Here is a 227164-nt window from a genome sequence, read left to right on the forward strand (position 1 = left end):
TCGACCAGTGGGGCGTCGAGCTCGGCAAGGTGCTCGCCAAGCGCGTCGAGCCCGCCCTGACCGAGGGCGCCGACGTCCCCGGTCTCGACCCGTCCACGGCCGCCCTGGTGGCCGCCTACCGCAATCTTCGGGAAGTGAACTGACATGCAGATCGGTCTTGTGGGTCTCGGCAAGATGGGCGGCAACATGCGCGAGCGCCTGCGCAACGCCGGCCACACGGTCGTCGGCTACGACACCGACCCCGAGAAGTCCGACGTCGCCAGCCTGGCCGACCTGGTCAACGCTCTGGAGGCGCCGCGGACCGTCTGGGTCATGGTCCCGGCCGGCGGCGCCACCCAGCACGTCATCGACCAGCTGGCGGGCCTGCTCAAGCCCTACGACACGGTGGTCGACGGCGGCAACTCCCGCTGGACGGACGACGAGAAGCACGCCGAGGAGCTGGGCAAGCGCGGCATCGGCTTCGTCGACGCGGGTGTCTCGGGCGGCGTGTGGGGTCTGAAGAACGGCTACGCGCTGATGGTCGGCGGTGAGAAGGAGACCGTCGACCGGCTGCTGCCGATCTTCCAGGCGCTCAAGCCGGAGGGCCCCTACGGCTACGTCCACGCCGGCCGGGTGGGCGCCGGGCACTTCGCCAAGATGGTCCACAACGGCATCGAGTACGCCATGATGCAGGCCTACGCCGAGGGCTGGGAGCTGCTGGAGGCCGTGGACTCGGTGGACAACGTCCGCGAGGTGTTCCGCTCCTGGCAGGAGGGCACCGTCATCCGCTCGTGGCTGCTGGACCTCGCGGTGAACGCGCTCGACGAGGACGAGCACCTGGAGAACCTGCGCGGCTACGCCCAGGACTCCGGCGAGGGCCGCTGGACCGTGGAGGCGGCGATCGACAACTCCGTTCCGCTGCCCGCCATCACGGCCTCCCTGTTCTCCCGGTTCGCCTCGCGGCAGGACGACTCGCCGCAGATGAAGATGATCGCGGCGCTGCGCAACCAGTTCGGCGGCCACGCCGTCGAGTCCGCGAAGAAGGCGTAGGCGTGGGCGATCTGCTGCTGGTCCGCCACGGCGAGACCGAGTGGAGCCGGAGCGGACAGCACACCAGCTTCACCGACCTGCCCCTCACCCCGCGCGGGGAGAAGCAGGCGGAGTCGCTGGCGCCGCTCCTGGCGGACCGCTCCTTCGCCCTGGTCCTCACCAGCCCCCTCGGCCGTGCCGTGCACACCGCCGACCTGGCGGGCGTGACCGGGGCGGAGCGGGACGCGGACCTGCACGAGTGGTACTACGGCGCTTACGAGGGCGTCACCACCGAGGACATCCACCGCACCCGCCCCGGCTGGGACCTGTGGACGGACGGGAGCCCGCCCGGGCCCGACGGCGAGCCGGGCGAGTCCCCGCAGGACGTCGGCGCCCGCGCCGACCGGGTGCTGTCCCGGGTGACGGACGCCCTGCCGGGCGGCGATGTGCTGCTGGTGGCGCACGGCCACTTCCTGCGTGTGCTGACCGCCCGCAGGCTGGGCCTGTCCCCGGCGGAGGGACGGCTGTTCCGGCTGGAGACGGGCACGGTGTGCCGACTGTCGACCGAGCACGGCCGTCCGGTCGTCGCCGAGTGGAACACCCGGGCGTGACACCGGCTCGCCGGAGGCGGACCCACCGCCTCCGGCGAGAGGCCCCTCACGGGAGGTGGGAGCGCCCCGGGCGGACGCCGCTGCTCCTACAATCACCGGCACCGGCCCCTCCGCCCGCCCGAAGGATCGCGATGACCTCCGCAGAACCGGCACGTCCCGGCGAGCGCGTCCGTGACGCCGTGCGCACGCGGGCCGAGATCCTCGAGGTCGCCACGCGGGAGTTCGCCCGGGCCGGCTACGACGGCGCCCGGGTCGACGAGATAGCCGCCCGCACGCGCACCACGAAGCGGATGATCTACTACTACTTCGGCGGCAAGGAGCAGCTGTTCACGGCCGTGCTGGAGCGGGCGTACGGCACGATCCGGGAGGTCGAGCAGCAGCTCGACGTCGCTCACCTCGACCCGGTGGCGGCGGTGCGGCGGCTGGCCGAGCTGACCTTCGACCACCATGAGCGGCACCCGGAGTTCATCCGCCTGGTGAGCATCGCGAGCATCCACGAGACCCGGCACATCGCCGTGTCCGGGAAGCTCGGCCGGCTCGGCTCCCCCGCCCTGGACGTGATCCGCCGGATCCTGGCGTCAGGCCGGGAGTCGGGCCTGTTCAGGACGGACGTGGACGCCGTCGACGTCCACGCGATGATCTCGTCCTTCTGCTTCTTCCGGGTGGCCAACCGGCACACCTTCGGCACGCTGTTCGGCCGCGACCTGCTCGACGGGGCGCAGCGGGCGCACTACCGCACCCTGCTCGGCGACATGGTGATCGCGTACCTGACCGCACGGGAGCCGGCGCGCTGAGCGCCCGGCCCGCTGCGGCCTACTCCTTGGTGTGCACGATCTGGATGAGGTTGCCGCAGGTGTCGTCCAGCACGGCGGTGGTGATCGACCCCATCTCCAGCGGCTCCTGCGTGAAGCGCACCCCGAGAGCGCGCAGCCGCTCGAACTCCGCCCGCACGTCGTCGACCGCGAAGGAGGCGGCCGGGATGCCGTCCTCGACCAGCGCCGTCTTGTACGGCTGGACCGCGGGGTGCCCGGAGGGCTCCAGCAGCAGTTCCGTACCGTCGGGCGCCTCCGGGGAGACGACGGTGATCCAGCGGTCCGTGCCCAAGGGCACGTCGTGCTTCTTCACGAAGCCCAGGACGTCCGTGTAGAAGCGCAGGGCCTTGTCCTGGTCGTCGACGAAGACGCTGGTGATGTGGATCCTCATGAGGGGTTCTCCGGTTTCTCGGGTTCCTCGGGCGTGAGCCATCGGGTCACGATGCGCTCGAGGGGTGTGGTGTCGAGGTCGTGGAACTTGTAGCGGCCTTCGCGCCGCGTGGCGACGAGACCCGCCGACTCCAGTACGGCCAGGTGCTGGCTGACCGCCTGACGGGACAGGCTCAGACCGTGCTTGGTCACCAGCCGGGTACAGATCTCGAACAGGCTCTGCCCGTCGCGTTCCACCAGTTCGTCCAATATGCGCCGACGGGTGGGGTCGGCCAGTGCCTTGAAGACATCCTCCGCCATGACCCCCACGATAGGCAAGTGGTCACTTGCCTATCAAGTCGGGCCGTTCCGGAGCCATGATGGAGGGGAGGCGGCCCGGGCGGGGTATGCCGGTTCTCACCTCGACGAACGCGACGGAGGAAGAGCGATGGCACGACTGCGGCAAGAGGTCGAACCGGACGAGGCGGGGCTGGATCCGCAGGCGTTGGACCGGCTGGACGAGCACCTCGCCCGCTTCGTCGACGAGGGGCGCCTGCCGGGGTTCCTCGTGTCCGTCGCCCGCGGCGGGCGCGTCGCCCACCTGACCACCCACGGCCTGCGCGACATCGCGGCCGGTCTCCCCGTCGAGCCGGACACCCTGTGGCGCGTCTACTCGATGACCAAGCCCGTCACCGCGGTCGCCGTGCTGCTGCTCGCGGAGGAGGGCCGGCTCTCGCCGGACGACCCGGTCGCCGCCCATCTGCCGGCCTTCGCCGACCCCAGGGTCTACGTCGGCGGCTCCGGTCCCGACGTCACGACGCGCCCGGCCGACGGCCCGATACGCGTCCGGCACCTGCTGACCCACACCGCGGGCCTGACCTTCGGCTTCTACCACACCCACCCCGTCGACGCCCTGTACCGCGCGGCCGGTCTGGAGTCGTCGGTGCCGCCGGGTGCCGACCTGGCCGAGACCGTCGAGGTGTACGCGAGCCTGCCGCTGCAGTTCGAGCCCGGCACCCAGTGGAACTACTCCGTGGCCAGCAATGTCCTGGGCAGGCTCGTCGAGGTGGTGTCCGGGCAGCCGCTCGACGCGTTCTGCGCCGAGCGGATCTTCGGCCCCCTGGGCATGACCGACGCGGGCTTCCACGTCACGGACGAGCAGGCGCCCCGGCTGTCCGAGATGTACGGGGAGAAGGAGGGCGGCGGCATCGCACCGGCCCCCGGACTCCCGCTGCACGGCCGGCCCCGCTTCCTGTCGGGCAGCGGCGGCATGGTGTGCACGGCCCACGACTACCACCGCTTCATGGAACTGCTGCGCCGGCGCGGCGAGTTGGACGGGGTGCGCCTGCTGGCACCGCGGACGGTGGACCTGATGACCCGCAACCACCTGCCCGGCGGCGCCGATCTGCGCGCCTTCGGCAGCCGCCCCGCCCACGACGAACCCGGCAACGACGGCATGGGCTTCGGCTTCAACTGCTCCGTGGTGATCGACCCCGCCCGCACCCGGGAGCCCTCAGGACTCGGCGCCTACGGCTGGAGCGGCGTGGCGACGACGACCTTCTGGGTGGACCCGGGCCGCGACCTGACGGTGCAGTTCATGTCGCAGATGCGGCCCAGGACGTCGCACACGGTCTTCAGGGACCTCAGGAGGCTGGTCCACGCGGCCCTGCCGGACTGATGCCCGACGGCCACCGGCCCACCCGGCGGCACCGGGAGGAGGACGCGGTTCTCGTGTCACTCCCGCGGACCGAGGCCGTGTGCGCGCGTTTCCCGGCGGAAGCGGTCCAGACAGCGCCCCCAGGGCCCGCCGACGCCGAAGTCGAGCAGGTGGGGCAGGAGAGCCGCGGAGAAGTCGGTGCTGGACTCCAGCGGCAGCAGGGAGGGCAGGTTGTCGATCGCGATGAGGTCGAGCGGCGGGGTGTCGCGCAGCCGGCGCGCGGGCGCGTCCCAGTCGGTGGTCTCGTCGTAGACCGGCAGGACGTTGAGCGGGGAGCCGACGTCGCAGGTCACGTCGCACAGGGTGCGCAGGCGCCGGCCGGGGTCGTCGAGGTCCTGCGCGCGGACGAAGGGCGGGACGGGGCCGGTGGCGAGCACGCAGTTCACCATCACGTCGTGCCGCAGCAGGGCGGGGCGGTCCAGGTCGCGCGTCTCTGCGAGGTCCCAGCAGGTGGGGTCGGTGCCGGCAGCGGCGAAGGCCGAGCGGGCGCCGCGGCCGCTGCGGCCGAGGGCGCCGACGACCAGACCGGTGAACTCCCCGTCGCCCGGCGCGGCTTTCAGCGTCTCGTCGAGTTCCTCCTTCGTCGTGGGCGTCAACGGCGCCCGCAACCGCCCCCGGTGCTGCAGAACCGCCAGGGCGGCTCCCAGGTACCCGGCCCAGAACCCGAAGGCCGCCAGGCGCCGCCCGGTGTCGTCCACCAGGTACTCCAGGTCGTACAGCGCCCCGCCCCCGGCGGTGAAGCGGCGCAGCAGTGCGGCCGCTCCGGGCTGGCCCTTGAAGGCGTGGCCGAAGAAGATGTGACGGTGGGTCAATTCGGCCGGTTCGTCCGGGAGTTCCTTGAGGCCGAGCACGACGGCGTCCGGCGGCGCCGACACCCAGGAGCCCGCGGGCGCGACCCGGCAGCCGGCCGCCTCGTACTCCTCGACGGGGAAGACGCGCTGCGGGGACTCCTCGACGGTCAGTTCCACTCCGTTCCCGACGAGCCGCCGGGCGTCGTCGGGAACGATCGGTGTGCGTCGCTCGGTCGTGCGGGCCTCGTGGCGCAGCCACAGGTGGAGCTCGGTCATACCGGGTGGGCCTCCGGACGTGAGGTGCCGGCCGCGGCGGGGCCGGCGCTCAAGGGGCGGACGTCCACGAAGCGTACGCGGCGGGCCGGCCGGCCGCGTGCTGGAACCGGACGGGTCGCGCCGGGTGCCGGGCCCCGCCCGCCCGTACGGTCAGGAGGAGCTGACCACGGCGTCCAGGTGGGGCAGGTGGTGGTCCAGCCGCTCCCGCTTGGTGCGCAGGTAGGTGATGTTGCTCTCGCACGGCGGGATCAGCAGAGGCACCTGCTCGGCGACCGCGATGCCGTGGCCGACCAGCGCCTCGCGCTTGCGCGGGTTGTTGGACATCAGCCGTACGGAGCGCACGCCCAGGTCCTGGAGGATGCGGGCGGCCACTCCGTAGTCACGGGCGTCGACCGGCAGGCCGAGGGCGAGGTTGGCCTCGACCGTGTCCAGGCCCTCCGCCTGCAGGGCCATGGCCCGGAGCTTGGCGAGCAGGCCGATGCCGCGGCCCTCGTGCCCCCTGAGGTAGACCACGACACCGGCGCCCTCGGCGGCGACCGCGCGCAGGGCGGCGTCGAGCTGGTCACCGCACTCGCAGTGCTGCGAGCCGAACGCGTCACCGGTCAGGCATTCCGAATGCAGCCGGACCAGCACCCCTTCGGCGCCTATCTCACCGTGGACGAGGGCCACCTGTTCGTCCCCGCGGTCGTGGTCCAGATAGCCGACCGCCTGGAATTTCCCGTACACGGTGGGCAGAGGGGCATTCACGACGCGTTCCACGCCGGTCCGCTGCGGGGACTTCTTGCCGAGTACGCCAATTTTTTCTGTCATGATTCTCGAGTTCCTAAGCAGAGACGAAAGGCCGTGTCGTGATGAGTGATCTGGTGCCGGCGGACACCACGGAGGACGTACGGATGCGGGGGGCCGGTGTCTCACGGCAGGTCGCGGTGCTTCCCGTGGGGAGCTTCGAGCAGCACGGTCCGTACCTCCCGCTGGCGACCGACACGCTGGTCGCCTGTGCCGTCGCGCGGGAGATAGCCGGCGCGTACCCGGTGCACCTCCTTCCTCCGGTGACGATCTCGTGCTCGCACGAGCACGCGGCCTGGCCGGGGACGGTGAGCATCTCCGCGGTGACGCTGCACGCGGTGGTGCGGGACATCGCGGCCTCGCTGCGCCGGTCCGAAGTCGACGCCCTGGTGGTGGTCAACGGGCACGGCGGCAACTACGTGCTGGGCAACGTCGTCCAGGAGGCCTCGGCCCGCGGGGAGCGCATGGCGCTGTTCCCGGCACCGGAGGACTGGGAGGCGGCGCGGCTGCGGGCGGGTGTGGTCACCTCGCTGCTGACCGACATGCACGCGGGGGAAATCGAGACCTCCGTGCTGCTGCACGCTCATCCCGAAATGCTCCGACCCGGATACGAGACTTCCGATTTCGTCGCCGACGACCGTCGTCATCTGCTCACCCTCGGCATGTCCGGCTATACCGATTCCGGTGTCATCGGGCGTCCTTCACTGGGTTCGGCGGAAAAGGGGAAGGAACTCCTGGCGAGCCTGACGGAATCCTTCGGGACGTATTTCTCGATGATGACCTCAGGCGCGTAGCCGGCCGCCGCTGCGCGACCGGGAACCGGGTCCGCCGCGGCGGGCCGGGGACCGGTGCGCAGTCCCGCGTACCAGCGGGCCACGAGCACGACGGCGCCGGGCAGGCTCGCCACGAGGCTCAGCACCCCGTAGACGACCGCGACGGCCAGTCCCCGGCCGGCGCCCAGACCGGCGGCGCCGAACGCCCAGGCGGTGACGCCCTCGCGCGGCCCCCAGCCGCCGACGTTCAGCGGCAGGCCCATCGCCAGCAGGGCGAGGACGGCGAGGGGCAGCAGGACGGTCACGGAGGCGGCGGTCCCGGCCACGCGGGCGGCGAGGACGAACATCGCGACGTAACCTGCCAGGACCACTACGGAGGAGACGACCACCGCGGGGCCGTTGCGCCGGGACAGCAGCCCGTCCCGGACCCCGGCGAGCATCGCCCCCGGCCTTCCGGTCCGGCCCGTGGGCGCGGAGCGGCTCATCCGCAGGGCGATGACGACGGCGAGCGCCCCGAGGGCGGCCAGGCCCGCGAGCGGCGCGATGTGCCGGGCCCCGGCCAGCACCGGGGACGGCATGGTCAGCAGCACCACGGCCCCGACGGCGAACAGGGCCACCTGCCCGGCCGTCCGCTCCAGCACGACGGCCTTGACCCCGCGCCGTACGTTCCCCTCGTTCTGCCCGTGCCGCACGGCCCGGTGCACGTCGCCGAGGATGCCGCCGGGCAGGGCGGCGTTCAGGAACAGCGCCCGGTAGTAGTCGGCGACGGCGGCTGCGAACGGCAGCCGGATCCTGAGGCCCCGGGCCACGGCCATCCACCGCCAGGCGCTGCACACGGTGGTGACGAGCCCGATGCCGAGCGCGAGCACGACGGCCCCGCCGTCGATCCGCCGCAGGCCGTCCACGAAGACCCCGGTGCCCAGACGCCACAAGAGCACCCCGAGGATGACGACACCGGCGGCGGTCCCCAGGCGCGTACGGACTCCGGCGGAGCCGAGCCGGGCGACGGCGGTGCGAAGGGGGTGGGGCGAGCGGGAGTACGGGGTGCGGCGGCGGGTGGCCTCGGCGGTGTCCGTGACGGCGGTGTCCGTGGCGGTACGGGCGGCGGTGTCGGCCGGGGCCTCGCCGGCGGTGGCCGCTCGCGGGCCGGCGGGGTGCCGGCGGTCGCGGGACGCCGTCGTCGTGTCCCGCGACAGCGTCGCCGCCCCGCACGGCGGCGCCACGCGCGCTCCCGTCGCCCGTGCCGTCATGACGCTCCGCCCACCGGCGGGCACAGGGCCAGGAGGTCGGTGTGGTGCACGGTGACGCTCAACTCGCCCGCGCCGCAGGCCTCCAGCCGATCGGCCAGATACGCGCCGGCCTGCGCCGTCAGTCCGGGCCGTTCCTCGACGGCGGCGCCGACCCAGCCCCGCAGCCACTGCTCGGTCAGCGCGGCCTGCTCGGGCCCGAGCCGCCAGGGGCTCGGATGCAGCCGTACGGTCGCGCCGTGCCCGGAGAACGCCTCGGCCGCCGCCGTCACCGCGTCGGGGCCGAGCAGTCCGTCCCGGCGCTGGTGGTCGTTGAACGCCTGGGCGATCTCCTCGTCCAGCGGGTGCGACGGCGTCAGCTCCACGCGCCCGGCGACGGACAGGGTCAGCAGGGCCGGGCAGCCCGCTCCGGCACACGCGGCGGCGAGCGTCCCGACCTCCTCGCGCGTGAGGACGTCCAGCAGCGCGGACGCGGTGACCAGGGACGCGCCCTGGAGGGCGTCCGGGGTGAGGCGGGCGACGTCGCCGCGCCGGGTCTCCACCGAGACCCGGCTGCCGTCGGCGGCCGAGCGCGGCGAGGCGACGGCCGCGAAGTGCAGCAGGTAGGGGTCGCGGTCGTGCAGGATCCAGTGCTGCGCGCCGTCGAGGCGGGGCGCGAGCCAGCGGCCCATCGAGCCGGTGCCGCAGCCCAGGTCGTGGACGACGGCCACGCCCGGCCGGCCGGGCATGCCGGCGAGCCGGGTCCGCAGCGGGTCGAGCAGGTCGTGCGCCCGAGCGGCGGCGTCGGCCGGCTCGCGCAACTGCAGCCACTCGGGCGCATAACGCGGCGGGTCGTCCGAGCCGGCCTCGCGCAGCTTCAGGGTGGGCCGCGAGCCCGGCTTCCCACTGGGGCCCGCGCCGGGGATGACCTCACCGGGGGACGTCTGCGGTGCGCCGGTGAGGGGGCCCTCACCGGCCCGCTCCCCCGCGGGGGCTGCGGTGCCCGGAGTCTCGTCGCCCATCGGCTCGACCGCCTCCCCGGGGCCCGGCTGCGCCGGAACTCTCCCGCTCCGCTGGGTCGTCACCGGGTTCGTCATGCGGCCCTCCGGGGCTCGGTCGGCAGCCGGCGCAGCACCGCCGCCAGGCTCTGTGCGGTGGTCGCCCAGCCGCCGAGGGCGGCACGGCGGCCGCGGGCGGCGGCCTTGAGGCGGCGCCGTACGTCCGCCTCGCCGAACCAGCCGCGCAGTTCGGCGGCGATCGCGGCGGGGTTCTCCGGCGGCACCAGGATGCCGGGCACCCCGCCGTCGGGGGCGCGGCCGACCGCCTCGGGCAGGCCGCCCACGTCCGTCGCCAGCACGGGGATGCCCCGGGCCAGCGCCTCGGTCACGGCCATGCCGTACGTCTCCGCGTAGGACGTGAGGACCATCAGGTCGGCGGTGGCGTAGCTCGCCTCGAGCGCGGCGCCGGTCTTCGGCCCGGCCAGCTCCAGCCGGTCCTCGAGCCCGTGGCGGGCGATCAGGGCCCGCAGGTGCGCGACGTACTCCGGATCCTGGTTCAGTCCGCCGACGCACACGCAGCTCCACGGCAGGTCGGCCACCGCGGCCAGGGCCTCCACCAGCCGGTGCTGGCCCTTGCGCGGGGTCACGGCGGCCACGCACAGCAGCCGGGAGACCCCGTCGGTGCCGGGCGCGAGCGGCGCGATGTCGGCGCCGGGGGCGGCGACGTGCACGCGCTCCGGGGGCAGGCCGTGGTGGGAGACCAGGCGGCGGACGGCCCAGTCGCTGGTGGCGATCACCGCGGGCACCGCCCGCAGCACGGTCCGCTCGCGGGCGTCGAGTTCGGCGGCCACGGCCGGTTCGAGGCCGGTCTCGTCGCCGAGCGGCAGGTGCACGAGGACGGCCATGCGCAGCCGTCCGGTCTCCGGCACGACGATCTCCGGCACGCCGCAGGCCACGAGCCCGTCGAGCAGGACGACGGCCCCGTCGGGCAGGGCGGCCAGCGTGCGGGCCAGTTCCGTACGGGCGTCCGCCGCCGGCCGGGGCCAGTCACCGGCGACCGCGTGCTTGGCCACCTGCCAGCCGAACCCGGGCAGGTCCAGGCAGACGCGGCGGTCGTAGGCGTTGCCGCCGCTCGGCGCCGCGGGGTCGTCGACGCCGCCCGGCAGCACGAAGTGCACGGTGCGCAGGGACATGGGGATGATCTCGGCGTTCTTCAGGGGAGCGTGCTGCACGGGAACATAGTTCAGCCGCGCGGGCGCCGGCCCGCTCTGCCCGGGCCGTTCGACGCTCGTGTCGGTCACAGCGCACGCTCGTAACTCGCCCAGGCGATGTGCGACTCGTGCAGGGTGACCGTGAGGCCGGCGATGCCCTTGGCGCCCTCGCCGAGAGCACCCTTGTGGATCCGCTCGGCGAGCCGGTCGGCGATGACCTTCGCGAGGAACTCCGTGGAGGTGTTGATCCCCGCGAAGTCGGGTTCGTTGTCCAGGTTGCGGTAGTTCAGTTCGCTGACGACCGCACCCAGTTCCTGGGTGGCGAGCCCGATGTCGACGACGATGTTGTCCTCGTCCAGCTGTTCGCGCCGGAACGTGGCGTCGACGAGGAACGTGGCCCCGTGCAGGCGCTGCGCCGGTCCGAAGACCTCGCCGCGGAAGCTGTGGGCGATCATGATGTGATCGCGGACGGTGATGCTGAACAACGGACGACCCTCCAGGTGCGGCGCGTCTGCTCCCCTGCTGATGGCTGCCGGGGATGCCGTGTAGTACGGCTCCTTCCCTTCCCCCGTTCAGCCTCCGCTACGTCTTTTCTCAAGGTCAGGCGCCGGTGCCCCGGCGGTGCCGGGCCCGCGGGACGAACGGCCGGCCGGGAACCGCCGAGGCCTGCCGGTCGTTCCGGTGGCCCTTCAGCCGCCCGTGCCGTAACGGATGCGGTGGCACAGCGCCGGAATCTCGCCCGAGGCCAGCCTCGGCAGGACGTCCGGCAGGTCCTCGAAGGCCGACTCCCCGGTGACCAGGGCGTCCAGGGCCGGATCGGCGAGCAGGTCGAGGGCGAGGGCGAGCCGGTCGGCGTAGGTGCGGCCGGGGCGGGCCGGGGAGACGGTGCCGACCTGGCTGGAGCGGACGGTCAGGCGCCGCGAGTGGAACGCCTCGCCCAGCGGCAGGCTCACCGCCCGGTCGCCGTACCAGCTCAGCTCGATGACGGTGCCCTCTGCCGCGAGGAGTTCCAGACAGCGGGCCAGCCCCTGCTCGGTCGCGCTGGCGTGCACCACCAGGTCGCAGTCGCCGAGGGCGTCTCGCGGGGTCGCGAAGCCGACGCCCAGTTTCCCGGCGATGCCCGCGCGCGAGGGGTCCGCGTCGACCAGCTGGACGCGCACGCCGGGGAACCGCGCGAGGAGGGCGGCGACCGAGCAGCCGACCATGCCGCCGCCGACCACCGCGATCCGGTCGCCGAGCAGCGGCGCCGCGTCCCACAGCGCGTTGACCGCGGTCTCCACCGTCCCGGCGAGCACGGCCCGTTCGGCGGGCACCCCGTCGGGCACGGGCGTCACGGCGCTCGCGGGTACGACGTACCGCGTCTGGTGCGGGAAGAGGCAGAACACCGTCCGGCCGGCGAGCGGGGCGGGCCCCTCCTCCACCACGCCGACGCTCAGATAGCCGTACTTGACCGGCCCCGGGAAGTCGCCCTCCTGGAACGGCGCCCGCATGGCCGTGTGCTGGCTGGCCGGCACGCCGCCGCGGAAGACGAGCGTCTCGGTACCGCGGCTGACCCCCGAGTACAGCGCGCGGACCAGCACCTCGTCCGCTTCCGGCGCGGGCACCTCGACGTCCCGGATGACGCCTCGCCCCGGCGCGTCGACCCAGAACGCGCGTCCGGTGTGGTTCATCGAAGTCCTCCTGAACGATCGGGAAGCCGCTTGCGTACCGAGGGATGCACAGGCCGCGCACAAGGTAGCGGCCTTGATCGACTCTGTCACACGGCCGGAGGGTGTTCGGTGGCCCTGAACAATAGGTACGACGCGAGGCTCGTCCAGCAGGAGACCGCCGTGGGGGCGGGTGCGCAGGTGCTGCTGCTGGCCCTGATCGGCACGGCGATCGGGCTGGGCCCTGCGGGCTGGCTGAGCGGCCTCGCGTTCGCGGGCGCCACCTGGGCCGTGCTCTCCCGGGCCCTGCACCGGTCCGGGCTGCGCAGCTTCGGCGCGGCGAACCGGGTCACCCTCGGCCGGGCCACCCTCGTCGGCGGCGTCACCGCCCTCGTGGCCGACTCCTTCCGCAGCTCACCGCCCGTGTCGCTGTTCGTCGGCCTGACCGCGGTGGCGCTGATCCTCGACGGGGTCGACGGCAAGGTGGCCCGCCGCACCGGCACCTCGACGCCGCTGGGCGCGCGCTTCGACATGGAGGTCGACGCGTTCCTCATCCTGGTGCTCAGCGTGTACGTGTCGACGCGACTCGGCCCGTGGGTCCTGCTGATCGGCGGCATGCGGTACGTCTTCGTCGCCGCGGCCCGGGTCTGGCCCTGGCTGACGGCGGCGCTCCCGCCGAGCACCGCCCGCAAGACGGTCGCGGCCCTGCAGGGGGTGCTCCTGCTGCTGGCGGGCGCCGGACTGCTGCCGTACGCGGCGAACTTCGCGGTGGCGGTGCTGGCGCTGGCCCTGCTGGTCTGGTCGTTCGGCCGGGACGTGGTGTGGCTGTACCGCAGGCAGCGCGGCGCGACCGCCGGTCCCGAGCAGTCCCCGACCCCGCGCCCGGTACCGGAACTGGTCGCGGGCTGAACGCGACCACCTCCCGAACGGCTCAAGCGATTTGACAGGCACACAGATCACTCCCTAAACCTGACGACATGACATCCATTTTCAACAAGGTGGAGCGGTCGTGAGGGTCGCGTTCGTCGGCAAGGGCGGCAGCGGCAAGACCACCCTGTCGGCGCTCTTCTCCCGCCACCTGGCGCGCTCCGGCGCCCCGGTCCTCGCCATCGACGGCGACATCAACCAGCACCTGGCCGAGGCACTCGGCGGCGAGGAGGTGCCGGCCCCTCCCCTCGGCGCGCACCTGACCGAGATCAAGGACTACCTGCGCGGCACCAACCCGCGCGTCCCGTCCGCCGAGGCGATGATCAAGACGACCCCGCCCGGCCGCGGCTCCCGCCTCCTGCGCCCGCTCGGCGACGACGACCTGCACGCCCGCCACGTCGGCCGGGCCGGTGGCGTCCCCCTCATGGTCACGGGCGAGTTCGACGAATCCGACCTGGGTGTGGCCTGTTACCACTCCAAGCTCGGCGGGGTGGAGCTGTACCTGAACCACCTGGTGGACGGCCCCGGCGAGTACGTCGTGGTGGACATGACCGCCGGCGCCGACGCCTTCGCCTCCGGCCTGTTCACCCGCTTCGACCTCACGTTCCTGGTGGCGGAACCGACCCGGAAGGGCGTGTCGGTCTACCGTCAGTACCGCGACCACGCGGAGCAGTTCGGCATCCGGATCGCCGTCGTGGGCAACAAGGTGACCGGCGAGGACGACCTGCTCTTCCTCAAGCAGCAGGTCGGGGACGATCTGCTGACGCACCTCGTGCAGTCCCCCTGGGTGCGCGCGGCGGAACAGGGCCGCGCGGAACCGGGCCCGGACGCCCTGGCCTCCCTGGAGCCGCACAACCTCCACGCCCTGAGCGTCCTGCGCGAGACGGTCGACGCCGAGGTCCGCGACTGGGACCGGCTGCACCGCCACGCGGTGGAGTTCCACCTGCGCAACGTCCACGCGTGGGCGGACGCCCGCACAGGAGAGGACCTGGCAGCCCAGGTGGACCCGGAGTACGCCCCGGGTCCGCGCGCCCTGGCCTGAGGCTCGGACCGACCCTGGCGCCTGCCGCTTCTTCCCTCTCCTGCCCTCTCGACCGGCTCCGCGGGGCTACTCGATCCCGGTGGCATCGAGTAGCCGGACCACGTCCTTGCGCCGGTACCCGAGCAGCCGGGCGCGGCCGGCTGCCATCAGCACCAGGTGCGCGACGATCTGCGCGGCGTAGCCGTCCTTGTCGCCCGAGTCGCACCACTCCTGGGGCTTGTCGACGCCCAGGCTGTTCATCACGAGCCCGTGCTCGCGGCGAACGTCCGCGACGGTGCCGGCGACCGCGTCCAGGAGCGTCCTGCCCGGCCGCTCGCACTCCAGGGCGAACCACCCCCGGTCCACGGCCACACACCCCTCGGGCGGACTCGCCCGCAGCCCCGCGTACCGCTCGTCCCCGAACCCGGAGGCCCGGAACTCCTCGTGCAGCAGGGCGAACCGGTGGAACCCGGACGGCACCGGAGGCGGCGGCGGGCTGTACTCCCACCCGGCGTCCTCGTACACCTGCCGCTTCACCTCTTCGGCATCGGCGAGCGTCACGGTGAACCCGTTGGCTTCGTTGCGCCCGGTCGTGGTGCCGTCGGCGTTCCGGTGGAAGTGCAGGCCCATGATGTGCTCCCGTCGCTGTGCTGGTGACGGGACGGCACGTCCCGCCACCAGCACGAACGGACCGCGGAGCGTGCGGGTGCCCAGTCCTCGATGCACCATACGATCGCGTGAAATGCGACTCGGCGGGAACTGCCTGGCCCAGACGGGCCAGCGCCAGGCCGAGGCCGAGCGTCGCCCCAGATACCGAATCGTTACATACAGAGCGTCTTGCAGTACAGCGATCAAAGAGCCGACCTACATTTCGGCGGCGCCTCGGCGGCGACCGCTCCGGCCGTAGTCGCGATCACGATGGTGGGAGTCAGTTGGCACCTGGCGCAACCGGTTACCGATGGACGGCTGAAAGTGCTGCCTCGGCTCGGGGCGCAGTTTTGCGTTCTGGCCGCCACCGAACTGGTCCTCGTGCGTTCCGGCGGATGCTCCTCGGCTCCCCCGAGGAGCATCCGTGTACCGTCACCGGATACTCTGCAGCAACTGCCCAGTGGCTGTGACGGTCCAGAATGACCAGCCGTTGCGATTCGGATTGATGTGCGGGTTGATGGCGTGCACAACCGCCACTGCCGCCCCGCTTGGAGTCTCGTACTCGCCATGACCTGGCCCAGAGTGGATCTTCACGACACGGGACCAGGGGTCATAGTAGGCGTCGACCCGTCGGCCTTCGTAGATCGCATGGACTTCTACGCCGTCCTTGGTGCGCAATTCCTGAGCCTCTGCCCCGACCAACGTGGGCGCGGCTGAGTCCTCAACGATCAGCTCGTCGTCGACAGGAAGCCCACCGGTGGTCTCGCGGGTGATCCCGGCATCATAAGAAGGCAGTCCCAGCAGCTTGTTGAGGACGTTGGCCAGCAAACACCTGCGGGCGGCCAAGAAGTCCGGGAACCGGTCCAGGGACCACAGCTCCGGCTCTTCGGGGATCCACTGTTCGGCTAGGCGTTCTACAGCGATCTCCGTCATGTACTGGGCAGGTAGCCTCGAGGAGATCATTTTGTTGGTCTGGCCGGTGATGAAGGCAAGGTTCGCGAGGCTGTTCCACTCCTCCTTCGCGTACGTTCCCTGAACCCGGGCTCGTGGAAATACGTGGTGGAACTCGATCGTGGCACCGCTGTTCATCGGCTGATCACTGATGGCGATGTTGGTCGCCCAGTCACGCGCCGTGCCCCGCAGCGCGGCGATGTACAACAGCTTGAAGAAGGGATGCGTGGAGTACTTCTGTTCCAGGTCCCTCGGGTGCAGGGCGCTGTCCAGCGACCTGGTGCCGGAGGCCCTACGGAGGAGTTCGGCGAAAAGGCCCTCCCCTTCACGCGACTTGATCAGCCTGGCCTCGGCATCGAGCTTGCCCTCGACTTGGAGGGAGTAATGGCTGAACGCCATCGCCGTGTACACCCAGCGGCGCAACAGCTGGGCCTCGCCCGGCCGCAGTTTGCCGTCCCGATGATGCAGGAGCAGTGCGGGCACGATGGTGACGTTCGGTGACGAGAGAACCTCGGACCGAGGGATGGAGCACTCGCCTTTCAGGAAGTCGATGGCGTAGCGCAAAGCCCGCTCGGTGTGCTGCCACGCCTCCTTCAGCGCGGCTTCGCTCACCTCCGCCCCGATGAGCTTGATGTGGTGCGCTCCAGTGCCCGCGAGGAGACTCATGAGGCGCAGGACCGCTTCCCTGTTCAAGGCGAAGTTGCTGTCCCGCAGCTCTTGGTGGAAGGAGTCCATCGTGTCCAGGCCGTCGGCCCAGCGGGCCGCGATGGCGCTGTATACGAGATCGCCCTTGGACAACCGACGGCCGCCCTTGTTCAGTCGCGCGAAGAGTTCGGCGACCTCCTCGTAGTCATCCGACTCATAGGTGATGACGGCGATCTGATGGTGCCGGATGCTGTTCACCTTCTGCATCCGTCGAGTCCACGCTTCGAAGTTCGGATCGTCGAACGGCACCCCGGCCCTGAGCAAGACCTGGTAGAACTGCACGTTCTCCTGGAGCAGTGTCGACACCGGGATCAGCAGGGGGTCCTTGCGCTGGACGGCGCTGGGGTTGACGAACTCCTCGGTACGCACGTCGAAACGCAGATCGATCAGTCGGCCATCGGCCTTCGACTCGGGACGGTACACCCAGGCGAGGGAGGTCAATCGCTGTTGCCCATCGAGCAGATAGAGAGGCTGGTGGATCGACTTGTCCGTCTGGACGACGGCGGCGGTCTTGAAGGGAACCGTCAGATTCGTCTTCCACAGCAACAAAGCACCGACCGGGTAGCCCCGGTAGAGCGAATCGAAGAGGTCTCGCACATCCGGTCGCATCCACACGAAGTCCCGTTGAATGGACGGGATGACGACCTTGCCGTGCAGCAGGTCCTCCACCTGCGAGATGATTTTCTCGTTAGCCAACCCCATGCCGCCCCCAACGCGCCAGTGATCTACAGCACAAACCATAGCCACCGTTTGTGATCGGCGGGTCACTACGTACAACCAGGCCGTGGGCAACCGAAGCACGCGCACCCGCACGCGACGGAGCCGCCGGAAGCCCTTGGCTCCCAGCGGCCCACCGCCATACCCGACGCTCACCCCTTCTGTTCCACCCGGACCCAGTCCACCTCCGCCCGTACTCCCCCACCTGCGATCCGGTCCACGCTCGACTGGGGCAGGCCCCAGTACGGGGTCGTCACCTTGTTCCAGCCGGCCGGGTAGGCGCCGCCCAGGGCCAGGTTGAGGATGACGTACTGGTCGTGGTCGAAGACCCACTGGCCGCGGGTGGACTCCAGCTTGTTGCGGGTCGTCTCCTGGACCAGGCGGTCGTCGACGTAGAAGCGCATGGTCGTCGGGGTCCACTCGACCGCGTACGTGTGCCACTGGTCCGCCCGGCCGCCCCCGGGATACGTCTGGCGGGCGCCGATGTTGCCGTCGGCCGAGTAGCCGGGGCCGTGCAGGGCGGTGCTGGTCCAGTCCGCGTAGCCGATGTTCTCCATGATGTCGGTCTCGCCGGAGGACGGCCAGCCGACCGAGGGGTCGTCGACGTCGCTGCCCAGCAGCCAGAACGCCGGCCAGAAGCCGTCGCCGACCGGGAGCTTCATGCGGGCGCTGACCTTGCCGTAGGTGAAGTCGAAGCGGGTGTGGGTGTCGATGCGGCCGGAGGTGAAGTCGTAGGTGGCGCCGCCCGCCCGGGTGCAGCCCTTGCAGTACTTCGCCGACAGCACCAGCGCGCCGTTCTCGGTGCGGACGGTGTCCGGCGAGTCGACGTACGCCTGCGCCTCCCCGTTGACCGAGCCCATCTCCGTGCCGGTGCGCACCACCCGCCACTTGGAGCGGTCGAGCCCGGAGGTGGTGAAGTCGTCGAAGAACGTCGTGCGGTAGGTGCCCGGGCGCTCGGCGGGGAGCGGCGGGTACGCGGCCGTCGCGCTGCCGCCGGTGCCCCAGACCTCGAACTCGTAGAGCGAGTAGCCGAACTGGGCTGTGGACGGGGCGGGGTTGTGGAAGGAGCGGCGTTCCTTGCCGAGCATGCGGACGTAGCGGCCCGTGACCGGCTGCGGCAGGCGGATCGAGTCGTGCAGGCCGACCGCCTCCGCCGGTGACTTCACGTTCGCGCGGCGCGTGGCGACCTCGGCGGACGAAGGGCGGTACACGGTGCGCCAGGTGCGGTTGTCGTCGGACACCTGCAGTTCGTAGTCGACGGCGTAGGCCGCCTCCCAGTAGAGGTCGACCGTGTCGATCGTGGAGGTGGCGCCCAGGTCGACGGAGACCCAGCGGTCGGCGTTCCAGTCGCTCGACCAGCGGCTGATGTCGGCCTTCAGGTCGGCGGGCCGGCCGCCGTCCGTGACGTACGCCGGGGAGTTGCCGGCGTGCTGGTGGTAGTTGGCGTACGCCGGGTGGTGGAGGGCGAGGTTGGTGCGGGTGGTGGAGGCGGGGGCCGGTTCGCCGCCGTAGATCTTCATCGCCCACAGCGAGTAGCCGTAGGGCGTGGCCCGTTCGACGCCGCGGAGGCGGACGTAGCGGGCGGTGACCTCCTGGGGGTGGGTGTGCGCGGTGACCGAACCGCCGGTGCCGGCCGTCTCGGTGAAGAAGGGCGTCCAGTCCGTGCCGTTGCGGGAGGACTCCAGGACGTACCGCTTGCCGTAGGCCGCCTCCCAGTCCAGGACGACCCGGTCGACGCGGATCGTCGAGCCGAGGTCGACGCGGATCCACGCGTTGTCCGCGAAGTCGCTCGACCAGCGGGTGGAGCCGTTGCCGTCGAAGGCGCGGCCCGGGGCGGTGTCGGGGTTCTCGCTGCCGGAGGCCGTGACGGCGGCCGGGTTCACGGCGTACGCGGCGGCCGCGCGGTCCGTGTCCCAGGCGGCCGCCGCGGCGGGTGCCGGCGGGGCGGGTGCCGCGAAGGCCGGGCCCGCGGACAGCAGGGCCAGTGCGGCGAGGGCGGTCAGGAGGGTGCGGGGCGTTCGGGACGGCATGGCTCTCTCCTCCGGTGGGGGGACGTACCAACAGGACGTTCTGACGCGTACCTGACAGTCGCGGGAGGTGAAGCCGGGGTGGGCGTGGACTCCCGCGTTCCGCGCCCACCCCGGCGTTCGGGGTTCAGGCCGCCTTGCGCGCCTGATTCCGGTGGGACCGGACCACGTCGGCGTACCGGTGGCCCGTGCCCTTGATCGTGCGGCGCTGCGTGGCGTAGTCGACGTGGACCAGGCCGAACCGCTTCTCGTAGCCGTAGGCCCACTCGAAGTTGTCCAGCAGGGACCATGCGAAGTAGCCGGCCAGCGGGGCCCCCTTGCGGGCGGCGGAGGCGCAGGCGGCGAGGTGGCCCAGCAGGTAGTCCTGACGCTCGGGGTCGTCGACGGTGCCGTCGGGGCGGACGACGTCGGGGAAGGCCGAGCCGTTCTCCGTGACGTAGAGCCGGCGGGCCCCGTAGTCCTCGGTGAGGCGCAGCAGCAGCGTCTCGATGCCGCTCGCGTCGATCTCCCAGTCCATGCCGGTGCGCGGGACTCCCTCGCGGCGCACGGTGCGGGCGTACGGCGCCGGGCCCTCGGGGTCGTCGGCGACCGTCTGCGGGAAGTAGTAGTTCAGGCCCAGCCAGTCCAGCGGCGCCGCGATGGCCGCCGAGTCGCCGGGCTGCTCGGGGAGTTCGACGCCGTAGACCTCGCGCATGTCGTCCGGGAAGCCGCGGCCGTGGACCGGGTCGAGCCACCAGCGGTTGGTGTGGCCGTCCATGCGGCGGGCGGCGGCGAGGTCCTCGGGGCGGTCGGAGGCCGCGTGGATGGTGGAGAGGTTGTTGACGATGCCCACCTGGGCGCCCGGAACCGCCGCCCGGATGGCGCGGGAGGCCAGGCCGTGGCCGAGCAGCAGGTGGTAGGAGGCGCGCACGGCGGCGGTCAGGTCCGTCCAGCCGGGGGCCATCGTGCCCTCGAGGTGGCCGATCCAGGCCGAGCACAGCGGCTCGTTGAGGGTCGCCCAGTGGGTCACGCGGTCGCCGAGCCGCCCGGCGACGACGGAGGCGTACTCGGCGAACGCGTGGGCCGTGTCGCGCTCCGGCCAGCCGCCGCGGTCCTGCAGCACCTGCGGCAGGTCCCAGTGGTAGAGGGTCACCGACGGGGTGATGCCGGCCTCCAGCAGCCCGTCGATCAACTCGTCGTAGAAGGCGAGGCCCTTGGCGTTGACGGGACCGTCGCCGCCCGGGACGACGCGCGGCCAGGCGACCGAGAGGCGGTAGGCGTTCACGCCGAGCCGGCGCATCAGGCCGATGTCCTCGCGCCAGCGGTGGTAGTGGTCGCAGGCGACGTCGCCGTGGTCGCCCCCGGCGGTCTTGCCGGGGGTGTGCGAGAAGGTGTCCCAGATCGACGGCGAGCGGCCGTCCTCCGCCACGGCTCCCTCGATCTGGTACGCCGAGGTGGCCGTGCCCCACAGGAAGTCGTGCGGGAGTGCGGCGAGGTCGATGGTCACGGAAGTCCCTTCGAGAACGGGCGAGTCGGTCACTTGACGGCTCCTGCCGTCAGGCCGGCCACGAGGTAGCGCTGGAGGAGCAGGAAGCCCGCGACCACGGGCACGCTGACGACCAGCGAGGCGGCCATGATCTGGTTCCAGTACACGTCGTTGAGGGTGGAATAGCCCTGGAGGCCGACCGCCAGGGTGCGGGTGGTGTCGTTGGTCATCACCGAGGCGAACAGGACCTCGCCCCAGGCGGTCATGAAGGCGTAGACGGCGACGGCGACGATGCCGGGCACCGCGGCCGGGACGACCACCCGGAACAGGGCGCCGAGCGGTCCGCAGCCGTCGACCAGGGCGGCCTCGTCCAGGTCCCGCGGCACCGAGTCGAAGTAGCCGATCAGCATCCAGATCGAGAACGGCAGCGAGAAGGTCAGGTAGGTGAGGATGAGCCCGCCGCGGGAGCCGAACAGGGCGATGCCGGTGGCGTTGCCGATGTTGACGTAGATGAGGAAGAGGGGCAGCAGGAAGAGGATGCCCGGGAACATCTGCGTCGACAGGACGGTGACGGTGAAGACGCGCTTGCCGCGGAAGTCGTAGCGGCTGACGGCGTACGCCGAGAACACCGCGATGACCACCGAGCAGACCGTCGCCGCGCCCGCCACCACCAGGGAGTTGACGAAGTAGCGCGCGAGCGGGACCGTCGACCAGATGTCGATGTAGGGGCGGATCGTCAGCTCGCTGGGCAGCCAGCGGAACTTGCCCGTGACGTCGGCGAGGGGCTTGAGGGAGCTGGAGACCATGACGTAGACGGGCACGAGCACGAAGCCCGTCAGCAGGGTGAGGAAGATGCGCCGGGACCACTGGAAGGACCGCGGCGGGGCCAGCGGGGAACTCATGAGGCGGCCCTCCGTCCGCGCGAGGTCAGAGCCAGGTACACGCCCGTCACCACCAGCAGGAACAGCAACAGCAGGACGGACATCGCGGAACCGGTGCCGAAGTTCCAGGTGACGAACGAGGCCTGGTAGATGTGCACCGAGATGAGGTCGGCGGCCTCCGGCGCCGTCCGGCCGAACAGGACGTACGGCGTGTTGAAGTCGTTGAACGTCCACAGGAACAGCACCAGGACCAGGACCTGGTTGACGGGCCGCAGGGACGGCAGGGTGATGCGGCGGATCTGCTGCCAGACGCCGGCGCCGTCCAGGGCGGCCGCCTCGTACAGCTCGCGCGGGATGTTCTGCAGTCCGGCCATGACGATGAGGAAGGCGAACGGCCAGCCCTTCCACACCGACACCACCAGCAGCGCGATGAAGCTGTTGTCGCCGATGAGCCAGAACGACGGCTTGTCGGTGAGGCCCAGCTGGTCGTGCAGGACGTGGTTCACCAGGCCGTTGTCGTGCTGGAACATGAAGACCCAGGTGATGACGGCCGCGTAGACGGGCAGCGCGTACGGGATGAGGAACAGGGCCCTGAGCAGGCCGCGGCCCCGGAAGGTGTCCTGCATGCAGATGGCCGCCGCGGTGCCGATGAACCAGCACAGGCCCACCGACAGCACGGTGAAGGCGACCGTGACGAGGAAGGAGTGCAGCAGCGCCTCGCCGACGGGGGCGTCGAAGTCCACCGACACCCGGTAGTTGTCGAGGGCCGACCAGGGGGCCGCGCTCCAGTCGCGGATGTAGAACTGGGTGAGCTCCTTGAAGCTCATGACGATGCCGATCACCATCGGCACCAGGTGGACGAGCAGTTCGAGCAGCAGTGCCGGCAGGAGCAGCAGGTAGGGCAGCCCGGCGCGGTGGATCCGTCCGGGGCGGCGGCGGGGGCCGCCCGCCGCCCCGGACGGGCTCTTGCGGACCGGCGGGGCGCCGGCTTCAACCGTGGTGGTCATCTTCGTCAGGCCGCCGGCATCTGCTGCTGGGCCTTCTCCAGGGCCGCCTTGACCGAGGCCCGGGTCACCGCGCGTCCGGCGGCCGCGTCGGCGAACAGGTCCTTGATGGCGGTGCCGACGGCCGTCTCGAACTGCGACTCGTGGGCGACCTGCGGCAGTGCGACCGCGCTCTTGGCGAGGGTGTCCTTGAGGACGGCGTTGGCGGGCGTGCTGAAGGCGCTGTCGGACTGCGCGGACTTCACCGGCGGTATGGAGCTGTAGGCCTTGTTGAGGATCCTCTGCTCGTCGTCGCTGGTCATGAACTTCACGAACTCGGTGGCGCCGTCGAGGTTGTCGGTGTTCTTGAAGACGGCCAGGTTGATGCCGGCGACCATCGAGTTGACCTGCTTGCCGGTACCGGGGGTGCCGGACTGCACGGGCACGGGCGCGATGCCGTAGTCGTCCTCGCTCATGCCCTGGGACTTGAGGTTGGCGGAGGCGGACTGCCACAGCAGCATCGCGGTCTTGCCCTTGGCGAAGTCGCTCACCGACTGGTTCTGCGCGTACTCGGCGTTGCCGGGCGCGATGACCTTGTCCTTGGCCATCAGGTCGACGTACTGCTTCACGGCGGTGACCACGCCGTCGCCGGTGAAGTCGGCCTTGCCCTCGGGGGTGAAGAAGTCGGCGCCGTGCTGCTTGGCGAAGACGAACGCGTGGTGGATGTTCTCCGAGGGGTTCGAACCCTCCGCCCCGAGGCCCCACTTGCCGCCCTTGGAGAGCTTCCTGCCGTCGGCGACGAGCTCGTCCCAGGTGGCCGGCGGCTCGGAGATGCCCGCCTCGGCGAACATCTTCTTGTTGTAGTAGAGCGCGTACGACATCGAGTACAGCGGGACCGCGGCCGGGTCCTTGCCCTCGGCGCCGGTGGAGCCGAGCGCCGAGTCGACGAACCTGTCCCGGCCGCCGATCTTGTCGAAGTTCTTGTCGTCCCAGGGCAGCAGGGCTCCGGTGGCCTGGAGCGAGGCGCTCCAGGTGTTGCCGATGTTCAGCACGTCCGGGCCCTGGCCGGAGGTGGTGGCGGTGAGGATCCGGTTGAGCAGGTCGGACCAGGGGACGACCTCCAGCTTCACCTTGATCCCGGTCTGCTTCTCGAACTTCGCGAGCTCGGGCTGGAGGACCTTCTTGTCGATCTCGATGCTGGCGCCCTGGTTGGAGGCCCAGTAGGTCAGCGTCTTGGGTGAGTCGTTCGATCCGCCGCCCGTCGCGGAGCCGCCTCCGCAGGCCGTGGCCGCGAGGGCGAGTGACAAGGTGACGGCGCCTGCCGCCGCGGCTCGGATGCTGCGCATGGCTGCTCGTGTCCCTTCCGGGAATTTACGGGGGTACATCTCCCCGACCGCCTCCCCGACCCGCGGGTGAGACGTCATGGCTTAATTTAGGACGTGAGTTAATCCCCGGAAGCCGGTCACGTCAAGGGTTTGGGCACAGTCTTCGAACTCCGGTCGCAACCCTTGACGCATCTGTTCCGGGGATGAACCATTCAGCGGCGAGAGAGCGCTCCCCACACCCCACTCCGTTCACTTCATGAACCAGGAGAGCCGCCCCATGCCTGCAGACTCCCCGTCCTCCCGCCCGCCCCTGCCCGGCCGCCGCGCGGTGCTCGGCGCCGCGGCGGCCGCGTCCGCCCTCGCGGCCGTGCCCGGCACCGCGGCGGCCGCCCCGGCCGACCGCCGGCGTCCCGGCCTCGGGAAACCGCGCGCCCTGCCCGGCGGCGGCGACCTCGGCCCGAACGTGCTGGTCTTCGACCCGTCCACGCCGGACATCCAGGGCAGGCTGGACGAGGTCTTCCGCCGGCAGGAGTCGGCCCAGTTCGGCACCGGCCGCTACCAGTTGCTGTTCAAGCCCGGCACCTACCACGGCCTCAACGCGCAGATCGGCTTCTACACGTCGATCTCCGGCCTGGGCCTCTCCCCCGACGACACCACCATCAACGGCGACATCACCGTGGACGCCGGCTGGTTTGGCGGCAACGCCACGCAGAACTTCTGGCGCTCGGCGGAGAACCTGGCCGTCGTCCCGGTCAACGGCACCAACCGCTGGGCCGTCTCCCAGGCGGCCCCGTTCCGCCGGATGCACGTGCGCGGCAACCTCAACCTCGCCCCGAGCGGCTACGGCTGGTCCAGCGGCGGCTACATCGCCGACAGCCGGATCGACGGCCAGGTGCAGCCGTACTCGCAGCAGCAGTGGTACACCCGGGACAGCGTCGTCGGCGGCTGGCTCAACGGTGTGTGGAACATGGTGTTCTCCGGCGTCGAGGGCGCTCCCGCGCAGGGCTTCCCCAACCCGCCGTACACCACGCTGGCGACGACGCCGGTGTCCCGGGAGAAGCCGTTCCTCTACCTCAGCGGCAGCGAGTACCGTGTGTTCCTGCCGGAGAAGCGGACCAACGCCCGCGGCGTCACCTGGGGCAACGGCACCCCGCGGGGGACCTCGCTGCCCCTGTCGCGGTTCTACGTCGCCAAGCCGGGCGTGACCGCGGCGACCCTCAACCAGGCCTTGGCGCAGGGACTCCACCTGCTGCTGACGCCCGGCATCTACCACCTGAACGAGACGGTCCGGGTGGATCGCGCCGGCACCGTGGTGCTGGGCCTCGGGTACGCGACGCTCATCCCCGACAACGGCGTCACCGCGCTGCGGGTCGCCGACGTCGACGGCGTGCGGCTGGCCGGGTTCCTCGTCGACGCCGGGCCGGTCAACTCCGCGACGCTGCTGGAGATCGGGCCGCGCGGCGCCTCGCGGGACCACTCCGCCAACCCCATCACCGTGCAGGACGTGTTCATCCGCATCGGCGGCGCGGGCCCCGGCAAGGCCACCACCAGCATGGTGGTCAACAGCCGCCACACCATCGTCGACCACACCTGGGTCTGGCGCGCCGACCACGGCGACGGCGTCGGCTGGGAGACCAACCGGGCGGACTACGGCGTGGTCGTCAACGGCCACGACGTGCTGGCGACCGGCCTGTTCGTGGAGCACTTCAACAAGTACGACGTGCAGTGGTTCGGCGAGCGCGGCCGGACGATCTTCTACCAGAACGAGAAGGCGTACGACGCGCCGAACCAGGCCGCGATCCAGAACGGCTCCGTGAAGGGGTACGCGGCCTACCGGGTCGGGGACGGCGTGACCAGCCACGAGGGCTGGGGCATGGGCAGCTACTGCTACTACAACGTCGACCCCACGATCGTCCAGCACCACGGCTTCGCGGCGCCGAACCGGCCCGGGGTGCGCTTCCACGACCTCCTGGTGGTGTCCCTGGGCGGCAACGGGCAGTACGAGTGCGTCATCAACGACACGGGGGCGCCGACGTCGGGCACGTCCACCGTGCCGTCGACGGTGGTGTCCTACCCGTGAGGCGGCGGCCCCTCCCTCCCACCGGGTGGGCGGGAGGGGCCGTGGCGTCAGCCCGCAGGTGTCGCGGCGGTCGCCGGGGCGTAGCCGGTAGGCCGGGCGGTGAACGTGCCGCGGCCCTGGGTGCGGCTGCGCAACCGGGTCGCGTAGCCGAACAGTTCGGCCAGCGGCACGGTGGCGGTGACGACCGCCGCGCCCGCCCGGGTGACCGAACCGGTCACCCGGCCCCGCCGGGCGGCGAGGTCGCCCAGCACCCCGCCGACCGCTTCCCCGGGCACGGTGACCGTCACCTCGACGACCGGCTCCAGCAGGACCATCGCGCAGGCGCGCAGGGCCTCGCGCAGTGCGAGCCGGCCGGCCGTGCGGAACGCCGTGTCCGAGGAGTCCTTCACATGGGTCGCCCCGTCGGTCAGCGTCACGCGCAGCCCGGTCACCGGGTGCCCGCCGAGCGGGCCTTCGGCGAGCGCGTCGCGGCAGCCGGCCTCGACCGCCCGGACGTACTCCTGCGGCACGCGCCCGCCGGTCACGGTGGAGCGGAACGCGAACTGCCCCTCGTACGGTTCCACGTCGAGGACCACGTGGGCGAACTGGCCCGCCCCGCCGTCCTGTTTGACGTGCCGGAACACCAGGCCGGACACGCCGCGGCCGACGGTCTCGCGGTGGCTGACCCGCGGGCGGCCGACGTTGACCTCCAGCGCCAGTTCGCGCCGCAGCTTCTCCACCGCCACCTCCAGGTGCAGCTCCCCCATGCCGGACAGCACGGTCTGCCCGGTCTCCGGGTCGGTCCGCACGGCCAGCGAGGGGTCCTCCTCGGTCAGCCGTGCCAGTCCCGCCGCCAGCCGGCCCGTGTCACCCGCCCTGCGGGGTTCGACGGCGACCGAGACCACCGGCTCGGGTACACCGGGGGGTTCCAGCACGAGCGGGGCGTCCGGCGCGCACAGCGTCGAGCCCGCGCGGGCCGACTTCAGCCCGACGACGGCCACGATGTCACCGGCGACCGCGCGGTCCAGGGGTGCGTGCCGGTCGGCCCGGACGCGCAGGATCCGGCCGATCCGCTCCGCGCGGCCCGCGGTCGCGTCCCACAGGGTGTCTCCCTTCTCGACGGTTCCCGAGTAGATACGCAGGTAGGTCAGCCGTCCCGTCGGGGTGGCGTGCACCTTGAACGCGAGCGCGGCCACGGGCGCCGCCGGGTCGGCGGGCCGTCGCCGCCGCTCACCGGCGTGCGTGCCGGTGACGGGCGGCACGTCCAGCGGGGACGGCAGGAAGTCGACGACGGCGTCGAGCAGTGGTTCGACACCGCGGTTGCGGTAAGCCGATCCGCACAGCACGACCACGCCGTCGCCGTCCCGGGTCAGGTCCCGCAACGCGCGACGCAGGGTGCCCTCGGTGAGCGCGCCCGTCGCGCAGAACTCCTCCAGGGCGCCCGGGTGCAGCTCCGCCACGGCCTCCTCCAGCGCCCTGCGGCGTGCGGCGGCCTCCTGCCGCACGCCGCCCGGTACGGGCACCTCCTCCATGGTGCCGCCGTCGCCCCACAGCAGTGCGCGCATGCGGACGAGGTCGACGACGCCGGTGAAGGCCTCCTGCACGCCCACGGGCAGCTGCACGACCAGCGGGGCGGGGTGCAGTCGCTCCCGGACGGACGCGACGGCCGCATCGAGGTCGGCGCCCGCGCGGTCCATCTTGTTCACGAACGCGATCCGCGGGACGCCGTGCCGGTCCGCCTGCCGCCACACGGACTCGCTCTGGGGTTCCACGCCGGCCACCGCGTCGAACACCGCCACCGCGCCGTCGAGCACGCGCAGCGCACGCTCCACCTCGTCGGCGAAGTCGACGTGGCCGGGGGTGTCGATGAGGTTGACCCGGTGTCCGTCCCAGACGCAGCTGACGGCGGCGGCGAAGATGGTGATGCCCCGGTCCCGCTCCTGCGGGTCGAAGTCGGTGACGGTGGTGCCGTCGTGGACCTCGCCGCGCCTGTGCGTGGTGCCGGTGGCGAACAGGATCCGTTCGGTGACGGTGGTCTTGCCTGCGTCGACGTGGGCGAGGATGCCGAGGTTGCGGACGGCGGCGAGCGGGTTGCGGTGGGTGCGCACGGCCGGAGGCCCTTCGGTGCGAATCGGGAGGAGGACAGCGCGATTCGCCGGGTACACAGGCCGGCACGGAGATGACTGAACGTCAGCTACGTGATGCGACTTGCGGGTTCGTCCCGGTCAGCCGGTGCCGCCGCGCAGCGGGCACCGGGGCGGCCGGGACACCAGGATCACCTCGTGGCGCCGCAGGGAGGCGGCGGCGGTGTGGTCACGCACGGCCGTCTCCCTTCGTTCGTCGCGTCGGTGCACCGGGCCGGGTCGTGGGCGGCGCGGTTACGTGGGTGAGTGTAAGGAGGGGCGCGGGCCGGGAGCGAGGGATTATCCCGGCCCGCGGGGTTCACCGACGCGGTGGGCGCAGGGCCGTCAGGTCGTCGGGGAGCAGCTCCGGGTGGAAGGCGGCCAGGGCTGCGCCGCCGAGCCACCAGCCGCGGTGGACCAGGGCCCGGCACAGACCGGCGTCGAGGCGGTCGAAGACGGTGGGGACGAGCGCGAGGTGCCATCCGTCGAAAGCGGGTTGCTCGGTGAAGGCCGCGCGCCAGCGGCGCAGGGCCCCGGAGCCGTCCGCCGGGAAGTGGGTGGAGAGCTGGACGAGGACGCCCCGGCGGGCGCCGTGCGGCACCTCGTCGTCCGGGCCCACGGCCCTGGCACGCTCGAAGCGTTCGACGACGGCCCTGGTCCGCAGCGTGGTGCTCTGCCGGTACAGCAGCGAGTTGGCGCGGGCCAGGTCGCGGACCACGGGGACGCGGCCGTAGACGCCGGGGCGCAGCAGTCCGCCCGCGTTGAGGACGCACAGGAAGGTGTGGCGGTAGCGGTCCCCGTCGACGGCTTCCAGGCCGGTGTTGTCGTACGTGCCGCCGTCGAGCAGCGCGGGCGGGTGGGTGGCGCACGGGAAGGGGCGGTGGTCGAGGACGACGGGCGGGAAGGCGCCGGGCACGGCCGCGGAGGCCGACACGGCCCGGCTCAGCCGCAGTCCGGTGCCGGCGGTGGGGGCCAGGCCGATGGTGTAGTCGCCGTACACGTCGCGTTCGAAGGTGAAGCGGGCTCCGGTGGTCTGGTTGGCGGCGTTGACGATCCAGCGCACCTGCGCGTCCAGGCTCTCCAGTTCGGTGCCGCCCGGGAACCACTCGTCCAGGCGCCGGGCCAGCAGATCCGTGCGGGTGGTGGGGCCGAGGGTCCGCCACAGGCCGCCGATGAGGGCGTGTTTGAGGGAGTGGCCGGAGACGCGGTCCACGACCGGCGCGACGAGGAGGTCGTCGACGGCCCGTGCGGTGAACCCGGCCTCGCGCAGGGCGGGCCAGGCGGTGGCCAGGCAGCCGTTGGCGACCGAACCGCCGGACACGGACGAGGAGTACCGCAGCCGGGGCAGCAGCCCGGTGTCGGCCAGCAGCCGGACGAAGCCCAGTGCGGCGAGGGTGGCGCGGAACCCGCCGCCGGACAGGGCGAGTGCGACCGGCCGCGTCGTGGCGGGCGGCTCGGCGGGGCGCAGGGTGTCGCCGCAGGGGCGCGCCGTGAGGCCGGTGCCGACGGCGGGCGAGTCCACGGTCCACTGCGGATCACCGGTGGGCAGGGCGTCGGCCGGGTCCGCGACCGGGGCGTGCCGGGAGGTCGTCATGACCGGTCTCCGATCGTGATGGGCAGGGTCTGCTCCACCGGGTCCCGGACGTCGACGCCGAAGGACCGGCCGTCGGCCAGCCGCGCCAGCTCCTCCTCGGCGAAGGGGATGTGGTTGGTCAGGTGGACGACGTACTCCTCGTCCGGTTCCCGGGAGCCGACGAGCATGCGCAGGGCGTCCTCGTCGGGGTGGTGGTGGCGGACGCCGTCGGCGGAGATCACGTAGTGGTCGGCCCGCACCTGTGCGAAGAAGTCCGTGTCCACGTTGCGGCCGCTGCCGTGGTGCGGCAGCTTCAGCAGGTCGACGTGGAAGGGCTCGGGGCCGTCGAGCAGGCCCAGTTCGCGCAGCCCGGCCAGGACGCGGTCGCCGCGGGCGTCACCGGTGAGCAGGGCGGTGCGGCCCTCGTGGCGCAGCAGCAGGACGATGCTGGACAGGTTGGGCACCGAGCCGTCGGTGTACCCGGCCGTGATGACGCCGGGGTCCTGGCGCTGCTCCGCCTCGCGCCAGCGCTCCTCCAGCTCCCGCAGCGCCTGCTCGTCGGGGGCGACGACCGTGACGTCCAGGCCGGCGAGTTCGGCCTCGGCGCCCTCGGTGAGCGGGCCGCCGAAGGGGGCGTTGCCCTCCAGGCGCAGGGCGCCGGCCGCGTCGCGGATGTCCCGGCCCTGCCGGTAACCGGCCCCGACGGCGGCGTCGGTGGCGGCGCGGTCCAGCAACGGCCGTACGGAGGCGCTCAGTCCGGGGGCGCGCCGGTCGACGAGGTCCTCCACGGAGTTGAACCACAGCGCGTCCACCTCGTACGGCAGGGCGTCCCCGTCCTGCTGGGCCTGCCGCATGTCCTTGAAGAGCCGTACGAGCCCGCCGGCGTGGTCGTCGTCGACGTGGGAGAGGCAGACGACGTCGACGTGCGGCGGGTCGCCGAGCTGCCGCAGCCGTCCGCGGAGGGTGGCCCGGTAGACACCGCCCGGGCCGCCGTCGACGAGCATGACGTGTCCGCCGGAGGGGCCCCAGTGGACGAGGAAGCAGTCGCCGTGCCGGGCGTCGAGGAAATCGAAGGTGAGCATGTCGGCTCCTGGCGGGTGGAACGGTGCGTCACACGGACTGGATGGCGCGCAGCACGTCGACCAGCCCGTGGCCCTGGAAGTGGCGTTCACGGGCGAGGTCGGTCGCCGTGGCGCACAGGATGTCCTTGACGCGTTCGGGGCGGCCGAGCAGCTCCCGGTGGCGGGCCAGCAGCATGGCCGCGGCGCCGCTGACGTGGGCCGCGGCCTGGCTGGTGCCGTGCATGGCGGCGATGCCCTCGCCGGGTATGGGGCCGTCGATGTCCTCCCCGGGGGCGACCAGGTCGGGTTTGGGCCGACCGTCACCGGTGGGGCCCCGGCTGGAGAAGTAACTGACGCCGTGGCGGTGGGGATTGCTGCGGTGGGTGGAGCCGACGGTGATGACGGACTCCGCGTTGCCCGGGTCGGAGATGGAGATGTTGCGGTAGTCGGCGCCGAGGGTCCGCGCGGTGCCGGCGAAGCCGGCGTTGCCGGCGGCGGTGACGACCACGACGCCCGACCGCGTCAGGCGGTCGCACTCGACGCACACGGGTGTCCACCCGGTGGAGTGGCCGGCGACGTCGTGCGGGACGGACAGGCTGATGTTGACCCCGGCGACGATGAACCGCCCGGCCTGCTCGTTGATGTGCCGGATCGCCTGGAGCGCGGTGACGATGGAGAACTCGTCGCCTGCGCCCCGGTCGTCGAGGACCCGGAAGTCGTAGAGGCGGATGCGCGGGCAGATGCCCCGGAAGTCCAGCTCCGGCCACCAGCCGCCGATGATTCCGGCGATGTGGGTGCCGTGCTGGTCACCCGGCGGCGGCCGGGGCGGCTGCTCGGGGGACGGGGTGGTGTCGAGGGACGGCAGCGCGGCCGCCCAGTTGACCAGTCCGCCCACCAGGACGTCGGCGCCGAGTTTGCGCCGTATGCCGGTGAAGTCGAAGGAGCGGGCGATGCGGGACTCGAGCCGCTCGGGCACCGGGCCGGTGGTGTCCCAGTCGTGGAAGGCGGGGTGGCGCGGGTCGATGCCGCTGTCGACCACCGCCCAGCCGATGGAGGCGGTGTCGACGGAGAAGACCTGCTCCGCCGCGTCGGCCTTGATGGTGCGGCGCGACCGGACGACCGCGACCGTCGCCGGCCGGTTCGTCGTCACGGAGACGACCGGGTACTTCTGCCGGCGGTCGGAGCCCCGGCCGCCTGGCGTGTGCGGCCTGCGCACAGGGGTGCCGTCGACGACGGCGGCGTCCAGCATGCCGGCGAGCACGGCGGTGACGGCCTCGTGCCGGTCCAGGTCCGGCCGGGCGTCCTGGACGACGCGGTGCAGCAGCCGCAGCAGCCAGGTGACGTGCCGGCCGCGTTCCTGCCGGCGCTCCATGCTGTCGTGGATCTCGCTGGTGGCGGGGGTCCTGACGTGCCCGGCGAGGGCCGACTCGATGCCCTCGGTGCCGCTGTGCAGGGCGAGTTCGCGGGCGACGCGCACGGCACCGGCGAGGCTGGTCAGGGGCAGCACGTCGCTGACGAGTTCCTTCAGGGTGAGCTGCGCCGCGACGAAGCTGCCGGCGGCGATGGGGCGGCACGTCCGGGTCAGCGCACGGCTCTGGAGCCGGTCCAGCACCTGCTCCACGCCGAACTCCTCGCGGATCGCGAGGATCAGGTCGTGCCGCGGCCACTCCTCCCCGGGCGCGGCCTCCACCGCCCCGGGATCGGCGCCGGAGGGGCCGGCGCCGGACGGGACGGCGTCGGACGGGACGGCGTCGGAGGGGCCGGCGTCGGACGGGACGGCCTGCGGCTGGGAGAACGCCAGCCACACGTCGAAGTGGACCGGACAGTAGGTGGCCCACAGGACGGGTACGGGACCCTCCCCGTAGAACACCGTTGAGAGGTCGGCTCGGTCCATGCGGATTCCCGGTGCGCCAGGAGTGCGGCCCGCGTGGGGCGGTGGGGGACGGTGGGGACCGTCGGGGGCCTGATTCCATCGTCGGCCCTGGTCATGACCGCTGCAACCGCGTCGCGTCGCGACGCACGACAGCCCGGGCGGGCCGGGATGATCCCCGGCCCGCCCGGGCTGGTCTTGTGTCCGAGGGGGGACTTGAACCCCCACGCCCGATAAAGGGCACTAGCACCTCAAGCTAGCGCGTCTGCCATTCCGCCACCCGGACGAGGTGTCCGTCGCCTTGCCAGGGGTGTTCCCCGCGGCGACAGGCACAACAATACCAAGCTTTCGGAGTGCCCTTCACCTGCGTTTCCGTCCGCCGGGCGGGGGTCCGGGACCTCGGCGCCGGATGCCTCTAGGGTCGCACCATGAGTGACTGGATGGTGACGCCGAGTCCCTCGCGCGGGCGCCGCCCCCGAGCGCTGTCACCGCTCGGGGAGCATCTGCGGGACACGTTCTGGTTCGCCCCCACCGCGGCCATGGTGTGCGTCTTCGCCGTCTGGGCCGGGGCGCAACTGCTGGACACCGCCCTCGTGGAGGCGCTGCAGGAGGAGCGCGACTACGGCACCCTCGACGAGCTGCTGCGGTTCGCAGACGACGCGAAGGCCGTGGTGAACGCGGTCGGCTCCGCGATGATGACCTTCATCGGCGTGGTCTTCAGCATCTCGCTGGTGGCGGTGCAGATGGCGAGCGGGCAGTTCACCCCGCGGGTGGTGCGGCTCTTCGTCCGCAGCCGGATCACCAAGGCGACCTTCGCGGTGTTCCTGGCGACCTTCGTGCTGACCCTGCTGGTTCTGACCTCCTTCGACAGCGCCGACGATCCGCGTGCCGTCACGTCGGTGCCCCTGCTGCAGTCGGTGCTCACGCTGTGCATGGTCGCGCTGAGCCTGCTCCTGTTCGTCCTGTACGTGAACAGCACGCTCCGGCTGATGCGGATCAGCCATGTGATCGCGCGGATCGCCACGGAGTCCTTCCGGGTCGTGGCTGCCATGCCGGTGCCGGTGGACGACGGCGATCCGGCCGGGCTAGGTCCCGAGACCGCGTGGGTGCCGCACGAGGGCCGGGCCGGAGTGCTGCGGGACGTGCACATCGCGCGGCTGGTGCGGGTGGCGCGCAGACACGGGGTGGTGCTGCGGCTCATCCCCCGCATCGGGGACTTCTTGGTGCCCGGGATGCCCGTCCTGGCGGTGCACGGAGGACCGGCGCCACCGCGCGGGGCGCTGCGCCGCGCGGTCTCGGTGGGGGTGGAGCGGACGTATCACCAGGACCTCGGATTCGGTCTGCGGCAACTGGTGGACATCGCGCTGCGCGCCTTGTCGTCCGCGATCAACGATCCGACCACGGCGGTGCAAGCCCTGGACCGGGTCGTGCAGTTCCTGGCCGCCCTGAGCCGGCGGCCGCTGGACGCCGCCCGGCACCGGGACCGCGGGGGCGCGGTGCGGCTGGTGCAGCCCCTGCCGGGGTGGACCGAGCTGGTGGACCTGGGGTTCACGGAGGTGCGGGGTTGCGCGGCGGGAACCCCGCAGGTGTGCCGCCGGCTGCTGGCCGGTCTGGACGACCTGCTCCTGCTCGCACCACCGGAGCGCCGTGAGCCGCTGCTGCGCCACCGTGAACTGCTCCGCCTGGCCGTCGACCTGGCCGCTCCCACCCGGGCGGACCGCGCCTTCGCACTGCGACCGGACCGGCAGGGGATCGGCTGACACCGTCCGGGGCGTGTGGTGAACCGCGCCTTCTCCGGCGCCCGGCGCCGAGACCCGCAGTGCACCGCACGGACCCCGGCACCGAACGGACCCGCAGTGCACCGCACGGACCCCGGCACCGGACGCGCCCGCCTGTCACGGCAGCAGCCGGGCACTTCGGGCAGTTGCCCGGCAGCCACTCACCCGCCGGGCCCCGCGTCACCGCGCGCACCAGCAGCTCCGGACCGCCGCGGGCGAAACCAGGGCCACCGCCCGCCGGGCCCGCAGGGGCCGCTGCGAGCCGGGGCTCAGTGGAGCCGTCACGGGCCGCAGCCCAGGCCGTTACGGGCCGGGCCCGAGGGACCGCTGCGGGCCGGGGCTCAGTGGAACCGCCGCGAACCGGAACCCACGGGGACCGCCTCCGGCCGAAACCCAGGGCCGCTACGGGCCGGGGCCCCAAGGGACCGCTGCGAACCGGGAGTCACGGGGACCGTCGCGGACGAAACCCAGGGCCACCGCGCGTCGGGCCCGCAGGGACGGCTGCGGGCCGGGGCTCAGTGGGGCCACCGCGGGCCCGGACCCACGGGGACCGCCGCGAACCGAGACCCAGGGCCGCTACGGGCCGGGCCCCGGGGGACCGCCGCGGGTCCGGTTCCCCCGGTCCGGTTCCACGGGTCCGGGCTTGGACGGACCGCCCCGGGCCTGCACTCGCGCGGCCCGCTGCGTGCTCGATCGGACGGCCCCGCTGCGCGTCCGGGCTCAAACGGCCCGTTGCCGGTCCTCCAGCAGGGCCAGTACGAGCTTCGCGGTCTCGGTCGGGGTGCTGCCCACCCGCACCCCGGCCGCCTCCAGGGCCTCCTTCTTCGCCTGCGCCGTCCCGGAGGATCCGGAGACGATGGCTCCGGCATGGCCCATGGTCCTGCCCTCGGGCGCCGTGAACCCGGCGATGTAGCCGACGACGGGTTTGGTGACGTGTTCGCGGACGTAGGCCGCCGCCCGTTCCTCGGCGTCCCCGCCGATCTCCCCGATGAGGACCACCAGGTCGGTGTCGGGGTCCTCCTGGAACGCGGCCAGGCAGTCGATGTGCGTGGTGCCGATCACCGGGTCGCCGCCGATGCCGACGCACGTCGAGAAGCCGATGTCCCGCAACTCGTACATGAGCTGGTACGTGAGGGTGCCGGACTTGGAGACCAGCCCGATGCGGCCCGGCTTGGTGATGTCGGCCGGGATGATGCCGGCGTTGGACTGCCCGGGCGTGATGAGGCCCGGGCAGTTGGGGCCGACGACGCGCGTGCCGCGCCGGCGGGCGTGGTCGGTGAAGGCGACCGCGTCGTGCACGGGGATGCCCTCGGTGATGACGACCGCGAGGCCGATACCGGCGTCGGCGGCCTCGACGACGGCCGCCTTGGCGAAGGCGGGCGGGACGAAGACGACGGTGACGTCGGCGCCGGTCGCGTGCATGCCCTCGGCGACCGACCCGAAGACGGGCACGGCGGCGGAGACGGCTCCCCTCCCGTCCGGGGCCTCGGGGACTTCGAAGCCGACGGTGCGGCCGGCCTTGCGGGGGTTGACGCCGCCGACGACGTTCGTGCCGGCCGCGAGCATGCGCCGGGTGTGCTTCATGCCCTCGCCTCCGGTCATGCCCTGGACGAGGACCTTGCTCTCCTTGGACAGGTAGATGGCCATGGTGTTCCCTCCTCTCAGGCCGTGATGGCGAGTTCGGCGGCACGGGCGGCGGCACCGTCCATGGTCGGGACCTGTTCGACCAGCGGGTGCGCGCGCCGTTCGAGGACGGCGCGACCCAGCGCCGCGTTGTTGCCGTCGAGCCGCACGACGAGCGGTTTGGTCAGCCGGACGGTCTCCAGCGCCCGCACGATGCCGTCGGCGACCGCGTCGCAGGCGGTGATCCCACCGAAGACGTTGACGAGGACGGACGTGACGGCGGGGTCGGAGAGGACGACCGACAGTCCGTCCGCCATGACCTGGGGGCTCGCTCCACCGCCGATGTCGAGGAAGTTCGCCGGGCGCGCCCCGCAGCCCGCGACCACGTCCAGGGTCGACATCACGAGCCCGGCGCCGTTGCCGATGACGCCGACCTCGCCGTCGAGCTTGACGTAGTGGAGGCCCTTGGCGGCGGCCGCGGCCTCCGGTCCGTCGTCGTGCCGGGCGTCGTCCGCGCCCCACCGGGCTTGCCGGAAACGGGCGTTGTCATCGAGGGTCACCTTGCCGTCGAGGGCGAGGATCTGCCCCCGGCGGGTGCGCACGAGCGGGTTCACCTCGACCAGGAGGGCGTCCTCGCGGACCAGGACCTGCCAGAGGCGGACGAGGACGTCGGCGGTCTGCGGCGGCAGCCCGGCGGCCCCGGCGATCTCCCCCGCCTTGGCGGAGGTGACCCCGTCGGCGGGATCGACGAGCACGCGGGCCACGGCGCCGGGCCGGGTGGCGGCGACCTCCTCGATGTCCACTCCCCCCGCGGCGGAGGCGATCGCGAGGAACCGGCCGGCAGCGCGGTCCAGTACGTAGGAGACGTAGAACTCGTCCTCGACGTCCACGGGCTGGGCCAGCATCACCGAGCCGGCCGTGTGGCCGTTGATGTCCATACCGAGGATCTGGCGGGCGGTCAGCTCGGCGGCGGCCGGGTCGGCGGCGAACCGGACCCCGCCCGCCTTGCCGCGCCCGCCGGTCTTCACCTGGGCCTTCACGACGACCCGGCCGCCGAGCCGACGGGCGATCTCGCGGGCCTCCCCGGGCGCGTCGGTGACCTCGGCCCGCGGCACCAAGATGCCGTGTTCTGCGAAGAGTTGCCTTGCCTGGTGCTCGTACAGGTCCATTCCGGCTCCTGACTCGAAAGTGCCGCACGCCCCCTGGACACCACCCACCGGATGCGGGATAACAAGCTTCATACAGTATTCGTCGACTGTATGCAATGTACCGCGAGCCGCTCCCAACCCCCTACGAAGGGACAGGACTCCGCCATGCCCGACGACACCCAGGACGTGATCTCCGGTGGCCATCTCGTAGCCAAGGCCCTCAAGGCCGAGGGGGTCGACCGCATCTACACGCTGTGCGGCGGCCACATCATCGACATCTACGACGGCTGCGTCGACGAGGGCATCGAGGTGGTCGACGTCCGTCACGAGCAGGTCGCCGCCCACGCCGCCGACGGCTACGCCCGCATCACCGGCAGGCCCGGCTGCGCCGTGGTCACCGCGGGCCCCGGGACGACCGACGCCGTCACCGGTGTCGCCAACGCCTTCCGCGCGGAGTCCCCGATGCTGCTGATCGGCGGTCAAGGGGCCCTCACCCAGCACAAGATGGGTTCCCTGCAGGACCTGCCGCACGTCGACATGATGACCCCCATCACCAAGTTCGCGGCGGCCGTGCCGGACACGGCCCGCGCGGCGGACATGGTGTCCATGGCGTTCCGCGAGTGCTACCACGGCGCACCCGGCCCCTCGTTCCTGGAGATCCCGCGCGACGTGCTGGACGCCAAGGTGCCGGTGTCGAAGGCCCGCGTCCCGCGCGCCGGGGCCTACCGGGCCTCGACCCGGTCGGCCGGCGACCCGGAGGCGATCGAGAAGCTCGCCGACCTGCTGGTGCACGCCGAGAAGCCGGCCGTCCTGCTCGGCAGCCAGGTCTGGACGACCCGCGGCACCGAGGCGGCCGTGGAGCTGGTGCGCACGCTGAACGTTCCCGCGTACATGAACGGCGCCGGCCGCGGCACCCTGCCGCCCGGCGACCCGCACCACTTCCAGCTCTCGCGGCGGTACGCCTTCTCCCACGCCGACGTCATCGTGATCGTCGGCACGCCCTTCGACTTCCGCATGGGCTACGGCAAGCGGCTGGCGCCGGAGGCGACCGTCGTGCAGATCGACCTGGACTACCGCACGGTCGGCAAGAACCGCGACATCGACCTCGGCATCGTCGGCGACGCCGGACTCGTGCTGAAGTCGGTGACGGAAGCGGCCTCCGGACGGGTCGACGGCGGGGCGTCCCGGCGCAAGGAGTGGCTGGACGAGCTGCGGGCCGCCGAACAGACCGCCCTGGACAAGCGGCTGCCGAGCCTGAGGTCCGACGCCTCGCCCATCCACCCCTACCGGCTGGTCAGCGAGATCAACGACTTCCTCACCGAGGACTCCGTCTACATCGGCGACGGCGGCGACATCGTCACCTTCTCCGGCCAGGTCGTGCAGCCCAAGTCGCCCGGCCACTGGATGGATCCGGGACCGCTCGGCACGCTCGGCGTCGGTGTCCCCTTCGTGCTCGCCGCCAAGCAGGCCCGGCCCGACAAGGAGGTCGTCGCGCTGTTCGGCGACGGCGCGTTCTCCCTCACCGGCTGGGACTTCGAGACCCTCGTGCGCTACGACCTGCCCTTCGTCGGCATCGTCGGCAACAACTCCTCGATGAACCAGATCCGTTACGGCCAGGCCGCCAAGTACGGCAAGGAGCGCGAGCGGGTCGGCAACACCCTCGGCGACGTCCACTACGACAAGTTCGCGCAGATGCTCGGCGGTCACGGCGAGGAGGTCCGCGACCCCGCCGACATCGGCCCGGCCCTCCGGCGCGCCCGGGAGTCCGGCAAGCCCTCCCTGATCAACGTCTGGGTCGATCCCGACGCGTACGCCCCCGGAACCATGAACCAGACCATGTACAAGTGAGGTGCCCCGATGACAGGAACCAAGGCCCTCGACGGCATCCGCGTCCTGGACATGACCCACGTGCAGTCCGGGCCGTCGGCCACCCAGCTGCTCGCCTGGCTGGGCGCGGACGTCGTCAAACTGGAGGCGCCGACCGGTGACATCACGCGCAAGCAGCTGCGTGACCTGCCGGACGTCGACTCCCTCTACTTCACGATGCTCAACTGCAACAAGCGGAGCATCACCCTCAACACCAAGACCGAGCGCGGCAAGGAGCTCCTCACCGAACTGATCCGGCGCTCGGACGTGATGGTGGAGAACTTCGGCCCGGGCGCGGTCGACCGGATGGGCTTCACCTGGGAGCGCATCCAGGAGATCAACCCGCGCATCGTCTACGCCTCCATCAAGGGGTTCGGCGAGGGCCCGTACACCAACTTCAAGGCGTACGAGGTCGTCGCGCAGGCCATGGGCGGGTCGATGGCGACCACCGGCTTCGAGGACGGGCCGCCGCTGGCGACGGGTGCCCAGATCGGCGACTCGGGCACGGGCGTGCACGCCGTGGCGGGCATCCTGGCCGCGCTCTTCCAGCGGGAGCACACCGGGCGCGGGCAGCGGGTCAACGTGGCCATGCAGCACGCCGTGCTCAACCTGTGCCGGGTCAAGCTGCGGGACCAGCAGCGCCTGGCGCACGGGCCGCTGCCCGAGTACCCCAACGAGGACTTCGGCGACGAGGTCCCCCGGTCCGGGAACGCCTCCGGCGGCGGCCAGCCCGGCTGGGCGGTCAAGTGTGCGCCCGGCGGCCCGAACGACTACGTGTACGTCATCGTGCAGCCCGTCGGCTGGCGTCCGATCAGTGGACTCATCGGCCGGCCCGAACTGGCCGACGACCCCGAGTGGGCCACGCCCGAGGCGCGGCTGCCCAAGCTCGGCAAGCTGTTCCAGCTGATCGAGGAGTGGTCCTCGACGCTGCCCAAGTGGGAGGTGCTGGAGCGGCTGAACGCGCACAACATCCCGTGCGGGCCGATCCTGTCCACCCGGGAGATCATCGAGGACCGGTCCCTGGCCGCCAACGAGATGGTCGTCACCGTCCCCCACCCGGAACGCGGTGAGTTCGTCACCGTGGGCAGTCCCCTGAAGCTGTCCGACTCCCCCGTGGAGGTGACCGGTTCACCGCTGCTCGGCGAGCACAACGAAGAGGTCTACGTCGGCGAACTCGGCCTCGGCCACGAGGAAGTGCGCCTGCTCAAGTCGAACGGGGTGATCTGACGTGATGGCCGAGGACCGCCTGGCACGCGTGCGGGTCCTGCTGGACTCCGTACGGGCCGAGGGCCGCACCGCGCTGACCGCGCCCGAGGGCAAGGTGATCGCCGACGCGTACGGCATCGCCGTCCCCGGCGAGGAACTGGCCACCGACGTCGAGGAGGCCGTGGCGTACGCGGCGCGCTTCGGCGGACCCGTCGTGATGAAGATCGTCTCGCCGGACATCCTGCACAAGACCGACGCCGGCGGCGTCGTCGTCGGGGTCGAGGGAGCGGCGGACGTACGGGCCGCCTTCCACCGCATCGTCGAGAACGCGCGCGCCCACGACGCGGACGCCCGCATCCACGGCGTGCAGGTGCAGGAGCTGCTGCCGCGGGGCCAGGAGGTCATCGTCGGGGCGGTGACCGACCCGACGTTCGGGAAGGTCGTGGCCTTCGGGCTCGGCGGGGTGCTCGTGGAGGTGCTCAAGGACGTCACCTTCCGGCTGGCGCCGGTGGACGGCGACGAGGCGCTGTCGATGCTGGACTCCATCCGCTCCGCGGAGATCCTGCGCGGGGTGCGCGGGCAGGCCGGTGTGGACCGGTGGGCCGTCGCCGAGCAGATCCGCCGGGTGTCGCAACTCGTGGCGGACTTCCCGGACATCGCCGAGGTGGACCTCAATCCGGTGATCGCCACCGCGGACGGCGCCGTCGCGGCCGACATCCGGGTGATCCTCGCCGAGTCGCAGCCCGCGCCCCGCCGCACGTACACGCGTGAGGAGATCCTCGCCTCGATGCGCCGCCTGATGCAGCCCCGTGCGGTCGCCGTCATCGGCGCCTCCGACGTCCAGGGCAAGATCGGCAATTCGGTGATGCGCAACCTCGTCGACGGCGGCTTCGCCGGTGACATCCACCCGGTGAACCCCAAGGCCGATGACATCCTGGGCCGCAAGGCGTACAAGAGTGTCACCGACGTTCCCGGTGAGGTGGATGTGGCGGTCTTCGCGATCCCCGCCGCATTCGTGGCCGCCGCCCTGGAGGAGGTCGGACGCAAGGGCGTCCCGAACGCCGTCCTGATCCCCTCCGGCTTCGCGGAGACGGGCGAGCACGCGCTCCAGGCGGAGATCGTGTCGATCGCCGAACGGCACGGCGTGCGGCTGCTCGGGCCGAACATCTACGGCTACTACTCGACCTGGCAGGACCTGTGTGCCACGTTCTGCACGCCGTACGACGTCAAGGGCGGGGTGGCGCTGACCTCGCAGTCCGGCGGCATCGGCATGGCCATCCTGGGCTTCGCGCGGACGACGAGGACGGGCGTGTCGGCGATCGTCGGGCTCGGCAACAAGTCCGACCTGGACGAGGACGACCTGCTGACCTGGTTCGGGGAGGACCCGCACACCGACTGCATCGCGATGCACCTGGAGGACCTCAAGGACGGGCGCGCCTTCGTGGCGGCCGCGCGGGCGACCGTCCCGAAGAAGCCGGTGGTCGTGCTCAAGGCGGGCCGCACCGCGGCCGGCGCGAGGGCGGCCGGTTCGCACACGGGCGCCCTGGCCGGCGACGACGCGGTCTACGACGACATCCTGCGGCAGGCGGGGGTCATCCGGGCGCCCGGGCTGAGCGACATGCTGGAGTACGCCCGCGCGTTGCCCGTACTGCCCGCTCCCCGGGGCGACAACGTCGTGATCATCACCGGCGCGGGCGGCAGCGGTGTGCTGCTCTCCGACGCCGTGACGGACAACGGCCTGTCGCTGATGGAGATCCCGCCCGATCTGGACGCGGCGTTCCGCAGGTTCATCCCGCCGTTCGGGGCGGCGGGCAACCCGGTGGACATCACCGGCGGCGAGCCCCCGTCGACGTACGAGGCGACGATCAGGCTGGGGCTGGAGGATCCGCGCATCCACGCACTGGTGCTCGGCTACTGGCACACGATCGTCACTCCCCCGATGGTCTTCGCGGAGCTCACCGCCCGCGTGGTGGCCGAGTTCCGCGAGCGCGGCGTCGAGAAGCCGGTGGTGGCGTCGCTGGCGGGCGACGTGGAGGTCGAGGAGGCCTGCCGGTACCTCTTCGAGCGCGGCGTCGTGGCCTACCCGTACACGACCGAGATGCCGGTGGCCGTGCTCGGCGCGAAGTACCGCTGGGCGCGGGAGGCGGGGCTGCTGGGGGGCGGTACATGAGGTGAGGCAGCGGGGGGCCGGCCGACGGTGCGCGTCGGCCGGCCCCGGGACCCGCACGCGCACGAAAGGCATGGGACAGGGGGCGCCTGCCAGATCTTTCGACGCAAGGGGTGCGACACGACATGACAACGACCGATCTGCCCACCACGGTCGCCTACCGGGAGGTCACCGACGCGAACGGCCGCGTCTACCGACTCGGTGAGACCGACATCGACATCATGGGGCGCAAGCGCAAGTGGATGGTGATCCTGCCCTGGATCGGCATGATGGGCATCTCCTCCGCCGAGTACGCGTTCGCGTCCGCCGAGGACACGCTGCACGAGGCGCACCAGTGGTCCAGCGGCAGCATCTACTGGATGATGACGGCGTGGATCTTCTGCCAGGCCGCGGTCGCCTTCCCGGCGGGACGGCTGCGTGAGAACGGCAGGCTGCCGGCACGCTGGGCGATGATGCTCGGCTCGGCCGGCACGCTGCTGGGCTACCTGTCGCTGGCGTTCGCGCCGCACGTCGCGTTCGCGTTCATCGGATTCGGCGTGTTCAGCGGCATGGGCGCGGGCATGGTGTACGCGACCTGCGTCAACATGGTCGGCAAGTGGTACCCCGAGCGCAGGGGCGGCAAGACCGGCTTCGTCAACGGCGGTTTCGCCTACGGCTCGGTGCCGTTCGTCTTCATCTTCCACGGCTACATGGACGGTTCCAACTTCCGCTGGGTGCTGGTCTCGGCGGGTGTCTTCCTCGCCGCGGTCGTGGCGTTCGCCGGCTTCTTCTTCAAGGACCCGCCGAAGAACTGGTGGCCGGCCGCCGTGGACCCGCTGAACCCGCCGGAGGACCCGCGGGCCCGGCGCTCGCTGGCGAAGAACCCGCCGGCCACCAAGCAGTACAGCCCGTTGGAGGCCTGGAAGACGGGCCGGGTGGCGCTGATGTGGTTCTGTCTCGCCTGCACCTCCGGCGTGAACATCTTCGGCATCGCCTTCCAGGTCGACATCGGTGAGGAGGCGGGTTTCGCGGCGGGCGTCGTGGCCACCGCGATGTCGCTGAAGGCGATCGTCAACGGCACCGGACGCGGTGTCATCGGCTGGCTGTCCGACCTCTACGGCCGCAAGCAGTGCCTGCTCCACGTGTGCGCGATCCTGGGCCTGGCCCAGTTCGGCATCATCTGGTCGGCCGAGATCGGGAACCTGCCGCTGTTCCTGGTCTTCTCCGCCGTCTCGGGCTTCGGCGGCGGGGCCATCTTCCCGATGTTCGCGGCGATGACGGCGGACTACTTCGGGGAGAACAACAACGCCACCAACTACGGGATGGTCTACAGCTCCAAACTCGTCTCGGGACTGGGCGCGGGCATGGGAGCCGTGGTCGTCGGCGCCTGGGGCTACAACGGCGCCTTCACCCTGGCGGGCTGCATCTCGCTGTTCGCCGGTCTCGTGGCGCTGTTCCTGCACCCGCCGGGCCGCTCCAAGGACAGGCGCGTGACGCCCAACCCGCGGCCACTCGGGGAGGAGTGACCCGGCGAGGCCGGGTCGGCACGGACCGGGCGGCCCCTCCCGCACCACGCGGGAGGGGCCGCCCGGTCCGTGTCCGCGGTCAGCAGCGCCGCTTGCGCAGGGCCGCCATGTTGTCGTAGCTGATCTTGGCCTCGCGCAGCGACTGGGCGGGGTCGGTGGCGCTCGGCGAGTTGTCGTCCTCCACCATCGGGTTGCGGTAGTTGGACTGCCCGACCCGGGAGAAGAACGTCGTGTAGTCGATGTCCCCGGTGCCGAAGGGCACCATGTCCCAGCCCATGCCGTTGGTCGTGCTGACGACGCCGTCCTTGGCGTGGAACAGCGGGTAGCGCTTGTTGTGGCGGGTCACCAGTGCGGCCGGGTCGAACACGCTCCTGCGGGTGGAGCCGTCGTGGGCGGTGTACGTGTGGAACTTGTACTGGGCCACGTGGGCCCAGAAGATGTCCATCTCCAGCCACACGAGCCGGGGGTCGGTGACCTTCAGGAAGTACTCCAGCTTGCGGATGCCCGAGCTGCGGGTGGGCCGGCCCTGGTCGTCCAGCGGGCCCCCGTCGAGCAGGAAGCCGTAGGCGCTGTCGTGGTTGTGGGTGTACAGCTTGATGCCCTCGCGGCGGGCCAACTCGCCGAGCGCGTTCCACTTGTCGGCGGCCACGTCCCAGTCGGCTCGGTAGGAGCTTCCGGTGGGGTCGCCGCCGGTGCCCATGTGGTCCATGCCGAGGATGTTGGCGATCTCCAGGTGCTTTTTGAAGGTGTCCTTGTCCGCCGTGGTGAGCGGCCAGGAGGACGGGATGAAGCCGTGGTTGCCCTGGGCGCGCAGGCCGTGGTCGTCCAGCCAGGAGCGCAGCAGCCGGGCGCCCTGGACCGTCTCCAGGTTGTCGCCGCCGGGCGCGTTCGCGTGCTGGCGGTAGCCCGCGAACTCGACCTGGCGGTAGCCGTGCCGGGCCAGTTGCTTGAACACCTCGCGGAACCCGGAGGGCAGGTCGCTGCTGAGGGGGTCGCGGGCGGTGGCGTCACGGACGGTGTAGAGGATGATGCCGCGCTTGTGCGGCGGGACGAGCACCTGGCCGCGACCGCGCCCGTGGTCGTGGTCTCTGCCGCGGTCCTGTGCCAGGGCGGGGGCCGCGCCGAAGACGGGGGCCGCGACGGCTCCGGCCGCCACGGCGGTGCAGGTGGTCAGGAAGCGGCGCCGGTTCACGCCGAGGCTGCGGCGCAGCTCCTCGTCCGCAGTGGCGGAGGCGCCGGCGTCGGTGCGGGAAGGGTCGGAGTACGGGGTCACGGGTGGCCTGCCTTCTCGGTTCGTGGCCGGTTCCGGTGCGGCCGGGACCGGCCGTTGTCAGTGCCGTGTGTTTCACTCTCGGTAGTCGGATGCCGGTGGCTGCGCGTGGTGCGGTGTCAGCCGAGTCCGGCGAGTCGGAGCAGGAGTTGTTTCACGTCGGTGGCCGCGAGGCGGTCGTCGACCGCACGGGGGGTGGAGCAGATGAGGAGCGGACCGTCGTCGTCGTTCTGCGGGAGGCGGCCGTGGCTGCCCCGAACAGGTGAGGGGTCCAGCGGGACCACCGCCATGCGGTAGCGCATGCCGAGTTTCTTGCGCGCCAGCGCCGTGGCCGCCTTGACCTTCACATACGGGTCCTGGGGGTCCATGAACAGCTCGACCGGGTCGTAGCCGGGCTTGCGGTGGATCTCGACGAGCTGGGCGAAGTCGGGCGCCCGGTCGTCGTCGAGCCAGTAGTAGTAGGTGAACCAGGCGTCGGGTTCCGCCACGGCGACGAGTTCACCGGCGCGGGGATGGTCGAGGTGGTGGGCCTTCTTGCCCGCGTCGTCGAGGAGCTGCTCGACGCCGGGCAGCCCGTCGAGGGCGGCCCGGGTGGCGTCGAGGTCCTCGGGGCGGCGCACGTAGACGTGGGCGATCTGGTGGTCGGCGACGGCGAAGGCGCGGGAGGCCATCGGGTCGAGGTACTCCATGCCGTCCTGGGTGTGCACCTCGAGCAGTCCGGCGCGGCGCAGAGCACGGTTGATGTCGACGGGCCGGTTCACGCGGGTGATGCCGTACTCGGACAGGACGACGACGGTGCGGCCCTCGGCGCGGGCGTCGTCCAGGAGCGGGGCGAGCGCGGTGTCCAGGTCCGTCGCCGCCTTCAGCGAACGCGGGTCGTCGGGGCCGAAGCGCTGCAGGTCGTAGTCGAGGTGGGGCAGGTAGCTGAGCGTCAGGTCGGGGTGCCGGGTGCGCATGATGTGGCGGGTGGCGTCGATGATCCACCGGCTGGAGACGAGGTCCGCGCCGGGGCCCCAGAAGTGGAACAGGGGGAAGGTGCCGAGTTGTTCGGTGAGTTCGTCGTGGAGCGCGGGGGGCCGGGTGTAGCAGTCGGGTTCCTTGCGGCCGTCGGCGTAGTAGACGGGGCGGGGGGTGACGGTGATGTCGGTGTCGGCGCCCATGGCGTACCACCAGCAGATGTTGGCCACGGTGTAGCCGGGGTGGGCGCGGCGGGCGGCGTCCCAGACTTTGTCACCGGCGACGAGACCGTTGTGCTGGCGCCACAGCAGGACGTCGCCGAGTTCGCGGAAGTACCAGCCGTTGCCGACGATGCCGTGTTCGGCGGGCATGGTGCCGGTGAGGAAGGTGGACTGGGCGGCGCAGGTGACGGCCGGCAGGACGGTGCCGAGGGTGGCGCGGGAGCCTGTCTGGCCGAGCGCCTTGAGGTGCGGCATGTGGTCGAGCAGGCGGGGGGTGAGGCCGACGACGTCCAGGACGAGGAGCGGCACGGGGCGGCCGGAGTCCGCCGAGGCGGGGCCCGGGTGCTCGGGGGTGCTCATGGCAGCTCCTTCAGGCCGAGGTCCGTCAGCAGGTCGCGGGCGAGGGTGAGTTCGGCGGCGATGCCCTCGGCCAGTTGGGCCCGGCCCTTGGGGCGCAGTTCGGGCGGGAGGGCCTGCCAGGTGTAGGTCTCGACCTCCAGGTGGCGGGTGAGGGGGACCGGGCCGCCCACGAGCCGGCCCAGGGCGGCCTTCAGGACCGGGAGTGTGGAGGTGAGCGGGGCGGCGGGGGCCGCGTGCAGCGGGACGTGGAAGTGGGCACGCCAGGGTGCGGCGTCCGGCAGGGCGTGGCCCGCGAGGGCCTCGTCCAGGTCGTCGGTGGCGCGCAGCCCGGCGGCGGTGGCCGTTCGGGTCTGGTGCAGGAAGCGGGGTTCGGCGAAGGCGGCGAGGGCTTCGCGGACCTCCGGCAGATGGGGGTGTTCGGCGTGCAGTGCGGCCGAGAGCTGGGATTTCACGACGGGGACGCGGGCGGCGCCGAGTGCGTCCAGAGCGGTGTGCGGGTCCTCGAAGGAGGTGGCGAGGTGGCAGGTGTCGACGCAGATGCCGATGCGCTCGTGGCCGACGGCGGTGAGCGGGGCGATGGCGTCGCGGGTGGTCTCGACGACGCAGCCGGGCTCCGGCTCCAGGCCGACGCGCAGGCAGCGGCCGGTCAGTTCCTCGATGGCGTCGAGGCGTTCGGCGAGGGTGCGCAGGGCGGTTCGGGCCCGCTCCGCCCGTGTCTCGTCGTGGGCGGTGCGCCAGGCGAGGGGCAGGGTGGAGATGCTGCCGTCGGTGACGTCGTCGGGCAGCAGCCCGGCCAGGACGCGGGCCAGGGCGGTGGTGTGTTCCAGGCGCTCGGGGTCGGCCCAGTCCGGCTTGTAGACGCGGTACTTGACCTCCTCGGCGCCGAACCCCTCGTACGGGAAGCCGTTGAGGGTGACGACCTCCAGGCCGCGCCGGTCGAGTTCGGTGCGCAGGGCGCGCAGGGCGGAGGGATCGGTGACCAGGGCGTGGGCGGCGTCCCGGGCGAGCCACAGCCCGATGCCGAGCCGGTCGCGGCCGAGGCGCCGGCGGACGGGTTCGCAGTGGTCGCGCAGCTGGGCGAGGACGCCGTCGAGGGTTTCGGCGGGGTGGACGTTGGTGCAGTAGGCGAGGTGGACGGTGGTGCCGTCGGGGTGGCGGAAGCGCATGGCTCACGCCTCCGCGGCGGGGACGCGGGCGGTCCCCGCGGGGCCGGGCTCCGGCTGGTCCTTGGGGACGCCGCGCAGGACGGAATTGCCCTCGTGGGTGGCCGCGGTGGCGGTGACGTCGAGCCGCAGCCGGCCGCTGATCCCGTAGAAGGCGACGGGGTTGCGCCACAGCACCTGGTCGACGGTGTCCTCGTCGAAGCCCTCGGCCAGCATCAGGTCGCCGACCTTGCGGGTCTTGAGGGGGTCGCTCCGGCCCCAGTCGGCTGCCGAGTTGACCAGGACCTGATCGGGTCCGTAGGCGCGCAGGAGGGCCACCATCCGCTCCTCGTCCATCTTGGTGTCCGGGTAGACGGAGAAGCCGAGCCAGCAGCCGCTGTCCTTGGCCTCCTTGACGGTGGTCTCGTTGAGGTGGTCGATCAGGACGTGGCCGGGGGGCAGGGCGGATTCCCGGACGACGTCGAGGGTGCGGCGCAGACCGGCGAGCTTGTCGCGGTGCGGGGTGTGCACCAGGGCGGGTAGGCCGTGGTCGGCGGCCAGCTGGAGTTGTGCGGCGAGGGCGGTGTCCTCGGCGGGGGTCATGGAGTCGTAGCCGACCTCGCCGACGGCGACGACGTTGTCCTTCACGAGGTAGCGGGGCAGTTCGTCCAGGACGGGTGTGCAGCGAGGGTCGTTGGCCTCCTTGGGGTTGAGGGCGATGGTGCAGTGGTGGGCGATGCCGTACTGGGCGGCGCGGAAGGGTTCCCAGCCGAGCAGGGCGTCGAAGTAGTCGCGGAAGGAGGCCGGCGAGGTCCGGGGCTGTCCCAGCCAGAAGGACGGTTCGACGACGGCACGGACACCGGCGGTGTACATGGCCTCGTAGTCGTCGGTGGTGCGGGACGTCATGTGGATGTGGGGGTCGAAGATGCGCATCAGGACTCCTTGCCGTGGGGGTGGTCCGCGCCGGGGTCGTCGTGCGCGGACTCGGTCAGGTCCAGGACGCGGTGCAGGTCCTCGGGTACGGCGCGGCCGGCTGCGGCGCGCTCGGCGGCGTAGTCGGCCAGCATGCGGGCGAGTTCGCCGTCCCCCCGGGCACGCTCCGGCAGGGCCGCCACCTCGTCGACGGGGACGCCGGTGAACAGGCACTTCAGCACGGCGTGGCGCCAGGCGTGCGGGTCGAGGTGCCGGGCGGCGTACGGGCCGACGGCGGCGGCGAGCAGACGGGTGTCGTTGGTGCGCAGGGCGTCCTCGACGAGCGGGAGGGCCCCGGGGCCGGTCACGAGGTGCGGCAGGGCGTGCAGGACGGCCCGGCGTTCGTCGGCGGTGCCCTGGAAGTAGACCCGGGTCAGGGCGTCGGTGTCCGCACGGGCGGCGTGCAGGACGAGGAGGCGGGCGGCGTCGGCGTGTTCGGCCCCGCAGCGGCGCCCGGCCTCGGCGAGGCGCAGCTCCCAGGCGGAGATGGGCCCGTGGATGCCGGGGTGGGCGGCCGCTTCCTCGAGGGCGTGGTCGAGCCAGGCGCGGGCGGTCGGTTCGAGGCGGGCGGCGAGCTGCCGGCGGAGGTCCTCGAGCGCGGGAGAGGACGTGGGGCCGGGGGCGGGGTGGCCGGTGGTGGCGTCGCGGGTCGCGGGGGCACCTCGGTCCTCGGTGGTGCCGCGGCTGCCCTGGGTGCTGTCGGTGCTCGTCGCGTGGGTGGCGCGAGGGCCTGTCATCTGCTGCTCCCTTCAGGGGGTGCGGAGGGAGCGCCGTGGGGTGGCGCGGACTGCTCGGGAGCCGGCTCGGGCCGGTGCGGTGGGTGTGCCGCAGCCTGCTCGGCGTGGCGGAGGAACGGGAGGGACCGCTCGGCCTGCCGGGGTCCCTCGTGGGAGTGGCGGGGCAGTTCGACGACGGTCAGGCCCTGGTAGCCGGTGGCGGCGAGGGCCGCCAGGACGGGCGGGAAGTCGATCTCCCCGTCCCCGAACGGGAGGTGCTCGTGGACTCCGCGCCGCATGTCCTCGATCTGCACGTGCCGCAGCCAGGGGGCGGCGTCGCGTACGCACTCGGCGGGAGACAGGGGTTCCAGGCACTGGCAGTGGCCGATGTCCAGGGTGAGTCCGAGGGTTTCGGGGTCGCCGAGGGCCCGGCGCAGGCGGTGGAAGTCGGCGAGTGTGGCGAGGAGGTGGCCGGGTTCCGGTTCGACGGCGAGCGGGATGCCGGCGGCGGAGGCGGTCTCCAGGACGGGGGTGAGGGCCTCGGTGAGACGCTTCCAGGCGGTGTCCGTGTCGGTGCCGTCCGGGACGACGCCGCTGAAGCAGTGGACGGCGTGGGCACCGAGGTCGGCCGCGACCCGGACGGCCCGGACGAGGAGGTCGGCCCGGCGGGCGCGGTCGTCGCCGTCCGGGTCGAGCAGGGACGGGCCGTGCTTGCGGCGCGGGTCGAGCACGTAGCGCGCCCCGGTCTCCACGGTGACGTCCAGGCCGAGCGCGTCCAGCCGCTTCGCGACCCGGTGGGTGCGGGCGGCCAGGTCGTGGGCGAGCGGGTCCAGGTGCATGTGGTCGAGCGTGAGCCCGACGCCGTCGTACCCGAGGTCGGCGAGCATGCGGAGCGCGTCGTCGAGCCGCAGGTCGGCGAGCCCGTTGGTGCCGTAGCCGAAACGGAGGGGGGTGGCAGAGGCTGCGGCGGCGGCACCCGTCGTGGGGTTCCGGCCGCCGTCGGGCTCGTGGGACGCGGGGCTCATGTGACGCTCACCTTCTTCGCGAACCGGGCGCCGAGCGGGGCGAGAGCGGCGATGAGGATCGCCGGGACCGGGCCCCCGGCGCGGGCGGCCAGGGTGGCCTGGAGGGGGATCGTGGCGCGGATGCCGGCGCCCACGGCTCGCTGGGTGAGAGGCGGTGACGGGTTCAGCGCGGCGTGGAAGTAGGGGCGGGCGGTGCTGACGGCGTAGGCGGCCGCGAGGGCGGTGGTGAGGAACCCCGCGGGTTGCGGACGTCCCGGGTGCCCGGTCGGGGCGGTGGTGAGCGGCGCTTCGGTGTCCCGGTGCCCGTGGCGCCCGGTGGGTCCGGTACGTGGCCGGTCGCCGGTGGGCGTCCCGGGGCCGTGTGCCGGCGGGGCGGGCCGGTACGCCATCCGCCGGGTCAGCAGCGCGGTCGCCGCGAGGGCGGCCAGGGGGGCCAGGGGGGTGCCGCCCCGTGCCTCCTGACGGGAGACCGTCGTCACGGCCAGCGTGTGGGTGCCGAGGAGGGCGGCGGACGGCACGGCCGGGCGGGTGCGGCCGGTGGTGGCCGCGGCCCCCAGCAGCAGGTCCAGGCCCCGGGCCGCGCCCATCGCCACGGGCCCGGCGGGCGTGTGCTTCAGGCCGAGGTCGTACGCCCAGACGGTCGCCGCCAGGGGGGCGGCGACGGCCAGGGCGGGGCGGCCGGCGCGGGCCGCCAGGGCCAGCCCCGCGCCGGTGAGCGCGCAGGCCGCCGTAAGGGCGGCGGCGGGACGTACCCGGCCGGAGGGCAGCGGGCGCTCGGGGCGTTCGACGGCGTCGACGCCGAGGTCCGCCCAGTCGTTGAGGGCCATGCCGGCCTCGTAGAGGCAGAGGGAGGAGCCGATGGCGAGCAGGGTGCGCGCGTTGGGCGCCGCCCCGGCAGCGGCGGTCCCGGCCAGGGCGTCGCCGGGCACGCTGAACAGGGCGGGCAGCCGCAGGAGTTCCGCCCAGGCACGCCGCCGGTGGGAGCGCGAGCGCTCGGCGCGGGCCCGCGGGGTGGCGTCGGCGGTGAAGACCTCGGAAGCTGGAGCGGGTGCTGGGGTCAGGCCGCCGCGGGACGGGCCCGGAGCCGGGATCCGGCGCAGGGTCACGGGGTTTCCCCCGTCCCCTCGGCGCCCCTCGCCGCCCGAGCGGCACGCCCCCGCCCGCCGCCCCGCTCCCCACCCGGCGCGTCGCCGCTTCCCTCCTGGGTCGGTCCGAGAACCGGCGCGTCACCGCTTCCCTTGCGCCCGAGGGTCCGTGCGAACCGGAGCAGTTCCTCGTACTGCTCGGACAGCCCCGCGGGTCCCTCGCCCACCGGGTCCTTGAAGTAGAAGCCCAGGGGGCCGAGCGGGCCGGTGAGGCCGGTTTCGTGGGCGCGGGCCGTGAGACGGGCGAGGTCGAGCACCAGGGGGGCGGCGAGCGCCGAGTCGCACCCCTGCCAGATGGTCTGCAGGATCATGCGGGTGCCGAGGAAGCCGTCGAAGGCGATGTGGTCCCAGGCGGTCTTCCAGTCGCCGAGGGCGGGCACGTCGTCGATGTGCACCTCGCCCTCGGGGACGCTGCCGAGGGTGTCGGCGAGGACGCGTTCCTTCCCGGCGTTCTTCGCCGCCGCGGCGGCCGGGTCGGCCAGGGCCGCTCCGTCGCCGCCGCCGAGCAGGTTCGTGCCGGACCAGGCCCGCACGTGCAGGGCACGCTGGGCGAACATCGGGCCCAGCACGGCCCGCAGCAGGGTCTGCCCGGTCTTGCCGTCGCGGCCGGCGCAGGGCAGTGCGCTGTGTTCCGCCTCGCGGGCGGCGACCGGGTGGTGCATGCCCTCGGAGGGGGTGAAGTTGACGTAGGGGCAGCCCGCGCGCAGGGCCGCCAGGGCGTAAAGGGTGCTGGCCGGCAGCGGGGCGCCCGGGCCCTGGGAGGCCGGTTCGGTGGAGGCGACGTTCACCACCACGGTCCGCTCCAGCTGGTGGCGCCGGGTGAAGTCGCGGATGTCGTCGGCGAAGGCCGCGATCAGCTCATCCTCGCTCCTGGTGTCCCCCGGTGTGGGGCCGCCGGGCCGGATCTCCCGGTCGGCGGCGGCGAGTTCGGCCGCGACGGCCGTGGCGACGCCGGGCGGGAGGACGCCTCCGGCGGTCAGGGTCTCGGCCCGTTTGGGCAGGGGGCAGTCGAGGGTGTCGTGGCCGCCGAAGACGAGGTCGGACAGGGCGGGCAGGCCGCTGTCGGCGAACGCGGGGGTCTCGGTGACCATGCCGGTGGGCGGGTGCAGTCCCGCGGTGACGGCGGCACACCCCGTGACGACGGTGGTGGCGACGGAGCCGCGGGCTCCGATCAGCCACACCCCCACACGCGGCTGGGAGAGGGACGCGGACATGGGCAGCCTCCTGGTCGTGCGCGAACCGAGGGGGGAGGGTGGGACGTGAGACGGCGGGCGGGGGTCCGGCGTCCCCCGCCCGCCGCCGTTCACCGGCCCTGGACGGGCAGTTCCTTGAGCTGGATGTTGCGGAAGGAGACCTGGTCGTCGGCGCCGTGGTTCTGCAGCCCGATGTAGCCGTCGGTCAGGCTCCGCTCGGGGTCCTTGTTCGTGAAGTCGTTGATCTTGACTCCGTTGAGGAACACCTGCAGGCGTTCGCCCTGGACCTTGATCTCGTAGGAGTTCCACTGGCCGGGCGGCCGCAGGACCTGGTCACGGGCCTTGAGGTTGGCCGACTTGAAGGAGTAGACCGAGCCGGTGGTCCGGTCGGGCGCGTCCGTGGCGTCGATCTGGATCTCGTAGCCCTTGTTCACGGCTGACCAGGGGTCGTCGGAGGCCGGGAAGCCCACGAAGATCCCGGAGTTGTCGTCGCCCCGCATCTTCCAGTCGAGCTTGAGGGAGTACGACTTCAGCTCCTTGGCCTGGTACCAGAGCAGGCCCATGCCGCCCTCGGTCTCCATCACGCCGTCCTTGACGACGAACTTGCCGGGGCCGGCCTGCTTCCAGCCGTCCAGGGTCTGGCCGTTGAAGATCTTCCGGTAGTCCTTGCTCGGCTTGCAGTCCGCCTTCACCTGGCCGGTGGCGTACTGCAGGCCGCCGAGCAGGTGGGCGCGGAAGGCCTCGTCGGCGTAGGACTCCTTGGTGTGGCCGCCGCCGGTGTAGAAGGACCGGCCGCCGCCGTAGCTCTGGCACCAGGCGATCGGGTGGTCGCCCTTCATGGTGCCGCCCTGGTAGGTGGTCTCGTCCAGGGTGGCGAGGACCTTGGCCTGCTCACGCGGGTTGGTGCGGTAGTTGTACCACTCGTCGGTGCGCTCCCAGGCGTCGCCCAGGTGCGCGGTGGCCGGGTGGTCGTGGTCCTCGACGCGGACGGTGGCCTTCTGGATGGCCGGGTGCGAGTGGAAGTGGGCGCCGACGAGGCCGCCGTAGAACTCCCAGTCGTACTCGGTGTCGGCCGCCGCGTGGATGCCCATGTAGCCGCCGCCGTTGCGGACGTAGTTCTCGAACGCCTGCTGCTGCTCGGCGTTGAGGACGTCACCGGTGGTGGACAGGAAGGCGACCGCGTCGTACTTGGCGAGGTTGGCCGTGGTGAACTGCCGCGCCTCCTCGGTGGCGTCGACCGTGATGCCGGCCGGGCCGCCGAGTTCCTTCAGTGCCGTGATGCCGGCCGGGATGGAGTCGTGGCGGAAGCCGGCGGTCTTGGAGAAGACCAGGACCTTCTTGCCGCCCTTGAAGGGCTGCTTGGAGAACTCGAAGTCGTCCACGTCGAACAGCGCGCCCTCGCCGCCCCGGAAGACCAGGTAGATCTCGGTGGTCTTCTTCGGCAGCGCCCGCAGGGGCACGTCGACGTTCTGGAACGTCTCCCAGCCACCGGTCGGCGGGATGTAGGCCGAGCCGTGCAGCGGTCCCTCGGGGGAGCCGGTACGCAGTTCGACGAAGCCGCCCGCGCCGCCGGAGGAGGCCCGTACGGTCATCTTCTTCTGGCCGTCGAACCGGTAGGGGGTGAAGGAGATCCAGTCGCCGTCGTTGACGTCGCCGACGGTCTTGCCGCCGTGGGCGCCGGTCTTGTCGATGACGGACACGCCCGACTGGGTGGTGAAGTGCTCGCCCTGGCGGTGCAGTGGCTGCAGGACGGTGCGGGCGGTGCCGGTCAGCTCCTCCTGGCCGCCTGCGCCGCCGTCGGTGTAGCTGGCGCCGACGACACCGTAGATGTTGGCGTTCGGGTCGTGGCCGCCGTCACCGGGAGGCGGCTTCAGCGTGCCCTCGCAGCCCATCTCGCTGGTCAGCTCGTGGGCGTGGGAGTCGTGGCCGAGGCTGTAGGCGACCTTGACCTTGGAGCAGTCGACGGTCTCCTCGGGGTCGGTGACGGTCACCTTGAAGGGCACGGGCTCGCCGAAGGCGGCCAGGGTGCCGTTGGCGGGGACGTCGATGCGCACCTTGGGCTCGGTGTTGCCGACGACGATCCGGACGCTGGCGTTGCCGGTGTTGCCCTCGGGGTCCTTGGCGGTGAAGGTGGCGCTGTAGGTGCCGACCTTCTTGTACCGGTGGGTGGGGTTGAGGCCCTCGCCCTTGGTGCCGTCGCCGAAGTCCCAGCTGTAGGTGAGGTCGGTGGAGTCGGCGTCCTTGGCGGAGCCGGTGAAGGTGACCTTCAGGCCGGCCGCTCCGGACGTCTTGTCGGCGCTCACCTCGGCGATCGGGGAGAAGCCGTCCTCGGCGTTCTCGATGCGGTAGAGGGCGGAGTTCTCGTCGCCCTGGAACCACGAGACGCCGTAGTCGAGGACGTAGAGGGCGCCGTCGGGGCCGAACTCCATGTCCATGATCTGGGTGCCGGTCCACGGGAAGTCGTTGATCTTCGCGACGGACCCGTCCTCGTTCTGCTCGATCCGCTTGATCCAGCGGCGGCCGAACTCCCCGGCGAAGAAGTCGCCGTCGTAGGCCTCGGGGAACTTCACGCCGGAGTCGAGCTCGGGGTCGTAGCGGTAGACCGGGCCGGCCATCGGGGACTCGGAACCGCTGCCGAACTCGGGCACGGACCCGCCGTCGTAGGGGATCCAGGCGGCCTGCGCGGGCGGCAGGTCGACCAGGCCCGTGTTGTGCGGCGAGGTGTTCTTCGGGGCGGCGCAGTCGAACGTCTCGCCGGACTCCTTGGTGGCGAAGTCGTAGTCGACGTACGGGTCGTTGTCGCCGGTGCAGAAGGGCCAGCCGAAGTTGGCCGCCTTGGTCACCTTGGCGAACTCGACCTGCCCGGCCGGGCCGCGCCTGGGGTCGGCGGCGCCCGCGTCGGGGCCGTAGTCGCCGACGTAGACGGTGCCGGTCTTGTCGTCGACGCTCATCCGGAACGGGTTGCGGAAGCCCATCGCGTAGATCTCGGGACGGGTCTTGTCCGTGCCCGGGGCGAAGAGGTTGCCCTCCGGGACGGTGTACGAGCCGTCCTCGGCCACCTTGATGCGCAGGATCTTGCCGCGCAGGTCGTTGGTGTTGCCGGAGCTGCGGCGGGCGTCGAAGGCCGGGTTGCGGTTCGGGCGGTCGTCGATCGGGGTGTAGCCGTCGGAGGCGAAGGGGTTGGTGTCGTCGCCGGTCGACAGGTAGAGGTTGCCGTCCGCGTCGAAGTCGATGTCGCCGCCGACGTGGCAGCAGGTGCCGCGGGAGGCCGCGACGTCGATGACCTTCTTCTCGCTGGCCAGGTTCAGGGTGCCGTTGGCGTTCAGCGTGAAGCGGGAGAGGCGGTTGACGCCGTCGAACCTCTTGAAGTCCTCGGCGGTGCCGGTCTCCGGTGCGTCGCCCGCAGGGGTGTCGAGCGGTGGGGCGTAGTAGAGGTAGATGGCCCGGTTGTTCTCGAAGTCCGGGTCGATGCCGACGCCCTGGAGGCCCTCCTCGTCGTGGCTGTAGACGTCGAGCTTGCCGGCGACCTTGGTGACGCCGCCCTGGTCGGTCAGGCGCAGCGTGCCGTCGCGTGAGGTGTGCAGGACGCTGCGGTCCGGGAGCACGGCGAGCGACATGGGCTCGCCCATCTCGGGTTCGCCCTTGGCGAGCGGGACCTGCTGGAACTGTCCCTCGGCGGCGGCCGGTCCGTCGTGCTCCGGGTGGCCCGGGTGGGCTCCGGCGACGCCGGCCGGTGTGCCCACGGCCAGGAGGAGGCCGGTGAAGAGGGCGAGAGAGGTGCGAAGCCTGGGCCGCCTGGGGGTGCGGGTGGTTCTGATGCTGCTTCTGTGCACGAAGTCCCTCCGGGAACGGGGTGGGCCGTACGGGGTGGGTCGAAGACGTGCGGTGCGGGCGCCGGGGTGCGCCGTCACCCCGGATGTGCGTGTGTCCTGAACACTTCAATGGACGGTAACCGGGTCCGTCCGGCGCGAACACCCCTTGCGCCAGGATCAGTTGAACTTTTTCCCATCGCTGGACAAAGCGGCGTCCGCGCAGCTCGGAGGGGGGACCGGCGGTGGTGCCGGCCCCCGGTCCCCCGGCCTGCGCCGGGTGCCCCGATCAGCTGTTGAACGCGGCGTCGAAGGACGCGCTGGGCGGCTCGAAGTCGAAGGCTTTCAGCCGGGTCAGGGCCTCGGGAGCCCCCTGGAGCCGGTCCATGCCGGCGTCCTCCCACTCGACGGAGACCGGCCCCTGGTAGTCGATGGAGCGCAGCATCCGGAAGACGTCCTCCCACGGGACGTCGCCGTGCCCGGCGGAGACGAAGTCCCAGCCGCGCCGCGGGTCGCCCCAGGGCAGATGGGAGCCGAGCCGGCCGTTGCGTCCGTCGAGGCGCTTGCGGGCCTCCTTGCAGTCGACGTGGTAGATCCGGTCGCGGAAGTCCCACAGGAAGCCGACCGGGTCGAGGTCCTGCCACACGAAGTGGCTCGGGTCGAAGTTGAGGCCGAAGGCGGGGCGCCGGCCGACGGCTTCGAGGGCCTTGTGGGTCGTCCAGTAGTCGTAGGCGATCTCGCTCGGGTGGACCTCGTGGGCGAACCGCACGCCCTCGGCGTCGAAGACGTCCAGGATCGGGTTCCACCGGTCGGCGAAGTCCTGGTAGCCGCGCTCGATCATCGCGTCGGGCGCGGGCGGGAACATGGCGACCAGGTGCCAGATGGCGGAGCCGGTGAAGCCGATGACCGTGTTCACGCCGAAGGCGGCCGCCGCGCGGGCGGTGTCCTTCATGCGCTCCGCGGCCCGCTGCCGGACCCCTTCCGGGTCGCCGTCGCCCCAGACCGCTTCCGGCAGGATCGCCCGGTGGCGTTCGTCGATGATGGCGTCGCAGACGGCCTGGCCGACCAGGTGGTTGGAGACCGCCCAGCACTTCAGGCCGTACTTGTCGAGGAGCTGGTGCCTGGACGCGACGTAGCCGGGGTCGCTCAGCGCCTTGTCGACCTCGAAGTGGTCGCCCCAGCAGGCGAGTTCGAGGCCGTCGTAACCGAAGTCGCGGGCCAGTCGGCAGACCTCCTCCAGGGGCAGGTCCGCCCACTGGCCGGTGAACAGGGTGAAGGTGCGCGGCATCCTGCGGGCCTCCTCAGAGGGCGATCGGCGTGTAGACGGAGTTCTTCTCAGCGCTCTCCTCGACCGCGGCGAGCACCCGCTGCACCTGGAGCCCGTCGGTGAAGGAGGGGTCGGGGCGGCGGCCTTCGGCGACGGCGTGGACGAGGTCGCGGGCCTGGTGGACGAAGGTGTGCTCGTAGCCGAGGCCGTGGCCCGGCGGCCACCAGGCGTCCAGGTAGGGGTGGTCGGGTTCGGTGACCAGGATCCGGCGGAAGCCCGCCTCCGCGCCCGGCTCGGTGCCGTCGTGGAAGGACAGCTCGTTCAGCCGCTCCAGGTCGAAGGCGAGGGACCCGCGCTCGCCGTTGAGTTCGATGCGCAGGGCGTTCTTGCGGCCGGTGGCGTAGCGGGTGGCCTCGAAGGAGGCGAGGGCCCCGGAGGGGAAGCGGGCCGTGAACAGGGCCGCGTCGTCCACCGTGACCTGCCCGGCGCCGGCGGCCGTGACCGCGGACAGTCCGCTGCTGGCGCCGGTGGGCAGGGGCCGTTCGCGCACGAAGGTCTCCGTCAGTGCGGAGACCCCCGCCAGCGGCTCCCCCACCAGGTACTGCGCGAGGTCGACGATGTGCGCGCCGAGATCGCCGAGCGAGCCGGAGCCGGCCTGCTCCCTGCGCAGCCGCCAGGTCAGCGGGAACTGCGGGTCCACCAGCCAGTCCTGCAGGTACGTCACGCGCACGTGGCGCAGCCTGCCCAGGCGGCCGTCGGCGACCATCCGGCGGGCCAGCGCGGTGGCCGGCACCCGGCGGTAGTTGAAGCCGACCATCGCGATCTGTCCGCGCCCGTAGGCCTCCTCGGCCGCCCGGGCCATCGAGGTGGCCTCCTCGACGGTGTTGGCCAGCGGCTTCTCGCACAGCACGTGCTTGCCCGCGGCCAGGGCGGCCAGCGCGATCTCGGCGTGGCTGTCGCCGGGTGTGCAGATGTCGACCAGGTCGACGTCGTCGCGTTCCACGAGGGCGCGCCAGTCGGTCTCGGTGGACGCCCAGCCGTGCCGGTCGGCCGCGGCCCGGACCGCGCCGGCGTCCCGGCCGCAGATCACGGCCATCACGGGATCCAGGGGCAGGTCGAAGACGCGGCCCGCGGTACGCCACCCCTGGGAGTGGGCGGCGCCCATGAAGGCGTACCCCACCATCCCCACGCGCAGGGGTGGCTTCCCTGCCTCGGTCCCTTCCGGCTTCGCTTGCGGCTGTCCCATACGGGTGTCCTCCTCGTCCTGGTCGGGGTGGCGCACGTGGGGGGTGCGGGCGGGATCACTTGAAGCCGGTGGACATGTACTGGTCGATGTTGGTCTTGTCGACGACGGCCGAGTAGAGCGTGAGCGACGACGGGATCTCGAACTCGGCGAGGCCGCCGATGCCCTTGCCCTGGCCGAGGGCGCGGGCGAGGTCGATCGCGGAGGCGGCCATGGTCGGCGGGTACAGCACCGTCGCCTTGAGCACGCCGTCGTCCTGTTCGATGGCCTGGAAGGCGGACAGCGCGCCGGCGCCGCCGACCATCAGGAAGTCGTCGCGCCCGGCCTGCTCGATGGCCCGCAGCGCGCCCACGCCCTGGTCGTCGTCGTGGTTCCACAGCGCGTCGAACTTCGACTGCGCCTGGAGCAGCTGGGCCATCTTGGCCTGGCCGGACTCGACGGTGAACTCGGCGGCCTGGCGGGCGACCTTCCTGATGTTGGGGTAGTTCTTCAGGGCGTCGTCGAAGCCCTGCGTGCGCTGCTTGGTCAGCTCGAGGTTGTCCAGGCCGGCCAGTTCGATGACGCGGGCGTCCTTCTTGTCCTTGAGCTTCTCGCCGATGTAGTGGCCGGCGTTGAGTCCCATGCCGTAGTTGTCGCCGCCGATCCAGCAGCGGTAGGCCTGCGGGGTGTTGAAGATGCGGTCGAGGTTGACGACCGGGATCCCGGCGCGCATGGCCTTCAGGCCGACCTGGGTGAGGGCCTTGCCGTCGGCGGGCAGCACGACCAGGACGTCGACCTTCTTGTTGATGAGGGTCTCGATCTGGCCGATCTGCTGGGCGGTGTCGTTGGAGCCCTCGGTGATCTCCAGCGTGACGTCGGAGTACTTCTCGGCGCGGCTCTTGGCGTTGTCGTTGATGGCGTTGAGCCAGCCGTGGTCGGCCTGCGGCCCGGCGAAGCCGATGGTGACCTGCTTGCCCGGCTTGTCGTCTGCGGCCGGCTGGTTGTTCCCGGCCGGTTCGTCCTTGGAATCGGAGGGCTCGTTGCTGGTGCACCCCGTGATGAGGGCTCCGGCGGAGACGGCGGCGGCCCCGAAGAGCAGCCCTCTGCGGCTCGTGATCTCTGGCATGGCGGTGAACCCTTTCCTCAGGTCGTGCTCGCGGTACGGCGCTGGACCAGCACGGCGGCGACGATGATCGCGCCCTTGGCGATCTGCTGGACGTCGCTCTGCAGGTTGTTCAGGGCGAAGATGTTGGTGATCGTGGTGAAGATCAGGACGCCGAGGACGGAGCCGGTGATGGTGCCGCGGCCTCCGGTGAGCAGCGTGCCGCCGATGATCGCGGCGGCGATGGCGTCGAGTTCGTAGAGGTTGCCGTTGGTGTTCTGGCCGGACCCGGACAGGACGATCAGCAGGAAGGCCGCGATGCCGCAGCACAGCCCGGACAGCAGGTACAGGTAGAGCCGCTGGCGGCGGACGTCGATGCCGGCGAGCCGGGCGGCCTCCGGGTTGCCGCCGACGGCGACCGTGCGACGGCCGAAGGTGGTGCGGTTGAGCACCAGCCAGCCGATCACCGTCACGACGGCGAACACCAGCACCAGCGGCGGGACGCCCAGTACGTAGGCGTCGCGCTCTCCGAGGTCCAGGACCGACGGCACGGTGACGATCTGCGTCTTGCCGTCGGTGATCTGCAGGGCGAGGCCCCGGGCGGAGGCCAGCATGGCCAGGGTCGCGATGAACGGCACCATCGCGCCGTAGGCGATGAGCATCCCGTTGACCAGGCCGCAGCCGACCCCGACGACGATCGCGGTGAAGAGGATGCCGGCGAAGCCGTACTCCTGGGTGGCGACGGTCGTGGCCCACACCGAGGCGAGGGCGACGATCGCGCCGACCGACAGGTCGATGCCGCCGGAGACGATGACGAAGGTCATGCCGACGGTGACGACACCGATCACGGACGCCTGGGTGAGCACGAGTTGGAGGTTGCGGGTGTCGAGGAACTCGTCGGGCTTGGTGATGCCGCCGATGAGGACCAGCACGGCGAGGACGCCGAGCAGGGACAGGGTGCGGACGTCGGCACGGGCCATCAGGCCGCGCCAGGCGGGGGGCTGGGCCTGGGACACCTTCGTGGTGCTGCTGTCCCGCGGCGGGGAGACGGGCTGCGTCATGACGCCGGGCTTCCTTCCATGACCAGGTCGAGTACGCGGTGTTCGTCGAGTTCGCGCGCGGGTGCCGTGTGGACGACGCGGCCCTCGCGCAGGACCAGCACGCGGTCGGCGAGGCCGAGCACCTCGGGCACCTCGCTGGAGACCAGCAGCACGGCCAGGCCCTCGTCGGCCAGGCGGCGGATGACCGCGTAGAGCTCGGCGCGGGCGCCCACGTCGACGCCGCGGGTGGGTTCGTCCAGCAGCAGCACCTTGCAGCCGCGCAGCAGCCAGCGGGCGAGCACGGCTTTCTGCTGGTTGCCGCCGGACAGGGTGCGCACCGGCACGGACGGGTTGTCGGGCCTGAGCGACAGCTCGCGCGTGGCGGCCCGGGCGGCGCCGAGTTCGGCGCCCCGGTCGATCCAGCCGCCACGCGAGAAGCGGGACATGGAGGACACCGACACGTTGCGGGTGACGGACTCCAGCATCAGCAGGGCCTGCGCCTTGCGTTCCTCGGGGGCCAGCCCGAGTCCGGCACGGACGGCGGCCCGGACACTGCCCGGCTTCAAGGCCCGCCCGTCGACCAGTACCTGACCGGTCGTCGGTTTGCGGGCGCCGTAGACGGTTTCCAGGATCTCGGAGCGGCCCGAGCCGACGAGTCCCGCCAGGCCGACGATCTCGCCGGGGCGCACCTCCAGGTCCAGGGTCTCGAACTCGCCCTGCCGCGACAGCCCTTGCACCTTCAGCACGGGTTCGGCGGCCGGCGGTGACACGGGCCGGTCCGGGAAGACGTACTCGACGTTGCGGCCGGTCATCAGGGCGACGACCTCGCGGGTCGGGGTGGACTCGGCCGGCAGTCCGTTGGCCACGGCCCGTCCGTCCTTCAGGACGGTCACCCGGTCGCCTATGCGGCGGATCTCCTCCAGGCGGTGGGAGATGTAGACGACGGCGACGCCCGCGGCGGTCAGGTCGGCGACGATGCGGAAGAGGTTGTCGACCTCGTCCGGGTCGAGGGCGGCGGACGGCTCGTCCATCACGATGAGCCGCACGTCGTGGGAGAGCGCCCGGGCCATGGACACGATCTGCTGCTGCGCGGCGGACAGGTCCCCCACGAGCCGGGCGGGGTCGATCTCGGCATGGCCGAGCCGCCTGAGCAGCGCGGCGGTCGACTCCTTGGCCGCCCTGCCCCGGACGACGAACCCGGCCGCGGTCGGCTCGTGCCCGAGGTGGACGTTCTCAGCGACCGAGAGGTGCTCCACCAGGTCGAGTTCCTGGTAGATGGTCGCGATGCCGAGTCGCATGGCGGCGATGGGCGAGCGGAGGGTGACCTCCTCGCCGCGCCAGCGGATGACGCCCGTGTCGGGCTGGTGCGCGCCGGCCAGGACCTTGATGAGGGTCGACTTGCCGGCGCCGTTCTGGCCGAGGAGGCAGTGCACCTCGCCGGCCAGGACGTCGAGGGCGACGCCGTCGAGGGCCCGGACTCCGGGGAAGGACTTGGTGATGCCGGACATGCTGAGCAGCGGTGGTTCTGGTGCCATGCGGATTCCCCTTGGCGGGCGGGCCGGTGACAGGGCGCTTGCCGGGCAGACGGGTTCGGCGCAGGGCAGGGCGGAGCGGGGCGCTGTGCCGGGTGAGCCGTGCCTGTGCCGGGTGCGGTGCGGGTGTGCGTGCGGTGAGCCGTGCTGGGAGTGCGGTGCGCGGTGCGGGGGCTGTGCTGCCGTGCTGTCGAGAAGGACTACGCGGGAGAGAAGGACTACGCGGGAGAGAAGAGGTGGTCGCTGATGAGCCGGGCCGCGCCGATCACCCCTGCGGCGGGGCCCAACTCGCCCAGGACGATGGGCAGGTTGCCGGTCGCCAGGGGCAGCGACTGGCGGTAGACCTGGGTGCGGATCGCGGCGAGCAGGGTGTGGCCGAGTCCGGTCACCCCACCGCCGATCACCACCAGGCCCGGGTTGAAGAAGCTGACCAGGCCGGCGATGACCTGGCCGGTGCGGTTGCCGCCCTCACGGATCAGTTCGAGGGCGGTGGCGTCCCCGGCGGCCGCGGCGGCGGCGACGTCGGCGGCGGTGAGGCCGCCGCCGGTCTCCAGCCGTGAGGCCAGTACCGGGGAGAGCCTTTGCTGGGCGGCTTCCAGGGCGTCGCGGGCGAGGGCCGCTCCGCTGAAGTGGGCCTCCAGGCAGCCCCGGTTGCCGCAGGCGCACGGGCGGCCGTCGGGCACGGCCTGGATGTGCCCGATGTCGCCGGCGCTGCCCGTCGTACCGCGGTAGACCTGACCGCCGACGACGATGCCGCAGCCGATGCCCGTGCCGATCTTGACGCAGAGGAAGTCGGCGACGGTGCGGGCCACTCCCGCGTGCTGCTCCCCCATCGCCATCAGGTTCACGTCGTTGTCGACCATGACCGGGCAGCCGAGTTCCTGGCTGAGCGCCTCCCGCACGGGGAAGCCGTCCCAGCCGGGCATGATCGGCGGTGCCACCGGGATGCCCTCGGGGAAGCGGACCGGGCCCGGGACGCCGATGCCGGCGCCGTCGAACCCCTCCGCGAGCCCGGAGGCACGCAGTTTCGCCGCCATCGCCAGGACCTGCTCGAAGACCGCGACCGGGCCCTCGCGCACGTCCATGGGGTGGTTGATGTGCCCGAGGGTCTCCAGCTCGGCGTTGGTGACGGCGACGTCGATCGAGGTCGCGCCGATGTCGACGCCGAGGAAGCGCAGTTCGGGATTGAGCCGGATGTTGTGGCTGCGGCGTCCGCCGCGTGAGGCGGCGAGTCCGTCGGCCACGACCAGCCGCGTCTCCAGCAGCCGGTCCACCTCCACGGCGAGCTTGGAGCGTGAGAGGTCGACCTGGTCGCCCAGCTGGGCGCGGGAGTTGGGGCCGCCATCGCGCAACAGCCTGAGCAGTCGGGCCTGATGAGCGTTCCCGGGTCGTGCGGTCATACGTCTCACGAGCCCCTCCCCGCCTCTTTCGGCCTCTGCTCGCCGGTTTTCCGCCACCAGCGGTGGCGTGCTTTCGGAGGGAACGTAGCAGTGGCTGCCGGGACTGGGAAGAAGTCGCGCAGGAATTGCCGCCCACTTTTTCCACTCACAGGACAAAGACGGGGACGCGAGGCTCTCTCATCGGGCGAAGCGGACGTTCCGACGGCCCGCACGCAGGGCGGACGGCCCGCACACAGCACGGACGGTCCGCACGCAGGGCGGACGACCCACGCGCGGCGGACGGTAGGTGGGCGGCGAAGGGGCCCCGCCGGTCTCCTACGGACGTTCTCGCGCGTGGTACGACCGCCGGGTGTGCTCGGTGTGTTCACGCATCAGCTGCGTGGCCCGCTGCTCGTCCCGCGCGGCCACGGCGGCGATGAGCTCGCGGTGCTCGATCCAGGACTGCGCGCCGCGCTGACGGGCCACCGGCGTGTAGTACCAGCGCACGCGCCGGTCGACCTGCGCGGCGAGTTCGGCGAGGACCGCGTTGCCGGCCAGCTCCATGATCCTGGCGTGGAAACGGGCGTTCATGGCGACGGCCCCGTCCACGTCGTCGGCCTCGACCGCCTGCTCCCCCTGCGCGCACAGCGCTTCCAGGTCGGCGATGCCGGCACTGTCCGCGTTCGCCGCGGCCAGCCGTGCCGCCTCGGCCTCCAGGAGCGTACGGACCGTGAGGAGCTGGTCGGCCTCCTCCTCCGTCGGCTCGTGCACGAACGCGCCCTGGGCGGGCCGCAGATCGACCCATCCTTCCGTGTTGAGCCGTTGCAGCGCCTCGCGCACGGGCTGCCGCGACACGCCGAGGTGCCCGGCGAGTTCACTCTCGACGAGGTGCTGGCCGGGCTGGAGCGCGCGGGTGGTGATGAGTTCGAGCAGCGCCTCGTAGACGCGGTCGCGCAGCGGTCCCGGGCGTTCCAGCCTGGGTACCGCCCCCTGGGGCAGTCCTGTCGGCAGCATCGCGGTCCCCCTCCTCGGCCCGGGCCGTGCGGAGCGCGGCGGAAGCCGGTGTCGCCGCTGAGTCAGTATCGATTGTCTTTCGTCTACAGTCTACGGCGCGCCAGTGCCAGGGCCCGGGGGAGTTGACCGCGTCACACCGGCCGGGCGGGTCAGGGGCAGCGCACGACCTGTCCCGCGTACGACAGGTTCCCGCCGAAGCCGAACAGCAGGACCGGGTCGCCCGAGGCGAGCGCGCCCTGCTCGACGAGCTTGGAGAAGGCCAGCGGAATGCTGGCGGCCGAGGTGTTGCCGGACTCGGTCACGTCCCGGGCGACGACCGCGTTGACGGCGCCGATCTTCTCGGCGAGGGGCTCGATGATGCGCAGGTTCGCCTGGTGCAGCACGACCCCGGCGAGGTCGGCAGGCTCGAGCCCGGCGCGCTCGCAGGCCCGGCGGGCGATGGGGGGCAGCTGGGTGGTGGCCCAGCGGTAGACGCTCTGCCCCTCCTGCGCGAAGCGCGGCGGGGTGCCCTCGATCCGTACGGCGTGGCCCATCTCGGGCACCGATCCCCACAGCACCGGTCCGATGGCCGGTTCACCGGCGGCCTCCACCACGGCGGCCCCGGCCCCGTCGCCGACGAGGACGCAGGTGGTGCGGTCGCTCCAGTCGGCGACCTCGGACATCTTGTCGGCACCGATGACCAGCGCCCGGCTCGCCCCGCCGGCGCGCACGGCGTGGTCGGCGGTGGCCAGGGCGTGGGTGAACCCGGCGCACACGACGTTCAGGTCCATGGTGGCGGCCTGCGGGACCCCGAGGCGGGCGGCGACCCGGGCGGCCATGTTGGGCGAGCGGTCGACGGCGGTGGAGGTGGCCACCAGCACCAGGTCGATATCGGCCGGGGTCAGCCCGGCCGAGGCGAGGGCCTTGGCGGCGGCGTGCGCGGCGAGTTCGTCGACGGGCTCGTCGGGTCCGGCGATGTGGCGGGTGCGGATGCCCACCCGGCTCCTGATCCACTCGTCATTGGTGTCCACCAGGCCCGCCAGGTCCTCGTTGGTGAGCACCTTGGCGGGCTGGTAGTGGCCGACGGCGGCGATGCGCGAGCCGTTCATTGGGTGGATCCCCCTCGTTGCCTTGGGTAGCGGGTCCACCAGTCTGAACAGTGACTCGCGGGTACGACGGCAGGTGAGGCGACAGGAAACGGACGTCCGGGTTGTCGGCTTCCGTCAGCAGCTCGGACGCCCGGACACCTGTCGAACGACCTCCCGGGAAGGCCGGGAGGCTATCCGGTGAACAGCTGGGTCGCCTTGCGTACGAGTTCGTACAGCCCGTAGGCGAGCGGGACGCCCACCCACAGCCAGGCGAGGGCGATGAGCCACCGCCCGCCGGGGCTAGGCGGGCTCTGACTGCTGTCGCTCGGCATGAGCGGCCTCCCTCGGGGCGGGGACGTGGTGGTGGCGGGCGGCGACGGGACGGACGAGTTCGTTGGCGGCGAACCCGGCCACGAGCAGGCCGATCATGATGACGAAGGACATCCCGTACAGGGACGCGCCGTGCCGGCCGGCCTCCTCCTGCCGGTCGGCGATCCAGTTGACGATGAGCGGTCCGAGCACCCCGGCCGTGGACCAGGCGGTGAGCAGCCGCCCGTGGATGGCCCCGACCTGGTAGGTCCCGAAGAGGTCCTTCAGATACGCCGGGACGGTCGCGAAGCCGCCGCCGTAGAAGGACAGGATGACCAGGGCGCACAGGACGAACAAGGGCTTGGAGGAGTCGCCGAACAGGGCGATGAGGGCGTACATCAGGGCGCCGGCACCCAGGTAGACGCGGTAGACGTTCTTGCGTCCGATCAGGTCGGACGTCGACGACCAGCCGATGCGGCCCGCCATGTTCGCCGCGGACAGCAGCGCCACGAACCCGGCGGCGGCGGTCGCCGAGACCGGAGCGGAGGTGTCCGCGAAGAAGTCCGTGATCATCGGCGCGGCCTTCTCGAGGATGCCGATGCCGGCGGTGACGTTCGTGCAGAGTACGAGCCACAGCAGCCAGAACTGCGGGGTGCGCACGGCCCGGTTGGCCGAGACCTGCGGCCCGGTGGGGAGTTGCCGCGCGGTTCCGGCCGCCTCCGGGGCAGCACGCGGGACCCTGACCAGCAGCACGCCCAGCAGCATGAAGACCGCGTACGACAGCCCGTGCACCAGGAATGCCAGCGCGATGCCGGAACTGTCGGAGCCGAAGGACTGGAGCATCTGCGCGGACCACGGCGAGGCGATGAGCGCGCCGCCGCCGAACCCCATGATGGCGATGCCGGTGGCCATGCCGGGCCGGTCCGGGAACCACTTGATGAGGGTGGAGACGGGAGAGATGTAGCCGATGCCGAGCCCGATGCCGCCGACGAAGCCGTAGCCGAGGACGATCAGCCAGTACTGCTCCAGGGACGCGCCCAGCGCGGAGAGCAGGAACCCGGAGGAGAAGCAGAGCAGGGCGACGGTCATCGCCCAGCGCGGGCCGTTGCGCTCCACGAGCGTGCCGCCGAACGCGGCGGACAGCCCCAGCATGACGATGCCGAGCTGGAAGGGCAGTGCGCTCTGCGTGCCGCTGAGGCCGAGCGCCGACTCGAGCGGCGGTTTGAACACGCTCCAGGCGTAGGCCTGGCCGATGGAGAGATGGACCGAGAGAGCGGCCGGCGGGACGAGCCAGCGGCTCCAGCCCGGGGGCGCGACGGGGGGACTCATGAACCCCGGACGGTAGGACTCCGCAACAGCGTTGAGAAGGCGGTCCGCGGTCCGTGTGCGACGAGCGGTCCCCGGCGTGCGCCGAACGGTCGGTGCGCGGACCCTTGCCGCCCCAACTTCCATACTGTAGACAATATTTCGTCGACAGAGTCTCGGCAGTTCCTCGGTACCCTCGACCGAACGGAGCTCCCTCGTTATGAAAGTCGCAGTTCTCGGCGCCGGTGCCATCGGCGCCTACGTCGGCGCCGCGCTCCACCGCGCGGGTGCCGATGTGCATCTCATCGCCCGTGGACCGCACCTGGCGGCCATGAGGCGGCACGGAGTCCGGGTGCGCAGCCCGCGCGGCGACTTCACCGCGCACCCGCACGCGACCGACGACCCGGCCGACGTGGGCCCGGTCGACTACGTGTTCCTGGGTCTGAAGGCCAACGCGTACGCGGCGTGCGGGCCGCTGATCGCACCACTGCTGCACGGCACCACGGCCGTCGTGGCGGCCCAGAACGGCATCCCCTGGTGGTACTTCCACCGCCACGGCGGCCCCTTCGACGGCCACCGGATCGAGAGCGTGGACCCGGGCGGTGCGGTCAGTGCGGTGCTCGCGCCCGAACGGGCCGTCGGATGCGTGGTCTACGCGGCGACCGAACTCGAAGGACCGGGCGTCGTCCGCCACTTGGAAGGAACCCGGTTCTCCCTCGGTGAACCCGACCGCAGCCGGTCGGCGCGTTGTCTGCGCTTCGGCGAGGCCATGCAGGCCGGTGGCCTGAAGTGCCCCGTCGAGCCGGACCTGCGCAACGACATCTGGCTCAAGCTGCTCGGCAACATCTCCTTCAACCCGATCAGCGCGCTCGCCCGCGCCACCATGCGGCAGATGTGCCTGCACGGCGGCACCCGCAGGGTCATCGAGATCATGATGACCGAGACCCTCGCCGTCGCCGAGGCCCTGGACTGCGACGTCGGGGTGTCCATCGAGCGCCGGCTGGCGGGCGCCGAGCGCGTCGGCGACCACCGCACCTCCACGCTCCAGGACCTGGAGCGCGGCAAGCCGCTCGAACTCGACGTCCTGCTCGCGGCCGTCGTCGAACTGGCGGGGATCACCGGCGTGGACGTGCCCACCCTGCGCACCGTGCACGCCATCTCGGACCTGCTCGCGCTGAGGAGCGCCGCATGAGGAAACGCCAGCCGAAGACGTACACCCGGCTCACGCATCCGCTGGTCAGGGACTCGCGTGACGAGCCCTTCCGACGGGCGGACTGGGAGGAGGCCCTGGACAGGGCCGCGCGAGGCCTCGAGCGCAACAGGGGGGCGTTCGGCATGTTCTCCTGCGCCCGCGCCACCAACGAGATGAACTACGTGGCGCAGAAGTTCGCCCGGGTCGTCATGGGCACCAACAACGTCGACTCCTGCAACCGCACCTGTCACGCCCCGAGCGTGGCGGGGCTGTCGGCGGCGTTCGGCTCGGGCGGCGGGACCTCGTCGTACGAGGAGATCGAGCACACCGACGTCATCGTGATGTGGGGCTCCAACGCCCGCTTCGCGCACCCGATCTTCTTCCAGCACGTGCTGAAGGGCATCCGGAACGGGGCCCGGATGTACGCGATCGATCCGCGCCGCACCTCGACCGCCGAGTGGGCGGAGAGCTGGCTGGGCCTGAACGTCGGCACGGACATCCCCCTGGCGCACGCGATCGGCCGCGAGATCATCCACGCGGGTCTGGTCAACGAGGCGTTCATCGGGCGGGCGACCACCGGCTTCGAGGAGTACCGGGCCCTGGTCGAGCCGTGGACGCCGTCGCTCGCCGAGAAGGTGACGGGCGTCCCGGCCGCGGCGATCCGGGAGCTGGCCCACGCCTACGCCCGGGCCGAGCGCGCCCAGTTGTGCTGGACGCTCGGCATCACCGAGCATCACAACGGCACCGACAACGTCCGCGCCCTGATCAACCTGTCGCTGCTCACCGGGCACGTCGGCCGCTACGGCTCAGGGCTGCAGCCCCTGCGCGGGCAGAACAACGTCCAGGGCGGCGGCGACATGGGCGCGATCCCCAACCGCCTGCCCGGCTTCCAGGACATCCTCGACCCGGACACCCGGCTGAAGTTCGAGACGGCCTGGGACACCGTCATCCAGCCGCACTACGGCCTGAACCTCACCGAGATGTTCGAGGCCATGGAGGACGGCACCCTGAGGGCCGTCTACTGCATCGGCGAGAACCCGGCCCAGTCGGAGGCCGACAGCGAGCAGGCCGTACGGCGCCTGGGGGCGCTCGACTTCCTCGTGGTGCAGGACATCTTCCTGACGAGGACGGCCGAGCTGGCGGACGTCGTCCTGCCCGCGACGGCCGGCTGGGCGGAGACCGAGGGCACGACCACCAACAGCGAACGACGCGTCCAGCGCGTGCGCAGGGCCGTCACCCCGCCCGGCGAGGCGCGTGAGGACATCGACATCCTCTGCGACCTCGCCACCCGCCTCGGGCACGACTGGAAGTACGCCGACGCGGAGACGGTGTGGAACGAGCTGCGTTCGGTCTCCCCCGACCACCACGGCATGACGTACGAGCGCCTGGAGCGGCACCAGGGCATCCAGTGGCCCTGCCCCGGCACCGACCGACTCGAACCGAGCTACCTGCACGGCAGGTTGTGGGACCCGGATCCCGCGCGACGCGGGCGGCTCGCGCCGTTCGGCATCGTGCAGCACGACCCGCCCGTGGACCTCACCGACGAGCGGTACCCGATCCGGCTCACCACCGGGCGGCGGCTCGATTCGTACAACACCGGCGTGCAGAGCGGCGGTTACGCCTCCCCGCTGCGGCGCGGCGAGTACGTCGAACTGTCCCCGGAGGACGCCGAGCGCTACGGCGTCGTCGTGGGCGAGCGGGTGCGGGTCACCTCACGGCGCGGGTCGGTGACCGCGCCCGTGTGGGTGGACACCGCCCTGCGCCCCGGGCTCGCCTTCATGACCATGCACTTCCCGGACGAGGTGGACACCAACGCGCTGACGATCGAGGCCAACTGCCCGATCGCGGGGACGGCGGAGTTCAAGGCGTCGGCGATCCGGATCGAGAAGCTGCCCATCGCGACCATCGTGGGGTGACGCACTGTGGACCTGCACTTCGGTGACGGCGAACCGACGGACGAGGAACGGGCGGCCGTGGACGCCCTGCTCGGGCCCCCGGAGTCCTCCTGGGAGGGCGCCGACCGCTCCGGCGCCGATCTGCGGTGGGCCCGGGGCGGGCGCGAGGCCCGGGACCGCCGCGAGCTGCTGCTGCCGGGGCTGCACGCGATCAACGACCGGATCGGCTGGATCAGCGAAGGCGCCCTCGCTTACCTGTGCCGGCGGCTGACCGTGCCGCCGGCCGAGGCGTACGGGGTCGCCACCTTCTACGCCATGTTCTCCGTGCGGCCGCGTCCGGCGACCGTGCTGCACGTGTGCACGGACCTGGTGTGCGCGGCGGCCGGGGCGCCGGAGCTGTGTGCCGGGATCGAGGAGCGGCTCGGCTCCCGCGGCGGGGTGAGCGTGGAGCGCGGTCCGTGCCTCGGCCTGTGCGAACGCGCCCCCGCGGCACTCGCGGTCAGGGCCGGGGACCCGGTCCGTACGGCGGTGGCGGCCCCGGCGACGGTGGAGGGCGCGGTGCTCGCCGCGAGCGCCCCGGACTCGGCCCCCGAGGAGCCTGCGGCCGCCCTGGCGGTGCCCCAGGCCGGGCAGGAAGGGCTGATGCTGCTGCGCCGGGTGGGCGTGGTCGACCCGGCGTCGCTGGACGACTACCGCGCCCACGGCGGCTACACCGCCCTGCGCCGGGCCTTCGAGCTGGGACCGGCCGGGGTCATCCGCGAGGTCACCGAATCAGGTCTGCTGGGCCGGGGCGGTGCCGCCTTCCCCACCGGGCGCAAGTGGCAGGCCACCGCCTCGCAGCCGGACCGCCCGCACCACCTCGTCTGCAACGCCGACGAGTCCGAGCCCGGGACCTTCAAGGACCGGGTGCTGATGGAGGGCGACCCGTACGCGCTCGTCGAGGCCATGACGATCGCCGGGTACGCGACGGGCGCGCACAAGGGCTACCTCTACCTGCGCGGCGAGTACCCGCGCGCCCTGCGCCTCCTGGAGCACGCGATCGGGCAGGCACGCGCGCGCGGACTGCTCGGCGACGACGTCCTCGGGCAGGGGTACGCCTTCGACATCGAGATCCGGCGCGGCGCGGGCGCCTACATCTGCGGTGAGGAGACGGCTCTGTTCAACTCCATCGAGGGCTACCGGGGCGAGCCGCGCGCGAAGCCGCCGTTCCCGGTGGAGAAGGGCCTGTTCGGCAAGCCGACGGTGGAGAACAACGTCGAGACGCTGATCAACGTCCTGCCGATCCTGACCCTGGGCGCCCCGGCGTACGCGGCGATCGGGACGGAGGGGTCGACGGGGCCGAAGCTGTTCTGCGTGTCGGGCGGCGTTCAGCGGCCGGGTGTCTACGAGGTGCCGTTCGGCGCGACCCTGGGCGAGGTGCTGGCGCTGGCGGGTGTGCGGGACGGGCTGCGGGCGGTGCTGCTCGGCGGTGCGGCCGGCGGTTTCGTCCGGGCCGACGAGACGGACATCCCGCTGACCTTCGAGGGCACGCGCGAGGCCGGCACGACCCTGGGCTCCGGTGTCGTGCTGGCCCTCGGCGACAGCGTGCCCCTGCCCCGGCTGCTGCTGCGCATCGCCGAGTTCTTCCGCGACGAGTCGTGCGGGCAGTGCGTGCCCTGCCGGGTCGGGACCGTGCGGCAGGAAGAGGCGCTGCGCCGGATCGTGGACCGCACCGGTGCCGGTGCGGCCGGGGACGTCGCCCTGCTGCGGGAGGTCGGCCGCGCGATGCGGGACGCCTCGATCTGCGGTCTGGGCCAGACCGCGTGGAACGCCGTGGAATCCGCCATCGACCGTCTGGGGGCGTACGAATGACCGTGACACCGCTGGGCATCCCGCGCCGGATGCTGGAGTTCACCCTGGACGGGCGGGAGACCCGGGTCCCGGAGGGCTCGACGATCCTGGACGCCTGCCGGGCTGCGGGCAAGGACGTCCCCACCCTGTGCGAGGGCGACACGCTGCGGCCGAAGAACGCCTGCCGGGTGTGCGTCGTGGAGGTCGAGGGCGCCCGCACCCTCGTCCCGGCCTGCTCCCGCAAGGCCGAGCCGGGCATGCGGGTGCGTACGGACACCGAGCGCGCCCGGCACAGCCGCAAGGTGGTGCTCGAGCTGCTCGCGTCCAGCGTCGACCTGTCGACCACGCCGAAGGCCGCCGGATGGATCGAGGAGTACGAGGCGAAGCCGGACCGCTTCGGCCCGGACGCGGCCCGCCTGAACGAGGAGCCGAGGATCGACAACGACCTGTACGTCCGGGACTACGGCAAGTGCATCCTCTGCTACAAGTGCGTCGACGCCTGCGGCGAGCAGTGGCAGAACACGTTCGCGATCGCGGTCGCCGGGCGTGGCTTTGACGCGCGGATCGCCGTGGAGCACGACGCGCCGCTGACCGACTCGGCGTGCGTGTACTGCGGGAACTGCATCGAGGTGTGCCCCACGGGCGCACTTTCCTTCAGATCCGAGTTCGACATGCGTGCGGCGGGTACATGGGATCCGTCGCGGCAGACGGAGACGACCACGGTGTGCGCGTACTGCGGAGTGGGCTGCAACCTGACGCTGCACGTACAGGACAATGAGATCGTCAAGGTCACCTCGCCGCACGACAACCCGGTGACCCACGGCAATCTCTGCATCAAGGGCCGCTTCGGCTACCAGCACGTACAGAACCGGGACTGATCAGGACATGGGACGAGTCACGGAACGACGCAAGGTGCTCCGCATCCGGGACGGGGCGGTCTCCAGCCGGCCCGACACACTCGTCGCCGAGGAACCGCTGGAGATCCGGCTGAACGGCAGGCCCCTGGCCATCACCATGCGCACGCCCGGTGACGACTTCGCGCTGGCGGCCGGTTTCCTGGTCAGCGAGGGCGTGCTGGCCGGGCAGCAGGACCTGCGCAACATCGTGTACTGCGCCGGGGCCACGGCCGACGGGTCGAACACCTACAACGTGGTCGACGTGCAGACGGCCCCCGGTGTGGTGATCCCGGACATCACGCTGGAACGCAACGTCTACACCACCTCGTCGTGCGGCCTGTGCGGCAAGGCGTCGCTGGACGCGGTGCGCACCACGGCCCGCTGGCCCATCGCCGACACTCCCCCGGTGCGGATCGGCCCCGAGCTGCTGGCGGCCCTGCCCGACCGGCTGCGCGCGGCCCAGCGGGTCTTCGACCGGACCGGCGGGCTGCACGCGGCGGCGCTCTTCTCCGAGGAGGGCGAGCTGCTGGACGTCAGGGAGGACGTGGGCCGGCACAACGCCGTCGACAAACTGGTCGGCCGCGCCCTGCAGAACGGGCGGCTGCCGTTGTCCCGGGCGGTCCTGCTCGTGTCGGGCCGGGCCTCCTTCGAACTGGCGCAGAAGGCCGTCATGGCCGGTATCCCGGTGCTGGCGGCGGTGTCGGCGCCGTCGTCGCTGGCGGTCGATCTGGCCGCCGAGACGGGTCTGACATTGGTGGGCTTCCTGCGGGGCACCTCCATGAACGTGTACGCGGGTGAGGACCGTGTCACCGTGCGGGCCGCGGCCGCCCAGGGCTGAACCGGTTCCCTCCGCGACACGGCGGCGGGGCCCCGACCGGCGGGGAGCGCCCCCTGCGCCGCAGGGGCCCCGTCTCGGCCCGCCCCCGGGTGTCAGCCTGCGGTGCCGGATATCCGCCGCAGCATGCCGGTGAACTGCTCCCGTTCGGCCGGCGACAGCGGGGCGAGCAGCTCGTCGTTGGCGGCGCGGGCCGCCTCCTCGCAGCGCTCCAGCAGCCGGGCTCCCCTGGGGGTGAGGGACACGGCGTTCTTGCGGCGGTCCTTCGGATCGGGCTCGCGCACCACCAGCCGGGCCGCCTGCAGATCGTCGAGCACCCCGACGACGTCCTTGGGATCCAGGCGGACCGCACGGCCCAGGTCCGCCTGGGCGACGGGGGCGAGGTCGCGGACCGCGGAGAGCACCACGTGGTGCCACATCCGCATGTCCTCGGCGGCGAGCGCCTCGGCCACCAGGGCCCGGCCGCGGGCGGCGGCACGGCCCAGCAGCCAGCTGGGCAGGGAGCGGATCGCGGGCAGGGGGGCTTCCGACATGGGCGCAGCCTAACCACACGATCGTTGGTTGTTCCCATGATCCTCCTATACCGTTGGGCCCCCCGACGAGTTCATGGGGACCACCAACGATCCCGGAGGTGTGATGCGCCGCGTCCGCTACGAATCGCCAGGCGGCCCCCTGTTCGTGGAGGAGGCACCGCTCCCCCGGCCGGGCCCGGGGGAACTGCTCGTGCGCACGGAGGCGATCGGCGTCACGCTCCCGGTCGTCCGCAAGGTCGCGGAGACTCCCGAACCGGTCCCGCTGGGCGGGGAGATCGCCGGGGAGGTGACGGCCGTCGGCGAGGGCGTCTCCGGCTTCGGCACCGGCGACCGTGTGACGGGACTCTGCGCCGGGCACGGATACGCCGAGCACGCGCTGCTCCACGAGGCGATGGCCTCCCCGATCCCGCGGGAGGCGAGCGCGGTCGACGCGGTGGCCCTGGTCCGCAGCGGTCTGGTGGCCCTCGGTGCCCTGGAGGCGGCGCGACCCGAGCCGGGTGAGGCGGTGCTGGTCACGGCCGCCGCGAGCGGGGTCGGCCATCTGGCCGTGCAACTGGCCAGGACGCGCGGCGCGGGCCGGGTCGTGGGCGCCGTCTCGGACCCCGGCAAAGCCGACTTCGTGCGGGGTCTCGGCGCCGACCACGTCATCTCCTACGGCGACGCGAGCTGGGGCACCCCCGTCGACTACGTCCTGGACGCCGTCGGCGGGGAACTGCTCACCCGGGCCCTGCACGCGCTCGTCCCCGAGGGCCGGCTGGTGGCCTACAGCTCGGGGGGCGGCGCCATCCAGGCGTACGACCTGCTCGTGGGCGCGAAGTCGGTCATCGGGTTCCAGATGGCCCGGGTCGCCCGCAGCAGGCCCGAGCTGTACGAGCGCCGGCGCGGGGAGCTGTGGCGGCTGTTCGCGGCCGGGGAGGTCCGGCCGGTCGTGCACGGGCGGTTCGCCCTGGAGGACGCGGCCAAGGCGCACGGGGAGATCGAGGGGCGGTCCAACCTCGGAAAGGTCGTCCTCATTCCCTGACGCGTGTTCCGGGGGGATCAGCGAAGCCACCCACCGCCCGCGGTCCGCCGGCCGGGCAGGGAACGTCCGGACGACCGGGCGACGCCCTTCGCCCGGTGGTCCGGCCGGCGGGCGCCTCAAGGACAGGTCGCAGCATGCCGTCACGTCTTCGTTCACCCCTCGGGTGCGCTCTCACCGCCGCCGTCGCGGCCGGGGCGCTGCTCCTCCCCTCGGGTCCGGCCCACGGCCGGCCCGCCGCCGCGCCGGAGTTCACGCAGCGGATCCTCTTCAAGGCCGGCCGGGATCCGGGCTACGCCTGCTTCCGCATCCCGGCGATCGTGCGCACCACCCGCGGCACGCTGCTGGCCTTCGCCGAGGGCCGGGTCCTCAACTGCGGTGACGCGGCGGACATCGACATCGTCGTGAAGCGTTCCACCGACGGCGGCCGCACCTGGGGCCCGCTCCGGGTCGTCACCGAGGGCGCGGGCGACACGCACGGCAACCCGACCCCCCTCGTGGACCGCCGCACCGGCCGGGTCCTCCTGGCCGAGACGTACAACAGCGGCCGCGGTGACGCCGGCAACTGCTCGGCGCCCTGCGCCCGCACCCCGCACCTGCAGTACAGCGACGACGACGGGCGGACCTGGTCGAAGCCTCGGGACCTGAGCCGGGAGATCCTGCCCGCCCACTGGAACGCCTGGTACGCCACCGGGCCCGTGCACGGTATCCAGCTCACCCGCGGCGCGCACGCCGGGCGACTCGTGCTCGGCGTCAACGCCGAGACGTGGAACGGCACCCGCGTCTCCGCCAACCACGCCGCCCTGATCGTCAGCGACGACGGCGGCGACCACTGGAGGATCGGGGCCACGGACACCTGGCCGGCCGCGCCGGACGGCGCGTTCCGGCAGAAGCCGTCGGAGATGACGCTCACCGAACGCGCCGACGGAGCCGTCCTGGTGAGCGGCCGCGAGCAGGACGGCACCGACCCCGGCCACCGCTCCCAAACCTTCAGTCTCGACGGCGGCGACACCTTCGCCACCCCCTTCCGCGCCCTCCCGGATCTCTACACCCCGCAGGTCCAGGGCGCGACCCTGCGCCTGGGCGGCCGGCTGCTGCTGTCGGCACCGGCCGACCCCGACCGCCGCCGCACGATGATGGTCCGCTCCTCCTACGACGGCGGACGCAGCTGGGAGAGCGTGGACCGCGGCACGGTCGTCACCACGGACTGGTCCGGCTACTCCGACATGGCGGCGGTCGACGACCGGACGGTGGGGCTGCTGTACGAGGGCGGCGCGGCGGACGCCCGGGACGAGATCCGGTTCGCGCGCTTCACCGAGAACTGGCTGGCACCCCGCCGGGGCGCCGACCCCACCACCCCCGACACGGCGCCGGGCGCCGCACCGGCGGCCGTCCTGGGCGGTGCCCGGCGGACGGACGGTGTGCGCGGCGGCGCCCTGGCCTTCGACGGGGGCGACGACGCCGTCCGGCTGCCCCACCGCGCGCGACTGGCCCTCGGGGACGGCGACTTCACCGCCTCGCTGCACTTCCGCTACTCGGCGCGCGCCGGTGAGCAGCCCTTCCTCTGGATGGGCGGCACCGGCGGCGCCCAGCCCCAGGTCTGGCTGCGCGGCGAACCGGCGGGCGACCGGATCCGGGCGCTGATCACCACCCGCTCGGGCGCCACCGCCGTCCGGTCGGCCTCGGTGTCGGCCGCCGGCGCCCGCAACGACGGCCGCTGGCACCACCTGGCGCTGCGCCGCGGCGGCGGGAGGCTGACCCTCTTCCTCGACGGCGAGGCCGTCAGCACCGCCGACGTGCCGGGCTCGGTCAGCCGCAACTCCCCGTTCGGCGTCCACATCGGGCAGCGCATGGACGGCCGCGCGTTCCTCACCGGGGTGGTCGACGACGTCCGCGTGTGGAACCGGGCCCTGTCCGAAGGGGAGTTGGCGTCCGGCGCCGGGCGGGCGGCGTCCCGGGGCACCGTGCTGCACCTGCCCATGGACCGGGTGAGTGGTGGCAACTAACGTCACATCACGTGCCGGACGACACTGACGCAGCACGAGCACGGCAGCGCACGGGCACCGGGATCGGCATCCTGCTGGTCCTGGTGCTCGGCGCCGCGCTGCTCATCGCCCTGCCGGAGGACGACGGCCCGGGCGATGCGGCCTGCCGGGCGCGGACCATCGCCTCCTGGCGGGCGGACGACGGCCTCACCGGCGAGTTCGCCCGGTACGGCGACGATCCCGCGCGCACCGACGACTGGACCGGCGGCGACGGCACCCACTCGGTGCGGCTGCCCGACGGCCGGGTGCTGTGGCTGTTCTCGGACACCTATCTGGGCCGGGTGCACGGCCCGCCCAACCCGGTCGGCGAGTCGGTCGCCTGGCGGGACGCGACCGCGCCGATGGTGCGCAACTCGGCGGTGCTGATGCGCGGCGGCCGCCTCGAATCGACCCTGCCCGCCCCGCTCTTCGCCGACCCGGCGCCCGGCCGGTGGCGCTGGCCGGTGGCCGCCCGCGTGGAGCCCCGCTCCCCCGGCTCCGCCGAGCAGGTGGTCCGGGTGCTGCTGTGGGTGCGCACGACCGGCCAGGCCCCCTGGATCTACGGTGTTCCGGCCGCCACCGAGGTCGCCACCCTGTCGCTGCCGCGGCTGGAACTGGAGTCGATCGTCGAGGTCCTCGACCAGAGCCGCGTGCCGGACGCGTCCCGGCGGGTGCTGTTCGGCACGACCCTGGTGGCGCGGGACGGCTGGACGTACGTCTACGGCGGCGACGACGGCCGGCCCGCCTCCCGCCCGGCCTCGCACGCCTACCTGGCCCGGGTGCCGCGGGGCGCCCTGGCGGACCCGGCGGCCTGGGAGTACTGGAGCGGCGCGGACTGGGTGCCGGGGGCGCGGCCCCGGCCGGTCCTCGGGGACGGGCGGCGCAAGGGCGTGGGCAGCGCGTTCTCGGTCGTCCGGGACGACGGGACGTACGTGCTGTTCACGATGGCCACCGGGGCGAAGGGCCTGACCACGGTGGCCTCGTACTGGGCCTGCCGCCCGGAGGGGCCGTGGCACGGCCCGGCGAAGGAGTTCAGCCCGCCGCTCCCGCAGGGCGAGGTCGCCGCCTACAACCCGCAGGCCCACCCGGTGCTGAGCGGCGGGGGGCGCCTGGTCATGAGCTACGACGTCAACTGGCTGGAGATCACGGGCGCGGCGGACCGGCTCAGCCGGAACGTGTCCCTGTACCGACCGCGGTTCGTGACGCTTCGGCTGGCTCCGCCGCGCTGAGCTGCGCCTCCGGGTCACGTGCGCGCCGTTTGGCGATCACCGCGCACACGATCAGCTGCATCTGGTGGAACAGCATCAGCGGCAGCACCGCGAGGGCCGCCTGCGCGCCGAACAGGACGCTCGCCATGGGCAGTCCGGCCGCCAGGGACTTCTTGGAGCCCGCGAACTGCAGGGCGATCCGGTCGGCGCGGCCGAAGCGCAGGGCCTTGCCGCCGTACCAGGTCAGCGCGAGCATCACGGCGAGGACGACCGCCTCGACGGCGAACAGCCCGCCCAGGCGCGCGGGGCTGACCTGGTGCCAGATGCCCTGCACCATGCCCTGGCTGAACGCGGTGTAGACGACGAGCAGGATCGAGCCGCGGTCGACCAGGGACAGGACCTTCTTGTGGCGGGTGACGAACCCGCCGATCCAGCGCCGCAGCACCTGCCCGGCGACGAACGGCACGAGCAGCTGCAGCACGATCTTCAGCAGCGAGTCGGCGGAGAACCCGGTACTGCTGCCGAGCAGCGACGCGGCGAGCAGCGGCGTGGCGACGATGCCGACGAGGGAGGAGAAGGAGCCCGCGCAGATCGCCGCCGGCACGTTGCCGCGGGCGATGGAGGTGAACGCGATCGACGACTGGACGGTCGACGGGACGAGGGTGAGGAAGAGCAGCCCCTGGTAGAGGGGGTGCGTCAGGATCACCGGCACCAGACCCCGGGCCGCGAGGCCGAGCAGCGGGAAGACGGCGAAGGTGCAGGCCAGCACCGTGACGTGGAGTCGCCAGTGGCGCAGCCCGTCGAGCGCCTCGCGGGTGGACAGCCGCGCGCCGTACAGGAAGAACAGCAGGGCGACGGCCCCCGTGGAGGCCCAGGAGGCCACGTCGGCGGCCGACCCGCGCGCCGGGAGCAGGGCGGCGAGGCCCACCGTCCCGAGGAGCAGCAGGATGTACGGGTCGATCGGCAGCCAACGGGGCCGGTGCAGGCGTTTCACGGTGCTCCACTTGCTTGTGCCGCTGCGGTGCTTGGCTCGGTGCGGGGCCGGGGCGGCCCCCTTCCATCCTGCTCCCCGCCGCAGCGATCGGGAATCCCGTACGCCGCTCTCACTGTTATCGCGATCGGCGATAACCTGGGGGTGTGTACGACCCCGTCCATCTGCGCACGTTCCTCTCGGTCGCGCAGACGCTGAGCTTCACCCGCGCCGCGCGGCGGCTCGGGCTGCGCCAGTCGACGGTCAGCCAGCACGTGCGGCGGCTGGAGGACGCCACCGGGCGGACGCTGTTCAGCCGGGACACCCACTCGGTGGAGTTGACCGAGGACGGCGAGGCGATGCTCGGCTTCGCCCGCCGCATCCTGGAGGTGCACGAGCAGGCGACGGCCTTCTTCACCGGCACCCGGCTGCGGGGACGGCTGCGCTTCGGCGCCTCGGAGGACTTCGTGCTGACCCGGCTGCCGGAGATCCTGGAGGCCTTCCGGCACGAGCACCCGGAGGTCGACCTGGAGCTGACGGTCGAGCTGTCGGGCACGCTGCACGAGCAGCTGGCCGCCGGGAAGCTGGATCTCGTCCTGGCCAAGCGGCGGCCCGAGGACCCGCGGGGCGAGCTGGTCCGGCAGGACCGGCTGGTGTGGATCGGCGCGGAGCGCCTGCGGCTCGACCCCGGCCGCCCGGTGCCGCTGATCGTCTACCCACCGCCCGGCATCACCCGCGCGCTGGCCCTGGAGGCGCTGGAGCGGCAGGGCCGTCAGTGGCGGGTGGTGTGCACCAGCGGCAGCCTCAACGGTCTCCTGGCGGCGGCCCGGGCGGGGCTGGGCGTGATGGCCCACTCGCGGGGGCTGATCCCGCCGGGTCTGGTCCGGGTTCCGGAGCGGGCCGGACTGCCGGAGCTGGGGCAGGTCGACTTCGTCGTCGTGCACGGCCGGCGCCGGCCGTCCGCGCAGGGGGCGGCGAACGCCTTGGCGGCGGCGCTCCTGTCGGGTGGTGACCGGCTGCGGCGCAGCGAGCGCAAGGGACTGTGACCCGGGCGCGGGGCGGACCGGGCGTGAGGAGTGACGGAATGCGCCCCCGGTGCGCTGACAGAGGAGAGCCCTTCGCTGCGGCCGCTCACACCGGCCGCCGGGTCGTACAGATTCGGTGGAGATTACGGGACCGAAACTTACTCGACCGTCAGGAATGTGTCCGACCCTTCCCCATGTGAGCGCATTTTCCCCCGCTGACCAGCGCGGACAAGAGCACCGCTCACCTTCGCGCCCCCTCCCGCGCCCCGGTCGCGTGGGGTAGCTTTCACGGCGCTGTGCGGGGCGTCACCCAATCGAAGCGCCAAGGAGCGGGGAGCGGGGTTTGCGCGAGTTCACCAACCCTCCGTCGGCGTCGGCACCTCCCGTGGGCGGTCTGGCCGACGTGGTCTTCCGGTATGCCGAGGAGGACCCGCAGCACGTGGCGCTGGGCCGCAAGGACGGCTCCGGGCAGTGGCGGGACGTGACGAGCGCCGAGTTCCGCGACGAGGTGCTCGCCCTGGCCAAGGGCCTGCTGGCGAGCGGCGTCCGGTTCGGCGACCGTGTCGCGATCATGTCCCGCACGCGCTACGAGTGGACCCTCTTCGACTACGCCCTGTGGACCGTCGGCGCCCAGGTGGTGCCCGTCTACCCGACGTCCTCGGCCGAGCAGTGCTTCTGGATGCTGTACGACGCGGAGGTCACCGCCGCGATCGTGGAGCACGAGGACCACGCCATGACGATCGCCACCGTCATCGACCGGCTGCCGCAGCTGCGCCGGCTGTGGCAGCTGGACTCGGGCGCGGTGCACGAGCTGTACGACGCCGGGGCCCACCTCGACGACGAGGTGGTGCACCGCCACCGCCAGGCCGTCACGCCCGACTCGATCGCGACCGTCATCTACACCTCGGGCACCACCGGCCGGCCCAAGGGCTGCCTCCTCACGCACGGCAACTTCATGTTCGAGGCGGACACCGTCGTCGAGCGCTGGGAGCCGGTCTTCCACTCCAAGCGGGGCGACGAGGCCTCGACCCTGCTGTTCCTGCCGCTCGCGCACGTCTTCGGGCGGATGGTCCAGGTCGCCGGGATCCGCGGGAAGGTGAAGTTCGGCCACCAGCCGCAGCTCAACGCGGCGGCCCTGCTGCCGGACCTGGCGGCCTTCAGGCCGACGTTCTTCCTGGCCGTGCCGTACATCTTCGAGAAGGTGTTCAACGCGGCCCGCCGCAAGGCCGAGAAGGAGGGCCGCTCCGGCCCCTTCGAGAAGGCCGTGGACATCGCCGTCAAGTACGCGGACGCCCTGGAGGCCAAGGCGTGGGGCACCGGCCCGGGCCCCTCCGCCGGGCTGCGCATGCAGCACCAGCTGTTCGACAAGCTCGTCTACGCCAGGATCCGCGCGGCGATGGGCGGCCGCATCAAGCACGCCATGTCCGGCGGCTCGGCGATGGACCGGCGCCTGGGCCTGTTCTTCGCCGGCGCCGGCGTGCACATCTACGAGGGCTACGGGCTCACCGAGTCCACGGCCGCGGCGACGGCCAACCCGCCCGGGCGCACCCGCTTCGGCACGGTCGGCCGGCCCATCCCGGGCACGACCGTCCACATCGCGGACGACGGCGAGATCTGGCTGCGCGGCGACAACGTCTTCCAGGGCTACCTGAACAACCCCAAGGCCACCGACGAGACCCTGCACGACGGCTGGCTGGCCACGGGCGACCTCGGCATGCTCGACGAGGACGGCTACCTCACCATCACCGGCCGCAAGAAGGAGATCCTGGTCACCTCCGGCGGCAAGAGCGTCTCGCCCGGGGTGCTGGAGGAGCGCGTCCGGGACCACCCGCTGGTCAGCCAGTGCATCGTCGTCGGCAACGACCGCCCCTACATCGCCGCCCTGGTGACCCTCGACCAGGAGGCCGTGGACCACTGGCTGGCGATGCGCCACAAACCGCGGATGTCCCCGGCGGAGCTGGTGCGCGACGAGGACCTCGAGACGGAGGTGCGGCGCGCGGTGGTCGCCGCGAACACGCGGGTGTCGCAGGCGGAGTCCATCCGCACCTTCCGGATCCTTGCCCAGCCGTTCACGGAGGAGCACGGGCTGCTCACGCCCTCGCTGAAGCTCAAGCGCAGGGCGATCGAGAAGGCCTACGAGAACGAGGTCGAGGCGCTGTACCGGGCGTGACTCGCGCCGTACGGGGCATTCTTCGCTTCGGAATTCTCCCGTCAGGAATGCATCACGGCTCGTGATCGTTGACGATGGGAGCACACCTGACCGCAAACCGAAGGATCGAGAGCTCGTGAGCAAGGTCCCCCCGATCATCCTGAACAACGGCGTCGAGATGCCCCAGCTGGGCTTCGGCGTCTGGCAGGTGCCGGACGGCGAGGCCGAGACGGCCGTCGCGACGGCGCTGGAGGCCGGGTACCGCAGCATCGACACAGCGGCGATCTACGGCAACGAGAAGGGCACCGGAAAGGCCATCGCCGCCTCCGGCGTCCCCCGTGAGGAACTCTTCGTCACGACCAAGCTCTGGAACGCCGACCAGGGGTACGACTCCACCCTGCGCGCCTTCGACGCCTCGCTGGACAAGCTCGGCCTGGACTACGTCGACCTGTACCTGATCCACTGGCCGACGCCGGAGCGGGGTCTGTACGTCGACACCTACAAGGCGTTCGAGAAGCTGCACGCCGACGGCCGGATCAAGGCCATCGGTGTCTCGAACTTCCTGCCGGAGCACCTCGAGAAGCTGATCGGCGAGACGTCGGTCGTCCCCGCGGTGAACCAGATCGAGTTGCACCCGCACCTGCAGCAGCAGGCCGCCCGCGACTACCACGCGGAGCAGGGCATCGCCACGGAGGCCTGGTCGCCGCTGGGCCAGGGCAAGGGCCTGCTGGAGGTCCCGGCGATCGTGGCCATCGCCCGCAAGCACGAGCGCACTCCCGCCCAGGTCGTGCTGCGCTGGCACCTCCAGCTGGGCAACGTGGTGATCCCGAAGTCCGTGACGCCCGCGCGGATCGAGGAGAACATCGACGTCTTCGACTTCAGCCTCGACGACGAGGACCTGGCGGCCATCAGCGCCCTGAACGAGGACCGCCGTCTGGGCCCGCACCCGGCGGAGTTCAACGACGCCTGAGCGGTACCCCGGCGCGACGCGCGGCGCCCCGGCCCGAAGCCCTCGGGCTCGCGGACCGGGGCGCCGCGCGTCGCGCACCCGGAGCGGTGCCGGCCCGGCCGACTCAGACGGGCTGGCCCAGCGGCCGTACGACGACCGTGTTCACGTCGACGCCGGCCGGCTGCCGGATCGCCCAGACCACCGAGTCGGCGATCTGGCCGGCGGTGAGGAGGTGGCCGGGCGGGAGGCTGCCGTAGGAGTCCCAGAAGGGGGTCTCCGTCCGGCCGGGTGCGACGAGGGTGACGCCCACGCCCCACTCGGTGACCTGGCGCCGGGTGTTCTCCGCCAGTCCCGTCACCGCCCACTTGGTCGCCCCGTAGATGTTGCCGGGGCTGTGCACGAACCCGGCCACGCTGCCGATGAGCACGATCCGGCCGCGCGTCTGCTTCAGCGCGTCGACCGACGCCCGGATCAGCAGGGCCGGGCCGAGGACGTTGGTCAGCACCATGTCGCTCCAGCCGGCCGGGTCGCCCTCGGCGACCGTGTCGTGGGTGGCGAACCCGGCGTTGGCGACGACCGTGTCCAGCCTGCCGAACGCCTTCAGGGTGGTGTCGACGGCCGACCGGACGTCCTCGTACACGGCGGTGTCACCGGTGAGCGTCAGCAGCCCCTCGGGCCGCCCCAGCTCCTCGGCGAAGTCGCGCAGGCGTTCCTCGCCCCGGCCGGTGACGGCGACCCGGTGCCCGGCGTCGAGCAGCTGCCGTGCCACCGCGGCACCGATACCGCTGCCGCCACCGGTGATGAGCGCGACCTGGGATGCGGACATGGATTCCCCCTGTGATGTGTGGACCGGATGGTCAGGTGCCGGGGAGTCCATCAGATGAAGTGCTCTCGAAGTCAAGGCCCGACCCGGTTCCGGACGAGGTGCTATCCCGGCCGGACCGCCGTGTGAACCGTGTGGGCCTCCAGGACGAACACGTCCGGACGGCGGTGCAGGCTCGCCCGGTCCTCGGGGTCGAGGAGACGGTCGACGGTCGCGAGGTCCTCCGCGTCGAGCCCCTCGGCGAGCTGGTCGCGCAGGTGCGTAAGGGAAGCCACGACGTAGGCCCGGGCCCGGTCCGGCACGGGGGCCGGCAGGTCCAGCAGGAAGCTGTGGGTCCGGGTGTGCTTCAGGCCGGCGGCGGACAGCAGGGCCGGCCAGTCCTCCGTCACGGCCACGTGCCCGGGCAGGCCGGTGCGCATGCGGGTGAACCACTCGGCCCGCACCGCGTCGATCCGCGCCTGCAGTCCGGGCCGGCCGATGCCGATGTCGCGCGGCAGGAACCGCGGGGGCAGCCCGCCCTCCATGAGGGCCAGCGTGCCGCCGGGCGCCAGCCGGGCTGCGAACGCGGCGAGCGCGGCCCGCTGATCGCCGAGGTGGTGCAGGCTGCGGCTCGCCCAGAGCAGATCCGCCGGGTACTCCAACTCGTCCAGCACATCGGGCAGTTCGCCGGTGATCGTGCTGAAGCGATCGGCGACCCCGAGCCGCTCGGCCCGCGCCATGGCCCGCTCCAGCAGCGGCGCGGAGCCGTCCACGGCGACGATCCGCGCGCCCGGGAACGTCTCCGCGAACAGGCACGCCACGACACCCGGCCCGCTGCCCGCGTCCACGATCAGCCCCGGTTCGGTCACCTCCTTCGCCAGCCAGCCCAGCGCCCGCTCGTAGAGCGACGCGAACAGTTCGGCCGAGGACTCCAGCAACGGGCCCATCTCGGCCCAGTCCACGTCCGTGTGGCCGTGGTGACGGCCCTGCCCGGGCGGGTGCTCGTCCTCGTGCTGGTGGTCGTGCCGGTGCGCCATGGTGCTCAGCCTCTCGCTCGGATGCGGCCAGCGTGCGCCGACGCACCGCGAGAAAGCCACCGATGTTGCCGTCCCCGCAAAGAACCCGCACCGGTCCGCCGGGGCGGAAAGCCCCGGCGGACCCGTGCGGACGGGCGTCCGGAGGTCAGGACAGCGGCGGGTACGCGTTCTGCATCAGTTGCCGGAACTGGGCGGAGAACCAGTGCCCGGAGACGGGCGCGTCCGGCAGGGCGCCGGACATGTTGTTGTTGTTGCGCGGATTGCCCGTGTAGGTCGGGTCGCACATGCGGTCGAAGCCCTTGCCCTCGTCGTTGTCGATGGCCTTGCTCGACCCGTCGGACTCACCCGGCGGCTTCATCCACACGTACGCGTCGATCCCGGCGGCCGGGTTGGCCCGCGGGCGCTCGCCGAGACCGGCTCCGGCCTGGTTGCACCAGTTGCCCAGGTGTATCCGGCGGTCGTAGCGGCCGCCGTCCACGTAGGCGTCGACCGAGGACTGCGGACCGGGACCGGCGGGCCGCGCGCTGCCGCCCCAGCCGTTGCGGGAGGTGTCGATCAGCATGCCGATGCCGGAGGGGAAGCCCACCGAGACGAGCTGGTTGCGGAAGGCCTGGGCGAACGACAGCTCGTCGGTGTAGCGGTTCCAGTCGACCCATTTCGACTCGCGGACGGACTTGCCGGCCACGGTGTCGCCGATGGAGAAGTTCTCCTCCTTCAGGGCGCTGTAGTTGGCGGTGTTGGTGATGAAGCCGTGGACGTCGTTCACCGTGGCGCCCTCGGCGGACGCCGCCTCCTTGAACAGGGCCGCGGAGGGGCCGAAGTTGTCGTCCCAGCCGATCCAGCCGTGGTGGCCGGCGTCGACGTAGTTGTAGACGTTCGGCACGTCGCCGAGCTTGTTGAGCGCGTAGCCGACGCCCTTGACGTAGTTGCCGTTGGCCTTCATCACGTCGCACTGCGGGACGGCCGTGGGGCGGCTGCCGGTGTTGGTGACGAGGTTCGGCAGCGAGTCGATCTCGACCGTGGTGACGATCCGCAGCGAGGCGTACTTGGGGTCCGCGAGGATCGCCTTGATCGGGTCGATGTACTCGGTCTTGTAGCGGCCGATCTCGTCGGCCTTGAGCTCGCCGTTGGAGGCGAGGGCGGAGCAGTCCCGGCCGGGCAGGTTGTAGATGACGAGCTGGACGACGAGTTCGCCGGAGCCCTTCTGGCGCAGCGCCTCGTCGAGGTGGGCGCGCAGCCCCATCTTGCCGCCGGCGCCGTTGATCGCGGCGATCCGGTCCAGCCAGACGCCGGTGGGCTGGTCGGCGACGCGGTTGCCACCCGGTTCGGCGGCGGCCTTGGCGGACCATTCCGGGTTGACGTACGCCTTGGCGCCCTCGTACGGGTTGTTCACCCGGCCCGAGGGGCCGCCCGGGTCCGGCGGGTCGGTGGGGCCGCCGGAGCCCCCGTCGTCGACGTTGCAGGTGACGCCGTCCAGGGTGAAGGTGGCGGGGACCGCGTTGCTGCCGCTGTGACTGCCCTGGAAGCCGAAGCTGACCGAACCGCCGGTGGCCAGTCGGCCGTTGTAGCTCTCGTTGGCCGCGGTGACGGCGGCACCGCTCTGGCTGATCCGGGCGTTCCAGCCGCTGGTGACCTTCTGGTCGCCGGCGTAGGACCACTTCAGCGACCAGGACGACTTGGCCGCGCTGTTGTTGGTGACGGTGACGGCGGCGGTGAAGCCGGTGCTCCACTGGTTCTGGATCGTGTAGTCGACCGTGCAGGGGACGGCGGCGGCGCCGGCGCCGCCCGGGTCGACGGCGACGGCGGTGCCGGTCGCTCCGGCGACCAGGGCCGTGGCGGCGAGTAACGCGGTTCTGGTGCGGCTCATGAGTGGGGGTTCCTCTTCCGTGGGGTGCGTGCGGTTTCCCTGAGTGCGCGCGGTTCCATGAGTGCGTGCGGTGTCCCTGACCGCGTCCGGACGCCGGGCAGTACATGCCGGATCGTGCGGGGGGCGCGGGTGTACCCGTGGCGGGGTGCGCACGGGCGTGCGGGACCGGCTCGGCGTCCTAAGGGCCCTGCTCCGGGGCGGCGGACGGCCACCACGCCCGGGCGGTGCCGCCGGCCGTGGTGTGAAGTACTGAACGCGGGGGGTGTCGCATGAGCGACTCCTTGCAGCTCGGGCACGCCGTGACACGGGTGCCGACTGATGGAATCGCTCCCACTGGTGTGATGGAAGGTAGCGGCAAGTACCGACGAAAGACAGGGGAGTTGCCGACTTTCGTCGAACCGGCTCCGCCGCCGCTCCCCGTCGTCGCGCGTCTTGCCTGGTCCGGCTCGTCGAATGTTTTCGACTCTTCGCCAACCTTGACCGGTACCTGACGGGTCCGCACTATGGGAGCGCTCCCACTGGTTCAGGACATGACTCCCCGAGCCGCAAGGAGGAACCGGCATCATGCATCCCCCACCCCGGAGACGGAGAGCGGTGCGGCGTCTGTGGACCGCCGCGCTCGCGGCTCTCGCCCTCCCGCTGACGATGCTCTCCTCAGGATCGACTCCCGCACAGGCGGCGCCACTTCGGTGCAGCGTCGACTACAAGGCGAACGACTGGGGCTCCGGCTTCACCGTGGACCTGACGCTCACCAACCACGGCACGGACGCCATCGACGGCTGGACGCTGACGTACGCGTACTCCGGCAACCAGAGGCTGGGCAACGGGTGGAACGGCACCTGGTCGCAGTCCGGGCAGAACATCACCGTGCGCAACGCCCCGCACAACGCCCGGGTCGCCGCCGGAGCGGCCGTCTCCACCGGCGCCCAGTTCTCCTACAGCGGCACCAACACCGCCCCGTCCACCTTCTCGGTCAACGGCACCCCCTGCACCGGCGCCCACCAGCCGCCGATCACCGTGCTGACCAGCCCGGCCGCCGGCGCGGTATACAGCCAAGGCGAGGCGGTCCCCCTGGCCGCCACGGCCGCCGCCGCCGACGACGCCACGATCGACAAGGTCGAGTTCTACGACGACACCACGCTGCTGGGCACGGACACCAGCGCGCCCTACGCACTCTCGGTCTCCAGCTTGACCGTGGGCAGCCATTCCCTGGTGGCGAAGGCGTACGACAGCATGGGCGCCTCGGCCAGTTCCACCCCGGTCGGCATCACCGTCGCCTCCGGTCCGGCCGTCGTCGCCTCACCGCTCCAACTGGGCGTGCAGTCCGGCAAGTCGGGCACGTACGAGGTGAAGCTGTCCAAGCAGCCGGCCTCCAGCGTCACGGTGACCTCGGCCCGGGCGAGCGGCAACGCGAACCTGTCCGTCACGGGCGGTGCCTCGCTCACCTTCACGCCGCAGAACTGGAACACCGCGCAGAAGGTGACGGTCAGCGCCGCCGACTCGGGATCCGGGTCGGCCGTGTTCGAGTCGACGGCCGCGGGCCACGCCAAGGCCTCCGTCACGGTGACGCAACTGGCCGCGACGAAGACGTACGAGGCCCGCTTCCTGGACCTCTACGGCAAGATCACCAACCCCGCGAACGGCTACTTCTCCCCCGAGGGCATCCCGTACCACTCGGTCGAGACGCTGATCGTGGAGGCGCCGGACCACGGCCATGAGACCACCTCGGAGGCGTACAGCTACCTGCTGTGGCTCCAGGCCATGTACGGCAAGGTGACCGGCGACTGGTCGAAGTTCAACGGCGCGTGGGACCTCATGGAGAAGTACATGATCCCCACCCGCGCCGACCAGCCGACCAACTCCTTCTACAACCCCTCCAAGCCGGCGACCTACGCGCCGGAGCTGGACACGCCGAACGAGTACCCGGCCAAGCTCGACTCCGGCGTCTCGGTGGGCCCGGACCCGATCGCGGCCGAGCTGAAGAGCGCGTACGGCACGGACGACGTCTACGGCATGCACTGGCTGCAGGACGTCGACAACGTCTACGGCTTCGGCAACGCGCCCGGCAAGTGCGAGGCCGGCCCGTCGGACACCGGCCCGTCGTACATCAACACCTTCCAGCGCGGCGCGCAGGAGTCGGTGTGGGAGACGGTGCCGCAGCCGACCTGCGACGCCTTCAAGTACGGCGGCAAGAACGGCTATCTGGACCTGTTCACCGGTGACGCCTCCTACGCCAAGCAGTGGAAGTTCACCAACGCGCCGGACGCCGACGCCCGGGCCGTGCAGGCCGCCTACTGGGCGGACCTGTGGGCGAAGGAGCAGGGCAAGGGCGGGCAGGTTTCCGCGACGGTCGCCAAGGCGGCCAAGATGGGCGACTACCTGCGCTACTCCATGTTCGACAAGTACTTCAAGAAGATCGGCAACTGCGTCGGACCGTCGACCTGCCCGGCGGGCACCGGCAAGGACGCCTCGATGTACCTGATGTCCTGGTACTACGCCTGGGGCGGCGCCACCGACACCAGCGCCGGCTGGGCCTGGCGCATCGGCTCCAGCCACGCCCACGGCGGCTACCAGAACCCGCTGGCGGCGCACGCGCTCGCCAACTACGCGCCGCTGAGGCCGAAGTCGGCGACGGGCGCGGCGGACTGGGCCAAGTCCCTGGACCGGCAGCTGGAGTTCTACCAGTGGCTGCAGTCGAACGAGGGCGCCATCGCGGGCGGCGCGACCAACAGCTGGGCGGGCCGGTACGCGACCCCGCCCGCCGGGAAGTCGACGTTCTACGGCATGTACTACGACGAGAAGCCGGTGTACCACGACCCGCCGTCCAACCAGTGGTTCGGTTTCCAGGCGTGGTCCATGGAGCGGGTCGCCGAGCTGTACCAGCAGACGGGGAACGCACGGGCCAAGAGGGTCCTCGACAAGTGGGTCGACTGGGCGCTGTCCAAGACCACGTTCAACCCGGACGGCACCTTCCGCATCCCGTCGACGCTGCAGTGGTCGGGCCAGCCCGACACCTGGAACGCGTCGAATCCCGGCTCCAACGGCGGGCTGCACGTCAGCGTGGTGGACTACACCAACGACGTCGGGGTGGCGGCCGCGTACGCCAAGACGCTGACGTACTACGCCGACCGCTCGGGTGACACCGAGGCCGCGGCGGCCGCGAAGAAGCTGCTGGACGGGATGTGGGACAACCACCAGGACGCGCTGGGGATCGCCGTCCCGGAGAGCCGGGCCGACTACAACCGGTTCGACGACCCGGTGCACATCCCGAGCGGCTGGACGGGCACGATGCCCAACGGTGACCCGATCAACTCGTCGTCCACGTTCGACTCGATCCGCTCCTTCTACGAGGACGACCCCGCGTGGTCGAAGATCGAGACTTACCTCGCGGGCGGCGCGGTGCCGTCGTTCACCTACCACCGGTTCTGGGCCCAGGCGGACATCGCCCTGGCCATGGGCGCGTACGCGGAGCTTCTCGAATAGCCCCCGCCAGACGCCGCCCAGGTGAGACGGGCGCGTCCGAGGCCCCGCGTACGCGGCCCCGCACCTGACGCGGGGCCACCCCGGCCGGGCGGCTCCCCCACCCGGGAGCCGCCCGGCCCTCGCCCGTCCGTCCTCGGCCGCTTCGAGGGCGGACGCGGCGTGTTCCACGATGCGACCGGTACGGCGGCGAGGACGTCCGCGTGCGTGAGGTCCGGTCGGACGTCTGCGCGAGCGCGGCCCGCCGGGAGCGGGGCTTCCGTGCCGACGGCGGGGAGACCTGACTGACCGGCCGGGTCACGGACTTCACCCGGCCTTCCGGAACGCGCACAGGGTGAACACCGGGTCGGGGCGCGGCCGGTCCTGGTCAGGCAGCCGGGCCAGCCGCGCCGCGAAGTCCTCGGCGAGGGGGCCGCCGGGCGGCAGGGTGACGAACCAGCCCCGGCGCAGGTCGGCGACGGTGCGCCGGGGGCTGCGGCCCTGCCCGTGGCCGGTGAAGCGGGCCCGCCCCGCCGGCACGAGACCGTGGGCGGCGGCGCAGGACGCGACGTCCGCGGCCGCGTCCCGGACCGGGCCGGGGGGACGGTCCGCCAGGACGACATCGATGTCACTGCCCACGTTGTGGGAGGCGGCCTTGTCCACGGTCGTGATGTAGACCCCGCCGGGCCGCAGCACCCGGGCGCACTCGCCGACGACGGCACGCAGATCGGCGGGCCCGTCGACCAGGTGCAACAGCCAGATGCTGCACACGGCGTCGAACTCCCCGTCCCTGAACGGCAGACGGCGGCTGTCGGCGCGGACGACCGAGCCCGGGAGCCGGGCGGCGGCCCGCCGCGCCATGGCGGAGGCGAGGTCGACGCCGGTCACGCGCAGGTCCGCGCGGCCGGCCGCGAGCCGGCGGGTCACGATGCCGGTGCCGCAGGCGACGTCCAGCAGGCCCCGCACGTCCGGCGGCAGGAGGCCCAGCACGGCCTGCGCGGCGGCGGCCGCCCGGGGTTCGCCACCGCGGGAGGCGTCGTAGCGTTCGGCTTCCTTGTCGTAGTCCAGCACGCGGTCAGTGTGCTCCGTGCGCGGGCGCCAGGTCCTCCACCTTGCGGGCGAGCTCGACGTCCTTCTCGGTGACGGCGCCGCCGGCGCAGTGCGTGTGCACGGACAGGGACACGGTGTCGTAGCCCAGCGTCAGGTCGGAGTGGTGGTCGAGTTCCTCCTGCACCTGGGCGATGTGCACGACCATGGCCGTCGCGGCGGTGTGCGAGGCCAGACGGTAGGAGCGGCGGATGCGGTCGCCGTCGAGCGACCAGCCCGGCAGCTCGGCCAGCCGGTCCTCGATCTCCTTCTGCGACAGCGGTTCGACGGGCATGGGCTGGGCTCCTTCCCCTGGCTGCGGCGTACCGGTCGTCTCTCAGCCTGCCACAGCGGGACGCCCGCGTCCCTGGTCGGACGGTGTGCCTGTCCGGTCCGGCCGGTTCTCGGCTACGGTCGGCGGCATGACCACTCACGCGTCCACCGCCGGGCAGGGCGTGGGGCCGCTGCTGCGGGCCTGGCGGGAGCAGCGCCGGGTGAGCCAGCTGGAGCTGGCTCTGCGCGCGGACTCCTCGGCCCGGCACATCAGTTTCGTCGAGACGGGCCGCTCCCGGCCGAGCGAGGACATGGTGCTGCGGCTGGCCGAGCACCTCGACATCCCCGTACGGGAGCGCAACGCCCTGCTGCTGGCGGCCGGTTACGCCCCCCGCTACCCGGAGACGCCGCTGGACGACCCGGCGCTGGGCGCGCTGCGCGCCGGCATCGAGCAGCTCATCGGCGGCTACGAACCGTATCCGGCGCTGGTGGTGGACGCGCGGTACGACGTGGTCGCCGCCAACCGGGGGGTCATGGCACTGGTCGACGGGGTCTCCGCCACCCTGCTGGAGCCGCCGCTGAACGCGATGCGGCTCGCACTGCACCCCGCGGGACTGGCCCCGCGCATCCGCAACCTGCGGGCCTGGCGCGGCCACCTGCTGGAGCAGATGCAGCGGCAGATCGCGCTGCACCGCTCCGCACCGCTGCGGGCCCTGTACGAGGAGGTGTCGGCGTACCCCGTACCGGCGGAGGATCCGGCCGAGGAGGCGGCGGAGCCGGTGCCCTACTTCGCGCTGCCGTTGCGGATCGAGCACGAGGGACGGACGCTGTCGTTCATCTCCTCGATCTCCACGTTCAACACCCCGATGGACGTGACCGTCGCCGAGCTGGCCATCGAAACGCTGCTCCCGGCCGACCCGGCGACGGTCAAGTACCTTCAGCGCTTGATTTCCTGACGGGCTTTCAGTGCGATGTGCTGGAGGGCGGCGAACCCGGCGACGGCCCCGGCCTGGAGCACCGTCCACGCGGCGCCCGCGCCGCTCGGCGACAGCCACAGCGCCAGGGCCACCAGGCTGAGCACCGTCCAGGCGAGGTTGCCCTCCACGACGGCCCGCACCGCGGGCGCGGGCGGCCGTCGGCGCCCGGCCAGCAGGGCCACTGCGGCCGTGTAGAGGGCGAGGAAGGCGCCGACGCCGAGCAGCAGGCCGGAGCCGACGCCGAGGAACCGTCCCAGCGGACCGGGGAACGCCAGGTAGGCGAGGGCGTTGGCGCCGGTCACCACGGCGTCCAGGGCCAGGAAGCGGCGCAGCACGGACTGCGGCTCACCGGTCCGGGCGAGCGCGGCGAGCTGGATCGCGGACATGGGGCATCACCCTCCGTCGGGTCGTGGTGCGGCTGGGCCGCGTCCCGGGCCGGAGTGCGCCGGCCCGGAACGCGGTACGTACGACGATCCCGGACCGGCCGGACCGGGTCGATTACCCGCGAGGTCATGCCCGGCCGCCGGACCGGCCGTGTCGATCTCCTCCGTCTGCGGCTCTGTGAGACCCCGCGTCCGGCGTGACAGACTGATCGCGGACCGGGCACGTTGGGGAGGCGTGGCGTGAGCGAACGGCGGGCCGCACCCACCGTGGGCCAGGTGGTGCTGGGCAAGCGGCTGCAGGAACTGCGTGAGGCCGCGGGACTGAGCCGGGAGGAGGCCGCGCGCGTGCTGCGCGTCGCCCCGGCGACGGTCCGGCGCATGGAGACCGCCGACGTGGCGCTGAAGATCCCGTACGTGCAGATCCTGCTGACCGCGTACGGGGTCGCCGAGGACGAGGTGACCGCGTTCGTGGACCTCGCCGAGGAGGCGAACCGGCCCGGCTGGTGGCAGCGGTTCCACGACGTGCTGCCGGAGTGGTTCAGCCTGTACGTGAGCCTGGAGGGCGCGGCCCGCATCATCCGTTCGTACGAGCCGCATTTCGTGCCCGGGCTGCTGCAGACCGAAGGGTACGCGCGGGCCGTGCTGGAGACCGGGACCATCGCCAACGCCGGGCCGGAGGCCGTGGAGCGGCACGTGTCGCTGCGCCTGGAGCGGCAGCGGCTGCTGGAGCAGCCGGATCCCCCGCACCTGTGGGTGATCATGGACGAGACGGTGCTGCGGCGGCCGGTGAGCGCCGACGGCGGGGTGATGCGCGAGCAGCTGGACAAACTGCTGGAGTACGCCGCCCGGGACCGGGTCACGTTGCAGATCGCCGAGTTCCGGGACGGTCCGCACCCCGGGACGTACGCGCCGTTCTCCCTCTTCCGCTTCGCCGAGCCGGAGCTGCCGGACATGGTCTTCACGGAGTACCTGACCGGCGCGCTGTACCTCGACTCGCGCAAGGAGGTCTCCGCGCACCTGGAGGTCCTGGACCACATGACGGCCCGGGCCGGTTCCACGCGGCGCACGGAGGAGCTGCTGCGGGAGTACCGCGACGCGTACCGAGCCGAGGCGTCCCGGAGCGGGCCCTGACCCGTACGGGCCCCGTCGGGGGGTGGGTGCGGCGGGCCGCCCCTAGCGTCGGGGGGACGGGGAGCACGCGAAGGAGGTCCGATGCCCGGATTCGAGGTGCTGTACCAGGCGGCGGCGCTGTGCCTGATGTACCCCGACGACGGCTTCCGCACCCGGCTGCCCCTGCTGCGTGAAGCCGCGCCGCAGTTGCGGGTGTTCGCCGACCACGCGGCCGTCACCCCGCAGCGGGAGCTCGCCGCGCACTACGTCGAGGTCTTCGAGTCCGGCCACCGCGACCACAGCCTGTACCTGAGCGTCTGGCGCGAGGCGGCCCCCGCGCCGTCCGAGGACCTCTACCGCGCCCACGGCCTGCGGACCACCGGCGAGGAGCCCCCGGACTTCCTGCCGGCGGTCCTGGAGCTCGCGGCCCGCACGGGCACGACGCAGCCGCTCACGGACCACCGCGACGGCCTCGAATCCCTCCGCACGGGCCTGACGTCCTTCGGCACCCCCTACGCCTCGGTCCTGGACGCGGTGTGCGCGACGCTGCCGCCCGCCGTCACCGCCGGGCGCGGGGTCCGCCTGCCCCGGCCGTGACGACGGGACGGCTCCGGCCGGGCACGGCGGCCCCTCAGGCCGGGCCCTCCCTGCCGTCCCGTCGGTCCTCGTCGACGATTTCCGCGTCCACCACGCCGTCCTCGTCCCGGGAGGTGGCGGTGGGGTGGTCCGTCGGAGGCTGCTGGGCCTGGGCGTAGAGGGCCTGTCCCAGTTTCTGGCCGGCCGTGGCGAGCTTCTCGACGCCGGCGCGCAGGGTGGGGGTGTCCGCCTGCTGCTCGAGCCGTTCCTTCACCTCCCGGACGGCCGACTCGACCTCGGACCTGGTGTCGGCCGGGACCTTGTCGGCGTTGTCGCGGAGGAACTTCTCGGTCTGGTGAACGAGTTGCTCGGCCTGGTTGCGGGTCTCGGCGGCCTCCCGGCGCTCGCGGTCCTGCTGCGCGTACTGCTCGGCCTCGCGCATCATGCGGTCGATGTCGTCCTTGGGCAGGGCCGAGCCGCCGGTGACGGTCATCTTCTGCTCCCGGCCGGTCGCCAGGTCCTTGGCGGAGACGTGCATGATGCCGTTGGCGTCGATGTCGAAGGCGACCTCGATCTGCGGGACGCCGCGCGGGGCCGGGGGCAGGCCGGTGAGGTCGAAGACGCCGAGCTTCTTGTTGTACGCGGCGATCTCCCGTTCCCCCTGGTAGACCTGGATGCCGACCGAGGGCTGGTTGTCGGCGGCCGTGGTGAAGATCTCCGAACGCCGCGTGGGGATCGTGGTGTTGCGCTCGATGAGCTTGGTCATGATGCCGCCCTTGGTCTCGATGCCCAGGGACAGCGGGGTGACGTCGAGCAGCAGCACGTCCTTGACGTCGCCGCGGATGACGCCCGCCTGGAGCGCGGCGCCCAGGGCCACGACCTCGTCGGGGTTGACGCCCTTGTGCGGTTCCTTGCCGGTCAGTTCCTTCACGAGGTCGGTCACGGCGGGCATGCGGGTCGAGCCGCCGACGAGGATCACGTGGTCGATCGCCGAGAGCTGCACGCCCGCGTCCCGGACCGCCTGGTGGAACGGGGCCCTGCAGCGGTCCAGCAGGTCGGCCGTGAGCTCCTGGAACTGGGCCCGGGTCAGCTTCTCTTCGAGGTGCAGGGGCCCCTCGGCCGAGGCCGTGATGTAGGGCAGGTTGATCGTCGTCTCGGTGGAGCTGGACAACTCGATCTTGGCCCTCTCGGCGCCCTCGCGCAGCCGCTGCCGGGCCATCTTGTCCCGGGCGAGGTCGACGCCGTACTGCCCCTGGAAGCGTGTGACGAGGTACTCGACGATCCGCTGGTCCCAGTCGTCGCCGCCGAGGCGGGTGTCACCGTTGGTGGCCTTGACCTCGATGACGCCCTCGCCCATCTCCAGGAGCGACACGTCGAAGGTGCCGCCTCCGAGGTCGAAGACCAGGACCGTCTGGTCGTTGTCCTTGTCCAGGCCGTAGGCGAGGGCCGCGGCGGTCGGCTCGTTGATGATGCGCAGGACGTTCAGGCCCGCGATCTCCCCGGCCTCCTTGGTCGCCTGGCGCTGGGTGTCGTCGAAGTACGCGGGGACCGTGATCACCGCGTCGGTGACGTCCTCGCCGAGGTAGGACTCCGCGTCCCGCTTCAGTTTCTGCAGGACCCGTGCCGACAGCTCCTGCGCGCGGTAGCGGGTGCCGTCGACGTCGCCCTGCTCCGGGAAGCGCCAGGCGGCGTCCCCCATGTGCCGTTTCACCGACCGCGCCGTGCGCTCCACGTTCGTCACGGCCTGCCGCTTGGCGACCTCGCCGACCAGCACCTCGCCGTTCTTGGCGAACGCCACGACCGAGGGGGTGGTCCTGGCCCCCTCCGCGTTGGCGATGACGGTGGGTTCGCCGCCCTCCAGCACGGCGACCACCGAGTTCGTCGTTCCGAGGTCGATCCCGACCGCCCGTCCCATCGCTGTCCCCTTCCGTCAGGGCGCCCCGCACACTTTCCAGCACAAAACTTGAGTGCGCTGTTGTCAATGCCGCGTGGGGTGGCGGACGGCCGCGGGAGGTCACGGACGGCGCGACGCGCGGGACCGCCCGGCCGGGCGGTCCCGCGCGTCGAGGGCCGGACGTGCTCAGGCCAGCTTGGCGGACAGCGTGATGGGCGTCGCCTTCAGCGCCTGGCTCACGGGGCAGCCGGTCTTGGCCTCCTCGGCGGCGGCCAGGAAGGCCTCCTCGTCGATGCCGGGGACGGTGCCCTCGACGGTGAGGTGGATGCCGGTGATGCCCTCCCCCGGCTGGAAGGAGACGTCGGCCGAGGTCACCAGCTTGGTGGGCGGCGTCCCGGCCTTGTTCAGGATGTTGGAGAAGGCCATGGAGAAGCAGCTGGAGTGGGCGGCGGCGATCAGCTCCTCGGGGCTGGTCTTCCCGTTCGCCTCTTCGGCGCGGGAGGCCCACGTGACCGGCTGCTCGCCGATGGCGCCGGAGGAGTCGAAGGTGACGACACCCTTCCCCTCCAGCAGGTTGCCTTCCCAGACCGTGTGTGCGGAGCGCGTGGTAGCCACGAGTTCTTCCTTTCGCGTACGACAGTCGCGTGGGGGCCCGTCCGACGGGTCCTGTGTCCCCCATCCGATCACATCACGCCTCAACTGACGCGGAAGACCGGACCCCTGGGGTGGAACGGCAGCCGCGCGCCCGGCGGCACGAGGCAGGCGCGTTCGCGGTGTACGCGCACGTCCCGCACCGGCCTCGGGAAGGATCGGCACCCGCGCAGCCGGATCTCAGGCTGCGTGCTCCTCCTCGCCGGCCTCCACCGGCACCTGCGGCCCGTTCGACTCGCGCAGCCAGCGGCGCAGGACCCGGTGCACCTGCTCGGCGCCGACGAGCGCCTCCCCTTCCCGCACCGGCGCCGACAGGGCGGTGGGCGACAGCAGGAACGGCCTGCCCTGGGCACCGCCGAGCCCTCCGTGGGAGCCGATCTGCTCCTCGAACGCGAGGACTTCGCCGTCGGCCGGATCGTGGAAGGAGTTGACCATGATGTCGGCGGTGTGCGGGAAGGAGTCCGTCCGGCGCACCGCGTCGGCGGCGCCCGGGCCGAACGGCGCCAGCGGCCCGGGGTTGTCGTCCAGGTCGGCGAGCGGGATCTCGGCACCGAAGGCGCCGAGGACGACCGCGCCGTGCTCCTCGCTGCGCACCAGCAGGAAGCCGATGCCGGGATGGTTGGCGAGGGTCGGCAGCAGCGCCGGGTGGCGGGCGTCGATCTCCTCCTTGCTCAGCCGGTGCGGCACGTCCGGGAAGGAGATCAGGCCGAGGTTGCCGGAGGCCAGCACGATCGGCTCCTCCCGGCGCTCGGGGCGGTGCCGCTCGCCTCCCTCCTCCACGGGGATGCGCAGGGCGGCGCGGACGGCGGCCCGGGCCTCCGCCCCGCTGCGGGTGCGCTCCGCCCTGCGCGGCACGGGCATCCCGCAGCCGGCCCGGACCAGATCGCCCAGGGTGAGGCCGTAGCGGGAGCGGAACGTCTCGCCGGGGCTCTGGCCGTGGTCGGACAGCACCACGATCCGGTAGGGGCGCGGGGCGTGTTCGGCGACGTTCTCGATCAGGGCGAGGCAGCGGTCGAGCCGTTCGAGGACCTTCTGCGCGTCGCGGCTCGCGGGACCGGAGTGGTGGGCGACCTCGTCGTAGGCCACGAGGTCGGCGTAGACGGCGGTGCGGCCGGCCAGCATGTCGCCGGTCACCGCGGCGACCACGACGTCCCGTTCGACGACGGTCGCGAAGGCCCGCACCAGCGGGTAGAGGCCCCCGCGGGAGACGCGGGGGCGCTGCTTGCTCAGGCGGGCCCGGGTGGACTGGCCGATCTCCCGGCCCACCTCGGCGATGAAGGACAGGGCGGTGCGCACGGCGTTGGCCGGATCGGAGAAGTAGGCGAAGTAGCCGTCCCGGGAGCGGTTCTCCCGGCTGCGGCGGCGGGCGGCGATGGACAGGACCAGGGCCTGCTCGTCGGCTCCGCCGCTGAACAGGTTGCCCCGGCTGGCGCCGTCCACGGCGAGCAGCCCGTCGTGCCCCGCGTGCCGCACGGCGCGGCGCTGCAGTTCGATCGCGCTGGTGGGCCGGTTGCAGACGACGACCTCGCGGGTGTCCTTCTCGTACCAGCGGAACGCCGGGACGTCGTGGTTGCTGCCGTGCAGGATGCCGAGCTGGCTGGCGCCGGTCTGGCTGGACCAGTCGGTGCGCCAGGGGGTGAGCCGGTGGCCGCCGTCCTCGATCCAGCGGGCGACGGTGGGCATCAGGCCCTTGCCGACGGCGTCCAGCAGGGTGTCGTGGCCGACGCCGTCCAACTGCAGGAAGACCGTGCCGTGAGTGGACGGACAGGGGGGTCCGGAGCGGCGGCGGCGGCGGTCGGAGAGGCGGTACAGCCGGCGGCGGTAGGCGTCGTCGTCGCGTACGGCGAGGGCGGCGCCGGTCGCCGACGCCACGGCCGACATCACCGCGGCGACCACGACGGCGGTCTCCGGAGCGGCGGCCCCGCGCTCGGCCGGGTTGAGGTTGAGGGCGAGCAGCAGCAGGGCGCCGTTGAGGAAGAACACCAGCAGGCCGAGCACCAGCGCCGGGACGAGGAGCAGCAGCCGGACGAGCAGCGGCCACACCAGGGCCGACAGCAGACCGAAGGCGCCCGCGCCGAAGGCGGCCGTGACGGCGATGTCGGTGGCGCTGTCCCCGTCCTCGGAGCGGAGCCGGAAGTCGGGCAGGATCCCGGCGAGCACGAGCATGGTGACGGTGGAGACCGCCCACACGGCGACGCTCCGCCCGACCTGACTGGCGGCTCGCCGCCACCGCACGCCCCGCACCCCTCAGCCACCTCACGTCCCGGCCCGTCCCGCGGGCTTCCTGCTCACAGTGTCCCAACGCACGCGGGGGCCCGTCCGTCTCCCCCTTCCGCCTGCGGTCGAGGCCGCTCGCCTTCCCCGTCCCGGCGGCACGCACGCACGGCGGCAGCCGTCGCGCGAGCACGATGTGCCGGCCGCACGACGGGCCGGCCGCAGGACCGGCCGGGTGGACGGCGACGGGGGCGGACGGCGGGTCCGACGCTCAGCGGCCGTCGTAGCCGGCCGTCGGCATCGACAGGCGGCGGTGCACGCACGCCTTCATCTCCGCGTCGTACGCCGGTTCCGCGTGGCCCACCGTCTCGACGCGCACCCCGCGGCGCGCGCACTCGGCGGTGAACTCCTCGACCGAGGCGAGCGCGCTCTCCAGGACCCGCCGGCTGGGCGCCACGAACACGTCGTGACCGGGCCGGACGCCGTCCCACAGGGCGCCGTGGTCGGGCCGCAGCCCGCGCACGAGTAACTCCCGGCTGACCACGTAACCCCGCTCGGCGGCCCAGCGGGCGCACATCGCGTGCTGGCTGCGGGAGTCGACGAGGAAGGGATCCTCGTCCAGCTCCTCCAGCGGCGTCAGACTCGCGATCGCCGTCACCCGGACCGGCCCCATGGCGTCCCCCCTCACCTCCGGTTTCGCCGCCGACCCTACTCCTGCACGTAGGCTTCGGGGAGTCGCGCGAAGGAGGCAAAGAAGTGCCGGTGGAGATCACCTGGTGGGGTCACGCCACCTGCACGGTGGAGGACTCGAACGTACGGGTGCTCACCGACCCGTTGTTCGCGCGCCGGCTCGCGCACCTGCGGCGTCGGCGCGGGGCCCTGCCGCCCCCCGCCGCCCACCGCGCCGACGTGGCCCTGGTCTCCCACCTGCACGCCGACCACCTGCACGTGCCGTCCCTGATGCGCCTGGAGCCCGGCACGCGCCTGCTCGTGCCCCGGGGCGCGCGCCGGGCCGTGCCCGGTCTGCGCCGGCTCACGCACCTGCGGGTGAGCGAGGTGGCGCCCGGGGACGAGACACGGGTCGGCGACCTCGTCGTACGGGCGGTGCCGGCACGTCACGACGGGCGGCGGCTGCCGTTCGGGCCGCACCGCTCCCCCGCCCTCGGCTACGTCATATCCGGCGAGGCCAGGACCTACTTCGCCGGGGACACGGGCCTGTTCGAGGAGATGGCGAAGGAGGTCGGACCGGTCGACGTGGCGCTGCTGCCGGTGGGCGGCTGGGGGCCGTACCTGGGCGAGGGCCACCTGGACGCCGGCCGGGCGGCCCAGGCGCTGGCCCGGCTCGCGCCGCGCAGTGCCGTACCGGTGCACTACGGCACGTACTGGCCGATCGGCCTGGACGCCGTGCGCCCCCACGAGTTCCACACGCCGGGGCAGGAGTTCGTGCGGCTGGCCGCGCGGCACGCGCCCGGGGTGGCGGTGCACCGGCTGGAGCACGGGGAGAGCGTGCGGCCGGAGGCCGCGCAGTGAGCGGGACGGCGGGGGTGTCCCTGCTCGCGGCGTCGGCCGTCACACCGGCGTCCGTGGTGCCGGAGGCCACGCAGCAGGCGATCGGGTACCCGACCCTCTTCGTCCTGGTGCTGGCGGGAGCACTGGTGCCGGTGATCCCGACCGGAGCGCTGGTGAGTTCGGCGGCGGTGGTGGCCCTGCACCGGACGGCACCGTTCTCGCTGGCGATGGTGTTCGTGACGGCGTCGCTGGCCGCGTTCCTGGGAGACGCGACGCTGTACTGGCTGGGGCGGCGCGGACTGGCCTCCAAGAACGGCTCGCGGTGGCTGGAGGGGATCCGCAGACGGGCACCGGAGGACCGGCTGGAGCAGGCGCAGGAGAAGCTGGCCTCGCACGGCGTCGCCGTGCTGGTGCTGTCGCGGCTGGTGCCGGCCGGCCGCATACCGGTGATGCTGGCCTGCCTGCTCGCCAAGTGGCCCCTGCGCAGGTTCTCCCGGGGGAACCTCCCGGCGTGTCTGGCCTGGGCGGTGACGTACCAGTTGATCGGGATCCTGGGCGGGTCGCTGTTCGCCGAGCCGTGGGAGGGCGTCGTGGCGGCGATCGGGCTCACGCTGCTGCTCAGCGTGGTGCCGGGTCTGGTGCGGCGGGTGCGGCGGGCGCGGTAGCGGGTGGCGGGCGCTCCGATCTTCCGGGTGCGGGTCGTGTCGGGGGCCGGGCAGTCCCCCGCGCCCGGCCGGAAGTCCGGGGTGTTACAGGATTCTTGACGCGCCCACCGGCAGGTCCCACAGGTTCTCGCGGGGCAGGCCCGTCTTCTCCCAGGCGGCGCGCACGCGGGTGAGCGGCTCCAGGACCGGTTCGGCGGACAGGACGAACGTGCCCCAGTGCATGGGCGCCATCCGGGCCGCGCCGAGGTCCTGCGCGGCCCGGACCGCCTCCTCCGGGTCGCAGTGCACGTCGCTGAGCCACCAGCGCGGGTCGTAGGCGCCGATGGGCAGGAGCGCGAGGTCGATGCCCGGGTAGCGGCTGCCGATACGGGAGAACCAGTGGCCGTAGCCCGTGTCGCCCGCGAAGTACACGCGCCGGCCGTCCCGGTCGGTGAGGACCCAGCCGCCCCACAGGCTGTGGCAGGTGTCGGTCAGGGTGCGCTTGGACCAGTGGTGGGACGGCACGAAGTCGAAGCGGACGCCGTCCAGTTCGGCGGCCTCCCACCAGTCCAGCTCCGTGACGCGCGTGAACCGGCGGCGGTGGAACCAGCGGGCGAGCCCGGCCGGGACGAACACCGGGGTGTCGCGCGGCAGTCGGCGCAGCGTGGGCGCGTCGAGGTGGTCGTAGTGGTTGTGGCTGATGACGACGGCGTCGACCCGGGGCAGGTCCTCCCAAAGCACGCCCACGGGGGTGATGCGGGCCGGGGTGCCCAGGATGCGGCGGGACCAGACCGGGTCGGTGAGGACCGTCAGGCCGCCGATCCGCACGACCCAACTGGCGTGTCCCGCCCAGGTGACGCCGACGGTGCGGGCGTCGACGCGGGGCAGCGGGGCCGGCGCGTAGGGCAGCCGGGGGATGTCCGCGAGGCCCTCGGGGCCGGGCCGTACGGCGCCCTCGCGGGCGAAGCGGGCCATGGCCTTGAGGCCGGGGAGCGGGGTGGTCAGCCGGTCGTGGAAGGTGCGCGGCCACACTCTGCGCTCGGCGAGCGGCCGGGGTTCGGCCAGGGGCGGGCCGGGCGGTGCGAGTGGCGAAGGGAGGGCCGGGGCATCCTCCCCCGGCGTGGCCGTGCTCGTGGTCGACTCGGACTGCTGCGTCATCGCGGAGGCTCCCATCGCTGAGCGTCGTCGCGGAGGTCGTCGAAGACCGACTTCAGTTGGATCAACGCGCGTTGCACGTGCGGCAGTTCCAACGGCGTGGGGGTGGTGAGGCATTCCGCGCGCTCGGCGTCGGAGCCGGTGAGCAGCGGGCCGGTGCACAGCCGCACCCGCGGGGCCTGGAGGTCGTCGCCGAAGCGGTGCCCGCCCGGGGCGGGCATGCCGAGGCGGTCGGTGAGGAAGTCCTCCAGCTCCTGGGCGTCGCCGACGCCGCGCGTGCTCAGCGCGTCGCGCAGTGGGGCGAGGTCGACGTACAGGTGGCGTCCGGCCCGTGGGGGCCGGGCCAGGGCGCCCGCCGCGACGACGGCGGAGTGCGCGGCGGCGGCCAGGCGTGCGTGCAGGCGCACGCTGGCGGCGACGCGCTCGGTGACGGGCCCCGGCTCGGACAGGGCGTACGCGGCGGCCGAGGCGACCGGGGCGGCGACCCGGGCGTCGAGCGCGGTGAGGACGTCGAGCACGCGCGCCTTCAGGCCCTCGCCCCCCTCCCCGGCCGGGAAGCGGGCGACGGCGGCCGGCCAGCCGGGCGGGAGCAGCGCGCCGGCCAGGTCGCTGACGACCGTGACCCGGTCCGGCAGCATCTCGGCGGGGCTGAGCAGCACCGTGCCGTGCGGGTCGTGCAGCGTGTCGCGCCACGTCTCGTCGCTCACCAGGTGCAGGCCCTCGCTTCGGGCGGCTTCCACGGTCTCGTGCAGCAGCTCGGGAGGGGCGACACCGGCCGTGGGGTCGTCGGCGACGGACAGCACGAGCAGCCGCGGGTCGCCGCCCTCGGCCCGGACCCGGCGCACGGTCTCCAGCAGCGCGTAGGGATCGGGGACGCCGCCGCTCTCCGGCGGGGTGGGCACGTGGAAGGCGGGACGGCCCAGCAGCCGGGCGTACGGGGCCCACCAGGCGGCGCAGGGCCGGGGCACCAGGACGTCGCCCCCGAGAGCGGCGGTCAGGGCGAGCAGCAGGGTCGGGGCGCCGGGGGCGGCGGCGACGCGGCCGGGATCGCAGTGCAGTCCGCGCCGGTCCCAGTAACCGCAGGCGGCCCCCCGCAGGGCGGGGCCGCCGCCGACCGGTTCGTGGCCGCCGCGGGCCGCGGCGGCCGAGAGCACGGCGGACAGCTCCGGCAGGACCGGCAGCCCGTCGTCCGGGAGCGGGGGCCCGAACCGGACCGGGCCGTGGCCTTGCGGGTCCGTCCGCAGCATCCGTACCTCCGCAGTGCCTGGTGCCGCCGTGTGGTGCCGCCGCGACGCGTGCGCCGCTCCGCTCCCGCGCTCCCCGCGGGTGCGGCCGGGCCTCCACGGGCTCTGAGTACCCACGGGGGCGCCGGCCCATGGGCGCCCGGCGGGGTCGTGACGGTCACAGCATGATCGGGGCCGGGCCGGGGAAGCGTGGGGCTCCCGCGGCACCGGTGCGCGCCGGGCGCGCGCGTCCCGGCCGGGATGTACGGGTGGCCCGGGCGCGCCGTACGGGTGAGCCCGGGTCGGTTGTCCCGGCCGGTTCAGCGGCAGGGGTCGCTCCGGCGGGTGCGCAGCCGGTGCGCGGCGGCGCCCAGGGCGCCCGCGATCAGCAGACCGCCCGCGACCAGTGCCGGTACGGAGTCGGTGAACGCACCGCCGTCACCGGCGCGCACGCCGCGCTGGACGGGGGCCTCGCCGCACTCGGTCCGGCCCGGCTCGTGGCGGGGCGACGACTCCGGGCAGGGCTTGTGCGCCGGCGGGTGCGGGCCGGAGCCGTGCCGGACGGTGAACGTCGCGCTCCACTCCTTGCCGTGGCCCCCGGGCGCCGCCGGGCAGGTGCCGTCGACGGTCCACGCGGAGTCCTTCCCGCCGCTGTGCGGGTCGCCTTCGAAGTCCTCGGCCGGGGCGATGGCGGCGGTGCCGCGGTAGACCGGTGCGGTGCCCTTGCCGCCGGAGCCGGCGCCGCCCTCGGTCATCCACTCGGAACCTCCGCCGAGGGTCTCGGAGTCCTCGCCGAGCGCCTCGGGGTCCTCCCCGAGCAGATCCAGGTCTTCGCCCGGCGGCTCGGGGTCCTCGCCGGGAAGCCCGGCGTCCCCCTCCAGGGCCTCGGCGTCCTCTTCCAGGGCCTCGGCGTCCTCTTCCAGGACCTCGGCGTCCTCCCCGAGGACCTCGGCGTCCTCCCCGAGGGCCTCGTCGTCCTCCCCCGCGATTCCGGCGGAGGCGAGCGCCGCCGTTCCGGGGCCGGACGGTCCGGCACCCCGGTCGGCGGCCCCGTGCTCGGCGGCACCCCCGCCGTCGACCAGGCGCAGCGACGCCGTGCCCTCGGCGAAGGCCTCGGAGGTCGCCTCGATGCTCTCGGGCGGCGGCCCGCCGGTCGGATCGCAGCGGACCGACACGGTGAGCGTGCCGCCGGGTTCGACGTCCGCGGGACGGACCTCGGCGGCCGGTTCGGCGAAGGCGGGCGTGAAGCCCGCCAGGCCGGTCGCGGCGACGGCGGTGACGATGAGGGCGTGCAGGGTGCGGCGCATGGAGGGGACTCCTTCGTTCGTCATGCCCCTCTGCCATGACAGCCCGCGCCCGTCGGCACCGCGCGGAACGGGACCCCATTAGCGGGACGGCGCCCGCCGATCGGGTGACGCGGAGTCCGCCTGGGCCACGTCCCGCATGACCTGCTCCCGCACCCGCCCGCAGCACCGGCTCAGCAGCCGGGACACGTGCATCTGCGAGATGCCCAGCTCCTCGGCGATCCGGCTCTGGGTCATGTCCCCGAAGAAGCGCATGTACAGGATCGCCCGTTCACGCTCGGGCAGTGCCGCCAGCCGCGCCTTCACTGCCTCGCGGTCCACCACCGTCTCCAGCGCGGGGTCGGACGTGCCCAGGGCGTCACCCAGCGAGTAGCCGTCGTCGCTGCCGGGCAGCTCCGCGTCGAGGGACAGGGCGGTGAAGCTCTCCAGCGCCTCCTGACCGGCGCGGACGTCCTCCTCGCTCATGCCCGTGTGCGCCGCGATCTCCGCGACGGTGGGCCGGTGGCCGGGCGAGGTCTGGGACAGCTCTCGCGTGGCGAAGCGCACGCGGTTGCGCAGCTCCTGGACGCGGCGGGGCACGTGCAGGGTCCACATGTGGTCGCGGAAGTGCCGCTTGATCTCGCCCGTGACGGTGGGCACGGCGTAGCTCTCGAAGGCGGTGCCGCGCGCGGGGTCGTACCGGTCGACGGCCTTCACGAGGCCGAGGGCCGCGACCTGGCGCAGGTCCTCGTAGCTCTCGCCGCGGCTGCGGAAGCGCCCGGCGAGCCTGTCCGCCATCGGCAGCCACGCCTCGACGACGGCGTCGCGCAGGGCGTCGCGCTCGGGACCGGCGGGCATCGAGGTGAGGCGGGAGAAGGCCTCCGTGGTGTCGGGGGCGTCATGGTGAGGGTGCTTGGCACCGGTTCGGGTCGGCATTGCGCGTCCCCATTTCCCTGCTGGGTGCTGCGGGTCGGGCGGTCACCGCGGGGAGCGAGGCGCGCCGGCCGGCCGGACCGGGCGCCGCCTGCGGCGGCCGAGCCGCTCCCACGGGCGTGCCTCAGGTCCGAAGCACTCATGTCCGCCTGCCCCCTCCGGGCCGCCCCAAACACGCACGGGGTTTTCCGTCCGCGCGCGCGGTGACTCGTAGGGCTCTGTTCCCCTGCGTCACGGGAGGTCGTACATGAGCACCAAGGTCGCCGACCACGTCCTGCACAGGCTGCGGCAGTGGGGAGTGGAGCAGGTCTTCGGCTACCCCGGGGACGGCATCAACGGACTGCTCGCGGCGTGGGGCCGGGCGGAGAACGAGCCGCGCTTCGTGCAGGCGCGGCACGAGGAGATGTCGGCGTTCCAGGCGGTCGGCTACGCCAAGTTCAGCGGACGGCTCGGGGTGTGCGTGGCGACGTCGGGGCCCGGCGCGATCCATCTGCTGAACGGCCTGTACGACGCCAAGCTGGACCACGTCCCGGTGCTGGCGATCGTCGGGCAGACGCACCGCAGCGCGATGGGCGGCTCCTACCAGCAGGAAGTGGATCTGCACACGCTGTTCAAGGACGTCGCCTCCGACTTCGTGGAGACGGTGACGGTCCCCGAGCAGCTGCCGAACGTGCTGGACCGGGCGATCCGCACCGCGTACGCGCGCCGCTGCCCGACCGCCGTCATCATCCCCGGTGACGTCCAGGAGCTCGACTACTCCCCTCCGGCGCACGAGTTCAAGATGGTGCCCTCCAGCCTGGACCGCAGCGCGTGGACGGCGGTCCCCTCCGACGACGCCGTGCGCCGGGCGGCGGAGATCCTCAACTCCGGTGACAAGGTGGCGATCCTGGTCGGCCAGGGCGCGGCCGGTGCGCGGGCCGAGGTCGAGCGGATCGCCGAGCTGCTCGGCGCGGGTGTCGCCAAGGCGCTGCTCGGCAAGGACGTCGTCAGTGACGAACTGCCCTACGTCACCGGCTCCATCGGCCTGCTGGGCACGCGTCCGTCGTACGAGCTGATGCGGGACTGCGACACCCTGCTGACCATCGGCTCGTCGTTCCCCTACTCCCAGTTCCTGCCGGAGTTCGGCACGGCGCGGGCGGTGCAGATCGACATCGACCCGCACATGATCGGCATGCGCTACCCGTACGAGGTGAACCTGGTCGGTGACGCCAGGGCCACCCTGGAGCGGCTGATCCCGCTGATCGAGGGCGGACGCGGGCGCGAGTGGTACGACACGGTGTGCGACAACGTGCGGCGCTGGCACGAGGTCATGGAGCGGCGGGCCCGGCTGGAGGCCGATCCGGTCAACCCGGAGTACGCGGCCCGCGCGTTGTCCCCGCTGCTTCCGGACGACGCGATCGTCACGTGCGACTCGGGCTCGACGGCGAACTGGTACGCCCGGCACGTGTCGATGCGGCCGGGCATGCGCGGTTCGCTGTCCGGCACGCTGGCCACGATGGGCTGCGCGGTGCCGTACGCGATCGGGGCGAAGTTCGCCCACCCCGACCGGCCGGTGGTGGCCCTGGTGGGGGACGGGGCGATGCAGATGAACGGGCTGGCGGAGCTGATCACGGCCGCCAAGTACCGCCACCGGTGGGACGATCCGCGGCTGGTGTTCGCGGTGTGGAACAACCGTGACCTGAACCAGGTCACGTGGGAGCTGCGGGCCATGGGCGGCGCTCCGTCGTTCCTGCCCTCGCAGGAGCTTCCGGACGTGCCCTACGCCGAGTTCGCCCGCTCCCTCGGTCTGACCGGCATCCGTGTGGAGAAGCCGGGCGAGGTGGAGGCGGCCTGGCGGACCGCGCTGGAGGCGGACGGGCCCGCGGTGGTGGAGTTCCTCACCGATCCGGCCGTCCCGCCGATCCCCCCGCACGCCACCTGGGAGCAGATGGAGGCGACCGCGGCATCGCTCCTGAAGGGCGACGCCGACCGGGGATCGGTGGTCAGGCAGGGACTCAAGGCGAAGGTGCAGGAGTTCCTGCCGGGGCGGGAGCGGCCGTAGCCGCCGCCGGGGCGGGGGGTGCGCCCGCCGGGCCCGGCCCCCTGTGGGGAGGGTGCGGTCCGGCTCTCCCGCGGGCGCGGGCGCAAACCGGTGCGTACGCGGCGATCCGGTGGCCCGCGGCGGTGTCGGCCGCCGGTGTTCGGGTACGCGGTGCGGGCCCCCGAACGTCTGGAGGGAGACATGCAGCGAGGTAACGACCGGCTGAGCGTCCACCGGGACGACGAGATGAAGCACGAACTGCAGGGTCTGCTCAGGTCCGGGCACCCCACGCGTGCGGAGGACTGGCACGACCCGGAGCCGTACGCCGAGGACGACCCGGAGGTGGCGTACGGGCCGGTGACACCGGGCCGTGGCCCGGGCTCCCTGGAGTCGGTGCGGCTGGACCTGGCCCGCATTTTGGGCCGCAGGGCGTTCCCCGCGACCTCGCGGGAGCTGGTCCGCGCGTTGCGTGCCGGGCGGGCGCCCGACTCGCTGGTCGAGGCAGTGGAGGGATTGCCGCGGCAGGAGCGCTACGGCACGGTCCAGGAACTGGCCCGGGCCGTGGTCCGGATCCGGGAGACCGGCCCGCAGGAGTACGCGTGAGGAACCGCTTCGGGGGCACCGCGGCGCGCGCCGCGGTGCCCCCGCCCGGCCTGGAAGGGGACGGAGGCCCGCGGATGGCCGAGTACGTGAAGGACGTGATGACCCCGGGCGTGGTCGCCGTGCGCCCGGACGCCTCGCTCGTCGAGGCGGCGCAGTCGATGCGCACGCAGAACATCGGGGATGTGGTGGTGGCCGAGGGGCAGGACGTGATCGGTGTGCTCACCGACCGGGACATCACCGTGCGGGCGGTCGCCGACGGCCTGGACCCGGCGACGGTGAGCGTGCGGAGCGTGTGCACGAAGGACCCCGTGACGGTGGCGCCGGAAGATTCGGTGGCGACCGCGGTGACGCTGATGCGCGAGCGCGCGGTGCGCCGGTTGCCGGTGGTGGAGAACGGGCTCCCGGTCGGGATCGTCAGCCTCGGCGACCTGGCCGAGGCGGAGGACCCCGCCTCCGCCCTCGCCGACATCAGCCGCGCCGAGCCGGACGGCCGCGCCGGCATCTGACCGCCCCGGCGGTCACCGGAAGAACGACGACAAGCACCAGCAACGACTGGGACACGCAGGACGAGAAGGGACAGGGAACATCATGCGCATCGCATTTCTGGTCGCACCCGAGGGCGTCGAGCAGGTCGAGCTGACCGATCCGTGGCAGGCCGTGAAGGACGCGGGCCACGAGCCCGTGCTGGTCTCGACGCAGGAAGGCGAGATCCAGGCGTTCAACCACCTCGACAAGGCCGACACCTTCCCCGTCGACGAAGTGGTGGGCGAGGCCTCCCCCGGATCGTTCGACGCGCTGGTGCTGCCGGGCGGCGTCGCCAACCCGGACTTCCTGCGGATGGACGACGACGCCGTCGCGTTCGTGCGGGACTTCTTCGAGCAGGGCCGCCCGGTCGCGGCGATCTGCCACGCCCCGTGGACCCTGGTCGAGGCGGACGTCGTACGCGGGCGGGTGCTGACCTCGTGGCCGAGTCTGCAGACGGACATCCGCAACGCGGGCGGCACCTGGGTCGACCAGCAGGTCCAGGTCTGCGACCACGGGGCGAACAAGCTGGTCACCAGCCGCAAGCCGGACGACCTGAAGGCGTTCTGCGAGACCTTCCTGGAGGTCTTCGCGAAGAGCGCGGCCTGACGCGGGCCCGGCGAGCGGGCACACCGTCGAGACAGGACCGGGCCGGTCGTCACCGCCCCGGTCCGCGTCGTTCACGGCACCGGTCTCCTTCGGGCCGGCACGGTCCCCTTCGGACCGGCACGGTCTCCTTCGGGCCGGCACGGTCCCCTTCGGACCGGCACGGTCCCCTTCGGACCGGCACGGTCCCCTTCGGACCGGCACCGGCCACGGCACCGGCCCGAAGGGGTCCGGTGCCGTGCCGGCGGGGCTCAGGTGCCGGGCGTCGTGGGGGTCGCCGACTCCCCGCTCGTGCGTTCCCGGGCCCCCTCGCGGGTGCGGCCGGCGGCCACCGGACGCTGGGGGTTGCGGCGCAGGTACTCGCCCTCGAGCTGCGCCATGCGCTCGTTGTGGGCGCGCAGCGCGTCGTTCGAGCCGTACAGCAGTGTGTCGTGGCGCGTGCGGTGGATGGTCTCCAGCTCTTTCATGAGCTGCTGGTCGTCCAGCCGGTCAGGATCCACTCCGGTCATCGTGTCGCCCCGCTCGTCGTGTTCGTTCATGCGGCCCGGGTACCCGCCCCGGGAGCAAAGAGCACCACCCCCGAGAGGCACCCGGGAGGGAGCCATGGATCTCGCTTTTCTGCACCCACTGTACGAACACCCCGGTCCCTGGGCTTCCGTGTACGTGGACACGTCCCGGCAGACGGAGGACACCGCGCACGAGCGGCGGCTGACGGCACGGGCCATGGCCGGGCAGCTGGCGGACCGAGGCGCGGACGAGGCGACATGCCGGGCCGTGCAGGGCGCGATCGAGGATCTGCGGCACTCCTCCGACCCGCACGGGCGGGCCCTGTTCGCCCGGGACGGCGAGATCGTCCTCGACGCGGCGCTGGTCCGTCCGCCGCAGGGCGGGGACTGGGCCGAATGGGCGTCGCTGCCCCGGGTCGCCCCGCTGCTCGACCTGGCCGGCGAGGACCCGTTGTGCGTGGTGGCCTACGTCGACCGCAAGGGCGCCGACTTCGAGCTGCGCAGTGCGCTGGGCCGCCGGGAGGCGGGCGGTGTCACCGGGCGGCAGTGGCCGGTGCACCGGACGAGCACCGGTGAGTGGTCCGAGCGGCATTTCCAGTTGCGGGTGGAGAACACCTGGGAGCACAACGCCGCCGAGATCGCCGACGCCCTCGCCGTCTGCCAGGAGGAGACGGGCGCCGACCTGCTGATCCTCGTCGGCGAGCAGCGCGAGTGCAGGGCGGTGCACGAGCGGCTGCCGAAGCGGCTGCACGGCCGAGCCGTGCAGGCCCCGCACGGGGCGGGCAGCCGGCTGCTGGACGAGGACGTGGAGCGCATCCGCGCCGAGCAGGTGGCGCGGCAGACCGAGGCGGAGCTGGAGCGGTTCCGCGCCGCGCGCGCCCCGGACGACGAGGGGCGCGCCGGGGCCGTCGAGGGCGTGCCCGCGCTGGTGGAGGCGGCGCGGGAGCACCGCATCGACGAGCTGCTGGTCCGGGTGGACGGGCCGGACGCGCACCGCGAGGTGTGGATCGGCGAGGACCCCGACCAGCTCGCGGTGCGGCGCACGGACCTGAAGATCCTCGGCGAGCAGCACTCCTGGCCGGCCCGGGCGGACGACGCGCTGATCCGGTGCGCGGTGGCCACGGACGCGCCCGCCCTGTCGGTCTCCGCCCAGGAGGTGCCGGTGGGCGGCCTGGGGGCGCTGCTGCGCTGGAAGTGAGCCGCCGCCCGGGCGGAGCGGCCTCGTGATCAATACACCTAGCGGGCCCGCTCCACCCTTCGTTCGTCCCAGACCGGCTCCGGGGTCTCGCGCACCCTACCGTCACTGCCGAACACCAGATAGCGGTCGAATGAGCGGGCGAACCAGCGGTCGTGCGTCACGGCCAGGACCGTGCCCTCGAAGGACTCCAGCCCTTCCTGGAGCGCTTCGGCGGACTCCAGGTCCAGGTTGTCGGTCGGCTCGTCGAGCAGCAGCGCGGTCACGCCCTGCAGTTCCAGCAGCAGGATCTGGAAGCGGGCCTGCTGGCCGCCGGACAGGCGCTCGAAGGTCTGCTCGGCCTGCCGGGTGAGCTCGTAGCGGCGCAGCCGGGACATCGCCGCGCCCCGGTCCTGTGCGTGCTCCTTCCACAGGATGTCCAGCAGGGTGCGGCCCTGGAGCTCCGGGTGCGCGTGCGTCTGCGCGAAGTGGCCGGCGACCACGCGGGCGCCGAGCTTCCACCGCCCCGTGTTCGCCACGTCCTCACCGGCGAGCAGGCGCAGGAAGTGGGATTTGCCGGAGCCGTTCGACCCCAGGACCGCGACCCGCTCCCCGTAGAAGACCTCCAGGTCGAAGGGGTGCATCAGGCCGGTGAGCTCCAGCTTCTCGCAGGTGACGGCCCGGACACCGGTGCGGCCGCCCTTCAGGCGCATCCGGATGTCCTGATCGCGCGGCGGCTCGGGGGGCGGGCCGGCCTCCTCGAACTTGCGCAGCCGGGTCTGCGCGGCCGCGTACCGGGACGCCATCTCGTGGCTGACCGCGGCGGCCTGGCGCAGGTTCAGCACGAGCTTCTTCAGCTGGGCGTGCTTCTCGTCCCAGCGCCTGCGCAGTTCCTCGAAGCGGGCGAAGCGCTCGCGCCGGGCCTCGTGGAAGGTGGCGAAGCCGCCGCCGTGCACCCACGCGTCCGCTCCGGCGGGTCCCGGTTCCAGGGAGATGATCCGCTGGGCGGCGCGGGCGAGGAGCTCGCGGTCGTGCGAGACGAACAGGACGGTCTTGCGGGTCTCGGCGAGGCGCTGCTCCAGCCAGCGCTTGCCGGGCACGTCGAGGTAGTTGTCCGGCTCGTCGAGGAGCAGCACCTCGTCGGTGCCGCGCAGCAGCGCCTCCAGCACCAGGCGCTTCTGCTCGCCGCCGGACAGCGTCCTGACCAGGCGCCACTGCGCCTTGTCGTAGGGGACGCCGAGGGCGGCCGTGGTGCACATGTCCCACAGCGTCTCGGCCTCGTACCCGCGGGCCTCGGCCCAGTCGGCGAGGGCCTGGGCGTACCGGAGCTGCGCGGGCTCGTCGTCGACGGTCATGAGGGCGTGCTCGGCGGCGTCCACGGCGCGGGCGGCCTCGCGGATGCGGGGCGCGGACACCGACACCAGCAGGTCGCGCACGGTCGTCTCGTCCCGCACGGACCCGACGAACTGCCGCATCACGCCGAGTCCGCCGCCGACGGTGACGGAACCGCCGTGGGGCTTCAGCTCGCCGGAGAGCAGGCGCAGCAGGGTCGTCTTCCCCGCGCCGTTCGGGCCCACGAGGGCCGCCACGGCCCCCTCCCCCACCCGGAACGAGACGTCGCCGAGCAGCGCCCGTCCGTCGGGCAGGTAGTACTCCAGGTGCGCGGCTTCGAGATGACCCATGGGCGTGATTGTCCGGGCCGGGCCGCTGACCGGGCAAACGCATTTCCGGTGGCCGCCGGGCGGGCGCCCGGAACCGGCGACCGGACCGCCCGGAACCGGAGACGCCGGGCCGGCGGGAGCCGGACGCCCCGGGCCGGCCGGAGCCAGGGCGTCAGACCCGCTCCAGCGGCCGGAACGGCTCTGCGGGCAGCTCCACACCGATCGGGTCTCCCGGGCGGACCACACCGCCCTCCCGGACCACGCTCATGATGCCCGCCCTGCGCACGACCCGGCCCTGCTGGTCGCGGCCGACCACGTGCTTGAGCAGTCCGGCGCGGAAGGCGTCGATCTGCAGGCACGGGTTGCGCAGCCCGGTCACCTCCAGGACGGCGTCGCCGCCGATGCGCAGGAGTGTGCCGGTGGGCAGGGAGAGCAGGTCGACGCCGCGGGTGGTGATGTTCTCGCCCAGGTCGCCGGGCGCCACGTCGAACCCCGCTTCGCCCACCTCGTCGAAGAGTTCCTCGTGCATCAGGTGCACCTGCCGCAGGTTCGGCCGGGTGCGGTCCTGGGCCATGCGCGAGCGGTGCCTGACGGTCTCCCCGGCGTGCACGTCCCCTTCCACCCCCAGTCCGGCGAGCAGCCGGATGCTGTCGCGGTTCGGCTTGGTGAAGGAGTACTCCCCGTTGCTGCTGACCGTCGTCACTCGCCCGCTCATGCCGTGCTTCCCCCTGTTCGGCCATGATGATCGACCACGAGCCTGCCGCGCACAGGGCAGGTGTGTCCACCCCGCCGCGTCCGCCCCGAGTGCTGTCCCATCTGGAGAGACGGGGGTCTCACCATCCGGTCGGGCGGCGTACGGTGATGCCCTGCCGCACCGATCGGAAGGGCTGGGACCCGCCATGCCGGAAACCCGGGAGACCGCCGTCTACACGCACGGGCACCACGAGTCCGTGCTCCGCTCGCACACCTGGCGGACCGCCGCCAACTCGGCCGCGTATCTCCTCCCTTCGCTCGAGCCGCACATGAGGATCCTGGACATCGGCTGCGGGCCGGGCACGATCACCGCCGATCTGGCGGAACGGGTGCCGGACGGGCACGTCACGGGCGTCGACCTGGCACCGGCCATCCTGGAGCGGGCCCGGGCCACGGCGGCCGCGCGGGGGCTGCGCAACACCGGCTTCGCGGTCGCCGACGTGCACGCCCTCGACTACCCGGACGACACGTTCTGCGTGGTCCACGCCCACCAGGTCCTCCAGCACGTCGGCGATCCCGTCCGGGCGCTGCGCGAGATGCGCAGGGTGACCCGGCCGGGAGGCCTCGTCGCCGTACGGGACGCCGACTACGCGGCGATGACCTGGTACCCGGCCTCCGAAGGGCTGGACGGCTGGCTGGACCTCTACCGCCGGGTGGCCCGGGCCAACGGCGGGGAGCCGGACGCCGGGCGGCGGCTGAGGGCCTGGGCGCTGCGGGCCGGATTCACGGACGTCACCGCGGGCTCCGGCACCTGGACCTTCGCCACGGCCGAGGAACGGGCGTGGTGGAGCGGACTGTGGGCCGACCGGACACTCGCCTCGGCCTACGCGGACCGGGCGTTGCGGGGCGGGCACGCGAGCGAGGCGGAACTGCGGGACGCGTCCCGCGCGTGGCGCGAGTGGGGCGCACGGCAGGAGGGGTGGTTCAGCGTCCTGCACGGAGAGATCCTCTGCCGGAAAGAGGCCTGAAGCGAAGAGGGCGCCCCCTCGGGGCGCCCTCTTCGCAGGGAGACTCTCCCGGCGGTGCGACATCAGCCGCTCACTCCCGGGGGAGCAGCGGACCGAGCGGCCCGAGATCCAGGTTGAGGTCCTCCGGCCGCAGTCCGTAGCGGTCGCGCAGCTCCGCCATGCGGTCCTCCAGCAGCATCAGGGTCAGTCCGATCCGCTCCTCCTGCTCCTCGGTCAGATCGCCCACGTCGAACCGGCGCAGCGCCTGGCGCTCCATGAGCTGGCGCAGCAGTTCCACCACCGTCAGGACGAGCTTGACCAGGTCGCGCTCGACGGTGTCGGGTTCCAGGTCCATCCGCTTGGGCTTCGGGGACGGCAGGGGGCCTTCGGGGGTGGTCACGGCGACTCCTCGAACGGTGACGACACCTGGGCGTTCACCGAGCTGATCAGCGCGTTGAGGTCGATGCGGACGAGGTCGACGTCGGCGATGCGCAGCGTGACGTCCCCCGTGATCACCACGCCGCCGGCGAGCAGCCGGTCGAGCAGGTCCACCAGGGCGACCTCCCGGCGTTCCACTACGGTCACGGTGTCGTGGCCTCCCCTGCGAACGAATAGGCCGCCCAGGGCCCGGTGAGTTCCACCCGCAGTCCCGGCGCCTCGCCCTTCGTCCGGTCCACCAGTTCCACGAACTCCTCGGAGTGCGCGCGGGGCACGAGGTAGGCCGCGTTCAGCACGTTCCGGCCGGACGCCTTGGACAGCGCGGGGTTCTGCGGGGCGTGCAGCCGGGAGTCCTCGGCGAAGGCGGACAGCTCCTCGTGCAGCCGGGTCGAGAAGCTCTCGGCCCGCTGCCACATCTCCTCGTGCGACTTGGTCTGCATGCGCCGCTGCAGCAGGTAGTCCCGGCCCGACGCGGGCTTCTGCGCGGGCCGGGACCCCTCCTGCGGTTCGGACTCGGCGTACACCTTGACGCCCCACTCGACGCGGCCCTCCAGCCGGTCGAGCGTGCTGCGGAAGTCGTCCTCGCGGGCCTCGATCATGCTCCGCACACCACTGTCGTCGTGGAAGACGGTGCCCAGCCGCAGCGGCAGCGGTGTCGTGACGGTGGTGAGCGCGTCGATCACGCCCTGGTGGGCGCGGGCCGTCGCGGTGAGCCAGTCCAGGTCCTCCAGGTGGGCCCGGAGCGGTTCCTCCGCGAAGTCCTGCTCCGGCACGTGGCTCACCACGGCGACGAGCCCGTGGTGGGGAAGCGCCCGGGGAGGGTCGCCCGCCACGCCCGTCAGCTGGGCCTGCAGCGGTGTCCCGAAGGGGCGGCAGACGGCGTAGACGTACCGCAGTCCGGTCACGGTGCCTCCTTCCTCTCCGCGCGGCCGGGCTCCAGTTCCTCGAGCCGGGCCAGCCTCTCACGCAGCTCGGCGTTCTCGCGGGCGAGTTCGTCGCGGCGGGCACGCGAGGACAGGGCGGGGTCGGTCTCCCACCAGTCGATGCCCATCTCCTTCGCCTTGTCCACCGAGGCGACGATCAACCGCAGCTTGATCGTCAGCAGTTCGATGTCGAGCAGGTTGATGCGGATGTCGCCCGCGATGACGATGCCCTTGTCCAGCACCCTCTCCAGGATGTCGGCGAGATTGGCGCCGCTCGCCTGGCCGTAGGGTTCGGGCATCCTGCTGGGCGTCGTCATCGCCGGCTCCCGCCCTCGGGCCGCTCGTCCTCGGCCGGCTCGTCCTCGTCCGCGTACTCGTCGTCCTCGTACTCGTCCGCCGGCTCGTCGTCCTCCTCGGGCCGCTCGTCGTCGTCCGCGTACTCGTCGTCCTCGTACTCGTCGTCCGCGGGCTCCTCGTCGTCCTGCTCCTCGTCCTCGTACTCGCCCTCGGGCTGCTCCTCGTCCTCCTCCTCGTCCTCGGCGTACTCGCCCTCCGGGCGGTCCTCGTCCTCGGCGTCCTCGGCGTCCTCGTACTCGCCCTCGGGCTCGTCGTCCTGCGACGTCTCGTCCTCGGGCCCCTCGTCGTCGGACCCCTCGTCCTGGGACTCGGACTCCTCCTCCTCGGCCACGGCGTCCTCGTGACTCTTGACGACGTCGCCGTCACGGATCTCGCCGCGCCAGCCGTCCTCCGCCTCGCCCTTGATGGTGATGAAGCGGACGAAGTTCTTCAGGTCCAGCCGGGCACGGCGGCCCTGGGCGCGCCAGATGTTGCCGGTCTTCTCGAAGAGGCCGGAGGGGTAGTACTCGATGACCAGCAGGACCCGGGTCAGGTTGTCGGTCAGCCGGTGGAAGGAGACGACGCCCTTGGTGGTGCCCTTGGCACCCTCCGACGTCCACGCGATGCGGTCGTCGGGGATCTGCTCGGTCGTCTTCGCCTTCCAGCTGCGGTTGGACCACCAGATCTTCGCCTGCCAGTCGGAGTGGGTGTCGTCGTCGCGGCTCGCGCTCTTGACGCCCTTGGCGAAGGTGCTGAAGTCCTGGTACTGCGTCCACTGGTCGTAGGCGGTGCGCAGGGGTACGCCCACGTCGATGTGCTCGATGATGACGGTGGGCTTGTTGCCGGAACGGCCCTTGCCCTTCTTGCCGCCGCCCAGGTTCTTGAAAGCGCCGGTGACCTTGTCCTTCAGGGCCGAGCCGCCGGTCTCCACCGCGGCCCGCAACGGGCTCTTGCCCTCCGCGAGCTTGCGGCCGCCGGACAGGGCGAGCTTGCCGAGGCCGGGGCTGTTGCCCTCGGCGATGTCGTTCAGCTTGCCCGTGGTCTCGCCGAGCTTGCGGCCCACACCGGTCAGCATGTGCGTGGCCTTCGCGGCGAGGTACTCCTGCACCTCGGCCTTCAGCCGGTCGGCGGCCTCGCTGTGGGCCACGTCGGCCAGCGGGTTCTTCGACGCTCCGTTCGCGGCGGACTTCGCCGATCCGAGGGTGTCGGTCATTCCTCACCGCCTCCCTTCGGCTGCCGGGAGCGGCTGCCGCCGCCCCGGTTCCCCGTGGCCGTCTTCCTCGCGGCCGAGGTCTTCTTCGCCGCCGTCTTGCGGGCCGCCGCCGTCTTCTTCGCGGGGGCCTTCCCGGCGGGGGCCTTCTTCGCGGCCTTCTTCGCCGGAGCCTTCCTGGCGGGAGCCCTCTCGGCCTCCGGCTCCTCGTCCTCCTCGCGGCCGGAGTCCTCGGGCTCCTCGCCCTCGGGCTCCTCGTCCTCGTCGTCGTAGGCGTCGTCCGCGTCCTCGTCGCGGCGGCCGGACCCCCCGCCGGTCAGCTGCTCACGCATCTGGGCGGTACGGCCGTGCAGCCGGTCGGCGAGCGCGTCGAGCTGACGCTCGACCAGGGCGCCGGAGGCGGCCTTGCCGACCCCGCGCAGCTCACCCCGCAGCTGGTCGCCGACCTCCTTGAACTGCGGATTGTTCTTCAGCTGCTGCTGGACCAGGTCCGCGACCATGCGCGGACTGAGATTCAGCTTCTTGCCGGCCACCAGTCCGCCGACGGCCACAGCCATCTTGAGTTTCTTGGTCCGTCCCAGGAGGTATCCGGCCCCCACGGCGAGACCCAGTCCCACTCGGTTCATTGTGTCGTCCCGTCACCTGTTCCCGCGCCTCGGCGCGAAGCGGTCTCCAGCCGGTCGAGGAGTTCGTCCTCCTGTCGGTCGAACTCCTCCTCCGTGATCTCCCCGGCCTCCAGCTGCTCCTCCAGACGGGCCAGCTCGGCCCGGATCGTCGCGGGGTCGTAGTAGATCCGCTCGGCCTCCTGGACGACCTGCTTGATGGCCCAGGCGCTGCCGCGTACCGGTGCGAACGGCAGCAGCAGCACCTCAGAGATCAGGCCCACGTCGTCACCCCGCTCCGGTGTCCGTGCCACCCGCGGCGGTGCCCGCCGGCTCGGCCGGGCCGGGCTCGACGAAGCTGTACGGCGGCAGCGGGCCGTTGACCCGCACCTCCAGGTGCGGCATGTCCTTGCGCACCCGCTCGACCGCGGCCAGGAACGACTCCGTCGCGTCCCGGTCGACCAGGTACGACACGTTGGCCAGCCAGCCGGTGGACTCGGGGCCCACGCTGACGTCGTCGGCGACCCCGTCCAGGGCGCGCTGCACCGCGGCCCCGTCGTCGGCCTCCTTGGCCTTGACCGCGGCGGCGACCATCTCGCCGAGCCGGATCTTGTCGTCGTAACTCCCGCCGCCCGCCTGCCGGTTGGCCTCCGCCAGGCCGCGGATGTCGGGGCTCTCGGCCATGACCTGGTGCAGGACGGCCTCCTCGACGTGGTTGGCCTTGACGTTGTACTCGACCCGGTTGTCCAGGGCCCGCAGCCGCTCCTTGTAGTGCTCGGCCCGCTCGGCGAGCACCGCGGTGACGGAGTGGTCGTCCGGGGCGACGCTCCCGAACCGCATCGGGAGCACGCAGCCGGCCGCGCCGGCCTCACTGAGCACGTTCTGGTGCGCGAGCAGGTCCTTGCGCTTGGGCCGCAGGTTCTCGGGCGCCTCGCTCACGATGGCGGCCAGGTCGCCCTCGCGCAGGATGCGCACCTCGCGGGGCGGGTCACCGACACCGCCCATGCCCTCCGGGAGGGCCGGGTGCGAGCTCGCCGCGATGCCGTAGACGTAGGTGCTCACTCCTGCTCCTCCTTCCGGCGGGACGCCGTCTTGCGGGCCCGCGGACGCGATTCGGTCTCACTCTCGCCGCGCCCCTGCTTGAAGGCGTCGGAGATGGTCTCGGCGGCGCCGGACAGCGCCCCCTTGGACTTGCCGCGGGCACCGGACTCGGTCATCTCACCGACCAGGTCGGGCAGTCCCGGGTCCTTGCGCGGACCGGCCTCGAGGTCGAGTCGGTTGCACGCCTCGGCGAAGCGCAGGTAGGTGTCGACGCTGGCGACGACGACGCGGACGTCGATCTTGAGGATTTCGATGCCGACCAGGGAGACGCGCACGAATGCGTCGATGACGAGCCCCCTGTCCAAGACGAGTTCGAGCACGTCGTAGAGACCGCTGCTGCCGCCTCCGCCTCCGGACTGCTGTGCCGGTACGACAGTCATGCCGGGTGTTCCTCCTCGTGTTCGGGTACGGGTCGGTTCGGGCGGCCTAGCGGCCGCCTCCCCTGCGCGCGTCGGAACGGCCGCGTTCATAGCGCCGGACGCGCTTGTATCCCGTCAGTTGCCCCTCGGGGTCGAGCTCCACCTGGTAGCTCGCCATCAGGCTCATCGTGTCGGGCACGCGCTCGAGTTCGAGTACCTCGACCTCCAGCGACCAGCCCTCCTCCGTCTGTTCGAAGGACGACACGGACTCGGCTTCCATGCCGGTGAGCTCGGCGAGCTGGCCGCGTGCCTGGCGCAGCACCTCCATGGGGCTCGGCCGCTTACGGGATGTCTGGTTGTCGTTCGACCTGCTGGTCGACCTGCTGGTCTTCCGGGGTTCGCGGGAGTCCTGCGACTCCTGTGAATCCTGTGACTCTTGCGTGTTTTCTGTGTTGGACATGGCCACCTCCCCCTCCGTGTGGCCGCAAGCCTGTTCGCCAAACCTCTCAGCGCACATGCATCTGCCACCCGCCCGCCGGAGGGGAAGGCGGGTGGTTCAGCCGCGCAGGGCGTCCAGCCTGCGGCGGGCCGGGCCGAGCGACCGGCCGCGGTCCAGCAGTCCCGACCAGGGGTCGGTGCGGGCCTGCTCCACCGCGTCGGCGATGGTGAAGCGGCGGGCGCCGAGGCCGGGGTCGTCGAGCTGGTCCCAGGTGACGGGGGTCGCCACGGGCGCGCCCGGCCGGGCCCGGACCGTGTAGGGCGCGACGGCGGTCTGGGCGTAGGCGTTGCGCTGGATGTCGAGGTAGAGCCGGTCGCCGCGGTCCTTCTTGCGGGCGGCGGTGGTGAGCCGGTCGGGGTGGGCGCCGGCGAGGGTGTCGGCGACGTCCCGGGCGAAGGCGCGCACCTCGTCGAAGTCGTGCCGGCCGTCGAGCGGCACGATCACGTGCAGTCCGCGCGATCCGGTGGTCATCAGGGCCGAGGGCAGCTTCAGTTCGTCGAGCAGTTCCCCGAGCAGCCGGGCGGCCTCGCGAACGGCCTCGAAGTCGTCCCCGGGGGTCCCCCCGGGCCCTTCGGGCACTGGGGCAGGGTCCAGGTCGAAGACCATCCGGTCGGGGTGGTCGGGCCGGCCGGCCCGGGACAGCCACCGGTGCAGCGTGATGCTCGCCTGGTCGGCCAGGTACAGGAGGGTGGCGGTGTCGTCGCACACGGTGTGGCACACCGTGCCGCCCTCCTTGGCCAGCTCGGCCCGGGTGATCCAGTCCGGGTAGTGGTCCGGGGTGTTCTTCTGCATGAACGTGGGCCCGTCGACGCCGTCCGGGTGGCGTTCCAGCATCAGCGGGCGACCGCGCAGGTGCGGCAGCATGAAGGGGGCGACGGCCCGGTGGTAGTCCACCAGGTCGCCCTTGGTGTACTCCTTGGCGTCGCCGCCGCCGGGGAAGAGCACCTTGTCCGGCCGGTGCACCTCCACCGTGCGGCGGCCCGCCCGTACCTTGCGCGTGCCGTCGGCTCTGCTCACCGCACGACCGCCTCCTCCACCAGCAGCCGCCCGGCCGCCGCGATCGACTCCGCGTCGATGCCCGCGGCGTGCAACTGCTCGTCGGGGGTGGCCGAGCCCGGCATCGAGCGGACGCCGAGCCGCACCAGGCGCGGTACCGGACGCCCGTCGGTGAACGCGTCGAGGACCGCGTCGCCGAGGCCCCCCTCGGGGTGGTGGTCCTCCACCGTCACCAGGCAGCCGGTCTCCTCGGCGGCCCGGCGCAGCGTGGCCGCGTCGACGGGCTTGACGGAGTACAGGTCGATCACCCGCACCGCGATGCCCTCCTGGGCCAGGGCGTCGGCCGCGGCCAGCGCCTCGTGCATGGTGACACCGGCGGCGACGAGCGTCAGCCGGTCCTCGCCGGAGGAGCGCAGGACCTTGCTCCCGCCGATCGGGAAGTCCTCGTCCGGACCGTAGATCACCGGGCTCTCGCCGCGCGAGGTGCGCAGGTAGCGCACACCCTCCAGGCCCGCCATGGCGCCGACGAGCCGCGCGGTCTGGTTGGCGTCGCAGGGGTACAGCACGGTCGAGCCGTGCACGGCCCGCATCATCGCCAGGTCCTCCAGGCCCATCTGGCTCGGCCCGTCCTGGCCGATGGCGACGCCCGCGTGGGAGCCCACGAGGTTGATGCCGGACCCGCTGATGGACGCCATGCGGATGAAGTCGTACGCACGGGTCAGGAAGGCCGCGAACGTCGTGGCGTACGGCACCCGGCCGCGGGTGGCCAGCCCGACCGCGGAGGCGACCAGCTGCTGCTCGGCGATGTAGCACTCGAAGTAGCGCTCGGGGTGCTCCTTGGCGAAGAACTCGGCGCGCGTGGAGTCCCCCACCTCGCCGTCCAGGGCGACGACGTCACCGCGGCCGGTGCCGAGGGCCGCCAGGGCCTCGCCGAAGGCGTTGCGGGTGGCGACCTCCTCGCCCGGGTCCCACGTCGGCAGCTCGAAGTCGCCCGTGTGGACGGAGTGCAGCATGCGGGCGGCGGCCGGCTCGCGCACCTGGATGCGCAGATCGCGGGGCCCGCCGAGTTCGGCGATGGCGTCCTCGGCCTCCGCCAGGGGCTTGCCGTGCAGACCTTCGCGGTCCTGGACGGCCTCGACGCCCTTGCCCTTCAGGGTGCGGGCCAGGATCGCGGTGGGCTGGCCCTTGGTCGAGGCGGCCTCCGCGTAGGCCCGGTCGATGGCGTCCACGTCGTGGCCGTCGATCTCGACGGTGTGCCAGTCGAAGGCCTGGAAGCGGCGGGCGTAGGCGTCCAGGTCGTGGCCGTGCCGGGTGGCGCCGCGCTGACCGAGGCGGTTGACGTCGACGACCACGGTGAGGTTGTCCAGGCGCTCGTACCCGGCGTGTTCGGCGGCCTCCCACACGGAGCCCTCGGCCAGCTCGCTGTCTCCGCACATCACCCAGGTGCGGTAGTCGGCGTGGTCGAGGCGTTTGCCCGCCAGTGCGATGCCGACGCCGACGGGCAGGCCCTGGCCCAGCGAGCCGGTGGCCGTCTCCACCCAGGGCAGCCGTTGCGGGGTGGGGTGCCCCTCCAGGCGGCTGCCGAGTTTACGGAAGGTGAGAAGCTCTTCGTCGTCGATGGCCCCGGCCGCCTTGTACGCGGCGTACAGCAGCGGGGACGCGTGCCCCTTGGACAGCACGAAGCGGTCGTTCCCGGGGTGGGCAGGGCGGTCGAAGTCGTAGCGGAAGTGGTGCGCGAACAGGACCGCCATCAGGTCGGCGGCGGACATCGAGGAGGTCGGATGCCCGGAGCCGGCCGCGGCGGCGGCCCGGACGCTGTCGACGCGCAACTGCTGTCCGAGGTCGGTGAGTTCACCGGTGTTCATGAGTCTCCTTTCGCGGAGTCGTCCGGGTGGTCGGTGCGCTTGACGGGGCCGGGTGCGGGGCCGGGCCCGGGGGGCGGGCCGGTGGTGCCCGAGGACCCGGACCGCCCCTCGCCGGGTCCACCATCGGGCTGGTTCCCGGCGGGCTCACCGCCCGGCCGGCTCTCGGTGGGCTCACCCCCGGGCCGGCTCTTCGCGGGCTCGCCGCCCGGCTGGTTTCTCGCGGGCTCGCCGTCCGGCTGGTTCCCCTGCGGTTCGTCGCCCTCCGTGTCCGACGCGAGTGCCGCTCCCGGTCCGGAGCCCGTGCCGGCCTCCTGCCGCCGCCCGTGGCCGGCCGCGACCCGGGCGACCTCCGGCGAGGCGGTGTCCAGCGGCACGGACCAGGACCGCACGAGCCCCAACTGCACGGCCTGCCGCGGCAGTACGGCGTCCAGCAGCCAGTCCGCGGCGACCCGGACACGGTTGCCGGGCATGGCGGCCAGGTGGTAGCCGCGGGTCACCGCCCCGGCCGGAACGCCGGACAGCGGCACGCCGAGGGGATTGGCGGCGGCCTTGGCCCCGCCCAGGTCGACGACGAAGCCCAGGTCACGGTGGCGGTAGGCCTTGCGCTGCCCGCCCGGTCCCAGTGACGCGGCGACGTTCTCGGCCGCGACCCTGCCCTGCCGCCAGGCGTGCTGCGCGGTCATCGGCGTGTAGCTGCCCGGCTTCTCCAGGTCGGGCACGGCGGCCACGTCGCCGCACGAGAACACCTCGGGCCGCCCGGGGACCTGCAGATGGGGGTCGACCAGCAGCCTGCCCTTCTCCGTGGGCAGGCCGAGGGACTCCACCAGCGGGTCGGGGCGTACGCCCACGCACCACACGAGGGTCCGGGTCGCGACGGACTCGCCGTCGGTGAGCACGACTCCGTCGTGCGTGGCCTCCTGCACGGAGGTGCCCATGCGCACATCCACGCCCCGCTGCCGCAGCACCCGGTCGGCGGTGGCGGACAGCTTCTCGTCCATCTCCGGCAGCACCCGCGGCGCCACGTCCAGCAGCATCCAGCGCGGCCGCATGCCCCGCCGCAGCGGATGCCGGCGCACCTGCGCGTCGGTGAACATCTGACCGTGCGCGGCGACCTCGGTGCCGGTGTATCCCGCGCCGACCACGACGAAGGTGCAGCGCGCGGCGCAGGTCTCCGGGTCGTCGGTGGCTGCGGCCAGTTCCACCTGCCGGGTCACGTGGTCGCGCAGGTACAGCGCCTCGGGCAGCCCCCGGAAGCCGTGCGCGTGCTCGGCGACGCCGGGGATCGGCAGGAGCTTGTTGACGCTGCCCGCGGTCAGCACGAGCCGGTCGTAGGCGAGTGTGCCCTCCTCGCCCTCGGGGCCGGTGTAGTGCAGGCTGCGCCCGTCGAGGTCGATCGCGTCGGCCTCGCCCAGCACCAGCCGCACGTCGCGCAAGGTGTCCGACAGCGAGACGGTGACCCGGCGCGGTTCCAGGACGCCGGCGGCCACCTGCGGCAGCAGGGGCAGGTACAGGAAGTAGTCGGTGGGGTTGAGCAGGGTGATGTGCGCCCGGCCCCGGGTGAGCCGGGACAGAGTGCGGGCCGTGCGGTACCCGGCGAAACCGGCACCGACGATCACGATGCGGGGTCGACTCACGGTTCGCTCGCCTCCGGCGCTGTGGCATGGCTCGGGAGACTTCCGCGTCCCCCCGGGCAGGACACCCAAACGTCCGGCGGCCCCGGAGCACCCGTGCGGCGCCGGTTTCCGGCCCCGCCGCCGGGTACCCGGTGCGGGTTACGGACCGCCGACGTCGCGGAGGCACTCCCCCATGCCCGAATACGGTTACTTCCTCTCGTGCGAGCAGTACGGCCCGGCCGAACTGATCGAGCAGGCCCGGATGGCCGAGCAGGCCGGTTTCCGGGCGCTGTGGATCTCGGACCACTACCACCCGTGGAACGACGAGCAGGGCCAGAGCCCGTTCGTCTGGTCGGTGATCGGTGCGCTGTCCGAGGCGGTGTCCCTGCCGATCGAGACGGCCGTGACCTGCCCGACCGTGCGGATGCACCCGGCGGTGGTGGCGCAGGCCGCGGCGACCAGCGCGGTGATGACGAACAACCGCTTCCGGCTCGGGGTCGGGTCGGGCGAGGCGCTCAACGAGCACATCCTGGGCGACCACTGGCCGCCGGCCCACGTACGGCTGGAGATGCTGGAGGAGGCCATCCAGGTGATGCGCCGGCTCTTCACCGGCGAGGAGGTCAACCACCACGGCCCGCACTACACCGTGGAGAACGCCCGCCTGTACACGGTCCCGGACGAGCCGATCCCGATCGACATCTCCGGCTTCGGACCGGCCGCGACGAAACTGGCCGCCCGGGTCGGCGACGGCTACATCTCGGTCATGCCCGACGAGGCGATGGTGGAGCAGTACCGCAAGGGCGGGGGCGGCGGGAAGCTGGTCAGCGGCGGCACCAAGGTCTGCTACGGCACCGACAAGGAGGAAGCCGTGCGCACGGTGCACCGGCTCTGGGCGAACGAGCAGTTGCCCGGGGAACTGGGCCAGGTGCTGCCCTCGCCCAAGCACTTCGAGCAGGCGCAGCAGCTGGTCACCGAGGACATGGTGCGCGCCAACCGGGTGTGCGGCGACGACGTGGACGAGCACGTGGCGGAGCTGAGGCAGTTCGCCGACGCCGGTTACGACATGATCTACGTCAACCAGATCGGCCCGGACATGCGCGGCTTCTTCGACTTCTACCGCACGAAGGTGCTGCCGCAGCTCCAGCAGTCCAGCTGACGCCCGGGACTGCGGGGACGGCACCGTGGGCGCCGCCCCCGCAGGGTGCGTTCAGCGGCGGATCCACCCGGCCGGCCTGCGGGCCGCCAGGGCTCCCACCCCCACGGTGAGCGCGGCGCCCACCCAGCCCCGGTCGCGGGAGAACCACTGCTGCGGACTGCGGTCCGCCGCCTCGTCGTCGAAGCGTCCGTGCGCGCCGAAGTCGCGTCCGCCGGGACCGTCCGCCGGGGTCCACGGGTTCGCCGGCCCGTCGGGGGCGCCCTCGTCCTGCTGGGCGTCGACGTTGGTGCGCGACGTCGTCCGCGGTGGCCTCGAGTCCTTCCCGTCCGCGGGCGAGCAGGACGACCGTGTCACCCCGGGCGGCGAAGGCCCGGGCCGTGGCCCGTCCGACGCCGCCGCTGGCTCCGGTCACGACGACCACACGGTCCCGGTGGTGCGACGGTGCCGCCTGGCCGACACCGCGTCACGCCCCGGCGCCGGGCACGTCCGGGGCGTGCGCCGGCCGCGGGGGCACGGCGCCGGGGACGGGCGGGGCGGGCGGCACGGGCGGGCCGGGCACAGCGCCGGCGGGCCGGTCTGCGTTCCGCGGGGCCGTGCCGCCCGCCTGGCCGGTGCCCGGGCGGGAGGGGCGGGCCATGCCGCGCAGCACGAGCGCCGCGGCCGCGAGGACGGCGGCGGTGATCAGCGCCGCCGCCCAGTCGGGCAGTCCGAGGGCGAGGGCCAGGCCCACGGCGAGCGCCAGGGCCGCGCCCGCGTACAGGGCGAGGGCGCCGGACGCGGCGTAGAGGGCTGCCCTGCGGCGCTGCCTGCGGGTCTGCTCGCGCAGCTCCTCACGCACGGTCTCGCGCGCCACCCGGGCCAGTTCGTCGACCAGGTGCTTGTCCAGATGCTCCAGGTGATCCAACGGTTTCATGTCCCTGCGGGTACCCGCGCCCCGGCCGCTCACGTCGGGGCGCCCCGCCCGGCGGGGAGATCGTGTGGAGCGATCTCGCCGGGCAGGCGGCCCAACTAGGCTCGTGGGCATGGAGATTCTGGGTGCCACACTGCGCGTCTGCGTCGACGACCTCGAGACCGCGATCCCGTTCTACGAGCGCCTGGCGGGCGGCACGGCCCAGCGCTTCGAGCGGGGCGGTGTCCAAGTGGCGGCGATCGGCTGCTTCTTGCTGATGAGCGGCCCGCCGGCCGAGCTGGAGGTGCTGCGCAAGGTCGCCGCGACGATCGCCGTGCGGGACGTCGAGGAGACGCACCGGGTGCTCACCGGCCTGGGCGCGCACATCGTCGCGGGTCCCCTCGCCTCTCCGGCGGGCCGCAACCTGATCGCGCTGCATCCGGACGGTTCGGTCTACGAGTACGTCGACCGCCGGGTGTGATCCCGGTTCCGCCCCGACGGGCGCCGTCGCTCAGTTCCGACCGGACTTCCGGGCCGTCTCGGCGGTGATCGCCCAGCGCTGGTGGTCGCGCCAGGCCCCGTCGACGAACAGCATCCTCGGCGAGAAGCCCTCCAGGTGGAACCCGCAGGCCCGGGCCAGCGCGATCGACGGGGCGTTCAGGGGCTGGACGTTGATCTCCAGCCGGTGCAGCCGCATCGGGCCGAACGCGTGCGCGACGACCAGGCCGAGGCCCTCGCGCATCAGGCCGCGCCCGGCGGCGTGCGCGAAGGCGCCGTAGCCGAGGGCACCGGAGCAGAAGCCGCCCTGGACGATGTTGTTGATGTTGACGAACCCGGCGATGGCCCCGTCGCTCTTCTCGCAGACGAGGAACCCCACCCGGGTGGGGTCCTCGATCAGCCGGTCCGCGTACGCCGTGTACGCCTGGGTCGTGTCGGGCGGGAAGAGCCACGGGTGGTGCAGATCCTTGCTCTCCCGGGCGCGGGCGGTGAACTCGGCACCGTCCTCGTGGGTGAAGTGGCGGATCCCCACCCGGGGGCCTTCGGCGAGGTAGCGGGATGCGTGGTGCGGCACCCCGCCACAGTATCCGGGCGGCGGTGCCCGTTCAGGACGTGACGGCCGGCAGTCGCAGGACGCCGGTGCCGCCGGGCCCGCTGACCACCGTCACGGGCTTGGTCCCCTGGTTGCCGAAGTAGGCGTCGTCGCTGGCGGCGATCACGAACCGCAGCCGGTGCCCGGTTGCGTACCGGTGGACGATGCCGGGGAGGGTGACGGTGAAGCTGCGGGTCACGTCCGGTACGCGGACCGGGGCCACCAGGCGGCGCACCAGGGTGCGGGTGCCGTCGGGCGCGATGTCGTAGATCTTGGCGAACAGCACCAGCTTGCCGGCCGCGTCGGCGGAGTTCTGGGTGTGCTCGGCCTGCGGGGAGTGCACCCTGAGGGTGGCCCGGGGAGCGCCGACGACGTCGAGGGGGCGCGCCAGCGGTGCGCTGGTCCAGGCGAGGTGGGTGCCCCGGGTGTCGCGTGGCGGACCGTCGCGCAGTCCGAGCAGCCCGGCGAGGGAGCTTTCCGAATGGCTCGTGGGGATGGGCCAGTTGGTGTACCGGCGGGCGCCGGGGACCACCTCGCTGCGGCGGTCGACGAGTCTGCCGTCGCCGGAGAGGTACAGGGTGCGGGTGAGCCCGGGGAGGCGGTCGGCGGTGGCGTAGGCGCGGTCCGGGTCGGTGATCCAGTCGCGGCGGTAGGCGAAGGCGGGCCCGGTGTCGGTGCGGGCCAGCTTGCGCAGATGGCGGTCGAACCAGGCGAGGACGCGCCGGCCGACGTAACCGGCCTCCAGGTCGCCCGTGGACAGGTCGAGTTCGCCGCTGCCCGGGCCGGTCTGCCCGCCGCTGTGTCCCCAGGACTGCCAGATCATCTTGACGGGGGTGCCCTGCGCGCGCAGGGTCCGGTAGGTCGCCGTGGCCTCGTTGAGGTTGAACAGGGTGTCGGCCTGGCCCTGGACCAGCAGGGTCGGTGTGCGGACGCGGTGCAGGTACGACACCGGGGAGACGCGGCGTGCGAAGGCGAGCAGCTCGGCGGTGCGGTCGGCCGGGTAGCGCCCGGAGTTGAGGGTGTGGACGGTACGGCACGCCTCGGTGACGAAGTGCAGGCAGGACAGGGAGTTGACGCGGGAGGGGTCGAGGCCGGGCAGGAGCAGCGGCTGCCCCTCACCGATGAGGTAGAAGCCGTTGGTCCACTGCCACTTGAAGACACCGGGGACGTCCCCGGCGCCCACCGCGTTGTTCGGGTCCAGGGAGTAGGCCAGGTCGTGCCAGGTGATCATCGGCACGAGGGCGTCGAGGCGGCGGTCGACGGAGGCCGTAGCCAGCTGGACGGCGCCGCCGTAGGAGCCGCCGATCATGCCGACGCGTGGGTCGCCGGGGGCGTCGAGGGTGACGAAGTCGGCGGTGGTGCCGTCGTCGGCGGCGCGCTCGCCGGCCAGGAAGTCCACGAGCCGGGAGGCGGCGGCACCGTCGATGTCCGGGTCGTCGAGGGAGATGAGGCAGCCGCTGCGGCCGAACCCGAGCCCGGAGTAGACGAGGGAGACGTAGCCGCGCCGGGCGAAGGCCCTGCCGATGCTGTCGGTCGAGCCGTCCGCCTTGCTGCCGCCGAAGCCGTTCGTGCCGAGCACGGCGGGTGCCGGGTGGTCGCGGTCGGCTCCGGCGGGCCGGTACAGGTCGGCGTCCACCGTGCAGGACCGGTCCCCGGCCCGGACGGTGAACCGCAGCGGCGTCACGGTGTAGGGATCGGCCGCGGTGGCGGGGGGAGCGAGGACCAGCGGGGCGGCGAGGACGGCGCCCAGGGCGAGGGCGAGCGGTGCGCGGAACCTGGGCACGCGTCGGGACACACGGACCTCCACGGTGGGGGCGGCGACACCCGGCCAATCCGGATACCGACCAGTAGGTACTGGCCGGTAGTCATGGTGTGACACGTGCCAGGGGCCGTCAATCACCGAAACGGGGATTTCTCGACACGAATCCGGCAGCGGTCCGTTTCAGCTCAGCGCCGGTGCGTCGAGCGTCAACGTACCCGCGTCGGCGTCCAGTTCGGCCGTCACGCCGAGGGGCAGCGTCAGGGCGCCCTCGCCGTGGCCGAACCCGAACTCCTCCACGACCGGGACGCCGAGCCCGCCGAGCCGGTCCTGCAGGACCGTCCGCACGTCCTCGTACGTCCCGCAGGACTCCCAGGAGCCCAGCAGGACCCCCGTGGTGCCGTCCAGCCAGCCCGTGCGCAGCAGTTGGGTCAGGTACCGGTCCAGCCGGTAGGGGCTCTCGGCCACGTCTTCCAGGAGCAGCAGGCCGCCGCGGGCGCCGGGCCGCGCGTACGGCGTGCCGAGGTCACTGGCGAGCAGGCTGAGGCAGCCGCCCAGTGTGACGCCCCGGGCCCGGCCGGGGACGAGCGCCCGGCCGCCCGGGGGCACGGCGGTGATCGTCCGCACGGACTCGGGCTCGAAGAGGGTGGCCCGCAGGTGCTCCTGCGCCCGCGCGTGCTTGAGGAAGTCGACCCCCGCGGCGGCGGGACCGTACAGGGTCACCAGGTGCAGGCGGGTGGCGAAGGCCTGGTGCAGGACGGTGACGTCGCTGAACCCGGCGAACACCTTGGGGCCCGCCGCCCGCATGGCGTCCCAGTCGACCAGGTCGACCATGCGCTGGGCGCCGTAGCCGCCCCGGGCGCAGAACACCGCCGCGACGGACGGATCGCACCAGGCGTGTTCGAGGTCGGCGGCGCGTTGTCCGTCCGTGGCGGCCAGGTAGCCCAGGCTACCGTGCCGGCCGAGCGCATGGGGAGCCACGACGGGGTCGAGGTCCCAGCCCCGCAGGATGTCCAGCCCGGCCTGCAGCCGCTCCTCGGGGACCGGCCCGCTCGGGGCCACGACGGCGACGCGGGCGCCGGGCGCGAGCCGGGTCGGCCGGACGAGCGGTCTCATCGTGTCAGCTCCAGGGTCGGGACGCCGGGCGGGCACAGACCGAACACCTGGGCGTACAGGGAGAGTTCCGCCTCCAGTGCGCGCACCATGGTGTCCGCCCGCCGGAAGCCGTGCCCCTCCCCCTCGAAGGCGAGGTAGGCGTGCGGCACCTTGCGGCCCGCGAGCCGGGCCAGGAACCGCTCGCACTGGACGGGCGGACAGATCACGTCGTCCAGGCCCTGGAGGAGCAGGAACGGCACGCTCAGGCGGTCGGCGTGGGCGGCGGGCGAACGCTCCTCGTAGCGGGCCGGCACCTCGGCGAGCGGCCCGATGAGGCTCTCCAGGTACTGCGACTCGAAGTCGTGGGTCTCCCCGCCGCCCCACCCGGCGAGGTCGAGGATGGGGTACTTGATGGTGCCGCAGGCGTAGACGCCGGTCGTGGTCAGCGAGGCGGCCGCGGTCCAGCCGCCCGCGCTGCCGCCCCGCACGGCGAGGCGGCGGCGGTCGGCGGTGCCCTCCTGCGCGAGGGCCAGGGCGACGGCGGCGCAGTCCTCGACGTCCACCACGCCCCACTGCTCGCGCAGCCGCTCCCGGTAGGGGCGGCCGTACCCGGTGGAGCCGCCGTAGTCGACCTCGGCGACGCCGATGCCGCGGGAGGTGAAGTAGGCGATCTCCAGGTCGAGCACCAGCGGGGCGCGGCCGGTGGGCCCGCCGTGCGCCCAGACGACGTAGGGCGGCAGCTCGTCACCGGGCGCCACGCAGCCGGGGTGGTGCGGCGGGTAGACGTGGGCGTGGATGTCGCGCCCGTCGGGGCCGGTGAAGGTGCGGATCTGCGGCTCGGGGTAGTACGCCGGGTCGACGGCGTCGTCGTGCTCGGCGCCGACGACCCGGGCGTGGCCGGTACGGGCGTCGAGTTCGACGACCTCGTGGGCGCTGCGCGGGCTGGCGCCGACGGAGACGACGCGGTCGCCGTGGGCGGCGAGGGTGGGGGCGAACTCGGTCCAGGGGCCCGCCGCGTCGACCACCTCGCCGGTCTCGGGGTCGAGGATGCCCAGGGCCGTGGCGCCGCGCCCGTGCACGACGGCGATCAGGCCGCTCTCCAGCGGGGCGAACCATCGTGACCCGAGCTTCCACAACGGGCCCGCGAACTCCTCCTCGCGCGGGCACACGGGCTCGCCGTCGAGGTAGAGGTTCCACCAGCCGGTGCGGTCGCTCGCCCAGAGCAGGCGGCCGTCGTGGGTGAAGCCGGCCTGGGGAATGGACTCCTCCGGGCCGCCGGCCACGGTCCGGGGTGCCCGCAGGGTGCCGTCCGGGGCGACGTCGGCGAGGATCAGTTCGGTGCCGTCCCACGGCATGCGGGGGTGGTCCCAGCCGAGCCAGGCCGCTCGCCGGCCGTCCGGGGAGAGCCGCACTCCGGTGACGAACCGGTGCGCCGCACCGGTGAGTTCGCGCACCGCCTGCCGGTCCTCGGCCGCGGAGCCGTCCAGCGGGACGGCGGCCAGGACCCGGCGGACGTCGGTGGGGCCGGCACCGGTGAACTCCTCCAGCACGCACCACACCTCACCCCGCTCGGGCCGCAGCAGCGGCTCGGCCCAGCGCAGGCCGCCGCCCACCGGCGACACGGGCGTCAGCGGGCGCGGCTCGCCCCCGGGCTCCCAGCGGTACAGGCGCTGGTCGGCGAAGTTCACGAACACCGCCAGCGGACCCGGATCACCCGGGAGCGCGGCCCAGGGGTGCCCGCCGTACTCGATGACCCGGCTGCGCACGTTCCACGGTGCGGGCAGCACCTGCTCCTCGCGGCCGTCGGCGTGCCGGCGCACCAGGGTGCGCCGGCCGCCCTCGGCGGGGCGCGGCTCGGTCCACCACACCTCGTCGCCGACGAAGTCCACGTACTCCGGGTGCCCGTCGTGCGCGGCGGCCGTCGCCGCGTCGATGGGCGAGGGCCATGCCCCGTACGCCAGCGTCCGCACCGTCTCCCCCACTCGTTCAGACCGTCCGCAGGAAACGGTCGAGCACGCGCACGCCGAAATGCAGCGCCTCGACCGGTACCCGCTCGTCGACCCCGTGGAACATGGCGGCGTAGTCGTAGCCCTCCGGGAGCCTGAGCGGGGTGAAACCGTAGCCGGTGACGCCCAGGCGTGAGAACTGCTTGGCGTCCGTGCCGCCGGACATGCAGTAGGGCACCACGTGCCCCTCCGGGGCGAACTCCTCGATCGCCGCCCGCATCCGGGCGTACGTCGGGGAGTCCAGCGGCGACTCCAGGGCCACCTCGCGGTGGTGGAACTCCCAGTCCACGTCCGGCCCGGTGAGCCGGTCGAGGGTGCTGCGGAACTCGTCCTCGCCGCCGGGCAGGAACCGGCCGTCCACGTGGGCGACGGCGTCACCGGGGATGACGTTCACCTTGTAACCGGCGTCCAGCATGGTCGGGTTGGCGCTGTTGCGCACGGTCGACTCGACGAGCTTCGCGGCGGGGCCGAGCTTGCGCAGCAACACGTCGACGTCGGACAGGTCGCCGTCGATGCCGTAGAGCGCGGCGAGTTCGGCGAGCGCCGCGCGTACCGTCGCGGTGGGCCGCAGAGGCCACTCGTGCTCGCCGATGCGGGTGACGGCGGCCGCGAGCCGGGTCACGGCGTTGTCCGGGTTGACCTTGGAGCCGTGGCCGGCGCGTCCGCGTGCGGTGAGCTTCAGCCAGGCCGTGCCGCGCTCCCCGGCGGCGATCGGATAGATCTGCCGGCCGTTGCCGTCGTGGAAGGTGAAGGCTCCCGATTCGCTGATGCCCTCCGTGCAGCCTTCGAACAGGTCCGCGTGCCGCTGCACGAGGAATCCCGCGCCGTCCTCGGCGCTGGCCTCCTCGTCGGCGGTGAAGGCGACGACGATGTCCCGGCGGGGCCGTACGCCCAGGCGGGCCCAGGCGCGCACGACCGACAGGATCATCGCGTCCATGTTCTTCATGTCGACGGCGCCGCGCCCCCAGACCACCCCGTCGCGGACCTCCCCGGAGAAGGGGTGCACGCTCCAGTCGGCGGCCGCCGCCGGCACGACGTCGAGATGCCCGTGGAGCAGCAGCGCGCCGGCCGCCGGGTCGGTGCCCTCGATGCGGGCGACGACGTTGGTGCGGCCCTCGGTGCGCTCCAGCAGCGTCGGTTCGATGCCGGCCTCGGCCAGGCGTGCGGCGGCGTACTCGGCGGCGGGACGCTCCCGGCAGTCGCCGCCGCCCCGGTTGGTGGTGTCGATGCGGATCAGGTCGGACGTGTACGTCACGACCTCGTCCAGTGCCTGCGCGTCCACCTGCTCAGCCATACGCCTCCTCCACCGCGGCCGCGACGATCGTGGTGACCGCCTTGAAGGTGCGGATGCCCTCGTACATGGTCCCGCTCGTGTACGCCACCTTGCGTTCCGCGACCCGGTCCACTCCCGGCACGACGGTGGCGGCCATCGCCAGGTGCTCGGCGTCGAACTCGACGGCGATCGTGAACGGTCCCCCGCGAACCGGCTCGTGACGGACCGCCAGCGCCGCGGCCTCCTTCGCCGCGGCCCGGATGTCCGCCGCGGTGCGGGCGGGCGCGCGGCACACGGCCGCGTACCGCGACACGTGGTCCTTGACGGCGACCTTCAGCGCCTCCGGCGCGTAGCCGAGCGCGTCCTCGCACGCCACGTCGTCGCCGGTGACCAGCACCACCGGCACCCCGAACTCGGCGACGACGTGCGCGTTGAGCAGTCCCTCGCTCGCCCGGACGCCGTCGAGCCACACGCCCGTGATGGAGTTGGCGAGGTAGGTGTGCGCGAGGACGCCCTCCATGCCGGCGCCCGCGTGGTAACCGACGAACGCGATGCCGTCGACGTCGCCGTGCTGCACGCCCTCCACCATGGACAGCGCCTTGTGCCGGCCGGTGAGCAGCCGGGCGCGCTCGTCCAGCTCCTCCAGCAGCAGGTTGCGCATCGTCGAGTGCGCCTCGTTGATGATCACCTCGTCGGCGCCGCCGTCGTGGAAGCCGAGCACGGCGGCGTTGACGTCGGAGGTGAACAGCGCACGGCAGCGCTCCCATTGGGAGGCGCCGGGCATCACGTCGTCCGGCCAGGTGACGCCGGTGGCGCCCTCCATGTCCGCGCTGATGAGGATTCTCATGACGAGCCGTCCCGGATGGAGATCTTCATGGTTCGTCACGTTACGCGCTGCGGGCGCAACCGGCTACGACGCCGTCCCGGGGCCGGACGGCCGCCCCGCCGACCGGCCGGTGCGCGGCCGGTGCGGCGCGGGCGCCCCCGGGCGGCAGTTCGGGCGCGTCTGTCAGTTCTCGTGGCCGAGCTGCAGATCGCGTTCGGTGCGTCCGCCTCCGGCCACCTGCAGGACCGTGGCGACCGGGGGGTAGCCGGCAGCGATGACGGTGTACTCGCCGGAGGACAGGTCGACGAACCGGAACGTGCCGTCGGGGCCGGTGGTGAGGGTGTCGACGACGTTGCCCGCCACGTCGAGCAGGGTGACGCGGGCGTCCTCCACGGGCCGTCCGCCGCCGGCCCGGACGGTACCGCGCAGGACGGCGCCGCCGGCCAGTTCGATGTCCCGGCGGGTCTCGCGCGCGGCCTGGACGGTGACGGGCAGCGCGGCGGGACGGAAGGCGGGGGCACTGGCGGCGAGGGTGTACTCGCCGGCCACCAGCTCGGTGATGACGTAGCCGCCCTCCCGGCCGCTGCGGGTGGTGGCCACGACCTCGCCGTGCACGTTGGTGAGGGTGACGGTGGCGTCCCGCACGGGCGTGCCGTCGGCGGTGACCACGCTGCCGACGAGGTTGCCGGCACCGCCCAGGACGATGTCGAGTTCCACGGGCCGCTCGCCCACGGTCACGGAGACGGCCTGCGGCTGGTGGCCGCCGGCCGCGGCGATCAGCACGTAGGAGCCCGGGCCGGGGGTGGCCAGCGCGTACCGGCCGTCGTCGCCGCTCGCGCCGCGTCCGGTCTGCTGTCCGGTGACGTCGATGAGGGTGAGCGCCGCGCGTGGTACGACGGTCCCGTCGGGGTGCTGCACCGAGCCGCAGACGGGGACGCCGCCGGCGTACGCGGCGCGCGCCGGCGGGACCGGGGCGATGCCCGGGGCCGTGTCCGGGTCGGTCAGCGAGGCGTTGTGGGACACCAGGGGTTTCTCCTTGAGGAAGAAGGCGATGACCAGTCCGAGGACCAGCACCGGCACCAGGTAGAGGAAGATCCGCGGCATGGCGTCGGCGTAGGCCCGGATGTAGCCGTCGCGCAGGGCCGGGGGCAGGGCGTGCACCAGCTGCGGCGTGATGGCCTCGGGGTCGGGGAGGCCGCCGCCGGCGGGGAGCCGTTCGGCCAGTGCGTCGGCGAGCCGGTCGGCGAACAGGGTGCCGAACACGGCGGCTCCGACGCTGCCGCCGATCTGCCGGAAGTAGTTGTTGGCGCTGGTGGCGGTGCCCAGGTCGGCCTGGCGCACCGAATTCTGCACGGCGAGGACGAGCACGGGCATCACCAGGCCGATGCCCGCACCGAGGATGGCCATCCAGATGCTGTAGTGCAGCCGGGGCGTGCCGACCTCCAGCCGGGACAGCAGCCACATGCCGGCGACGGAGAGGACGCCGCCGAGGACGGGGTAGGCCTTGTAGCGGCCGGTGTGGCTGATGAGCTGCCCCGAGACGATGGAGGCGCCGACGATGCCGGCCATCATCGGCAGCATGAGCAGGCCCGACTCGGTGGCGGAGGCCCCGTCGACCATCTGCAGATAGGTCGGCAGGTAGCTGGCGGCACCGAACAGTGCGACGCCGACCACCAGCCCGACCAGGCCGGTGACGTTGAAGACGGAGTCCCTGAACAGCCGCAGGGGGATGAGGGGTTCGACGGCGAACCGCTCGACGACCAGGAAGAGCACGGTCGCCGCCGCCGCTCCCGCGGCGAGGCCCAGGATGACCCGCGAGTCCCAGGCGTGTTCGGTGCCGCCCCAGCTCGTCAGCAGCACCAGGCAGGTGGAGGCGGCGGTCAGCAGCAGCGCGCCGAGGACGTCGAACCGGGCCCGGACGGCGGGTCTCGGCAGCTTGAGCGCGACGGCGACGACGGCGAACGTGACGATGCCGAAGGGCACGTTGACGTAGAAGCACCAGCGCCAGGAGAGGTGGTCGGTGAAGTATCCGCCGAGGAGCGGACCGGCCACCGAGGCGAGACCGAAGGAGGCGCCGATCAGGCCCATGTAGCGCCCGCGCTGCCGGGGCGGCACGATGTCGGCGATGATCGCCTGGACGCCGATCATGAGCCCGCCCGCGCCGACGCCCTGCAGGGCGCGGAAGGCGATCAACTGGTCCATGGTCTGCGCACGGCCCGCGAGGGCGGAGCCGACGACGAAGACGACGATGGCGAACTGGAAGACGCCCTTGCGGCCGAGCAGGTCCCCGAGCTTGCCGTAGATCGGCAGCCCGACCGTGGCGGTGAGCAGGTAGGCGGTGATCGCCCAGGACATGCGGTCCAGGCCGTGCAGCTCGCCGACGATCTTCGGCAGCGCCGTCGCGACGATCATCTGCTCCAGGGCGGCCAGGAGCAGGGCCAGCATGAGCGCGAAGAAGACCAGCCGGACCCGCGGGGCCGGGTCGGCCTCCGGGTCCGGCGGCGGCGCGGGGATGTCGGGAGGCGCCACCGCCGGTTCGTCCTGCGCCAGAGTGATCCCGCCCACTCACCGCTCCCCTCGTCACGTGCCGCACAATTCCCGCGTAAAAGCGACAACTACGAGCAAGCGCGACGAGTTACGGCGCAGGAGCGAACCGTACGGAGATCACTCGAACCGGTGAGGACCTCAACAGGCCCTCTCCGACGGAGCTTTGGGCGCGCTACTTCTCGACCTCGGCGGCGAGCCGGGCGAGCACCGCGTCGTGGATGCGGCCGAGGCCCTTCGGGGCGAAGGTCTTCTCGAAGAAGCCGCCGATGCCGCCGGCGCCCGTCCAGGTCGTGGTCACGACGACCCGGGACTTCCCCTCGCCGGCCGGGGTGACACGCCAGGTGGTGACCATGGAGGAGTTGCGGTCCTTCTCGACGAGCTCGCCGTCGGTGGGCTCGGTGACGTCCAGGAGGCAGTCGCGCACCCGCTTGCTGGTGGCCTGGAGCTTCCAGTGCACCAGGGTGCCCTCGCCGTCCCCGCCCTCACGCACCTCGTACTCGCTGTACTGCTCGGGCAGCAGCTTCGCGCGCGTACCGCTGTAGTCGGCGAGGGCGTCGAACACCGTCTCCGCGTCCGCCGCGACGATCCGCTCCGTTGTGGCTTCGACCTGCGCCATCGCTTTCCTCCAGGACCTGGTTGCTCGGGGGGTCGGGGCAAGCCAACCACCCCGCCGCACGGCCGCCCAAATCGGGGTGGCACAACCCGGTCGCACCCGTTCGGAAAGCACCCTCGCACGATCAAGGGAACATGTGTTCTATTGTGTGGGCAGTGCTACCGAGGAGGCGTCATGCGCTGGGAGAACCTCACAGTGGACTCCGAACACGGCCGGGCCGACGCCGCGCTGTTCGGCGCGGACGCGGTGACGACCCGGACCTTCGACACGCCGGAGTTCGCCGGAATCACCTTCCACGAGATCAGGGCCCGGTCGATCATCAACCGGGTGCCGGCGGTCTCGCGGATGTCGTTCCAGTGGACGGTCAACCCCTACCGGGGGTGCTCGCACGCGTGCGTGTACTGCTTCGCGCGCAAGACGCACAGCTACCTCGACCTCGACACGGGCCTGGGCTTCGACAGCCAGATCGTCGTCAAGACCAACGCGCCCGAACTGCTGCGGCGGCAGCTCGCCTCACCCCGCTGGCACGGCGAGCACATCGCGATGGGCACCAACGTCGACTGCTACCAGCGCGCCGAGGGCCGCTACCGGCTGATGCCGGGCATCATCGCGGCCCTGCGCGACCACGCCAATCCGTTCTCCGTCCTGACCAAGGGCACGCTGATCCTGCGCGACCTGGACCTGATCCGGCAGGCCGCCGAGGTGACCGACGTCGGCATCTCGGTCTCGGTCGGCTTCACCGACCAGGAGCTGTGGCGCACCGTCGAGCCGGGCACACCCGCGCCGGAACGGCGGTTGGAGGTCGTCCGCGCCTTCGGCGAGCACGGCATCGGCTGCGGTGTGCTGATGGCGCCGGTCATCCCGTTCCTGAGCGACGGGCCGGACCAACTCCGGGCGACCGTGCGGGCGATAGCGGCCTGCGGTGCCACGTCCGTCACCCCGCTGGTGCTGCATCTGCGGCCCGGCGCCCGTGAGTGGTTCATGACCTGGCTGGGCCGGCACCACCCGTATCTGGTGCCGCGCTACGAGAGGCTGTACGCGGACGGCTCCTACGCGCCGAAGTGGTACCAGCGCCGCATCACCCGCCAGGTGCACGAGCTGGCCCGGGAGTACGGCATCGGGCCCGCGCGCATGGGGACGCCGAGGCGGATCCGGCCGCCCGAGCCGGTGGAGGAACCGCCGGTGTCCGGACCCACCCAACTTTCGCTTCTTTGAGAGCATTCGAGGGCATCCCACGATCCAATCGGGTCATGGGTTCAACAGAATGAGTTCTTCCGGGACCGGTTTCCGGGACGATGCGGCGAGGACGGCGACCCTCGCGGGCCTCGATCCCGCCGTCCTGGGAGGACTCCATGAGAAAACGCGCAGCCGCGCTGTGCGGCGCCGCCGTCGTCATGGCCGGGGCCTTCACGGCCGTACCCGCCGAGGCGAGCGCACCCAGTACCGCGTACACGACCCCGCCGGCCGCGAAGCTCAGCTGGAAGAGCTGCGCCACCGACGACCACCCGACGCTGCAGTGCGCGTCCTTGAAGGTGCCGCTGGACCACCGCAGGCCGCGCGGGGAGAAGATCACCCTCGCCCTGTCCCGCGTCCCGCACACCGCCCGCACCTACCAGGGCCCCCTGCTGGTCAATCCCGGTGGTCCCGGGGGCAGCGGCCTGACGCTCGCCGGGTTCGTCGCCTCGTCCCTGCCCGCGAAGGTCGCGGCCCAGTACGACGTCATCGGCTTCGACCCGCGCGGCGTGGGGGCGAGCAAGCCGGCGCTGGACTGCAGGCCGGGCCACTTCGACCCGGTCCGCCCGGACTCCCTTCCGGCGACGCCCGCCGTCGAGAGGGCCAACCTCGACCGCGCCGAGTCCTTCGCCGCCGCCTGCGGGAAGAAGTACGGGCACCTCCTGCCGTACATCGACACCACCAGCGCCGTGCGCGACATGGACGCGATCCGGCGCGCTCTGGGCGCGAAGAAGATCAACTACTTCGGCTACTCGTACGGCACCTACCTGGGCGCGGTCTACGCCCGGTACTTCCCCGAGCGGGTCCGGCGCCTGGTCCTGGACTCCGTCGTCGACCCGACCGACGTCTGGTACGAGGCCAACCTCAACCAGGACGTCGCCTTCAACGACCGCCACCGCGCCTTCCTGGCGTGGGTCGCCCGGCACGACGGCACCTACCGGCTCGGCACCGACCCGGAGCGGGTCGAGGCCGCGTGGTACGCCATGCGCGCGGCCCTGGCGAGGAAGCCGGCGGACGGCACGGTGGGCGCCTCGGAACTGGAGGACACCTTCGTCCCCGGCGGCTACTACAACGGCTACTGGCCGCTGCTGGCCGAGGCGTTCGCGGCGTACGTCAACGGCAAGGACCACGGGCCGCTGGTCGAGGCGTACGAGGGCCTCGGCGCGGTCGACGCCTCCGGCGACAACGGGTACAGCGTCTACACCTCGGTCCAGTGCCGGGACGCCGGCTGGCCGCGCGACTGGCGGCAGTGGCGCCGGGACAACTGGGCGGTGTACGAGAAGGCGCCCTTCATGACCTGGAACAACGCCTGGTACAACGCGCCCTGCGCGTTCTGGCCGACGGACTCGTTGCGCCCGGTGAACGTCGCCAACGGCAAGCTGCCGCCGGTACTGCTGTTCCAGGCGACCGGCGACGCGGCCACCCCGTACGAGGGTGCCGTCACGACCCACCGCCTGCTGGCCCGTTCCAGCCTGGTGGTCGAGCAGGGCAGCGGCAACCACGGCATCACGCTGAGCGGCAACGCCTGCCTGGACGGGCACTTGGCGGCGTACCTCGCGGACGGCACCGTGCCGCGTGGTCACGGCGAGGCGGACGCGGTGTGCGAGGCGCTGCCCGATCCGCAGCCCCGGGAGGCCGGCGCTGCGGCCTCGGCACGGGGGACGACGGGCTCCTCGAAGGGCTCGGCGCTGCACGGCCTGCTCGGCTTCCGCCACTGAGCGGCCGGCCACCGCCGGGGGCGGACGCCGTCGGCGGGTGGGCCACCATGGACCCATGACCGAATCGACGAGCGTCACCGTCCCCGGCGGTGGTCACCCCCTGAACGGTGTGCGGATACGGGAGATGACGCCGGCCGACTGCGAGCGCGTCGCGGAGATACGGGTCCGCGGCTGGCAGCACGCGTACCGCGGCATGATGCCGCAGTCGTATCTCGACGGCCTCAGCGTCGCGGAGGACGCCGAACGGCGGCGTGCGCGTCTCGCCCGCGGCGAGGACGGCGTGACGGACCTGGTCGCCGAGGACGCCGGCGGCGAGGTGGTGGGCTGGGCCTGCCACGGCCCTTACCGGGAGGGTGAAGTCCGCACCCGGGACGCCGAGTTGTACGCCGTCTACGTCCATCCCGACCGGCTGGGGCGGGGCGCCGGGCGGGCACTGCTAGCCGAGTCGGTCGCGCGGTGCGCCGCCGCGGGCCGCGGCCGCATGTTCCTGTGGGTGCTCAAGGACAACGACCGGGCCCGCCGCTTCTACGCCCGGGCGGGCTTTTGCGCGGACGGCGGCGAGGAGTCCTTCGAGGTGGCCGGGGTCCCGGTGCCGGAGGTGCGGTACGTGCGGCCCCTGTCCCGCTGACCATGCCCGGCGTCCGCCGCCCCGCCGCCGCGGTGGGACCCGTGGGGGTCCGGCGCCCACCCGCCCGCCTCCGGGCCGCGACCCCGCGCCCTCACCTCTGCTCGGGGATCCGCCCCAGGGCCCGTACCGCCGCCTCGGCCAGTGCCGGGTGGGCGAGGGCCTCGTGCAGCACCGGGCGGGCCCGGTCGTCGCCCAGCGTCCCGAGCCCGTCCACGCAGGCGAGTGCGACACGGCGGTAGGGGTCGTGCGGGCGCAACCGCCGCCGCAGGGTGGTGATCAGGGCCGGCACGGCCTCCGGCGCCCGCAGGTCGACCAGGAGCCGCACCGGGTGCAGGGCGTAGGCGACGCGCAGTTCGTTGGTGGCGAGGGCGGCCGCGGCGCGTGCGGTGCGCGGGTCGCCGAGCCGGGCGAGGGCGTGCGCCGCGGAGGCACAGCGCGGCGGATCACGGTGGTTGAGCAGCAGCACCAGCGACTCGAAGGCACGCCGGTCCCCCGCCAGTCCCAGCCGGAACGCGGCCAGTTCCCGCGCCCACAGCGGTTGCCCGGGTTCGGTCAGCACCGCCGCGAGCGCGTCGGGATCGTCGGTCGCCACGAGCCGCTCGAACGCCGGCGTGCCTCCGGACTCCTGCCGTAAGCGCACCGTGAGTGATCGCAACTCTTCGTCCATGACTGAGAGGTTAAGCGGGTCACGGGCCCTGCGGGACGTACATCACAAACACAGGGGGCTGGCGCGCTCGTTACCCGCCGGTTAAGCTCAGACGAGCGAGTTACCCACTCGCGATCCCTCATGGTGGTCTGGTGACGCGGCCACCGTGGGAGCAGTCGGTTCGGTGCCTCAGGTACCGCAGTACGGCTCGGCCCCGGGACAGGGCCGGTCGGACGGCCGTTCCCTCCGGGCGTGTGCACGCCCGCGGAAGACGGCACCGGGCGTGTGCGCTTCGCAGCCCGGCCCACACCCGCACTCCTCACGCACCCGGTGCGTCCGCGACCCGGCTTCGGCCGGCCCTCCCGCGGCGCACCCGGGATGCGTTTCCCGTCGTCACCCTCATCCTGGAGTCCCGCGATGGCCACTCCCCTTCCCGACCCTTCCCCGTCCCCGCTGCGCACCGTCGCCGTCGTCGGCCTCGGCACGATGGGCACCGGCATCGCCGAGGTCCTCGCCAAGGCCGGCCGCGAGGTCGTCGGCATCGACGTCAGCGAGGCCCAGGCCGCCCGGTGCGTCGCCGCCCTGGAGTCCTCCACCGCCCGTGGTGTGGAGCGCGGCCGGCTCACCGAGGAGGACCGCGCCGGGATCCTGGCCCGCGTGCGCACCTCCGCCGACCTGCGCGCCGCGGCCGACGCCGACCTGGTCATCGAGGTGGCCCCGGAGTCCTACGAGATCAAGCAGCAGATCCTCCGGGAGCTCGACGCGATCGTGCGTCCGGAGACGATCCTGGCGACCGGCACGAACGCACTGTCCGTCACGCGGCTGGCGGCCGACTCCGCGCGGCCCGAGCGCGTGCTGGGCCTGCACTTCTTCAACCCGGCGCCGGCCATGAAGCTGGTCGAGGTCGTCTCCTCGGTGCTGACCGCTCCCGCCGCCGTCACGGCCGTCACGAACCTCGCCCTCGACCTCGGCAAGGAGCCGGTGGCGGTCGGCGACCGTCCCGGGTTCGTCGCCGACGGCCTGCTGTTCGGCTACCTCAACCAGGCCGCCGCCATGTACGAGGCGAGGTACGCCTCCCGCGAGGACATCGACGCCGCGATGCGGCTGGGCTGCGGACTGCCCATGGGCCCGCTGGCGCTGCTCGACCTGATCGGCGTCGACACCGCGCGCACGGTCCTGGAGGCCATGTACGCCGCCTCCCACGACCGGCTGCACGCCCCGGCCCCGATCCTCAGGCAGCTCAGCGAGGCGGGCCTGACGGGCCGCAAGGCGGGTCGCGGCTTCTACACCTACGAGGCGCCGGGCAGTGCGGTCGTCGTGCCCGACGCGCTGACCCCGTCCCAGGGCGGGACGGCGGTCCCCGGCCGGACCGTCTCCTCGGTCGGCGTGGCCGGCTCGGGCACCATGGCCTCCGGGATCGCCGAGGTCTTCGCCAAGGCCGGATACCGGGTCGTCCTGGCCGCGCGCAGCGAGGAGAAGGCGCAGACCGCCAAGGCCCGCATCGGCAAGTCCCTGGCCCGCTCGGTCGACAAGGGCCGCATGAGCGCCGAGGCCGCCGCCGAGACACTGGACCGCATCACGGCCACGGGTACCTACGAGGACTTCGCCGGCGTCGACCTGGCGCTGGAGGCGGTCGCCGAGGATCTGGAGGTCAAGCGGCAGCTGTTCGCCGCGCTGGACAAGGTCTGCAAGCCGGGCGCGATCCTGGCCACCACCACCTCCTCCCTGCCGGTCGTCGCGTGCGCCCGGGCCACCTCGCGCCCGCAGGACGTCATCGGGATGCACTTCTTCAACCCGGCGCCGGCCATGAAGCTGGTCGAGGTCGTCCGCACGGTGCTGACGGCCGACGACGTGCACGCCACCGTCCGCGAGGTCTGCGGACGGATCCGCAAGCACGCGGTGGACTGCGGGGACCGGGCCGGCTTCATCGTGAACGCGCTGCTGTTCCCGTACCTCAACAACGCGATCAAGATGGTGCAGGAGCACTACGCCTCGCTCGACGACATCGACGCCGCGATGAAGCTCGGCGGCGGCTACCCGATGGGCCCGTTCGAACTGCTGGACGTCGTCGGGCTCGACGTCTCGCTCGCCATCGAGAAGGTCCTGCACCGCGAGTTCCGCGACCCGGGTCTCGCCCCGGCGCCGCTGCTGGAGCACCTGGTGGCCGCGGGCTGCCTCGGCCGGAAGACCGGCCGCGGCTTCCGCGAATATGCCAAGCGCTGAGCGTTCCGGCGACTGGTTCGGGGCCGGGGCGGAGTGGGGCGGGCTGCTCGGCCCGGACCGGTCCGCTCCGCCCTCCGGCGGTGTCCGGCACCCGGGTCATGCGCACCGAGCTGCGCACATGCAGTACGTTCAGGGCATGTCCCAGCCCGCCAGGTCCTCTCGTACACCCGCCACGGCCGACGCCCCGGAGAGCGCCGCCGGCTCCCGTGCCGCCGCCCAGCGGCTCAAGATGCGCCGGGAACTGGCGGCCGCCGCGATGGAGCTGTTCGCGACGAAGGGGTACGAGGCGACCACCGTCGACGAGATCGCGGCCCGGGCCGGGGTGGCCCGCCGGACGTTCTTCCGCCACTTCCGCTCCAAGGAAGAGGCGATCTTCCCCGACCACGACGACACCCTGATCCGCGCCGAGGCGGTGCTCAACGCGGCACCCGCGCACGAGCATCCGCTCGACACCGTGTGCCGCGGCATCAAGGAGGTCATGCGGATGTACGCGGCCCGGCCGGAGATCTCGGTCGCCCGCTACAAGCTGACGCGCGAGGTGCCCACCCTGCGCGAGGCGGAGATCGCGTCGGTGGCCCGCTACGAGCGGCTGTTCACCCGTTACCTCCTCGGGCACTTCGACGAGCGGGCACACGCCGACGACGCCAACGACGACCCGCTGCTGGCGGAGGTGGCCGCGTCGGCGGTGGTCACGGCGCACAACCACGTGCTGCGGCGCTGGCTCAGGGCCGGCGGTCAGGGCGACGTGGAGGCGCAGCTGGACCACGCGTTCGCGATCGTACGGAAGACCTTCGGCACCGGCATCGGCGCCGGGCGCTCCGCGGATCCGCAGCCGGCCGCGGCGACGGCCTCGACGCAGGGCGAGGTGCTGGTCACGGTCGCCCGTACCGACGCCCCGCTGGACGAGGTCATGCGGACCATCGAGCAGGCACTCAAGGAGCGCTGAGGGACTCACCGCACTGTGACGACGGCCACCCTTCGGGGTGGCCGTTTTGGCATGTCAGGGGCCGTTTTGCGGACACTCACCGACCCCGTTCGATCGATCATCGCTCATATGTTGCGTAAAGATTTCACCTGAGAGCAAGTTCTGGCACTCAGTGCCTTGCGGGGTGACACGCGGTGTCATACGTTGAAGAAGTCCGGACGACGTCCCGGCAGGCCGAACCCGCCTGCACGCCCGGACGCCTGCGTCACAGGCAACCTCCCGCGCCACCATGCGCTGCCGAACAGCACCACCGCCGAACCGACGGCACCCCTCAACCCTCAGCAGCACCGACGTAACCATCGGCGCCCCTCCCTCAGGGCGCTCACCGCCGGAGGCAACACCGTGACCGTGAAGGACATCCTGGCCGCGATCCAGTCGCCCGACTCCACGTCGGAGGACTTCGCCGCCCTCCCGCTGCCCGAGTCGTACCGCGCGATCACCGTGCACAAGGACGAGACGGAGATGTTCGCCGGGCTCGCCACGCGCGACAAGGACCCCCGCAAGTCGATCCACCTGGACGAGGTGCCGCTGCCCGAGCTCGGCCCGGGTGAGGCGCTGGTGGCCGTCATGGCCTCGTCGGTCAACTACAACTCGGTGTGGACGTCGATCTTCGAGCCGCTGTCCACCTTCGGCTTCCTGGAGCGCTACGGCCGCACCAACGAGCTGGCCAAGCGCCACGACCTGCCCTACCACATCATCGGCTCCGACCTCGCGGGCGTGGTCCTGCGTACCGGCCCGGGTGTCAACGCCTGGCGACCCGGTGACGAGGTCGTCGCCCACTGCCTGTCGGTCGAGCTGGAGTCCTCGGACGGCCACAACGACACGATGCTCGACCCCGAGCAGCGCATCTGGGGCTTCGAGACGAACTTCGGCGGCCTCGCCGAGATCGCGCTGGTGAAGTCCAACCAGCTGATGCCCAAGCCCGACCACCTCAGCTGGGAGGAGGCCGCCGCTCCCGGCCTGGTCAACTCCACCGCCTACCGGCAGCTGGTCTCCCGCAACGGCGCCGGCATGAAGCAGGGCGACAACGTCCTGATCTGGGGCGCGAGCGGCGGACTGGGCTCCTACGCCACCCAGTTCGCGCTGGCCGGCGGCGCCAACCCGATCTGTGTCGTCTCCAGCGAGCAGAAGGCGGACATCTGCCGCTCGATGGGCGCCGAGGCGATCATCGACCGCACCGCCGAGGGCTACCGGTTCTGGAAGGACGAGAACACCCAGGACCCCAAGGAGTGGAAGCGCTTCGGCAAGCGCATCCGCGAACTCACCGGCGGCGAGGACATCGACATCGTCTTCGAGCACCCGGGCCGGGAGACCTTCGGCGCGTCCGTGTTCGTCACCCGCAAGGGCGGCACCATCACCACCTGCGCCTCGACCTCGGGCTACATGCACGAGTACGACAACCGCTACCTGTGGATGTCGCTCAAGCGCATCATCGGCTCCCACTTCGCCAACTACCGCGAGGCCTGGGAGGCCAACCGCCTCATCGCCAAGGGCAAGATCCACCCCACCCTGTCCAAGGTGTACTCCCTGGAGGACACCGGCCAGGCCGCCTACGACGTGCACCGCAACCTCCACCAGGGCAAGGTCGGCGTGCTGTGCATGGCCCCCGAGGAGGGCCTGGGCGTGCGGGACCAGGTCAAGCGCGCCCGGCACATCGACGCCATCAACCGCTTCCGGAACGTCTGAAGGCAGCGGAGGCCATAGATGACTGAGCGTCAGCCAGCCGAAGGCAGGCGGGAGAAGGACCGGCCGTGGCTCATGCGCACGTACGCCGGCCACTCCACCGCCGAGGCGTCCAACGAGCTGTACCGGCGCAACCTCGCCAAGGGCCAGACCGGTCTGTCGGTGGCGTTCGACCTGCCGACGCAGACCGGCTACGACTCCGACCACATCCTCGCCCGCGGCGAGGTCGGCCGGGTCGGCGTGCCGATCGCGCACCTCGGTGACATGCGCCGGCTGTTCCAGGACATCCCCCTGGAGCAGATGAACACCTCGATGACCATCAACGCCACGGCCATGTGGCTGCTGGCGCTCTACCAGGTCGTCGCCGAGGAGCAGGGTGCCGACATCACCAAGCTCCAGGGCACGACCCAGAACGACATCGTCAAGGAGTACCTCTCCCGCGGCACGCACGTCTTCCCGCCGGGGCCGAGCCTGCGCCTGACGACGGACATGATCGCGTACACGGTCTCCCACATGCCGAAGTGGAACCCGATCAACATCTGCAGCTACCACCTGCAGGAGGCGGGCGCCACACCGGTCCAGGAGATCGCGTACGCGATGTCCACCGCCATCGCCGTCCTGGACGCGGTGCGCGACTCCGGCCAGGTTCCGCAGGACCGCATGGGCGACGTCGTCGCGCGCATCTCCTTCTTCGTGAACGCGGGCGTGCGCTTCATCGAGGAGATGTGCAAGATGCGGGCGTTCGGCCGCATCTGGGACCGCATCACCCGCGAGCGGTACGGCATCGAGAACCCCAAGCAGCGCCGCTTCCGCTACGGCGTCCAGGTCAACTCCCTGGGCCTGACGGAGGCGCAGCCGGAGAACAACGTCCAGCGGATCGTGCTGGAGATGCTGGCCGTCACCCTCTCCAAGGACGCACGCGCGCGTGCCGTGCAGCTTCCCGCCTGGAACGAGGCCCTGGGCCTGCCCCGCCCCTGGGACCAGCAGTGGTCGCTGCGCATCCAGCAGGTCCTGGCCTACGAGAGCGACCTGCTGGAGTACGACGACATCTTCGAGGGCTCGAAGGTGATCGAGGCGAAGGTGGACCGGCTGGTCGAGGAGGCGTTCGCCGAGATCGACCGCATCGAGGAGATGGGCGGCGCCATGGCGGCCGTCGAGTCCGGCTACCTCAAGTCGCAGCTGGTCGCCTCGCACGCCGAGCGGCGGGGCCGGATCGAGTCCGGCCAGGAGAAGATCGTCGGTGTCAACATCTTCGAGGGCACCGAGCCGAACCCGCTGACCGCCGACCTGGACACCGCGATCCAGACGGTGGACCCGGCGGTCGAGGCCCGCGTCGTCGCCGCGCTGCAGCAGTGGCGTGACAGCCGCTACCAGCCGCCCTTCAACCACCCGCGGCCCTGCAAGGCCCTGGAACGGCTGAAGGACGCCGCCCGCGGCAACGAGAACCTCATGGAAGCCACTCTCGAGTGCGCCCGGGCCGGCGCCACGACCGGCGAGTGGGCCGGGGCGCTGCGCGAGGTGTTCGGCGAGTTCCGGGCGCCCACGGGCGTCTCCTCGGCGCCGGTGGCCGTCCCCGTCGAGGAGGGCAGCACGCTCGCCCTGGTGCGCCGCAAGGTGGACCTGACGGCGAAGGACCTGGGCGTGGGCAAGCTGCGCTTCCTGGTCGGCAAGCCCGGCCTGGACGGGCACTCCAACGGCGCCGAGCAGATCGCGGTGCGGGCGCGGGACGCCGGCTTCGAGGTGGTCTACCAGGGCATCCGGCTGACGCCCGAGCAGATCGTGGACGCGGCCCTCGCGGAGGACGTGCACGCGGTCGGACTGTCGATCCTGTCCGGATCACACGCCCAGCTGGTGCCGGACGTCCTCGAACGGCTCCATGTGGCCGGTGCCACAGACATCCCGGTGATCGCCGGTGGCATCATCCCGAACGGTGACGCCGAGCAGCTCAGGGCAGCCGGAGTGGCCGCGGTCTTCACCCCGAAGGACTTCGACATCACCGCAATCATCGGCCGCATCGTGGACGAGATACGGAAAGCGAACAAGCTCGACCCCCTGGAGGTCCCCGCATGACCAGCCCTGCTCCGCAGGTCAACCGCCTTCGCCCCCGGCGTTCCTGCCTGGCGGTACCGGGCTCGAACCCGCGCTTCCTGGAGAAGGCCCAGGGCCTCCCGGCGGACCAGGTCTTCCTCGACCTGGAGGACGCCTGCGCCCCGCTGGCCAAGCCCGAGGCGCGGCACACCATCGTGAAGTTCCTCAACGAGGGCGACTGGACGGGCAAGACCCGCGTGGTCCGGGTCAACGACTGGACGACCGAGTGGACCTACCGGGACGTCGTCACGGTCGTCGAGGGCGCCGGCCCGAACCTCGACTGCATCATGCTGCCGAAGGTCCAGGACGCCCAGCAGATCGTGGCGCTGGACCTGCTGCTGACGCAGATCGAGAAGACGATGGGCTTCGAGGTCGGCCGCATCGGCATCGAGGCGCAGATCGAGAACGCGCAGGGCCTGAACAACGTCAACGAGATCGCGCAGGCCTCCCCGCGCGTGGAGACGATCATCTTCGGCCCGGCCGACTTCATGGCGTCGATCAACATGAAGTCGCTGGTCGTGGGCGAGCAGCCGCCCGGCTACCCGGCGGACGCCTACCACTACATCCTGATGAAGATCCTGATGGCGGCCCGCGCCAACAACCTCCAGGCGATCGACGGTCCCTACCTGCAGATCCGCAACGTCGAGGGCTACCGCGAGGTCGCGCAGCGCGCCGCCGCGCTCGGCTTCGACGGCAAGTGGGTGCTGCACCCGGGCCAGGTCGAGGCGTCCAACGAGATCTTCTCGCCGTCCCAGGAGGACTACGACCACGCCGAGCTGATCCTGGACGCGTACGACTACTACACGTCCGAGGCGGGCGGCAAGAAGGGCTCGGCGATGCTCGGCGACGAGATGATCGACGAGGCCAGCCGCAAGATGGCCCTGGTCATCTCCGGCAAGGGCCGTGCCGCCGGCATGCAGCGCACCAGCAAGTTCGAGATCCCCACCGACTAGAAGGGCGCTGAGCGCGATGCAGTTCGGACGCACCTACGAGGAGTTCGAGGTCGGTGCGACGTACAAGCACTGGCCGGGCAAGACGGTCACGGAGTACGACGACCACCTGTTCTGTCTCCTCACCATGAACCACCACCCGCTCCACATGGACACGAACTACGCGGAGAAGACGACCGACTTCGGCAGGAACGTCGTGGTGGGCAACTACGTCTACTCGCTGCTGCTCGGCATGTCCGTGCCGGACATCTCCGGCAAGGCCATCGCCAACCTGGAGATCGAGTCGCTCCGGCACGTGGCGCCCACCTTCCACGGCGACACCGTCTACGGCCAGACGACGGTGCTCGACAAGTGGCCGTCGAAGTCGAAGAGCGACCGCGGCATCGTGCACGTGGAGACCAAGGGCTACAAGCAGGACGGCACGCTGGTCTGCGTGTTCCGCCGCAAGGTGATGGTGCCGACCGAGACGTACATCAAGGAGCGCGGCGGCGAGCAGCCCGGCCGCCCGGAGCTGCGAGAGCAGGAGAAGTAGTCATGGCGCGACTCGCCCAGACCGCCGGTCTGACGGACGTCCAGCGGGAGATCCTGTCCACCGTCCGGGACTTCGTGGACAAGGAGATCATCCCGGTCGCCACGGAGCTGGAGCACCGCGACGAGTACCCGCAACAGATCGTCGACGGGCTGAAGGAGTTGGGCCTGTTCGGCCTGATGATCCCCGAGGAGTACGGCGGTCTGGGCGAGTCGCTCCTGACGTACGCGCTGTGCGTCGAGGAGATCGCGCGCGGCTGGATGTCGGTGTCCGGCATCATCAACACCCACTTCATCGTGGCCTACATGCTCAAGCAGCACGGCACGCAGGAGCAGAAGGACCACTTCCTGCCGCGCATGGCGGCCGGCGACGTCCGGGGCGCGTTCTCGATGTCGGAGCCGGGCCTCGGCTCGGACGTGTCCGCGATCACGTCCAAGGCGGTGAAGGACGGCGGGGAGTACGTCCTGAACGGCCAGAAGATGTGGCTGACCAACGGTGGGACCTCGTCCCTGGTGGCCGTTCTGGTCCGAAGTGACGAAGGTCACCCCGAGGGCACGGCGCCCCACAAGTCGATGACCACCTTCCTGGTGGAGAAGGAGCCCGGGTTCGGCGAGGTCCGCCCGGGCCTCACCATCCCCGGCAAGATCGACAAGATGGGCTACAAGGGGGTCGACACCACCGAGCTCATCATGGATGGCCTGCGGGTTCCCGCGGACCGCGTGCTCGGCGGGGTCACCGGCCGCGGGTTCTACCAGATGATGGACGGCGTCGAGGTCGGCCGCGTGAACGTCGCGGCGCGTGGCTGCGGCGTCGCGCAGCGTGCGTTCGAACTGGGCGTGCAGTACGCGCAGCAGCGGCACACCTTCGGCAAGCCGATCGCCCAGCACCAGGCGATCCAGTTCAAGCTGGCCGAGATGGCTACCAAGGTCGAGGCCGCGCATGCGATGATGGTGAACGCGGCACGCAAAAAGGACTCCGGGGAGCGAAACGACCTTGAGGCTGGGATGGCGAAGTACCTCGCCTCCGAGTACTGCAAGGAGGTCGTCGAGGACGCCTTCCGGATCCACGGCGGCTACGGCTTCTCCAAGGAGTACGAGATCGAGCGCCTCTACCGCGAGGCGCCGATGCTGCTGATCGGTGAAGGTACCGCCGAGATCCAGAAAATGATCATCGGCAGGCGACTGCTCGAAGAGTATCGATTCCAGGGCTAGATGTCCGGATACGGGGTGTTTTCTTGGAGAAGAAGATCACACCCCGTCAGCACCCTTCAGCCGCCGACTCGGCAGCCTGGCTTACCCAGTTCGGGCCGCGAGCCGCTACGATCGCCGGAAAGCCGCCGTCCCCCGTCAGAGTGCGGCATCATCCGCTACGAAGGTCATCCATGCCCCACAGCCAAACCTCTGCATCTCGCGACAGCCGGGCCGGCGTACGCCTCGCGCGCGGAGCATCGCCGTGGCTCCTTCCGACCGTCGCCACCGCAGCACTCAGCCTGGCCCGCGCGCGCCGCTCCGGCGCCGCCAAGGCCGTGGCCGTTCCCGCCACCGCGCTGGCGGCGGGGATGCTGTGGTTCTTCCGCGACCCCGAGCGCGAGATCACCCAGGGCCGGGTCATCTCGCCCGCCGACGGTGTGGTGCAGAGCATCATGCCGTGGAAGGACGGCCGCACCCGCGTCGCGATCTTCATGAGCCCGCTCAACGTGCACGTCAACCGCGCGCCGCTGGCCGGCACCGTGACGTCGGTCGAGCACGTGCCCGGTGGCTTCGTTCCCGCCTTCAACAAGGAGAGCGAGAACAACGAGCGCGTCGTCTGGCACTTCGACACCGAGCTCGGCGACATCGAGATGATCCAGATCGCCGGCGCCGTCGCCCGCCGCATCGTCCCCTACGTGCCCCAGGGCACCAAGGTCGAGCAGGGCGAGCGGATCGGCCTGATCCGCTTCGGCTCGCGCGTCGACCTCTATCTGCCCGAGGGCGTGGAGGTCGCGGTCGAGGTGGGGCAGAAGACCGTGGCTGGGGTGACTCGCATTGACCGTGATTGATCCTGATACCAAGTCCGGCTGGGTCCCGGGGACCGACGAGGCCGACGAGGAAGAGGAGATGCCCCTCTCCCTCCGGCTGTCGATAGCGGACACGCTGACCCTCGGCAACGCCACGTGCGGCTTCATGGCGGTGTACTTCACCACCACCGGCATCCTGATCCCCGACCTCATGGGCAGCCAGGAGACCGGCATGGCGCGCAACAGCGCGGCCACGGCGGTCATCCTCATGCTGTGCGCGGCGGTCTTCGACCTGTTCGACGGCCTGGTGGCGCGCAAGCTGCGCTCCTCCCCCATGGGCGCCGAGCTGGACAACCTGTCGGACCTGATCAGCTTCGGCCTGGCGCCGGCGTACTTCGTCCTCGTCTACGGCATGGTCGCGGACGGCGCGTACCAGCGGGTCGCGGCGGTCGGGGCGATCGTGGTGCTGCTGGCGGTGGTGCTGCGGCTCGCCCGGTTCTCGTGCGTCACGGTCAAGGACGGCACCTTCCAGGGCATGCCGTCACCGTTCGGCGCGCTGACGGTCGTGTCCATCGTCCTGCTGGAGCTGCCCTTCGTGGCGACCCTGCTGGCGATCCTGGGGACGGCGTGGCTGATGGTGAGCCGCGTGGAGTACCCCAAGCCGCGGGGCCGGCTCGCCGTGGCGATGCTGTCGTGGATCGTGCTGGGGATGGGCCTGATGGCGGCCTGGGCGTTCGACGCGCCGAGCGGCCAGCTGCTGCTGCAGACGGGCTGCGCGCTCCAGCTGGTCATGGGCGCGGTGATCCCGCTGTTCGCGACGGCCCGGAGGGTGAACAACTTCCGCGACAACCGTCGCGAGGCACGGGCGGCGCAGCTGCCGTAGCCAGGCACAGGCGAAGGGCCCCGGACCGGGTTGTGGTCCGGGGCCCTTCGCCTGTCCGGGTGCCGGGCGGCGCGGGAACCGGCTCAGGTCAGGAAGTCGCGGGCGATCCGCTGGGCGACGCGCTCCAGGATGGGGCCCGCCTCGGCGATGCACTTCGCCACGTCCGGCTCCTCGTCCGTCAGGGGATACGCCCTGCGGATCCCGGCCCGGCCCAGCACCTCCGGCGGCAGGGCCAGGCGGCCGCAGACCGCCACGACCTCCCGGCCGGCGGCGCGGGCCGCCGTGGCGACGCCCGCCGGGGCCTTCCCGTGCAGGGTCTGCTCGTCCAGCGAGCCCTCGCCGGTGATCACCAGATCGACGCCGTCGAGCGCGGCGGCGAAGCCCAGGACGTCGAGCATGACCTCGATGCCGGGGCGGAACCGGGCGCCCAGGAGGAGGGCGCCGTAGCCGATGCCGCCGGCCGCACCCGCGCCGGGTGCCGCCGCACAGCCGGCCGCCTTCGGCCCCACCGTCCCCTCCAGCACCTTCGCGAAGTGCGCGAGGGCGGCGTCCAGGGCCGCCACGTCGTCCGGTGAGGCCCCCTTCTGCGGCCCGTAGACCGCGGGCGCGCCCTTCGGACCGGTCAGCGGGTTGTCGACGTCGCTGGCGAGGACCAGCTCCACGTCGGCGAAACGAGGGTCGAGGCCCGACAGGTCCGCCGTCTCCACCGCGGCGAGACCGCCGCCGCCCGGAGGCACCGGGTTCCCCTCGGCGTCCAGGAACCGGGCACCCAGCGCGGACAGCATCCCGGCGCCGCCGTCGGTGGTGGCGCTGCCGCCCACGCCGAAGACGATGGTGCGGGCACCGGCGTCCAGCGCGGCCCGCAGCAGCTCGCCGGAGCCGCGGGTCGAGGCCGTCAGCGGGGCGAGGACGCCCTCGGGCAGCCGTTGCAGCCCGCTCGCCTCGGCCATCTCCACCACCGCGGTGCCGTCGCGCAGCGCGTACGCCGCCGTCACCTCGTCGCCCAGCGGGCCGGCGACCCGGACCTCCCTGCGCTCGAACCCCGCCGCGACGGCCGCGGCCACGGTCCCGTCGCCGCCGTCGGCCACGGGCAGCGCCTCGACGCGGAGGTCGGGCAGGACGCGGCGCAGCCCGGCCGTGACCCGCTCCGCGACCTCCACGGCCGTCAGCGACCCCTTGAACTTGTCCGCGGCGACGAGCACCCGCTGGGTCTTTTGGATTCCGCTCCCTGCAGCGTCCGCCACTTGCACTCCCCTTGCTCTCCGGGCCTTCACGCACGTCAAGGCCAGTCGCGCCGCTGCGACCTTAACCGGAGGATCCGTCCGCCGTCAGCCCGTGCCCATCCCGTGGACCGGGAGGACCCTCGCCTCGGTGGGCGCGGGGAACCGCTCGGCCGGCCACGACGAAGCCGCCACCGAAGACACCGCAGCGGCCACCCCCGAAACGGGTAGACCTCCACCATGACCCCCGCACGCTCTGACACAGACCTCGGCAACCGCATCCTCGGCGGCTGGCAGGGCCGCATCGCGGGCAACATGCTCGGCAAGCCCGTCGAACAGGGCGAGGTCTGGTCGCGCGACCGCATCGACCGCTACCTCAGACGGGCCGCCGCCCTCCCGTTGACGGACTACCTGCCCGAGCCCGCCGGTGACGAGGCGGGCGCACTGCGGCCCGAGTGGCGCCAGTGCGTCCGCGGCCGGATCCACGGCAGCTGCCGTGACGACGACGTCGACTACGCGATCCTCGGTCTCGACCTGCTGGAGACCCACGGCTTCGGCTTCAGCACCGAGCAGGTCGGCGACCTGTGGCTGCTGCGGCTTCCGTACCTGCAGACGTTCACCGCCGAGCGGGCCGCGTACCGCAACCTGGCCAACGGGCTGAAGCCGCCGCTGACCGCCACGTACGACAACCCCTGCCAGGAGTGGATCGGGGCCCTCATCCGGGCCGACGTGTTCGGCTGGACCTGCCCGGGCGCGCCACGCCGGGCCGCCTCGCTGGCCCGGCGCGACGCCGTGCTGTCGCACACCGGCAACGGGGTCTACGGGTCGATGTGGGCGGCGGCGCTGATCGCGGCGGCGTTCACCGCGCCCACCGTGCGGCACGCGGTCGACGAGGCGCTGGCCGTGATCCCGGCGGGCAGCCGCCTCGCCCGTACGGTCCGGCGGGTGGTGTCGCTGCACGACACGCGGATGTCCTGGGAGGACACGCTGACCACGGTCGCCGAGGAGACCGCCGGGATGGGCTGGATCCACACGATCCCGAACGCCGCCGTGATCACCGCGGGCCTGCTGTACGGCGACGGCGACTTCACCCGCACCATCACCCTGACCGTCCGCGGCGGTCTGGACACCGACTCCAACGGTGCGACGGCGGGCTCGGTGGCGGGGGTGCTGGGCGGCGCGGAGGCCATCCCCACGCAGTGGACCGCGCCGCTGGAGGACACGGTGCGCAGCGCGGTGTTCGGCTTCGACGGGGTGAGGATCAGCGAGCTGGCGGAGCGGACGCTACGGCTGGCGGAGGCGGAGAGCTGAACCAGGTGGCCCGGGAGCCGGGCTCGGTCGCTACCCTGCCCCTCATGAGCGCCTCTCCTGACTACGCCGCCTACATCGCCTCCCTGCCCCGTGTCCTGGCCGGTGCCGCCGTGCTGTTCCGGGACGGGGAGGGCAGGGTGCTGCTGGTCGAGCCCAACTACCGGGACGGCTGGGCGCTGCCCGGCGGCACCGTCGAGTCCGACGAGGGGGAGACCCCGCGGCAGGGCGCGCGGCGCGAGACGCTGGAGGAGATCGGCCTGGACCGCGAGGTCGGGCGGCTGCTGGCGGTGGACTGGGTGCACGGCACCGGCCGTCCGCCGCTGGTGGCGTACCTCTACGACGGCGGGGTCCTCGGCGAGGAGGATCTGAAGGCGATCCGCCTGCAGGAGGAGGAGCTGCTGTCCTGGCGTCCGGTCCCCCGCGAGGAGCTGACCGCGTACCTGCCCGGCGCCCTCGGCCGCCGTGTCCTGGCCGCCCTGGACGTCCTGGCGGAGGGCTCGGGCACGGCGGAGCTGGAGAACGGGCACCGGGTCGCCTGACCCCCGCGGTGCCGTTCCGGGTGCCGCCGACGCGATACCCGCTCGCCGCCGCCCGGGATCCGGCCTACCCTCACCGGCATGGCCAAGCCCCTCGTCGCGCTGCTGACCGGTGCCGGTGTCTCCACCGACTCCGGGATTCCCGACTACCGCGGGCCCGACGGGCTGTGGCGGCGGGATCCCGGGGCCGAGAAGCTCGTGACCCACGCGTACTACATGGGCGATCCGGAGATCCGGCGGCGGTCGTGGCGGATGCGGTGGGAGACCGGGGCGCTGGGTGCCGAACCGAACGCCGCGCACCGGGCCGTGGCGGAGCTGGAGCGGTCCGGGGTGCCGGTGCGGGTGATCACGCAGAACGTGGACGGGCTGCACCAGCTCGCCGGGATGCCCGCCCGCAAGGTCATCGAACTGCACGGGACGGCACGGGAGTTCGAGTGCACCGCGTGCGACGTGCGAGGGCCGATGGACGAGGCCCTCGCCCGGGTCGAGGCCGGGGAGGCGGATCCGCCCTGCGTGCGGTGCGGCGGGATCCTGAAGCCGGCGACGGTGATGTTCGGCGAGCGCCTCGACCCCGTCGTGCTGGGTGAGGCGGCCGCCGTCGCCAAGGCGTGCCAGGTCTTCGTCGCCGCCGGCACCAGCCTGCAGGTGCAGCCGGCCGCGGGGCTGGCCGGTGTCGCCGCCGACCACGGCGCCCGGCTGATCGTCGTCAACGCCGAGCCCACGCCGTACGACGACCTCGCCGACGAGGTCGTCCGCGACCCCATCGGCACGGCCCTGCCCCAGCTTCTGCGGGGCCTTGCGGCCGGGTAGCGGCCCGCGAGGTCAGAACAGGGCCGCTCCCCGTTCGAAGTCCAGCAGGCGCTGCTTGCGTTCCAGGCCGCCCCCGTAGCCGGTCAGGCCGCCGTTCGCGCCGATCACACGATGGCAGGGGACGATGATGCCGATGGGGTTGCGGCCGTTGGCGAGTCCGACCGCGCGGGAGGCGGTGGGGGTGCCCAGGGCGAGGGCCAGTTGCCCGTAGGTGCGGGTCTCGCCGTAGGGGATGCGGCGCAGTTCGTCCCAGACCCTGCGCTGGAACGGGGTGCCGTTCAGGCGCGTCTCGACGGTGAACTCCTCGAGCTCTCCGGCGAAGTAGGCCTTCAGCTCCTCCTCGGCCTGCGCGAAGAGCGTGTCGTCGCGGGTGCCGAAGCTCTCCTGCGGCGGGCGGTGGCGCTGGTCGGTCATGTACAGGCCGCACAGAACGCCGTCCTCGGCGACGAGGGTGAGGGCTCCGTAGGGGCTGTCGGTGACGGTGTGCTGCTTCATGGAACGAACGTCCTTATGCCGGAAGGAAGTTGATCGGGTGGTCGTCGCTCGCCCACAGGTACTGGACCGCGTAGGCGCGCCAGGGGCGCCAGGCCGCCGCGCGGGCGGTGAGCGCGGCGGGCGTGGACGGCAGGCCCAGCTCGCGGGCGGCGCGGCGGACGCCGAGGTCGGTGGGGAGGAAGGCGTCGGGGTCGCCGAGGGCGCGCATGGCGATGACGTCGGCCGTCCAGGGGCCGAAGCCGGGCAGGGCGAGGAGCCGTTCGCGGGCCTGCGGCCAGTCGCTCTCCACGCCGAGGACCGGGTCGCCGTCGGCCAGGGCGCGGATCAGCGTGGTGAGGGTGGTGCGGCGGGTGCGGGGCAGCGCCAGCCTCTCGGGGTCGAGCTCGGCCAGGGCCCGCGGGTCGGGGAAGAGGTGGGTGAGGCCGCCCTCGGGGTCGTCGACGGGTTCGCCGTGCGCGGTGACCAGGCGGGCGGCGTGGGTGCGGGCGGCGGCGGTGGAGATCTGCTGGCCGAGCACGGCCCGGACGGCGAACTCCGCCCCGTCCACCGTCCGCGGCACGCGCCGCCCGGGTGCCTTGTCGACCAGCGGTGCGAGGACCGGGTCGGTGCGCAGCTGGTCGTCGACGGCGACGGGGTCGGCGTCCAGGTCGAGCAGCCGGCGGCAGCGGCTGATGGCGACGGTGAGATCGCGCAGGTCGCTGAGGGTGAGGCGGCAGGCGATGTGGTCGGGGGTGGGAGTGAGGGCGGCGATCCCGTGGCCGTAGGGCAGGCGCAGGGTGCGGCGGTAGGAGCCGTCACGCCACTCCTCCACTCCGGGCACGGCCGTGGCGGCGAGGTGGCCGAAGAGGTTGTCGGGGTTGAGGGGGGCGCGGAACGGCAGCCTGAGGGACAGTGCCCCCGGGGTGCTCGCGCCCTGCCGCCGGGGGGTGCGGGCGCGCAGTTCGCTCGGTGGAAGGGCGAAGACCTCGCGGACCGTGTCGTTGAACGTCCGGATGGAGGAGAAGCCGGCCGCGAAGGCGATCTGCGCCATCGGCAGGGTCGTCGTCTCGATGAGCAGCCGGGCCGTCTGGGAGCGCTGGGCGCGGGCGAGCGCGAGGGGGCCGGCGCCCAGTTCGGCCAGGAGCTGGCGTTCGACCTGCCGGGTGCTGTAGCCGAGGCGGGCGGCGAGGCCGGGTACGCCCTCGCGGTCCACGACGCCGTCGGCGATCAGCCGCATGGCGCGTGCCACGAGGTCGGCGCGCCTGTTCCACTCGGGTGAGCCCGGGCTGGCGTCGGGCCTGCAGCGCTTGCAGGCCCGGAAGCCGGCCTGCTGGCAGGCCGCGGCGCTGGGGTGGAAGACCATGTTCTCCGGCTTGGGCGGCACCACCGGGCAGCTGGGACGGCAGTAGATGCCGGTGGTCAGGACGGCTGTGAAGAACCAGCCGTCGAAGCGCGCGTCCTTCGACTGCACGGCGCGTACGCAGCGCTCGGTGTCGGTGTGCATCGCCATCTGCATGCCTCAAGCATCGGCCACCGGGGCGGGCCGGCGCTGGCGAGAATCCGACATGGACGTGCGGGTGCAGGCGTCCGGCCGGTACAGATGAAGATTCATTCATGTGTTCGTGCGGGACCGGTACGATGACGTCATGGGTCATGGAGCCGTCACCCCCGCGCAGGACGCCGCCGAGCGCGTACGCCTCGACGCGGACAACGTCGCGAAGGTCGCCACCACCCTCCAGGCCCTGTCCACGCCCTCACGGCTGCTGATCCTGGCCCGGCTGCGCGAAGGGCCGCTGCCCGCGACGGAGCTGGCGGCCGAGGTCGGCATGGAGCAGTCGGCGTGTTCGCACCAGTTGCGGCTGCTGCGCAACCTGGGCCTGGTCGTCGGTGAGCGCCGGGGCCGCTCGGTGGTGTACGCGCTGCACGACCACCATGTCGCCGAGCTGCTCGACCAGGCCGTCTACCACGTCGAGCATCTGCGGCTGGGCCTCAGCGACACCGCCGGCTGAGCGGCGCCGCCGGGCCCGGTGGAGGTGCTAGTCGGTGGCGGTCGGCCGGCGTGAGACCTCCGTCGCCTCGCTCAGGCGCGTCAGCGGACGCAGCCGGTAGGTGTAGGTGTAGTCCCGGTCGGTGAACAGCTTGAACTCGTCGTGGGTGTGCGCGCCCCAGCTGTCGTCGCCGCCGACGCCCATCTGGCGGTGGTTGACCCGCAGCACCACCGCGTCCCGGGGCGTGAGCTGGTAGTCGTGGCGGGCGCCCACCGAGAGGTCCTCGGGGGTGAAATGGGAGGCGTTGACCTCCACCAGCGGTTCACCGCACACCAGCAGTCCCCGTCCGCTCGCGTCGGTCAGCGCGGCCCAGCGGACGTCGGTCTTGTTGCCGTTCTCCTGCGGTCGCAGATACGGCGACCACTGCCCGGGGACGGTACCGGAGTACAGGCCCACATCGGTGGCGTTGTTGCGGTCCCACATGTTCTCCTCGGGGCCGCGGCCGTAGTAGTGCAGCCGGTCCAACCGGCGCGGCAGGAGCAGCAGGGTGCCGACCTCGGGGATGTAGGGCAGGTCCGGCGAGCCGGGGCGCAGGGTGCTGTCCACCCTGATCTCGCCGTTGCCGAAGACGGTGTACGTCGTGCCGAACGCGGACTCGGTGCCGGTGGGCAGGGTGCCGGTGACGGCGATCTCGACGGCCCGGTCGTCCAGGGTGCGCACCCGGACGTCCGTCACCTTCCGCTTCGCTCCGGCGTCGCGCCATACCTGGTTGCGGGTGTGGTGGCCGTTGCCCCGGTCGTTGTCGGTGGGCGCCCGCCAGAAGTTCGGCACGGGCCCGGAGGTGAGGAGCCGCTCACCGCCCGCCTCGTAGGAGGTGAGGGTGCCGGTCGACTTGTCGAGGGTGAGGGCGAAGCCCTTGCCCTCGACCGTGACGGTCTTCTGCCCGTCGGTGTGCCGCAGGGCGGGCACGCCGCGCAGCGGCGCCGGCCGCAGGGCCGGGGTGTCCACGTCGAGGGCGAGCTGCTGCTTGGCCACCTCGAACCCGGCCTCGGCCCACGGGGTGCGCTCCCTGAGGGCGAAGGAGAGGTGGAGGAAGTACTCCGTGCCCGGCCCGGGATCCGCCGGCAGCCGCACCGGCACCGTGATGTCCTTGCTGCTCAGCGGGGCGACGTCCAGCTGCTCACGGGTCAGCCGACCGCGCCGCACGACGTCGCCGTCGGCGACCAGGCTCCAACGCCCCTCGAACTCGCGGAGGTTGGTGAACAGGTACTCGTTGGTGAGAGTGACGGCGCCGGGGCCGCCCCGTGCCTTGGTGACGCCGACCGCCTGGTAGATCTGCTTGACCTCGGCGGACTTGCCGGTGAGGCCGCGGTCGGCGGTGACGATGCCGTCACCGGAGAACGCGCCGTCGTTGGGGTTGTCGCCCCAGTCACCGCCGTACGCGTGGAAGGTCTTCCCGCGCGGGCGCTCCTCGGTGACGTCGGCGGTCGCGGCGTCGAACCAGAAGCGCACGCCCTCGTCGTCGGGGCCCCGGGTGTCCGAGGCCAGCTCGGCGGCGGTCAGGGCGCGGGCGTGGACGCGGGCCCGGCGGATGGTGCCGCTGAACTCCCGGGTGGGATTGTCGACGTCCGTGGCCAGCGACAGGGAGGCCGTGTTGACGGCGGGGCGGCGGGTGGTGGTGCGGGTGCCGCGCACCCGGCCGTCGACGTACAGGGTGAGGGTGCCGGCGTCCGCGTCGAAGACACCGGCGACGTGGTGCTCCCGGCCGGTCCAGCCGTCGGGCAGGGCCCAGCTCGCGGTGATCCACTGGCCGCCGCCGTAGATGAAGAACTCCAGCGTCCGGTCGGTCTGCTTGAGGGCGTACTGGGTGTCCCCCTTGGCGATGATGGGCTGGTGATAACCCGTCACGTGCGGGGTGACCCAGGCTTCCAGGGTGAGGGAGCCGGTGAGGTCGAGGGCGGGGTCGCGGGGGAAGACGGTGCCGCCGCGGACGCCCTTGTCGCGGTCGAAGGTGCCGGCCGGGGCCATGATCTCGCCGCGCAGGCGCCCCGGGCCGGACTCGGTGAGCAGCTTCCTGGCCGGGGTGGGCCAGCGCAGCGCCTGGTCGGCGAAGTCCCAGATCCAGCCGCCCTGGAGGACGTCGTGGCGGCGGACCACGTCCCAGTACTTCTTGAAGTTGCCGTTGGAGTTGCCCATGCCGTGGGAGTACTCGATCATCACGTACGGCCGGGTGTCGCTGGTGTCCGCGGCGCGCTGCTCCACCCGCTGCGGGCTGTCGTACATCTCGGAGCGGATGTCGCTGATGCCCGGGCGGTCGTCGCCCTCGTACTGGATGACGCGGGTGGGGTCGTAGGAGCGGATCCAGTCGTGCATGGCGTTGAAGGTGGTGCCGCCGCCCGCCTCGTTGCCGAGGGACCAGATGACCACCGAGGCGTGGTTCTTGTCGCGGTGCACCATGTTCTGCGCCCGCACCACGCACGCCTCGGTCCACTCGGGGTGCCCGCTGCCGGGATAGCGGTCGCGGATGCCGTGCGTCTCCAGGTTGGTCTCGCCGACGAGGTACAGGCCGTACTCGTCGGCGAGTTCGAGCCACAGCGGGTTGTTGGGGTAGTGCGAGGTGCGAACGCTGTTGATGTTGAGGCGCTTGATGATCGTGATGTCCTCGATCATCTGCGCGCGGGTCAGTGCCGAGCCGGTGACGGGGTGCATCTCGTGGCGGTTGGTGCCCCGGAAGGAGACCGGCTTGCCGTTGATGCGCATCAGGCCGTCCTTCAGCGCGAACTCGCGGAAGCCGACCCGGTGCGAGAGGGTCTCGATCACCTTGCCGGACGGGTCGCGCAGGCGCAGCACGGCGGTGTAGAGGTCCGGATGCTCGGCCGACCAGAGCTTCGGCGCGGGGACGGCCCGGGACATCCGGACGGTGGCCTCCTCGCCGTCCGGCACGTCGACGGTCCCGTGCAGGGGGCGGGACCAGACGGCGTGGCCGCGGCCGTCGTAGAGCTGGGTCTCGACGGTGTGGCGGCCCGCGCCCTCGCCGCCGTAGTCGCGCACGTGCGCGGTGACCTTCAGCTCGGCGGTGGTGTAGCCGTCGCCCAGCGGGGTGTCGAGCTTGAAGTCGCGCAGGTGGACGTGGGGCGTGGAGTAGAGGTGGACCGAGCGGAAGATGCCGCTCAGCCGGATCATGTCCTGGTCCTCCAGCCACTCCGCGTCGGAGTAGCGGTAGACCTCGACGGCGATCTGGTTGGTGCCCGGCTTGAGGTGGCGGGTGATGTCGTACTCGGCGGAGGTGTAGGAGTCCTCGTGGTAACCCACGAGTTGGCCGTTGATCCACACGTAGTGGGCGGACTTGACGCCTTCGAAGTGCAGAAAGGTGCGCCGGCCGCGCCAGTGGCGGGGGACGGTGAAGGTGCGGCGGTACTGGCCGACGGGGTTGTGGCGGGTGGGGGCGGCGGGCGGCTGGGCGTTCTCGCCGCCGCCGTTGGGGCCCCACCAGGGGTAGGTGATGTTGACGTAGATCGGGACGTCGTAGCCGTGCAGTTGCCAGGCCGAGGGGACGGGGACGGTGTCCCAGCCGGAGTCGTCGACGCCGGTGCCGTGGAAGTCCGGGTCACGGTCGTCGGGGCGGTCGGCGTAGGCGAACTTCCAGGTGCCGTCGAGGCTCAGCCGGTACGGCGAGCGTTCGCGGTCGCCCTTCAGGGCCTGGTCGAGGTCGGCGTACGGCATGAGCGTGGCGTGCGGCGGCTCGGTACCGATCCGGTAGGTAGCGAGGGAGTCGTTCCACTCCGGCGGGCCCTCCGCGGCGGGGCTGCGGCCGGCCGCGGACGCCGCGGACGGTGAGGCGGACAGGGCGAGCCCGCCGAGCACGGCGGCGCCCCCTTCGAGCAGACGGCGCCGGCTGACGACGGGCCGGTCGGCGGGGGACGGGAGCGGGTGCGGCATGACCGTGGCCTTCCTCGGTACGACAGGGTGCTGCACGGACTGAGGGCACGTCAGCGGCGGACCCAACTCCCCCTGTACGCGGGGTGTTTCCGTCGGGGCGCGGACAACTGACGGTGACGGAGCAACTGCTGAGCAGGCACACCCTAGGACTCCAACAGAAACGAAGCAATGACCCCGTCGGTCTCTGTTCGGTCCTGGTGGTTCCCCTCCGTGGCCTCCTGCGGCCGGGCCCCGGGCGGGTGTCCACCCGCCCCGTCCAGGGGGTCGGGCCGGTCGGCGCGCCGCTCGGGAGGTCCCGCGCGGGACGTCGGTAATTTGTCATTTCGGCGCGACAGTGTCACCACCGCGAACGTAATGTGACCTCATCGGACAGCCTGCGCAACGGATCTTTGGCCGGACCTTTTGCCGCGCCGGAAGGAGCGGCTCGCATGAACGGGTATGCGCCCTCGGATCGCGGTGCCGTCACGGCCGCGCCCGGTGGGCTGCTGGACCTGCTGAAGGTCGCGGCCGTGGTGCTGGACGGCGACGGCTTCATCGCGCTGTGGAGCCCGGAGATCGAGCAGCTGCTCGGCTGGACCGCGGCCGAGGCCCTGCGGCAGCGCGCCGACACGCTCCTGATCGCCCCGGCCGACCGGGCCCGCGGCAGGAAGCTGTTCGCCCAGGTCAGCTCGGGTGACCGCTGGGCCGGCGTCTTCCCGCTGCGCCACCGCGACGGCACGGAGCGCGCCGTGGAGTTCCGGACGATGCGGCTCCTCGACAGCGAGGGGCGGCCCCACCTGCTGGGACTGGCCACGGACGCCACGACCGTACGGCAGGTGGAGCGGGATCTCGCCCTCTCGCACAGCCTGGTCAACCAGACGCCCCTCGGCATCGCCGTCTTCGACGACGGCCTGCGCTGGGTCGGCGTCAATCCCGCCCTGGAACGGATCAACGGTCTGCCCGAGGACGCCGTGCTGGGCCGCCGGATCCGGGAGGTGCTGCCCGGCCTGGACGTGGAGGCCATCGAGGGCCGGATGCGGCACGTCCTGGAGACCGGCAGGCCCCTGCTCGACCAGCAGACCGTCGGCCGCACGGCGGCGGACACCGAGGACCGGGCCTACTCCGAGTCGTACCACCGCATCGAGGACACCGACGGCCGGGTGCTGGGTCTGGCGGTGGCCGTGCTGGACGTGACCGAGCGCCAGCAGGCCGCGGCGGAGGTGGCCCAGGCGCGCCAGCACCTGTCGGTGATCGCCGACGCGGGCGTGAAGATCGGCACCACGCTCGACCTGCAGCAGACCGCCCGGGAACTGGCCGGTGTCGTCGTGCCGCACCTGGCGGACCTCGCGGCCGTGGACGTCCTGGAGTCGGTCGTGGCCCACGGCACCATCACGCCCGTGTCGGGCGGCGCGCCCGCCGAGTTCCGGGCGCTGGCCGTGGCGGCCGGCTACCCGACCGACGCCATCCACGCCGCCGACCCCGTGGGCGAGCTGGCCACGTACGGCGCCTCCCGGGTCATCACGCAGTGCGTGCGCAGCGCCCGGCCGGTCCTGGTCGAGCACGTGGACGACAGGATGCTGCGCCGGCTCGCCCGCGACACCGGGGCGGCCCGGGCCCTGCGCGAGGCCGGTGCCCACACCTACCTCGCGCTGCCGCTCGTGGCCCGGGGCAAGGTGCTCGGCACCCTGTCGCTGTACCGCACGGTCAACGAGCGCCCCTTCGACGAGCGTGACCAGCTGCTCGCCTCCGAACTCGCCGCCCGCGCCGCCATCTGCATCGACAACGCCCGCCTCTACGGCAGGGAGCGCGGCACCGCCCTGACCCTGCAGCGCAGCCTGCTGCCGAGCACACCCGCGCAGCGGGAGGGCCTCGACATCGCCGCCCGGTACCGACCGGCCCTCAGCGAGGTCGGCGGCGACTGGTACGACGTGCTGCCGCTCGGACCCGGGCGCACGGGGCTGGTCGTCGGCGACGTCATGGGCAAGGGCGTGCAGGCCGCCGCGATCATGGGGCAGCTGAGCACGGCGACCCGGGCGCTGGCCCGCCTGGACCTGCCGCCGGCCGAGTTGCTGCGGCACCTCGACGACATCGCCGGCTCGCTCGGTGACGCGATCGCGACGTGTGTGTACGCCGTGTGCGACCTGGAGCGCGGGGTGTGCGAGCTGTCCAGCGCCGGGCACCTGCCGCCGGTGCTCGCCGGTGCGGACGGCCGTGCCGAACTCCTCGACGTGCCCGGGGGCGTGCCGCTCGGGGTGGGCGGCGTGGACTTCGGCACGCTGGAGGTCGGCCTGGCACCGGGCGCGCTGCTCGCCCTGTACACCGACGGGCTGGTCGAGAACCGCGGGGAGCCGATCGACACCGGCCTCGGCACCCTGACGCGTCTGCTGGGCGGCACCGGCCCCAGCCTGCAGCGCGCCAGCGACAGCCTGCTCGGCGCGCTGAGCCCGGAGCCCGACGACGACGTGGCGCTGCTGCTGGTGCGCAGGCGCCACTGACGCGCGGGCCGCGCGGCGGTGGACGCACGGGCGGACGCGCGGGCCGTCGGGGCCCGCGCGCCCGCCCGGTTCACCGCCCGGCCGTCAGAAGTCGCTCCTCTTCGTGGTGCACAGGGCCCAGACGATGAACCCCGAGATCGCGATCATCACCACGGACCACACCGGGTAGGACGGCAGGGACAGGAAGTTGGCGATGATGAACAGGGCGCCTATGCCGACGCCCGCGACGCGTGCCCAGGTGGCCCCCTGGAACAGCCCGATGCTGATCAGCACGGCGACCGCACCCAGGATCAGATGGATCCAGCCCCAGCCGGTCAGGTCGAACGCGAACACGTAGCCGGGGGTCGACAGGAACACCTCGTCCTCGGCGATCGCCGCGATGCCGCGCATGATGCCGAGGACTCCTCCGACCATCAGCATGACGGCTGCGAAGATCGTCAGACCGGCGGCGGCCGTGCCGCGCCTCGCCCCGGAGGGCGCGTGCGTGGGGTGTGTGGCGGTCATCCCGTTTCCTCGTTTCTGCTGGTTCCGGCGCGCTCGGCGACCGGAGGGGTGGGTGGCGGAGGCGGGCCTCCGACGGTGGCGGCGATGCCGCCGCGAGCGCGGATCCCGGACGGCCGGGTGAGCCCGTCGACGCTGCTGCGCCGCTTCTCCTCGCCTCCCGGCGGCGCGGGGGGGGGCGACGACGTGGACGCACGCGCCCAGGACCGGCAGGACGGCGCTGAGCGGCAGGGCGTCGTACGCCGGGTAGGTCGGTGCGTCCACGTCGCTCCTCCCGTCCCGGGCGCCCGCCGCGCAGCGGCTCCCCTGCCGTCCCAGCGTCGGCGGGAGGCGGCCCGGGCCGCCTCACCCGGGGAGGGTGATCGTGCGGCCGGTCGCACGGCCTCAGCCGCCCGTGCCCCGGCCGCCCGGCACGGCCGCGGCCGCTCTGCGCAGCGCCGCCCGCCAGGCCAGGGCGAGCCCCGCCTCGGCGAACCCCAGCAGCACCAGCCACAGACCGAGCAGCCTGGTCAGCGCCCGGGCCGATTCCGCCGGCAGCGCCAGCACGACCACGCCCGCGACCACGGCCAGCACGGCGGCGCCCAGGAGGAGCCCGCGGTGGGGCAGGTCCCGCGCGGCGAGGGCGGTGTGCAGCGTGAGCATCCCGGACACCAGCCACGTCAGCCCGACGATCAGCGACAGCGCGGTGATGGTCTGGAGCGGGTTGCGCAGGCACAGCACGCCGGCCAGGACGGACAGCACGGCCAGCAGCAGGCCGGCCGCGCGGTGGCCCTGCTCCTGCCGGGCGAAGGTCTCCACGAACCGGAACGTCCCGGCCGCCAGCAGGTACAGCCCGACCAGGACCGCCACGACGTGCAGCGTCGCCTCGGGCCAGACCAGGAGCAGGACGCCGGGTACGAGGGTGGCGGCGGCGGAGGCGAGGATCCAGGTCCAGGAGCGTCCGAGCGCCGCCAGCAGGTCGGCGGGGTCGGCCGGGTGGGCCGGCCCGCGGCCGCCCGGCCCGGGAGTCGTTTGCGGGCCCGGCGACGACGTCGTGGTCATGACTCCTCCTCGGGGGCCGGACGCGCACGGGCCGTCGGCGGACGGCAGCGGCCCCGGGGACCAATCTCGCGCGGGGCCGCGCGGCACCGGGTCACCCGCGGCGGGTGATCCCCGGCCGGGACGAATCGCGGTGAGCTGGTACGGCGACCGGGGCGGCGGGACCGGTGGCGGGCGGGGCGCACACCGGCCCGGGCACGCACCGGCAGGCGGGCGACAACCGCACGACACGCACGACACGACCGGAAGACACGAGATGGCGGATCCTGCGGTGCACCGGCCCGGGACCGGACCGGGAAACGGCACCGGGACCGGAACCGGTGCCGGCCTGGGCAAGGGACACGGGACCGGAGCCGGAGCCGGGGCGACCCGGGCCAGGACGGACGGCCAGGCCCGGCGGCGCCCGCGGCGGCGCGCGTCGGCCGCCGCCCTGACGCGGGCCGTCCTCATCGCCGTAGGGCTCGTCACCGTCTACTACGTGCTGCCCCTGGACGGACGCACCTCCGCCGGCGCCTCCGCGGTACTCGCCTGCGGGCTGGCGCTGGTCGTGGCGGTGTTCTGGTGGGAGGTGCGGGCCATCCTGGACTCGCCCCACCCACGGCTGAGGGCCGTCGAGGCCCTGGGCACCACGCTGGCGCTGTTCCTGCTGCTCTTCGCGGGTGCCTACTTCCTGCTGGAGCACTCCACGCCGGGCTCGTTCAGCGAGCCGCTGACCAAGACGGACTCCCTCTACTTCACACTCACCACGTTCACCACCGTCGGCTACGGCGACATCGTCGCCCGCTCCCAGACCGGACGGGTGCTGACGATGCTGCAGATGGCGGGCGGGCTGCTGCTGGTGGGCGTGGCCGCGAAGATCCTCGCCGGTGCCGTGCAGGCGGCGCTGCGCCGGCAGGGCCGGGAGCCGTCGGACGACTTCCCCCGTGACCGCAGGGCAGAACCGTGAGCCGGGCCACGCGCGTACCGGAGCCGGTGCGGATCCGCTACGGCCGCATCCGCACGGCCGGCCTCTGACCGGGCGGACGTCCTCCCCGGCCGCCCGGTCCCGCGGCGACCACGGCTTCCGAGGTCCTACAGCAGCCGCAGATCGCGGGCGCGGCGGACGGCGTCGGCGCGGCGGCTCACCGCCAGCTTGCGGTAGATGCTCTTGAGGTGGGTCTTCACGGTGTTCACGGAGACGTGCAGCTCGGTGGCGACCTCCTCGGTCGACATCATCTCGGCGAGGGCGAACAGCACGTCCCGCTCGCGTGCGCTCAGCTCCTCGACCACAAGATCCGGTGGCCGGCCCGTGGGGACGGTCACGGTGGCGCGATACCGGACGGTGCCGTGTCCCCTCGCGTCCACGGCCGGAGCGGCGGTCACGAGCCAGCCGTCGGACAGTTCCCGCAGCCGGCCGGTGCGCAGCAGGGGGCCGATCCAGGGCCCGGCCTCCCGGAACGGCCGGCGCAGCCGCTCGCGCCGGCCGGTGAGGAGGGCGTCGGCGAGCAGACGGCGGGCCGGCGTCTCGTCCCCGGCCGCCAGATGGGCCTCGGCGCGCACCAGCGCGGCGCGTACCGTCACCGCGGGTCCCGGCCGGTCGGTCTCGGGCAACTCGCCGACCAGTGCGAGCGCCTGCTGGGGCTCGCCCTCCGCGAGGCGTGCCCGCGCCGCCTCCACGGCACACGCCGTGCGGTGGTGCGCCGGGCGCTCGACGACCTTGCGGGCGAGGTCGGGACGGCCCAGGGCACGGTGGGCCCCGGCGGCGAGCAGGGCACTGTGGTCCTGCGCCCACGGTGAGCCGACCGCCGCCCGGACGACCGTCTCGGCCGCCGCGAGCGCGGCCACCGCGTCCCCGGTGGCCAGGCGCAGCCGCCCCCGCGCGAGGACGCGGACCGCCTCGGTCACCGGGTCCTCCGCGGCCGGGCGGTACAGGTCGGCGGTGTCGAGGAGCGCCTCGGCCTCGTCCAGTTCGTCCCGGTCGATGTGCACGGCGGCCAGGACCAGGGTGCCGAGCCCCGCCCCGGAGCGCCGGGGCAGGCCGTGGCGCTCCGCCTGGGCGGTCGCCGCCCGGGCCTTGTGCTCGGCCCGGCCGGGCCAGCCGCCGAGCTGGTCGATCAGCGCCAGATGGCCGAGGGCCTCCCAGCGCGGCAGTGCCGTCGCCGCGCCGCCGGGGCCGCCGGTCACCGCCGACAGGGCGGACCGGGCGTCCTCGAAGCGCCCCGCCCACAGCCGGACGGAGCCGAGGTGGGTGAGGAGGAGCGCGGTGTGTTCGGGATGGTCGTCGAGGAGGTGGGCGGGAACGTCCGGACGCAGGCCGCGTGCCCGTTCGGCGGCCTGTTCCGCCCGGCCGGGCGAGCCGGTCAGGCGGGCCGCGAGGGCCTCCAGCAGGGCGTGGCCCAACCGGGCCTGCGGCGGTTGCGAGGCGTCGCGGGCCAGGGTCTGCCCGGTCCGGCGCAGCCGGGCGAGGCCGTGCGTGAGGTCGCGCCGGTCCAGCTCGCGGGCCGCGCGGACGAGGTCGGGCGCCGGGCCGGTGGCGTCGGGGCTCATCCGCGCGAACAGGCCGGACAGCTCCTGCGTGGGCGGTCCGGTGAAGAGCTGCCCGAGCGCCAGGTCGTCGACCAGGGCGCCCGCGGTGAACTCCCAGTCGCCCGCGGCGGCGCCCTGCGCGAGGGCCTCGCGCAGGGCCCCGGAGTCCCGCAGCCAGTGGGCCGCCCTGCTGTGCAGTTCCGGTTCCAGGCCGGGGTGGCGCTCCCGCAGGCGGGCGCGGAGGATCTCGGCGAACAGCGGGTGCAGGCCGTACCAGGACTGCCCCAGGTAGCGGACGAAGGCGTTCTCCCGGTCGAGGGCGGCGAGAGCGGCGCCCGCCCCGGTGCGCGAGGTCAGCGCGTCGGCCAGCTCCGGGCAGCAGCGGTCCAGGACGCTGATGCGCAGCAGCAGGTCCTGGGTGGCGGGGCTCTGCCGCTCCAGCACCTCGGCCAGGAGGTAGTCGGCCAACGCGCTGTGGGCGGCCTCGAACCGCTGTACGTGGACGTCGGGGTGCGGGCCCTGCCGGGCGGCGAGCGCGCACAGCCGCAGCCCGGCGGCCCAGCCCCCGGTCCGCTCGGTGAGGCTCCGCACGGCATGGGGTGGCAGGTGCAGCCCGTGTCGGGACAGCAGCTCGTGGGCCTCCCCCGGTGTGAAGGCCAGCTCGGCGTCCAGGATCTCCGTCAGCTCGCCGGACGTGCGGTACCGGTGCAGCGGCAGCAGCGGTCGGCAGCGGGCGACGAGGACCAGGTGCAGACCCGGCCCTGCGTGGTGCAGGACGAACTCGAGCTGCTCGGCGATCTCGGGGGTGGCCGCCTCGTCGAAGGCGTCGAGCACGAGGACGGCGGGGTGGTCGCGGCGTTCCAGTTCCGCCGCCAGCCGGGTCAGCGTCCGGCGGTCGACGCGGCCGGCGTCGGCAGGTCCGCCGGTCACCTGGAGGCCGGCACCGCGCAGCGCCTGAAGCAGGTAGGCCCAGAACAGCCCGGGCGTCCGGTCGAGGGGGTCGCAGGTGAGCCAGGCCACGGGCTCCGGCAGGCCGGCCGCCCAGTCGGCGGCCAGGAGCGTCTTGCCCGATCCGGCGGAGCCGCCCACGACGGTCAGGGGGGTGCGCAGCGCCTGGTCGAGGCGGCGGACCAGGCGCGGGCGGCGCAGGAACGTGGAGGGCCGCCGCGGGAGGGCGAACCGGGTGCGCAGCAGTGGCTCGCCCCGGGGGTCGGCGCCCGGAGGCGCCGGCTCCGTTTCGGTCTCCTCGGTCGCGGCCATGGACTCCCACTGCCTGCCGTCCGGCGGATCACGAGCACCGCTCGCCCGCCCAGGATCTCAGCGTTCGCGCGGGTCCGCACGCGCGAACCGGCGGGGCCCGGCGAACCCGCGCGCCCGGCCGGGGCGTGACCGCGGTCGTCTCCTTCGCGGGCCCCGGGTCGCCGCACAACCACCCGCCGCGGGCGATGCGGCCGGGCGCAGGCCGGGGTTGGCTGGGGGCCACGCGCCGCCGCCCCGGCGCGCCACCGTCGCACCCGCAGCCGAGGAGCCGCCCCGGCCCGCCCGGGCGGCTCGGAACGGGGGTATCGACCATGTGCCGCTGGCTCGCCTATTCCGGCACCCCCGTGCTGCTCGACGACGTCCTCTACCGGCCGGAGCACTCCCTGATCGACCAGAGCCTGCACGCCCGGATGGGAGTGGAGACCACCAACGGCGACGGTTTCGGCGTCGGCTGGTACGCCTGGCACCTGCGCACGCCCGCCGTCATCCGCGACACGGGACCGGCCTGGAGCAACCGCAACCTGCGGGAGATCTCCGACCACGTCCGCTCGTCGCTGTTCTTCGCCCACGTCCGCGCCTCCACGGGGACGGCGGTGCAGCAGACCAACTGCCACCCCTTCCGCCACGAGCACTGGATGTGGATGCACAACGGGGCGATCACCGGCTTCTCCGAGCTGCGCCGGGACCTCATGATGACCGTCGACCCGGCCCTGTTCCCGTCGCTGGAGGGCACGACGGACTCCGAGGTGATGTTCCACCTGGCGCTCACCCTGGGTCTCGACCGCGATCCGCCGGGCGCGGTGGCGCGGATGACCGGGCTCGTCGAGCGGCTCGCGCGCGAGCACGGCGTGCCGGAGCCGCTGCAGATGACCATCGCGGTGACCGACGGGGAGCGCATCTGGTTCTTCCGCTACTCCAGCGGCGGCGACTCCCGTTCGCTCTACTACAGCAGCCGGGTGGAGGACATCCGGGCCCTGCATCCCGATCTCGCGTTCCTGCGCCACATCTCCGACGAGACGCGGCTGGTCGTCTCGGAGCCGCTGGGCGACCTCCCGGGCGTCTGGAACGCCGTGCCGGAGAGCAGTTACGGCGTCGTCCAGCCCGGGCGTCAGGTGCTGCGGCACTTCGAGCCGGAGCCCGTGTGAGCCGCCGGGCCGGCCTCGGCCTCAGCCCAGTCGCGCGGCGAACGCCTCGTAGGCCCGCTCGTCGAACAGCACGAACTCGACCTCCTCCACGGCCGTGTCCGCCGCCCGCACGGTCTCGAGGGCGATGCGCGCGCCGTCGTCCATCGGCCAGCCGTAGATCCCGGTGGAGATGGCCGGGAAGGCCACACTGCGGGCGCCGAGTTCGTCGGCGACGCGGAGGGACTCGCGGTAGCAGGAGGCGAGCAGGGCGGAGCGGTCCTCGGAGGGGTCGAAGACGGGTCCGACGGTGTGGACGACCCAGCGGGCGTCCAGGTTGCCGGCGGTCGTGGCGACGGCCTGCCCGGTGGCCAGGCCCCTGCCGTACTCCGAGGCGCGCAGCCTGCGGCACTCCTCCAGGATCGCGGGGCCGCCGCGGCGGTGGATCGCGCCGTCCACCCCTCCTCCGCCCAGCAGCGAGGAGTTGGCCGCGTTGACGACGGCGTCGACGCGGCGGCGGGTGATGTCTCCCCGGACCAGGGCGATGGTGGTCATGTCTGCCTCAGTCGCTTCCAGACGGCCTTCGCCGCGTTGTGTCCCGGCATGCCGTGCACACCGGGCCCCGGCGGGGTCGCCGACGAGCAGATGAACACGGCCGGGTGGGGGGTGTGGTACGGGAAGGCGGTGAGCTTCGGACGCAGCAGCAGCTGCAGGCCCGAGGCCGAGCCGGTGGCGATGTCCCCGCCGACGTAGTTGGCGTTGCGGGCGGCGAGTTCGGGTGGTCCTGCGGTGGCCCGGGCCAGTACGCGGTCGCGGAACCCCGGGGCGAACCGCTCCAGTTGGCGCTCGATCGCGTCGGTGAGGTCCCCGGTCCAGCCGTGGGGGACGTGGCCGTACGCCCAGAACACGTGCTTGCCCGCGGGGGCCCGGGTCGGGTCGGCGACGCTCGGCTGCACGGTGATCAGGAACGGTGCGTCCGGGGCCCGGCCCTGCCGCGCCGCTGCACGCAGTGCCGCGCCGATCTCGGCGCTGCTCGCGCCGATCTGCACGGTGCCGGCGACCCGGGCCTCCTTCGCGGTCCACGGCACCGGGCCGTCGAGCGCGTAGTCGATCTTGAAGACGCCGGGTCCGTACCGGTAGCCGGCGTAGTGGTCTCCGAAGCCGGCGATGCGGGCCAGGGCCGTCGGCGAGGTGTCGAAGACGTACGCCCGGGCGGGGGGCAGGTCGTCGAGCCGCTTGACCTCGTAGTCGGTGTGGACGCTGCCGCCGAGTTCCCCGAGGTGACCTGCGAGGGCGTCGGAGATCGCCTGGGAGCCGCCGCGGGCGACCGGCCAGCCGCGGGCGTGCGCGGCCAGGGCGAAGACCAGGCCGATGGCGCTCGTGGCGAATCCGCCCAGGGGGGCCATGACGTGGGCGACGAGCCCGGCGAACAGCGCCCTGGCCGGTTCGTCGCGGAAGCGGCGCATCAGCAGTGTCGACGGGGGCAGTCCGGTGAGTCCGAACCGGGCGAGGGTGACCGGGTCGCGGGGCAGCGCGGTCAGCGGCAGGGACATGAAGTCCCGGGCGAGCGTGTCCCACTTGGGCAGGAACGGCTCGACGAGCCTGCGGTAGGCCCCGGCGTCGCGCGGCCCGAAGGAGGCGGCCGTCCGCCCCACCGACCGTGCCAGGACGGCCGCCGTGCCGTCCGGGAAGGGATGCGCCATCGGCAGTTCGGCGTGCAGCCACTCCAGCCCGTGGCGCTCCAGCGGCAGGGCGCGGAACGCCGGGGAGTTGACGGCGAGGGGGTGCGCGGCGGCGCACGGGTCGTGCCGGAAGCCCGGCAGGGTGAGCTCCTCGGTGCGGGAACCGCCGCCGACGGTGGATCGGGCCTCGAAGACGGCGACGGAGAAACCGCGGCGGGCCAGTTCGACGGCTGCGGTCAGTCCGTTCGGCCCCGCACCCACCACGACGGCATCGAGCATCGACGGCACCTTCGGACCCCTTCGTCAGCCGACGGCCACTGGGGATCAGGATAGGCCCGGGGACGGACGGTCACCGGCGGCGGGGGAGCCTCCGGCGGGAAGACGGGCCTCAGCGACCGGAACCGATGCACGCACACGCTGCGACCAGGCGGGTACGGCTCGCGGCGGCTCCGGGTCCCCCTCCCGGCCGCTCCGCGCTCCTCACACCCCGCCGGACAGCAGCTCGACCACGCGGCGGGCCGTGGCGGCGTCCCGGGCCGCGGTGAAGGGCAGGGTGTTGCCGCCCGTGATGCGGAACGGTTCGCCGTCGCGGGTCAGATGGACGCCGCCCGCCTCCTCGACGAGGAGCAGACCGGCCGCGTGGTCCCAGGCGGCCTCCCAGCTGAACGCCACGGCGTCGAGCTCGCCGCGGGCGACGGCGAGGTACTCCAGGCCGGCCGAGCCGCACGGGCGCGGCGCCACCCCGTCGGTGCGCAGGCCGAGCAGGGCGCGCTTCTGCTCGTCGGTCGTGTAGTCGGGGTGGGAGGTGGCCACGCCCAGGTCGCGGCCGGGCTCGGGGGGCCCGGCGAACAGGCGCTCCCCGCCGAGCCGGGCGCCCCGGCCGCGGACGGCGGTGGCGAGCAGGTCGCGGGCGGGCGCGTACGTCCAGGAGGCGAGCAGGGTGCCGCCGAGCGCCAGCGCGACCAGGGTGCAGAAGCCGGTCTCGCCGTGCACGAACTGCCGCGTCCCGTCGACCGGGTCGACGATCCAGACCGGGGCGTCGCCGTGGATCGCCTCGTACGACGCCGGGTTGGCGTGGACCGCTTCCTCGCCGACCACGACCGAGCCCGGCAGCAGGGCGACGAGCGCGTCGGTCAGGTACAGCTCGGCCTTGCGGTCGGCGTCGGTCACCAGGTCGTGCGGGCCGTTCTTCTGGTCGACCTCGTGCGCGGCGAGGCGGCGCCAGCGGGGCATGATCTCGTCGGCGGCCGCCTTGCGTACGGCCTCTTCCACGTCGGACGCGTGCTGTGCGAGAAACTCTTCGATGGTTTCGGTGCTGTCGATCACTCCCCCATCACAACACGCGGCACTGACAATCCCCACCCGCCCGGTGCACTCCGGGTGGAATCGCGATGAACAGCGCCCGCCGCGGTCAGCGGCCGACGGCGTACCCCTGCATGCCGCGCGGGTTGGCCGCCGCGGACAGCACGCCGGTCCCCGGATCGCGTGCGACCGCGCACAGCCGGCCCTCCGACCAGGGGCCGCCGACGGTCACCTCGTGGCCGCGGCGCCTCAGTTCCGCGACGACGGCCGGGTCGGTCCGCGACTCCACGGTGACGCTGCCCGGGCGCATGCCGCGCGGGAAGAAGGACCCGGGGAAACTGTCGTTGTGCCAGTTCGGGGCGTCGATGGCGCCCTGGAGGTCGAGGCCGCCGCGTACCGGGGCGCGCAGGGCGACCGCGAGGAAGAAGTGCAGCTGCCACTGGTCCTGCTGGTCCCCGCCGGGCGTGCCGAACGCCATGACGGGCACGCCGTCGCGCAGGGCGAGGGAGGGCGTCAGCGTGGTGCGGGGGCGGCGGCCGGGGGTGAGCGAGTTGGGCAGGCCCTCCTCCAGCCAGGTCATCTGCAGCCGGGTGCCGAGCGGGAATCCCAGTTCGGGCACGACCGGGTTGGACTGCAGCCAGCCGCCGCTGGGTGTGGCCGAGACCATGTTGCCCCAGCGGTCGACGACGTCGAGGTGGCAGGTGTCGCCGCGCGTGGTGCCGTCCGCGAGGATCTCGGGCTCGCCGGGCACGGGGGACGCCGGGCTCTTGGCGACGGTCGGTTCGCCGACGCCGAGAGCGTCGAAACCCTCCTGCGCGGCGGCGGCCACGCGCGCGTGGGCGCACAGGCGCGGGGTGCGGCCGCCGGGGCTGCCGGGCCGCAGGTCGTGGTCGGCCCGCTCGCCGGCCAGGGCGCGGCGGGCCGCGTTGTACTGCTCGGACAGCAGGTCGCCGAGCGGGACGTCGGCGGCGTCGCCGTACCAGGCCTCGCGGTCGGCCATGGCCAGCTTGCAGTTCTCGATCAGCAGGTGGACGTAGTCGGCCGAGCCGTAGGGCGGCAGTTCGGACGGGAGCAGGGCGAGCTGCTGGAGCAGGACCGGACCCTGGCTCCAGGGGCCGGGCTTGCACACGGTCCAGCCGTTCCAGTCGTACGTCACCGGGTTCTCGTAGGACGCGGACCAGCCGGCGAGGTCGGCGGCGGTGAGAGTGCCGGTGTGGCGGGCGCCGCTGGTGTCCCGCGTCGGTCGGGCGGCCTGCCGGACGAGGGCGTCGGCGACGAATCCCGTGCGCCACACCTCCCGCGCGGCCTCGATGCGCGCCTCGCGGTCGCCGGCCCCGGCGGTCTCGGCGAGCAGCCGCCTCCAGGTGGCGGCGAGGGCGGGGTTGCGGAACAGCTCGCCGGGGCGCGGGGCCCTTCCGCCGGGCAGGTAGACGTCCGCCGACGAGGTCCATTCCGTCTCGAACAGCTCGCGGACCGTTTCGACGGTCTCACCGACGCGCTCCACAGGCGCGTGGCCGTGCTCGGCGTAGCCGATGGCGTACTTCAGTACCTCGTCGAGCGGTCTGGTGCCGTGGTCGCGCAGCAGCAGCATCCAGGCGTCGAAGGCGCCCGGCACCGCGGCGGCCAGGGGCCCGGTGCCGGGGACGAGGTCCAGCCCGAGTCCCCGGTAGTGGGAGACGGTCGCCCCGGCCGGGGCGACGCCCTGCCCGCACAGCACGCGCACCTCCGCGCCGGCCGGGGCGAGCAGGATCGGCACCTCGCCGGCCGGCCCGTTGAGGTGCGGTTCCACGACGTGCAGGACGAAGGCTCCGGCCACGGCCGCGTCGTAGGCGTTGCCGCCGTCCTCCAGCACGGCCATCGCCGACTGCGAGGCGAGCCAGTGCGTGGAGGCGACCATGCCGAAGGTGCCCTGGAGGGTGGGGCGGGACGTGAACATAGGGCTGCGGTACCTCTCGTCGTCGTGGGCCACCGCTCCCCCTGCCCCGGTCGCGCCGCGGCGCAAACCTCGCGCCGCGTGCCGCACGACGTGGCGTGCGGTGTCCCACGGGCGCCGATGTCGCCGCCGACCGTCGCCAGGTGCCGCAAGTCCGGATTCGTCCGCAACGGGGGCGATGGCGCGGTTTCCGGGCAGCGCAGCGCGACCGGGCCGGTGCGAACGGTGGTGGTCCGGCCCGGGTGCCCGGTCGCCCCTTCCACGCCACAGGCACTCGTGTGACACTGGCGTCCCCGTCCGCCGTGCGGACCCGTTCCGCACCGTCCGTCCCCACGAGAAGGGCGCCGTGCGCCGTGCGTTCCCTACCCCTGCCTCTGGCCCTGACGGCACGCCTGTCGCCGGTCGTCGTGCTCGCCGCGGCGGGCTGGGCGCTGACCTCCGGGCCGCCCGCCGCCCCGCCGGCCGCCGCGCACAAGCCGGCCGAGGGCAAGACCCGGACCCAGACCGCCTCCGCCCCGTCGACGTCGGCGGAGTCCAGGACGTACACGGCCGCTCCCGCGCCCTGTGACAGCGTCGCGAAGAAGACGGTCGAGTCGCTGGTGCCGGGCGCGAAGACGGCCGGCAAGGAGATCCCGTCCACGGACGCACAGGTGCGCCGCACCTGCTCCTGGAACGCGCTCAAGGGGTACGACTACCGCTGGCTCGACGTCTCCTTCGAGATCCTGGCGTCGGACGAGGCGGCGGCCGCGTCCTACCGGTCGGCCACCGCCAAGCGCAGCGGCGGCGGAGCCGTCCCGGGTCTGGGCGACGGCGCGTACTCCGTGGTGAACCTCACCACCGAGGACGAGCAGCAGACCCGGGAGGGCGTCGTCGTCGCCCGCGCCTCCAACGCGCTGGTGACGGTCACCTACAACGGCAGCGACTTCGAGTCGAAGAAGGCGCCGGACACGGACACGGTCAACAGGGGCGCCATCAAGGCCGCGAAGGAGGCGGTGGCCGCGCTGGAGGCCGGTGAGGACTGACCCCGGCCCCCGGCTTCCCCGACCGGCGCGCCGGACCGCCCCCCTCCCGCACCGGCCCACCGCGCCGGGACACCGCCGCCCTGCGGCACGGGCCCGCGTGTCACACCACCGCGCGGCGGCGGGCCCGCAGAGCCATCAGGAACAGGTACAGCACCATCGACGTGCCGAGTCCCACCGCCCAGCCGTAGTCGGCCAGACCGGCCAGGGCCGGGATCGGACGGCCGTCGACCAGCGGCCGAAACCCGCGCCGCCGACGGCGAGGACGCCGCCGGCCGCGAAGGCGACGACCGCCCGCCAGTTCCGGCCGCCGGCGTACCGGTAGCGGCCGCCCGCAGCTTCCACGGGAAGATCAGCACGCCGAGCACGCAGGTCGCCGGGGTGCCGGCGCGGAAACTGACGCGGCGCACCCCCCATGGGGGGTGCGCTGGGGAGCGCCCGGGCCCCCTTCCCGAGCCGCTGGGAAGGGGGAGTTCGAGGGGGTGGTGGTCAGCCGTTGACGGCCGGGATCACCCGCGATCCGTAGGCGTCGATCACGGACTCCTGCGCGTCGTGCATGTCGTAGACGGCGAACTGGTCGACGCCGAGGGCGCGCAGCGCGTTCAGCTTCTCGACGTGCCGGTCGACCGGGCCGAGCAGGCAGAACCGGTCGACGATCTCGTCGGGCACGAAACGGGTGTCCGGGTTCCCGGCCCGGCCGTGGTGGGAGTAGTCGTAGCCCTCGCGTGCCTCGATGTACTCGGTGAGTTCGTCGGGGACCGCCGCCGAGTGCTGCCCGTACTTGGACACGAGGTCGGCGACGTGGTTGCCGACCATGCCGCCGAACCAGCGGCACTGCTCGCGCGCGTGGGCCAGGGCCCCGGGTGAGTCGTCCTCGGTCACGTAGGCGGGGGCGGCCACGCAGACGGTCACCTCGGAGGGGTCGCGCCCGGCGGCGACGGCCGCGTCCTTGACGGCTTTGACCATGTACTCGGTCAGATAGAGGTCGGCGAGCTGGAGGATGAACCCGTCGGCCTCCTCGCCGGCCGTCCTCAGCGCCTTGGGCCCGTAGGCGGCCATCCACACGGGCAGTTCGGCGTCCGGTTTGATCCACGGGAACCGGACGACGGTCCCGCCGCCGAGGTCGGCCTCCTGCCCGCTGCCGAGGGCGCGGATGACCTTCATGGCCTCGCTGATCCGGGCCAGGGTGTTGGGCTTGCGTCCCGCCACGCGCATGGCGGAGTCGCCGCGGCCGATCCCGCAGACGGTGCGGTTGCCGAACATGTCGTTGAGGGTGGCGAAGGTGGAGGCGGTGACCTCCCAGGTCCGGGTGCCCGGGTTGGTCACCATCGGGCCGACCTTGAGCTTCGTGGTGTTGGCGAGGATCTGGCTGTAGATCACGAACGGCTCCTGCCACAGCACGGCGGAGTCGAAGGTCCAGCCGTGGGTGAAGCCGTTGCGTTCCGCCCGCTTCATCAGGCTGATCACCCGCGAGGCCGGCGGGTCGGTCTGCAGGACGAGTCCGAAGTCCATCTGCGCCACTCCTAGTCGAGGTACTGACAGGTGGATCGCGGGGTGAACACGCCGTGCCCGGCGCGCCCGGTGTACTCCCGCTCGGTGATGACGGGCTCGCCGCGCGAGAGGACCGTCTCGACCCGGCCGGTGACGCGCTTGCCCTCGTACGCCGAGTAGTCGACGTTCATGTGGTGCGTCCCGGCCGAGATGACCTGCTCGGCGTGCGGGTCGTAGACGACCACGTCGGCGTCGGCGCCCGGTGCGATGGTGCCCTTCTTCGGGTACAGGCCGAACATCCGGGCGGGGGTGGCGCACGCGATCTCGATCCAGCGGCGGCGTGAGAGGTGCCCGTCGACGACCGCCTGGTGGAGGAGGTCCATGCGGTTCTCCACACCGGGCAGGCCGTTGGGGATCTTGGAGAAGTCTCCGCGGCCGAGCTCCTTCTGGCCCGCGAAACAGAAGGGGCAGTGGTCGGTGGAGACGACCTGGAGGTCGTTCGTGCGCAGTCCCCGCCACAGCGCGGCCTGGTGCTCCCTGGGCCGGAGCGGTGTGCTGCACACGTACTTGGCGCCCTCGAAGTCCGGCTCGGCGAGGTTGTCGGTGGACAGGAACAGGTACTGCGGGCACGTCTCGCCGAAGACGTTCAGCCCCTCGTCGCGGGCCCGGGCCAGTTCGGCCACCGCCTCCGACGCCGAGACGTGCACGACGTACAGCGGGGCGCCGGCGACCTGGGCCAGCCGGATGGCGCGGTGGGTGGCCTCGGCCTCCAGCAGGGCCTTGCGGACCTCGCCGTGGTAGCGCGGGTCGGTCTCGCCGCGGGCCAGGGCCTGTTCGACCAGGACGTCGATCGCGATGCCGTTCTCGGCGTGCATCATGATCAGGCCGCCGTTGTCGGCGCAGCGCTGCATGGCGCGCAGGATCTGGCCGTCGTCGCTGTAGAAGACGCCCGGGTAGGCCATGAACTGCTTGAAGGAGGTGACGCCCTCCTCGACCAGGTGGTCCATCTCCTTGAGCGTGTGCTCGTTGACGTCGGAGACGATCATGTGGAAGCCGTAGTCGACGGAGCAGTTGCCGTCGGCCTTGGCGTGCCAGGCGTCGAGGCCCTCGCGCAGGCTGTGCCCGACGCTCTGCACGGCGAAGTCGATGATCGTCGTGGTGCCGCCCCAGGCGGCGGCGCGGGTGCCGGTCTCGAAGGTGTCGGAGGCGAAGGTGCCGCCGAAGGGCAGCTCCATGTGGGTGTGGGCGTCGACGCCGCCGGGGATGACGTACTTTCCGGTGGCGTCGATGGTCCGGTCGGCCGTGAAGGTGTCGGCGGTGGGGGTGTGGGAGGCAGCGAGGGCGGCGATTCGGCCGTCCTCGATCAGGACGTCGGCGTGGATCTCGTCGGATGCGGTGATGACGAGGCCGCCGCGGATGACTGTACGGCTGCTCATGTCGTGGTCGCTCCTCGCAGTCTGTACGTGCCGGTTGTGAGTGGTTGCTCGTGCAGTTCCCGGCGCCCCTGAGGGCGCGTCCCCCGCAGGCGTCTCACGGTGCTGTCAGTGGCCCGTACGCGCCCGGCGCGCGGTCCCGGTAGAACTGCCAGCGGTCGCGGACCTCGCGGAGCTTGGCCAGGGCCGGGTCGCGGACGACCGGTTCGGGCTCCTTGTCGCTCGCCACCTCGCCGACGAACCGGGCCTCGGGATCGACGAAGTACGAGGTGCCGAGAAGTCGTTGTCCCCGTACTTCTCGACCCCGGCGAGCAGCAGGCCGGTGGTGAGCACCATCTCGCCCGCCGCTGAGCATCACGCCGACGTCGGCGGCCTCGGCGACGTGCACCCAGCGCACGGGCCGGTCGAGGTGGCTCGCCCCGGCCACCACCTCGGGCTCCCCGGCGAGGACCCGCTCCAGGGCGAGGACCTGCCGGACCGACAGGGCCGGTTCCGGGGCGTCCGAGGTGACGGTCATGGCGGCGGCTCCCCTTGGTCGGTCCGTCCCTACTGGATGCTCCGCAGGGCGTTCTCGAGGATCGCGGCGCCCTCCTCGGCCTCCGCGACGTTCAGGGACAGCGGCGGGGCGACGCGCAGCGCGCTGGTGTCGTGGCCGCCGCCCTTGCCGATCAGCAGACCGCCTTCCCGGGCCGCCTCCAGCACGGCGGCGGCGGCCTTCGGGTCGGCCTCGTCGGTGCCGGGACGGGTGATCTCGATGCCGATCATCAGGCCGCGGCCGCGCACCTCCCGGACGGCCGGAACCTGGGCGGCGGCCGAGCGCAGCCGCTCGATGAGCAGGCCGCCGACGCGCCGGGCGTTGCCCTGCAGGTCGTGTTCCAGCAGGTAGGTGAGGTTGGCGAGGCCCGCGGCCATGGTGACCTGGGTGCCGCCGAAGGTGGAGATGCTGTGGGAGTCGAGGCAGTTCATGATCTCGGCGCGGGCGACGACCCCGCCGACGGACATGCCGTTGCCGATGCCCTTGGCGAAGGTCATGATGTCCGGCGGCCCGTTCTGCCCGTGTGCCTGCCAGCCCCAGAAGTGCTCGCCGGTGCGGCCCCAGCCGGTCTGCACCTCGTCGGCGATCCACAGGATGCCGCGTTCGTGCAGCACCTCGCGGAAGGCCGCGTAGAGCCCGTCGGGCGGGGACGTGAAGCCGCCGACGCCCTGGACGGGTTCGGCGATCAGCGCGGCCGGCGGGCGGGTGTGGCCGAGCAGGTCCTGCAGGTCGTCGACGCAGGCGTCGATGAAGTCGGCGTCGCCGAGGGAGGCGAACGGGCCGCGGGAGCGCACCCCGCCGTGGACGTACAGCGTCTGCAGCGGGGACAGCGAGGTCGGGGACCAGCCGCGGTTGCCGGTGATGCCGACGGCGCTGAAGGAGCGTCCGTGGTAGCTGTTGCGCATCGCCAGGACGGTGTTGCTGCGCCGGTAGGTCGTGGCGAGCAGCAACGCGGTGTCGTTGGCCTCGGTGCCGGAGGTGGTGAAGAAGACCCGGGCGTCCGGGATGCCGCTCAACCGGGCGATGCGTTCGGCGAGTTCGACCATCGGGCGGTTGAGGTACAGGGTCGAGGAGTGGATGATCCGTCCGGCCTGCTCGCTCACCGCCTTGGTCACCTCGGGCAGGGCGTGCGCGGTCATGGTGGTGAGGATGCCGCCGAAGAAGTCGAGGTAGCGGTTGCCCTCGGCGTCCCAGACGTGGCGGCCCTCGCCGTGGGTGATCTCGAGGGGCTCCTCGTAGTACAGGGCGAGCCAGTCCGGGAGCACGGCCCGGTGGCGGCCCAGGAGGTCGTGGGTCACGGCTGCACCAGCCCTTCGTAGGCGTCGGGGCGGCGGTCGCGGTAGAAGGCCCACGTCTGCCGCACCTCTTCGATGAGGTCGAGGTCGATGTCCCGGACCACGAGCTCCTCCGCGCTGTCACTGGCGACGTCCCCGACGAACTGCCCGCGCGGGTCGACGAAGTAGCTCGTGCCGTAGAAGTCGTTGTCGCCGTACTCCTCCTGGCCGACGCGGTTGATCGCGGCGATGTAGTACCCGTTGGCGACGGCCGCCGCGGGCTGCTCCAGGCGCCACAGGTGGGAGGAGAGACTGCGGTGGGTGGCGGAGGGGTTGTACACCAACTGGGCCCCCGCCAGGCCGAGTTGGCGCCACCCCTCGGGAAAGTGGCGGTCGTAGCAGATGTACACCCCGACCTTGCCGGCGGCGGTGTCGAAGACGGGCCAGCCGAGGTTGCCGGGCTTGAAGTAGAACTTCTCGCGGAAGCCCTTGAGCTGGGGGATGTGGTGCTTGCGGTACTTGCCGAGGTAGGTGCCGTCGGCGTCGATCACCGCCGCGGTGTTGTAGTAGAAGCCGGGCTGCTCCGCCTCGAACACCGGCGCGACGATCACCATGCCGGTCTCGCGGGCGAGGGCCCGCATCCGCCGCACGGTCGGCCCGTCCGGGACGGGCTCGGCCCAGCGGTAGTGCTCCGGCTCCTCGACCTGGCAGAAGTAGGGGCTGTTGAAGACCTCCTGGAACCCGATGATCTTCGCGCCCCGGCGGGCCGCCTCGCGGGCGTGCTCCTCGTGTTTCGCCACCATGGACTCGGTGTCGCCGGTCCAGGTGGCCTGGACCAGAGCGGCACGTACGACGTTGGCCATGAGCTGCTCCTTCGACGCGACGTCTGCGCCTCTACGCCCGTAGAAGCGGGCCGTAGAGCCACGAACGTAAGCCTCCGGCACGGGCTTGCCAAGACCATCGTCACCAACCCGCGGGGCGGAGCGCGATTCGCACTCCTGTGGGTGAGCCACCGGGGCCCGGCGCGGGGCCGGTCAGGGGGGTGGGCCGGCGGCCCGCAGGGCGTGCGCGATGTCGCGGCCCCGCCGGTCCGACACGGCCCGGGCGGCCTGGAGCAGCAGCGGCACGAGGCGCCGGGGGCCGGGCTCGGCGCTGCGGGCGGCCTCCTCGGGCGGGCGGGCCCTGACGTAGGCGTCGAGCAGTGCGCGCGCCTCGCGGTCCCGGCCGTCGTCGAGCAGGCCGAGCACCGCGCCACCGATCTCGCCCGGCGGGCGTGCGACGCCCTGCCGCAGGACCTGCCGGCCGTCCTCGGCCCGCCCGGCGGCGGTCAGCGCGTCGGCAACGGCGACCAGCCGCACGGCGGGCAGACAGGCGGCCTCCCACAGCAGGGTCTGCCAGTCGGCGTCCAGCCCGGCGCGGTGGAGTTCCTCGGCGAACGCGGGAAGACGGGTGGGGTCCCCCTGGGCGGCCTCGGCCAGCAGGACGTGGGCCTGCCCGCCGCGCCCCTGGCCGCGCAGCCGGGCCAGCGCGGCCACGACCTCCCCGGCCTCCTCCCGCACGCCCGCGGGCACCGATGCCCCGGTCTCCGGCATACCCGCGGGCACCTCTGCCCCGGCCCCCCGCACGGGCCCGGCGGCGTCGTCCACGGCCCCGGCGAAGCGCGCCCCGCGGGGAGTAAGGGCGGCGGCCGGCGCGGGAGCCGGAAACCCCGGCCCGGCAAGCCCCGGCCCGGCGGCGTCCGGCACGGCGGCGGATCCGCCCTCTTCCTCGACCGACCCGGCGAAGCGCGCACCACCGCGCCGGCGCTTGCGCGGTCGCGCCCCACGCACGGCCCCGGCCGACGGGCCACGCGCTCCGTCCCCGGCACGGGCGTCCGGCGCGCCCGGGTGGCGGGGGAACACGCCGCCGTCCCCACCGGGCTGCCCCGGGCCGTGCGCGGGCACGCCGGCGGATCCGGCCGACCGGTCCCGGCCGCCCGGATACGCGGCGGCGGCTTCGACGGGCGCGTCCCGTGCAGCGCGCGGCTGCGCCTGCGCGGACCCGGCCCGCGCGCCACGGCCGTGCCCCGACGCGTCAGCGGTCCTGTTCGGCCCGCTCCGGCTGGGCCGCGGCGCACCGGCGGCCCCGCCCGACCCGTCCCGGTCGTCCCCGCACGCGTCGGCGGCGACCGGCTCGGCCCCGCCGTGGGCCTCGGCGTCGGTGATCCGTGCGCGCAGCTCCGCGCAGCGTGCGCTCGCGCGTTCGTGGTCGTCCTCGGCCCAGGCCAGATCCCGGGCGAGGGCGTCGGCCACGTCACGCGTGGGGGCCGCGGCCAGTCCGCGGGCGAGGGCGGCCCGGCGTTCGGCGGCGGCCCGCTGTGCGCCGAGCAGCGCCTCGAGACGGTGGTGGAGGGCGGCCCGGGCGCCGGGGACGCTGTCGCGGGCGCGCAGCGCCGCCGTGTGCAGGGCACGCATCCGTGCGGTCTCCCGGGCCGCCGCCCCCGGCCCGTGCCCCGCGGCGAGATCGCTCAGCAGCGAGTCGACCACGTCCCAGGGAGGCACCTCGCGTCCGTCGAGGCACGCCCGCATGGCCTCGGGGTCGCGCCGCCAGAACACCGCGCACCAGCCGCCGGACGGGTCCAGGCGTGCCAGCAGCCCGTCCAGGTGGTTCGCGAACTCCCGGACCGCTCCGGGGAGTTGTTCCGCCGTCATCACTCAGCTCCCGCCCGACCGCAGCACTCCGCCCCGTAGGCAACACCAGCCGCGTTACAGCGGTGCTACGGAGAGTTTTCCCCCGCGGGACGGAGGGATCCGGGGCGGCTCAGACGGGCACCGGCACGCACTGCCCGGCCAGTTGGTCCATCGACAGCCCGAGGACCGCCGCCAGGGCGGCCACCGTGAAGAAGGCCGGGGTCGGGGCCCGTCCGGTCTCGATCTTGCGGAGGGTCTCGGGGGAGATGCCGGCGCTCGCCGCGATCTCCGTCATGCTCCGGTCGCCACGCGCCTCACGCAGCAGCCGGCCCAGCCGCTCGCCGCGTTCGCGCTCTTCGGGGGTGAGAGGGGTGCGCACCATGCCCCCATTCTAATACCGGTATAGTAATTGGCATGGTGGAGCTGAAGACAGACACATCGATCGACGCCATGCACGAGGCCGGCCAGGTCGTCGCCCGCGCGCTGACGGCCGCACGGAAGGCCGCCGGCGTGGGCGTGACCCTGCTGGAACTGGACGAGGTCGCACACGACGTACTGCGCGAGGCGGGCGCGTCCTCGCCGTTCCTCGGCTACCGGCCGTCCTTCGCGCCGACCCCGTTCCCCGCCGTCCTGTGCGTCTCGGTCAACGACGCGATCGTGCACGGCGTCCCGACCCGCTACCGCCTGCGCGACGGCGACCTCGTGTCCGTCGACTTCGGCGCCGAACTGGGCGGCTGGGTCGGCGACTCGGCTCTCAGCTTCGTCGTCGGCACCCCGCGCGAGGCGGACCTGCGCCTGATCGAGACCGCCGAGCGCGCCCTCGCGGCCGGCATCGGGGCCGCCGTGGTCGGCAACCGCATCGGGGACATCGCGCACGCGATCGGCACGGTCTGCCGGGCGGCGGGCTACGGCATCCCCGACGGCTTCGGCGGCCACGGCATCGGGCGCCGGATGCACGAGGACCCCGGGGTCCCGAACGAGGGCCGACCGGGCCGCGGCATGCGCCTGCGGCACGGCATGGTGCTGGCGATCGAGCCCATGGTCATCGCGGGCGGCACGGACCACTACCACGCGGCCCCCGACGGCTGGACGCTGAAGACGAACGACGGTTCCCGCGCCGCCCACGCGGAGCACACCGTGGCGATCACGGACGCCGGTCCGAGGATCCTCACCGCACGCTGAGGACGCCCCTTTCGTCCCGCAACACCCCGAAGGTGCCCGCCGTGGGCGATCGTGCGAAGGTGTTCTACGAGCGCGCCCCAGGTGTAACGGGCTGCCACCCGGGTTACCCGACCCCGGCACGTCGACCAGCGAGGGCGTCCCCCGCCCGGGCGCCGGGGACGCCGGGAACGGAAGGCCCATGAGCAGCGGCTTCACCAGCCCGGAGGGCTACGGCTCGGACCCCTTCGGAGAATTCCTCGCACGCTTCTTCGGCGGACCGCGGCCGGGACCGCGGCAGATCGACCTGGGCCGGCTGCTGAGCCAGCCGGCCCGGGAGCTCGTGCGCGGCGCCGCCCGGTACGCCGCCGAGCACGGCAGCCGGGACCTCGACACCCAGCACCTGCTGCGGGCGGCGCTCGCCACGGAGCCCACCCGGACCCTCCTGACCAAGGCCGGCGCCGACCCCGACTCGCTCGCCTCGCAGATCGACGAGCGGTCCGGCCCGGCCCAGCACACCCCGGACGACGCCCCGCCGCCCACCGCACTGTCCCTCACCCCGGCCGCCAAGCGGGCCCTGCTGGACGCGCACGACATGGCCCGGGCCCGGGGCTACGGCTACATCGGCCCGGAGCACGTGCTCAGCGCCCTGGCCGCGAACCCGGACTCGGCCGCCGGGCACATCCTGAACGCGGCCCGCTTCGCCCCCGCCGAGCCCGCCGAGGCCCCCGAGGCGCCCCAGGCCGAGCGGCCCCGGCCCACCAACACGCCGACCCTGGACAAGTACGGCCGCGACCTGACCGAACTGGCCCGGCAGGGCCGCATCGACCCGGTGATCGGCCGGGACGAGGAGATCGAGCAGACCGTCGAGGTGCTCTCCCGCCGCGGCAAGAACAACCCGGTGCTCATCGGCGACGCGGGCGTGGGCAAGACCGCGATCGTGGAGGGCCTGGCGCAGCGCATCTCCGAGGCGGACGTGCCCGACGTGCTGATCGGGCGCCGGGTCGTCGCCCTGGACCTGACGGGCGTGGTCGCGGGCACGCGCTACCGGGGCGACTTCGAGGAGCGGATGAACAACATCGTGGGCGAGATCCGCGCCCACTCCGACCAGTTGATCATCTTCATCGACGAGCTGCACACGGTCGTGGGTGCCGGTTCCGGCGGCGGCGAGGGCGGCTCGATGGACGCCGGCAACATCCTCAAGCCGGCCCTGGCCCGGGGTGAACTGCACATCGTGGGTGCCACGACGCTGGAGGAGTACCGCCGTATCGAGAAGGACGCGGCGCTGGCCCGTCGCTTCCAGCCGATCATGGTGCCCGAGCCGACACCCGCGGACGCCCTCGAGATCCTGCGCGGCCTGCGGGACCGCTACGAGGCCCACCACCAGGTCCGCTACACCGACGACGCGCTGGTCGCGGCCGTGGAGCTGTCCGACCGCTACCTCACCGACCGGCGGCTGCCCGACAAGGCCATCGACCTGATCGACCAGGCCGGTGCCCGGGTGCGGCTGCGGGCCCGGACCAAGGGCACGGACGTGCGGGCCCTGGAGCGGGAGCTGGAGCAGCTGACCCGGGACAAGGACCAGGCGGTCGCGGACGAGCAGTACGAGCAGGCCACGCAGTTGCGGGACCGGATCGTGGAGCTGAAGCAGCGCATCACGGAGGCCGGCGGCGACGGCGAGGTCGACGAGGGCCAGGACCTGGTGGTCGGCGCCGAGGCGATCGCCGAGGTGGTGTCGCGGCAGACGGGCATCCCGGTCAGCAGCCTCACCCAGGAGGAGAAGGAGCGCCTGCTGGGGCTGGAGGAGCACCTGCACCAGCGGGTCGTCGGCCAGGACGAGGCCGTGCGGGTCGTCGCGGACGCGGTGCTGCGCTCCCGCGCGGGCCTGGCCTCCCCCGACCGCCCGATCGGCAGCTTCCTGTTCCTCGGCCCGACCGGCGTCGGCAAGACCGAGCTGGCGCGGGCGCTCGCCGAGGCGCTGTTCGGCAGCGAGGACCGCATGGTCAGGCTCGACATGAGCGAGTACCAGGAGCGCCACACCGTCAGCCGGCTGGTCGGCGCCCCGCCCGGCTACGTCGGCCACGAGGAGGCCGGGCAGCTCACCGAGGTCGTGCGCCGCCACCCGTACTCGCTGCTGCTGCTCGACGAGGTCGAGAAGGCGCACCCGGACGTCTTCAACATCCTGCTGCAGGTGCTCGACGACGGCCGGCTGACCGACTCCCAGGGCCGCACGGTGGACTTCACCAACACGGTCATCGTGATGACCAGCAACCTGGGCTCCGAGGCGATCACGCGGCGCGGCGCCTCCGTGGGTTTCGCCTCGGGCGGCGCCGACGCCGACGAGGAGGCCCGCCGGGAACAGATTTTGCGTCCCCTGCGCGAGCACTTCCGTCCGGAGTTCCTCAACCGCATCGACGAGATCGTCGTGTTCCGGCAGCTCAGCACGGAGCAGCTGCGCCGGATCACCGACCTGCTGCTGGACCGCACCCGTTCCCTCGTCCGGGACAAGGGCGTCACCGTCACCTTCACCGAACAGGCCGTGCAGTGGCTGGCCGAACGCGGCTACCAGCCGGAGTACGGGGCCCGCCCGCTGCGCCGCACGATCCAGCGCGAGGTCGACAACCGGCTGTCACGCCTGCTGCTGGACGGCGGGGTCGGCGAGGGCGGCCGGGTGACGGTGGACGTGAAGGACGGTCACCTGGCCTTCGAGACGCGGGGTTCGGTCACCCCCTGACGGGGGCGCGGGGCCGGGCCGGCGCTGCGGCTTCGCCGTGCGGGCCGACCGGCCCCCGCGCCCCTGCGGGCGGTGACTCAGCGCACGGGCCGCACCACCATGGCCGACCCGCCGCCCCGCCGTACGGTCTCCGCGGCTGCCAGCCACTTGCCGTCCGGCAGCCGCTGGACACCCGTGGCCGCGCCGATCTCCGGGTTCGCCTTGAAGGAGTGCCCGATCGCTTCGAGCCGCTGCTTCACCCCGCTGTCGAGGCCCGGTTCCAGTTCGGTCTGCGCGGCGTTGCGCTGGCTGGCCCGGGGCGCGGCGATCGCGTCGACGAGCGGCAGCCCGCGGTCGAGGAACCCGGTGAGCGTCTGCAGCACGGTGGTGATGATCGTCGCCCCGCCCGGGGACCCCAGGGCCACCACGGGCCTGTCGTGCCGGTCGAGGACGATCGTCGGCGACATCGAGGAGCGGGGGCGCTTGCCCGGTCCGGGCAGGTTCGGATCGTGCACGGCGGGATTCGCCGGGGTGAAGGAGAAGTCCGTCAGCTCGTTGTTGAGCAGGAAGCCCCGCCCGGGCACGGTGATGCCGCTGCCGCCGGTCTGCTCGATGGTGAGGGTGTAGGAGACGACGTTGCCCCACTTGTCGGCCACGGTCAGGTGCGTGGTGCTGTCGCCCTCGTAAGTCGTGGGCGCCGCCGTGCCGCCGGCGTCGCACCGCTGGGGACGGCGCGGGTCGCCGGGCGCCACGGGGCTGGTGAGGACCGCGTCGTCCTTGATGAGGCAGCCGCGCGAGTCGGCGAACCGCTGTGACAGCAGTTCCTTGGTCGGCACGTCCTCGAAGGCGGGGTCCCCCACCCAGCGGCCCCGGTCCGCGAACGCGATCCGGCTCGCTTCGATGAAGCGGTGCAGGTACCGGGCCTTGCTCGCCTTGGACAGGTCCGTCCGCTCCAGGATGTTGAGCGCCTCGCCGACCGTCGTGCCCCCGGAGGAGGACGGCGCCATGGAGTAGACGCCGAGGCCGCGGTACGACGTCCTGCTGGGGGCCTGGAACCTGAGCCGGTACGCCGCCAGGTCCTCGGCGGACAGCTCGCCCGGCCGGGCGTTCCAGCCCGAAGCGGGGTCCACCGGCGGCTCGTTGACCGTGTCGGCGATCTCCCGCCCGAGCCGGCCGTGGTAGAGCGAGCCGACCCCCTTGCGGGCCAGCTCGGCGTACGTGCGTGCCAGGTCGGGGTTCTTGAAGGTGGAGCCGACCACCGGCAGCCGCCCGCCGGGCAGGAACAGCTCGGCGGTGTCCGGGAAGTAGCGGAAGCGGGTCTCGTTGGACGCCGTCTGCGAGCGGAAGGTCTCGTCGACGGTGAATCCGTCGCGGGCGAGCCGTTCGGCCGGCTTCAGGACGGTGGACAGCCGCTTGCTGCCCCACCGGTCGAGCGCCGCCTGCCAGGTGGCGGGTGTGCCGGGGGTGCCCACGCTCAGGCCGCTGCTGACGGCCTCGGCGAAGGGGATCGGCTTGCCGTTCTCGACGAACAGGTTCCGGTCCGCGCTCAGCGGCGCGGTCTCGCGTCCGTCGATGGTGCGCACCGTACGGGACCCGGCGTCGTAGTAGACGAAGTAGCCGCCACCGCCGATCCCGGCGGAGTAGGGCTCGGTGACGCCGAGCGCGGCGGCCGTGGCGACGGCCGCGTCGACGGCGTTGCCGCCCTTGCGCAGCACCTCGATGCCGGCCGCGGAGGCGTCCGGGTCGACGCTGGAGACGGCGCCGCCGTAGCCGACGGCCAGGGGTCTCTTCTCACTCCCGCCGCTGGGGGCCGCGGGTGGCGCGGCCGCTCCCAGCGAAGCCACCACGGCGGCCGAAACCGCCAGGACCGTCAGATTCCGTGCGACAGGGCGACGCATCCGCACCTCCAGTCAAAGGCCGTCCGCGCAGCCTAATTCATCAGCATGGCCGCGTCAGGCAGGAGTCGAACACCGGTGCGTCGGGCCCGCTAGCATGCGCGCCCATGAATGACGACGTGCGCAACATCGTCCTGGGCGTGATAGCGGCGGGCATCAGTGCCGCGCTCGGCTGGGTGGCCCGCACCTACCTGTACCAGCGCAGACTGCGGCGCAAGCAGCGGTTCTTCGGGCTGCCCGACAACTCCGAGTCGCTGCTGGTGGTCAACCGCAACGCCGGGGGGCCGGAGTTCGCGGTGATGCGCTACGACGTGTTCGCGCTGCTGGAGCTGGCCGCGCTCATCAAGGACTGCAACGCGCACGCCCAGATCCTCCCGCACGACACGGCCCGCCAGGGTTTCGGGGAGCGCACCGAGTTCTGCGTCGGCGGTCCGGCCTCCAACCGCCGTATGGCCGCGCACCTGTCGTCCCTGCTGCCCGGGGTGCGGGTGAACGTGGACGCCGAACCGGGCCCGGACCGCGGCGCGTTCCGCGTGGGGCAGGACCACTACCGGATGGACAGCGGCCGGGAGGAGTACGCGCTGCTCGCCCGGCTCACCGCCGAGCGCAGCCAGAACACCCGCCCGGTGTTCCTCTTCTGCGGCCAGAGCGCGATCACCAACCAGGCCACGACGCGCTATCTCGCCCGCAACCACGAGCGCCTGGCCCGCAAGCACGGCGACGACTCCTTCGTGCTGCTGCTGAAGGTGGTCAACTCCCAGGCGTACGGACCGGACGTCGTCGAACTGGTCGGGGACGTGACCCGGGCGGCGCAGGCGCCGCAGCCCGCCGCGGCTCCACGGGGCGGACACCGCGCCTCCTGATGTCCTCCACTTCTCAACAATCGTTACCGGCGCGTAACTTACCGACGGGTTACCCCTGGTAAGAAGGCGCGGTTACCGTTCGGTCACTTTGCACTGACACGAGTGAGGAGTGACCGTGGGACCCCACCGCAAGGCCCTGCGCACCACCGCCGTAGGCGCCGTCTCGGCGACCCTCGTCGCCGGTACCGCCCTCGGATTCGCCCCCACCGCCCAGGCGGCGCCGCACCCCGTCCGTTTCGTCGACATCGCCGGCGAGGGCGGCACCGTCCTCAAGGCCAACGTCGTGACCCCCTCGTCCGCGGCGGCCACCGCCCGGTACCCGCTGCTCGTCATGCCCACCAGCTGGGGCCTGCCCCAGATCGAGTACCTGGCACAGGCGCAGAAGCTCGCCGACTCCGGCTACGTCGTGGTCACCTACAACGTGCGCGGCTTCTGGCAGTCGGGCGGCGAGATCGAGGTGGCCGGACCGCCCGACGTCGCCGACGCGTCGAAGGTCATCGACTGGGCCCTCGCCCACACCCCCGCCGACCCCGCGCACGTCGGCATGGCCGGCGTCTCCTACGGCGCCGGCATCAGCCTGCTCACCGCCGCGCACGACGAGCGGGTCAGGGCCGTCGCCGCGCTCAGCGGCTGGGCCGACCTCATCGGGTCGATCTACGCCGGGCGCACCCAGCACCTGCAGGCGGCCGCCCTGCTGGACGGCGCGAGCATCGTCACGGGCCGTCAGGGCGCCGAACTGCGCACCGTCTTCGACGACTTCTACAGCTCGAACCTGGCGAAGGAGCCGGAGCTGCTCGCCTGGGGGAAGAAACGTTCCGCTGTCACCTACGTCGACCGGATCAACCGCAACGGTACGGCGATCATGCTCGCCAACGCCTGGGGCGACTCGGTCTTCCCGCCCAACCAGTACGCCGACTTCTACGCCAAGCTCACCGGCCCCAAACGGCTGGAGATGCGGCCCGGCGACCACGCCACCGCCGAACTGACCGGCCTGTTCGGGCTGCCCAACGACGTGTGGAAGAGCACCGGGCGCTGGTTCGACCACCACCTGCGCGGCGAGGACAACGGCGTCGACCGCGAGCCGCCCGTGCAGCTCAAGTCCCGCTCGGCGGGCCCGTACGAGGGCTACCCGGACTGGAAGTCGGCGGGCGCCACCGAACGGAAGATCGCCCTCACGGACTCCCGGACCATCCGGGCCGACGTCAACTCCGGGGCGGACGGCGGCGTCGTCTTCCTGTCCAGCATCCTCGACCAGGTGGCCCAGGTGCCCCCGATGGTCTCCGTCCCACTGCTCCCCCGCCGCTGGGCCGCCGTGTGGCAGTCGGAGAAGTACGCCTCGGCGCAACAGGTGCGGGGAACGGCGAGGTTGCACACGACCCTCACCCCGACCAAGGAGAGCGGCACCCTCGTCGCCCACCTGTACGACGTGGGGCCGCTCGGCCTCGGCAAGCTGGTCTCCCACGCGCCGTACACCTTCCACGGGCGCACCCCCGGGAAGCCGTTCGGCGTCGACCTGGAGCTGTACTCCACGGCCTACGACGTCCCGGCCGGGCATCGCCTCGCCCTGGTCGTCGACACGGTCGACCCGCTCTACATCGAGCACAACCCGTCCGGCGCGCAGCTGACCTTCTCCTCGCCCGCGACCGACCCGTCGTACGTGTCGGTCCCGCTGCGCGAGCAGTGATCTCCGGCTGCCGCCGGACGAGCATGGCCGATGTGGACCGCCGCCCCCGTGGCCTGCGGGCCGCGGGGGCCGCACCCCGTGCGGGCTCCGCGGACCGGACGGGCGGTCCGGTCACCCCCGGACGGGACCGGCGGCGTTCGAAGTCCCCCTTCCCGACAGGGATGAAGGGCACATCGTAGTCGAGGTCCCCTGCGGGGGACCGTCCGGTGCCCGCCGGTCAGTGCTTGAGGATCTTGGAAAGGAAGTCCCTGGCGCGGTCGCTGCTGGGGTTCGTGAAGAACTCGTCGGGCGTACGGTCCTCCACGATGCGGCCGTCGGACATGAACACGACCCGGTTGGCGGCGGAACGGGCGAAGCCCATCTCGTGCGTGACGACGATCATCGTCATGCCCTCCTGGGCGAGTTGCCGCATCACCTCCAGCACCTCGTTGATCATCTCCGGGTCGAGGGCCGAGGTCGGCTCGTCGAAGAGCATCGCCTTGGGCTCCATGGCCAGGGCGCGGGCGATGGCCACGCGCTGCTGCTGGCCTCCGGAGAGTTGCGCCGGGTACTTGTCCGCCTGGTCGGCGACGCCGACCCGGTCGAGCAGTTCCCGCGAGCGGCGGTCGGCGTCCTCCTTCTTGCGTCCGCGGACCTTGACCTGCCCCAGGGAGACGTTCTGCAGCACGGTCTTGTGGGCGAAGAGGTTGAACGACTGGAAGACCATGCCGACATCCGCGCGCAGCCGCGCCAGGGGCTTGCCCTCCTCGGGCAGCGGCTGCCCGTCGAGCACGATCTGCCCGGACTCGATGGTCTCCAGACGGTTGATCGCCCGGCACAGCGTGGACTTGCCCGATCCGGACGGGCCGATGACGACGACGACCTCCCCCCGGCCCACGGTGAGGTCGATGTCCCGCAGCACGTGCAGGTCCCCGAAGTGCTTGTTGACGTCACGCAGCTCGATCAGCGGATCGACGGCCATACTCAGCCCTACTCACTCTCAGCTGTGTGGTGGTTGCCGCAACGTATCCAGGCCGGGTGAAGCGCGAGGAGCGACACGCACCTGTCGATCATTAGCCGTATTTACGGCGGATTTTGGGCCAAGGCTTGGGCCGCGGGGCTCACGACTCGGCGACCTCCGCGTACAACTGCGACAGCTCGGGCACACCGTTCGCGGCCCATTCGCGCCCGGCGTCCACCACGTCGAACTCCCGTCCGGAGGCCAGCCGTACGACGGGCTGCCCGTCGGAGCGGAACTCCCAGGCGGCCCCCGGTACGGTGCGCACGATGACGGTGCCCAGGTACAGCCCGGCGTCGTTGCCCAGCCAGGACAGGGTCTCCTCGTCGTCCCGCCAGCCCGGGACCAATTGGTCCAGCGCCTCCAGCGAGGCCACCGAGTCGTCCAGCCCGACCCCCGCCCGGGCCGCCTGATGGCGGAGCAGTTCGCACTCGGCAAGCAGCTCCGCGATGCCTGCCGGATCGGGGAACCCGACCTTCTGGCGCCGGTGGCCCAGGAAAGGGATGTTCATACCTCCAGCGTGTCATTCGTACCGCCGTACGCACCACAGGGCGCGCGGACCCGCCGGTTCCGGGGATGGTCATGCCCCGTTCACGTGACGCGCGTTGACGAGTCCCACGCGTCTCCCTTCTCTCCCACGGACCACTGTGCTCTGCGCCCCGGCGGTCGTCACCCCTTCGGTGTCCTCACCCTGTGCGGGGCGGCGGCCCGGATCCGTGATGCGGCTTCGAGGGCGTCGACGACCTGCGGTGGGGCACCCCGGCGCAGCAGGTGGTCGCCGGGCTGCGCGAGCCGGCGGGCCGGAGACGCGCCCGGGGGGGTGCGGATGCTCGCGGCGACGATCCTGCCGTGCGGCGCCCAGGCGCGCTGCACGGCCGCCGTGGACGCCGAGCGGCGGTGCACCGGGCGGCTGCCGCCCGCGTACGACAGCGGGGGGCGTCCGCATCCCGGCGACAGAGGCCTGGCGGCCCTGGGGCACTCCGTCGGCCTGCGGCTGCCGTGGCCGCAGGGGGCTGTCGGAGGGGTCGGCGCTAGACGTCCAGGTCCACCACGACCGGCGCGTGGTCCGAGGCGCCCTTGCCCTTGCGCTCCTCGCGGTCCACGTACGCGTCGCCCACCGCCTTGGCGAACGGCGCGTTCGCGTACACCAGGTCGATGCGCATGCCGCGGTTCTTGGGGAAGGCGAGCTGGCGGTAGTCCCAGTACGTGAAGGGCTGGTCGTACTTCAGGGGGCGCGGGACCACGTCCGACAGACCCGCCTCGCGCAGGGAGGCGAGGGCGGCGCGCTCCGCCGGGGTGACGTGGGTGGAGCCCTCGAAGAAGGCCCGGTCGAAGACGTCCTCGTCGGTCGGCGCCACGTTGTAGTCGCCCATCACCGCGAAGGGACGGCTGCCCGCGGCGTCACCGGCGACGGCGGCCTTGAGCGCCTCCAGCCACTGCAGCTTGTAGGCGTAGTGCGGGTGGTCAACCTCCCGGCCGTTGGGCACGTAGACCGACCAGACGCGGACCGGGCCGCAGGTCGCCGAGATCGCGCGGGCCTCCACCGAGCCGTCGTAGCCGGGGTCGCCGGGCAGGCCCTTGACGACGTCCTCGATGCCGACGCGGGAGAGCACCGCCACCCCGTTCCACCGGCCGGTGGCGTGGACCGCCGACTCGTAGCCCAGCTCGCGCAGCCGCTCGGACGGGAACTGCTCCTCGGAGACCTTGGCCTCCTGGAGGCACAGCACGTCCGTGCCGCTGCTCTCCAGCCAGGCCAGGAGCCTCGGCAGGCGGGCGGTGATCGAGTTCACGTTCCAGGTCGCGATGCGCATGCCTCACAACCTACCCGGCGGGTCCGACAACGCCGCCCGCCCCCGTCAGACCTCGGCCGACTCCCCGGGGGTCAGCCGCAGGTGCTCCGAGCCGCCGAGCTGCCCGATCTGCCGGTCGTAGATGGGGCGGGCCAGGTCGGTGAGCAGGGCGTCGTGGACGTCGTAGGCGCGCTCGGGACGCACCTCGCGGACGTAGTCGATGACCTCGGAGATCTTGCTCCAGGGGGCCATGACGGGCAGCAGCAGCGTCTCGACCGGCCGGCCGGGCACGGTCAGGGCGTCGCCCGGGTGGAAGACCTTGCCGCCGTCGACGAGGTAGCCGACGTTGGTGATGCGCGGGATGTCCGGATGGATCACGGCGTGCAGTTCGCCGTGCACCTCGACGTCGAAGCCGGCGGCGGTGAAGGTGTCGCCGTGGCCGACGGCGTGGACGCGGCCGGGGAACGCCGGGGAGATCTTCTCCGCGACCGACCTCAGCGTCCAGATCTCGGTGGCGGGGTCGGCCTCCATCGCGGCCCGCAGCCGGGCCTCGTCGAAGTGGTCGGGGTGCTCGTGGGTGACGAGGATCGCGTCCGCGCCGAGCGCCGCGTCCGCCTCGGTGAAGCCTCCGGGGTCCAGGACGAGAGTCCGGCCGTCCTTCTCGAGGCGGACGCAGGCGTGCGTCTTCTTCGTGAGCTTCATGGTCCCCATCCTGCCTCCGGGGCCGCGCGGAAAGTCACTCCTGGGGGGTGGTCTCCTCGCGGACGACCTGCTGGGCGACCCTGAACGCGCGGTTGGCCGCGGGCAGGCCGCAGTAGACGGCCGCCTGGAGCAGTACTTCCCCGATCTCACCCGGGGTGAGCCCGTTGCGCAGGGCGGCCCGGACGTGGACGGCCAGTTCGTCGAGGTGGCCGCCGGCGACCAGGGCGGTGAGGGTGACGCAGCTGCGGGTGCGGCGGTCCAGGCCGGGCCGGTCCCAGACCTCGCCCCAGGCGTAGCGGGTGACGAGCTCCTGGAAGTCGCCGGAGAACTCGTCCGCCTCCGCCAGCGCCCGGTCGACGTGCGCGTCTCCCAGGACCTCTCGGCGCACCTTGATCCCCGTGTCGTAGGGGTCGGGCCGTCCCCGCTCCTGCGGGGCCGGGGCGGCCGGGGCGATCTCGGCGACGGGGCCGGTCTGCGGGGGCTGCGGCGGGGCGGAGGACGTGACCGGCCGGAGGGCGCCGGCCGTGGGCAGGGCCGTCTGCCCGGTGGAGGTCTCGAAGGCGGGCTGCCAGGCCGTGGAGAAGTGCCTGACCAGCAGGTCGGTGACGGCCCCCGGCTGTTCGACCGGTACCAGGTGGGAGGCGCCGGGCACGACGGCGAGACGGGCGTCGGGGATGCCGGCCACCAGGGTCCGGGCCTCGGCGGGGCCGGTGATCTGGTCGTCGGAGCCGACCAGGACCAGGGTGGGCACGCCGATCCGCCCCAGCTCGGCACGCACGTCGAAGGAGGCGAGCGCCTCGCAGGCGGCGATGTAGCAGCCGGGGTCGGTGGTGCGGACCATCTGCACGGCCCACTCGGTGATCGCGGGCTGCGCGGCGGCGAACCCGCCGGTGAACCAGCGCTCCGGCGCGGTGCGGGCGATGGGGTCGAGGCCGTTCGTACGGACGATCACGCCCCTCTGCCGGAACTCGTCGGCGGTGCCGAAGCGGGGCGAGGCGGCGATCAGCGTGAGGGAGGCGAGCCGTTCGGGGTGACGCAGGGCCAGCTCGATGCCGACCGCTCCGCCGAGCGCGCAGCCCGCGTAGCCGAAGCGCTGCACGCCGAGCCCTTCGAGAGTGACCAGCAGCCGGGTGGTGAGGTCGGCGACCGAGTCCGCCGGGTACGCGGGAGCTCCGCCGTGCCCCGGCAGGTCGAACCGGACCACCCGCCACTGTCGGGCCAGTTCGGGGACCTGGCGGTCCCACATGTGCCATGTGGTACCGAGGGACGGCCCCAGGATCAGGACTGGTAGGTGTTCTGGCCCGTCAAAGCGGTATTGCAGCGTCTCGGTCTTGCCTTCGGTCACGGGTTCACACCTTCATCTGTCACGATCTGTCACACGCCCCCTGCGAGACCTCCCCATGCCTCCGCCGCCGGAAGCAGGTCCGCCACGTCCGGCTTCACGTACCACTTCTTCGTCGTCCTCACGTTGGTGTGCCCGGCCCACATGGCGAGCAGGTGATCCGGCACCCCGTTGTTGGCGAGGTACGTGAGGCAAGACGCCCGAGCATCGTACAGACGGACCCTGCGAAGGCCGTTTGCATCCATTATTTTGTAGGCCCGCGTTCGGAGCTGCCGACCGTTCAGCGCGCACCCAAGTTCATCCACGAGGACATACCCGCCGCCCTCGTACCCCTCGCCCGCCGCCAGGCGTTCCACTGCCTGCGTGGCGCGGAACGTCTTCAGCGCTTCCCGTACGAGGCTCGGGATCGGCAACACACGCTCCCCCGCCATGCTCTTCGTGTCCTTCTCCACCACCGTGCGGTTGCCCATCATGGTTCGGGTGTTGGCGATGCTGAGCGTGGCTGCGGCCAGGTCGATGTCCGACCACCGCAGGCCGCAGACCTCCGCCGGACGGAGCCCCATCACGGACAGCAGCAACGGCGCGAACAGGCGGTCACTCTTCATCGCAGCGACAAAGGCACCCACCTCCGAGGCGTTCCATGGCTGGACAACCTCCTTAGTCCTCCGCTCCGCTTTCCGGGCCTTCAGCGGAATGTGCACCTCGCTGGCTACGTTGACGGGCACCAGACCGCGCGTGACAGCGCGGTTCAGGGCGTCCTTCAGTCTGGCCAAGCTCATGTCAACCGATGTGACCCCGAGACCCGTTCCCGCCTTCCCGCCCCGCACACGGCCCCCCTGGAGAGCCCACTGCATCCACGCCATCACATGGTCCTCCGTGAGTTCCTGCAGCCGGACGTTCCCGAGCTTCCCGCGTACACGATCCAGCGTCACCCGGTAGTTGTAGACCGTGGTCGGCTCCAGGTCTTCGGCCTTCATCACGAGCCACTGATCCAGCCACTCGTTCACGGTGATCTTGTTGGGCGGGACGAACGTCCCTTCATGCCGCTTGCTGGTGATGCGGGCGTACTCCGCCTTCGCTTCCCTCAGCGTGTTGAAGGTACGCCGGAGCTGCTTCCGCTTCCCCGTCTCCGGATCCGTGCCGGCGTCCACCACAAAGCGGTAGCGCACCTGTCCCTTTGCGTTTGGGGGCAGCTTCTTGATCGGTTCGGGCATCTCAAGTTCCTTTCCTGATGTGGTGGGCCAGCTCGCGATTTCCCTCAGGGCGCCGACCAAGTGCGTGTCCGTCCGCGGGAGCTTGGCTGAACACCGACCAACCGCACCAACCCCACTCGACGTCGGTCGGCTCAGTCGTGTCTGCCAATGCGATGGCCGGATCCTTCAACCACAACTCCAAAGCCAACCAGACCGGAATTCGGGCCTCCAGGAAGGACACCGTCCAGGTCGAGCGGGCGGCCTTAGCTCGAAGCGGCCCGGCCCGCCAACGACACGGCGCTGCGTGAGGCCCTCGACGAGGCCGCGCGCAACCCGGAACTGGCCCCGCTGGTCCGCGCCGTCGAGACGCTGAAGGCGCCGATGCCGGCCTGACCGGCCGGGTCCGAGCAGGACGCGAACCCGGCCAGTTCCGCAAAGGAGCGCCGGATGTGGCGAGGAATGGGTCTGCATCGCCCTCGACACGTGTCGTCCGCCGAGTACGAAGATGACTTTCGGCCGCCTCATATTCCTCCTGAGACGAGATGATGGACTGCACGGAACTCGGACACCCGTAGCCGTCCCCCGCTGAAAGCGGCAACGAACGCCCATGTCGCGCCGAGTCGCCGCCAAATGTCGGCACGTACGGCGCCAATGGTCCGCACGATCGCCGGTTTGGCGAACCGGCGATCATCGGCTATGTTGCCCGCCGCATCACGGGCCCTGTGTCCGCTCGGCCTCGCAGTCGGCAGGTGAGCGCGAGGCTCCGGGAGCGCTGTCTGGGGGCGACCATCAGCGGACCGTCACCCGTGAGCCGGTCGAGATTTGCCGTGACGCGGCGCTCAGAGACCCCTAGGGTCTGTGCGACCTGCCTCGTTGTGGCACCCGGATGCCGTGCCACGTGCGCGAGGACGACACGATCTGCGCGGTGGCCTCGCAGGAAAAATTGTCTCCGAAAAGGCTGACGGCGGCGCAGGCGGAAACACAGAGCCCTGTGGAGACCGCGAGGTAGTTACCGGTCGTTCGACTTCCCCAGACATTTAGACCACCGAGGACAAAGAGCACGGGCGAAGTGAAGAGTGCAGATCGGATAGCAGACTCAGACAGACGGGCCTCCTAAGAGGGAGCCACGCCAGCGGGCCAACCCTCACAACGCCCACCCCAAATGGTTTCAAAGAAGTGAGCGTAGCCGAGCGGTGGCACCGTCTGGCCCTGGAATTTGCGGGACGTTGTACGTTGACATGCCCTCGCGCAGCTATCCAGTCTTTCTGCGATCTTTCTTGTCTGCCGTAGGCGAATTCGTCGCTTCGGCAATCCGGAGGCATCGCGGCACAGGGCCCGATGGCGGATCAAGCGATGCATCTAAAATGGGTAAGGCTGCCCATGAGACGAGTTGCTACTCGTAATCAGCTGGTAGTGGGCTACATGATCCCCTTCCATCGCCACGGCGGCGTCCCGGCCCGACCGCGCAAGCAGTCAATGCGGTACTGCGCCTCCCGCCGCCACTCTGGACGGCTGGCAGCGTGCAGCGCGGCGTACGTCGTCATCCGCAGCTCTCGCGCGCCAGCCAGAAGTTCATACCCTTCCCACTCCGTGACGTCAGCGCCGTAGGTCTCGCAGAACGCGGCGTACTCCTCGGCAGACACCGCGCCGGTCGTGGTGAGCTTCACTGCGGTCGACACTAGATCCCACTCCGGAGGGCCGAACGAAGCCCGCTCGAAGTCGATCAACATCGGGCCGGCCTCCGTGCGCGCCACGTTGCCGACCCATGCATCCCCGTGGACTACACACTCCGGCAGGCCCTTCGGCCTTGAGGCCCATTGCTGCTTGAGGTCCTCAAGCCGACCCTTCAACCACAGCCGGTCATCGTCAGAAATCGTGCTCGCTGCGTCGATGCGCTCAACCAGCCGGACGAACGGGTCCAGCTCACCCAGTGGCAGGTCTGGTTTCGGCAGGGCGTGCAGTTGCTTGAGGAGCACGACGACGTCGGTGACGGTCCCGATTGCGTGTGGCGGCAGCTCTTCCCAGAACGTCACCGGGTACCCGCTGGCTGCTACCGGCTGCCGCAGATCAAGGGCGCGTACGGCGGGCACGCCCTGGGCTGCCAGCCAGCGGGCGACCTGAACCTCGCGCGTTGCGGCAGCGGCCTGGCCAGGCCGGGCGATACGCACCACCATCCCCCCGGGCAGACGCCAAACGGCGTTCTCGGCGATCCGTATCGGTTGGGCGTTGGTCGCGTCGAGGCCAACGGCATGGCACGCCTCCTCAAGTACGGCTTGGGTGGGCGTGGGTGAAGTAGTCACGCCTGCACCGTAGCTGCGATGCGCTCGCGCAGATCGCTGGCCTCGGGGAGGTTCCGGTGTCGGCCTGCGAACCGGGCGAGTTCCCGCAGGTCCTCGGCGGCCCGGCAGGAGGTCAGCTTGCCGACGTCGTCCAGCGCTCGGTGGCCGAGCACGACCGCGTGCCGCGGATCGTCGCCCTTGGCCATAACCAGGGAAGCGAGCTTTGTCTCGGAGATGGCGCGCGAGCGGGCAAAGGCGTTGCCGTGCCCCTTCACCGCGATCTCGAAGCGGCGGGCCGCCTGCCCTGGGTCTTGGTCCGCGTGGACCGCGAGGTCGAACAGCGCGTGGGCGGTATCGCCGTGGTGCTGGGCGTAGTCGTAGTAGGCCATCCACGGCGGATCCTGTGCCGGGTCGGACTGTTCGAACGCGGCATCGGATTCTCCGACCGCGCGCAGGGTGTTGGCTACGTCACGCATCTTGCCGAAGGCGCGGGCACGTGCGGTGTGGAGCATGGCACGCTCGGTCGCGGTCAGTCGGTCGGAGCGCACGAGGCCCTTCTCTGCGTGAGTTAGGCCAGTATCCGGATCTCCGATCCAGATTTCCTGCCGGGCCATGAACGAGTACGTTTTGGCGCGCAGGTGCCACTCCCCGGCTTCTTCCGCGCACTCAGCGGCTAGCCGGAAGCTGACTCGGGCATCGTCGTGAGCGTACGCGTCGAACTGCGAGGCGCCGACGACAACCCCTAACCGAGCCACAGAGGCCAGGAGTTCAGGCCGCAGGGGCTCGGGGCAGGGCACCGGCAGCAGGGAGGCTCCCCACATGATGGCGCCGCGGGCGAGTTCTCGCACCGCGCCGCCGCCTCCGTACTCGTTGTCCTGGCGATGGATGACATCGGCCAGCGACTTCAGTTGCCTGATCTCGCGCGGGCGGATCTGAGTCGGGATCTCCCGGGGGGCCGCTGGGGTCACGAGATGGGCGAGGTCTATGGGGGCGATGGCGGCAAGGCCGCTCGTGGCGAGGAAGGCGCGACGGTCCACAGAGGCAGGGCTCCCGCTTGGAGGTGTAGTACTACCTCTGCCCAGGATGCGGCCTTCATGGACCTGAACCGGCACCTCCGCCCTGCCAGAGGGTGCACTTTCCGTTTCAGGGCGGGCCTTTTCCGTTTGCCCGAACACCATCCCCCACGCCCGGGTGAGGACTCCGCCCGTCTGCAGGACCTCGTCCAAGCGCTCAGCCAAGTCCTTCGAACAGGTAGCAGTCCGCTTCTCGATCTTCTCAATGAGTGAACCGCTGACCTGCACTTTCGCGCCCAACTCGGCGTGCGTGAGAGGGCCGCGCTTCTTACGCCAGGTCCGCAGTTCATGACCGAACCAGTCACGCGGGGATGCGTCCGGAGTCAATTGCTTCTCGGGTCTTGGCATGGGCTGTTCCTCGCTCGCGAAACGGAAGATCGAGGTTTCCGAATCAAGATCTGCACGCGGTCCTGTCGGCCTGGCTCAATGGTTGCTCACGGCCGCCACCCCAGTACACACCGCATCCGGCGCCGGTTGGAGAGATTTCGTCGAACGAGGGACTCCCCGTGAAGGCAGACCTGATGGAGGCTCAACACACCCTTACGGACGGCACAAGCGCTGCGGTCCGGACGCGTTCCGGAGCATGCGAAATTGACGTCGCTCTGACAGCCGCTGGCGTCTCGGGCGTGCGTGACCTCGTCAGTGCGTGCCTCCGTTTATGGGGCCTGACCGAACTCGACTGGCGGGTCACTCTCGCTGCGTCCGAGCTACTGACGAATGTCTTCCAGCACGCCCGCAAGGAGGATGAGTCCTCGGTTCCGGTGAAGGTCGTCCTCACCCGGACCCCCGACGGGGTCTTCCTGTGCGTCAGTGACCCGCACCCCTGGCTCCCAGCCCCCGTCTCGGCAGGCGACAACGACGAGGGCGGGCGCGGCCTGATGTTGATCAAGACGCTCAGCGACAGATACGGCTGCTCGTCCACGGCCCACGGCAAAGACGTTTGGGTCACGATCCTGCACTCGGCGTAGCCGCATTCTCCCTGCCTCTGACGAGACCCGAAAGGACCACCCCATGTGCCGGCACTCGCCGCCGTTCCCCGGGGCCGACGCGAAGGCCGACGGCGGTTCATCGTCAGCGACGCTGCGCTCGGAAGAATCGAATGACAGCTTCGGCTTGAGGCACGGCCCTCGCACGAGGACTCTTCTGGGAGGGCGACGTCAGCGAGGTCGCTCGTACTTCCTGGTCTACCTTCCGCGCCTCCGCGGACAGGGCGCGATGTACGCCCGCACGGGCTGCAGCGTCGTGGAATTACGGCAAGCCTGCCTCCGGGCGCTCCGCTGCGTCGCGCCAGTAGTCGGCAAGCATCTCGCTCGGCCAGGCCGGCTGGCGGATGGAACCTCGGGGCCCCATTTCCTGAAAGTAGGGGGCCAGATCAATCACCGGCGTCCCGTCGACTGCGTCGAGGTCGGTCACCAGAAGGTCGCGGCCGTCCACGCTCAGCAGCCTCGGGTAGCTGACAGCCAACTGGTTGGGGCGCCGATGGTTTCGGTGGACGAAGGTTCCGGTTGCTGGCCACTGCACGTTGCCCCTGGGGCTGCGGGCGTGGAGCTGCACGTCCTCGGAGTGTGCCAGGTGGAAGCGCCACGTCACAGTCAGGTGGGAGAACTCGTCGATTCCCTGCAGCGTTTCGAGGGGGTACGCCTCGTTGAGTCGGATCACCGACTCAACTCCGCCCTGGTAGTCGTCCTGTACGTGGGTGTGGCCCCCGACAACCGTTGCGATCGTTTCGACCTCGTACGTCGTCACCGGTGCTGGTTCCTCTCCTCGGGCGATGCTGGTCTGCGGGCTGCCGTGGGGCATCGAACGTCCGTGTCGCGATCAGCCTATGGCCCGGAGCATGCCGAGTGCCCGGCGGTCCAGCTCGGTGACATGGCGGCCTCCGCGTTGCCGGACGGGCGAGAGGTCGCTCTGGATTCGGACGATGACGTCACGTGTCCGGCCGGACTGGACGCCCGCCATGGCGTCGAGTGCTTCGTTCCAGGTTGCGCATGCCTCGTCGAGGTTTCCCCGTTGTACCTGGATGGCGCCGAGGTAGCCGAGCGTCACGCTGTGGGTGCGGGCGAATTGCTGGCGCCGGCGCGTGGCCACGCTCCGCTTGAAGTGGATCTCCGCGTCGCGGGGCTGACCTATGTCGCGCAGAGCGCAGGCCGTCTCGTGGGCGAGGGAGGCTTCCTGGAAGAAGCCGACGCGGGCCGGCGCCTCGGTGCTGTCGGCGCGGGCGAGGTCCCGCTCCGCGCGGCTGATGGCCGCAAGGGTTCCGGAGCGGTCGCCGTCAGCCGCGAGCGCGCGGGCGTGCACGATCGCCAGCAGCGCCTTCTCGCGGTGGCTGGCCTGGCCGTAGCGGTCGCGGGACATCGAGGCGTCGGCCAGGGCGAGCGCCCTGCGCGGGTGCCCGAGGTCGACGGCCTGGTGAGCGAGGGCGCGCAGGACGTGGCCACCGAGTGGTCCGTCACCGGCCTCCGCCGCGATGCGGGCGGCGATGGTGAGGTAGCGCTGGGCGGTGCGGTGTTCGCCGGCGTCGAAGGCCATCCAGCCGGCGAGGTACGTCATTTCTGCGACGGTGGAGTGCGTGTCGCGGCGGAGCTGATCTGTACGGAATCGGCCGCCGAGCAGCGGTACCGCCTCGTCGAGCAGGTGGCTGGCGAGGGCTTTGCGGCCGGTTGCGCCGCCTCGCTGCTGGTCGCGCGCGGAGTAGTAGACCGTGAGGTCGCGGACGTCGTCGATGTCGGCTTGGGTCACCGAGCGCGAGGAGGACGGTCGGCGGTTCGCCGCTGTGGCGGGGGCGGCTGCCCACCACGAGGTGGTGGGCAGGGCGAGGCCGGCTGCGGAGTAGGCGGCGGTGGCCAGCAGTTTGCGTCGGTGCATGTCGAGATCGTCGCTTCCCAGCTCGGCCAGTGCGGTCAGGGGGTCGACGCTCCAGTCGGATCCGGTGTCGGTCGTGCCTGTCGGCTCTTCTTCCAGCCCGAGGTCGGTCAGGGAGAGGCGGCGGCCGAGCCTGCGGGACAGCGTCTCGCGCAGGATATGCGGCGCTCTGCCACTTGGCTTCGTGCCGAGCACCCACATGGAGATGTGCGAGCGAGAGATCGCCTCCAGCTCACGCACTCCGCACTCCGCCGCCACGCGGGCAACGGCGGCTGCTGCCTGCGGCTGGGACCAGCCTGCTTCGCGCAGGAGTGCGGCAAGGGCGACGTTGCGGTCACGGGCCATGGACTGCCCCTCGGTTGCGTAATGATCTTTGGCGCCTTTGGCGGTCTTCCCGTCCGCGGAGGCATACCCCTCGAACGGGATTCGCGGTTCGCTCAACGTAGCGGCCAGATCACTCACATCACACGCCGACCGACGTCTCCGACAGGCGATCTCGGCTCACTTTGGCTTGATCCGAACAGGAGTTGTGGCATGCGCCTTTCGCTGGATCCTCGCCGATACGGCAGCCAGCTCGTGGGCGACCGCAGGCGGCAAGCGCCCGTCACCGCAGCACCGGCGCCGGAGCGCGATCACGTGGTGGCCGCGTCGGAGACGGTGACGCTGGTACTGGGCGAAGATTCGCCACTACCCGAGAGCGCTGCCGACGTAGAGGACCTCGTTCGCCTTCTGCGCGGCCACATTGCCCAGTTGGGCGCACGGACCGCTCCGCATGTTCCTGCCCTGCTGCGTGCGCAGCGGCTCTGCTCCGACAGCATCCCCGAGGGTTATGTGTCGAGCCGGGTGCACCTGGTCAGGCTCGCCAAGGCCACCCAGGAACTGACGGCTTACGTGGAACGCGGCGGCCCCGGGCCGAACAGCAAGGAGGGCGGGCGGCGTTGGCCGAGGCCAACGCTCAAAGCGCTGCGCGGCACCGTCTTCGCCCTCGCCCCGGCCTGCCTGATCTTCGCCGCTTCGGTGCCGCGGACATGACGGTAACCGGTGCCGTCGTCATCGCTCTGGTCTTCGGACCGACGGCCTGGCTAATGCTTCGCGGCGAGCGGACGGCCGACCTTGCACGGGCCGCCGAGCACCTGCCGCCGCCCGGCGCTCCCTCCCTATCTGGTGAACACGGAGCTACCTACCGCCCACCGTTCCCGGCCGCTGCGACGGCCCTGATACGGCCCCGAACCTGCGGGGCTCACGGAGATCCACACGATGAATCGGCTTCCGCGCATCGAGCAGTACGGTCTGATCGGCGACACACAGACCAGTGCCCACGTCTGCGATGACGGTTCGATCGACTGGCTGTGCCTGCCCCGTTTCGACTCGCCGGCCGTCTTCGCCGGTCTGCTCGGCACGCAGAAGCACGGCTCCTGGCAGATCTCTCCGGCCCCGTCCGCAGGCCGGAGGGGTTCAGAGAAGGTCGCTGAGCGCCAGTACCGCGGTGACTCGCTCGTCCTCGAATCGGTGTGGCGCACCCCAACGGGTTCGGTCCGCGTCCTGGACTTTATGCCTCCGCGCGACGGCACCCCGCAGGTGATCCGGATCGCCGAGGGCCTGAGCGGCGAGGTGGACATGGTCTCGGCCATGCGCCCTCAGCCGGGATACGGCAGCGTCAGCCCGTGGATCCACGAGGTCGGTGGGCGCATGGTCGCGGAGGCCGGCGCGGACGCTCTGTGGCTCGACACCGGCGTCCCGCAGGTGGAGAAGGACGGCGTCGTCGTCAGCGCCTTCACCATCGCCGCCGACCAGAGTGTGGCGTTCGTGCTCAGTTGGTGCCCGTCGCATGCAGCCGCCCCTGACGTTGCTGCCCCTGAGACCGCCCTCGCTGAGACGCTCGCTTTCTGGCAGGACTGGACGCAGGAGTGCACCTACGACGGGCCCTATCGCGAGGCCGTGATCCGGTCCTCGATCACGCTGAAGGCCATGACCTACGGGCCGAGCGGCGGGATCGTCGCGGCGCCGACCACGTCGCTTCCCGAGGAGATCGGCGGCGACCGGAACTGGGACTACCGCTTCACCTGGCTGCGCGACGCCGCCACGACGCTTGCCGCGCTGCTGGGGACCGGATACCGGCAGGAGGCACAGGCATGGCGGCGGTGGCTGCTGCGCGCTGTGGCCGGGGACCCGGAGAACCTGCAGATCATGTACGGGATCACCGGGGAGCGTGACCTGCGGGAGCGGGAGCTTCCCTGGCTTCCCGGGTACGAGGGATCGGCTCCGGTACGGGTCGGGAACGGGGCGGCGAACCAGCTGCAGCTCGACGTGTACGGCGAGGTCATCGACACCCTGTACCTCGCGCACCAGAGCGGTGTCGCCCACTGCGCCGACACCGCGGTCCTGCACCAGCGGCTCATCGAGCACCTGGTCCAGCGCTGGCGGGAGCCCGACGAGGGCATCTGGGAGATCCGCGGGGCTCGCCGGCACTTCGTTCATTCCAAGGTGATGGCCTGGGTGGCGGTCGACCGCACCATCCGCCTGGCCGAGGCCGGCGCGCTCGACATGGACGTGGCCCCGCTGGTCGAGCTGCGGGCAGCGATCCACCGGGAGGTCTGTGACAAGGGCTTCGACCCGGTGCGCAACACCTTCACCCAGTCCTACGGCTCGCAGGAGCTGGACGCTGCCACGCTGCTCATCCCCCGCACCGGCTTTCTGCCGCCCGATGACCCGCGCGTCATCGGCACCGTGGATGCGGTCCGTCGTGAACTCTCCACGGAAGACGGGCTCGTGTACCGGTACCCGACCTGCGGTGAGGACGTCGGGGTGGACGGCTTGACCGGCGACGAGGGCGCCTTCTTCCTGTGCAACTTCTGGCTCGTCGACGGCCTCGCCCTGACCGGCCGCCCCGACGAGGCCCGTGCCTTGTTCGAACGCCTCCTGGCTCTGCGCAACGACCTCGGGCTCCTGGCGGAGGAGTACGACCCCGTCCAGCAGCGCCAGCTCGGCAACTTCCCGCAGGCGTTCAGCCACATGGGCCTGATCCAGAGCGCCCTGCTCCTTCAGCAGATGGCGGCGCAGTCCTCCCCCCGCCACGGCGCGCTCGCGGTTCCCGCACCCCGCTCAACCTCCCGCAGCACGCGCCAGTCCACCGCAGACCTGACGCCGCAGCGCGCATAGCCACCCCACCCCTGACGAGGATTCCCATGCCTGACAGCGCCTTCCCGGCACGGCCGGCCGCTACCGGCCACCGCAGACGGCGGCCCCCAGTCGACGCGACCACGCTGTACCTCGCCCGTCGCGCCGTGGCACTGCCCCTGGCACTCCTTGCCGCGCTGCTGCTCGCCGCCTTCGCTCTCCGGTCGGGGTCCGTCGTAGGCCCCGGCTGGGTCCTGGCCGGCCTGGTCTGCGGACTGGCGGCGGTCGTCGCGGTGGCGGCACACGGAACGCGCACCGTGGCCAGTGCCGTGCAGTCGGCAGTGGAGGAGTCCCAGTCAGCAGCGCTGACAGCGGTCACAGGGGCAGCGGCAGCCGTTGAGAAGTCGGTGCAGTGGTCGGCGGACGAGCTGTGCCGCGGAAAACGTCCAGCGTTGCCGGACCCGCACACCGCGCAGTCGCCCACTGCGAACGCCGGGATCGACAACGCGCTGAGTGCCCTCCAGGCGCAGGCCATCATGTCGCTGATCCGCGTGCACGACGAGTCCCAGTCCGTGGTCCTCCTGGAAGTGCTTCGCCGCCTGGCCATGCGCGAGCACGCCCTGGTCAGCAAGGCACTCCAGGCACTGAGCCAGCTGGAGATGCTGACCGACGACCCGGAGCTGCTGGCCAAGATCTTCGAGATCGATCACCTCGTGACGCGGATGCGCCGCCAGGTCGAGAGCACGGCGGTCCTGGGCGGACAGTCCCTGCGCAGCGTGCGCCGGCCCGTTCCCGTCACGACGGCCCTGCGTGGCGCTGTCTCCGAGGTTGTGCAGTATCCGCGGGTGGCCGTCGCGGCCGGATCCGTGGGCGCCGAGCTGGGGTTGCCCGGCCATGTGGGGCCGGACCTGACGCACCTGCTGGCCGAGCTGATCGAGAACGCCTGCGAGTGCTCGGATCCAGAGACGCGGGTGATGGTGCGCGCGCAGCGGGTGCCACACGGGCTGGCCATCGAGGTCGAGGACCGCGCCATTCCCATGCACCCGCAGACGCGGGCACAGATGAACCACCTGCTCAAAGCCCCGGATGAGGTCGACGTCAGCGGCCAGGTCCGGGCTGGACAGCTCGGCCTGCTGGTCGCCGCGAAGATCGCCCAGTCACACGGGTTGTCCGTCCTCCTGCAGGAGAACGCGACGGGAGGCACCACCGCCCTGGTCGTCATACCGGCACGGCTCCTGGTAGCCATTCCATCGGTCGAGGACGCGGGTGCGCCGCAGCCCGAGGAAGCTCGCATGTCCGGGCAGCAGCCGCATCAGGTGGCCGCGGCTCCTGCCGCCCCAGGGGTGGGGCAGGTCGCACGCCCCGGCGCCGCTGGGGCATCGACCTCGGCGGGTCATTCGGCCGACGCGCCCGCTCTTCCCACGCGCACGCGTCGGTCGGAACCTTTCCGTCCGCCACAGGAGCGGGAGCAAGCCCCCGTGTCCGCGGCGTCGCCCAGGCTGGCAGCCGCCTTCCGCAGCGGCCTCCAGGCCGGCGGCACCGCCAGTCCCCCTCCCGCCTCGACAGAAGACCCCACCCCCTGACCCGCTTCTTCCGCGTTCCCGGCGGCCCAGTACACCCACTGGCCCTTCCCCCTTCTGGAGCGATCCCCATGAGCACCCACCCCGCGATGAACAAGGTGACCGACGGCACGCCCGCATCCGCGACGACAAGCGGACAGCGGGACAGCATGGCCTGGCTGCTGCGTCAGTTCGCCTCCGAGACGCCGGGCGTCACGCACGCCGTCCTGCTCTCGCGCGACGGACTGCGGCTGCTGGACAGCGACGTCGACAAGGACTGGGCGGACGAACTGTCGGCCGCCTTCAGCGGGGTCGCCTCCCTCGCAGCGAACATCACCGGCCCCAGCCACAAGAAGAGGCCGGCCCGGCAGGTCATCATCGAGCGAGACGACTGCCTGTTCTTCGTCCAGAGCGCCGGGCGCAGCGCGGCCTTCGACACCCACCCCGGTGCCGAACGGGGTGAGGTGGACACGATCCTCGCTGTCATCGCCACCCGGGACGCCGATGTGGGCACCGTCGGCTTCGAGATGGGGCGCCTGGTCCAGAAGTTCGCCCCGTACATGCTGATCCCCGTCCGCGTTGGCACGGGCGGAGAGGTCCGGTGACCACGTACGGCCGCGCGGCCGAGGAGTCGGCGTTCGTGCGGACCTACGCCGTGACGCGCGGGCGTACCAAGCCGCGGCACCTGCTCGCTCTGGAAACCGTCCTGGAGGCCGGGCAGGGACGGCCAGGCCCGGCGCAGGCCGAGGAGTGCGGGGAGATTCTCGCCCTGTGCCGGGAGCGCCGGCGGTCGGTGGTCGAGCTGGCGGGCCGCCTCGGCCGGCCCGTGACCGCCGTCAAAGTGCTCGTCTCCGACCTCCTGGACGCCGACGCCCTCGTCGTCCCCCTGACCCAGTCCTATGCCGATACCGGCGCAGGGTCCGGTCCGTCTATCCAACTGCTGGCAGCCGTTTCCGCCAGCTTGAAGAGGAAGTGGCCTGATGCCGTCGCCTATCCCCAGGCCGGATGACCCGACCACGGTTTCGCCGCACTCGCAGGCCGGTGCGCCGACCGTGCTGAAGATCGTGTTCGCCGGCGGTTTCGGCGCGGGCAAGACCACCGCAGTGGGCGCCGTCAGCGAGATCACGCCGCTGAGTACGGAGGAGTACCTGACCGAGGCGAGCGCGGACGTCGACAGCCTGGCTGGCCTGGCGTCCAAGCGGACCACCACGGTCGCCTTCGACTTCGGCCGATTGAGCCTGCCCGATGCACCGATGCCTCTGGAGCTCTTCCTGTTCGGCACGCCGGGCCAGGACCGGTTCGTCGACCTCTGGTACGACCTCTCCCGCGGCGCCGTCGGCGCGGTCGTCCTGGTCGACACCCGCCGCTTGGAGAGCAGCTTCACGCCCGTCAGCTTCTTCGAAGACATCGGCCTGCCCTTCGTCGTCGCGGTCAACCAGTTCGACGGCGCACACCGCTACCACCCCGAGCAGGTCCGCGCCGCTCTCGAACTCCCCGCCGCCGTGCCGGTGGTCACCTGCGACGCCCGCGACACGAATCACGTCGCCGGCGTTCTGCTGGCCCTCGTCGACCACGCCGTCGATTGCGCCGCCACCACCAATCGCGCTGGTCACACCCCTTCTACCACCCTCCAGGACGCCTGATGTCACAGCACCCCAGCGACCCTTACCGCACGCCGCAGACTGCCCCGCCCGCCCGGTCCTTGCCTCGGCGCGACATGCGGGACACCACCCCCGGCCCGTTCACCCCACCCGGCACCGCCCTCACCAGCCAGCGACCTCAGCAGTCGCTAGAGCTGGCTCAGCGTTACGAGCTGCTCAACCGCCTGGGCGTGCCCCCGGTGGCCAACGAGGACTTCGACGAGCTGGCCCGTGACATGGCCACACAGGCCGGGTTCTTGTACGGGTTCGTCAACCTGTTCCTGGAGGAGCAGACTTTCGTCGGGCTGCACCAGCCGCCCGCGGACAGCGGGTTCGTGATCGTCGGCCGCACCATGAGCCGGGACCACGGCTGGTGCCCGGAGGTCATGGCCCGCAGGAAGGCCCTCCCGCTGCACGACGTGCACGCGTCCCCGCGCTTCAGCGGCAACGCGGTGGTCGACGCCGTCGGGATCCGCTCCTACTTCGGCGCTCCGTTGATCCACGACAGCGGCACGGTGCTGGGCACGGTGTGTGTGATCGACCCCGAGAAGCGGCCCCTGGCCGAGGCACGTCGTCTGCGGGACATCGTCATCAACGCCAGTGCACAGGTGATGGACCACATCGCCCACGCCCTCGTCCGCTAGGCCGTTCCACAACTTCCCACCCGGGAGCCGTAGGCGTTCCCCGGCCGCTCCACGCGTTGCGACCTTCATTCAGGGAGAGGGAGACCATGTCCGCCACGCCCACCACGCCTCCACCGGCGCTGCGTCCCTACCTCACCGCCCGCCACGATCTGCTGTGGCAGGAGGCGGACGCCTTCGCGGCCGAGCACGTCGCGCCGCGCGCCGCGCGGATGGAGGCCGCTCCGGGCAGGGTGGAGCGCAACGTTGCCGACTTGATGGCCGCCCGGCGGTGGTTCGCTGTCACCGTCCCGGCGGTCTTCGGCGGGCTGGGCGCCGGACACGTGGCCAGGACCGTCTTGGTCCACCGCATCGCGCGGGTCTCGGCGGCTGCCGCGGCCATCCTGCAGGCCACATTGATCCCCGTGGGCGCTCTGCTGCACTTCGCCACCTACGAGCAGAAGGGCCGCTGGCTTCCCCGGGTCGCGGACGGGTCCGTGCTGCTGTCGATCGCCGTGACCGAACCGCTCGCCGGCGGACACATCGGCGGCATCGAAACCACCGCCGAACACATCGGCAACCAATGGGTGATCACCGGCAGCAAGATCCATATCGGCAACAGCCACCTCGCCGGAGCCCACCTCGTCGTCGCCCGCACCGCCGGGCCGGGAGTAAGCACCTCACAGGCGCTGACCGCGTTCATGGTCGAAGCCGACCGCCCCGGACTTTCCGTCTCCGACCACTGTGCCGGGCTCGGTCTGCATGGCTTCTCCGCCGGCCGCCTCGACCTCGATCACGTCCGCGTCCCCGAGGACAACGTGGTCGGGGAGATCGGCCAGGGACTGGCCGTGGCCCAGAGCAGCAGCATCCTCTACGGCCGCCCCAACCTGGCCGCCGTCAGCCTCGGCATCCACGAAGCCGTCGTGGACACCACCACCGCCCGGCTCAAGACCCGCCCCCGCTACCAGGGCGCCCTGTCCGACCTGCCGGTCCTGCGGGACCGCGTCGGCGGCATGGAAGCCCGCCTGCGCGCCGCCCGCATACTCGCCTACCAGGCCGTGCACCTCCTCGACCAGGGCCTGCCCTGCGACGCCGACCTGATCAATTCGAAATACCTCGGCCACCAGTGGGCCGTCCAGTCCGCCCAGGACGCCATGGAACTGCACGGCGCCAACGCCCTCGATGGCGACTACATCGTCCAGCGCCTGTGGCGCGACATCCAGCACACCTACCCACCGGCCGGAACCGGCGAAGTCCAGCGCATACGCCTGGCCGACGCCGCCTTCGCAGAGGACCACATCCAGTGGTCCGAGCACCTCGCCGCCGAAGCCGCCTGGGCACGACCCGATCCGACCGCTGCATGAGCCCCCGTGCGCGGCACCCCGTGACTCCCCATCGCCGCGCACGGGCCCGTGCCGCCGGCCCCGTCCCCCGCGGGGACCGGCGGCACCCCTCCCAGTGACCATCCACTCAGCCGAGAGAGACACCGTGACCCCGCCCGTGACGACCAGCGCACCGATCACGCCCCTGACGCCGACCCTGCAGCGCGTCGCCCAGCACCTCGCGAACGGCCTCACGGCCAAGGAGATTGCGGCAGAGACCAGCCTGTCGGCCGTGACCGTCCGCCAGTACATGCGCGACATCCGTGAGAGCCTGCACTGCCCGCCCCGCTGCAAGCCCCCGGTGATCGTGCACCGCCTGTTCACCACCCAGCAGGTGGCCTCACCCACGGCGGACCGGCCAGCGCCATCCCTCACCCCGGAGCAGCGGCTGCTGCTCCGAGCCGTCGCCGAGCCCAGCGACCCCCGTGACATCGCCGTCGCCGCCAAGCTCGCCCCCGCCGACCAGCGCGCCGCACTCGACCAACTTCTCGCCGACACGGGCGCGCGGGACACCACCCACCTGGTGATCCTTGCCCACGGCTGGAAGCTGCTGCCGACCGACCCGGCGGCGCGGAGCGGAGCGAGCCAGTGAGAAGGCCCCCCACTCCCCTGGCCAACGAGGGGGCTCCGGCTTCCACCTCGTTCGCAGCGAAGTACCCGGGCGCCGTGTACGCGGTGCGCAGGTTACGTACGGACGCCGAGCGCGCGGAAGCCGCTGCCCTCGTGCAGGACCGGCAGCGCTGGCTCACCCTGCGCGGTCTCCCCGTGCCCGCCCAAGCCGACGTGCCGGCCCTGTTCCGCGACCCGCACACGACGTCGGCCGGTCTGTTCGAGGACGGAAAGCTGCTCGCCTGCATGGTCCGCGCGCGCGACCCCGGACTCAGCTGGGGCGAAGGCCCCTGCCTCCGCCTGGGCCACGTCCACACCCTGCCCGAGCAACCCGACGACATCACCCGGCTGATCACCCTGTGGGCCTCCGACTTCGCCGCCCGGCAGAGCCTCCCGCTCGTACGGGCCGAAATCCTGGCAGGCCACACCCTGCAAGCCGAACCCATCGCCGCCCTGCTGCGTCGGCTCACGGACATGGGCTGGGACGTGCGGGGTTCCGGTCCGGGACGGGAGGGGGACCGGGTCGCCCGCCTCGAACTGGCCGCCGAGCACCGCCCCCGACTCAGCACACTAATCAGCTGCCAAACCCAAGCTCCCCATCTTGCCGCGGAAGAAGGGAGCAGCACGTGACAACCGAAAAGCCGCAGCGGCCCGACATCGCTCGCGAGCTGATCGCCCGCGCCACGGAATCGGCCGCGCACCGGGCCACACGCGTGCGCAACCAGCTCGATGGCGTCCAACTCGGCCGTGGTCGGCACACCGACTACGCCAACGCCAAGTTTCTGCACCGCGTCCTGGGCGAATACGAGTGGCCCGGCCACCGCCTCGTCGGCCCTGCTGCTGCCCGAGCCGCCTGGAGCATCGCCCTGCACAGCGACCACGATCTCGTCTTCCAGCGCGCCGCCACCATCCTGCTCGGACGTGCGGTCGAGGTCGGCGACGCGCTCGTCCACCACTGGGCACACCTGCACGACCGCACCCTCATCAACACCGGCCAGGACCAGGAGTACGGCACCCAGCTCCTGCTGCGCTCCGACCGCATCGAGCTGTGCCCACTGCGCGCGCCGGGATCCGTCGACAAACGAAGGGCCACGGTCGGTCTGCCGCCGATCGCTGTCGCACTGGAGACGGTGCGTAGCCGGTACATGCCTAACGGCTCTACCGATGAAGTCCCGAGCGTCGTCCTCGCGGAGGCCGCGTGAACAAGCGGAACACCGCGGTCCCCACCATTCGGCCTTCATGCCGCACATCCGCTCTGCGAAAGGGTTGTTGATCGATGAAGCTCCCTACCGCCGTCCTCGCTGCCGGTGTTGCCCTGTCCCTCACGACCGCCGTGGTCGGAGCCGCCCGGCTCAGGCAGAACGCACGGCACCAGGCCGAGCGGCACGAGGCGCTCCGCGCGGGCAACCAGCTCGACTGGCTGAACCGGGTGTCCACCATCGCCGACCTCGCCGAGCTGTGGAAGCCCGAGGACATGAAGGCCGAGGAGTACAAGCAGCTCATGTCGGCCAACCGACTCATCTGCGCCCTCAGCCTCCGACACTGCCTCGGCCGCGTCCGCGACGGACAGCTGCCGCTCTACGCCGAGATGGTCATGAGCAGTGACGTCTGCCGGCGCTACTGGCAGCGCTTCGGCGACCTCCGCGCTCAGGAGGCCGAGGGCGACAAGCGGGCCGAGCACTTCACCCGGGTGCTGGACCAGGCCGCGAAGAACCATCCTCAAGCGCAGCCCGCGGCAGCCTGACGGCGTATCTCGGTTCACCTTTCGGACTTCCGTGTCCCGTCCCCAACTCCTCTTCCGGACAGCAGTTCTCGTGTCTGAAGAGGTGGCCGGCGAGGACCCGACTGGCGCAGGCCACACAGCTGCTGCCCACCGGGGTCGGCCGTACCGCAACACACCGAATCAAAGTGTTCCACCGGACCAATCAGGAGGTTTCCCGTGACTCCCAGGGTGACCGACCAGGGCATGAGGACCGCCTCGGCCTCTGCCGCGCAGGATCCGTTCGACCTCGACATCAGCGTCATCGAATTGGGTGGCACGGTCGGGGCGAGTATCGCCTCCGACGGCGGCTGCGGCTCAACCTGCGGTGGCAACGCCTGTATCTCCAGCGGCTCCTGACCGCACCAGACCACCGGCACGACGCCCATGTCCTGTCAGCGCCGCCCACGCGGCACGTCCCTCGCGGCTCGATCGGAGCCGCGCACGGCAACGGAGGAATCACCACATGCAGATCGACGAATTCGACCTCGACATCAGCGTCCTGGAGTCCGACGACGGCTCCGCCACGCTGATCAACCTCACCGACGACGGCTGCGGCAGCACCTGCTCCAGCCCGTGTGCCACCAACGTGGCCTGATCATCTTCCACCGCACGACGAGTAGGGAGAAACCCGCATGAACGCGAACACGATCAAGGTCCAGGCACAGTCCCCGGCCGCCACGGCGGGCGGTGACGCGTTCGACCTGGACATCAGCGTCCTGGAGTCCGGCGACGGCTCCGCCACGGTGATCAACCTGACGGACGACGGCTGCAAGCCGAGCTGCCAGGGGTCCTGCGCCACCAACGTGGCCTGACCTCGGCGCATTGATCTGCCAGCCCGCGCGGCCTTGCGCCGCGCGGGCTGGCACCCACCCCAACACACCACAACCAGGGAGGGTGCATGGGTTCCCGGAAGGACGGCCCGCTGTACCGGTGCGCGGATACTGCGCTGGTGCGCGCCGCCCGTTCCTCGAGGCTGCGGCTTCCCGCGTGGCCGGACCTCACCGACGACACCCCGGACTGCGAGGTGCGGTGGCAGACGTGGCTGCGCGACGTCTGGTCGCTGTCCGAGGCCGCCGACTCCATCGAGCAGGCCAGCCCTCTGCTCGCGCAGCAGGTTCAGACCCTGTGCTCGGTGGCCAGTCCCGAGACCCGTCAGTTGCGCCGCGCAGTGGTGTCGGTCATGCGGTACCTGCTGCGTATGACGGGCCGGGCGACCCCGAACGGTCTGTTCGCCGGTATCGCGCCCGCCTCGTTCGGGGAACGACCGGGATGGTCCTGGGGTGAGTGGCATCGACCCGTCATCCGTGCCGACGGCGACTGGATCGCGGACCTGGTCGCCCGTCTGGAAGCAGATCCTGAACTCCTGCGGCACCTGCATGTGATGGCCAACAACACCATCTTCGTACGGGGCGATCGGCTGATCGTGCCCTACCCGCCCCGTTCATGCCGTACCGACGGCAGCCCAGCGGCCGAAGTGTCCCTCCGGTACACCAGCGCCGTACGTATCGCCGTTGATGCCACCGCCTCGCCCGTCCCCGTCCATGCGGTGGTCGCACTGATGAGGAGCGAGTTCCCCGACGTTCCCGCGGACCGGGTGGAAGGGCTCGTCAGCAGCCTCGTCGAACGCGGTGTGCTCATCAGCAGCCTGCACGCGCCCTCTGCCACCCTCGACGCCCTGGACCACCTGGTCGAGCAGGCCGAAGCAGCCGCCGCCTCATCAGCCACGGACCTCGTGGCCGACCTGCGGACGGTCCGCGACGCCATCGCCCGGCACAACCAGGTACTGGCCCCGGCGGACGGCCGGCGCCTGCGTACCGCCTTACGTCGGAAAATGACCGCTTTGAGTAGCGTCAAGGCTCAGCCGTTCACGCTGGACCTTCGCATGGACTGCTCCCTCACTCTGCCCCCACAGGTTGCCCGCGAGGCGGAGCAGGCCGCCACGGTGCTGGCCCGGCTGAGCGCGTACCCCTTCGGCACTCCGGCATGGAAGGACTTCCACAACCGATTCTTCGAGCGGTACGGCATCAACTCACTCGTCCCGGTCCGGGACCTGGTGGACCCCGATGTCGGCCTCGGGTTCCCAGTCGGATATCGCGATGCGCAACCTGAACAGGGTGAGGCCCTGACCGCCCGTGAACAGCGGCTGCTCTCCCTCGCCCAAGCGGCCGTCCTCGACGGCCGCGACGAGATCCGCCTGGACGAGGACCTGATCCGCACGTTGACGGTCGGAGATCGCAACGCCCCGCAGGTACCGGCCCACACGGAGCTGCGCTTTCGAATCCGTGCCGCTTCGCAAGAGGCTCTGGAGAGTGGAGACTTCGTTCTCCACGGCATCGCCCCGTCCCGCGGGATCGGCACCACGATCGGCCGCAGCCTGGGGCTGCTCGCATCAGACGATCAGGCCCGCGTGGCCGTCATGCTGGAAGAGCTGCCGGTCAACACGCCCGGCGCGGTGCCCACGCAGGTCTCCTTCACCCCACTCGACCGGGGCGACACCAACGTCACCCGCGTTACAGAACTCCTGCCGGCCGTCATCAGCCTGGCGGAGCACCGTCCGGTCGACGCGCGCACCATCCCGCTCGACGACCTCGCCGTGGGCTGCGACCGCCGCAGGCTCTACCTCGTCTCCCTCTCCCGCGCCTGCCTGCTGGACCCCATGACGCTGCACGCGCTGGACCTGCGCGGCCACACGCCGCCGCTCGCACGCTTCCTCACCGAGATCAGCCGGGCCCAGACCGCCGTCCTGACCGTCTTCCCCTGGGCGTCCGCTACCGCACTGCCGTACCTGCCGCGGGTGCGCTACGGCCGCGCGATCCTCTCTCCGGCGAGGTGGCGACTGGACCGGTCGGAGCTGCCCGACCGCCGTGCCTCCTGGGGGGAGTGGCACAAGGCGGCCGACGAGTGGCGCGCACGCCGCCGAGTTCCGGACGAAGTCGCGCTGGCCGAGGGCGACCAGCTTCTGCCGCTGGACCTCTCCGAGCGCGCGCACCTCGCGCTGCTGCGCGCCCACCTGGACACTCATGAATCGGTGATCTTGACGGAAGCGGAATCCGAGGAAGGCTGGTTCGACGGACGGTCCCACGAGATCATCGCCCCGATGACGGCCGTCCGCCCGCCGCAGTGGCCGGCCGTCCCTCCCGTCACCGCGGACCAGCTCGTCACCCGCGACCACGGTCACCTTCCGGGCGCCGCCTCCTGGCTGCTGGTCAAGCTGTACGGGCACGTCGAACGGCAGCCCGAGATCCTTGCCGACCACCTGCCCGCGCTGCTCGGCCAGTGGAACGAGCCGCCGACCTGGTGGTACATGCGCTACCGCGATCCCCGCTGGCACCTGCGCCTGCGCATCGCGGTCCCCAGCGAGCAGGACTTCGCCCTTACCGCACAGCGCGTGAGCGCCTGGGCGAACGGACTGCGCCGTGCCGGGCTCCTCGCCGACATGCAGTTCGCGACCTCCTACCCGGAGACCGGCCGGTGGGGCCCCTGGCCGCGCCGGATCACTGACCCGCGCCCTATGGACCGGACCGTGCGCGGTCAGGCGTTGCGCCTAGCCGACCCGGCCGACGGCTGGGCGGCCTTGCGCGCGGCTCCCGGCGGCGACGCCATCGCCAGCGCCTGGAGCGAGCGCGACGCGGCCCTGGCCCGCTACCGGCAGAAGCTGGACGTGTTCGGTGGCATCGACCCGGACGTCATTCTCGACTCGCTGCTGCACGCCCACCACATCCGCGCCGCCGGCATCGACAAGGACGACGAGCGGATGTGCGTACGGCTGGCCCACGCCGCCGCCATGGCCTGGACTCACCGAGGAGATCACCATGAATCTGCGTGAAAGCGCGCGGGCAGCCGCCGACACGATCGCCGAGCGGCTTGCCTCGCCGCAGGATGTACGGGGGCTGCATCACCGCCAGGGCTGGTGGCCGCAGTCGCTCGCGCACGGCGCGGCCGGTGTCGCGCTGCTGCACATCGAGCGGGCCCGCACCGAGCTGGGTCCGTGGCAGCGTGCACACGACTGGCTCGCCTGCGCCGCAGCCGAACCCGCTGTCGGCGGCCCGGACAGCCACCTCTACTACGGGGCGCCCGCGCTCGCCTTCGCCCTGCACGCCGCCGCCGACCGCCCCGGACGCTACGCCCGCGCCCTGGACACCCTCGACCGGTACGTCACGAAGGCGATCCGGGACCGGCTCGCGGACGCCCACGCACGCATGGACCGCGGCGAGATGCCCGCGCTGGCGGAGTTCGACGCGATCCGCGGCCTGAGCGGGCTGGGCGGGCTCCTGCTGCACCGCGACGTCCATACCGACGTCGTCCGCGAGATCCTGACCTACCTGGTCCACCTGACCGAGCCGGTCAAGCAGGACGGGGAAGTTCTGCCCGGCTGGTGGAGCTCCCTAGCTCCCTCCGGCACGATCTCCCCGGAGTATCCGGAAGGGCACGCCAATAACGGCGTCGCCCACGGCATCGGCGGCCCCCTCGCTGTGCTCTCCCTCGCAGCCCGCCGCAGCGTCACCGTCGAGGGCCACCTCGACGCGATCACCCGCATCCTGGCCTGGCTCGACCACTGGCAGCAGGACGGCCCCGCCGGCCCGTGGTGGCCGTACTGGATCACCCGTGAGCAACTACGCTCCGGCACGATCGGCCCCGGACCATCCCGGCCGTCCTGGTGCTACGGCACCGCAGGATTCGCCCGCGCCCAGCAGCTCGCCGCCCTCGCCCTCAAGGACCCGGCGCGCCAACACGCCGCCGAATTCGCCCTCCTGCGCGCCATGACCGACCCCGGACAACTCGACGCGACCGTGGACGTCTCCCTGTGCCACGGCTTCGCCGGCCTGGCGCACATCACACAACTCGCTGCCACCGACGCCCTCACTCCCGGCCTCACCGAATGCCTGCCCCGGCTCCTGGCACCAATCACCGACACCACGCCCGGCGCCCTGGCGGACTCCCTGATCAACCCTCCCGGCGGCGGCGACATCGGACTCCTCGAAGGCGCCGCCGGCACCGCCCTCGCCCTGCACTCCTTCCACACCGGAACGCCGTCCGCGTCCGGGTGGGACACCTGCTTCCTGATCAACTAGCCGACGAGAAGAGAAAACATGGCAGCGGACGAATGGCCGCAACGCCTCATCCGGTTCACCGACTGGAGCCGCGCGGAGGCCACCGCCGTGGAGCATCTGCTCCCAGTGCTGATCGCCCAGGAGTCGGAACTGGCCCAGTGGTCATTCCTGCGAAAGTTTCCCTGGTGGCGGTTGCGGTACCGGGCCGCGGGCCCGGACACGGCGAAGGCCCTGGACGCTGCCCTGGACGAGCTGGTCGACGCCGGCGTCCTCGCTTCCTGGACGCGAGGCATCTACGAGCCGGAAGAGACAGCCTTCGGCGGCCCCGCCGCGATGAAGATCGCCCACACCCTGTTCCACTACGACAGCCGTCACCTGCTGGAGGAGGCGGCCCGCCAGCAGGCAGTCACCGGTCCCCAGCTCGGCCGCCGCGAGCTGGCGGTGCTCCTGCTCAGCGTGGCGATGCGCGCGGCGGGTCTCGACTGGTACGAGCAGGGCGACGTCTGGGCGAGGATCGCGGCCGAGCGCCCCGGCGACGAGGTCTGCAGTCCGCAACGGCACCGGGCCGCTGTCCACCGGTTGATGACCGTCGACGTCAGCACCACCAGCCGCAGCGTCACCCAGGGCCGACTCGCGCCGCTGGCCGAGTGGATAGCCACGTTCGAGTGGTTCGGCCAGCAGCTCGCAGACCTCAACCGTCAGGGCCGCCTGGAACGAGGGTTGCGGGCCGTGATCGCCCACCACGGCATCTTCCACTTCAACCGCCTGGGCCTCCCCGCCCAGGATCAGCGCACCTTGTCAACACTCGCGAAAGAGGTAGTCATGGGAACGAGCGACAACACCGCGTCCACCCGAGCTGAGGGGACGGCGAGCACTACGGTCAACGGGGTGAACAGTGACACCATCGAAGCCCCCTCCGCAGACCGTCTGCGCGCCCAGCTGATCGACCACCTGGTCGAGACCGGGTGCGTGCGCACGCCCCGGGTGGAGGAGGCCATGCGGACCGTACCCCGCCACCTCTTCGTCCCCAACGCCCCCCTGGAAAAGGCGTACGGCAACACACCCGTGGACACGAAGTTCGACGGATCCGGCCGCTCCATCAGCTGCGCCTCCCAGCCCGACATCGTCGCCATGATGCTGGAACAACTCGACGTCCAGCCCGGCCAGAAGATCCTGGAGCTGGGGGCCGGCACCGGCTTCAACGCCGGACTCCTCGGCTACCTCGTCGGCGAGACGGGACACGTCACCACGATCGACGTGGACGAGGACATCGTGGACGGAGCGCGCGGCGGACTGGCCGCCGCCGGCATCCACAACGTCGAAGTGGTCCTCGGAGATGGAGCCGTGGGCCACGCCTCCAACGCGCCGTACGACCGGATCGAAGCCACCGTCGGCGCCCACGGCGTTCCGCACGCCTGGCTCGACCAGCTCGCCCCCGGCGGACGACTCCTCACGCCACTACGCCTGCGCGGCAGCGTCTCCCGCTCGATCGCCTTCGAGAACCAGGACGGAGCCTGGCGCAGCGTCGGCAGCCAGATGAACACGTTCATGCCGCTGCGCAGGGGCATCGCCGACGACCCGCGCGTCTTCGTTCCCCTGGACACCGACAACACCGTCACGCTCGTCACCAACGGAGACCAGAAGGTCGACGCGGACGCCCTGCGCGACATCTTCCGCCAGCCGCGCGCCGAGGCGTGGACGGACGTCACCTTCCGGGGCCCGGAATCGGCGGAGTACCTGGAGCTGTGGCTCGCCTGCGCCATGCCGAACGGCCTGAGCCGGATGCCCGCCAGCAACGAGGCCATCGAGAAGGGCCTGGTCACCGCGCCCTACCCGTCCTCGACCGCGGTCTTCGAGGGTGGCACGCTCACCTACCTCACCCGGCGCCCCTACGCGAAGAAGGCCCCCGATGGCGCCACCCTGTACGAGTTCGGCGTCATCGGCCACGGCCCTGACGCCGAAGCCCTCGCCTCGGACGTCGCGGACCAGGTCCGCACCTGGAACCAGGGCTTCCGGGCGCTCGACGTCGGGTTCGAAATCCAACCACTCGACGCGACCCCGCTCGCCCCGAAGCCCGGCCGCTTCACCTTCGACAACCCGCTGAACCGCATCGTCATCGAATGGCAGTGACATGGACGTCAGCCAGATAGCGAAGCGGTTCCCGCTCGTTGCCCGTCCACGTCCAGCGTGCCCGCCCCTCGCTGAACGCATCCGCGAAATCACCGACCTCGCTGCCGCCGCCGAGCGCGACGACAACGTGACCTCCGCAACCGTCGCCCTGAACAAGGCGGCACTGATCGCAAGCGACTGCGGCATGCCGGACCTGGCACGCTCTCTGTGCTGGCGCCACGCCGAGGCCGTCCTGCGCGCCCAGCCCCTGGGCGCGCAGGAAGCCCGGTACGCCCTGGAACCCCTGGTCAACCTGGCCCGACTGCGCATCCGCGACGGCGACGGGACTGGCGCGTATCATCTGCTCGATTCCCTGAACCGAGCAGTCAGATCGAAGACGGAAGCGGTCATCGACGACCGCGCCACGTCCTTCCAGCGCCTCACGAAGTCGGCTTCCGACCATCAACAGGTATGCCAATGGCTGTGGGCCGTACTCCTCGGCGACGGAACCCGTGCCCTCGTCGCAGCAGGTGAATGGGACTACGCCCGGGCGCACAGTAGGCAACACCGGGGCGTGGGACAGCGCCTCTTCGACGGGCGCCAAGTCGAGGTGCTCGTCCGCTGCCTCGGCGAGCAGCCCAGCGATGCGTTGAAGTTCCTACACGAGAGCACCCTGGTGGAGCCATGGGAGCACGCCGTCGCGGCAGCCCTTGCCGTCCTCTGCCACAGGGCAGCCGACGAGCAGCCAGTCGAGCCGATCAACAAGATGGTGCAGCACTACCTGGCTCTCGACTCGGCCCCCGACCTTGCCGTCTTCCGCTCTCGTGTAGGACTAGTTGTGCTCGACCTCTCCCCAGAGTCCCGACAAGCCGAATTGATGCGCCGCCTCACCAGCGAAGCGACGACGCATCCCGACGGGTACATCGCACGAGACGTCCTGGCCCACTCTGTGTGCCGCGAAGGGCTGAGCCAGGACGAGCGCAGAACGCTCTCCACTGCAGTCGCCTCCGCCGGCCTCGGACGGGGCAGCATCCCCGACCCTCTGGATCAGGCCATACGGGACGCTTCAACAGTCGCAGCGGATGTCTGGCAACGCCACGCTAGCTGCCGAGCTAACGCCTGGCCCGCATGACCGGCACCCCGAGCGGCGCACCCCGTCGTATGTCCATTGCAACCGCGGTTGGCCGTGCGAACACGAC

At 72.3% G+C, this 227164-nt stretch carries 195 protein-coding genes, 1 tRNA gene and 5 pseudogenes; 84 read left to right on the plus strand and 117 right to left on the minus strand.

Annotated features, from left to right (window positions below; translation table 11 throughout):
- From Q5694_RS17805 to Q5694_RS17820, 4 genes are all read left to right on the plus strand, one after another.
- Positions 1–143: hypothetical protein (locus tag Q5694_RS17805; RefSeq protein ID WP_333934405.1), on the plus strand; the 143-nt coding region annotated here is incomplete at its 5' end.
- Position 144: 1 nt separating this feature from the next.
- Complete coding sequence (gnd, locus tag Q5694_RS17810) at positions 145–1029, plus strand: phosphogluconate dehydrogenase (NAD(+)-dependent, decarboxylating) (RefSeq protein ID WP_333934094.1); 885 nt, start codon at positions 145–147, stop codon at positions 1027–1029.
- A 2-nt stretch (positions 1030–1031) separates the two neighbouring features.
- On the plus strand, positions 1032–1619 hold the full coding sequence (locus Q5694_RS17815) for a histidine phosphatase family protein (protein ID WP_333934095.1): 588 nt from the start codon (positions 1032–1034) through the stop codon (positions 1617–1619).
- 131 nt (positions 1620–1750) lie between these two features.
- On the plus strand, positions 1751–2413 hold the full coding sequence (locus Q5694_RS17820; RefSeq protein WP_333934096.1) for a TetR/AcrR family transcriptional regulator: 663 nt from the start codon (positions 1751–1753) through the stop codon (positions 2411–2413).
- 19 nt (positions 2414–2432) lie between these two features.
- Here the strand turns inward: Q5694_RS17820 and Q5694_RS17825 are convergent, their stop codons facing one another.
- Entirely contained in the window at positions 2433–2822 is a 390-nt protein-coding gene (locus tag Q5694_RS17825; protein ID WP_333934097.1) for a VOC family protein, read from the minus strand.
- On the minus strand, positions 2819–3121 hold the full coding sequence (locus Q5694_RS17830; RefSeq protein ID WP_333934099.1) for an ArsR/SmtB family transcription factor: 303 nt from the start codon (positions 3119–3121) through the stop codon (positions 2819–2821). The genes Q5694_RS17825 and Q5694_RS17830 overlap by 4 nt, the downstream gene beginning before the upstream one ends.
- A 127-nt stretch (positions 3122–3248) precedes the next feature.
- On the opposite strand from Q5694_RS17830, the gene Q5694_RS17835 reads away from it, so the two are divergent.
- On the plus strand, positions 3249–4478 hold the full coding sequence (locus tag Q5694_RS17835) for a serine hydrolase domain-containing protein (protein WP_333934100.1): 1230 nt from the start codon (positions 3249–3251) through the stop codon (positions 4476–4478).
- 56 nt (positions 4479–4534) lie between these two features.
- Here Q5694_RS17835 and Q5694_RS17840 read toward each other — a convergent pair whose 3' ends face one another.
- Together Q5694_RS17840 and ribA are read right to left on the minus strand one after the other, a co-directional pair.
- A complete protein-coding gene (locus Q5694_RS17840; protein WP_333934101.1) occupies positions 4535–5584 on the minus strand; it encodes a saccharopine dehydrogenase in 1050 nt (349 codons plus the stop codon).
- 150 nt (positions 5585–5734) lie between these two features.
- Positions 5735–6394, minus strand: a complete 660-nt coding sequence (ribA, locus tag Q5694_RS17845) for a GTP cyclohydrolase II (protein WP_333934102.1) — start codon at positions 6392–6394, stop codon at positions 5735–5737.
- 41 nt (positions 6395–6435) lie between these two features.
- On the opposite strand from ribA, the gene Q5694_RS17850 reads away from it, so the two are divergent.
- A complete protein-coding gene (locus tag Q5694_RS17850; protein ID WP_333934103.1) occupies positions 6436–7164 on the plus strand; it encodes a creatininase family protein in 729 nt (242 codons plus the stop codon).
- Positions 7165–7319: 155 nt separating this feature from the next.
- On the opposite strand, the pseudogene Q5694_RS17855 reads toward Q5694_RS17850, so the two are convergent.
- The 5 genes and pseudogenes from Q5694_RS17855 to Q5694_RS17875 form a co-directional block, all read right to left on the minus strand.
- A pseudogene (locus tag Q5694_RS17855) lies at positions 7320–8393 on the minus strand (lysylphosphatidylglycerol synthase transmembrane domain-containing protein); the annotation flags it as partial.
- Positions 8390–9466, minus strand: coding sequence for a class I SAM-dependent methyltransferase (locus Q5694_RS17860; protein WP_333934104.1), 1077 nt, complete (start codon positions 9464–9466; stop codon positions 8390–8392). The pseudogene Q5694_RS17855 and the gene Q5694_RS17860, both read right to left, overlap by 4 nt.
- Positions 9463–10668 carry a glycosyltransferase family 4 protein gene (locus Q5694_RS17865; protein ID WP_333934106.1) on the minus strand — a complete coding sequence of 402 codons (1206 nt, stop codon included), beginning with the start codon at positions 10666–10668 and terminating at the stop codon, positions 9463–9465. Before Q5694_RS17865 ends, Q5694_RS17860 begins: the two co-directional genes overlap by 4 nt.
- Positions 10665–11063: a 6-pyruvoyl trahydropterin synthase family protein gene (locus Q5694_RS17870; RefSeq protein WP_031118546.1), complete on the minus strand. Its 399-nt coding sequence runs from the start codon at positions 11061–11063 to the stop codon at positions 10665–10667. Before Q5694_RS17870 ends, Q5694_RS17865 begins: the two co-directional genes overlap by 4 nt.
- 204 nt (positions 11064–11267) lie before the next feature.
- The gene (locus Q5694_RS17875) at positions 11268–12248 is read right to left on the minus strand and encodes a zinc-dependent alcohol dehydrogenase (protein ID WP_333934107.1); all 981 of its coding nucleotides are present in this window, start codon (positions 12246–12248) and stop codon (positions 11268–11270) included.
- 108 nt (positions 12249–12356) lie between these two features.
- On the opposite strand from Q5694_RS17875, the gene Q5694_RS17880 reads away from it, so the two are divergent.
- Positions 12357–13133, plus strand: coding sequence for a CDP-alcohol phosphatidyltransferase family protein (locus tag Q5694_RS17880; protein ID WP_333934108.1), 777 nt, complete (start codon positions 12357–12359; stop codon positions 13131–13133).
- A gap of 100 nt (positions 13134–13233) precedes the next feature.
- Positions 13234–14193 carry an ATP-binding protein gene (locus tag Q5694_RS17885; protein ID WP_333934109.1) on the plus strand — a complete coding sequence of 320 codons (960 nt, stop codon included), beginning with the start codon at positions 13234–13236 and terminating at the stop codon, positions 14191–14193.
- Positions 14194–14259: 66 nt separating this feature from the next.
- On the opposite strand, the gene Q5694_RS17890 is transcribed toward Q5694_RS17885, so the two are convergent.
- From Q5694_RS17890 to Q5694_RS17920, 7 genes are all read right to left on the minus strand, one after another.
- Positions 14260–14802, minus strand: coding sequence for a hypothetical protein (locus tag Q5694_RS17890; protein ID WP_333934406.1), 543 nt, complete (start codon positions 14800–14802; stop codon positions 14260–14262).
- Positions 14803–15252: 450 nt separating this feature from the next.
- Positions 15253–17145, minus strand: a complete 1893-nt coding sequence (locus tag Q5694_RS17895; protein ID WP_333934110.1) for a GmrSD restriction endonuclease domain-containing protein — start codon at positions 17143–17145, stop codon at positions 15253–15255.
- A 200-nt stretch (positions 17146–17345) separates the two neighbouring features.
- Positions 17346–19223, minus strand: coding sequence for a discoidin domain-containing protein (locus Q5694_RS17900; RefSeq protein WP_333934112.1), 1878 nt, complete (start codon positions 19221–19223; stop codon positions 17346–17348).
- A 124-nt stretch (positions 19224–19347) separates the two neighbouring features.
- Entirely contained in the window at positions 19348–20706 is a 1359-nt protein-coding gene (locus Q5694_RS17905; protein WP_333934113.1) for a GH1 family beta-glucosidase, read from the minus strand.
- 29 nt (positions 20707–20735) lie between these two features.
- Complete coding sequence (locus tag Q5694_RS17910; RefSeq protein WP_333934407.1) at positions 20736–21575, minus strand: carbohydrate ABC transporter permease; 840 nt, start codon at positions 21573–21575, stop codon at positions 20736–20738.
- A gap of 8 nt (positions 21576–21583) precedes the next feature.
- Positions 21584–22573, minus strand: coding sequence for a carbohydrate ABC transporter permease (locus Q5694_RS17915; RefSeq protein WP_333934114.1), 990 nt, complete (start codon positions 22571–22573; stop codon positions 21584–21586).
- A gap of 5 nt (positions 22574–22578) precedes the next feature.
- On the minus strand, positions 22579–23895 hold the full coding sequence (locus Q5694_RS17920) for an ABC transporter substrate-binding protein (protein ID WP_333934115.1): 1317 nt from the start codon (positions 23893–23895) through the stop codon (positions 22579–22581).
- 256 nt (positions 23896–24151) lie between these two features.
- Between Q5694_RS17920 and Q5694_RS17925 the strand changes: the two genes are divergently transcribed.
- Positions 24152–25954 carry a coagulation factor 5/8 type domain-containing protein gene (locus Q5694_RS17925; RefSeq protein ID WP_333934117.1) on the plus strand — a complete coding sequence of 601 codons (1803 nt, stop codon included), beginning with the start codon at positions 24152–24154 and terminating at the stop codon, positions 25952–25954.
- A gap of 47 nt (positions 25955–26001) precedes the next feature.
- On the opposite strand, the gene fusA is transcribed toward Q5694_RS17925, so the two are convergent.
- The 5 genes from fusA to Q5694_RS17950 all read right to left on the minus strand — a co-directional run bounded on the left by fusA (position 26002) and on the right by Q5694_RS17950 (position 32846).
- Positions 26002–28041: an elongation factor G gene (gene fusA, locus Q5694_RS17930; RefSeq protein WP_333934118.1), complete on the minus strand. Its 2040-nt coding sequence runs from the start codon at positions 28039–28041 to the stop codon at positions 26002–26004.
- A 334-nt stretch (positions 28042–28375) separates the two neighbouring features.
- Positions 28376–29650, minus strand: coding sequence for a patatin-like phospholipase family protein (locus Q5694_RS17935; protein ID WP_333934119.1), 1275 nt, complete (start codon positions 29648–29650; stop codon positions 28376–28378).
- Positions 29647–30711: a ComEC/Rec2 family competence protein gene (locus Q5694_RS17940; RefSeq protein ID WP_333934120.1), complete on the minus strand. Its 1065-nt coding sequence runs from the start codon at positions 30709–30711 to the stop codon at positions 29647–29649. Before Q5694_RS17940 ends, Q5694_RS17935 begins: the two co-directional genes overlap by 4 nt.
- Positions 30712–30739: 28 nt before the next feature.
- On the minus strand, positions 30740–32584 hold the full coding sequence (locus Q5694_RS17945; RefSeq protein ID WP_333934121.1) for a S8 family serine peptidase: 1845 nt from the start codon (positions 32582–32584) through the stop codon (positions 30740–30742).
- A 177-nt stretch (positions 32585–32761) separates the two neighbouring features.
- Positions 32762–32846: transfer RNA gene (locus Q5694_RS17950), tRNA-Leu, on the minus strand.
- A 142-nt stretch (positions 32847–32988) separates the two neighbouring features.
- Between Q5694_RS17950 and Q5694_RS17955 the strand changes: the two genes are divergently transcribed.
- Positions 32989–34320, plus strand: a complete 1332-nt coding sequence (locus tag Q5694_RS17955) for a DUF2254 domain-containing protein (protein WP_333934122.1) — start codon at positions 32989–32991, stop codon at positions 34318–34320.
- A gap of 738 nt (positions 34321–35058) precedes the next feature.
- Here the strand turns inward: Q5694_RS17955 and sucD are convergent.
- Both sucD and sucC read right to left on the minus strand, forming a co-directional pair.
- Entirely contained in the window at positions 35059–35985 is a 927-nt protein-coding gene (gene sucD / locus Q5694_RS17960; RefSeq protein WP_333934123.1) for a succinate--CoA ligase subunit alpha, read from the minus strand.
- Between the two features lie 14 nt (positions 35986–35999).
- Positions 36000–37130: an ADP-forming succinate--CoA ligase subunit beta gene (gene sucC, locus Q5694_RS17965; RefSeq protein ID WP_333934124.1), complete on the minus strand. Its 1131-nt coding sequence runs from the start codon at positions 37128–37130 to the stop codon at positions 36000–36002.
- Positions 37131–37274: 144 nt separating this feature from the next.
- Between sucC and Q5694_RS17970 the strand changes: the two genes are divergently transcribed.
- From Q5694_RS17970 to Q5694_RS17985, 4 genes are all read left to right on the plus strand, one after another.
- Entirely contained in the window at positions 37275–38957 is a 1683-nt protein-coding gene (locus Q5694_RS17970) for a thiamine pyrophosphate-binding protein (protein ID WP_333934125.1), read from the plus strand.
- Positions 38958–38966: 9 nt separating this feature from the next.
- Complete coding sequence (gene frc, locus Q5694_RS17975; protein WP_333934126.1) at positions 38967–40202, plus strand: formyl-CoA transferase; 1236 nt, start codon at positions 38967–38969, stop codon at positions 40200–40202.
- Positions 40203–40206: 4 nt separating this feature from the next.
- The gene (locus tag Q5694_RS17980; protein WP_333934127.1) at positions 40207–42351 is read left to right on the plus strand and encodes an acetate--CoA ligase family protein; all 2145 of its coding nucleotides are present in this window, start codon (positions 40207–40209) and stop codon (positions 42349–42351) included.
- Between the two features lie 122 nt (positions 42352–42473).
- Positions 42474–43853: an OFA family MFS transporter gene (locus Q5694_RS17985; protein WP_333934128.1), complete on the plus strand. Its 1380-nt coding sequence runs from the start codon at positions 42474–42476 to the stop codon at positions 43851–43853.
- 79 nt (positions 43854–43932) lie between these two features.
- Here the strand turns inward: Q5694_RS17985 and Q5694_RS17990 are convergent, their stop codons facing one another.
- The 19 genes from Q5694_RS17990 to Q5694_RS18080 all read right to left on the minus strand — a co-directional run bounded on the left by Q5694_RS17990 (position 43933) and on the right by Q5694_RS18080 (position 67924).
- On the minus strand, positions 43933–45126 hold the full coding sequence (locus Q5694_RS17990) for a sugar phosphate isomerase/epimerase family protein (RefSeq protein ID WP_333934129.1): 1194 nt from the start codon (positions 45124–45126) through the stop codon (positions 43933–43935).
- 116 nt (positions 45127–45242) lie between these two features.
- Positions 45243–46661, minus strand: coding sequence for a nucleotide pyrophosphatase/phosphodiesterase family protein (locus Q5694_RS17995; RefSeq protein WP_333934130.1), 1419 nt, complete (start codon positions 46659–46661; stop codon positions 45243–45245).
- Positions 46658–47827: a metabolite traffic protein EboE gene (eboE, locus tag Q5694_RS18000; RefSeq protein ID WP_333934131.1), complete on the minus strand. Its 1170-nt coding sequence runs from the start codon at positions 47825–47827 to the stop codon at positions 46658–46660. Before eboE ends, Q5694_RS17995 begins: the two co-directional genes overlap by 4 nt.
- A gap of 3 nt (positions 47828–47830) precedes the next feature.
- A complete protein-coding gene (locus Q5694_RS18005; protein ID WP_333934132.1) occupies positions 47831–48736 on the minus strand; it encodes a TatD family hydrolase in 906 nt (301 codons plus the stop codon).
- Positions 48736–49512 carry an EboA domain-containing protein gene (locus Q5694_RS18010; protein WP_333934133.1) on the minus strand — a complete coding sequence of 259 codons (777 nt, stop codon included), beginning with the start codon at positions 49510–49512 and terminating at the stop codon, positions 48736–48738. Before Q5694_RS18010 ends, Q5694_RS18005 begins: the two co-directional genes overlap by 1 nt.
- Positions 49509–50516 (minus strand): sugar phosphate isomerase/epimerase family protein, encoded by a 1008-nt coding sequence (locus tag Q5694_RS18015; protein ID WP_333934134.1) that lies wholly within the window; start codon positions 50514–50516, stop codon positions 49509–49511. The genes Q5694_RS18010 and Q5694_RS18015 overlap by 4 nt, the downstream gene beginning before the upstream one ends.
- On the minus strand, positions 50513–51616 hold the full coding sequence (locus Q5694_RS18020) for an SCO3242 family prenyltransferase (protein WP_443040902.1): 1104 nt from the start codon (positions 51614–51616) through the stop codon (positions 50513–50515). Before Q5694_RS18020 ends, Q5694_RS18015 begins: the two co-directional genes overlap by 4 nt.
- A 2-nt stretch (positions 51617–51618) precedes the next feature.
- Positions 51619–52875 (minus strand): inositol-3-phosphate synthase, encoded by a 1257-nt coding sequence (locus tag Q5694_RS18025; protein ID WP_333934136.1) that lies wholly within the window; start codon positions 52873–52875, stop codon positions 51619–51621.
- 89 nt (positions 52876–52964) lie between these two features.
- Positions 52965–56687, minus strand: coding sequence for a ThuA domain-containing protein (locus Q5694_RS18030; RefSeq protein WP_333934137.1), 3723 nt, complete (start codon positions 56685–56687; stop codon positions 52965–52967).
- 265 nt (positions 56688–56952) lie between these two features.
- Positions 56953–57951 (minus strand): sugar phosphate isomerase/epimerase family protein, encoded by a 999-nt coding sequence (locus tag Q5694_RS18035; RefSeq protein WP_333934138.1) that lies wholly within the window; start codon positions 57949–57951, stop codon positions 56953–56955.
- A gap of 13 nt (positions 57952–57964) precedes the next feature.
- Positions 57965–59176: a Gfo/Idh/MocA family protein gene (locus Q5694_RS18040; RefSeq protein ID WP_333934139.1), complete on the minus strand. Its 1212-nt coding sequence runs from the start codon at positions 59174–59176 to the stop codon at positions 57965–57967.
- Between the two features lie 55 nt (positions 59177–59231).
- A complete protein-coding gene (locus Q5694_RS18045; RefSeq protein WP_333934140.1) occupies positions 59232–60278 on the minus strand; it encodes a substrate-binding domain-containing protein in 1047 nt (348 codons plus the stop codon).
- A gap of 17 nt (positions 60279–60295) precedes the next feature.
- Positions 60296–61315: an ABC transporter permease gene (locus tag Q5694_RS18050; protein ID WP_333934142.1), complete on the minus strand. Its 1020-nt coding sequence runs from the start codon at positions 61313–61315 to the stop codon at positions 60296–60298.
- Positions 61312–62829 carry a sugar ABC transporter ATP-binding protein gene (locus Q5694_RS18055; protein ID WP_333934144.1) on the minus strand — a complete coding sequence of 506 codons (1518 nt, stop codon included), beginning with the start codon at positions 62827–62829 and terminating at the stop codon, positions 61312–61314. The genes Q5694_RS18050 and Q5694_RS18055 overlap by 4 nt, the downstream gene beginning before the upstream one ends.
- A gap of 215 nt (positions 62830–63044) precedes the next feature.
- Positions 63045–64226 (minus strand): ROK family protein, encoded by a 1182-nt coding sequence (locus tag Q5694_RS18060; RefSeq protein WP_333934145.1) that lies wholly within the window; start codon positions 64224–64226, stop codon positions 63045–63047.
- 315 nt (positions 64227–64541) lie between these two features.
- Entirely contained in the window at positions 64542–65219 is a 678-nt protein-coding gene (locus Q5694_RS18065) for a GntR family transcriptional regulator (protein WP_333934146.1), read from the minus strand.
- A 149-nt stretch (positions 65220–65368) separates the two neighbouring features.
- Complete coding sequence (locus tag Q5694_RS18070; protein ID WP_333934147.1) at positions 65369–66307, minus strand: beta-ketoacyl-ACP synthase III; 939 nt, start codon at positions 66305–66307, stop codon at positions 65369–65371.
- A gap of 170 nt (positions 66308–66477) precedes the next feature.
- On the minus strand, positions 66478–66618 hold the full coding sequence (locus Q5694_RS18075) for an MFS transporter small subunit (RefSeq protein ID WP_333934149.1): 141 nt from the start codon (positions 66616–66618) through the stop codon (positions 66478–66480).
- The gene (locus Q5694_RS18080; protein WP_333934151.1) at positions 66587–67924 is read right to left on the minus strand and encodes an OFA family MFS transporter; all 1338 of its coding nucleotides are present in this window, start codon (positions 67922–67924) and stop codon (positions 66587–66589) included. Before Q5694_RS18080 ends, Q5694_RS18075 begins: the two co-directional genes overlap by 32 nt.
- Before the next feature lie 196 nt (positions 67925–68120).
- On the opposite strand from Q5694_RS18080, the gene Q5694_RS18085 reads away from it, so the two are divergent.
- Genes Q5694_RS18085 through fdhD form a run of 5 tightly spaced genes read left to right on the plus strand, consistent with a single transcriptional unit; the run spans position 68121 to position 74551 of the window.
- Positions 68121–69092 carry a 2-dehydropantoate 2-reductase gene (locus Q5694_RS18085; RefSeq protein WP_333934153.1) on the plus strand — a complete coding sequence of 324 codons (972 nt, stop codon included), beginning with the start codon at positions 68121–68123 and terminating at the stop codon, positions 69090–69092.
- A complete protein-coding gene (locus Q5694_RS18090) occupies positions 69089–71008 on the plus strand; it encodes a molybdopterin oxidoreductase family protein (RefSeq protein WP_333934154.1) in 1920 nt (639 codons plus the stop codon). Before Q5694_RS18085 ends, Q5694_RS18090 begins: the two co-directional genes overlap by 4 nt.
- Before the next feature lie 6 nt (positions 71009–71014).
- Positions 71015–72838, plus strand: a complete 1824-nt coding sequence (locus Q5694_RS18095) for an NAD(P)H-dependent oxidoreductase subunit E (RefSeq protein ID WP_333934155.1) — start codon at positions 71015–71017, stop codon at positions 72836–72838.
- Positions 72835–73695, plus strand: a complete 861-nt coding sequence (locus Q5694_RS18100) for a 2Fe-2S iron-sulfur cluster-binding protein (protein WP_333934156.1) — start codon at positions 72835–72837, stop codon at positions 73693–73695. The genes Q5694_RS18095 and Q5694_RS18100 overlap by 4 nt, the downstream gene beginning before the upstream one ends.
- Positions 73696–73702: 7 nt before the next feature.
- Positions 73703–74551 carry a formate dehydrogenase accessory sulfurtransferase FdhD gene (gene fdhD, locus Q5694_RS18105; protein ID WP_333934158.1) on the plus strand — a complete coding sequence of 283 codons (849 nt, stop codon included), beginning with the start codon at positions 73703–73705 and terminating at the stop codon, positions 74549–74551.
- 92 nt (positions 74552–74643) lie between these two features.
- On the opposite strand, the gene Q5694_RS18110 is transcribed toward fdhD, so the two are convergent.
- Positions 74644–75081: a MarR family winged helix-turn-helix transcriptional regulator gene (locus Q5694_RS18110; protein WP_333934160.1), complete on the minus strand. Its 438-nt coding sequence runs from the start codon at positions 75079–75081 to the stop codon at positions 74644–74646.
- Positions 75082–75184: 103 nt separating this feature from the next.
- Here Q5694_RS18110 and Q5694_RS18115 point away from each other — a divergent pair, with 103 nt between their 5' ends.
- From Q5694_RS18115 to Q5694_RS18125, 3 genes are all read left to right on the plus strand, one after another.
- Positions 75185–76102: a quinone oxidoreductase family protein gene (locus Q5694_RS18115; RefSeq protein WP_333934409.1), complete on the plus strand. Its 918-nt coding sequence runs from the start codon at positions 75185–75187 to the stop codon at positions 76100–76102.
- Between the two features lie 134 nt (positions 76103–76236).
- Entirely contained in the window at positions 76237–78105 is a 1869-nt protein-coding gene (locus Q5694_RS18120) for a sialidase family protein (protein ID WP_333934161.1), read from the plus strand.
- An 11-nt stretch (positions 78106–78116) separates the two neighbouring features.
- Positions 78117–79352 carry a DUF4185 domain-containing protein gene (locus tag Q5694_RS18125; protein ID WP_333934162.1) on the plus strand — a complete coding sequence of 412 codons (1236 nt, stop codon included), beginning with the start codon at positions 78117–78119 and terminating at the stop codon, positions 79350–79352.
- On the opposite strand, the gene Q5694_RS18130 is transcribed toward Q5694_RS18125, so the two are convergent.
- A complete protein-coding gene (locus Q5694_RS18130) occupies positions 79288–80325 on the minus strand; it encodes a bile acid:sodium symporter family protein (RefSeq protein WP_333934163.1) in 1038 nt (345 codons plus the stop codon). The two genes, Q5694_RS18125 and Q5694_RS18130, sit on opposite strands and share 65 nt — an antisense overlap.
- A 143-nt stretch (positions 80326–80468) precedes the next feature.
- Between Q5694_RS18130 and Q5694_RS18135 the strand changes: the two genes are divergently transcribed.
- The 3 genes from Q5694_RS18135 to Q5694_RS18145 all read left to right on the plus strand — a co-directional run bounded on the left by Q5694_RS18135 (position 80469) and on the right by Q5694_RS18145 (position 84445).
- On the plus strand, positions 80469–81347 hold the full coding sequence (locus Q5694_RS18135; RefSeq protein ID WP_333934164.1) for a LysR substrate-binding domain-containing protein: 879 nt from the start codon (positions 80469–80471) through the stop codon (positions 81345–81347).
- A 322-nt stretch (positions 81348–81669) separates the two neighbouring features.
- A complete protein-coding gene (locus Q5694_RS18140; RefSeq protein ID WP_333934166.1) occupies positions 81670–83496 on the plus strand; it encodes an AMP-dependent synthetase/ligase in 1827 nt (608 codons plus the stop codon).
- A 157-nt stretch (positions 83497–83653) separates the two neighbouring features.
- Positions 83654–84445, plus strand: coding sequence for an aldo/keto reductase (locus tag Q5694_RS18145; RefSeq protein ID WP_333934410.1), 792 nt, complete (start codon positions 83654–83656; stop codon positions 84443–84445).
- Positions 84446–84548: 103 nt separating this feature from the next.
- Here the strand turns inward: Q5694_RS18145 and Q5694_RS18150 are convergent, their stop codons facing one another.
- The 3 genes from Q5694_RS18150 to Q5694_RS18160 form a co-directional block, all read right to left on the minus strand.
- A complete protein-coding gene (locus Q5694_RS18150) occupies positions 84549–85250 on the minus strand; it encodes an SDR family oxidoreductase (RefSeq protein WP_333934167.1) in 702 nt (233 codons plus the stop codon).
- A 101-nt stretch (positions 85251–85351) separates the two neighbouring features.
- A complete protein-coding gene (locus Q5694_RS18155; RefSeq protein WP_333934169.1) occupies positions 85352–86263 on the minus strand; it encodes a class I SAM-dependent methyltransferase in 912 nt (303 codons plus the stop codon).
- 145 nt (positions 86264–86408) lie between these two features.
- On the minus strand, positions 86409–88130 hold the full coding sequence (locus Q5694_RS18160; RefSeq protein ID WP_333934170.1) for a glycoside hydrolase family 6 protein: 1722 nt from the start codon (positions 88128–88130) through the stop codon (positions 86409–86411).
- A gap of 564 nt (positions 88131–88694) precedes the next feature.
- On the opposite strand from Q5694_RS18160, the gene Q5694_RS18165 reads away from it, so the two are divergent.
- On the plus strand, positions 88695–91613 hold the full coding sequence (locus Q5694_RS18165) for a glycoside hydrolase family 48 protein (RefSeq protein WP_333934172.1): 2919 nt from the start codon (positions 88695–88697) through the stop codon (positions 91611–91613).
- Between the two features lie 303 nt (positions 91614–91916).
- Here the strand turns inward: Q5694_RS18165 and Q5694_RS18170 are convergent, their stop codons facing one another.
- Together Q5694_RS18170 and Q5694_RS18175 are read right to left on the minus strand one after the other, a co-directional pair.
- Positions 91917–92660 (minus strand): class I SAM-dependent methyltransferase, encoded by a 744-nt coding sequence (locus Q5694_RS18170; protein WP_333934173.1) that lies wholly within the window; start codon positions 92658–92660, stop codon positions 91917–91919.
- Positions 92661–92664: 4 nt separating this feature from the next.
- On the minus strand, positions 92665–92970 hold the full coding sequence (locus Q5694_RS18175; RefSeq protein ID WP_333934174.1) for a 4a-hydroxytetrahydrobiopterin dehydratase: 306 nt from the start codon (positions 92968–92970) through the stop codon (positions 92665–92667).
- Positions 92971–93097: 127 nt separating this feature from the next.
- On the opposite strand from Q5694_RS18175, the gene Q5694_RS18180 reads away from it, so the two are divergent.
- Positions 93098–93904: a helix-turn-helix domain-containing protein gene (locus tag Q5694_RS18180; RefSeq protein WP_333934176.1), complete on the plus strand. Its 807-nt coding sequence runs from the start codon at positions 93098–93100 to the stop codon at positions 93902–93904.
- On the opposite strand, the gene Q5694_RS18185 is transcribed toward Q5694_RS18180, so the two are convergent.
- Positions 93886–94311, minus strand: a complete 426-nt coding sequence (locus Q5694_RS18185; RefSeq protein ID WP_333934177.1) for a hypothetical protein — start codon at positions 94309–94311, stop codon at positions 93886–93888. The genes Q5694_RS18180 and Q5694_RS18185 overlap by 19 nt on opposite strands.
- A gap of 237 nt (positions 94312–94548) precedes the next feature.
- On the opposite strand from Q5694_RS18185, the gene Q5694_RS18190 reads away from it, so the two are divergent.
- Positions 94549–95439, plus strand: coding sequence for a helix-turn-helix domain-containing protein (locus tag Q5694_RS18190; RefSeq protein ID WP_333934178.1), 891 nt, complete (start codon positions 94549–94551; stop codon positions 95437–95439).
- A gap of 81 nt (positions 95440–95520) precedes the next feature.
- Complete coding sequence (locus Q5694_RS18195; protein ID WP_333934179.1) at positions 95521–96015, plus strand: nitrate reductase molybdenum cofactor assembly chaperone; 495 nt, start codon at positions 95521–95523, stop codon at positions 96013–96015.
- A 34-nt stretch (positions 96016–96049) separates the two neighbouring features.
- On the opposite strand, the gene dnaK is transcribed toward Q5694_RS18195, so the two are convergent.
- From dnaK to Q5694_RS18215, 4 genes are all read right to left on the minus strand, one after another.
- A complete protein-coding gene (gene dnaK / locus Q5694_RS18200; RefSeq protein WP_333934181.1) occupies positions 96050–97909 on the minus strand; it encodes a molecular chaperone DnaK in 1860 nt (619 codons plus the stop codon).
- A 165-nt stretch (positions 97910–98074) separates the two neighbouring features.
- Positions 98075–98503, minus strand: a complete 429-nt coding sequence (locus Q5694_RS18205; protein ID WP_333934182.1) for an OsmC family peroxiredoxin — start codon at positions 98501–98503, stop codon at positions 98075–98077.
- Positions 98504–98719: 216 nt separating this feature from the next.
- Positions 98720–100783: an alkaline phosphatase family protein gene (locus Q5694_RS18210; RefSeq protein ID WP_333934183.1), complete on the minus strand. Its 2064-nt coding sequence runs from the start codon at positions 100781–100783 to the stop codon at positions 98720–98722.
- 241 nt (positions 100784–101024) lie between these two features.
- On the minus strand, positions 101025–101426 hold the full coding sequence (locus Q5694_RS18215; RefSeq protein WP_333934184.1) for a hypothetical protein: 402 nt from the start codon (positions 101424–101426) through the stop codon (positions 101025–101027).
- Between the two features lie 83 nt (positions 101427–101509).
- Here Q5694_RS18215 and Q5694_RS18220 point away from each other — a divergent pair, with 83 nt between their 5' ends.
- Both Q5694_RS18220 and Q5694_RS18225 read left to right on the plus strand, forming a co-directional pair.
- On the plus strand, positions 101510–102283 hold the full coding sequence (locus Q5694_RS18220; RefSeq protein WP_333934185.1) for an MBL fold metallo-hydrolase: 774 nt from the start codon (positions 101510–101512) through the stop codon (positions 102281–102283).
- Complete coding sequence (locus Q5694_RS18225; protein ID WP_443040897.1) at positions 102280–102927, plus strand: DedA family protein; 648 nt, start codon at positions 102280–102282, stop codon at positions 102925–102927. The genes Q5694_RS18220 and Q5694_RS18225 overlap by 4 nt, the downstream gene beginning before the upstream one ends.
- 84 nt (positions 102928–103011) lie before the next feature.
- On the opposite strand, the gene Q5694_RS18230 is transcribed toward Q5694_RS18225, so the two are convergent.
- From Q5694_RS18230 to Q5694_RS18245, 4 genes are all read right to left on the minus strand, one after another.
- Entirely contained in the window at positions 103012–104064 is a 1053-nt protein-coding gene (locus tag Q5694_RS18230; RefSeq protein ID WP_333934186.1) for an MBL fold metallo-hydrolase, read from the minus strand.
- Positions 104061–105308: an aminotransferase class I/II-fold pyridoxal phosphate-dependent enzyme gene (locus tag Q5694_RS18235; RefSeq protein WP_333934187.1), complete on the minus strand. Its 1248-nt coding sequence runs from the start codon at positions 105306–105308 to the stop codon at positions 104061–104063. Before Q5694_RS18235 ends, Q5694_RS18230 begins: the two co-directional genes overlap by 4 nt.
- Positions 105309–105604: 296 nt before the next feature.
- On the minus strand, positions 105605–106591 hold the full coding sequence (locus Q5694_RS18240; protein WP_333934188.1) for a hypothetical protein: 987 nt from the start codon (positions 106589–106591) through the stop codon (positions 105605–105607).
- Positions 106592–106669: 78 nt separating this feature from the next.
- Positions 106670–107503, minus strand: a complete 834-nt coding sequence (locus Q5694_RS18245) for an RNA polymerase sigma factor SigF (protein ID WP_333934190.1) — start codon at positions 107501–107503, stop codon at positions 106670–106672.
- A 244-nt stretch (positions 107504–107747) separates the two neighbouring features.
- Here Q5694_RS18245 and Q5694_RS18250 point away from each other — a divergent pair, with 244 nt between their 5' ends.
- The 4 genes from Q5694_RS18250 to Q5694_RS18265 all read left to right on the plus strand — a co-directional run bounded on the left by Q5694_RS18250 (position 107748) and on the right by Q5694_RS18265 (position 111254).
- Positions 107748–109541, plus strand: coding sequence for a thiamine pyrophosphate-requiring protein (locus Q5694_RS18250; RefSeq protein ID WP_333934191.1), 1794 nt, complete (start codon positions 107748–107750; stop codon positions 109539–109541).
- Positions 109542–109721: 180 nt separating this feature from the next.
- Positions 109722–110123 (plus strand): DUF2795 domain-containing protein, encoded by a 402-nt coding sequence (locus tag Q5694_RS18255; RefSeq protein WP_333934192.1) that lies wholly within the window; start codon positions 109722–109724, stop codon positions 110121–110123.
- Between the two features lie 74 nt (positions 110124–110197).
- Positions 110198–110629, plus strand: a complete 432-nt coding sequence (locus tag Q5694_RS18260) for a CBS domain-containing protein (protein ID WP_333934412.1) — start codon at positions 110198–110200, stop codon at positions 110627–110629.
- Between the two features lie 82 nt (positions 110630–110711).
- Complete coding sequence (locus tag Q5694_RS18265; RefSeq protein ID WP_333934193.1) at positions 110712–111254, plus strand: type 1 glutamine amidotransferase domain-containing protein; 543 nt, start codon at positions 110712–110714, stop codon at positions 111252–111254.
- A 248-nt stretch (positions 111255–111502) separates the two neighbouring features.
- Here the strand turns inward: Q5694_RS18265 and Q5694_RS18270 are convergent, their stop codons facing one another.
- A complete protein-coding gene (locus Q5694_RS18270; RefSeq protein WP_333934194.1) occupies positions 111503–111790 on the minus strand; it encodes a DUF6158 family protein in 288 nt (95 codons plus the stop codon).
- A gap of 64 nt (positions 111791–111854) precedes the next feature.
- Here Q5694_RS18270 and Q5694_RS18275 point away from each other — a divergent pair, with 64 nt between their 5' ends.
- Positions 111855–112955, plus strand: coding sequence for a baeRF2 domain-containing protein (locus tag Q5694_RS18275; RefSeq protein WP_333934195.1), 1101 nt, complete (start codon positions 111855–111857; stop codon positions 112953–112955).
- 38 nt (positions 112956–112993) lie between these two features.
- Here Q5694_RS18275 and Q5694_RS18280 read toward each other — a convergent pair whose 3' ends face one another.
- Both Q5694_RS18280 and Q5694_RS18285 read right to left on the minus strand, forming a co-directional pair.
- Positions 112994–114613, minus strand: a complete 1620-nt coding sequence (locus Q5694_RS18280; protein WP_333934196.1) for an ABC-F family ATP-binding cassette domain-containing protein — start codon at positions 114611–114613, stop codon at positions 112994–112996.
- 151 nt (positions 114614–114764) lie between these two features.
- Positions 114765–115307, minus strand: a complete 543-nt coding sequence (locus Q5694_RS18285) for an MOSC domain-containing protein (RefSeq protein WP_333934197.1) — start codon at positions 115305–115307, stop codon at positions 114765–114767.
- 184 nt (positions 115308–115491) lie between these two features.
- On the opposite strand from Q5694_RS18285, the gene Q5694_RS18290 reads away from it, so the two are divergent.
- A complete protein-coding gene (locus Q5694_RS18290) occupies positions 115492–116313 on the plus strand; it encodes a methyltransferase domain-containing protein (RefSeq protein ID WP_333934198.1) in 822 nt (273 codons plus the stop codon).
- A 70-nt stretch (positions 116314–116383) separates the two neighbouring features.
- On the opposite strand, the gene Q5694_RS18295 is transcribed toward Q5694_RS18290, so the two are convergent.
- From Q5694_RS18295 to Q5694_RS18355, 13 genes are all read right to left on the minus strand, one after another.
- The gene (locus tag Q5694_RS18295; protein WP_333934413.1) at positions 116384–116647 is read right to left on the minus strand and encodes a gas vesicle protein K; all 264 of its coding nucleotides are present in this window, start codon (positions 116645–116647) and stop codon (positions 116384–116386) included.
- A 41-nt stretch (positions 116648–116688) separates the two neighbouring features.
- Positions 116689–116877 carry a gas vesicle protein gene (locus Q5694_RS18300; RefSeq protein ID WP_333934199.1) on the minus strand — a complete coding sequence of 63 codons (189 nt, stop codon included), beginning with the start codon at positions 116875–116877 and terminating at the stop codon, positions 116689–116691.
- Positions 116874–117635, minus strand: a complete 762-nt coding sequence (locus Q5694_RS18305) for a GvpL/GvpF family gas vesicle protein (protein WP_333934200.1) — start codon at positions 117633–117635, stop codon at positions 116874–116876. The genes Q5694_RS18300 and Q5694_RS18305 overlap by 4 nt, the downstream gene beginning before the upstream one ends.
- Positions 117632–117970 carry a gas vesicle protein gene (locus Q5694_RS18310; RefSeq protein ID WP_333934201.1) on the minus strand — a complete coding sequence of 113 codons (339 nt, stop codon included), beginning with the start codon at positions 117968–117970 and terminating at the stop codon, positions 117632–117634. The genes Q5694_RS18305 and Q5694_RS18310 overlap by 4 nt, the downstream gene beginning before the upstream one ends.
- Positions 117967–119202 carry an SRPBCC family protein gene (locus tag Q5694_RS18315; RefSeq protein WP_333934202.1) on the minus strand — a complete coding sequence of 412 codons (1236 nt, stop codon included), beginning with the start codon at positions 119200–119202 and terminating at the stop codon, positions 117967–117969. The genes Q5694_RS18310 and Q5694_RS18315 overlap by 4 nt, the downstream gene beginning before the upstream one ends.
- Entirely contained in the window at positions 119199–119825 is a 627-nt protein-coding gene (locus Q5694_RS18320) for a DNA primase (protein ID WP_333934203.1), read from the minus strand. Before Q5694_RS18320 ends, Q5694_RS18315 begins: the two co-directional genes overlap by 4 nt.
- A complete protein-coding gene (locus Q5694_RS18325; RefSeq protein WP_333934204.1) occupies positions 119822–120085 on the minus strand; it encodes a gas vesicle protein GvpG in 264 nt (87 codons plus the stop codon). Before Q5694_RS18325 ends, Q5694_RS18320 begins: the two co-directional genes overlap by 4 nt.
- A gap of 4 nt (positions 120086–120089) precedes the next feature.
- Positions 120090–120863, minus strand: coding sequence for a GvpL/GvpF family gas vesicle protein (locus tag Q5694_RS18330; protein WP_333934206.1), 774 nt, complete (start codon positions 120861–120863; stop codon positions 120090–120092).
- Positions 120860–121282, minus strand: coding sequence for a gas vesicle structural protein GvpA (locus Q5694_RS18335; protein ID WP_333934207.1), 423 nt, complete (start codon positions 121280–121282; stop codon positions 120860–120862). Before Q5694_RS18335 ends, Q5694_RS18330 begins: the two co-directional genes overlap by 4 nt.
- Before the next feature lie 46 nt (positions 121283–121328).
- The gene (locus Q5694_RS18340) at positions 121329–121721 is read right to left on the minus strand and encodes a gas vesicle protein GvpO (RefSeq protein ID WP_333934209.1); all 393 of its coding nucleotides are present in this window, start codon (positions 121719–121721) and stop codon (positions 121329–121331) included.
- Positions 121722–121817: 96 nt separating this feature from the next.
- Entirely contained in the window at positions 121818–122777 is a 960-nt protein-coding gene (ligD, locus tag Q5694_RS18345) for a non-homologous end-joining DNA ligase (RefSeq protein ID WP_333934210.1), read from the minus strand.
- Positions 122774–124621 carry a transketolase gene (locus Q5694_RS18350; RefSeq protein WP_333934211.1) on the minus strand — a complete coding sequence of 616 codons (1848 nt, stop codon included), beginning with the start codon at positions 124619–124621 and terminating at the stop codon, positions 122774–122776. Before Q5694_RS18350 ends, ligD begins: the two co-directional genes overlap by 4 nt.
- Positions 124618–126255, minus strand: a complete 1638-nt coding sequence (locus Q5694_RS18355) for an NAD(P)/FAD-dependent oxidoreductase (protein WP_333934212.1) — start codon at positions 126253–126255, stop codon at positions 124618–124620. The genes Q5694_RS18350 and Q5694_RS18355 overlap by 4 nt, the downstream gene beginning before the upstream one ends.
- Before the next feature lie 172 nt (positions 126256–126427).
- Between Q5694_RS18355 and Q5694_RS18360 the strand changes: the two genes are divergently transcribed.
- Entirely contained in the window at positions 126428–127390 is a 963-nt protein-coding gene (locus Q5694_RS18360) for an LLM class F420-dependent oxidoreductase (RefSeq protein WP_333934213.1), read from the plus strand.
- Here the strand turns inward: Q5694_RS18360 and Q5694_RS18365 are convergent.
- Both Q5694_RS18365 and Q5694_RS18370 read right to left on the minus strand, forming a co-directional pair.
- Complete coding sequence (locus Q5694_RS18365; RefSeq protein ID WP_333934214.1) at positions 127308–127811, minus strand: SDR family NAD(P)-dependent oxidoreductase; 504 nt, start codon at positions 127809–127811, stop codon at positions 127308–127310. The genes Q5694_RS18360 and Q5694_RS18365 overlap by 83 nt on opposite strands.
- Positions 127812–127853: 42 nt before the next feature.
- Complete coding sequence (locus tag Q5694_RS18370; protein ID WP_333934215.1) at positions 127854–128303, minus strand: phage holin family protein; 450 nt, start codon at positions 128301–128303, stop codon at positions 127854–127856.
- Between the two features lie 109 nt (positions 128304–128412).
- Between Q5694_RS18370 and Q5694_RS18375 the strand changes: the two genes are divergently transcribed.
- Entirely contained in the window at positions 128413–128760 is a 348-nt protein-coding gene (locus Q5694_RS18375; protein WP_333934216.1) for a VOC family protein, read from the plus strand.
- 30 nt (positions 128761–128790) lie between these two features.
- Here Q5694_RS18375 and Q5694_RS18380 read toward each other — a convergent pair whose 3' ends face one another.
- The 8 genes from Q5694_RS18380 to Q5694_RS18415 form a co-directional block, all read right to left on the minus strand.
- Positions 128791–129351 carry a GNAT family N-acetyltransferase gene (locus Q5694_RS18380; protein ID WP_333934217.1) on the minus strand — a complete coding sequence of 187 codons (561 nt, stop codon included), beginning with the start codon at positions 129349–129351 and terminating at the stop codon, positions 128791–128793.
- A 31-nt stretch (positions 129352–129382) separates the two neighbouring features.
- Entirely contained in the window at positions 129383–131164 is a 1782-nt protein-coding gene (locus tag Q5694_RS18385; protein ID WP_333934219.1) for a CocE/NonD family hydrolase, read from the minus strand.
- Between the two features lie 147 nt (positions 131165–131311).
- A complete protein-coding gene (locus tag Q5694_RS18390; RefSeq protein WP_333934220.1) occupies positions 131312–132244 on the minus strand; it encodes a S66 peptidase family protein in 933 nt (310 codons plus the stop codon).
- A complete protein-coding gene (locus tag Q5694_RS18395) occupies positions 132241–134205 on the minus strand; it encodes a prolyl oligopeptidase family serine peptidase (protein WP_333934221.1) in 1965 nt (654 codons plus the stop codon). Before Q5694_RS18395 ends, Q5694_RS18390 begins: the two co-directional genes overlap by 4 nt.
- A gap of 4 nt (positions 134206–134209) precedes the next feature.
- Complete coding sequence (locus Q5694_RS18400) at positions 134210–135523, minus strand: M20/M25/M40 family metallo-hydrolase (protein WP_333934222.1); 1314 nt, start codon at positions 135521–135523, stop codon at positions 134210–134212.
- Entirely contained in the window at positions 135516–136349 is an 834-nt protein-coding gene (locus tag Q5694_RS18405; RefSeq protein ID WP_333934223.1) for a M55 family metallopeptidase, read from the minus strand. The genes Q5694_RS18400 and Q5694_RS18405 overlap by 8 nt, the downstream gene beginning before the upstream one ends.
- A 162-nt stretch (positions 136350–136511) precedes the next feature.
- Positions 136512–138893: an MFS transporter gene (locus tag Q5694_RS18410; RefSeq protein ID WP_333934224.1), complete on the minus strand. Its 2382-nt coding sequence runs from the start codon at positions 138891–138893 to the stop codon at positions 136512–136514.
- Positions 138894–139047: 154 nt separating this feature from the next.
- On the minus strand, positions 139048–139491 hold the full coding sequence (locus tag Q5694_RS18415) for an SRPBCC family protein (RefSeq protein ID WP_333934225.1): 444 nt from the start codon (positions 139489–139491) through the stop codon (positions 139048–139050).
- A gap of 171 nt (positions 139492–139662) precedes the next feature.
- Here Q5694_RS18415 and Q5694_RS18420 point away from each other — a divergent pair, with 171 nt between their 5' ends.
- From Q5694_RS18420 to Q5694_RS18430, 3 genes are all read left to right on the plus strand, one after another.
- The gene (locus tag Q5694_RS18420; protein ID WP_333934226.1) at positions 139663–140703 is read left to right on the plus strand and encodes an Rv2578c family radical SAM protein; all 1041 of its coding nucleotides are present in this window, start codon (positions 139663–139665) and stop codon (positions 140701–140703) included.
- Positions 140704–140840: 137 nt separating this feature from the next.
- Positions 140841–142439 carry an alpha/beta hydrolase gene (locus tag Q5694_RS18425; RefSeq protein WP_333934227.1) on the plus strand — a complete coding sequence of 533 codons (1599 nt, stop codon included), beginning with the start codon at positions 140841–140843 and terminating at the stop codon, positions 142437–142439.
- 124 nt (positions 142440–142563) lie between these two features.
- Positions 142564–143067 (plus strand): GNAT family N-acetyltransferase, encoded by a 504-nt coding sequence (locus Q5694_RS18430; protein WP_333934414.1) that lies wholly within the window; start codon positions 142564–142566, stop codon positions 143065–143067.
- A 91-nt stretch (positions 143068–143158) separates the two neighbouring features.
- Here Q5694_RS18430 and Q5694_RS18435 read toward each other — a convergent pair whose 3' ends face one another.
- Entirely contained in the window at positions 143159–143734 is a 576-nt protein-coding gene (locus Q5694_RS18435; RefSeq protein ID WP_333934228.1) for an adenylosuccinate lyase, read from the minus strand.
- A gap of 396 nt (positions 143735–144130) precedes the next feature.
- Here Q5694_RS18435 and Q5694_RS18440 point away from each other — a divergent pair, with 396 nt between their 5' ends.
- The 9 genes from Q5694_RS18440 to pssA all read left to right on the plus strand — a co-directional run bounded on the left by Q5694_RS18440 (position 144131) and on the right by pssA (position 155050).
- On the plus strand, positions 144131–145936 hold the full coding sequence (locus Q5694_RS18440; RefSeq protein WP_333934229.1) for a 3-hydroxyacyl-CoA dehydrogenase family protein: 1806 nt from the start codon (positions 144131–144133) through the stop codon (positions 145934–145936).
- Positions 145937–146072: 136 nt separating this feature from the next.
- Positions 146073–146882, plus strand: coding sequence for a TetR family transcriptional regulator (locus Q5694_RS18445; RefSeq protein WP_333934230.1), 810 nt, complete (start codon positions 146073–146075; stop codon positions 146880–146882).
- Between the two features lie 381 nt (positions 146883–147263).
- Positions 147264–148607 (plus strand): crotonyl-CoA carboxylase/reductase, encoded by a 1344-nt coding sequence (gene ccrA, locus Q5694_RS18450; protein ID WP_333934231.1) that lies wholly within the window; start codon positions 147264–147266, stop codon positions 148605–148607.
- 18 nt (positions 148608–148625) lie between these two features.
- Entirely contained in the window at positions 148626–150674 is a 2049-nt protein-coding gene (locus Q5694_RS18455; protein ID WP_333934232.1) for a protein meaA, read from the plus strand.
- Positions 150671–151645 (plus strand): HpcH/HpaI aldolase/citrate lyase family protein, encoded by a 975-nt coding sequence (locus tag Q5694_RS18460; protein ID WP_333934233.1) that lies wholly within the window; start codon positions 150671–150673, stop codon positions 151643–151645. Before Q5694_RS18455 ends, Q5694_RS18460 begins: the two co-directional genes overlap by 4 nt.
- 16 nt (positions 151646–151661) lie before the next feature.
- The gene (locus Q5694_RS18465) at positions 151662–152174 is read left to right on the plus strand and encodes a MaoC family dehydratase (RefSeq protein WP_333934235.1); all 513 of its coding nucleotides are present in this window, start codon (positions 151662–151664) and stop codon (positions 152172–152174) included.
- Between the two features lie 2 nt (positions 152175–152176).
- Positions 152177–153382 (plus strand): acyl-CoA dehydrogenase family protein, encoded by a 1206-nt coding sequence (locus Q5694_RS18470; protein ID WP_333934236.1) that lies wholly within the window; start codon positions 152177–152179, stop codon positions 153380–153382.
- A 170-nt stretch (positions 153383–153552) separates the two neighbouring features.
- Positions 153553–154209: a phosphatidylserine decarboxylase gene (locus tag Q5694_RS18475; protein WP_333934237.1), complete on the plus strand. Its 657-nt coding sequence runs from the start codon at positions 153553–153555 to the stop codon at positions 154207–154209.
- Between the two features lie 58 nt (positions 154210–154267).
- Positions 154268–155050, plus strand: a complete 783-nt coding sequence (gene pssA, locus Q5694_RS18480; RefSeq protein WP_333934415.1) for a CDP-diacylglycerol--serine O-phosphatidyltransferase — start codon at positions 154268–154270, stop codon at positions 155048–155050.
- An 83-nt stretch (positions 155051–155133) separates the two neighbouring features.
- On the opposite strand, the gene Q5694_RS18485 is transcribed toward pssA, so the two are convergent.
- Positions 155134–156270 (minus strand): glycerate kinase, encoded by a 1137-nt coding sequence (locus Q5694_RS18485; protein WP_333934416.1) that lies wholly within the window; start codon positions 156268–156270, stop codon positions 155134–155136.
- Between the two features lie 240 nt (positions 156271–156510).
- Between Q5694_RS18485 and Q5694_RS18490 the strand changes: the two genes are divergently transcribed.
- The 3 genes from Q5694_RS18490 to Q5694_RS18500 all read left to right on the plus strand — a co-directional run bounded on the left by Q5694_RS18490 (position 156511) and on the right by Q5694_RS18500 (position 158927).
- A complete protein-coding gene (locus Q5694_RS18490; RefSeq protein WP_333934238.1) occupies positions 156511–157581 on the plus strand; it encodes an ADP-ribosylglycohydrolase family protein in 1071 nt (356 codons plus the stop codon).
- A gap of 44 nt (positions 157582–157625) precedes the next feature.
- Positions 157626–158120: an NUDIX hydrolase gene (locus Q5694_RS18495; protein WP_333934239.1), complete on the plus strand. Its 495-nt coding sequence runs from the start codon at positions 157626–157628 to the stop codon at positions 158118–158120.
- A 78-nt stretch (positions 158121–158198) separates the two neighbouring features.
- Positions 158199–158927: an SIR2 family NAD-dependent protein deacylase gene (locus Q5694_RS18500; protein WP_333934241.1), complete on the plus strand. Its 729-nt coding sequence runs from the start codon at positions 158199–158201 to the stop codon at positions 158925–158927.
- A 12-nt stretch (positions 158928–158939) separates the two neighbouring features.
- Here the strand turns inward: Q5694_RS18500 and Q5694_RS18505 are convergent, their stop codons facing one another.
- On the minus strand, positions 158940–159422 hold the full coding sequence (locus Q5694_RS18505; RefSeq protein WP_333934242.1) for a methylated-DNA--[protein]-cysteine S-methyltransferase: 483 nt from the start codon (positions 159420–159422) through the stop codon (positions 158940–158942).
- Between the two features lie 13 nt (positions 159423–159435).
- Positions 159436–160917, minus strand: coding sequence for an AlkA N-terminal domain-containing protein (locus Q5694_RS18510; protein ID WP_333934243.1), 1482 nt, complete (start codon positions 160915–160917; stop codon positions 159436–159438).
- A gap of 130 nt (positions 160918–161047) precedes the next feature.
- Between Q5694_RS18510 and Q5694_RS18515 the strand changes: the two genes are divergently transcribed.
- Positions 161048–161410, plus strand: a complete 363-nt coding sequence (locus Q5694_RS18515; protein ID WP_333934244.1) for an ArsR/SmtB family transcription factor — start codon at positions 161048–161050, stop codon at positions 161408–161410.
- A 27-nt stretch (positions 161411–161437) separates the two neighbouring features.
- On the opposite strand, the gene Q5694_RS18520 is transcribed toward Q5694_RS18515, so the two are convergent.
- Complete coding sequence (locus Q5694_RS18520; RefSeq protein WP_333934245.1) at positions 161438–165328, minus strand: glycoside hydrolase family 2 TIM barrel-domain containing protein; 3891 nt, start codon at positions 165326–165328, stop codon at positions 161438–161440.
- A 428-nt stretch (positions 165329–165756) separates the two neighbouring features.
- Between Q5694_RS18520 and Q5694_RS18525 the strand changes: the two genes are divergently transcribed.
- The gene (locus Q5694_RS18525; protein WP_333934246.1) at positions 165757–167802 is read left to right on the plus strand and encodes a SpoIIE family protein phosphatase; all 2046 of its coding nucleotides are present in this window, start codon (positions 165757–165759) and stop codon (positions 167800–167802) included.
- 84 nt (positions 167803–167886) lie between these two features.
- Here Q5694_RS18525 and Q5694_RS18530 read toward each other — a convergent pair whose 3' ends face one another.
- Positions 167887–168306, minus strand: coding sequence for a DUF7144 family membrane protein (locus tag Q5694_RS18530; RefSeq protein ID WP_333934247.1), 420 nt, complete (start codon positions 168304–168306; stop codon positions 167887–167889).
- A 381-nt stretch (positions 168307–168687) separates the two neighbouring features.
- The gene (locus tag Q5694_RS18535; protein ID WP_333934248.1) at positions 168688–169344 is read right to left on the minus strand and encodes an HdeD family acid-resistance protein; all 657 of its coding nucleotides are present in this window, start codon (positions 169342–169344) and stop codon (positions 168688–168690) included.
- A gap of 427 nt (positions 169345–169771) precedes the next feature.
- Here Q5694_RS18535 and Q5694_RS18540 point away from each other — a divergent pair, with 427 nt between their 5' ends.
- Positions 169772–170287 carry a potassium channel family protein gene (locus Q5694_RS18540; protein ID WP_333934417.1) on the plus strand — a complete coding sequence of 172 codons (516 nt, stop codon included), beginning with the start codon at positions 169772–169774 and terminating at the stop codon, positions 170285–170287.
- Between the two features lie 125 nt (positions 170288–170412).
- On the opposite strand, the gene Q5694_RS18545 is transcribed toward Q5694_RS18540, so the two are convergent.
- Entirely contained in the window at positions 170413–173106 is a 2694-nt protein-coding gene (locus tag Q5694_RS18545) for a LuxR C-terminal-related transcriptional regulator (protein ID WP_333934250.1), read from the minus strand.
- A 311-nt stretch (positions 173107–173417) separates the two neighbouring features.
- Here Q5694_RS18545 and Q5694_RS18550 point away from each other — a divergent pair, with 311 nt between their 5' ends.
- Complete coding sequence (locus Q5694_RS18550) at positions 173418–174251, plus strand: class II glutamine amidotransferase (protein ID WP_333934251.1); 834 nt, start codon at positions 173418–173420, stop codon at positions 174249–174251.
- Positions 174252–174272: 21 nt separating this feature from the next.
- Here the strand turns inward: Q5694_RS18550 and Q5694_RS18555 are convergent, their stop codons facing one another.
- The 4 genes from Q5694_RS18555 to Q5694_RS18570 all read right to left on the minus strand — a co-directional run bounded on the left by Q5694_RS18555 (position 174273) and on the right by Q5694_RS18570 (position 179147).
- On the minus strand, positions 174273–174782 hold the full coding sequence (locus Q5694_RS18555; RefSeq protein WP_333934252.1) for an O-acetyl-ADP-ribose deacetylase: 510 nt from the start codon (positions 174780–174782) through the stop codon (positions 174273–174275).
- Positions 174779–176188 (minus strand): phytoene desaturase family protein, encoded by a 1410-nt coding sequence (locus tag Q5694_RS18560; RefSeq protein WP_333934253.1) that lies wholly within the window; start codon positions 176186–176188, stop codon positions 174779–174781. Before Q5694_RS18560 ends, Q5694_RS18555 begins: the two co-directional genes overlap by 4 nt.
- 201 nt (positions 176189–176389) lie before the next feature.
- Entirely contained in the window at positions 176390–177235 is an 846-nt protein-coding gene (locus Q5694_RS18565; RefSeq protein WP_333934255.1) for an inositol monophosphatase family protein, read from the minus strand.
- An 85-nt stretch (positions 177236–177320) separates the two neighbouring features.
- Positions 177321–179147 (minus strand): gamma-glutamyltransferase family protein, encoded by a 1827-nt coding sequence (locus tag Q5694_RS18570; protein ID WP_333934256.1) that lies wholly within the window; start codon positions 179145–179147, stop codon positions 177321–177323.
- Positions 179148–179497: 350 nt separating this feature from the next.
- Here Q5694_RS18570 and Q5694_RS18575 point away from each other — a divergent pair, with 350 nt between their 5' ends.
- Positions 179498–180166, plus strand: a complete 669-nt coding sequence (locus tag Q5694_RS18575) for a hypothetical protein (protein WP_333934258.1) — start codon at positions 179498–179500, stop codon at positions 180164–180166.
- A 100-nt stretch (positions 180167–180266) separates the two neighbouring features.
- Here Q5694_RS18575 and Q5694_RS18580 read toward each other — a convergent pair.
- From Q5694_RS18580 to Q5694_RS18620, 9 genes and pseudogenes are all read right to left on the minus strand, one after another.
- Positions 180267–180570, minus strand: a pseudogene (locus tag Q5694_RS18580) (cytosine permease); the annotation flags it as partial.
- An 82-nt stretch (positions 180571–180652) separates the two neighbouring features.
- Positions 180653–181675: a TIGR03842 family LLM class F420-dependent oxidoreductase gene (locus tag Q5694_RS18585; protein WP_333934259.1), complete on the minus strand. Its 1023-nt coding sequence runs from the start codon at positions 181673–181675 to the stop codon at positions 180653–180655.
- An 11-nt stretch (positions 181676–181686) separates the two neighbouring features.
- Complete coding sequence (hydA, locus tag Q5694_RS18590; RefSeq protein ID WP_333934260.1) at positions 181687–183090, minus strand: dihydropyrimidinase; 1404 nt, start codon at positions 183088–183090, stop codon at positions 181687–181689.
- Positions 183091–183184: 94 nt separating this feature from the next.
- Positions 183185–183393: pseudogene (locus tag Q5694_RS18595) on the minus strand (acyltransferase); the annotation flags it as partial.
- A pseudogene (locus Q5694_RS18600) lies at positions 183385–183604 on the minus strand (PucR family transcriptional regulator ligand-binding domain-containing protein); the annotation flags it as partial. The pseudogenes Q5694_RS18595 and Q5694_RS18600, both read right to left, overlap by 9 nt.
- 29 nt (positions 183605–183633) lie before the next feature.
- A complete protein-coding gene (locus Q5694_RS18605) occupies positions 183634–184920 on the minus strand; it encodes an aspartate aminotransferase family protein (protein ID WP_333934261.1) in 1287 nt (428 codons plus the stop codon).
- Complete coding sequence (locus Q5694_RS18610; RefSeq protein WP_333934262.1) at positions 184917–185759, minus strand: nitrilase-related carbon-nitrogen hydrolase; 843 nt, start codon at positions 185757–185759, stop codon at positions 184917–184919. Before Q5694_RS18610 ends, Q5694_RS18605 begins: the two co-directional genes overlap by 4 nt.
- A gap of 171 nt (positions 185760–185930) precedes the next feature.
- Positions 185931–187586 carry a hypothetical protein gene (locus Q5694_RS18615; RefSeq protein ID WP_333934263.1) on the minus strand — a complete coding sequence of 552 codons (1656 nt, stop codon included), beginning with the start codon at positions 187584–187586 and terminating at the stop codon, positions 185931–185933.
- 109 nt (positions 187587–187695) lie between these two features.
- On the minus strand, positions 187696–187947 hold the full coding sequence (locus tag Q5694_RS18620; protein WP_333934264.1) for a helix-turn-helix domain-containing protein: 252 nt from the start codon (positions 187945–187947) through the stop codon (positions 187696–187698).
- Positions 187948–187979: 32 nt separating this feature from the next.
- On the opposite strand from Q5694_RS18620, the gene map reads away from it, so the two are divergent.
- The gene (map, locus tag Q5694_RS18625; protein ID WP_333934265.1) at positions 187980–188747 is read left to right on the plus strand and encodes a type I methionyl aminopeptidase; all 768 of its coding nucleotides are present in this window, start codon (positions 187980–187982) and stop codon (positions 188745–188747) included.
- 178 nt (positions 188748–188925) lie between these two features.
- A complete protein-coding gene (locus Q5694_RS18630) occupies positions 188926–191457 on the plus strand; it encodes an ATP-dependent Clp protease ATP-binding subunit (protein ID WP_333934266.1) in 2532 nt (843 codons plus the stop codon).
- 77 nt (positions 191458–191534) lie between these two features.
- Here Q5694_RS18630 and ggt read toward each other — a convergent pair whose 3' ends face one another.
- Complete coding sequence (gene ggt / locus Q5694_RS18635; RefSeq protein WP_333934268.1) at positions 191535–193334, minus strand: gamma-glutamyltransferase; 1800 nt, start codon at positions 193332–193334, stop codon at positions 191535–191537.
- 104 nt (positions 193335–193438) lie between these two features.
- Here ggt and Q5694_RS18640 point away from each other — a divergent pair, with 104 nt between their 5' ends.
- Positions 193439–194194 carry a hypothetical protein gene (locus tag Q5694_RS18640; RefSeq protein ID WP_333934269.1) on the plus strand — a complete coding sequence of 252 codons (756 nt, stop codon included), beginning with the start codon at positions 193439–193441 and terminating at the stop codon, positions 194192–194194.
- A 115-nt stretch (positions 194195–194309) separates the two neighbouring features.
- Positions 194310–195878 (plus strand): alpha/beta fold hydrolase, encoded by a 1569-nt coding sequence (locus Q5694_RS18645; RefSeq protein WP_333934270.1) that lies wholly within the window; start codon positions 194310–194312, stop codon positions 195876–195878.
- A 217-nt stretch (positions 195879–196095) separates the two neighbouring features.
- Here Q5694_RS18645 and Q5694_RS18650 read toward each other — a convergent pair whose 3' ends face one another.
- The 6 genes from Q5694_RS18650 to Q5694_RS18675 form a co-directional block, all read right to left on the minus strand.
- Positions 196096–196839 carry an amino acid ABC transporter ATP-binding protein gene (locus tag Q5694_RS18650; protein WP_333934271.1) on the minus strand — a complete coding sequence of 248 codons (744 nt, stop codon included), beginning with the start codon at positions 196837–196839 and terminating at the stop codon, positions 196096–196098.
- A gap of 139 nt (positions 196840–196978) precedes the next feature.
- Positions 196979–197386, minus strand: coding sequence for a DUF6278 family protein (locus Q5694_RS18655; protein WP_333934273.1), 408 nt, complete (start codon positions 197384–197386; stop codon positions 196979–196981).
- A gap of 520 nt (positions 197387–197906) precedes the next feature.
- Positions 197907–198686 carry an exodeoxyribonuclease III gene (locus Q5694_RS18660; protein ID WP_333934274.1) on the minus strand — a complete coding sequence of 260 codons (780 nt, stop codon included), beginning with the start codon at positions 198684–198686 and terminating at the stop codon, positions 197907–197909.
- A 45-nt stretch (positions 198687–198731) separates the two neighbouring features.
- Positions 198732–199367: an MBL fold metallo-hydrolase gene (locus Q5694_RS18665; RefSeq protein ID WP_333934275.1), complete on the minus strand. Its 636-nt coding sequence runs from the start codon at positions 199365–199367 to the stop codon at positions 198732–198734.
- Positions 199368–199401: 34 nt separating this feature from the next.
- A complete protein-coding gene (gene pcaDC / locus Q5694_RS18670; RefSeq protein WP_333934276.1) occupies positions 199402–200712 on the minus strand; it encodes a bifunctional 3-oxoadipate enol-lactonase/4-carboxymuconolactone decarboxylase PcaDC in 1311 nt (436 codons plus the stop codon).
- Between the two features lie 29 nt (positions 200713–200741).
- On the minus strand, positions 200742–201923 hold the full coding sequence (locus Q5694_RS18675; RefSeq protein WP_333934277.1) for a tyrosine-type recombinase/integrase: 1182 nt from the start codon (positions 201921–201923) through the stop codon (positions 200742–200744).
- A 246-nt stretch (positions 201924–202169) separates the two neighbouring features.
- Here Q5694_RS18675 and Q5694_RS18680 point away from each other — a divergent pair.
- Positions 202170–202295, plus strand: a pseudogene (locus tag Q5694_RS18680) (MarR family transcriptional regulator); the annotation flags it as partial.
- A 301-nt stretch (positions 202296–202596) separates the two neighbouring features.
- Here Q5694_RS18680 and Q5694_RS34840 read toward each other — a convergent pair.
- The 3 genes from Q5694_RS34840 to Q5694_RS18690 all read right to left on the minus strand — a co-directional run bounded on the left by Q5694_RS34840 (position 202597) and on the right by Q5694_RS18690 (position 205602).
- A complete protein-coding gene (locus Q5694_RS34840) occupies positions 202597–202800 on the minus strand; it encodes a hypothetical protein (protein WP_381726807.1) in 204 nt (67 codons plus the stop codon).
- Positions 202801–203320: 520 nt separating this feature from the next.
- Complete coding sequence (locus Q5694_RS18685) at positions 203321–204202, minus strand: aminoglycoside phosphotransferase family protein (protein ID WP_333934278.1); 882 nt, start codon at positions 204200–204202, stop codon at positions 203321–203323.
- A complete protein-coding gene (locus Q5694_RS18690) occupies positions 204199–205602 on the minus strand; it encodes a helix-turn-helix domain-containing protein (protein ID WP_333934279.1) in 1404 nt (467 codons plus the stop codon). Before Q5694_RS18690 ends, Q5694_RS18685 begins: the two co-directional genes overlap by 4 nt.
- A 158-nt stretch (positions 205603–205760) precedes the next feature.
- On the opposite strand from Q5694_RS18690, the gene Q5694_RS18695 reads away from it, so the two are divergent.
- On the plus strand, positions 205761–206222 hold the full coding sequence (locus Q5694_RS18695; RefSeq protein WP_333934280.1) for an ATP-binding protein: 462 nt from the start codon (positions 205761–205763) through the stop codon (positions 206220–206222).
- Positions 206223–206502: 280 nt separating this feature from the next.
- Here the strand turns inward: Q5694_RS18695 and Q5694_RS18700 are convergent, their stop codons facing one another.
- Together Q5694_RS18700 and Q5694_RS18705 are read right to left on the minus strand one after the other, a co-directional pair.
- The gene (locus Q5694_RS18700; protein WP_333934281.1) at positions 206503–207000 is read right to left on the minus strand and encodes an SAM-dependent methyltransferase; all 498 of its coding nucleotides are present in this window, start codon (positions 206998–207000) and stop codon (positions 206503–206505) included.
- Between the two features lie 72 nt (positions 207001–207072).
- A complete protein-coding gene (locus Q5694_RS18705; protein WP_333934282.1) occupies positions 207073–208461 on the minus strand; it encodes a Tat pathway signal protein in 1389 nt (462 codons plus the stop codon).
- Positions 208462–208650: 189 nt separating this feature from the next.
- Here Q5694_RS18705 and Q5694_RS18710 point away from each other — a divergent pair, with 189 nt between their 5' ends.
- The 19 genes from Q5694_RS18710 to Q5694_RS18800 all read left to right on the plus strand — a co-directional run bounded on the left by Q5694_RS18710 (position 208651) and on the right by Q5694_RS18800 (position 227097).
- The gene (locus Q5694_RS18710) at positions 208651–209148 is read left to right on the plus strand and encodes a DUF6415 family natural product biosynthesis protein (protein WP_333934283.1); all 498 of its coding nucleotides are present in this window, start codon (positions 208651–208653) and stop codon (positions 209146–209148) included.
- Positions 209149–209373: 225 nt separating this feature from the next.
- Entirely contained in the window at positions 209374–211275 is a 1902-nt protein-coding gene (locus Q5694_RS18715; RefSeq protein WP_333934284.1) for a glycoside hydrolase family 15 protein, read from the plus strand.
- Between the two features lie 26 nt (positions 211276–211301).
- The gene (locus tag Q5694_RS18720) at positions 211302–212816 is read left to right on the plus strand and encodes a sensor histidine kinase (RefSeq protein ID WP_333934285.1); all 1515 of its coding nucleotides are present in this window, start codon (positions 211302–211304) and stop codon (positions 212814–212816) included.
- A gap of 68 nt (positions 212817–212884) precedes the next feature.
- Positions 212885–213397, plus strand: a complete 513-nt coding sequence (locus Q5694_RS18725) for a roadblock/LC7 domain-containing protein (protein ID WP_333934286.1) — start codon at positions 212885–212887, stop codon at positions 213395–213397.
- Positions 213394–213801 carry a DUF742 domain-containing protein gene (locus tag Q5694_RS18730; RefSeq protein ID WP_125768822.1) on the plus strand — a complete coding sequence of 136 codons (408 nt, stop codon included), beginning with the start codon at positions 213394–213396 and terminating at the stop codon, positions 213799–213801. Before Q5694_RS18725 ends, Q5694_RS18730 begins: the two co-directional genes overlap by 4 nt.
- A 43-nt stretch (positions 213802–213844) precedes the next feature.
- A complete protein-coding gene (locus Q5694_RS18735) occupies positions 213845–214435 on the plus strand; it encodes a GTP-binding protein (protein WP_333934288.1) in 591 nt (196 codons plus the stop codon).
- Positions 214435–215076 (plus strand): GAF domain-containing protein, encoded by a 642-nt coding sequence (locus Q5694_RS18740; protein ID WP_333934289.1) that lies wholly within the window; start codon positions 214435–214437, stop codon positions 215074–215076. Before Q5694_RS18735 ends, Q5694_RS18740 begins: the two co-directional genes overlap by 1 nt.
- Before the next feature lie 86 nt (positions 215077–215162).
- A complete protein-coding gene (locus Q5694_RS18745) occupies positions 215163–216416 on the plus strand; it encodes an acyl-CoA dehydrogenase family protein (protein ID WP_333934290.1) in 1254 nt (417 codons plus the stop codon).
- A gap of 136 nt (positions 216417–216552) precedes the next feature.
- On the plus strand, positions 216553–217026 hold the full coding sequence (locus tag Q5694_RS18750; RefSeq protein WP_333934291.1) for a LuxR C-terminal-related transcriptional regulator: 474 nt from the start codon (positions 216553–216555) through the stop codon (positions 217024–217026).
- Positions 217023–217673 carry a hypothetical protein gene (locus tag Q5694_RS18755; RefSeq protein ID WP_333934292.1) on the plus strand — a complete coding sequence of 217 codons (651 nt, stop codon included), beginning with the start codon at positions 217023–217025 and terminating at the stop codon, positions 217671–217673. Before Q5694_RS18750 ends, Q5694_RS18755 begins: the two co-directional genes overlap by 4 nt.
- Positions 217670–218245, plus strand: a complete 576-nt coding sequence (locus tag Q5694_RS18760; RefSeq protein WP_125537286.1) for a DUF6624 domain-containing protein — start codon at positions 217670–217672, stop codon at positions 218243–218245. The genes Q5694_RS18755 and Q5694_RS18760 overlap by 4 nt, the downstream gene beginning before the upstream one ends.
- 74 nt (positions 218246–218319) lie before the next feature.
- Positions 218320–218787 carry a DUF6082 family protein gene (locus Q5694_RS18765; protein ID WP_333934293.1) on the plus strand — a complete coding sequence of 156 codons (468 nt, stop codon included), beginning with the start codon at positions 218320–218322 and terminating at the stop codon, positions 218785–218787.
- 207 nt (positions 218788–218994) lie between these two features.
- On the plus strand, positions 218995–219162 hold the full coding sequence (locus Q5694_RS18770) for an FxLD family lanthipeptide (protein WP_333934294.1): 168 nt from the start codon (positions 218995–218997) through the stop codon (positions 219160–219162).
- A 106-nt stretch (positions 219163–219268) separates the two neighbouring features.
- Complete coding sequence (locus tag Q5694_RS18775; RefSeq protein WP_007491158.1) at positions 219269–219400, plus strand: FxLD family lanthipeptide; 132 nt, start codon at positions 219269–219271, stop codon at positions 219398–219400.
- A gap of 37 nt (positions 219401–219437) precedes the next feature.
- Complete coding sequence (locus Q5694_RS18780; protein ID WP_007491157.1) at positions 219438–219617, plus strand: FxLD family lanthipeptide; 180 nt, start codon at positions 219438–219440, stop codon at positions 219615–219617.
- A gap of 86 nt (positions 219618–219703) precedes the next feature.
- Positions 219704–222631: a lantibiotic dehydratase gene (locus Q5694_RS18785; RefSeq protein WP_333934295.1), complete on the plus strand. Its 2928-nt coding sequence runs from the start codon at positions 219704–219706 to the stop codon at positions 222629–222631.
- Positions 222618–223877, plus strand: coding sequence for a lanthionine synthetase C family protein (locus Q5694_RS18790; protein WP_333934297.1), 1260 nt, complete (start codon positions 222618–222620; stop codon positions 223875–223877). The genes Q5694_RS18785 and Q5694_RS18790 overlap by 14 nt, the downstream gene beginning before the upstream one ends.
- Positions 223878–223895: 18 nt before the next feature.
- Positions 223896–225986 (plus strand): methyltransferase, FxLD system, encoded by a 2091-nt coding sequence (gene fxlM, locus Q5694_RS18795; protein ID WP_333934298.1) that lies wholly within the window; start codon positions 223896–223898, stop codon positions 225984–225986.
- Position 225987: 1 nt separating this feature from the next.
- Positions 225988–227097: a hypothetical protein gene (locus Q5694_RS18800; RefSeq protein WP_333934300.1), complete on the plus strand. Its 1110-nt coding sequence runs from the start codon at positions 225988–225990 to the stop codon at positions 227095–227097.
- Positions 227098–227164: the final 67 nt, after the last annotated feature.

This window comes from Streptomyces sp. AHA2 (genome assembly GCF_036857595.1).
Classification (GTDB): domain Bacteria; phylum Actinomycetota; class Actinomycetes; order Streptomycetales; family Streptomycetaceae; genus Streptomyces.

Bases quoted from the DNA above. Each gene is read 5' to 3' on its own strand.
- gnd (WP_333934094.1), top strand. From the start codon at position 145: ATGCAGATCGGTCTTGTGGGTCTCGGCAAGATGGGCGGCAACATGCGC.
- Q5694_RS17820 (WP_333934096.1), top strand. From the start codon at position 1,751: ATGACCTCCGCAGAACCGGCACGTCCCGGCGAGCGCGTCCGTGACGCC.
- Q5694_RS17825 (WP_333934097.1), bottom strand. From the start codon at position 2,822: ATGAGGATCCACATCACCAGCGTCTTCGTCGACGACCAGGACAAGGCC.
- Q5694_RS17830 (WP_333934099.1), bottom strand. From the start codon at position 3,121: ATGGCGGAGGATGTCTTCAAGGCACTGGCCGACCCCACCCGTCGGCGC.
- Q5694_RS17835 (WP_333934100.1), top strand. From the start codon at position 3,249: ATGGCACGACTGCGGCAAGAGGTCGAACCGGACGAGGCGGGGCTGGAT.
- Q5694_RS17840 (WP_333934101.1), bottom strand. From the start codon at position 5,584: ATGACCGAGCTCCACCTGTGGCTGCGCCACGAGGCCCGCACGACCGAG.
- ribA (WP_333934102.1), bottom strand. From the start codon at position 6,394: ATGACAGAAAAAATTGGCGTACTCGGCAAGAAGTCCCCGCAGCGGACC.
- Q5694_RS17850 (WP_333934103.1), top strand. From the start codon at position 6,436: ATGAGTGATCTGGTGCCGGCGGACACCACGGAGGACGTACGGATGCGG.
- Q5694_RS17860 (WP_333934104.1), bottom strand. From the start codon at position 9,466: ATGACGAACCCGGTGACGACCCAGCGGAGCGGGAGAGTTCCGGCGCAG.
- Q5694_RS17875 (WP_333934107.1), bottom strand. From the start codon at position 12,248: ATGAACCACACCGGACGCGCGTTCTGGGTCGACGCGCCGGGGCGAGGC.
- Q5694_RS17890 (WP_333934406.1), bottom strand. From the start codon at position 14,802: ATGGGCCTGCACTTCCACCGGAACGCCGACGGCACCACGACCGGGCGC.
- Q5694_RS17900 (WP_333934112.1), bottom strand. From the start codon at position 19,223: ATGCCGTCCCGAACGCCCCGCACCCTCCTGACCGCCCTCGCCGCACTG.
- Q5694_RS17915 (WP_333934114.1), bottom strand. From the start codon at position 22,573: ATGACCACCACGGTTGAAGCCGGCGCCCCGCCGGTCCGCAAGAGCCCG.
- Q5694_RS17920 (WP_333934115.1), bottom strand. From the start codon at position 23,895: ATGCGCAGCATCCGAGCCGCGGCGGCAGGCGCCGTCACCTTGTCACTC.
- Q5694_RS17925 (WP_333934117.1), top strand. From the start codon at position 24,152: ATGCCTGCAGACTCCCCGTCCTCCCGCCCGCCCCTGCCCGGCCGCCGC.
- Q5694_RS17935 (WP_333934119.1), bottom strand. From the start codon at position 29,650: ATGACGACCTCCCGGCACGCCCCGGTCGCGGACCCGGCCGACGCCCTG.
- Q5694_RS17940 (WP_333934120.1), bottom strand. From the start codon at position 30,711: ATGCTCACCTTCGATTTCCTCGACGCCCGGCACGGCGACTGCTTCCTC.
- Q5694_RS17945 (WP_333934121.1), bottom strand. From the start codon at position 32,584: ATGGACCGAGCCGACCTCTCAACGGTGTTCTACGGGGAGGGTCCCGTA.
- Q5694_RS17955 (WP_333934122.1), top strand. From the start codon at position 32,989: ATGAGTGACTGGATGGTGACGCCGAGTCCCTCGCGCGGGCGCCGCCCC.
- sucD (WP_333934123.1), bottom strand. From the start codon at position 35,985: ATGGCCATCTACCTGTCCAAGGAGAGCAAGGTCCTCGTCCAGGGCATG.
- sucC (WP_333934124.1), bottom strand. From the start codon at position 37,130: ATGGACCTGTACGAGCACCAGGCAAGGCAACTCTTCGCAGAACACGGC.
- Q5694_RS17970 (WP_333934125.1), top strand. From the start codon at position 37,275: ATGCCCGACGACACCCAGGACGTGATCTCCGGTGGCCATCTCGTAGCC.
- frc (WP_333934126.1), top strand. From the start codon at position 38,967: ATGACAGGAACCAAGGCCCTCGACGGCATCCGCGTCCTGGACATGACC.
- Q5694_RS17980 (WP_333934127.1), top strand. From the start codon at position 40,207: ATGGCCGAGGACCGCCTGGCACGCGTGCGGGTCCTGCTGGACTCCGTA.
- Q5694_RS17985 (WP_333934128.1), top strand. From the start codon at position 42,474: ATGACAACGACCGATCTGCCCACCACGGTCGCCTACCGGGAGGTCACC.
- Q5694_RS17995 (WP_333934130.1), bottom strand. From the start codon at position 46,661: ATGAGCACCCCCGAGCACCCGGGCCCCGCCTCGGCGGACTCCGGCCGC.
- eboE (WP_333934131.1), bottom strand. From the start codon at position 47,827: ATGCGCTTCCGCCACCCCGACGGCACCACCGTCCACCTCGCCTACTGC.
- Q5694_RS18005 (WP_333934132.1), bottom strand. From the start codon at position 48,736: ATGCGCATCTTCGACCCCCACATCCACATGACGTCCCGCACCACCGAC.
- Q5694_RS18010 (WP_333934133.1), bottom strand. From the start codon at position 49,512: ATGACAGGCCCTCGCGCCACCCACGCGACGAGCACCGACAGCACCCAG.
- Q5694_RS18015 (WP_333934134.1), bottom strand. From the start codon at position 50,516: ATGAGCCCCGCGTCCCACGAGCCCGACGGCGGCCGGAACCCCACGACG.
- Q5694_RS18025 (WP_333934136.1), bottom strand. From the start codon at position 52,875: ATGTCCGCGTCCCTCTCCCAGCCGCGTGTGGGGGTGTGGCTGATCGGA.
- Q5694_RS18035 (WP_333934138.1), bottom strand. From the start codon at position 57,951: ATGCCGCGCACCTTCACCCTGTTCACCGGCCAGTGGGCGGACCTGCCC.
- Q5694_RS18040 (WP_333934139.1), bottom strand. From the start codon at position 59,176: ATGGGACAGCCGCAAGCGAAGCCGGAAGGGACCGAGGCAGGGAAGCCA.
- Q5694_RS18045 (WP_333934140.1), bottom strand. From the start codon at position 60,278: ATGCCAGAGATCACGAGCCGCAGAGGGCTGCTCTTCGGGGCCGCCGCC.
- Q5694_RS18050 (WP_333934142.1), bottom strand. From the start codon at position 61,315: ATGACGCAGCCCGTCTCCCCGCCGCGGGACAGCAGCACCACGAAGGTG.
- Q5694_RS18055 (WP_333934144.1), bottom strand. From the start codon at position 62,829: ATGGCACCAGAACCACCGCTGCTCAGCATGTCCGGCATCACCAAGTCC.
- Q5694_RS18060 (WP_333934145.1), bottom strand. From the start codon at position 64,226: ATGACCGCACGACCCGGGAACGCTCATCAGGCCCGACTGCTCAGGCTG.
- Q5694_RS18065 (WP_333934146.1), bottom strand. From the start codon at position 65,219: ATGCTGCCGACAGGACTGCCCCAGGGGGCGGTACCCAGGCTGGAACGC.
- Q5694_RS18070 (WP_333934147.1), bottom strand. From the start codon at position 66,307: ATGAACGGCTCGCGCATCGCCGCCGTCGGCCACTACCAGCCCGCCAAG.
- Q5694_RS18075 (WP_333934149.1), bottom strand. From the start codon at position 66,618: ATGCCGAGCGACAGCAGTCAGAGCCCGCCTAGCCCCGGCGGGCGGTGG.
- Q5694_RS18080 (WP_333934151.1), bottom strand. From the start codon at position 67,924: ATGAGTCCCCCCGTCGCGCCCCCGGGCTGGAGCCGCTGGCTCGTCCCG.
- Q5694_RS18085 (WP_333934153.1), top strand. From the start codon at position 68,121: ATGAAAGTCGCAGTTCTCGGCGCCGGTGCCATCGGCGCCTACGTCGGC.
- Q5694_RS18090 (WP_333934154.1), top strand. From the start codon at position 69,089: ATGAGGAAACGCCAGCCGAAGACGTACACCCGGCTCACGCATCCGCTG.
- Q5694_RS18100 (WP_333934156.1), top strand. From the start codon at position 72,835: ATGACCGTGACACCGCTGGGCATCCCGCGCCGGATGCTGGAGTTCACC.
- fdhD (WP_333934158.1), top strand. From the start codon at position 73,703: ATGGGACGAGTCACGGAACGACGCAAGGTGCTCCGCATCCGGGACGGG.
- Q5694_RS18110 (WP_333934160.1), bottom strand. From the start codon at position 75,081: ATGTCGGAAGCCCCCCTGCCCGCGATCCGCTCCCTGCCCAGCTGGCTG.
- Q5694_RS18115 (WP_333934409.1), top strand. From the start codon at position 75,185: ATGCGCCGCGTCCGCTACGAATCGCCAGGCGGCCCCCTGTTCGTGGAG.
- Q5694_RS18120 (WP_333934161.1), top strand. From the start codon at position 76,237: ATGCCGTCACGTCTTCGTTCACCCCTCGGGTGCGCTCTCACCGCCGCC.
- Q5694_RS18145 (WP_333934410.1), top strand. From the start codon at position 83,654: ATGCCCCAGCTGGGCTTCGGCGTCTGGCAGGTGCCGGACGGCGAGGCC.
- Q5694_RS18150 (WP_333934167.1), bottom strand. From the start codon at position 85,250: ATGTCCGCATCCCAGGTCGCGCTCATCACCGGTGGCGGCAGCGGTATC.
- Q5694_RS18155 (WP_333934169.1), bottom strand. From the start codon at position 86,263: ATGGCGCACCGGCACGACCACCAGCACGAGGACGAGCACCCGCCCGGG.
- Q5694_RS18160 (WP_333934170.1), bottom strand. From the start codon at position 88,130: ATGAGCCGCACCAGAACCGCGTTACTCGCCGCCACGGCCCTGGTCGCC.
- Q5694_RS18165 (WP_333934172.1), top strand. From the start codon at position 88,695: ATGCATCCCCCACCCCGGAGACGGAGAGCGGTGCGGCGTCTGTGGACC.
- Q5694_RS18175 (WP_333934174.1), bottom strand. From the start codon at position 92,970: ATGCCCGTCGAACCGCTGTCGCAGAAGGAGATCGAGGACCGGCTGGCC.
- Q5694_RS18180 (WP_333934176.1), top strand. From the start codon at position 93,098: ATGACCACTCACGCGTCCACCGCCGGGCAGGGCGTGGGGCCGCTGCTG.
- Q5694_RS18185 (WP_333934177.1), bottom strand. From the start codon at position 94,311: ATGTCCGCGATCCAGCTCGCCGCGCTCGCCCGGACCGGTGAGCCGCAG.
- Q5694_RS18195 (WP_333934179.1), top strand. From the start codon at position 95,521: ATGCCCGGATTCGAGGTGCTGTACCAGGCGGCGGCGCTGTGCCTGATG.
- dnaK (WP_333934181.1), bottom strand. From the start codon at position 97,909: ATGGGACGGGCGGTCGGGATCGACCTCGGAACGACGAACTCGGTGGTC.
- Q5694_RS18215 (WP_333934184.1), bottom strand. From the start codon at position 101,426: ATGGGGCCGGTCCGGGTGACGGCGATCGCGAGTCTGACGCCGCTGGAG.
- Q5694_RS18230 (WP_333934186.1), bottom strand. From the start codon at position 104,064: ATGACGCAGCAGTCCGAGTCGACCACGAGCACGGCCACGCCGGGGGAG.
- Q5694_RS18235 (WP_333934187.1), bottom strand. From the start codon at position 105,308: ATGCTGCGGACGGACCCGCAAGGCCACGGCCCGGTCCGGTTCGGGCCC.
- Q5694_RS18240 (WP_333934188.1), bottom strand. From the start codon at position 106,591: ATGCGCCGCACCCTGCACGCCCTCATCGTCACCGCCGTCGCCGCGACC.
- Q5694_RS18245 (WP_333934190.1), bottom strand. From the start codon at position 107,503: ATGCCGACCCGAACCGGTGCCAAGCACCCTCACCATGACGCCCCCGAC.
- Q5694_RS18250 (WP_333934191.1), top strand. From the start codon at position 107,748: ATGAGCACCAAGGTCGCCGACCACGTCCTGCACAGGCTGCGGCAGTGG.
- Q5694_RS18255 (WP_333934192.1), top strand. From the start codon at position 109,722: ATGCAGCGAGGTAACGACCGGCTGAGCGTCCACCGGGACGACGAGATG.
- Q5694_RS18260 (WP_333934412.1), top strand. From the start codon at position 110,198: ATGGCCGAGTACGTGAAGGACGTGATGACCCCGGGCGTGGTCGCCGTG.
- Q5694_RS18265 (WP_333934193.1), top strand. From the start codon at position 110,712: ATGCGCATCGCATTTCTGGTCGCACCCGAGGGCGTCGAGCAGGTCGAG.
- Q5694_RS18270 (WP_333934194.1), bottom strand. From the start codon at position 111,790: ATGAACGAACACGACGAGCGGGGCGACACGATGACCGGAGTGGATCCT.
- Q5694_RS18275 (WP_333934195.1), top strand. From the start codon at position 111,855: ATGGATCTCGCTTTTCTGCACCCACTGTACGAACACCCCGGTCCCTGG.
- Q5694_RS18280 (WP_333934196.1), bottom strand. From the start codon at position 114,613: ATGGGTCATCTCGAAGCCGCGCACCTGGAGTACTACCTGCCCGACGGA.
- Q5694_RS18285 (WP_333934197.1), bottom strand. From the start codon at position 115,307: ATGAGCGGGCGAGTGACGACGGTCAGCAGCAACGGGGAGTACTCCTTC.
- Q5694_RS18290 (WP_333934198.1), top strand. From the start codon at position 115,492: ATGCCGGAAACCCGGGAGACCGCCGTCTACACGCACGGGCACCACGAG.
- Q5694_RS18295 (WP_333934413.1), bottom strand. From the start codon at position 116,647: ATGGACCTGGAACCCGACACCGTCGAGCGCGACCTGGTCAAGCTCGTC.
- Q5694_RS18310 (WP_333934201.1), bottom strand. From the start codon at position 117,970: ATGACGACGCCCAGCAGGATGCCCGAACCCTACGGCCAGGCGAGCGGC.
- Q5694_RS18315 (WP_333934202.1), bottom strand. From the start codon at position 119,202: ATGACCGACACCCTCGGATCGGCGAAGTCCGCCGCGAACGGAGCGTCG.
- Q5694_RS18320 (WP_333934203.1), bottom strand. From the start codon at position 119,825: ATGAACCGAGTGGGACTGGGTCTCGCCGTGGGGGCCGGATACCTCCTG.
- Q5694_RS18335 (WP_333934207.1), bottom strand. From the start codon at position 121,282: ATGACTGTCGTACCGGCACAGCAGTCCGGAGGCGGAGGCGGCAGCAGC.
- Q5694_RS18340 (WP_333934209.1), bottom strand. From the start codon at position 121,721: ATGTCCAACACAGAAAACACGCAAGAGTCACAGGATTCACAGGAGTCG.
- Q5694_RS18350 (WP_333934211.1), bottom strand. From the start codon at position 124,621: ATGAACACCGGTGAACTCACCGACCTCGGACAGCAGTTGCGCGTCGAC.
- Q5694_RS18360 (WP_333934213.1), top strand. From the start codon at position 126,428: ATGCCCGAATACGGTTACTTCCTCTCGTGCGAGCAGTACGGCCCGGCC.
- Q5694_RS18370 (WP_333934215.1), bottom strand. From the start codon at position 128,303: ATGAAACCGTTGGATCACCTGGAGCATCTGGACAAGCACCTGGTCGAC.
- Q5694_RS18375 (WP_333934216.1), top strand. From the start codon at position 128,413: ATGGAGATTCTGGGTGCCACACTGCGCGTCTGCGTCGACGACCTCGAG.
- Q5694_RS18390 (WP_333934220.1), bottom strand. From the start codon at position 132,244: ATGAGACCGCTCGTCCGGCCGACCCGGCTCGCGCCCGGCGCCCGCGTC.
- Q5694_RS18400 (WP_333934222.1), bottom strand. From the start codon at position 135,523: ATGGCTGAGCAGGTGGACGCGCAGGCACTGGACGAGGTCGTGACGTAC.
- Q5694_RS18405 (WP_333934223.1), bottom strand. From the start codon at position 136,349: ATGAGAATCCTCATCAGCGCGGACATGGAGGGCGCCACCGGCGTCACC.
- Q5694_RS18415 (WP_333934225.1), bottom strand. From the start codon at position 139,491: ATGGCGCAGGTCGAAGCCACAACGGAGCGGATCGTCGCGGCGGACGCG.
- Q5694_RS18420 (WP_333934226.1), top strand. From the start codon at position 139,663: ATGCGCTGGGAGAACCTCACAGTGGACTCCGAACACGGCCGGGCCGAC.
- Q5694_RS18425 (WP_333934227.1), top strand. From the start codon at position 140,841: ATGAGAAAACGCGCAGCCGCGCTGTGCGGCGCCGCCGTCGTCATGGCC.
- Q5694_RS18430 (WP_333934414.1), top strand. From the start codon at position 142,564: ATGACGCCGGCCGACTGCGAGCGCGTCGCGGAGATACGGGTCCGCGGC.
- Q5694_RS18435 (WP_333934228.1), bottom strand. From the start codon at position 143,734: ATGGACGAAGAGTTGCGATCACTCACGGTGCGCTTACGGCAGGAGTCC.
- Q5694_RS18440 (WP_333934229.1), top strand. From the start codon at position 144,131: ATGGCCACTCCCCTTCCCGACCCTTCCCCGTCCCCGCTGCGCACCGTC.
- Q5694_RS18445 (WP_333934230.1), top strand. From the start codon at position 146,073: ATGTCCCAGCCCGCCAGGTCCTCTCGTACACCCGCCACGGCCGACGCC.
- Q5694_RS18455 (WP_333934232.1), top strand. From the start codon at position 148,626: ATGACTGAGCGTCAGCCAGCCGAAGGCAGGCGGGAGAAGGACCGGCCG.
- Q5694_RS18460 (WP_333934233.1), top strand. From the start codon at position 150,671: ATGACCAGCCCTGCTCCGCAGGTCAACCGCCTTCGCCCCCGGCGTTCC.
- Q5694_RS18465 (WP_333934235.1), top strand. From the start codon at position 151,662: ATGCAGTTCGGACGCACCTACGAGGAGTTCGAGGTCGGTGCGACGTAC.
- Q5694_RS18470 (WP_333934236.1), top strand. From the start codon at position 152,177: ATGGCGCGACTCGCCCAGACCGCCGGTCTGACGGACGTCCAGCGGGAG.
- Q5694_RS18475 (WP_333934237.1), top strand. From the start codon at position 153,553: ATGCCCCACAGCCAAACCTCTGCATCTCGCGACAGCCGGGCCGGCGTA.
- pssA (WP_333934415.1), top strand. From the start codon at position 154,268: ATGCCCCTCTCCCTCCGGCTGTCGATAGCGGACACGCTGACCCTCGGC.
- Q5694_RS18490 (WP_333934238.1), top strand. From the start codon at position 156,511: ATGACCCCCGCACGCTCTGACACAGACCTCGGCAACCGCATCCTCGGC.
- Q5694_RS18495 (WP_333934239.1), top strand. From the start codon at position 157,626: ATGAGCGCCTCTCCTGACTACGCCGCCTACATCGCCTCCCTGCCCCGT.
- Q5694_RS18500 (WP_333934241.1), top strand. From the start codon at position 158,199: ATGGCCAAGCCCCTCGTCGCGCTGCTGACCGGTGCCGGTGTCTCCACC.
- Q5694_RS18505 (WP_333934242.1), bottom strand. From the start codon at position 159,422: ATGAAGCAGCACACCGTCACCGACAGCCCCTACGGAGCCCTCACCCTC.
- Q5694_RS18510 (WP_333934243.1), bottom strand. From the start codon at position 160,917: ATGCAGATGGCGATGCACACCGACACCGAGCGCTGCGTACGCGCCGTG.
- Q5694_RS18515 (WP_333934244.1), top strand. From the start codon at position 161,048: ATGGGTCATGGAGCCGTCACCCCCGCGCAGGACGCCGCCGAGCGCGTA.
- Q5694_RS18520 (WP_333934245.1), bottom strand. From the start codon at position 165,328: ATGCCGCACCCGCTCCCGTCCCCCGCCGACCGGCCCGTCGTCAGCCGG.
- Q5694_RS18525 (WP_333934246.1), top strand. From the start codon at position 165,757: ATGAACGGGTATGCGCCCTCGGATCGCGGTGCCGTCACGGCCGCGCCC.
- Q5694_RS18530 (WP_333934247.1), bottom strand. From the start codon at position 168,306: ATGACCGCCACACACCCCACGCACGCGCCCTCCGGGGCGAGGCGCGGC.
- Q5694_RS18535 (WP_333934248.1), bottom strand. From the start codon at position 169,344: ATGACCACGACGTCGTCGCCGGGCCCGCAAACGACTCCCGGGCCGGGC.
- Q5694_RS18545 (WP_333934250.1), bottom strand. From the start codon at position 173,106: ATGGCCGCGACCGAGGAGACCGAAACGGAGCCGGCGCCTCCGGGCGCC.
- Q5694_RS18550 (WP_333934251.1), top strand. From the start codon at position 173,418: ATGTGCCGCTGGCTCGCCTATTCCGGCACCCCCGTGCTGCTCGACGAC.
- Q5694_RS18555 (WP_333934252.1), bottom strand. From the start codon at position 174,782: ATGACCACCATCGCCCTGGTCCGGGGAGACATCACCCGCCGCCGCGTC.
- Q5694_RS18560 (WP_333934253.1), bottom strand. From the start codon at position 176,188: ATGCTCGATGCCGTCGTGGTGGGTGCGGGGCCGAACGGACTGACCGCA.
- Q5694_RS18570 (WP_333934256.1), bottom strand. From the start codon at position 179,147: ATGTTCACGTCCCGCCCCACCCTCCAGGGCACCTTCGGCATGGTCGCC.
- Q5694_RS18585 (WP_333934259.1), bottom strand. From the start codon at position 181,675: ATGGACTTCGGACTCGTCCTGCAGACCGACCCGCCGGCCTCGCGGGTG.
- hydA (WP_333934260.1), bottom strand. From the start codon at position 183,090: ATGAGCAGCCGTACAGTCATCCGCGGCGGCCTCGTCATCACCGCATCC.
- Q5694_RS18610 (WP_333934262.1), bottom strand. From the start codon at position 185,759: ATGGCCAACGTCGTACGTGCCGCTCTGGTCCAGGCCACCTGGACCGGC.
- Q5694_RS18615 (WP_333934263.1), bottom strand. From the start codon at position 187,586: ATGACGGCGGAACAACTCCCCGGAGCGGTCCGGGAGTTCGCGAACCAC.
- Q5694_RS18620 (WP_333934264.1), bottom strand. From the start codon at position 187,947: ATGGTGCGCACCCCTCTCACCCCCGAAGAGCGCGAACGCGGCGAGCGG.
- map (WP_333934265.1), top strand. From the start codon at position 187,980: ATGGTGGAGCTGAAGACAGACACATCGATCGACGCCATGCACGAGGCC.
- Q5694_RS18630 (WP_333934266.1), top strand. From the start codon at position 188,926: ATGAGCAGCGGCTTCACCAGCCCGGAGGGCTACGGCTCGGACCCCTTC.
- ggt (WP_333934268.1), bottom strand. From the start codon at position 193,334: ATGCGTCGCCCTGTCGCACGGAATCTGACGGTCCTGGCGGTTTCGGCC.
- Q5694_RS18640 (WP_333934269.1), top strand. From the start codon at position 193,439: ATGAATGACGACGTGCGCAACATCGTCCTGGGCGTGATAGCGGCGGGC.
- Q5694_RS18650 (WP_333934271.1), bottom strand. From the start codon at position 196,839: ATGGCCGTCGATCCGCTGATCGAGCTGCGTGACGTCAACAAGCACTTC.
- Q5694_RS18655 (WP_333934273.1), bottom strand. From the start codon at position 197,386: ATGAACATCCCTTTCCTGGGCCACCGGCGCCAGAAGGTCGGGTTCCCC.
- Q5694_RS18660 (WP_333934274.1), bottom strand. From the start codon at position 198,686: ATGCGCATCGCGACCTGGAACGTGAACTCGATCACCGCCCGCCTGCCG.
- Q5694_RS18665 (WP_333934275.1), bottom strand. From the start codon at position 199,367: ATGAAGCTCACGAAGAAGACGCACGCCTGCGTCCGCCTCGAGAAGGAC.
- Q5694_RS18675 (WP_333934277.1), bottom strand. From the start codon at position 201,923: ATGCCCGAACCGATCAAGAAGCTGCCCCCAAACGCAAAGGGACAGGTG.
- Q5694_RS18690 (WP_333934279.1), bottom strand. From the start codon at position 205,602: ATGCCAAGACCCGAGAAGCAATTGACTCCGGACGCATCCCCGCGTGAC.
- Q5694_RS18705 (WP_333934282.1), bottom strand. From the start codon at position 208,461: ATGGCCCGTGACCGCAACGTCGCCCTTGCCGCACTCCTGCGCGAAGCA.
- Q5694_RS18710 (WP_333934283.1), top strand. From the start codon at position 208,651: ATGCGCCTTTCGCTGGATCCTCGCCGATACGGCAGCCAGCTCGTGGGC.
- Q5694_RS18715 (WP_333934284.1), top strand. From the start codon at position 209,374: ATGAATCGGCTTCCGCGCATCGAGCAGTACGGTCTGATCGGCGACACA.
- Q5694_RS18720 (WP_333934285.1), top strand. From the start codon at position 211,302: ATGCCTGACAGCGCCTTCCCGGCACGGCCGGCCGCTACCGGCCACCGC.
- Q5694_RS18725 (WP_333934286.1), top strand. From the start codon at position 212,885: ATGAGCACCCACCCCGCGATGAACAAGGTGACCGACGGCACGCCCGCA.
- Q5694_RS18740 (WP_333934289.1), top strand. From the start codon at position 214,435: ATGTCACAGCACCCCAGCGACCCTTACCGCACGCCGCAGACTGCCCCG.
- Q5694_RS18745 (WP_333934290.1), top strand. From the start codon at position 215,163: ATGTCCGCCACGCCCACCACGCCTCCACCGGCGCTGCGTCCCTACCTC.
- Q5694_RS18765 (WP_333934293.1), top strand. From the start codon at position 218,320: ATGAAGCTCCCTACCGCCGTCCTCGCTGCCGGTGTTGCCCTGTCCCTC.
- Q5694_RS18775 (WP_007491158.1), top strand. From the start codon at position 219,269: ATGCAGATCGACGAATTCGACCTCGACATCAGCGTCCTGGAGTCCGAC.
- Q5694_RS18780 (WP_007491157.1), top strand. From the start codon at position 219,438: ATGAACGCGAACACGATCAAGGTCCAGGCACAGTCCCCGGCCGCCACG.
- Q5694_RS18785 (WP_333934295.1), top strand. From the start codon at position 219,704: ATGGGTTCCCGGAAGGACGGCCCGCTGTACCGGTGCGCGGATACTGCG.
- Q5694_RS18790 (WP_333934297.1), top strand. From the start codon at position 222,618: ATGAATCTGCGTGAAAGCGCGCGGGCAGCCGCCGACACGATCGCCGAG.
- fxlM (WP_333934298.1), top strand. From the start codon at position 223,896: ATGGCAGCGGACGAATGGCCGCAACGCCTCATCCGGTTCACCGACTGG.
- Q5694_RS18800 (WP_333934300.1), top strand. From the start codon at position 225,988: ATGGACGTCAGCCAGATAGCGAAGCGGTTCCCGCTCGTTGCCCGTCCA.